The sequence below is a fragment of the Candidatus Brachybacter algidus genome, assembly GCF_016707225.1.
Lineage (GTDB): Bacteria > Bacteroidota > Bacteroidia > Chitinophagales > Saprospiraceae > Parvibacillus > Parvibacillus algidus.
Genome location: NZ_JADJID010000003.1, coordinates 749,489 through 980,174, shown reverse-complemented (window position 1 = coordinate 980,174; position 230,686 = coordinate 749,489). Strand labels below are relative to the sequence as shown.

At 36.1% G+C, this 230,686-nt stretch carries 196 protein-coding genes, 1 tRNA gene and 4 pseudogenes (1 of these 201 only partly in view); 119 read left to right on the top strand and 82 right to left on the bottom strand.

Translation table 11 applies throughout. The features are described from left to right. On the top strand, window positions 1-2,691 hold the 3' portion of the coding sequence (locus IPI15_RS14005) for a T9SS type A sorting domain-containing protein (protein ID WP_287420771.1). It extends 426 nt beyond the left edge of the window; only the last 2,691 of its 3,117 coding nucleotides appear in the window; its start codon lies beyond the left edge, outside the window; it ends in the stop codon at window positions 2,689-2,691. Window positions 2,692-2,918: 227 nt separating this feature from the next. Here IPI15_RS14005 and IPI15_RS14000 read toward each other — a convergent pair whose 3' ends face one another. Further along, window positions 2,919-3,296, bottom strand: coding sequence for a type II toxin-antitoxin system death-on-curing family toxin (locus IPI15_RS14000; protein WP_287403115.1), 378 nt, complete (start codon window positions 3,294-3,296; stop codon window positions 2,919-2,921). Next, the gene (locus IPI15_RS13995) at window positions 3,296-3,487 is read right to left on the bottom strand and encodes a hypothetical protein (protein ID WP_287403116.1); all 192 of its coding nucleotides are present in this window, start codon (window positions 3,485-3,487) and stop codon (window positions 3,296-3,298) included. Before IPI15_RS13995 ends, IPI15_RS14000 begins: the two co-directional genes overlap by 1 nt. Window positions 3,488-3,958: 471 nt before the next feature. Between IPI15_RS13995 and IPI15_RS13990 the strand changes: the two genes are divergently transcribed. From IPI15_RS13990 to rnr, 7 genes are all read left to right on the top strand, one after another. Beyond that, window positions 3,959-8,065, top strand: coding sequence for a LamG-like jellyroll fold domain-containing protein (locus IPI15_RS13990; RefSeq protein ID WP_287403117.1), 4,107 nt, complete (start codon window positions 3,959-3,961; stop codon window positions 8,063-8,065). Between the two features lie 103 nt (window positions 8,066-8,168). Beyond that, window positions 8,169-9,236, top strand: coding sequence for a glycoside hydrolase family 130 protein (locus IPI15_RS13985; RefSeq protein ID WP_287420769.1), 1,068 nt, complete (start codon window positions 8,169-8,171; stop codon window positions 9,234-9,236). A 25-nt stretch (window positions 9,237-9,261) separates the two neighbouring features. Continuing rightward, the gene (locus IPI15_RS13980) at window positions 9,262-10,539 is read left to right on the top strand and encodes an MFS transporter (RefSeq protein WP_287403122.1); all 1,278 of its coding nucleotides are present in this window, start codon (window positions 9,262-9,264) and stop codon (window positions 10,537-10,539) included. Window positions 10,540-10,703: 164 nt separating this feature from the next. Next, entirely contained in the window at window positions 10,704-12,308 is a 1,605-nt protein-coding gene (locus IPI15_RS13975) for a hypothetical protein (protein ID WP_287420767.1), read from the top strand. A 172-nt stretch (window positions 12,309-12,480) separates the two neighbouring features. Next, window positions 12,481-14,085, top strand: coding sequence for a flavin monoamine oxidase family protein (locus IPI15_RS13970; protein ID WP_287403127.1), 1,605 nt, complete (start codon window positions 12,481-12,483; stop codon window positions 14,083-14,085). Between the two features lie 595 nt (window positions 14,086-14,680). Beyond that, entirely contained in the window at window positions 14,681-15,202 is a 522-nt protein-coding gene (locus IPI15_RS13965) for a hypothetical protein (protein WP_287403129.1), read from the top strand. Window position 15,203: 1 nt separating this feature from the next. Further along, window positions 15,204-17,363 carry a ribonuclease R gene (rnr, locus tag IPI15_RS13960; protein WP_287403131.1) on the top strand — a complete coding sequence of 720 codons (2,160 nt, stop codon included), beginning with the start codon at window positions 15,204-15,206 and terminating at the stop codon, window positions 17,361-17,363. A gap of 50 nt (window positions 17,364-17,413) precedes the next feature. Here the strand turns inward: rnr and IPI15_RS13955 are convergent, their stop codons facing one another. Beyond that, complete coding sequence (locus IPI15_RS13955; RefSeq protein ID WP_287403133.1) at window positions 17,414-17,722, bottom strand: winged helix-turn-helix transcriptional regulator; 309 nt, start codon at window positions 17,720-17,722, stop codon at window positions 17,414-17,416. A gap of 247 nt (window positions 17,723-17,969) precedes the next feature. Between IPI15_RS13955 and IPI15_RS13950 the strand changes: the two genes are divergently transcribed. Next, on the top strand, window positions 17,970-18,878 hold the full coding sequence (locus tag IPI15_RS13950; protein ID WP_353845307.1) for a ClpXP adapter SpxH family protein: 909 nt from the start codon (window positions 17,970-17,972) through the stop codon (window positions 18,876-18,878). A 503-nt stretch (window positions 18,879-19,381) separates the two neighbouring features. Here IPI15_RS13950 and IPI15_RS13945 read toward each other — a convergent pair. Further along, window positions 19,382-19,469: transfer RNA gene (locus tag IPI15_RS13945), tRNA-Ser, on the bottom strand. 109 nt (window positions 19,470-19,578) lie between these two features. On the opposite strand from IPI15_RS13945, the gene IPI15_RS13940 reads away from it, so the two are divergent. Further along, window positions 19,579-19,995 (top strand): DUF2721 domain-containing protein, encoded by a 417-nt coding sequence (locus tag IPI15_RS13940; RefSeq protein WP_287403137.1) that lies wholly within the window; start codon window positions 19,579-19,581, stop codon window positions 19,993-19,995. Between the two features lie 454 nt (window positions 19,996-20,449). On the opposite strand, the gene IPI15_RS13935 is transcribed toward IPI15_RS13940, so the two are convergent. Continuing rightward, entirely contained in the window at window positions 20,450-21,148 is a 699-nt protein-coding gene (locus IPI15_RS13935) for a hypothetical protein (protein WP_287420764.1), read from the bottom strand. Window positions 21,149-21,826: 678 nt separating this feature from the next. On the opposite strand from IPI15_RS13935, the gene IPI15_RS13930 reads away from it, so the two are divergent. From IPI15_RS13930 to IPI15_RS13920, 3 genes are all read left to right on the top strand, one after another. After that, window positions 21,827-22,786: an AAA family ATPase gene (locus IPI15_RS13930; RefSeq protein WP_287420761.1), complete on the top strand. Its 960-nt coding sequence runs from the start codon at window positions 21,827-21,829 to the stop codon at window positions 22,784-22,786. A 186-nt stretch (window positions 22,787-22,972) separates the two neighbouring features. Then, window positions 22,973-23,380, top strand: coding sequence for a 6-pyruvoyl trahydropterin synthase family protein (locus IPI15_RS13925; protein WP_287403143.1), 408 nt, complete (start codon window positions 22,973-22,975; stop codon window positions 23,378-23,380). Window positions 23,381-23,594: 214 nt separating this feature from the next. Beyond that, window positions 23,595-23,795, top strand: coding sequence for a hypothetical protein (locus tag IPI15_RS13920; RefSeq protein ID WP_287403145.1), 201 nt, complete (start codon window positions 23,595-23,597; stop codon window positions 23,793-23,795). 98 nt (window positions 23,796-23,893) lie between these two features. Here IPI15_RS13920 and IPI15_RS13915 read toward each other — a convergent pair whose 3' ends face one another. After that, window positions 23,894-25,297, bottom strand: coding sequence for a tetratricopeptide repeat protein (locus IPI15_RS13915; RefSeq protein WP_287403147.1), 1,404 nt, complete (start codon window positions 25,295-25,297; stop codon window positions 23,894-23,896). A 170-nt stretch (window positions 25,298-25,467) separates the two neighbouring features. On the opposite strand from IPI15_RS13915, the gene IPI15_RS13910 reads away from it, so the two are divergent. Then, a complete protein-coding gene (locus tag IPI15_RS13910; RefSeq protein ID WP_287403148.1) occupies window positions 25,468-26,799 on the top strand; it encodes a caspase family protein in 1,332 nt (443 codons plus the stop codon). A 361-nt stretch (window positions 26,800-27,160) separates the two neighbouring features. Here the strand turns inward: IPI15_RS13910 and IPI15_RS13905 are convergent, their stop codons facing one another. Further along, on the bottom strand, window positions 27,161-27,925 hold the full coding sequence (locus IPI15_RS13905) for an exodeoxyribonuclease III (protein WP_287420759.1): 765 nt from the start codon (window positions 27,923-27,925) through the stop codon (window positions 27,161-27,163). 831 nt (window positions 27,926-28,756) lie between these two features. On the opposite strand from IPI15_RS13905, the gene IPI15_RS13900 reads away from it, so the two are divergent. Both IPI15_RS13900 and pepT read left to right on the top strand, forming a co-directional pair. Further along, complete coding sequence (locus tag IPI15_RS13900) at window positions 28,757-29,989, top strand: MFS transporter (protein ID WP_287403154.1); 1,233 nt, start codon at window positions 28,757-28,759, stop codon at window positions 29,987-29,989. 100 nt (window positions 29,990-30,089) lie between these two features. Beyond that, a complete protein-coding gene (pepT, locus tag IPI15_RS13895; protein WP_287420757.1) occupies window positions 30,090-31,340 on the top strand; it encodes a peptidase T in 1,251 nt (416 codons plus the stop codon). Between the two features lie 312 nt (window positions 31,341-31,652). On the opposite strand, the gene IPI15_RS13890 is transcribed toward pepT, so the two are convergent. After that, entirely contained in the window at window positions 31,653-32,780 is a 1,128-nt protein-coding gene (locus IPI15_RS13890) for a hypothetical protein (protein WP_287420755.1), read from the bottom strand. 128 nt (window positions 32,781-32,908) lie between these two features. Between IPI15_RS13890 and IPI15_RS13885 the strand changes: the two genes are divergently transcribed. Beyond that, window positions 32,909-33,280 (top strand): CoA-binding protein, encoded by a 372-nt coding sequence (locus IPI15_RS13885; RefSeq protein ID WP_287403161.1) that lies wholly within the window; start codon window positions 32,909-32,911, stop codon window positions 33,278-33,280. 45 nt (window positions 33,281-33,325) lie between these two features. Here IPI15_RS13885 and IPI15_RS13880 read toward each other — a convergent pair whose 3' ends face one another. From IPI15_RS13880 to IPI15_RS13865, 4 genes are all read right to left on the bottom strand, one after another. After that, window positions 33,326-33,520 (bottom strand): hypothetical protein, encoded by a 195-nt coding sequence (locus IPI15_RS13880; RefSeq protein WP_287403163.1) that lies wholly within the window; start codon window positions 33,518-33,520, stop codon window positions 33,326-33,328. Window positions 33,521-33,533: 13 nt separating this feature from the next. Then, window positions 33,534-35,063: a glutamate--tRNA ligase gene (gltX, locus tag IPI15_RS13875; protein ID WP_287420753.1), complete on the bottom strand. Its 1,530-nt coding sequence runs from the start codon at window positions 35,061-35,063 to the stop codon at window positions 33,534-33,536. A 204-nt stretch (window positions 35,064-35,267) separates the two neighbouring features. After that, window positions 35,268-35,573, bottom strand: a complete 306-nt coding sequence (locus IPI15_RS13870; RefSeq protein ID WP_287420751.1) for an SEL1-like repeat protein — start codon at window positions 35,571-35,573, stop codon at window positions 35,268-35,270. Window positions 35,574-35,578: 5 nt separating this feature from the next. Next, on the bottom strand, window positions 35,579-35,845 hold the full coding sequence (locus tag IPI15_RS13865) for an SEL1-like repeat protein (RefSeq protein ID WP_287420749.1): 267 nt from the start codon (window positions 35,843-35,845) through the stop codon (window positions 35,579-35,581). 55 nt (window positions 35,846-35,900) lie between these two features. Between IPI15_RS13865 and IPI15_RS13860 the strand changes: the two genes are divergently transcribed. Continuing rightward, entirely contained in the window at window positions 35,901-37,052 is a 1,152-nt protein-coding gene (locus IPI15_RS13860) for a hypothetical protein (RefSeq protein WP_287403168.1), read from the top strand. Window positions 37,053-37,311: 259 nt separating this feature from the next. On the opposite strand, the gene IPI15_RS13855 is transcribed toward IPI15_RS13860, so the two are convergent. Then, complete coding sequence (locus tag IPI15_RS13855; protein WP_287403171.1) at window positions 37,312-38,028, bottom strand: FkbM family methyltransferase; 717 nt, start codon at window positions 38,026-38,028, stop codon at window positions 37,312-37,314. Between the two features lie 75 nt (window positions 38,029-38,103). On the opposite strand from IPI15_RS13855, the gene IPI15_RS13850 reads away from it, so the two are divergent. From IPI15_RS13850 to IPI15_RS13840, 3 genes are all read left to right on the top strand, one after another. Continuing rightward, a complete protein-coding gene (locus IPI15_RS13850) occupies window positions 38,104-39,387 on the top strand; it encodes an MFS transporter (RefSeq protein ID WP_287403172.1) in 1,284 nt (427 codons plus the stop codon). A 95-nt stretch (window positions 39,388-39,482) separates the two neighbouring features. Continuing rightward, window positions 39,483-40,931 carry a T9SS type A sorting domain-containing protein gene (locus IPI15_RS13845; protein WP_287403174.1) on the top strand — a complete coding sequence of 483 codons (1,449 nt, stop codon included), beginning with the start codon at window positions 39,483-39,485 and terminating at the stop codon, window positions 40,929-40,931. A 97-nt stretch (window positions 40,932-41,028) separates the two neighbouring features. Then, window positions 41,029-42,582, top strand: coding sequence for a M1 family metallopeptidase (locus IPI15_RS13840; RefSeq protein ID WP_287420747.1), 1,554 nt, complete (start codon window positions 41,029-41,031; stop codon window positions 42,580-42,582). Between the two features lie 690 nt (window positions 42,583-43,272). Here IPI15_RS13840 and creD read toward each other — a convergent pair. The 8 genes from creD to crtID all read right to left on the bottom strand — a co-directional run bounded on the left by creD (window position 43,273) and on the right by crtID (window position 49,772). After that, a complete protein-coding gene (creD, locus tag IPI15_RS13835) occupies window positions 43,273-44,631 on the bottom strand; it encodes a cell envelope integrity protein CreD (RefSeq protein ID WP_287403177.1) in 1,359 nt (452 codons plus the stop codon). A gap of 67 nt (window positions 44,632-44,698) precedes the next feature. After that, complete coding sequence (locus IPI15_RS13830) at window positions 44,699-44,995, bottom strand: winged helix-turn-helix domain-containing protein (protein WP_287403179.1); 297 nt, start codon at window positions 44,993-44,995, stop codon at window positions 44,699-44,701. Window positions 44,996-45,012: 17 nt separating this feature from the next. Beyond that, complete coding sequence (locus IPI15_RS13825) at window positions 45,013-45,633, bottom strand: hypothetical protein (RefSeq protein WP_287403181.1); 621 nt, start codon at window positions 45,631-45,633, stop codon at window positions 45,013-45,015. A 254-nt stretch (window positions 45,634-45,887) separates the two neighbouring features. Beyond that, window positions 45,888-46,571 carry a lycopene cyclase domain-containing protein gene (locus tag IPI15_RS13820; protein ID WP_287420745.1) on the bottom strand — a complete coding sequence of 228 codons (684 nt, stop codon included), beginning with the start codon at window positions 46,569-46,571 and terminating at the stop codon, window positions 45,888-45,890. Then, a complete protein-coding gene (locus tag IPI15_RS13815) occupies window positions 46,568-47,032 on the bottom strand; it encodes a sterol desaturase family protein (protein WP_287403184.1) in 465 nt (154 codons plus the stop codon). The genes IPI15_RS13820 and IPI15_RS13815 overlap by 4 nt, the downstream gene beginning before the upstream one ends. Window positions 47,033-47,038: 6 nt before the next feature. Beyond that, window positions 47,039-47,449: a hypothetical protein gene (locus IPI15_RS13810; RefSeq protein ID WP_287420743.1), complete on the bottom strand. Its 411-nt coding sequence runs from the start codon at window positions 47,447-47,449 to the stop codon at window positions 47,039-47,041. 18 nt (window positions 47,450-47,467) lie between these two features. Beyond that, window positions 47,468-48,304 carry a phytoene/squalene synthase family protein gene (locus IPI15_RS13805; RefSeq protein ID WP_287420741.1) on the bottom strand — a complete coding sequence of 279 codons (837 nt, stop codon included), beginning with the start codon at window positions 48,302-48,304 and terminating at the stop codon, window positions 47,468-47,470. Next, window positions 48,288-49,772 (bottom strand): bifunctional phytoene desaturase/3,4-desaturase, encoded by a 1,485-nt coding sequence (gene crtID / locus IPI15_RS13800; protein WP_287403188.1) that lies wholly within the window; start codon window positions 49,770-49,772, stop codon window positions 48,288-48,290. Before crtID ends, IPI15_RS13805 begins: the two co-directional genes overlap by 17 nt. A gap of 116 nt (window positions 49,773-49,888) precedes the next feature. Here crtID and IPI15_RS13795 point away from each other — a divergent pair, with 116 nt between their 5' ends. Continuing rightward, window positions 49,889-50,593, top strand: a complete 705-nt coding sequence (locus tag IPI15_RS13795) for a MarR family winged helix-turn-helix transcriptional regulator (protein ID WP_287403189.1) — start codon at window positions 49,889-49,891, stop codon at window positions 50,591-50,593. A 16-nt stretch (window positions 50,594-50,609) separates the two neighbouring features. Here the strand turns inward: IPI15_RS13795 and IPI15_RS13790 are convergent, their stop codons facing one another. Further along, window positions 50,610-51,083, bottom strand: coding sequence for a YcxB family protein (locus tag IPI15_RS13790; RefSeq protein WP_287403190.1), 474 nt, complete (start codon window positions 51,081-51,083; stop codon window positions 50,610-50,612). 177 nt (window positions 51,084-51,260) lie between these two features. On the opposite strand from IPI15_RS13790, the pseudogene IPI15_RS13780 reads away from it, so the two are divergent. From IPI15_RS13780 to IPI15_RS13770, 3 genes and pseudogenes are all read left to right on the top strand, one after another. After that, window positions 51,261-52,954: pseudogene (locus IPI15_RS13780) on the top strand (amino acid permease). 347 nt (window positions 52,955-53,301) lie between these two features. After that, the gene (locus IPI15_RS13775) at window positions 53,302-53,802 is read left to right on the top strand and encodes a hypothetical protein (RefSeq protein ID WP_287403192.1); all 501 of its coding nucleotides are present in this window, start codon (window positions 53,302-53,304) and stop codon (window positions 53,800-53,802) included. Window positions 53,803-54,050: 248 nt separating this feature from the next. Next, a complete protein-coding gene (locus IPI15_RS13770) occupies window positions 54,051-54,515 on the top strand; it encodes a hypothetical protein (RefSeq protein WP_287403194.1) in 465 nt (154 codons plus the stop codon). Between the two features lie 122 nt (window positions 54,516-54,637). On the opposite strand, the gene IPI15_RS13765 is transcribed toward IPI15_RS13770, so the two are convergent. Then, window positions 54,638-54,880: an acyl carrier protein gene (locus tag IPI15_RS13765; protein WP_287403196.1), complete on the bottom strand. Its 243-nt coding sequence runs from the start codon at window positions 54,878-54,880 to the stop codon at window positions 54,638-54,640. A gap of 248 nt (window positions 54,881-55,128) precedes the next feature. Here IPI15_RS13765 and IPI15_RS13760 point away from each other — a divergent pair, with 248 nt between their 5' ends. The 11 genes from IPI15_RS13760 (at window position 55,129) to IPI15_RS13710 (ending at window position 66,766) form a co-directional block, all read left to right on the top strand. Continuing rightward, a complete protein-coding gene (locus IPI15_RS13760) occupies window positions 55,129-56,022 on the top strand; it encodes a UbiA family prenyltransferase (protein ID WP_287420738.1) in 894 nt (297 codons plus the stop codon). Then, entirely contained in the window at window positions 56,019-57,125 is a 1,107-nt protein-coding gene (locus IPI15_RS13755) for a type III polyketide synthase (RefSeq protein WP_287420737.1), read from the top strand. The genes IPI15_RS13760 and IPI15_RS13755 overlap by 4 nt, the downstream gene beginning before the upstream one ends. Continuing rightward, window positions 57,118-57,822, top strand: coding sequence for a methyltransferase domain-containing protein (locus tag IPI15_RS13750; protein ID WP_287420735.1), 705 nt, complete (start codon window positions 57,118-57,120; stop codon window positions 57,820-57,822). Before IPI15_RS13755 ends, IPI15_RS13750 begins: the two co-directional genes overlap by 8 nt. Then, window positions 57,812-58,927, top strand: coding sequence for an NAD(P)/FAD-dependent oxidoreductase (locus IPI15_RS13745; protein WP_287403202.1), 1,116 nt, complete (start codon window positions 57,812-57,814; stop codon window positions 58,925-58,927). Before IPI15_RS13750 ends, IPI15_RS13745 begins: the two co-directional genes overlap by 11 nt. 35 nt (window positions 58,928-58,962) lie before the next feature. After that, a complete protein-coding gene (locus IPI15_RS13740; RefSeq protein WP_287403204.1) occupies window positions 58,963-59,694 on the top strand; it encodes a hypothetical protein in 732 nt (243 codons plus the stop codon). Between the two features lie 513 nt (window positions 59,695-60,207). Next, window positions 60,208-61,626 carry a pyruvate kinase gene (gene pyk / locus IPI15_RS13735; protein ID WP_287420732.1) on the top strand — a complete coding sequence of 473 codons (1,419 nt, stop codon included), beginning with the start codon at window positions 60,208-60,210 and terminating at the stop codon, window positions 61,624-61,626. Window positions 61,627-61,832: 206 nt separating this feature from the next. Then, window positions 61,833-62,267, top strand: a complete 435-nt coding sequence (gene dut / locus IPI15_RS13730) for a dUTP diphosphatase (RefSeq protein WP_287403206.1) — start codon at window positions 61,833-61,835, stop codon at window positions 62,265-62,267. Between the two features lie 104 nt (window positions 62,268-62,371). Next, the gene (locus IPI15_RS13725) at window positions 62,372-64,102 is read left to right on the top strand and encodes a tetratricopeptide repeat protein (protein ID WP_287420730.1); all 1,731 of its coding nucleotides are present in this window, start codon (window positions 62,372-62,374) and stop codon (window positions 64,100-64,102) included. A 24-nt stretch (window positions 64,103-64,126) separates the two neighbouring features. Then, window positions 64,127-65,332, top strand: coding sequence for an acetyl-CoA C-acyltransferase (locus tag IPI15_RS13720; RefSeq protein ID WP_287420728.1), 1,206 nt, complete (start codon window positions 64,127-64,129; stop codon window positions 65,330-65,332). Window positions 65,333-65,368: 36 nt separating this feature from the next. Beyond that, window positions 65,369-66,151 carry a M48 family metalloprotease gene (locus tag IPI15_RS13715; protein WP_287420727.1) on the top strand — a complete coding sequence of 261 codons (783 nt, stop codon included), beginning with the start codon at window positions 65,369-65,371 and terminating at the stop codon, window positions 66,149-66,151. Window positions 66,152-66,166: 15 nt separating this feature from the next. Beyond that, on the top strand, window positions 66,167-66,766 hold the full coding sequence (locus tag IPI15_RS13710; protein WP_287403213.1) for an acyltransferase: 600 nt from the start codon (window positions 66,167-66,169) through the stop codon (window positions 66,764-66,766). Window positions 66,767-67,129: 363 nt separating this feature from the next. On the opposite strand, the gene IPI15_RS13705 is transcribed toward IPI15_RS13710, so the two are convergent. Next, on the bottom strand, window positions 67,130-67,693 hold the full coding sequence (locus IPI15_RS13705; RefSeq protein ID WP_287403214.1) for a UbiX family flavin prenyltransferase: 564 nt from the start codon (window positions 67,691-67,693) through the stop codon (window positions 67,130-67,132). A 181-nt stretch (window positions 67,694-67,874) separates the two neighbouring features. Next, complete coding sequence (locus IPI15_RS13700; RefSeq protein WP_287420726.1) at window positions 67,875-68,387, bottom strand: hypothetical protein; 513 nt, start codon at window positions 68,385-68,387, stop codon at window positions 67,875-67,877. Between the two features lie 654 nt (window positions 68,388-69,041). Between IPI15_RS13700 and IPI15_RS13695 the strand changes: the two genes are divergently transcribed. From IPI15_RS13695 to IPI15_RS13685, 3 genes are all read left to right on the top strand, one after another. Then, a complete protein-coding gene (locus IPI15_RS13695; protein ID WP_287403218.1) occupies window positions 69,042-69,881 on the top strand; it encodes a T9SS type A sorting domain-containing protein in 840 nt (279 codons plus the stop codon). A 187-nt stretch (window positions 69,882-70,068) separates the two neighbouring features. After that, complete coding sequence (locus IPI15_RS13690) at window positions 70,069-71,025, top strand: aldo/keto reductase (RefSeq protein ID WP_287403220.1); 957 nt, start codon at window positions 70,069-70,071, stop codon at window positions 71,023-71,025. A 354-nt stretch (window positions 71,026-71,379) separates the two neighbouring features. Next, window positions 71,380-72,372, top strand: a complete 993-nt coding sequence (locus IPI15_RS13685; RefSeq protein ID WP_287403222.1) for an LLM class flavin-dependent oxidoreductase — start codon at window positions 71,380-71,382, stop codon at window positions 72,370-72,372. 620 nt (window positions 72,373-72,992) lie between these two features. On the opposite strand, the gene IPI15_RS13680 is transcribed toward IPI15_RS13685, so the two are convergent. Beyond that, window positions 72,993-75,431 carry a ribonucleoside-diphosphate reductase subunit alpha gene (locus IPI15_RS13680; RefSeq protein WP_287403224.1) on the bottom strand — a complete coding sequence of 813 codons (2,439 nt, stop codon included), beginning with the start codon at window positions 75,429-75,431 and terminating at the stop codon, window positions 72,993-72,995. 37 nt (window positions 75,432-75,468) lie between these two features. After that, a complete protein-coding gene (locus IPI15_RS13675) occupies window positions 75,469-76,449 on the bottom strand; it encodes a ribonucleotide-diphosphate reductase subunit beta (RefSeq protein WP_287403226.1) in 981 nt (326 codons plus the stop codon). Between the two features lie 595 nt (window positions 76,450-77,044). Between IPI15_RS13675 and IPI15_RS13670 the strand changes: the two genes are divergently transcribed. The 17 genes and pseudogenes from IPI15_RS13670 (at window position 77,045) to IPI15_RS13590 (ending at window position 100,526) form a co-directional block, all read left to right on the top strand. Continuing rightward, window positions 77,045-77,539 (top strand): SixA phosphatase family protein, encoded by a 495-nt coding sequence (locus IPI15_RS13670; RefSeq protein WP_287403228.1) that lies wholly within the window; start codon window positions 77,045-77,047, stop codon window positions 77,537-77,539. 118 nt (window positions 77,540-77,657) lie between these two features. Beyond that, window positions 77,658-79,616, top strand: a complete 1,959-nt coding sequence (locus IPI15_RS13665; RefSeq protein WP_287403230.1) for an ATP-binding protein — start codon at window positions 77,658-77,660, stop codon at window positions 79,614-79,616. 27 nt (window positions 79,617-79,643) lie between these two features. Then, entirely contained in the window at window positions 79,644-80,801 is a 1,158-nt protein-coding gene (locus IPI15_RS13660; protein ID WP_287403232.1) for an FIST signal transduction protein, read from the top strand. A gap of 43 nt (window positions 80,802-80,844) precedes the next feature. After that, window positions 80,845-81,202 (top strand): annotated as a pseudogene (locus IPI15_RS19860) (four helix bundle protein). A 48-nt stretch (window positions 81,203-81,250) separates the two neighbouring features. After that, window positions 81,251-82,390, top strand: coding sequence for an FIST signal transduction protein (locus IPI15_RS13650; protein ID WP_287420725.1), 1,140 nt, complete (start codon window positions 81,251-81,253; stop codon window positions 82,388-82,390). Window positions 82,391-82,446: 56 nt separating this feature from the next. Beyond that, complete coding sequence (locus tag IPI15_RS13645; RefSeq protein ID WP_287403239.1) at window positions 82,447-83,499, top strand: sensor histidine kinase; 1,053 nt, start codon at window positions 82,447-82,449, stop codon at window positions 83,497-83,499. A 355-nt stretch (window positions 83,500-83,854) separates the two neighbouring features. After that, window positions 83,855-84,859: a hypothetical protein gene (locus IPI15_RS13640; RefSeq protein WP_287420723.1), complete on the top strand. Its 1,005-nt coding sequence runs from the start codon at window positions 83,855-83,857 to the stop codon at window positions 84,857-84,859. Window positions 84,860-85,038: 179 nt separating this feature from the next. After that, window positions 85,039-86,913 carry a GAF domain-containing sensor histidine kinase gene (locus IPI15_RS13635; protein ID WP_287420721.1) on the top strand — a complete coding sequence of 625 codons (1,875 nt, stop codon included), beginning with the start codon at window positions 85,039-85,041 and terminating at the stop codon, window positions 86,911-86,913. Between the two features lie 217 nt (window positions 86,914-87,130). Then, a pseudogene (gene tnpA / locus IPI15_RS13630) lies at window positions 87,131-87,592 on the top strand (IS200/IS605 family transposase). Between the two features lie 544 nt (window positions 87,593-88,136). Beyond that, window positions 88,137-89,405 carry an oxygenase MpaB family protein gene (locus IPI15_RS13625; RefSeq protein WP_287403242.1) on the top strand — a complete coding sequence of 423 codons (1,269 nt, stop codon included), beginning with the start codon at window positions 88,137-88,139 and terminating at the stop codon, window positions 89,403-89,405. Window positions 89,406-89,414: 9 nt separating this feature from the next. Beyond that, window positions 89,415-90,071: a transmembrane-type terpene cyclase gene (locus IPI15_RS13620; protein ID WP_287403243.1), complete on the top strand. Its 657-nt coding sequence runs from the start codon at window positions 89,415-89,417 to the stop codon at window positions 90,069-90,071. A 16-nt stretch (window positions 90,072-90,087) separates the two neighbouring features. Then, on the top strand, window positions 90,088-91,482 hold the full coding sequence (locus IPI15_RS13615) for a sensor histidine kinase (protein WP_287403245.1): 1,395 nt from the start codon (window positions 90,088-90,090) through the stop codon (window positions 91,480-91,482). Window positions 91,483-91,485: 3 nt separating this feature from the next. Continuing rightward, window positions 91,486-95,661 (top strand): ATP-binding protein, encoded by a 4,176-nt coding sequence (locus tag IPI15_RS13610; protein WP_287403247.1) that lies wholly within the window; start codon window positions 91,486-91,488, stop codon window positions 95,659-95,661. A 2-nt stretch (window positions 95,662-95,663) separates the two neighbouring features. Further along, complete coding sequence (locus IPI15_RS13605; protein ID WP_287420719.1) at window positions 95,664-97,643, top strand: ATP-binding protein; 1,980 nt, start codon at window positions 95,664-95,666, stop codon at window positions 97,641-97,643. After that, window positions 97,640-98,014 (top strand): response regulator, encoded by a 375-nt coding sequence (locus IPI15_RS13600; RefSeq protein ID WP_287403251.1) that lies wholly within the window; start codon window positions 97,640-97,642, stop codon window positions 98,012-98,014. The genes IPI15_RS13605 and IPI15_RS13600 overlap by 4 nt, the downstream gene beginning before the upstream one ends. Then, window positions 98,011-99,045: an adenylate/guanylate cyclase domain-containing protein gene (locus IPI15_RS13595; RefSeq protein ID WP_287403252.1), complete on the top strand. Its 1,035-nt coding sequence runs from the start codon at window positions 98,011-98,013 to the stop codon at window positions 99,043-99,045. Before IPI15_RS13600 ends, IPI15_RS13595 begins: the two co-directional genes overlap by 4 nt. Window positions 99,046-99,062: 17 nt before the next feature. Further along, window positions 99,063-100,526 (top strand): YitT family protein, encoded by a 1,464-nt coding sequence (locus tag IPI15_RS13590; protein ID WP_287403254.1) that lies wholly within the window; start codon window positions 99,063-99,065, stop codon window positions 100,524-100,526. 395 nt (window positions 100,527-100,921) lie between these two features. On the opposite strand, the gene IPI15_RS13585 is transcribed toward IPI15_RS13590, so the two are convergent. The 4 genes from IPI15_RS13585 to IPI15_RS13570 form a co-directional block, all read right to left on the bottom strand. Further along, window positions 100,922-101,458, bottom strand: coding sequence for a CopD family protein (locus tag IPI15_RS13585; protein WP_287403255.1), 537 nt, complete (start codon window positions 101,456-101,458; stop codon window positions 100,922-100,924). 259 nt (window positions 101,459-101,717) lie between these two features. Next, a complete protein-coding gene (locus IPI15_RS13580) occupies window positions 101,718-102,647 on the bottom strand; it encodes an SPFH domain-containing protein (protein ID WP_287403256.1) in 930 nt (309 codons plus the stop codon). A 90-nt stretch (window positions 102,648-102,737) separates the two neighbouring features. Beyond that, window positions 102,738-103,619, bottom strand: coding sequence for a flavin reductase family protein (locus IPI15_RS13575; RefSeq protein ID WP_287420717.1), 882 nt, complete (start codon window positions 103,617-103,619; stop codon window positions 102,738-102,740). A 196-nt stretch (window positions 103,620-103,815) separates the two neighbouring features. Next, window positions 103,816-104,289, bottom strand: a complete 474-nt coding sequence (locus tag IPI15_RS13570) for a dihydroneopterin aldolase (protein WP_287420716.1) — start codon at window positions 104,287-104,289, stop codon at window positions 103,816-103,818. A 67-nt stretch (window positions 104,290-104,356) separates the two neighbouring features. Between IPI15_RS13570 and IPI15_RS13565 the strand changes: the two genes are divergently transcribed. Next, window positions 104,357-105,160, top strand: coding sequence for a lysophospholipid acyltransferase family protein (locus tag IPI15_RS13565; RefSeq protein WP_287420714.1), 804 nt, complete (start codon window positions 104,357-104,359; stop codon window positions 105,158-105,160). A 167-nt stretch (window positions 105,161-105,327) separates the two neighbouring features. Here the strand turns inward: IPI15_RS13565 and IPI15_RS13560 are convergent, their stop codons facing one another. Next, the gene (locus IPI15_RS13560; protein ID WP_287420712.1) at window positions 105,328-106,806 is read right to left on the bottom strand and encodes a DNA recombination protein RmuC; all 1,479 of its coding nucleotides are present in this window, start codon (window positions 106,804-106,806) and stop codon (window positions 105,328-105,330) included. A 162-nt stretch (window positions 106,807-106,968) separates the two neighbouring features. Between IPI15_RS13560 and IPI15_RS13555 the strand changes: the two genes are divergently transcribed. Then, window positions 106,969-107,109 carry a hypothetical protein gene (locus IPI15_RS13555; protein ID WP_287420710.1) on the top strand — a complete coding sequence of 47 codons (141 nt, stop codon included), beginning with the start codon at window positions 106,969-106,971 and terminating at the stop codon, window positions 107,107-107,109. A gap of 132 nt (window positions 107,110-107,241) precedes the next feature. On the opposite strand, the gene IPI15_RS13550 is transcribed toward IPI15_RS13555, so the two are convergent. Beyond that, the gene (locus IPI15_RS13550) at window positions 107,242-108,006 is read right to left on the bottom strand and encodes a phosphatase PAP2 family protein (protein WP_287420708.1); all 765 of its coding nucleotides are present in this window, start codon (window positions 108,004-108,006) and stop codon (window positions 107,242-107,244) included. A gap of 27 nt (window positions 108,007-108,033) precedes the next feature. After that, the gene (locus IPI15_RS13545) at window positions 108,034-108,786 is read right to left on the bottom strand and encodes a methyltransferase family protein (RefSeq protein WP_287403269.1); all 753 of its coding nucleotides are present in this window, start codon (window positions 108,784-108,786) and stop codon (window positions 108,034-108,036) included. A gap of 545 nt (window positions 108,787-109,331) precedes the next feature. Here IPI15_RS13545 and IPI15_RS13540 point away from each other — a divergent pair. The 8 genes from IPI15_RS13540 to IPI15_RS13505 all read left to right on the top strand — a co-directional run bounded on the left by IPI15_RS13540 (window position 109,332) and on the right by IPI15_RS13505 (window position 116,472). Further along, window positions 109,332-110,021 (top strand): succinate dehydrogenase cytochrome b subunit, encoded by a 690-nt coding sequence (locus IPI15_RS13540; RefSeq protein ID WP_287420706.1) that lies wholly within the window; start codon window positions 109,332-109,334, stop codon window positions 110,019-110,021. Between the two features lie 42 nt (window positions 110,022-110,063). Beyond that, window positions 110,064-112,040, top strand: coding sequence for a fumarate reductase/succinate dehydrogenase flavoprotein subunit (locus IPI15_RS13535; protein ID WP_287420704.1), 1,977 nt, complete (start codon window positions 110,064-110,066; stop codon window positions 112,038-112,040). A 68-nt stretch (window positions 112,041-112,108) separates the two neighbouring features. Further along, a complete protein-coding gene (locus tag IPI15_RS13530; RefSeq protein ID WP_287403275.1) occupies window positions 112,109-112,855 on the top strand; it encodes a succinate dehydrogenase/fumarate reductase iron-sulfur subunit in 747 nt (248 codons plus the stop codon). A gap of 116 nt (window positions 112,856-112,971) precedes the next feature. Next, a complete protein-coding gene (locus IPI15_RS13525) occupies window positions 112,972-113,724 on the top strand; it encodes a hypothetical protein (protein ID WP_287420702.1) in 753 nt (250 codons plus the stop codon). Next, the gene (locus IPI15_RS13520; protein WP_287403281.1) at window positions 113,705-114,082 is read left to right on the top strand and encodes a c-type cytochrome domain-containing protein; all 378 of its coding nucleotides are present in this window, start codon (window positions 113,705-113,707) and stop codon (window positions 114,080-114,082) included. The genes IPI15_RS13525 and IPI15_RS13520 overlap by 20 nt, the downstream gene beginning before the upstream one ends. A gap of 87 nt (window positions 114,083-114,169) precedes the next feature. After that, window positions 114,170-114,583, top strand: coding sequence for an OB-fold protein (locus tag IPI15_RS13515; RefSeq protein ID WP_287420700.1), 414 nt, complete (start codon window positions 114,170-114,172; stop codon window positions 114,581-114,583). A 58-nt stretch (window positions 114,584-114,641) separates the two neighbouring features. Then, on the top strand, window positions 114,642-115,217 hold the full coding sequence (locus tag IPI15_RS13510) for a YceI family protein (protein ID WP_287403287.1): 576 nt from the start codon (window positions 114,642-114,644) through the stop codon (window positions 115,215-115,217). 349 nt (window positions 115,218-115,566) lie between these two features. Beyond that, window positions 115,567-116,472, top strand: coding sequence for a DUF5777 family beta-barrel protein (locus tag IPI15_RS13505; RefSeq protein WP_287420698.1), 906 nt, complete (start codon window positions 115,567-115,569; stop codon window positions 116,470-116,472). A 306-nt stretch (window positions 116,473-116,778) separates the two neighbouring features. On the opposite strand, the gene IPI15_RS13500 is transcribed toward IPI15_RS13505, so the two are convergent. Then, a complete protein-coding gene (locus IPI15_RS13500; protein ID WP_287403289.1) occupies window positions 116,779-117,714 on the bottom strand; it encodes a cytochrome-c peroxidase in 936 nt (311 codons plus the stop codon). An 8-nt stretch (window positions 117,715-117,722) separates the two neighbouring features. Continuing rightward, window positions 117,723-119,213: an RNA polymerase factor sigma-54 gene (gene rpoN / locus IPI15_RS13495; protein ID WP_287420696.1), complete on the bottom strand. Its 1,491-nt coding sequence runs from the start codon at window positions 119,211-119,213 to the stop codon at window positions 117,723-117,725. Window positions 119,214-119,825: 612 nt separating this feature from the next. On the opposite strand from rpoN, the gene IPI15_RS13490 reads away from it, so the two are divergent. Then, window positions 119,826-121,607, top strand: a complete 1,782-nt coding sequence (locus tag IPI15_RS13490; RefSeq protein WP_287403292.1) for an aminopeptidase P family protein — start codon at window positions 119,826-119,828, stop codon at window positions 121,605-121,607. On the opposite strand, the gene IPI15_RS13485 is transcribed toward IPI15_RS13490, so the two are convergent. From IPI15_RS13485 to IPI15_RS13475, 3 genes are all read right to left on the bottom strand, one after another. After that, entirely contained in the window at window positions 121,608-122,552 is a 945-nt protein-coding gene (locus tag IPI15_RS13485) for a YihY/virulence factor BrkB family protein (RefSeq protein WP_287403293.1), read from the bottom strand. Next, window positions 122,545-122,955 (bottom strand): acyl-CoA thioesterase, encoded by a 411-nt coding sequence (locus IPI15_RS13480; RefSeq protein WP_287403295.1) that lies wholly within the window; start codon window positions 122,953-122,955, stop codon window positions 122,545-122,547. Before IPI15_RS13480 ends, IPI15_RS13485 begins: the two co-directional genes overlap by 8 nt. A 249-nt stretch (window positions 122,956-123,204) precedes the next feature. Further along, a complete protein-coding gene (locus IPI15_RS13475; RefSeq protein WP_287403297.1) occupies window positions 123,205-124,473 on the bottom strand; it encodes an arginine deiminase family protein in 1,269 nt (422 codons plus the stop codon). A gap of 169 nt (window positions 124,474-124,642) precedes the next feature. Here IPI15_RS13475 and IPI15_RS13470 point away from each other — a divergent pair, with 169 nt between their 5' ends. The 12 genes from IPI15_RS13470 (at window position 124,643) to IPI15_RS13415 (ending at window position 143,445) form a co-directional block, all read left to right on the top strand. Beyond that, a complete protein-coding gene (locus IPI15_RS13470) occupies window positions 124,643-125,881 on the top strand; it encodes an N-acetylmuramoyl-L-alanine amidase (protein WP_287420694.1) in 1,239 nt (412 codons plus the stop codon). Between the two features lie 1,229 nt (window positions 125,882-127,110). Further along, window positions 127,111-130,086 (top strand): M1 family metallopeptidase, encoded by a 2,976-nt coding sequence (locus tag IPI15_RS13465; RefSeq protein ID WP_287420692.1) that lies wholly within the window; start codon window positions 127,111-127,113, stop codon window positions 130,084-130,086. Between the two features lie 79 nt (window positions 130,087-130,165). Next, a complete protein-coding gene (nadC, locus tag IPI15_RS13460) occupies window positions 130,166-131,017 on the top strand; it encodes a carboxylating nicotinate-nucleotide diphosphorylase (RefSeq protein ID WP_287420690.1) in 852 nt (283 codons plus the stop codon). A gap of 675 nt (window positions 131,018-131,692) precedes the next feature. Further along, complete coding sequence (gene pgmB / locus IPI15_RS13455; protein ID WP_287420689.1) at window positions 131,693-132,370, top strand: beta-phosphoglucomutase; 678 nt, start codon at window positions 131,693-131,695, stop codon at window positions 132,368-132,370. A 120-nt stretch (window positions 132,371-132,490) separates the two neighbouring features. Then, window positions 132,491-134,809 carry a family 65 glycosyl hydrolase domain-containing protein gene (locus IPI15_RS13450; RefSeq protein ID WP_287420687.1) on the top strand — a complete coding sequence of 773 codons (2,319 nt, stop codon included), beginning with the start codon at window positions 132,491-132,493 and terminating at the stop codon, window positions 134,807-134,809. A 213-nt stretch (window positions 134,810-135,022) separates the two neighbouring features. After that, window positions 135,023-136,408 (top strand): alpha-amylase family glycosyl hydrolase, encoded by a 1,386-nt coding sequence (locus IPI15_RS13445; protein WP_287420685.1) that lies wholly within the window; start codon window positions 135,023-135,025, stop codon window positions 136,406-136,408. An 84-nt stretch (window positions 136,409-136,492) separates the two neighbouring features. Continuing rightward, window positions 136,493-138,022, top strand: coding sequence for an MFS transporter (locus IPI15_RS13440; RefSeq protein WP_287420683.1), 1,530 nt, complete (start codon window positions 136,493-136,495; stop codon window positions 138,020-138,022). A gap of 482 nt (window positions 138,023-138,504) precedes the next feature. Continuing rightward, window positions 138,505-139,464: an acetyl-CoA carboxylase carboxyltransferase subunit alpha gene (locus tag IPI15_RS13435; protein WP_287420681.1), complete on the top strand. Its 960-nt coding sequence runs from the start codon at window positions 138,505-138,507 to the stop codon at window positions 139,462-139,464. Window positions 139,465-139,623: 159 nt separating this feature from the next. Then, window positions 139,624-140,142: a DUF6913 domain-containing protein gene (locus IPI15_RS13430; protein ID WP_287420679.1), complete on the top strand. Its 519-nt coding sequence runs from the start codon at window positions 139,624-139,626 to the stop codon at window positions 140,140-140,142. Then, window positions 140,139-141,038: a 4-hydroxy-tetrahydrodipicolinate synthase gene (dapA, locus tag IPI15_RS13425; RefSeq protein ID WP_287420677.1), complete on the top strand. Its 900-nt coding sequence runs from the start codon at window positions 140,139-140,141 to the stop codon at window positions 141,036-141,038. The genes IPI15_RS13430 and dapA overlap by 4 nt, the downstream gene beginning before the upstream one ends. Before the next feature lie 85 nt (window positions 141,039-141,123). After that, the gene (locus IPI15_RS13420; RefSeq protein ID WP_287403322.1) at window positions 141,124-141,588 is read left to right on the top strand and encodes a GNAT family N-acetyltransferase; all 465 of its coding nucleotides are present in this window, start codon (window positions 141,124-141,126) and stop codon (window positions 141,586-141,588) included. A 57-nt stretch (window positions 141,589-141,645) separates the two neighbouring features. Next, the gene (locus IPI15_RS13415) at window positions 141,646-143,445 is read left to right on the top strand and encodes a T9SS type A sorting domain-containing protein (protein ID WP_287420675.1); all 1,800 of its coding nucleotides are present in this window, start codon (window positions 141,646-141,648) and stop codon (window positions 143,443-143,445) included. A 138-nt stretch (window positions 143,446-143,583) separates the two neighbouring features. Here IPI15_RS13415 and IPI15_RS13410 read toward each other — a convergent pair whose 3' ends face one another. Both IPI15_RS13410 and IPI15_RS13405 read right to left on the bottom strand, forming a co-directional pair. After that, on the bottom strand, window positions 143,584-144,543 hold the full coding sequence (locus IPI15_RS13410) for an aldose 1-epimerase (protein ID WP_287420673.1): 960 nt from the start codon (window positions 144,541-144,543) through the stop codon (window positions 143,584-143,586). 184 nt (window positions 144,544-144,727) lie between these two features. Continuing rightward, window positions 144,728-147,028: a TonB-dependent receptor gene (locus tag IPI15_RS13405; protein ID WP_287420672.1), complete on the bottom strand. Its 2,301-nt coding sequence runs from the start codon at window positions 147,026-147,028 to the stop codon at window positions 144,728-144,730. A 111-nt stretch (window positions 147,029-147,139) separates the two neighbouring features. Here IPI15_RS13405 and IPI15_RS13400 point away from each other — a divergent pair, with 111 nt between their 5' ends. Beyond that, entirely contained in the window at window positions 147,140-147,796 is a 657-nt protein-coding gene (locus tag IPI15_RS13400) for a metal-dependent transcriptional regulator (protein WP_287420670.1), read from the top strand. A 557-nt stretch (window positions 147,797-148,353) separates the two neighbouring features. Here the strand turns inward: IPI15_RS13400 and IPI15_RS13395 are convergent. From IPI15_RS13395 to IPI15_RS13365, 7 genes are all read right to left on the bottom strand, one after another. Continuing rightward, window positions 148,354-149,070: a YqjF family protein gene (locus IPI15_RS13395; RefSeq protein WP_287420668.1), complete on the bottom strand. Its 717-nt coding sequence runs from the start codon at window positions 149,068-149,070 to the stop codon at window positions 148,354-148,356. 3 nt (window positions 149,071-149,073) lie between these two features. After that, window positions 149,074-149,820, bottom strand: a complete 747-nt coding sequence (locus tag IPI15_RS13390; protein ID WP_287403334.1) for a response regulator — start codon at window positions 149,818-149,820, stop codon at window positions 149,074-149,076. Next, window positions 149,817-151,466: a histidine kinase dimerization/phosphoacceptor domain -containing protein gene (locus IPI15_RS13385; RefSeq protein WP_287420666.1), complete on the bottom strand. Its 1,650-nt coding sequence runs from the start codon at window positions 151,464-151,466 to the stop codon at window positions 149,817-149,819. The genes IPI15_RS13390 and IPI15_RS13385 overlap by 4 nt, the downstream gene beginning before the upstream one ends. 928 nt (window positions 151,467-152,394) lie before the next feature. Beyond that, window positions 152,395-152,868 (bottom strand): hypothetical protein, encoded by a 474-nt coding sequence (locus IPI15_RS13380; RefSeq protein WP_287420664.1) that lies wholly within the window; start codon window positions 152,866-152,868, stop codon window positions 152,395-152,397. Between the two features lie 56 nt (window positions 152,869-152,924). Further along, a complete protein-coding gene (locus IPI15_RS13375; protein WP_287420662.1) occupies window positions 152,925-153,431 on the bottom strand; it encodes a GNAT family N-acetyltransferase in 507 nt (168 codons plus the stop codon). Between the two features lie 84 nt (window positions 153,432-153,515). Further along, complete coding sequence (locus tag IPI15_RS13370; protein WP_287420661.1) at window positions 153,516-153,920, bottom strand: hypothetical protein; 405 nt, start codon at window positions 153,918-153,920, stop codon at window positions 153,516-153,518. A 122-nt stretch (window positions 153,921-154,042) separates the two neighbouring features. Beyond that, the gene (locus IPI15_RS13365; RefSeq protein ID WP_287420659.1) at window positions 154,043-154,543 is read right to left on the bottom strand and encodes a pyridoxamine 5'-phosphate oxidase family protein; all 501 of its coding nucleotides are present in this window, start codon (window positions 154,541-154,543) and stop codon (window positions 154,043-154,045) included. A 711-nt stretch (window positions 154,544-155,254) separates the two neighbouring features. On the opposite strand from IPI15_RS13365, the gene IPI15_RS13360 reads away from it, so the two are divergent. Together IPI15_RS13360 and IPI15_RS13355 are read left to right on the top strand one after the other, a co-directional pair. Beyond that, window positions 155,255-155,686, top strand: coding sequence for a hypothetical protein (locus IPI15_RS13360; RefSeq protein WP_287420657.1), 432 nt, complete (start codon window positions 155,255-155,257; stop codon window positions 155,684-155,686). Then, window positions 155,668-156,243 (top strand): hypothetical protein, encoded by a 576-nt coding sequence (locus tag IPI15_RS13355; protein ID WP_287420655.1) that lies wholly within the window; start codon window positions 155,668-155,670, stop codon window positions 156,241-156,243. Before IPI15_RS13360 ends, IPI15_RS13355 begins: the two co-directional genes overlap by 19 nt. Window positions 156,244-156,315: 72 nt before the next feature. Here IPI15_RS13355 and IPI15_RS13350 read toward each other — a convergent pair whose 3' ends face one another. The 7 genes from IPI15_RS13350 to IPI15_RS13320 form a co-directional block, all read right to left on the bottom strand. Beyond that, a complete protein-coding gene (locus IPI15_RS13350) occupies window positions 156,316-157,212 on the bottom strand; it encodes a DUF4349 domain-containing protein (RefSeq protein ID WP_287420653.1) in 897 nt (298 codons plus the stop codon). A 368-nt stretch (window positions 157,213-157,580) separates the two neighbouring features. Then, on the bottom strand, window positions 157,581-157,988 hold the full coding sequence (locus IPI15_RS13345) for a hypothetical protein (protein ID WP_287420651.1): 408 nt from the start codon (window positions 157,986-157,988) through the stop codon (window positions 157,581-157,583). A gap of 701 nt (window positions 157,989-158,689) precedes the next feature. Beyond that, window positions 158,690-158,938, bottom strand: coding sequence for a hypothetical protein (locus IPI15_RS13340; protein ID WP_287403351.1), 249 nt, complete (start codon window positions 158,936-158,938; stop codon window positions 158,690-158,692). A gap of 130 nt (window positions 158,939-159,068) precedes the next feature. Beyond that, a complete protein-coding gene (locus tag IPI15_RS13335; protein WP_287403353.1) occupies window positions 159,069-159,644 on the bottom strand; it encodes an ASCH domain-containing protein in 576 nt (191 codons plus the stop codon). A gap of 86 nt (window positions 159,645-159,730) precedes the next feature. After that, entirely contained in the window at window positions 159,731-160,522 is a 792-nt protein-coding gene (locus IPI15_RS13330; protein WP_287420649.1) for an alpha/beta fold hydrolase, read from the bottom strand. 137 nt (window positions 160,523-160,659) lie between these two features. After that, window positions 160,660-161,226 (bottom strand): Crp/Fnr family transcriptional regulator, encoded by a 567-nt coding sequence (locus tag IPI15_RS13325; protein WP_287420648.1) that lies wholly within the window; start codon window positions 161,224-161,226, stop codon window positions 160,660-160,662. Window positions 161,227-161,351: 125 nt separating this feature from the next. Next, on the bottom strand, window positions 161,352-161,801 hold the full coding sequence (locus IPI15_RS13320) for a GNAT family N-acetyltransferase (RefSeq protein ID WP_287403357.1): 450 nt from the start codon (window positions 161,799-161,801) through the stop codon (window positions 161,352-161,354). A 346-nt stretch (window positions 161,802-162,147) separates the two neighbouring features. On the opposite strand from IPI15_RS13320, the pseudogene map reads away from it, so the two are divergent. The 11 genes and pseudogenes from map (at window position 162,148) to IPI15_RS13260 (ending at window position 171,192) form a co-directional block, all read left to right on the top strand. Then, window positions 162,148-162,912: pseudogene (gene map / locus IPI15_RS13310) on the top strand (type I methionyl aminopeptidase). Window positions 162,913-163,011: 99 nt separating this feature from the next. Next, entirely contained in the window at window positions 163,012-163,320 is a 309-nt protein-coding gene (locus IPI15_RS13305) for a hypothetical protein (protein ID WP_287403360.1), read from the top strand. Further along, window positions 163,320-164,255, top strand: a complete 936-nt coding sequence (locus IPI15_RS13300; protein WP_287403362.1) for a DnaJ C-terminal domain-containing protein — start codon at window positions 163,320-163,322, stop codon at window positions 164,253-164,255. Before IPI15_RS13305 ends, IPI15_RS13300 begins: the two co-directional genes overlap by 1 nt. Further along, complete coding sequence (locus tag IPI15_RS13295; protein WP_287403363.1) at window positions 164,252-164,545, top strand: chaperone modulator CbpM; 294 nt, start codon at window positions 164,252-164,254, stop codon at window positions 164,543-164,545. The genes IPI15_RS13300 and IPI15_RS13295 overlap by 4 nt, the downstream gene beginning before the upstream one ends. Before the next feature lie 181 nt (window positions 164,546-164,726). Next, complete coding sequence (locus IPI15_RS13290) at window positions 164,727-165,416, top strand: SGNH/GDSL hydrolase family protein (protein WP_287420642.1); 690 nt, start codon at window positions 164,727-164,729, stop codon at window positions 165,414-165,416. Window positions 165,417-165,709: 293 nt separating this feature from the next. Beyond that, window positions 165,710-166,249, top strand: a complete 540-nt coding sequence (locus tag IPI15_RS13285) for a DUF1003 domain-containing protein (protein ID WP_287403368.1) — start codon at window positions 165,710-165,712, stop codon at window positions 166,247-166,249. Between the two features lie 3 nt (window positions 166,250-166,252). Beyond that, window positions 166,253-167,752 (top strand): T9SS type A sorting domain-containing protein, encoded by a 1,500-nt coding sequence (locus IPI15_RS13280; RefSeq protein ID WP_287420641.1) that lies wholly within the window; start codon window positions 166,253-166,255, stop codon window positions 167,750-167,752. Window positions 167,753-167,761: 9 nt separating this feature from the next. Beyond that, the gene (gene rlmF / locus IPI15_RS13275) at window positions 167,762-168,682 is read left to right on the top strand and encodes a 23S rRNA (adenine(1618)-N(6))-methyltransferase RlmF (RefSeq protein WP_287420639.1); all 921 of its coding nucleotides are present in this window, start codon (window positions 167,762-167,764) and stop codon (window positions 168,680-168,682) included. A gap of 111 nt (window positions 168,683-168,793) precedes the next feature. Further along, window positions 168,794-169,291 carry a hypothetical protein gene (locus IPI15_RS13270; protein WP_287420637.1) on the top strand — a complete coding sequence of 166 codons (498 nt, stop codon included), beginning with the start codon at window positions 168,794-168,796 and terminating at the stop codon, window positions 169,289-169,291. A gap of 40 nt (window positions 169,292-169,331) precedes the next feature. Beyond that, complete coding sequence (locus IPI15_RS13265) at window positions 169,332-169,634, top strand: hypothetical protein (RefSeq protein WP_287420635.1); 303 nt, start codon at window positions 169,332-169,334, stop codon at window positions 169,632-169,634. 220 nt (window positions 169,635-169,854) lie between these two features. After that, the gene (locus tag IPI15_RS13260) at window positions 169,855-171,192 is read left to right on the top strand and encodes a S41 family peptidase (RefSeq protein ID WP_287420633.1); all 1,338 of its coding nucleotides are present in this window, start codon (window positions 169,855-169,857) and stop codon (window positions 171,190-171,192) included. A gap of 133 nt (window positions 171,193-171,325) precedes the next feature. Here IPI15_RS13260 and IPI15_RS13255 read toward each other — a convergent pair whose 3' ends face one another. Next, entirely contained in the window at window positions 171,326-172,306 is a 981-nt protein-coding gene (locus tag IPI15_RS13255; protein WP_287420631.1) for a GlxA family transcriptional regulator, read from the bottom strand. A gap of 182 nt (window positions 172,307-172,488) precedes the next feature. Between IPI15_RS13255 and IPI15_RS13250 the strand changes: the two genes are divergently transcribed. From IPI15_RS13250 to IPI15_RS13140, 23 genes are all read left to right on the top strand, one after another. After that, window positions 172,489-173,331, top strand: a complete 843-nt coding sequence (locus IPI15_RS13250) for an SRPBCC domain-containing protein (RefSeq protein WP_287420629.1) — start codon at window positions 172,489-172,491, stop codon at window positions 173,329-173,331. Window positions 173,332-173,580: 249 nt separating this feature from the next. Continuing rightward, complete coding sequence (locus tag IPI15_RS13245; protein WP_287420627.1) at window positions 173,581-174,420, top strand: VOC family protein; 840 nt, start codon at window positions 173,581-173,583, stop codon at window positions 174,418-174,420. A gap of 5 nt (window positions 174,421-174,425) precedes the next feature. Further along, window positions 174,426-174,845 carry a VOC family protein gene (locus IPI15_RS13240; protein WP_287420625.1) on the top strand — a complete coding sequence of 140 codons (420 nt, stop codon included), beginning with the start codon at window positions 174,426-174,428 and terminating at the stop codon, window positions 174,843-174,845. Between the two features lie 339 nt (window positions 174,846-175,184). Next, window positions 175,185-175,565 carry a DoxX family protein gene (locus IPI15_RS13235; protein WP_287403385.1) on the top strand — a complete coding sequence of 127 codons (381 nt, stop codon included), beginning with the start codon at window positions 175,185-175,187 and terminating at the stop codon, window positions 175,563-175,565. 2 nt (window positions 175,566-175,567) lie between these two features. Next, window positions 175,568-175,939, top strand: coding sequence for an iron chaperone (locus tag IPI15_RS13230; protein ID WP_287403387.1), 372 nt, complete (start codon window positions 175,568-175,570; stop codon window positions 175,937-175,939). Between the two features lie 124 nt (window positions 175,940-176,063). After that, window positions 176,064-176,273, top strand: coding sequence for a hypothetical protein (locus IPI15_RS13225; protein ID WP_287403389.1), 210 nt, complete (start codon window positions 176,064-176,066; stop codon window positions 176,271-176,273). A gap of 435 nt (window positions 176,274-176,708) precedes the next feature. Then, window positions 176,709-177,362: a class I SAM-dependent methyltransferase gene (locus IPI15_RS13220; RefSeq protein ID WP_287420623.1), complete on the top strand. Its 654-nt coding sequence runs from the start codon at window positions 176,709-176,711 to the stop codon at window positions 177,360-177,362. Then, window positions 177,359-177,718 carry a DUF3703 domain-containing protein gene (locus IPI15_RS13215; protein WP_287403392.1) on the top strand — a complete coding sequence of 120 codons (360 nt, stop codon included), beginning with the start codon at window positions 177,359-177,361 and terminating at the stop codon, window positions 177,716-177,718. The genes IPI15_RS13220 and IPI15_RS13215 overlap by 4 nt, the downstream gene beginning before the upstream one ends. A 599-nt stretch (window positions 177,719-178,317) precedes the next feature. Further along, on the top strand, window positions 178,318-180,513 hold the full coding sequence (locus IPI15_RS13210; RefSeq protein ID WP_287403394.1) for a DUF6055 domain-containing protein: 2,196 nt from the start codon (window positions 178,318-178,320) through the stop codon (window positions 180,511-180,513). A 163-nt stretch (window positions 180,514-180,676) separates the two neighbouring features. Next, window positions 180,677-181,861 carry a T9SS type A sorting domain-containing protein gene (locus tag IPI15_RS13205; RefSeq protein ID WP_287403395.1) on the top strand — a complete coding sequence of 395 codons (1,185 nt, stop codon included), beginning with the start codon at window positions 180,677-180,679 and terminating at the stop codon, window positions 181,859-181,861. Window positions 181,862-181,899: 38 nt separating this feature from the next. Next, window positions 181,900-182,607, top strand: a complete 708-nt coding sequence (locus IPI15_RS13200; protein WP_287403398.1) for a hypothetical protein — start codon at window positions 181,900-181,902, stop codon at window positions 182,605-182,607. A gap of 6 nt (window positions 182,608-182,613) precedes the next feature. Then, the gene (locus IPI15_RS13195; protein WP_287403400.1) at window positions 182,614-183,348 is read left to right on the top strand and encodes a carbon-nitrogen hydrolase family protein; all 735 of its coding nucleotides are present in this window, start codon (window positions 182,614-182,616) and stop codon (window positions 183,346-183,348) included. 192 nt (window positions 183,349-183,540) lie between these two features. Beyond that, window positions 183,541-184,461 carry an AraC family transcriptional regulator gene (locus IPI15_RS13190; protein WP_287403403.1) on the top strand — a complete coding sequence of 307 codons (921 nt, stop codon included), beginning with the start codon at window positions 183,541-183,543 and terminating at the stop codon, window positions 184,459-184,461. 1,187 nt (window positions 184,462-185,648) lie between these two features. Continuing rightward, the gene (locus tag IPI15_RS13185) at window positions 185,649-186,899 is read left to right on the top strand and encodes a cation:proton antiporter (protein ID WP_287403409.1); all 1,251 of its coding nucleotides are present in this window, start codon (window positions 185,649-185,651) and stop codon (window positions 186,897-186,899) included. Between the two features lie 73 nt (window positions 186,900-186,972). Next, the gene (locus IPI15_RS13180; RefSeq protein WP_287403411.1) at window positions 186,973-187,620 is read left to right on the top strand and encodes a TetR/AcrR family transcriptional regulator; all 648 of its coding nucleotides are present in this window, start codon (window positions 186,973-186,975) and stop codon (window positions 187,618-187,620) included. 51 nt (window positions 187,621-187,671) lie between these two features. Next, on the top strand, window positions 187,672-188,937 hold the full coding sequence (locus tag IPI15_RS13175) for a TolC family protein (protein WP_287403414.1): 1,266 nt from the start codon (window positions 187,672-187,674) through the stop codon (window positions 188,935-188,937). Between the two features lie 5 nt (window positions 188,938-188,942). Then, on the top strand, window positions 188,943-189,881 hold the full coding sequence (locus IPI15_RS13170) for an HlyD family secretion protein (protein ID WP_287403415.1): 939 nt from the start codon (window positions 188,943-188,945) through the stop codon (window positions 189,879-189,881). A 506-nt stretch (window positions 189,882-190,387) separates the two neighbouring features. After that, window positions 190,388-191,311: an ABC transporter ATP-binding protein gene (locus IPI15_RS13165; RefSeq protein ID WP_287403417.1), complete on the top strand. Its 924-nt coding sequence runs from the start codon at window positions 190,388-190,390 to the stop codon at window positions 191,309-191,311. Continuing rightward, window positions 191,308-192,051 (top strand): ABC transporter ATP-binding protein, encoded by a 744-nt coding sequence (locus IPI15_RS13160; RefSeq protein WP_287420621.1) that lies wholly within the window; start codon window positions 191,308-191,310, stop codon window positions 192,049-192,051. Before IPI15_RS13165 ends, IPI15_RS13160 begins: the two co-directional genes overlap by 4 nt. A 353-nt stretch (window positions 192,052-192,404) precedes the next feature. Beyond that, window positions 192,405-192,767 (top strand): four helix bundle protein, encoded by a 363-nt coding sequence (locus IPI15_RS13155; protein ID WP_287403421.1) that lies wholly within the window; start codon window positions 192,405-192,407, stop codon window positions 192,765-192,767. A 320-nt stretch (window positions 192,768-193,087) separates the two neighbouring features. After that, complete coding sequence (locus IPI15_RS13150) at window positions 193,088-194,197, top strand: ABC transporter permease (protein ID WP_287403422.1); 1,110 nt, start codon at window positions 193,088-193,090, stop codon at window positions 194,195-194,197. Window positions 194,198-194,242: 45 nt separating this feature from the next. Beyond that, on the top strand, window positions 194,243-195,364 hold the full coding sequence (locus IPI15_RS13145; protein ID WP_287420619.1) for an ABC transporter permease: 1,122 nt from the start codon (window positions 194,243-194,245) through the stop codon (window positions 195,362-195,364). A 163-nt stretch (window positions 195,365-195,527) separates the two neighbouring features. After that, window positions 195,528-195,986 (top strand): hypothetical protein, encoded by a 459-nt coding sequence (locus IPI15_RS13140; protein WP_287403426.1) that lies wholly within the window; start codon window positions 195,528-195,530, stop codon window positions 195,984-195,986. Window positions 195,987-196,147: 161 nt separating this feature from the next. Here the strand turns inward: IPI15_RS13140 and IPI15_RS13135 are convergent, their stop codons facing one another. The 7 genes from IPI15_RS13135 to IPI15_RS13105 form a co-directional block, all read right to left on the bottom strand. Then, window positions 196,148-197,419, bottom strand: a complete 1,272-nt coding sequence (locus tag IPI15_RS13135; RefSeq protein ID WP_287420617.1) for a hypothetical protein — start codon at window positions 197,417-197,419, stop codon at window positions 196,148-196,150. A gap of 468 nt (window positions 197,420-197,887) precedes the next feature. After that, complete coding sequence (locus IPI15_RS13130; RefSeq protein WP_287403430.1) at window positions 197,888-198,247, bottom strand: DHCW motif cupin fold protein; 360 nt, start codon at window positions 198,245-198,247, stop codon at window positions 197,888-197,890. A gap of 11 nt (window positions 198,248-198,258) precedes the next feature. Beyond that, window positions 198,259-198,816 (bottom strand): fibrobacter succinogenes major paralogous domain-containing protein, encoded by a 558-nt coding sequence (locus tag IPI15_RS13125; protein WP_287403431.1) that lies wholly within the window; start codon window positions 198,814-198,816, stop codon window positions 198,259-198,261. Window positions 198,817-198,841: 25 nt separating this feature from the next. Then, entirely contained in the window at window positions 198,842-199,390 is a 549-nt protein-coding gene (locus tag IPI15_RS13120; RefSeq protein WP_287403432.1) for a DUF1579 family protein, read from the bottom strand. 66 nt (window positions 199,391-199,456) lie between these two features. Beyond that, window positions 199,457-199,675, bottom strand: a complete 219-nt coding sequence (locus IPI15_RS13115; RefSeq protein WP_287420615.1) for a hypothetical protein — start codon at window positions 199,673-199,675, stop codon at window positions 199,457-199,459. Window positions 199,676-199,985: 310 nt separating this feature from the next. Beyond that, window positions 199,986-200,996, bottom strand: a complete 1,011-nt coding sequence (locus IPI15_RS13110; RefSeq protein WP_287420613.1) for a glycoside hydrolase family 43 protein — start codon at window positions 200,994-200,996, stop codon at window positions 199,986-199,988. 19 nt (window positions 200,997-201,015) lie between these two features. After that, entirely contained in the window at window positions 201,016-201,408 is a 393-nt protein-coding gene (locus tag IPI15_RS13105; protein ID WP_287420611.1) for an SRPBCC domain-containing protein, read from the bottom strand. A 291-nt stretch (window positions 201,409-201,699) separates the two neighbouring features. On the opposite strand from IPI15_RS13105, the gene IPI15_RS13100 reads away from it, so the two are divergent. Further along, window positions 201,700-202,359, top strand: coding sequence for a hypothetical protein (locus IPI15_RS13100; RefSeq protein WP_287420609.1), 660 nt, complete (start codon window positions 201,700-201,702; stop codon window positions 202,357-202,359). A gap of 5 nt (window positions 202,360-202,364) precedes the next feature. On the opposite strand, the gene IPI15_RS13095 is transcribed toward IPI15_RS13100, so the two are convergent. Beyond that, window positions 202,365-202,739 (bottom strand): nuclear transport factor 2 family protein, encoded by a 375-nt coding sequence (locus IPI15_RS13095; protein ID WP_287420608.1) that lies wholly within the window; start codon window positions 202,737-202,739, stop codon window positions 202,365-202,367. A gap of 216 nt (window positions 202,740-202,955) precedes the next feature. Here IPI15_RS13095 and IPI15_RS13090 point away from each other — a divergent pair, with 216 nt between their 5' ends. Continuing rightward, entirely contained in the window at window positions 202,956-203,522 is a 567-nt protein-coding gene (locus IPI15_RS13090) for a PhnA domain-containing protein (protein ID WP_287420606.1), read from the top strand. A 232-nt stretch (window positions 203,523-203,754) separates the two neighbouring features. Here the strand turns inward: IPI15_RS13090 and IPI15_RS13085 are convergent, their stop codons facing one another. The 12 genes from IPI15_RS13085 to IPI15_RS13030 form a co-directional block, all read right to left on the bottom strand. Then, the gene (locus IPI15_RS13085) at window positions 203,755-204,342 is read right to left on the bottom strand and encodes a DUF6434 domain-containing protein (RefSeq protein ID WP_287403442.1); all 588 of its coding nucleotides are present in this window, start codon (window positions 204,340-204,342) and stop codon (window positions 203,755-203,757) included. A 724-nt stretch (window positions 204,343-205,066) separates the two neighbouring features. Beyond that, window positions 205,067-206,560: a T9SS type A sorting domain-containing protein gene (locus IPI15_RS13080; protein WP_287403444.1), complete on the bottom strand. Its 1,494-nt coding sequence runs from the start codon at window positions 206,558-206,560 to the stop codon at window positions 205,067-205,069. Window positions 206,561-206,828: 268 nt separating this feature from the next. Then, on the bottom strand, window positions 206,829-207,950 hold the full coding sequence (locus tag IPI15_RS13075; RefSeq protein WP_287420604.1) for a T9SS type A sorting domain-containing protein: 1,122 nt from the start codon (window positions 207,948-207,950) through the stop codon (window positions 206,829-206,831). Further along, window positions 207,905-208,321, bottom strand: coding sequence for a hypothetical protein (locus IPI15_RS13070; RefSeq protein WP_287420603.1), 417 nt, complete (start codon window positions 208,319-208,321; stop codon window positions 207,905-207,907). Before IPI15_RS13070 ends, IPI15_RS13075 begins: the two co-directional genes overlap by 46 nt. A 63-nt stretch (window positions 208,322-208,384) precedes the next feature. Further along, a complete protein-coding gene (locus tag IPI15_RS13065; RefSeq protein ID WP_287420601.1) occupies window positions 208,385-211,696 on the bottom strand; it encodes a T9SS type A sorting domain-containing protein in 3,312 nt (1,103 codons plus the stop codon). Window positions 211,697-212,571: 875 nt separating this feature from the next. Then, window positions 212,572-213,000, bottom strand: coding sequence for an SRPBCC family protein (locus tag IPI15_RS13060; RefSeq protein WP_287403450.1), 429 nt, complete (start codon window positions 212,998-213,000; stop codon window positions 212,572-212,574). A gap of 21 nt (window positions 213,001-213,021) precedes the next feature. Further along, entirely contained in the window at window positions 213,022-213,324 is a 303-nt protein-coding gene (locus IPI15_RS13055; protein WP_287420600.1) for an ArsR/SmtB family transcription factor, read from the bottom strand. Between the two features lie 477 nt (window positions 213,325-213,801). Further along, window positions 213,802-214,194 (bottom strand): VOC family protein, encoded by a 393-nt coding sequence (locus IPI15_RS13050; protein ID WP_287403454.1) that lies wholly within the window; start codon window positions 214,192-214,194, stop codon window positions 213,802-213,804. A 54-nt stretch (window positions 214,195-214,248) separates the two neighbouring features. Then, window positions 214,249-214,887, bottom strand: coding sequence for a lipase family protein (locus IPI15_RS13045; protein ID WP_287403456.1), 639 nt, complete (start codon window positions 214,885-214,887; stop codon window positions 214,249-214,251). A gap of 34 nt (window positions 214,888-214,921) precedes the next feature. Beyond that, window positions 214,922-215,413, bottom strand: coding sequence for a WG repeat-containing protein (locus IPI15_RS13040; protein ID WP_287420598.1), 492 nt, complete (start codon window positions 215,411-215,413; stop codon window positions 214,922-214,924). 366 nt (window positions 215,414-215,779) lie between these two features. After that, a complete protein-coding gene (locus IPI15_RS13035) occupies window positions 215,780-217,390 on the bottom strand; it encodes a serine hydrolase domain-containing protein (RefSeq protein WP_287420597.1) in 1,611 nt (536 codons plus the stop codon). A gap of 9 nt (window positions 217,391-217,399) precedes the next feature. After that, complete coding sequence (locus IPI15_RS13030; RefSeq protein ID WP_287403462.1) at window positions 217,400-217,831, bottom strand: MarR family winged helix-turn-helix transcriptional regulator; 432 nt, start codon at window positions 217,829-217,831, stop codon at window positions 217,400-217,402. 1,015 nt (window positions 217,832-218,846) lie between these two features. Between IPI15_RS13030 and IPI15_RS13025 the strand changes: the two genes are divergently transcribed. Continuing rightward, a complete protein-coding gene (locus IPI15_RS13025; protein WP_287403464.1) occupies window positions 218,847-219,470 on the top strand; it encodes a hypothetical protein in 624 nt (207 codons plus the stop codon). Between the two features lie 168 nt (window positions 219,471-219,638). Here IPI15_RS13025 and IPI15_RS13020 read toward each other — a convergent pair whose 3' ends face one another. From IPI15_RS13020 to IPI15_RS12995, 6 genes are all read right to left on the bottom strand, one after another. After that, on the bottom strand, window positions 219,639-220,469 hold the full coding sequence (locus IPI15_RS13020) for a hypothetical protein (protein ID WP_287403465.1): 831 nt from the start codon (window positions 220,467-220,469) through the stop codon (window positions 219,639-219,641). A gap of 55 nt (window positions 220,470-220,524) precedes the next feature. Then, entirely contained in the window at window positions 220,525-221,781 is a 1,257-nt protein-coding gene (locus tag IPI15_RS13015; protein WP_287403467.1) for a hypothetical protein, read from the bottom strand. A gap of 177 nt (window positions 221,782-221,958) precedes the next feature. Continuing rightward, window positions 221,959-222,666, bottom strand: a complete 708-nt coding sequence (locus IPI15_RS13010; protein WP_287403469.1) for a hypothetical protein — start codon at window positions 222,664-222,666, stop codon at window positions 221,959-221,961. A 222-nt stretch (window positions 222,667-222,888) separates the two neighbouring features. Further along, window positions 222,889-228,696 carry an HYR-like domain-containing protein gene (locus IPI15_RS13005; protein ID WP_287420594.1) on the bottom strand — a complete coding sequence of 1,936 codons (5,808 nt, stop codon included), beginning with the start codon at window positions 228,694-228,696 and terminating at the stop codon, window positions 222,889-222,891. Window positions 228,697-228,953: 257 nt separating this feature from the next. Further along, window positions 228,954-229,514 (bottom strand): helix-turn-helix domain-containing protein, encoded by a 561-nt coding sequence (locus IPI15_RS13000; protein WP_287403474.1) that lies wholly within the window; start codon window positions 229,512-229,514, stop codon window positions 228,954-228,956. 897 nt (window positions 229,515-230,411) lie between these two features. Further along, window positions 230,412-230,534 carry a hypothetical protein gene (locus tag IPI15_RS12995; RefSeq protein ID WP_287420593.1) on the bottom strand — a complete coding sequence of 41 codons (123 nt, stop codon included), beginning with the start codon at window positions 230,532-230,534 and terminating at the stop codon, window positions 230,412-230,414. Window positions 230,535-230,686: the final 152 nt, after the last annotated feature.

The following is a 230,686-nucleotide window of genomic DNA, read 5'->3' as shown; positions in this document are numbered from 1 at the left end:
TACTTGAATGGTGTCAATAGCGGTAGTGGACATGATTGGTGGTACGATATGATGCCAAATATTTTCTTCTTTCAACTTGCAGATTTGTATCCGAATATTGGCGGAGAAAAAGACATTCAATTTAAATTAATTGCCGATAAAATGCTCCAAGCAGTTAAAGTAATGGGCGGTGGAGAAACACCATGGTCCAAACCAAACATGAATTACAGAGCATGGAATTTTAAAACAATGATGCCGCTGGCAGAAGGGGTAAAAGAACCGGAAGCAGCAGGTGCGTTTGCTTACATTTTATATAATGCATATATCAAAACTGGTGACAAGGAATACCTGAAAGGTGCTGAATGGAGTCTTGAATTCCTTCAGGATTTAAATTCAAATCCATCCTACGAATTGCAATTGCCATACGGAACTTACACTGCTGCAAGAATGAATGCAGAATTAGGAACTAAATATGATGTAGAGAAACTCGTCAATTGGAGTTTTAACAGGGGCCCATTAAGAGGTTGGGGTACTATCGTGGGTAAATGGGGCAGCTTTGATGTTTCGGGATTAGTCGGTGAAGCAAACGATAACGGCAATGATTATGCATTCCAATTAAATGGTGTACAACAAGCTGCGATGTTGGTTCCTATGGTTAGATATGAAAAGAAGTTTGCAAGAGCGATAGGTAAATGGATGGTCAATTTAGCCAGTGCTACCCGACTTTTTTATCCCGGATTCCTTCCTGCGCAGCTACAAGATGGAGCGGCATGGTCCAATGTCAATGATCCAGATAGAGTAATAGGTCATGAAGCATTGAGAGAAAAGTTAAATGGCAATTCTCCATTTTCAACTGGTGATGCGGTGAAAGGAGGTTGGGCCGGAACCAATTTAGCATTGTATGGTACTTCGAGTATTGGATACATGGGAGCAATTATCGAGAAAACTAATGTGGATAAAATTCTTCGTTTAGATCTCAACAAAACGGATTTTTACCAGAAGAAATTCTATCCAACTTACTTATATTTCAATCCTTATACGTCTGAAAAGAAGGTAAATTTAGATGTTGGCGCAGAATCAATCAATGTCTATGATGCCATCAGCGAAAGTTTTATATTGGAAGGAGTGAGTGGGGCAGTGGAAATAACTATTCCTGCCAATAGCCCTTTGATCGCGACGATCACACCTGCAGTGGGATTGGAGTCTTATAATAAAAACAAGTTTCTAATAAATGGAATTGTTGCTGACTATGATCAGACCGCTAAGAGTTATACTTATGCTCCAAGAATTCAATCTTTGGCGGCGGAAGAAGACACCGTTGAATTTACTAAAAATACAAATGTTTATCTTAAAGTTTTTGACAAGGATTCCGACCAGTTTACCTATGAATGGTCTTCAACTAGTGGATCTATATCGGGCAGTGGAGATATGGTTGTCTGGAACGCCCCTTCAGTGGAAGGGCCTGCAGATATCAGTGTTATTGTTTCGGATGGAAATGGAAATAGCGACAGCTTGAGCATTAAGGTATATGCGGTAGGTGAGATCAACAGGGCACCAGAAGTTGTAAAAATTGAGGCTTCGAAAAACTATGTCTTACCTGGGGAAAGTATTGACTTGAATTGTATAGCGGATGATTCTAACGGAGACAATCTTGATTATACCTGGACTGCTAATGGAGGTGCATTTGATAATAATAAAGTTGAAAATCCTTCCTGGACTGCTCCTGCCGCAGAAGGCTCATATACATTGAGTGTTAAAGTTACTGACCCGGGTGGATTGGCTGATAATGCATCGATTACGATATTGGTAAAGGTATTTGCTGCTGAAGTTGGTGATTTGGTAGCATGGTACCCTTTCTCAGGGAATGGCCTCGATAGTACAGCTAATGATTTGGATGCTGTGATATCCGGACCTCTATTTACAAATGATCTTAATGGAAAGAATAAAAGTGCTTTAATATTCGATGGCATAAATGATAGAGTGACTGTGACAGCTGTGCCTGTATTGAATTTTCAAGATGGAATTACTTTGAGCTGCTGGATAAAACCAGGTGTGCTTCCGGAACGTGAAAGCTTTATCGTGTCTCATGGCAGTTGGCAGAATAGGTGGAAATTATCAATTACACCTGAGGGATTTCCCAGATGGACAGTTAATACACTTAATTCAATTATAGATTTGGATGCAACTCAACCGATGCAAAAAGACGATAAATATTTTTTGACTGCCACCTATGATGGAAAGACGATGGTCATGTATGTCAATGGTGAATTGGTTTCATTTAAGAATCAGACTGGTAAGATTCGTCAAAGTAATATTCCGATGCTGATCGGCCAGATATTACCTGATGATCCTCAGTATAATTTTGCCGGACTGATAGATGAGGTCAAGATATATAATTATGCTTTGCAGCCACAAACAGTAAAGCAAAATTACCTGGATGCTAGCTTATCTACAGATGAAGAAATAGCTAAACTTTCAGGAATTAAATTATTTCCAAATCCAGGAAATTCTGAATTAAATATTTTATTTACCAATAAATTATTTTCTGGCGAGATCAGTATTCTTGATATTTCAGGACGAGTTTATAGACGAATTAAAACATCTGAAATAAATAAATTAGATTTAAATGTTTCTGAATTAAATTCGGGTATTTATTTAATTAAATTTACTTCGAAAGATGCAGTAGCGGTGGAGAAGTGGATGAAGATTTAATTGTTAGTTGTTAATTGTTAGTTGTTATTTTGCGTTGTAAAATAATCTTACTTCTGAGTCATTGGTTAAATATCTACAAAAAACTATTTTCCAAACAGTAATAGCTTCTGCGGTCAATAATCCTACGAAACCCCGATAGGGGTTGAACAACAATAGCCCCGAGTGCAACTCGGGGTGATGTAACGCATCCTATCAACCCCGGAGTGGGTTGATAGGATGCGTTACAATTATATTTCCGCAGAATTAGCTTTCAACCAATCCACTATTTCATCAAACTTTAAATGACCTGTAGAGATTTGGATAACGAATTGATATAATCCTTCGTCACTTGAAATAATTTTATAATTGTTTATTCTGAGAACATATTCCATGAGAACGTAACGGGTGCGTTTATTACCATCGATGAAAGGGTGATTGATAATTATACTCTCTCCAATTGCCGCTGCTTTTTCAAAACAAGTAGCATACAAACCGATTGCATCAAATGTCTGGAATGGCCTGCCAATGGCTGACTCAAGGCCATTATTATCCCTAGTACCATTTGCGCCACCATGCTCATCCAGAACAATTTTGTGGATCACTAATTCAGATTCCTTAGTAAACATTATTGGGCAAGTTTAGCTAAGACCTCTCTTCGTTCCTCAATGATTTGGCTGATAATATTCTCATTTATTAGCACGTCAGTTTCATGGGTGGACTTTTGCGTGATATACTCAATTATCCCGTCCATCATTACCTCGTCTTTGATATTATCCAATTGCGCGATGATAAAAGCCTTTTTCTCTAATAGGTTCATATTCAATAATTTTAAGTTTACAAATTTACAATTTTATTATTTTGATTTTTGGTCGAATGTGATAACGTTTGTAAAGCCTAATAAGTGCCAAAGATTCAGCCTAATTTTACAAATAAATTTAGAGTTGAGTCTTTCAATTATTCCTAACTGTTTCACATGCTAGACCTAGCAATCGGAGCTTCATTCTGATTTCTAACTTCTAATTTCTAATTTTAAATATATATATAAACAACTTTAAGAAATTTTTGTACCAACAAGTCTCATTTATGAAAAATTCTTATTTGTTCCTCTATTTGAATCATCTATAAAATATCATTTGGTTTATGCATGATTTATGTTCATTAAAATATCATACTTTGCCACCAAAGTATCATAAATCTCTTTTTACTAAGTATAACTTTACGTCTGACTATTTTGAGTGCCCGGTATATTTTATTCACTTCCAAACTTTGGATAAAACAAACTTTATTTATGAAATATTTACAACAATGCAAGAATTTTATTTTTATTTGGCTTATCAGCTCAGTGGGTCTTATGGCTCAAAGCCCGGTAGCTAATTTTTCTTTTTCAGGTAACACGAGGGATGCGGTATCAGGCAGTGATGCTAAAGTAAATGGTGTTTCCTTGACTCAAGACCGCTTCGGTAATTCAGGTAGTGCTTTGAATTTTGATGGAAGTCAATCTTCTTTTTCTATGCCTAGTAGTGCTGAATTAAATACCGATAATGTTACAGTTTCTTTTTGGGCCAAGGCAACTTCTATCCCCGCTCAAGGTGAAGCTTATCTAATAAGCTTTGGTGGATGGCAAGAAAGATATAAGGTTTCTTTCCCTAATCATGGTAAGCCGGTTTGGACGACAAACAGTACTTCAGGAATCTCTGATTTGGATGCAGGAGATGGAAATACTCTAGTAGCTGGTACATGGCAGCACTGGGTTTTCGTACATGATGGAGCCAAAGATATTATTTACTTAAATGGTGTTGAGGCAAACGTTAAGAGTGTTTCTGGCAATTTGAATAGCACCAACGCGAGAATGGGTTTAGGTTATAACCCAATAGATGGCGGTAATTACTATGATGGTGCATTGGATGAAGTCAAAATATATGATGGAGCACTTTCAGGTCAGCAAGTAGCAGATTTATATGCAAGTGAAAAAACTGAGGTTGCACTTCCTAATGGAATAGTAGCTGAATATAAAATGGATGGTAACGCTAATGATAATAGTGGAAATCATAATACAGGTAAAGCGACAGATGTTTCTGCACAAACTGATAGATTCGGTTATGGCAAAAGTGCATTAAGTTTTAATGGCACTACCTCAAAAGTTACAGTACCTAATTCTAATGTATTGAATTCAGATTATGCTACAATAGCTTTCTGGGTTAAACCGACTGTACTTCCTGTCTCTGGTGAAGCATTTTTGGTTTCTAATGGAGGATGGCAACAACGTATGAAACTTTCTGTTCCTTCACATGGAAAAGTTGTTTTTACCACAAATAGCTCTTCCGGTATTAGTGATATGGATGCAGGTGGTGGCAATGAAATAGCTGCCGGTTCATGGTGGCATGTAGTAGCAGTTCATGATGGAGTCAATGATAAAATATTTATCAATGGTGCACTCGCGAATTCTAAGGCTATTACTGGGACTTTGAATTCATCATCAATGCCTCTAGGCATTGGTTATGATGCAATTGATAATGGTGGATACTTCGACGGTTCGCTTGATGAGGTTAAGTTTTATAATTATGCTTTGTCAGATGATGATATTGCTGCCTTATATGCATCCGAAAATACATTCACTGGTTCGAATGATGATGTTGTAGCAGATTATTCTTTAAATGGAAATGGCGATGATGCATCTCAATTTGAAAATGAAGCTGAAGGAAGTGCAACCGCTACTACCAACAGATTCGGTTGGGCTAATAATGCAGCTTTGTTCAGTGGATCTGATTCTTTAACTGCAGCTAATTCAACTCAATTAAATTCAGATTTTGCTACTTATAGTTTCTGGATCAATATGACTGAACTTCCGGTGACTGGCGAAGATTTTATTCTTTACAACGGTGGATGGCAGTCAAGAATGAAGATCTCTGTTCCGGGTCATGGAAAAGTAGTTTTCACTACGAATAGTACTTCCGGTATCAGTGACATGGATGCTGGTGGTGGAAATGAATTAGTAGCAGGTACATGGGCTCATGTAGTTGCTGTTCATGATGGTACTAATGATATTATATATATCAATGGTGCTGTGGCAAACACAAAAGCAGTTTCAGGTGCTTTAAATGGAACAGGAATGCCACTTGGTATTGGCTGGAACCCAATCGATAAGGGGAACTATTTGCATGGTTCTTTAGACGATGTTTTGGTTTACAACAGAGCGCTTAGTCCTTCTGAGGTAGCTGATTTATACAATGCACAGAAAGTAGCTCCTGTTGTCACCGGACCGTTAGTGGCTAACTATACTTTTGCAGGCAATGCAAATGATGTAACTGAATATCATAACGATGCAAATGTAAGCGGCGCTCAATTATCAAATGATAGATTTGATAAAGCTAATAAAGCCTATAATTTTGACGGAATTTCTGCGTCAATTACAGCAGAGAATTCTCCACAGCAGAATTCTGACTTTACTACAGTGAGTTTCTGGATAAATGTCCATAATTTACCTGCAAGTGGTGAAGCATTCATACTTTCCAATGGTGGATGGCAGGAAAGATGGAAGATATCTCTTCCGGGTCACGGTAAGCCAGTATTTACTACCAATAACAGTTCAGGAATTTCTGACATGGATAGTGGTGGAGATAATGCATTGGAAGTTGGTAACTGGACACACGTTGTAATGACACATGATGGCACTGACGACAAGATCTATTTTGATGGCGTAGAAGTAGCTAGTAAAGCTGTGGCAGGTACCTTGAATAGTACTACTCGACCTCTAGGAATTGGTTGGAATCCCATCGATAATGGAAATTATTTCGATGGTGATCTTGATGAAATCAGAATATATAACGTAGCACTTTCTGCTGCAGAAGTGGCAGCTTTGTACGCTGAACAATCCACTCCGGAAGTAAATGCTGATACAGAAGCTCCTACAAGTCCTTTGGACCTTGAGGCTTCAGTTTTGTATACAAGCATCGATCTTTCATGGTCTCCGTCTACAGACAATGTGGCTGTAACAGGCTATAATGTATATGTAGATGGTTCAAAAGTAGCTACTACAGAAGATTTAAACTATGCATTAAATGCCCTTACACCTTTGACTGAATTCGAATTGGGCGTTAGCGCAGTAGATGCAGCAGGAAATGAATCTTCTATTTCAACGTTGAAGGCGACTTCAGGTGAGGATGAAACACCAGACACAACACCTCCAACTGCTCCAGGCAATCTTGACGGAACGGTAGGTGCTAATTCAGTGCTTTTGTCATGGGATGCTTCTACTGATGACCGTGCTGTTAAAGGTTATGTCATCTCAGTAGATGGTACTGTATTTGATACTTTAGCACCAGCTGCAACTTCAGTATTAGTGGATGGGCCTGATCCTGAGACACTTTACTCATTTGAAATTTATGCTTTTGATAATGCAGGTAACAATTCTGAAATTTCAGAATTAACTATAAGTACTTCTAAGGAGATTGATGCAGGTGAGCCGGGCTTGGTTGCTTATTATCCTTTCGAGGGTAATGCAAATGATGTAACTCCTTATGCAAATAATGGCGTAATTGGCGGTAATCCTGTTTTCGAAGCTGCCGGTCATGCAAATGGTGGTGCTCAAGCTTTGAAATTTGATGGTGTTCAGGATTCAGTATTGGCTCCGAATGCTGTGCAGTTGATTTCTGATTTTGCCACTATTGGTTTCTGGGTGAGAGTAGACGATGTCACTCCAGGTTTGGCTGAGGCATATATTCTTGACTTTGGACACTGGTCACAAAGATGGAAAATCTCTATACCTCAACATACAAGAATCGTATTTACAACGAATTCAAAAACGACTCAGATTCCTAACTACATAGTAGATATGGACTCTAAAGATGGTAATGAATTAGTTAAAGGATTCTGGTGGCATGTTGTTATGACACATGATGGCCTTGAAAATAAGATTTATATCAATGGAGAATTGGCAAATACTGTTTCGGCTCCCGGTAAACTAAATAGCACTAACCTTCCACTTTGCATGGGTAGCAATCCAGTAGAGGGTGGTCAGTACTTTACAGGTGCATTGGACGAATTGAAGCTTTATAATAAAGCATTGACTGCTCAGGAAGCACTAGATCTTTATCAAATTGGCACTACAGGAACTGAGGATATTAATAAAGATATCACTGCTTTTGTAGAATCAGTATTCCCGAATCCAAGTTCTGACAAGATCACTGTTAAACATAACTTCAGTAATGTGAAGCCTATGCTTATAAGAATAATGGATGTACAAGGTCGTCAGGTAGGAGCTATCCGCTATGGCGCAGGCGAATTGCCTTTGAACAGATTCAGCATTAATGTCAAAGACTACAGTGCAGGATCTTATTATATGAACTTTGTTTCTGAGGAACAAAGTCTTGGATCTGTGAAGTTCCAGGTAAAATAATTAACTGAGAAAGGGGTCAATGATGTCAAGCGTCATTGACCACCTTTTTATTATGCATTACTCAGTAACTATCTTTCCAACAGATCACTCTAAGACTAACTTTATGATACAAAGATTTAAGGAAAATCCGATCATTAACACGATCGATATTCAACCAAGTTTGCCCTCTTTTATAGTAGAATGCGTATTGAATCCCGGAGTGTTTACTTTTGAAAATAAAACATGGTTGATCCTACGGGTAGCTGAACGGCCGGTTCAAAGGGAAGGATATGTTTCATTTCCAGTCTATGGCAAAAATGATGAAATACAAATTATTGAATTCAAGAAGGACGACCCCCGGCTCGAGCTAGGTGACTCGCGATTAGTAAAATACGGGAATAAATTCTATTTATCTACCATATCACATCTACGATTGGTGTGCAGTGATGATGGAATCAATTTTTATGAACCGAATCATTTACCCACTAAGATATACGGAAAGGGTCCACTTGAGACCTATGGAATCGAAGATTGCAGGGTCAGTTTCATTGAAGATGAATATTTCTTAACATATACCCAGGTCTCTGAAAATGGCGTAGGTGTAGGCCTGATGAGAACAAAAGATTGGAGAAGTATCAAAAGGGAGGGAATGATTTTTTCTCCACATAACAAAGATTGTTGCCTCTTTGAACATAAAATAAACGATAAGTATTTCGCACTTCACAGACCATCCGGCATTGAATTGGGCGGTAATTTTATTTGGTTGGCTTCTTCTTATGATCTCCTGCATTGGGGGGGGCATAAATGCATTGCCAGGACTAGAGCTGACTCGTGGGATAGTGTAAGAATAGGTGCTGGGGCTTCCCCGATTAAAACAGAATTGGGATGGCTCGAGATCTATCATGGAGCGGATGCACATCATAAATATCATCTTGGAGCTATTTTATTAGATCTTGATGATCCTTCAATAGTGCTCGCAAGGTCGAATGAACCAATACTTAGTCCGGAAATGGATTATGAAACAAAAGGGTTTTTTGGCAATGTCGTATTTACCAACGGACATCTTGTAGATGGTGATCAGATCACCATGTATTATGGTGCTTCTGATGAAGTGATATGCGGCGCTACCTTATCTATAAATGAGATTTTGAAATCACTCGAAGCCCAACTATCTAAAACAATGAAAGCCTGACCCTAACAAATAAAAAAGCCTTTTCATGTTAGCAAAAGAAATTAATTTTTTTAAATCACATCCGCTGCCTATGCGGGTTTTATTATTGACCAACTTGATCTATGCCTTGGTTTTGCCAATAATAGAACTTTTTATTGGTGCTTATATCATGCGAAAAAGTGATGACATCAGTTTGGTTGTCATCTTTCAACTTTCATTGTATATAGGTATTCCTGCTACTTTCATGCTGAATGGATTTCTATTAAAGCACGTTAAAATTTCCAGATTATATTCCCTTGGTATGTTGCTGAGCGGTATATCCATGACTGCTATGATGGCATTGGATGAATTGACCACTTGGGGTATTTTTGGAACAGGTTTGATCATGGGATTGTCTTATGGTTTTTTCTGGGCGAACAGGGACTATCTGGCGTTGAATACTACAAAAGATGGTAATAGAAATTATTATTACGGAATAGAAACTTTCTTTTACACGATAGCAGGTATCATCATTCCATTAGGAGCAGGTGCTTTTATAGCTGCCACTAAAAGTAATGACTGGTTTGATGGCAATATTTACGTTGCTTATTATTGTCTGGCCGCTTTTGTAATAGCGCTCACTATCCTCGCGTCTATTCTTGTCCACAAGGGGAATTTTCAGAATCCCGCCAGGACACCATTTGTATTCTTTAAATTCCATCCATTATGGAATAAAATGCTGAGATTATCTGCCTTAAAAGGCATAGCTCAAGGTTATATCGTCACTGCCCCGGTCATGCTAATACGCACCTTGGTAGGGGAAGAAGGCAGCCTTGGATCTATTCTATCTATTGCAGCGTTTCTGTCAGCTATATTATTGTACATCTTAGGAAGGTCTACCAAGCCTGAACATCGGCTAAAGATTTTCTCCATCGGCATCGCAATATTTTTAGTTGGGGCGATTTTGAATGCTTCCTTGTATTCTGCTTTAGGTGCTATTTTGTTTGTGCTATGCTTAAGTTTTGCGCGTCCTTTAATGGATATTTCTTATTTTCCTATACAATTGCAGGTTATTGATTTTGTTTCAGCTAAAGAGAAAAGAAATGATTTTGCCTATATCTTTAACCACGAGATCGGCTTGTTGATCGGTAGATTGATCGGTTGTGGATTATTCATTGTGCTCGCAAGATACTCAAGTGAATATGTAGCACTAAGATATGCATTACTCGTTATTGCTGCTGTGCAATTTCTTTCCATTTTTATGGCAAAATCTATAATTAATGACAAAGCTTGGAAAGAGCCTCATGTTGAAGTGCCACCAATCGCACAACCCATGAATCTATAATACTAAACACAAATAAATTTAAATGAACAGATCAAAGTATATATTCTTCCTTTTTTATATTTCTTTTAGGATTTCTAAGCTGTAAAACTGCTACGGAATCCATACCTCAGTCAGCAGAAAGTATCACCCAACTGGCTATTCCAAGAGTGGATGAAATGCCCAATATGCCTGCACCATACATGATGAAAGATTGGAAAAAGACGGCACTTGAGTTTGACAAATATGTCTACAATTTCGACGAGAAAGGTCCATTTATGCCAATGATTTGGATGGATACAATGAAGCGTAATTTTCCACAAAATACATACGGTCTATATACAGCTTTAGGTGATGTTCGTGAAGGGCCGAATGTTAATGATGGTGAGAATCATGAAGCAATAGGTGCACTTGGATCTATAATTGGGGCTAGTCTTGTCGGTATCGATAAGAGTAATCAGGACGGGCATAATTATGTTGCCATGGTCAAAAACTTTTTGAACAAGGACAATGGCTGGAACATTATCATGAATTTCACAAGTAAGAAAGCGCATATCGGTGGTGGTTATGGCAATGACTATTGGTATGATATCTTCAATAATGTTTTGTTCTATGGTGTAGCTAATTACTATCCAAAAGAACCAGGCTACGATGAGATCATGCGTACGATAGCAGATCAGTTTCTTGCATCTGCGACTGCTTTGGGTAGTAATTATTCCTACTCTTTCTTTGACTTTAAGACAATGAAAGGTGGTACCAATCATATTCCTACACAAGAGGATGTAGCTGCAGGTTATGCCTTTGTCTTGTATTCTGCTTATGTTAAATATAATGATGTTAAATACCTCAAAGGCGCTGAAATGGCTTTGCAGGCATTGCAGGGACAGAAAGAAAATCGCAATTATGAATTGTTTATGCCTTTTGGAGCTTACATTGGAGCGAGACTAAATGCGGAACAAGGAACTGATTACGATGTCATGAAATTTCTAAATTGGACTTTCGAAGGTAAGTCCGTCAATCGCGATGGATGGGGAGTGATAGTAGGCAATTGGGGTAACTATGATGTTTCCGGTATTTATGGAAGCACTAAGGATAAAGGTGGCTATGGCTTTGCCATGAATACTTTTGACCTTGCCTGGCCTTTGCTTCCTATGGTACGATATGATCAGCGCTATTCGAGAACTATTGGCAAATGGGCATTGAATGCAGCGAACGCGGCAAGGTTATTTTATCCATACGATATTCCTGATTCACTTCAAGCATTGCCTGATAGAAAAGGAATAACCAAGAATGTCATCGCTTATGAAGGTCTTGTCAAAGAACCAAATCTACCGGGACACATTGGTAAGTCGCCATTTGCACAGGGAGATGGACCACTTTGGGCACCAGGTATGCCACAGGAGACTATGTTTTCCATATATGGAAGTGGTCATGCAGGTATTTTTGGCGGTACAATTCATACTACAGATGTCGAAGGTGTCCTGATGCTCGATTGCATTGCTACGGATATGTTCCAGAAGAATGCGTCCTACCCAACTTACATTGTTTACAATCCATACAAAGAAAAAAAATCTGTTAGTGTTCCTGTTGGCAGCAGCAAAGTAGATATTTATGATGCTGTTAGTCAGAAGATCATCAATAGAAATGTTTCAGGTGATGTCAAGATTGATATCGCTGCTGATGAAGCACCGTTATTGGTCTTTATTCCTGCCGGAGCAAAAGTAATAGCAAAAGAAGGTAAATTATATGCAGGTGACAAGATTATTGATTTCAGGTTTAAAGAAAAAAAATAGAAATTATTAATTGGTGAGAAAATCCTTGATACACACACAAATTATATTGGTTAAACTTTTTTGAATTAATAAGTTCTATTTTAGGGCCATCGACTAACATCGATGGCTTTTTTCTTACCTTAGTTTCCTATAATTTCCTATTTTTAAAACTTCAACCATAAAAGATCAAGCCATGCGAACGACTTTACTTAAGACCATTCAGAATTGTTACAAAAAAGCACTAAAAGAAAAAATAGATCAGGATCCGACTCTTTTTGATTCGTTGCAAAATGATGCGGCATTGCTTTCAAGGAGAAATGCCATCAGATCTCTAGGCTTGGGAGCAACGGGCTTGATCATCGGATCAAATTCAATCCTTGGAGATCATGGAATCATTTCCTCCTTAACTCAGGATAATTCAAATCCGGTCATTGCCATCTTAGGTGGAGGAGTAGCAGGGCTGCATGCTGCCTGGACATTGCAAAATAAAGGCATTCATGCTAAAGTATATGAGGCTTCTTCTAGAGCAGGAGGTCGGATGTTTACGCTACATAATCGATTTGGTCAAGGCCTGAATACTGAAGCCGGCGGAGAATTCCTGGATTCTGATCATGAAGATATGCTCGGACTAGCCAAACATTTCAACCTCCCATTGTTGGATGTTACGATGGATAAAACTGCTGAAGAAGAGATCATTTTCCATTATGACAATGTAAATTATTCACAGGAGGAAGCCGCTAAAGCCTTTGAGCCCATCGTCAAAACACTCATGGATGACAGGATTAAATGTGGCGAAGATTATGATACACCTTATGCCGAATCGCTTGACAATACTTCCATGGATGAATATATTATGAAATTGAAATGCGATAAATGGTTGAAAGAATTATTGCTGGCAGCTTATATCGGTGAATACGGACTGGAAGCCAGCGAACAATCATCCTTAAATTTCATTAGCTTTATTGGTTTCCCGAAAGATGGAAAATTACCACTCTTTGGCGAAAGTGATGAACGATATAAAGTCATTGGAGGCAACCAACAGATTATTTATAAACTAGCAGAAGCACTTGGGGATAAAATAAAATTCCAAATGCAGGTCAAAGCAATTACGAAGAAAGGACGTCAATATATAATTGATTTCAATCAAGGTGAACCGGTAAAAGCAGACATCATTATTTGTGCGATTCCTTTCACAATCCTTAGAAACATCGACTTGAAGATACCGAACATCGACCCAATGAAAATGAAATCCATCAAAGAATTGGGTTATGGGCAGAATAATAAATTGTTACTGGGGATGAAAGAGCGCGTCTGGAGATTCGGTGCCCGCCCTATGTTGGGTTATACTTATGATAAAATGGTCCATACGGGTTGGGACAACTCACACATGCAGAACGAAAATATGGGTCCAGCAGGATACACTGTATTCCTTGGAGGAAATGATTCACTTGCACTTGCATCAAAGACCAAGGATGAAAATGGAAAACGTAAACTTGATCAAGGCGTTTTGAACCAATATCTGGAAAGGATGGATAAGATATATGGTGGATTCAAATCTCATTATAACAATGATCATGAAGTCATCACCTGGTCAGGCAATCCTTTGACTAAAGGTTCATATGCTGCTTATAAAGTAGGACAATGGAGTACCATCTCAGGTTTGGAAGCGGCTCCTTTGAGCGATACTTTTTTATTCGCAGGAGAGCATTGCAGCAGTAATTTTCAAGGATTCATGAATGGTGCAGCGGAGACGGGTCGGGTAGCGGCGGAGACGGTGCTGGCTAAGATGAAGAAATGATGGAAGGGGAATTGAGAATTGAAAATTGAAAATTGAAAATGGGGCGAAGATTGGGCATTTGTGAAAAATTAAGTCAGTTGGCCAGTGCACCAATGCAGCAGTGCACCAGTTTTTACAGGGTGTATTTTTTTACGTAAAACCTATAGTGCCAATACTCCAACACGCTAACCAAATGCCAAAGCGCAGCGACCCAAAGACTAAAGACTATATTTAAATTATGAATGATAAATTATAAATTATAAATGGTGGCGGAGCAAGAATTAGATTGGCGAGCAGCGAGATGCGAGCAGCGAACAGTTGCGAAGATTGGACCTTTGAGAACAAGTTAGTCAGCTAGCCAGTGCACCAGTTAAACACTGCAGCAGTGCACCAGTTTTTACAGGATGTATTTTTTTACGTAAAAGCTAAAGTGCCAATGCGCCAACACGCCAACACGCTATCCAAAGACCAAAGCACAGCGAACTAAAGACTAAAGCGCAGCTACCCCAATGCAACTTTTCCTCAAACATATTTGTTAATCTACATTAATGAACCCGTTCAAATATCATATCTTCAATGATTTTTGATCAAAAAACAAAAACGAGCTCTTTATTTTATGGACGAAAAAGCGTTATTTAAGTCATATCTTCAACTATTTACCCAAGCCGAGTTTCCACTTATATTAGCATACGATATAGATGAACCGGAATCATTTTCAGATGATCCGCTTCCATTGCCGCTTTCACAACTGTTTGTGGCGGAAGATGAAGTGTTAGAAGGAAATGAAGATGATATAGATGCTTATAATGAGTATGTTCCTGTAGTGCAATTTCGAATTAATAAAAATTACATCGCCTGCATTGTATGGAAAGCGACTCTTGGGAGTTACGAATTCATGCTCATCATTTATGATAATGATGGCGGGATTCAGGAAACAGATTCTGTTGCAGGAACTTATTATGCTGCAGATCCAATGACTTACAAGATAGCAGAATTTTCATCTCCCTCGAGAGCAACCATCGTAGAAGGTAATATCCGATCAAAAGCTGAGGAGGCCGAAATTCCGGATACTCAAAAATTTATTTTAAACATCAGCGATATAGGCGAGATCAACTACGCCATCGTTGGCAATATTTAATATGTCAAAACATACACCAAAATCATTCAAAGGTCAGAAACTCAATTCAGCCGACCTTAAAATAGCGATCAACAGAACGCTTAAAAACCAAAATGGCGTAACATTTTCACCCGCCAAATTACTCAAAACACTCAAAATAAGCAATAGTAAGCCGGAAGTACTTTCCGCGCTTAATCAATTAAAGAAAGAGGGTAGAGTCAAAGAAACTGCTGATGAAATGTTTCAGGGCATCAATAATTTTGTGGCAAAAGCAAGATCCTTCATCGGAAAAGTAGATATGACACGCACAGGTGCTGCTTATATAATCATCGATGGTAAGGAATCCGATGTATATGTAGGTCCACGAGATCTGAATGGCGCCATGGACGGCGATACAGTTGAAGTTTTAATATCACCAAAAGTAGGACGAAGAAGGGCAGACGGAAGAGTTGCCCGTGTCGTGAAAAGAGGACGGGAAATATACATGGGTAAGATCTTTGTAAATAAGAAATACAATGTCGTCAGCCCATATAAAGCCCCTCAGGGTTTTGAAATATTCGTCTTCCATGAAGACTTAAATGGAGCTGAAGACGGAGATATAGTTACAGTTAGAGTTACTTCATGGCCTACCGGTAAAAACCGGATGATCAAAGGAACCATCACAGAAGTTCTTGGCCAGGAGAATTCATCTGACATGGAGATGAAGTCCATTCTGATCGGACAAGGATTCGATCTCCAGTTTGGCAAGGAAGCAATGGCTGAAGCTGACCGAATTCCATCCAATATTTCAGAACAAGAGATCGCTCTTCGAAGAGATATGAGGGAGACTATGACGCTGACCATCGATCCATTTAATGCGAAAGATTTTGACGATGCACTTTCTTATAAGGAATTGGAAAATGGTCAAGTCGAGATCGGAGTGCACATCGCTGATGTATCACATTACTTGAAGCCGGATGGACCTTTGGATAGAGAAGCATTTGAGCGCAGTACATCAGTATATCTGGTAGACAGAGTGCTGCCTATGCTTCCTGAGAAACTTTCGAATGAATTATGTTCATTAAGGCCTCACGAGGATAAATTAACCTTCTCTGCCGTCTACATCTTTGATAGCAAATTTAAGATCATTAATGAATGGTATGGTAAGACTATAACTCATAGTAATAGAAGGTTTACTTACGAGGAGGCACAACATATCCTGGAAGGAAATGAAGGTGATTTTGCCCATGAATTAAATAAGATGAATGAGATCGCCAAAAAGTTGCGTGATGCACGCTATGCAAATGGTGCTATTTCGTTTGAATCTGATGAAGTCCAGTTTAGACTGGATGAACATGGTGTTCCAATAGAGCTCTTTGTAAAGGAAAGAAAGGAAGCGCATATGTTGGTAGAAGACTTTATGTTACTCGCCAACAGAACTGTTGCTGAATACATGAAGAAGAAAGGCACCTCAGGCGAAATTCCTTTTGTATACAGGGTGCACGACCAACCGAATGAAGAAAAGTTGAACGACTTTGCCTTATACGCCGCAGAACTTGGTTTTAAAATGGATCTAAGTACTCCAAAATCAATAGCTAATTCATTCAATGATCTTGCCAAGAGATCAGAAGAAGATGAAGCCTTGAAACTCATCACTCCGCTTGCGATCAGGACAATGTCCAAAGCTATTTATACGACAGATAATATAGGGCATTACGGATTGGCTTTTGAGAATTATACACATTTTACCTCGCCGATCAGAAGGTACAGTGATGTATTATCGCATAGAATTTTGTATAAAAATCTTGGAGATGCTATTTTTAGAGAAGACAAGGCAAAGCTTGAAATAAAGTGCAAGCATATCTCGGCTCAAGAGCGCAAAGCAATGGATGCTGAGCGAGAATCTATTAAATATAAACAGGTCGAATTTATGGCCAAATATGTCGGAGAAGAATTTGATGGCATTGTTTCCGGGTTGCATGACAAAGGCATCTTTGTAGAAATTATCACTACAAGATGTGAAGGCATGGTACGATTTGATCAGTTCACTGAACCATTTATTTTAGATGAAACCAAGCACAAAGCTATTGGAAGACGTAGTGGTCAAATTATTAAAATGGGAGACAAGATTAGAATAAAAGTTTTGGATGCCGATCTTGATAAACGTCAATTGGAGTTCGGTTTGGCTTCTGAAGTTGAGTAAGGATGTATTGGTTAGACAAACTCCAAACAACAAACTTCAAACAAACATTCTTAAAGTTTCTCCAGTTGTCTGAAAACAGAAACAAGTGATTTCCCTTTCTCAGTGAGTGAGTATTCGATGTGTAATGGTTTTTCTTTAATGACAACTTTGTTCAGGAGATCTGCTTCTTGTAATTCCTTTAATGCAATTGATAAAGTCTGTTTATTTGATGATTCTATTGTGCGCAATAAATAACTGAAACGCACTGGTGAATCCAACGTAAGTCTAAAGATCTCAGGTTTCCATTTTCCTGAGAGCATTTTCAGAAGTCCTTGGGCAGGACATGTTTCCTCTTCTAAGTTGTTAATATGTATGGTCATGTTTTTCTGACTAATTGCCGGTTAAGAATAATATACCGACCTTTGTATTTTAAAATAAACTGGATATTTCGAAAAGAGCATAATTGTTAATGCTGTAAAAGATACAATTAAAACTGCAATTCAATGTTAAACCAGTATAAGATCAAAAAGTTAATTAACGGACATTAAAATGAAATACATAAATACCCTATTTTTTATTATAGTCACAGCAGCTTTGTTGAGCTGCTCAGCTCAAAACATAACTAACATGGACAAAAATAATCCACTACTATGCGATCCCGATTCAGGAATTTGCGAAATTCCAACAGCAAAAAATGAGTTTGAAAAATCTGCAGTTAAGGCTTCCGATAAATCTGTTCGTATCCTGTATTTTACTGATCCTATTTGTTCATCATGTTGGGGAATAGAGCCGCAATTAAGGAAGCTTAAATTGGAATATGGTGAGCACTTAAAAATTGAGTATCATATGGGCGGCTTATTACCTGATTGGAAATATAACAGTGGGGGGATAAGTAAACCTTCAGATGTAGCACATCACTGGGATGAGGTCAGCGCGCATTATAACATGCCCATAGATGGAGATGTATGGTTGGAAGATCCATTAGATTCCTCCTTTCCGCCTTCAATTGCCTTCAAGGCTGCTCAGATGCAAGATGAAACCAAAGCAATTGTGTTTCTGAGGATTCTTCGTGAGATGGTTTTCCTTGAGAAAAAGAATATAACTAAATGGGAGCACATGAAAACGGCAGCTGAAAAGTCCGATTTGGATGTGGATGTTTTAAAAAATAACTACGAAAATGATGCGGAGAAATTATTCCGTGCAGATCTTAATCTTGCTGCCAAGATGGGTGTAAGAGGATTTCCTTCAGTATTTATCATGAATGAAGAAGGTGCACAGGAATTCGTTTACGGCTTTAAACCATACTCCTTATTCGAAAATGCATTTGCTAAAATATTCCCTAAAATCAAAAAAGCAACCTACGAAAAGACATGGAATTTCCTGTTTTCAAAGTATCCTACACTTACTACCAGAGAATTTGCTGAGCTTATGGAATTGTCAATTCAGGAAGGTGAATCGCAGCTTGAAAAACTTAATGTTGAAGAAAAAATTGTGAAGTTTGATACCAAAAATGGTCCACTCTGGAAGGTAATTTAATAGTTGTTAATTAAGAGATATTCCCCTCTTGAGGGCAGGGTCATTCAGTTCTATTTAATCGTTATGTGTAAATTGTTGAATATCAACAATTCCAAAAGAAGATGAAAAAAAAGTCGCAACTTCCCCTCTGGAGGCTTGCCCGACAAGGAAGGCGGGGGTACGCAAAGCGGGGGGTGGCATTTGATATGGATTATTTGATAAAATGAACCCTTGAGTAGGTTATTGGACACAAAGTTTTAATGATTCGCTCGTTCCTCGCTGTGTCTTTTCTCGGTTATTCAAATTTGAAAGCGAGCTTTCATTTGAGAAATGTAGTTGTTGTTTTCAATTTAGGATTAAAAATGAGGGATTATTTGGTTAAATGAACCCTTTGGTGGGGGATTTGACACAAAGTTTTAATGATTCGCTCGTTCCTCGCTGTGTCTTTTCTCAATTATTCAAATTTGAAAGCAAGCTTTCATTTGAATAATCGAGAAAATCCACTTTGAATCATTAAAACTTTGCGGAGAGTTAGGGATTCGAACCCTAGAAGCCCTTTTGGAGCTTACACGCTTTCCAAGCGTGCGCCTTCGACCGCTCGGCCAACTCTCCTTCGAATGGAGTGCGAAAGTAGTAAATTTTATTTATTTTCGTCAAAAATTATAGACAATCTGAAAACATACCTCCATCTCATTTCTTTATATACAAAATATCTGATTACATGGATCTGAATATATCTACACCGGGACTCATCTTTCCTTCTATCTCCTTTCTGCTGATAGCCTATTCCAATAGGTTTCTTGCCATTGCTCAATTGATTCGGGATCTGAAAAACAAGTTCAGTGAGAAAAAGGAAACTATCCTTATAAAACAGATTAAAAATCTACGTTATAGACTTAAACTTATCCGTTGGATGCAAGGTGTTGCTGTATTCGGTATGCTGCTTGCATTACTGTCTATTATGACACTTTACTTAGAATATATGAGCCTCGGCAATATTTTTTTTATACTCTCTGCCATATCAGTTACTACTTCTCTTTCTATTGCACTTGTAGAAATAATGTTTTCAGGAAGAGCACTTGATTTAGATTTAGAAGACATCCAAGACCACTTAAAGGAGAAAAAAAAGTATCTGTAGAGAATTCCTCTAGGCACAATTCAAGGAAATTGGAGATTTTAGTTATTATTATTAAAGTTTCATCGTTAGAATTGAAACTCAAATAATATTGCTATAACTAAATCAGAAATCAGAAATCGGAAATTAGAATGAAGTTCCGATGGTTCCCAAAGAAATGGTTTATGATTTTTTAGTGTTTTCTTATGATGGTAAAATCCTCCCCGATCTCATAAAAGATCGGAAAGAATTTTATTAAAGCTTTCCCTAAAAAATTAGGTCAATATAAGTGCAAATAATTTTGGTGGTCAGAGTTACTAACAGAGCCCTAAAAAATGAACGTGGTGAAATAATGAATTTAATAATTGCCAAAATACCTCATTGTATCAAAGTGCTTGATTTTAAACACTTTATGAAATATTTCGTCAAATATATTCATAAATTCGAATCTTGTATATTTTTGCTAAAACTTTAACATTTAGAATCTAAAGCGATCCTTCTTGTTTTTTAGTCCACCTACCTTCCATTTGACGCCTACACCAAAATTGTATAGATTGGGAAATATATCAAAACTGTAAACTTTACGTAAAGGATAAGCTGCTGTAATATCAATTCCAAATTGCACCCTGTCTCCATAAATCACACCCCCTGAGAATCCCGCATAGTCAAAATAAGTATTTGATAGCCCAAAAGCGCTTACAAATTGGCCTATATATTTTGGTGAGAAATAAATGCCCAACTTGTCAGTAGGATGAATTGAAGCATGCACAGGTATTTGAAAATCATAATAATAAAAGAAAAAAGTATTGAATCCAATTCCTGTAGCCATTGCAAACATTGATTCCTGATCACCTAGAAATTGATATTTTGTTTCAAGTCCGATTTGCCCAAAAGTACTTAGATTAATTCCTGCATCCAATTTTTCTGTTATGCCATACTTACCTGTATATTGGATATAAGGCACAGTAAAATTTTTCTTTTCCTTATCCGCCACCTGCGCTATGGCATTAATCACGCCGTAAGGATAATATAGATTGAGGCCTATTTCACCTGTTCCTTTTTCCACAGTTCTGGCAGTCTGCATGCTGCTGTACGAACCGCATGAAGTCAGTAGGATTGAAAAAATAAGGAGTGCAAAGGGTCCTCCTTGCGAAAATAGTTTTGTTTGATCTCTCATTAGATGTGCTGCATTAAGATAATTATCAAATGCGAATTTAAATGATATTTGTTTAAACGAGCGTAATGTAACGCTGCTAGTTATTGAAAGGTTAAATTGTGAGGAGGTGAGGAGGTGAGGAGGTGAGGAGGTGAGGAGGTGAGAAGGTGAGGAGGCCGGGTGATAGGGTGATCAGGTGATCAGGTGATTTGGCGATCAGGTGATTGGGTAATGATAAACACAACTACGAAGATAGGAATGTAGAAGGGCAATGCCTTGCCCTTCGATCAAAACCTAGAATGGTTAGGAGGTGAGATGATCACCACTACGAAGACAGAATATAGAAGGGCAATGCATTGCCCTGTCCTCATTTCAATAGTTGTTAGAATTTTACACTGTCAATTCACAATCCTTACATCCTATTTTTCTGAAATCATAAAATCAAAGCCAGGAATATAATTTCTCCACTAAGCGCAAGGGATAGGAGCGGCACGACCGACCTCAGGAGGGTGTATAGCGGATAGCCCGACCCTTGGGATGCGCCATTATTTTAATTATTCGACGAATGAACATGAATTTTCTAACTAACTGACCTGAACAATTGTACTTTTGCGCTGTTTTTACTTTTTATATAAATTTCTAGAGTGAAATTGCGTTATGAAGACGCATAATATTTTCAATAATTATTAAAAGATATAGATGTATTCATCAGACGTAAACGGTGTAGATGCGCTTGCTCAGGCAGCCAAAGACCTAAGAAGTGAAATTGGTAAAGTGATCTATGGTCAGGAAGAAGTGGTCAAAGCAGTACTTATTTCATTGTTTTCAAATGGCCACAGTCTTTTGGTAGGTGTGCCGGGATTGGCCAAGACGTTACTTATCAGCACCATCGCCGAAGTACTCGACTTAGAATTTAAGAGGATTCAATTTACACCCGATCTTATGCCTTCAGATATCACCGGAACTGAGATCCTCGATGAAAGCCGACAATTTAAGTTTAATAAAGGTCCCCTTTTTGCAAATATTGTATTGGCAGATGAGATCAACAGGACACCACCAAAAACTCAGTCAGCCCTATTAGAAGCTATGCAGGAGAGAGTTGTGACCATAGCAGGACAGAGATATACCCTTCCACGACCATTTTTTGTATTAGCTACTCAGAATCCTATTGAGCAGGAAGGTACTTATCCCCTGCCTGAGGCACAGTTGGACAGATTTATGTTTAATATCCCACTGGATTATCCAAGCTATCAAGAGGAGCTTGAGGTGGTGAAAGGGACTACTTCAGATAGATCAATAGATCTTAACCATATCCTTAATGCGGAACAGATCATCTATTTCCAGCAATTAGTTAGAAAAATTCCAATCGCCGACAATGTACTTGAATATGCTGTGAATTTAGCCGTCAAATCACGTCCAAACACGGAGAGAGCTACTGAACAGATCAATAAATACATTTCATGGGGTGCAGGACCTAGAGCATCTCAATATCTGGTATTGGGTGCGAAGTGTCATGCGGCTATCAATGGAAAATATTCTCCGGATATAGATGATGTCAAGGCTGTTGCCAATTATGTACTCCGACACAGAATCGTCAGAAACTATAAGGCGGAGGCAGAAGGGATCAATGAGGAGGCCATCATCAACGGGTTGTTGTGAACAGATACTAGAATCTAGATACTAGATACTAGATGCTGTAATGGACAATGCTACGGAGACACGAATGTATGATGGGCAATGCATTGCCCTTTGAATGTTTAGAATAGAAAATGTTAGGATGTGTTAAACATTACCCTGCGTTTTTCGGAATTTTAAGTATAAAATAATTAAAATAAAAATTTATCAATGAGAATAGCGGTATTCAGAACTGCCCATTTTAATGCAGCCCACAGATTATCAAATGATCACTGGTCTTTAGAGAAGAACCTGGAAGTTTTTGGAATATGTTTCAATCCAAGATATCATGGACACAACTATGATTTGGAAGTTAAACTCGTGGGTGAGACGGATCCTGAAACGGGTTTTCTAATTAATTTGACCGCACTCAAAGACATTATTGAAGAGACTATTCTCATTCATTTCGATCATAAGAATCTTAATGAAGAAGTGGAGGAATTCAAAACTTTGAATCCAACAGTTGAGAACATTTGTTATGTTATCTGGACCAGGTTACGCAAAGAAATCAGGGAAGATATAGAGCTCACTGTGCGTTTGTATGAGACGCCGAGGAACTATGCGGAGTACCCGGCATAGTTGATGAATAATGTATAATGAATAATGAATAATGAGAGCGGGCGAAATTGATTTACAGAGATTGTAGGCGATTATTTTTTAGCTAATAGTGAATATGCAAAATTATCACAAAAAGCGTTTTGATCCGCTTGAAAATCAACCATCTGCAAAGAAATTCTGAGTTTTTAACTTGAAATTATTATTTTTGAATATTATTCACATCAAAAACAATATCATGCGTAAATTATTCATTCTTACTATGTGCATTTTTGCCACTGCATTTACAATGTCAAGCTGCAAATCGGAGACTACCACTACCACTACTGAAACTACTACATCCACTGAGGTTATGATTTCTGATAGCACTGCTGCTGTAGATACAATGCTTATGGATTCTACTGTGAATGAAACTAAGCCGGTAGATCGTCCCGATTAAATTTCCTTCTTTTATACATTATCTAAGATTTAGTAAATGTTGATAAAAAAAACAATTTATTGAAATTGATAATTCAGGATTTAATCATTAATTGTGATTTACTCCTGAATTATTTTTTTGTCGATACGCCCTTTAATCAAATGATTAATTAACCAATGTTCAAGTCTATGATGCGCTGGGACTAATATAAATCCTAATATTACAAAAATAATTATCTCCAAAATCAGATTGTAGTTAGTAACTTTTGCAACTATTGGATGGGTTAATAAAGTAATAAACTCAAATGTAAACATAAGCGATACCACACCTAATATTTTGACCACAGAATGTTTGACTTTTCTTTTTCTCAAAAGTAATGTTATCAAAAATAACGATGGTATAAAAACCGTTATCAATATCACTTGCAATTGCTTTACCCTTTGTTTTTCCGCTAAAATTTTTGAATTGGTTATTTCTTCCTGCCTCAATTTTTCATTGATTGTCAACAATTGTAAATTTTGAATTTTTTTTCTATTGTTTATAGAATCATTTAAGGCTGTGGACATTTCTAAATATTTAAATGCGCTGTCAGGCATGTTCATTCTTTTATAATATTGGGTGACAAATATACCTGCTTCATTAGCCTTTTCAATGGAATTTACCTCGTTAGCTGCCTGCAGTGCCAATCCCGCATTTAAAATTTCCTCTTTTTCATTACCAAATAAATTATGAACTTTTGCAAGTCCTAAATATGTTTCAGATAATAATTCAAAGTTTTTTTCCTGGTTTAGTATTGGAATGGCTTTGTTGTAGTTTTGAATTGCCAAATACTCTTGTCCAATTTTTGAATAAACATTACCCAAACCTATATATGCAAGAGCTTCATTATGAATGTTTTGGGTTTGGATTGCATTTTGGTATGTCAGGTTATAATAATACTGTGCACTATCGATTTTTTTTAACTTTTCGTAAATATCTCCTAGATTAATATTGACATAATGTACCATTTCCTTAATCTTATTGGCAGAAATTATATTATCAGCTTTTTTATAATATCCCAAAGCCTCTGAATAATCCTGTTGGAACGAATATACAATGCCAATATTTAATAAAACACTTGCCAAATTACGAGGATTCTTACCTGATTCTTCCAGCTTTAATTTTTCGAGATATAATTCCATTGCTTTTGGATAATTACCCATTCTACTATAAACGTTTGCTACAATACCCAATGATTTTGACAAGCCTTCCTCGTAATTAATATTTCTTGCCATTCGCATAGATCGATACCCCAAGATTAAAGCAGAATCAGTGTCGTAAGATTGCATTTCACCAGCAAGGCTCCATAACAATGTTATCTCTTTTTTAACTGGCTGTGGCTTAGATAATTCAGCTAAAATTGCTTTTTTGTCATAATTCTGTCCATGTAATGTGACTTGAAAAACAGGAATTATCGAAAGTGACAATATGAATATTGCGATATTTCTAAAGAAAGATATTCTATTGATCAGCTTATTTTTCATACAGATTAGTGATAATTTATAGACCCTGGATTTAGATTTATGTATTATGATTCATGCCGGAACAATATCAGACCTTGCCCTCACGAGTTTTCAAAGATACAATTTACCTTCACTTAATATTTCAATTTTAAAGGTGTTTCTATTATCTTTATAGAATAAATGTATCTGTCATGAAATTAAGACACGCTTTCCTTTCAATACTCTGCCTAGTTTTTTTCCTACCTCAACTATTTAGTCAGTCTTTATATGAATTAAATTATAGTTACGGAGAGGGATCCGAGCTAGAGAATTATAAGGCCTTTATGATGATCAATGAGGATGGCACTGGGATGGTGCGTATCGCATTCACTGACCTTGAATCAGGTCAGAAAAATATTATTGAATATGTCGTTGATGAATTTTATGATCAGGAGGATCAGAGTCTTGCTACTCAAGTGGCTTATGTTACGTCTGAGCCGATTCAGATCGAAGGAGATATTTCATATCCACCAGACCATTTTATTTTGGTAAAAAATGAAGAAACAGGATACTTTGAGCCATCTTATGTGCTATCATTAGATGAAGAGACCAAAGAAGAAGTGCAAGGTGCTTTTGTTAGTGTCAGACTGCTAAATGATGAAGATCTAACTGAAGACTACATGAAGTTGTTTTTTGTTGAGTCTGATGAGGAGTTTCAGAATCTTTTCGTCAATGAAGTAAAGCCTATTACGGTCGAACAAAAAGCGACTAAATTACACCTAATCCTTGTGGCGAATACATTGGATAAAAAGATAGGACGAACATGTGTCATTGATAAGGAAAATGTGCTTGGATTGTTTGAAGAAATTACGAGTTTTTTAGGAATTGGTTATTCTACCCAAGTTATAGAAGGTAAAGATTTTAGTAGACGAAATGTAGATGCAGCAATAGCTAAAGTCAAACCCGGTGCTAATGACATAGTTGTTTTCTATTATACAGGTCACGGATATAATCCGGGAGAAGGTGGCAAACAATATCCAAACCTGGACCTAAGAGAACGTACATCGGATGATATTGGTGGCCTAAATACCTTGAATATTGAAGATATTTACCAGTTGATTCAGGCTAAAAATGCAAGATTCAATTTGGTATTAAGCGACTGTTGTAACAATGATCCTTTTTCATCCAATTCTATTGGATCAGAAGGTGTTAGTTTGAGAACTTCTTCAATAGGATGGAATAAAAATTTCTGTTCCGAGCTATTTTTGAAAAAAAGAGAATCCATCCTAATGACTGGCGCTTCCAAAGGACAGTTGTCCGCGGGCAATGTTGCTGATGGTGGCTTTTTCACTTTCAATCTGCGCGAAAATATCGAAAAATCTGTTGGTAAATTAGCCTCAGCCAATGTGGTTAACTGGGAAACAATTGTCGCTCAAACACAAAAACAAACAACCGTCAGAGCGAATAAAAGTCTTTGCAGGATGCCAAATGACGAAGTATTGAGATGCGCTCAGAAGCCGGACTTTAAGATCGGGGTGAGATAGGGTGAGGGGGTGAGAAGGTGAGAAGGTGAGAAGGTGAGAAGCGAACAGTGAACGGGACGAGATGGCTGATCTGCATAATTGAGCTAGTGTCTATTATTGTAATGCGTCAATTTAAAAAAGTGAGAAGGTGAGGAGTTCAAAATGGAAATTTAAAAATGACTCTAAGAATGGGCTGTGGTGTGTTTTGTTGCTGTTGAATTTAACCAACGGATCCCAAATGAGATAATAATCGGACGTTAGTCCAAGAATCAATTATGTGATTTTGGGATAATTATAATTTTGGAATATTTATCCTTTAAATTAGTTTTTTGTATAATGCATTATAACAGTATTACACAAATCTAAATGATTATTCCATTTTTCAAATATCTAAATCAAGTGAAAGTGGGCAATGATCCGATCCCTGAATCTGATCATGGATCTCTGAGTTAGTAATATTCGTTTCAATTAACTTGTCAACCAAAAAATAATCTAAACGCCAGCCAACATTTTTTGCTCTGGCACCAAATCTCACACTCCAAAAAGTGTATTGTACTTTTTCCGGATGTTTTGTCCTGAAGGCATCTACATATCCTGCTTTAAGCAAAAGATCCATGCCATCAATCTCAGTCTGAGTATAACCACTTGTCTTATTATAATTTTCCTTCGGGCGGGCAAGATCTAACGGCTGATGCGCCACATTAAAATCACCCGTCACTATGACTGGCTTACTCTTCTTAAGATTAGAAAGATAGTTTGCAAAGGCTATATCCCATTCTGAGCGGTATCCAAGACGTACCAACTCATTACCACTATTGGGCACATAGACATTGACAATAAAGAAATTTTCAAATTCAAGTGCCAACACCCTTCCTTCAGAGTCATGCGCTAATATGCCTATACCCTTGCTTGCTGAGATTGGTTTCACTCTTGAAAGTATTGCAACGCCGCTATACCCTTTTCTTTCTGCCGAATTGGAATACATATGGTAATCCGTTACAGACTCAAGCGCCTTAAGTACCTGGTCTTCTTGGGCTTTTGTTTCCTGCAGGCAATATATATCTGCATTACTGGATTTTAACTCTTCAAGAAAAGCCTTTCCTACAGCAGCTCTGATACCATTGACATTCCAGGAATAAATTTTCATATAAATAAGTGTTTTTGGATTAATGTTTTATAAAATGAAAGGATATTAGTCTATTTCGAATTTAATTGTAAATATGAAGAAAAATTAAGAAGTAATGAAACGAGGATTTTAAACGTGTGTATAAATAATTATACTTAATTGCAAATTTCAATAGATCTTTTGGTTCACGTAAAGCCCGCAAAGCTAGCCTGCCAGATAGTAAAGGAGGCAGGGATGAACACGCAAAGCTCGCAAAAAAGAAATTCAACAAATTGAAATGTACTGACGATACCTTAGCTATTGACTGATCGGAGTAGCATTTGACAACAGTCAAATTCCTCTGTGCTCCTCAAAAAAAGTATTATCAGAGCTTGATCTCGAATTCAAGTCCTGAATTAGCACAGTAATAAAATCAAAAACCTTTGTGAAACTCTGTGACACAATCCTTTTTGGTTCACGTAAAGCCCGCAAAGCTTGCCTGCAGAAGACATAGTTGTAAATAATATTGATAACAATGTATATAGATCTTTAAGAATTGAAATGACCAATCCATCTTAAGGCATCAGAGGGAACGGAGTAGCATTTGACGATAGTCAAATCTCTTAGCGTCCTCATAAAAAGGTTTAATGAGAAGAAAACACCAAAGTCAAAGTATTTCATTCCTCAAAAACTCAACCCAAAATACCTTCGTGTCCTTTGCGTGAAACCCTTTTCGAGAGAGATTTTTTGGTTCACGCAAAGCCCGCAAAGTTAGATCACGCAAAGCCCGCAAAGCTTTCCCTCATAAGACTTTATTGTAACTAATATTGATAACATTTTAAACTTTTTAAGCATATCCGTATTACGACATTAATGAAAAATGAAAAGTGGATCATATATTTATTGGCGGCGTTGAATTTTACGCACATCATGGACTTTATGATCATGATGCCACTTGGAGAGATATTCATGTCTACTTTTCATTTAAGGCCTGATCAGTTCAGCCTTCTTGTCAGTTCTTATACCATTTGTGCAGCCTTATCAGGCTTCTTTGCATCTTTTGTTGTAGATAGGTACGCTCGGAAAGTAAGTTTAATCTTTGTGTACACCGGCTTTATTTTGGGTACTATCGCTTGTGGTTTTGCCAACCAATACCACTTACTTTTACTCACAAGAGGATTGACAGGTGTATTTGGTGGTATCATGGGGGCACAGGTCATGGCTATAGTAACTGATTTAGTCCCTTATGAGAGGAGAGGTAAGGCTATCGGGATGCTCATGGCAGCGTTTTCAGCAGCTTCAGTGGTTGGTGTTCCTTTTGGTCTGTATTTAGCTACTCATTACAATTGGAATTTTCCATTTTTTTTAATTGGTGGCCTGGGTCTCTTACTAATTTATCCGATCATTAGATTATTGCCAAAACTTGATTCGCATCTTATGGATGGCAAGCCACCTGTTAATCCTGTCAGGACCTTCAATGAAGTTTTCAAAGCAAGAAATAATAGGATAGCCTTATTGCAAACATATCTTGCCACTTGTTCCCATTTTATCATCATACCATTTATTACTCCTTATATGATTAGAAATGTTGGATTTGCGCAAGGAGACATCGTTTATATCTATATGATTGGCGGTATTGCTACTGTTTTTTCTGCACCTTTCACAGGAAAGATGATAGATAAATTTAATGCCCGTTCTGTATATTTCATTCTGGTATTTGCGGCTATGATCCCGGTGCTTCTTTTGACACACCTTCCCGCGGTATCTCTTGCACCCGCTTTGATCGTAACTACTTTGTTTTTCATCTTGGGAGGATCCAGATTCATTCCTTCTTCCACCGCAGTGACAGGGGCGATTCCGCCAAAGATAAGAGGAAGTTTTATGAGTTTTAATTCCAGTGCCCAACAATTAGGCACCGCATCGGCATCGTTAGCAGCGGGATATATAATTTTTGCAGATGGAGATGGACCTATTCATGGATATGGAACGACAGGGATAGTGGCTACTGCGATAAGCCTGTTATCATTGTTAGTACTCAGCAGACTGAAGCTGTTTAAAGCACCTGAGGTATCATTGGAAAAAGAAAATAAATCCTTACCGACATAATTAGATGCCAAATAAAAAGAATCACCATTTTAAATGATTTCTTAAAAATTGAATTCGTTGCGAATTATTATATTCACACCATATTAAAATCAAATTTATCATGAACTTTCCTCCATTTAAATATACGGCAGCAGAAAGATTTTTGCATTACGTTACCATAGACACACAATCAGATCCGACAAGTCCGACTACACCAAGCACGGAAAAACAGAAAAACCTTGGAAAAATCCTCGTTCAGGAGTTGCTCGATATGGGTATCTCTGATGCACATATGGATGAGCATTGTTATGTGTATGCCACGCTTCCTTCAAATTCTGACAAGGAAGTGCCTGTCATTTGTTTCTGTTCACACATGGACACAAGCCCTGATTGTTCAGGCGAAAATGTAAAACCAATTGTTCACAAATCTTATGCAGGTGATAAAATAGTATTACCACTCGACCCAGCGCAAGTACTGACGGTAGCAGATCATCCTGCATTGGCTGACCAGATCGGCAATGATATAATAACTGCCAGTGGAGACACACTATTAGGTGCTGACAACAAAGCCGGATTGGCTGAGATCATGGATGCAGTATATCAACTAATCAATCATCCTGAAATAAAGCATGGAGACATCAGGATTCTATTCACTCCGGACGAAGAGATCGGACGTGGAGTAGATAAAGTCGATATGAAAAAACTTGGTGCTAAGTTTGGTTATACGATGGATGGCGAAACACTTGGTCATGTAGAAGATGAAAACTTCAATGCGAAGTCGGCTGTCATAAATATCACAGGAGTTTCAGCACATCCCGGATTTGCCAAAGGCAAGATGGAAAATGCCATTAAGATCCAGCAGGCTATACTTCAAGCCCTGCCTATTCATACGCTAAGTCCTGAAACAACTGATGGTAAACAACCATTTATACACCCAACGGCAGTCAAAGGAAATCTTGAAAATGCTGAGTTATCGTTTATTCTGCGTTCATTTACACGAGAAGAAATGGATCGTCTCGAAGATATCCTGGAGGCTATTTGTGTGCGGGTAAATAAAGACTTTCCCAATAGCAAACTTGAAGTGATCTTCAAGGAGCAATATCGCAACATGAAAGAAAAACTCGATGAATTTCCCCAAGTGGTAGACTATGCCATGGAAGCTGTTACCAGAGCGGGCGTTACTCCAATTAGAACTTCAATTAGAGGCGGAACAGATGGTTCCAGACTGTCATTTATGGGGCTTCCTTGCCCGAATATATTCGCAGGGGAACATGCATTTCACAGTAAGCAGGAATGGGTGAGTGTACAAGATATGGAAAGAGCGGTAGACACTATCGTGCATCTGGCGATGATATGGGAGGAGAAAAGTTAGCACTTTGGCGCGTTGGTTTGTTGCGTAAATAAAAATACTTTTGTTTTTAAAGTGTTTAGGCAATAGGCTGCAATCCTTTAAATAGTTAGATTTGCTTCTTTAAGATAAAACTCACAAAAGATCTTAGCCCTTCTAAAAAATAAATTCGAAATATGTTTCCCGAATAATAAAATTAGAACTGTAGGGATAGGTCGCAACCTGTCCTTACAGTTCAAGTTTTATTATGTTATAGTCCTGCAATTTTGATGCTCATCATATAGAATTTTACTTAGCACACTACAGCAATTTCAATTGATGCATTAATTAACTCTTCTAAAACCTAAAGAATATTTCAAAGCTATACGCACTATTGTCAAATTTGGAGATCAGGTCATCATCGAATCCATATGGGCAATAATGATAATTGACTTCCATCCCGATGTAATTTCTTCTGAATATGGGTTTTAGAACTGAAAGTCCAATGGAGGAATGAAGTGTTTCTACATTATGAAAAAAAGTTTCTTCCGATTCTTCATCATACTCTCTCAGGCCGGTACTGATCGATTCATATCCAAGTGCTATTTTTGGTATAATGATTAAATTTTCATTTTCAAATATCTTATAACCTCCGGCTAGTCCTATCGAAAACCCTAATTTTGAATTAACATCATTAATTATTCCGAGGGCGTAATAATCAAAGTTTTCATCATTAATATTTAACCGAAACTTCATGTATATCTCCCCTTGAATCTTGTATTTTAAAGGGCTTGCAAAAGAAATACCAAAATAAGGGTTGGTACCAAATCCTTTACTTTCATTAAATGGGGTATAACTGCCTACATACACATGGCCACAAAAGCTTTCTCTTGAAAAATATCTTCTGTCATTGTTGCTAAATTCCTGTATAAAACTACCGCGATAATTAGATTTTTTATTTTCCTTTTCAAATGAATTTACTTCTCCTGAGAATAAAATACAAATTAACTTTTCATCATTATTTAGCTTTTTTTTAATTAATAATTCTTTTGCTGCAAGCATCAAAGCACTATCCAATTGATGTCTTAGCGGCACATAATTATAGTAGGTCCTGTAATCTCTTGAAATATATTGGTATTCATCGGCAGCAGCATTCTCCATACGATTTTTATATACAAAATGAAGATCATCTCCGAAATAGTTTTCAATCAATTGATCCACATTTCTATCTGCAATTAAATTATAAATTATTTCTGAACGCGCAATAATTTCGGAATTTGGACATAATTGTTTCCATTCATCAATAGTCATGCCAGCTGCGCTGTAATCCTTTTCTATAATTTGTCTAGCAAGGATATCTGCCTTTTGTTTTGATAAAGAATCACATAAAATAGAATCGACATTTCCTCTAGAAGATTCGATAAGATTTCCGGCATGAATTAAATTAAAACAAAAAAAGGATAGTATAAAAAGTATGTATTTCATTTCATAAAAATTCACTAATTAATTTTGCAATATTGTTGAGTAAATGTAGCCTATCTCATCTTAATTTCCAATTTATCCTCGGCATCCAAATCATAAACTTTATTTAAAATTTCAAGTTAAACAAGCATATGGAAGCAAATAAATTTAAATGTGCCGTCATTGGTGCATCTACGAATCCGGCCAGATATTCCTACTTGGCTATGAATAAACTTAAGGCATATGGTTATCCTGTGGTAGGCTATGGCCTAAAGGATGGAGAAGTAAACGGCATGGAGATCATAGGAGATAAGCGCCTGGAAGAAGATATACACACGGTCACCTTATATGTAGGCCCAGCGCACATACACGATTGGATACCATTAATGCTTTCCTTGAAACCCAAGCGTGCTATTTTCAATCCGGGGACAGAAGACATTGATACGGAGCGTACTTTAAAGGATGCCGGAATTGAAACTATTCAAGCATGCACTTTGGTCATGCTTTCGATTGGTAATTTCTAAATATTAGATTCTAGATTCTAGAGTCTTGATTCTAGCCTCTGATTCCTATTCTTCTTCTTCAAACTTGACATCCTTCCGGCCTTTCTCAGCCTGAATTCGCCAATCTGTCGTATTTTGATTTAAAAATTCGTTGACCTTATCTATGTCAAAACCGTGTTTTATTTCACCAAATTCATTGATGTGAATGTCAAATTCTTCAAGTGATTTATGTTCAGAATTTTCGTTTTTTTTCTTGTTCATTATTCGATCTGATTTAGGAAATTTTATTCAATTCATACATTTGCAGGCCTTTCTCCAATCTTGAAACTACTTCTTCCTGCCCTATCAATTCAATCGTTCGGAAAAGATCCGGTCCTTTTGTGCCTCCTGTCAAAGCAACTCTTAAAGCAGGAAATACTGCTCCAAAACTTATCCCACTTCTTGCGATTTCTTCTTTGATAACACTTTCTATACTTGAAGCGTCGAATTGTGGCATAGCCGAAAGCAAGCCAATAATAGTGCTGAAAACTTCTGCACTTTGTAAATTCCACTTCTTGAGAATTGGTTCCATTTCAAACTCACTTACTTCCTCAAAGAAATAATGCGTCATTGGTAGAAACTCATTTGTATTAGTCACTCTTTCTTTTACAAAGTCAATAACCTGAAGCATCTTGTGTTCATCAAATGAAAGTCCGGCCTTTACAAATTCACCACCTGCCATATAAAACAGCTCCTCAGCCGATGCATTCATGATATACTGATGATTGAACCATTTTGCCTTATCAAAGTCGAAGCGACTGCCTGATTTGCCGATTTTTTCCAAAGAAAAAAGATCAATCAATTCTTCCAAAGTCATAATTTCCTGCTCAGTACCGGGATTCCATCCCAATAATGCAAGGAAATTAAGTACTGCACCAGGCATAAAACCTGCCTCTCTGAAACCGTTCAATGTTTCTTCTCCATCCCTTTCCCATGACAATGGAAATACAGGAATACCTAATTTATCGCCGTCTCTTTTACTTAATTTACCTTTACCACTTGGTTTTAAAATCAAAGGCAAATGTGAGAACAACGGCATTGTATCTTCCCATCCAAATGCCTTATAAAGCAAAATATGATGAGCTGTGCTCGGCAACCATTCCTCGCCTCTAATTACATGGGTGATCTTCATTAGGTGATCATCTATGATATTCGCAAGATGATAAGTAGGAAATCCATCCGCTTTCATAAGTACCTTATCATCCAATCCGTTGGACTGAAACGAAACATCCCCTCGTATGGCATCAAAAAAGGAAACTTCCTGATCCGCTTCCACTTTTAACCTGATGGTATAAGGAGTGCCGTAAGATATTTCTTTGTCCAATGTGTCTTTGTCCATAGCCAGACTATTTCTCATTGAAAGCCGATTGGCGGCGCTGTAGAGAAATGCTCCACCGGCTGCTTCTGCTTTTGTCCTGGCCGATTCCAACGCTTCCTGGGTGTCAAATGCCAAATAAGCTTTGCCGGATTCGACTAATGCATCTGCATATTTTTTATAAATATCGAGTCTTTCACTTTGGCGATAAGGCCCACATTCTCCGCCGATTTCCGGACCCTCATCAGGCATCAATCCAACCCACTTGAGTGAATTTTTAATATAATCTTCAGCCCCTTCAACCAATCTGTTTTGGTCAGTATCTTCTATTCTCAGAATGAATTTGCCATGATGCCTTTTGGCAAATAAATAGTTATAAAGCGCAGTTCTCACACCACCTATATGTAGTGCACCGGTTGGGCTAGGTGCAAATCTTACTCTTACAGACATTATTTACTTATTAATTAAAAAAAACAAAAGTAAAGGAAAAATAGAAAATAGATGTCAGATGTCAGAGCTCAGAAAATAGAAATTAGAAATTAGAAATCAGAATAAGTTTTTGAAACTGACGTTTTGTTTACTTATCATCCATTACCCATTACCCATTACCTATTACCCATTACTCATTACCTATTACCCATTACCAATTAATCATCACCCATCCAACTCCCCAAGCAGCAGCAACATCTCCCTTGCAGTCTCATGCTCATTAACTTCATTGGCCCGTTCAAAATACTTTTTTGCTTTTTTTAATGAACGTTTAGCTACCTCTCCTTCCAGATATATAAAGCCCAGGTAAAGATTGGACTCATCTATCTCATATGGAGTGTGAAATTTGTTCTTGTCCTTAGCTACTTTTTTGAAATGTTTTAGTGCCTTCTCCTTATTGACATCAGTGCCTATACCATAATAATAACACAGACCGACTTTGAATGAATAATCAGCATGATCCAGTTGCATAGCAATTATACCACGATAGCGCCTTCTATGTCTTGCTTACAGCCAATACCTTCAGATAGACAAAGTGCCATTCTGGAAATACCTTCAGTATCCATAAGCGCTGCGGCATTGTAATACATTTTAAAAGCTTTCTTTTCATCTTGCTTCACAATTATACCTTCTGTGGTGTCTTCATAACCATCAGCAAAATAATCTCCGGCTTCAACCATAGCAGTAGGGTCGCCGGCTTTGGCCATGTCTAAAATAACCTTCCAACTTTTTTTATCTATCATATTCAGAACTTAATATATTTTTGATCCTTAAGTCAAATCTAATGCTTTAATCTCTATGTCCAAGAAAAAAACCAATGTTCAGGCAAAAATTGATCCTGTAATTAATCTGGAAATAAAAGTTTCAGATAATCAATCAATACTTTCAAGAGAGCAAATCAAGTTCAATAAATTGAATGCAAGGATTCAGAAATTGAAATCCCAAATTCAATCTGACACTCAAAAACTGGACGAATTTCTGAGTCTTTATGTCAGTATAGTTGTTCCTGAACAAAAGCTATTGATAGTTGAAAAATTAAATTTGGCTAAAGAAATTGATGCAAAGTTAGCATTTATTAAGTTACCCAAGAAACTGACCAATCAGGTTGAGCAATTAATGATTCAAATCCTGGATGAAGTCATAGGTCAATCCGAACCCAATGAAGAGTTAAATAACTTATACAAAAAATACAATGGGCGGACTTATGAGGAAGATTTGCAGGAAGAGAAAGAAGAAATGGCAGAAATGTTTAGTAAATTTTTCTACGAATCCACAGGATTTAAATTTGACCCGGAAGATCTAAAGAATGAAAATCCTGATTTTGAGAAAATGAGGGACAGCTTTACTCAATTTAATGAACAGAATAAAAAAAGTCGAAAAAAATCCAAAAAACAAATTGAAAAAGAAGCGCTTGAAGAAGAAAAACAGAAGCTAAAAGGTAAAAGTCTCAGAAGCATTTATCTATCTCTTGCTAAAATTCTGCATCCTGATAAGGAAACTGATGAAACATTAAAGCATCAGCAGGAAGAATATATGAAGTTAGCTACTACTGCATACGAATCCAAAGATCTTGCCGGTCTTCTAAGACTTGAAGTTCAGTGGATCAGCCTGCAGACTTCATCACTTGACTCCATTCCGGACGAAACGCTCAAAGCCTATTCAATGCTGTTAAATGATCAGGTAAGGGAGTTGGAGGCAGAGGCCTACTCTATATCAAGTCACCCAAGGTATGCCCCGATCCTGAGATACCAAAGAATGAATCCAAAATATATTAATTCTGTAATGACGAATGAAGCAGGCCAAATTAAAAGCAATCGTCAAATTCTCATAGAATGGCAAGGTGACCTTGAAGATAAGTCGCTCGTCAAAGAAACACTTAAGGAATGTGTGGAATCAATGTTAGATGAGGAAGAGGAAGATATGGATCTTTTGAATATGTTGTTTAGGTAGATGATATGAGTAAAAATGTCGGTTTGTAATATTTTAAATATCACAGAGTTTCGCAGAGAAGACTCAGAGTTGCACAGAGGTATAAGAACTAAATGCTAAATACTGACTTATCTGTGATGCATTCGACGATAGTCAAATAACTTTGTGCCCCTCAAAAAATGCCCAATCGAAGTAAAATCTCCAAGTTAAACGCTACTCTAATTCATTTGCAAAATCAAAAACCTCAGTGGAACTCAGTGATACAATCATTTCTCTCTTCCTACGGAAATGCAATAAAATAATAATCCACCTGCCGATTAAACTGATCCTCAAACTCTGCTTTGCTAAATGACCCACCTGATCCCAACCAGCTTTTCATCGTGCTTATTTTATAACCAAACTCATCAAAAAGGTCAAAGATCATAGCTGGAGTCGTTCCATAAAAATCAGACGCACCCAATCCATGTTCGAAAATAATTACGGGTCTTTGTTTCTCCAATATTCCTGTAGCGCCTTTTAATACCTGATACTCAGCACCTTCTACATCGATTTTGATCAGGGAGATTGGCAAAGTAATCGGGATTACATTATCCATCCTATCCGTTTTGACATCAATCTTTTCGATGACTTCATCGCTTTTTTCATACTTTCTTTCCTTCATTCCGCTATAGGCCGGATTGGAAATGACATAGTTAAATGATGTAGTCCCTTTTTGCTCACTTAATGCCAGGTTGATAATCTCGCAGTTAGTGCCATGATATTTTTTCTTCAATGATTCATACATCGATGGAATTGGTTCGAAGCCAAAATGCTTTCCATCAGGAGCGCATCTAAAGATGATGTCCATTACTTCACCTTTGTGACAACCCACGTCGATACAGTTACTATCATGGCGGCAGACTTTAGCGATGACCTGTCTTGTCTGCCTATCATATATCTGATTTTTAGTAAAATCTATTGGAAAAGACTTTACTATTTTTTTTAAAAACTCCTTCATTCGTTGCAAATAAACAATTATTCTATTAAAATATATCAATTTTGTTACCTTCGGAACAGATAAAAAGAAGACTAAATGAAAGCAACTACTGCTTGGACATTTTACGATTGGGCCAATTCAGCTTTCGCATTGGTTATTACCGCGGCGGTTTTTCCGAGTTATTTTCTTAAAAATACAGATGATGTAGTGACATTTTTCGGTATTACAATGTCTAATAGCTCTCTGTATGCATATATACTTTCTGCAGCCTACTTATTCGTGGCTATTCTATCTCCTTTCGTATCAGGATTTGCGGATTCTGCTAATAATAAAAAAATGATGCTCCTGATCTTCTCCACTTTAGGATCTATAAGCTGTATGGTATTGTATTATTTTGATGGAATGGTGCATCTACAAGTTGGAATATTTGCATTTATATTAGCTATGATCGGATACATCGGAAGTAATGTTTTTTACAATGCATTTTTGCCGGAGATCACTACAGAGGATAAATTTGACAGTCTTTCGGCGAAAGGTTTTTCTATGGGATATATCGGGAGTGTGATTCTGCTTTTGGTGAATCTGGCAATGATACAAAATCCTGCATATTTTCATATTGCCACAGTACAAATGGCGGTGAGGATCAGTTTTATTATGGTCGGCATCTGGTGGATGGGCTTTGCTATTATCCCACTTTATTACTTGCCAGGAAGCTACAGATTGCTATTAAAAAGATCCAAAATAGCAGAGGGTATGTGGATATTAAGAGACGTATGGTACAAACTCAGACATTTGCCCAACATTAAAAGATATCTAGTGGCATTTTTCTCATACAACGCAGGAGTTCAGACTATAATGCTTTTAGCAGCGGCATTTGCTGAAAAGCAATTGGGCTTTGAAACCTCCGAACTGATCATACTCATTTTGATCTTACAACTAGTAGCAATTGGTGGTGCATTCCTTTTTTCAGGACTCTCAAAATTGAAAGGAAATAAATTCTCGTTAATTACAATGTTACTAATATGGATTCTGATCTGTGTGATTGGCTATCTGGTGGTAACTAAATTTCAGTTTTATGTGCTGGCATCTTTCGTAGGTCTTGTGATGGGAGGCATACAAAGTCTTTCCCGCTCGACTTATTCCAAACTTATTTATTCTTACACAGGAGAAACCACGAGTTTTTTTAGCTTTTATGATGTAGTAGATAAGCTTTCGGTGCTGGTGGGGACCTTTAGCTTTGGTTTTATAGAAATGATCACAGGCGGTATGCGTAATAGTATTATTGCCTTAGGTATATTTTTCGTGGCAGGCATCTTATTGTTATCCAGAGCCAATTTAAAGCCATCTGAACAGGAAATTATCATTACACCAACTGTTTAACAGCTTAACTACTTAATCATTTACACAAAAAATTAAGTTAATTATTTTTTTGCCATTCTATTAATCATTAACTTTACTATTCTTATTAGTTTTATATGTTTCGTTTTCTATTCTTTTCAGTCATAATATCTACAAGTTTTGGGCAATCTGCATATGCTCAGAATCCTTCTTTCAGTGAAAAAATCAGTGACGGATTGGGCTCTTATGGATTTATTGAAAAGGATGCTTTCTTTTTTTCAGTCCTGAATAGAGATCAAAGCGCCGATACCAAATCACTGTCTGTTAGACACAAACTCATCACTCCTACTGGTGCCAAGCATGCATTGAATCAACAATTAATGGATCAAAATGGATGGCAGTGTTCAGGAGATCAAAGCTTGTTCAAGAAGACCAATCCAATCACAATAAAATCTTTCGGTGCAGATGCAGTAAGCGGAAGTAAATTGTATTCAGGCATATTCAAGACTGATTGTAAAGATGTAGTAACGCCTGATAGTCAAGTAGGTTATGATGAAATAGTAACAGAAATTATTGATATTCAAACTCAATATCATCCCAATCTATCAGAAGCAGTATTAGCCGACAATTCTAAGTATCTGGTTGGCGCTTTTAAAATTGTTGCAGGCAATAGCACAGAGTTGCTTACCCAATTGCGCATAATAAATAAAGGTACTGCCACTGAAGGGGATGTTATTTCAAATGAGGCTTTCAAAATCTACTATGAACCAATCAGTGCTGCATTTAGATTCGACGGAGATGAAACTTATGGGGGGACACTATTTGGCGATGATGCAGGAGATGCGACCAACAATAATATTTATCAGAATAGCCAACTGAGCATTCCACTTGGAAAGGGAGTTTGGATATATGTGGTTATGCAAATAAATTCAGATCTTGACTTAGCAATGATGAACAAAGATGATCTTACCATATCTTTAGCTATTGCTAATGACGGTTTGTCAATAACTCAGCAAGGGAGTGATCGTTCATTGGTCCGAATAGATGAAATAAATATAAGTGAAAATAAGTCTATCCCACTTCCATTAAAGTGGATATCTTTTGACGGATGGGAGCGCAAAAACTCTGTTTTATTGCAATGGGTTACCTCTTCAGAATTAAATGTAGATCACTTTATGATAGATGCTTGTCTTGATAAAGTAAATTGGATCAATATTGGGAAGGTGCATATCAATGGCAATCCCGGAAATACATACGCGTTTGAAGACCAAAGAAATATTAGAGGTATTAACTACTATAGAATACTTCAGGTAGATAAAAGTGGCGAAACTAGCTTCTCTAAGATTGTAGCAGTGAAAAAGGTAGATCGAAAAAGATATCTTGTTTATCCAAATAATACCAATAATATTCTGAGTGTGACGAATGAATTGGGTGAGCGTTTCTCCGGCCCTATTGAAGTATTTGATGTCAATGGAAAAAAGTACAAACTTAATTCCTCCAATGAAACCTATTCAGTAACGCAATTACATCCTGGTGTTTACTTCGTACAGATCGGTGATGATTTTCTGAAATTTATTAAATATTAAGGTTTCATTTCTTATGAATTTAAAGTCCTTCATTTTACTTTCTTTTTTATTTTTTTCTTTCACAACCTATTGCCAAATCCCTATTACAATACTAAGCGTGGATTCATTAGTTGGGTCCAATCATGCCGGTAGAAATTGGTGGGATCTCCAGCATTATACCATAGACATCGAGACAGATATTGATAACAAACGGCTTTCTGGGAGTGTGTCAATAAAATATAAAGTGATCGGAGATGGTCATGTGATGATGATAGATCTTCAGGCTCCCATGCTGATCACAAAAGTTACTTCCGGAGCCAAAATAATTCCTTTTAAACAGCAAGGCCGATTCTGGTGGATAGATAAAAACAGCGAGGGTAAAGTAGGTAAGATAGATTCAATTATGATTGAATACAATGGTAGCCCTAAAGTCGCTTCGAACCCGCCATGGGACGGAGGATTAATATGGAATAAGGATGAAAAGGGAAGGCCATATGTAGGCACAGCTTGTCAGGGAGATGGAGCGAGTCTTTGGTGGCCTTGCAAAGAAATCCAGTCGGATGAACCGGATATGGGAGTGGATCTTTTTTTTCAGGCGCCTAAGGATCTTACTGTCGTGTCCAATGGCAGATTATTGTCAAGTACTATTGTTGATGCAGTTAAAAAAAGATGGCACTGGCGAGTGACCCAACCGATCAATAATTATAATGTAACAATGAATATCGGTCAATATGAAAGAATAGCTGAAATATATGAAGGCAAGAAAGGCCCCTTGGATGTGTCATTTTATGTTTTAGATTATAATCTGGAAAAGGGAATGGAATTATTTCCTGAGATCAAATTAATGTTGGAATGCTTCGAATCCAGAATAGGACCTTACCCTTTTTATGAAGATGGATATAAGATGATCGAGACGTCTTTTTTGGGCATGGAGCATCAAAGTGGGATTGCTTATGGCAATAAATTCAAAAGAGGATATTCAGGCAGAGATCGAAGTAATTCCGGATATGGATTATTGTGGGATTTTATCCTTGTCCATGAGTCCGGTCACGAATGGTTTGGTAATAGCATTACTTCAAAAGATATTAATGACAGCTGGATCCACGAAGGTTTTACGACTTACCTGGAAACAGTTTATACTGAATGTCTTTCAGGAAAAGAAGCAGCAGAAAAATATGTCATCGGTCAAAGAAAGATCATTACAAACAAAAAGCCTTTGATCAACCAATACGGAGTAAATTTCGATGCGCCGGGAGATATATATGACAAAGGAGCCAGCTTGATCCACACCATTAGAACGATCATGGATGATGATGAGAAATTCTTTGCTATGCTTCAGAACATTTGTAAAAAATATTATCACAGTTCAGTTTCATCCGATGAGCTTGAGGCCTACATGATTAAAGAAAGCAAATTAAACCTTAAGCCAATATTTGAACAATACTTACGACATACAGACATTCCAACACTCCAATATACCATCCAGGATGATGTTATGACATTGGCTTGGACGAAGGTTATTCCAGACTTCAAAATGCCTGTGCTTTTGGTTACAAAGCAAGGAAACAGAAAATGGATCACCGCATCAGATAAGCCTGTTTCATTCCGTCTCAATGGAGATTTTGATCATTGGGATGAGAATATTTATTGTGAGTATAAGCTAGTAGAATAGTATAACAGTATGCGTGTTTACCAGTAATCAGAGGAGCAGGGATATGGCTTGCCCTTGTCCGTGATGAAAGTATAATAATCCTCAAAGACATAGGAGTATTAAAGTATTAGAGTTGGACAAGTTTCTCCTACTTCTTCTTACCTTCCAAACAATCGGTCAAAACATAATAAAAACTAGGCCGCCAGCTCTGACTATCCACTATTATACTCTAATACTATCCATCCTTGTATCCCACCAAAATGAAGTATAATGCTCCATAATCGCTATAAATAATGAACCAGCTGAACTGCTCACTCTCATTTATAATTCTTCATTTATCATATTCCGTACAATAGCCATCAGCTGTCTTTGAGCCAGCAGATGACTTCATCCCTCGTGAGAAAACGAGTAGTGACATCTGGCGGCTTCCATCAAAATGAAATACTCAGCCCAATAATCGCTACTCGCTAAGATCCTGGTCCACTGCCCACTCTCATTTATAATTTATCATTCACCATTTATCATATTCCGTATAATAGCCGCCGGCTGTCTTTGAACCAGCAGATGACTTCATCCCTCGTGTGAAAATGAATAGCGACATCTGGCAACTTTCATCCAAATGAAGTGCAAAGCCCAATAATCGCTATACACTAAAATCCAGCTACACTGCCCGCTCTCATTATTCATTATTCATTATTCATTATTCATTATTTAACTGTTCCATTCTATCTTCCTCGAGAAATACATCACAGATCCGAGAATAGCAAACAAGCCAACGCTTCCAGCCAATAATGCATAATCTTCCATCTGTATAATGACATATATAAAGACATATAATGCACTTAATGAAGAGGCAATGAAGATCGAAAACCGACGGCTCTTTAATATCGAATAGGAATACAACATCAACATAGTGATTACGGCTATGGAAGCAACCATATATGCTATCGAAAAACTTGAGTGTTCAGTAATGGATATTAATAAGGTATAAAACATAATCAAGGCCAGGCCGATCATGGTATACTGAAAAATATGGATGGAGACTTTACTGACCATCTGGATTAGGAAAAATATAAGAAAGGTAAGTCCTATCACAAGGAATCCATATTTCGAAACGCGCTCGTTTTGTTGATATTCATCAACTGTATCGATGAGTCTGACGCCAAAATTGTAGGTATCAAGATGTGGCATGGCATTTTTATGAATTTGTGCAAAAGGTCTATTAATGCCAAACACTTTCCAGTCTGCATGAAAGCCCTTATCTGTGATTTTTTTAGAATCATCCTGGGCTGCAAAACTACCCATAAAACTGGGGGATGGCCAATCTCCGTCTATACTGACAGTCGTATTTTTACCCACCGGAATAAATTGAATACTGTTGCTGCCATTGAAGGATATATCGAAATCAAAATCAAATCCTTGTTTAGGGTCCAGGATAAATTTATCACTCTCCAACAATCCGTAGGTGCTATCACTTAGATCTTTTGACTCAAGTTGAAGTGTCTTATCTCCCACTTTTATCCTGAGATCGCTCTTGATACTTTTGAGATTGGTAGTCTGAATCACAAGTGAGGCTTCACTCCATAAGATTTCACGAGGGAGGATGCTCTGTTTGCTGAGATCTGGTTTTGAAAAACTTCCATCAAACTTCATATTGGTTGTAAAAACCATTGGATTATAAATGGCTCTCCTTAATGAGTAATTCATCACTACCTTTGACTTATTGTTAAGTACCTCAGGAAATAAATAGAAGAAATTTGTAGAAATCTGCTTTAATATTCTGGACTTCCCGGTGGTCTCATCTATCTCCGTCGTGATCAGGGAGGAATTGTAAGGAATTTTCAAGGCAGGACCATAAAACTTTACTTCTGAACCCCACATTTGATTTACTTCCTGTACCACGTCATGTTTGCGAGCTGCCCGCTCACGGATCAGATCTTTTACAAATTCCAAAGGGATGAGCAATCCCAGAGTAAGCATACACACCATAATGATCTTGGCAGTATTCGATTGAAATAATGAAATGATTGGATTTCTTCTTTCAGAATCATTGAATTGTTGGTTAACCATGTTTATTAAATTTAATTTAAGATTGAAAGAACTTTGTATTTCAAAGTATGGGTACAAAAAAAATTGATTATTTATTTGATATTAATTTTTCTAATGCTTCTATGTGTTCCCGAAATGCCTTTCGGCCAATCTTTGTAACAGCGTATTTTGTATTTGGCTTTTTTCCTATAAACTGTTTCTCTACACTTATATATTTTTCTGCCTCCAATGCCTTGATATGACTTGCAAGATTGCCATCTGTCACACCCAATACTTCCTTGAGCATATTGAAATCGGCTGATTCATTGACCATTAATACAGACATTATACCAAGCCGTATTCGATGGTCAAATGCCTTATTTATATTTTGAATTAAATTTTTCATAAGCTTTTCAAGATAACCTATCCCTCATATTTAAAGTACATGAGTGCTCCATAAATGATATGACATAGTCCGAAACCTATTGCCCAGAACAATAATCCGTATCCCGTAAAATAGGTAGCTATCAGTCCGATCAAAATAATCGTAATACCTAAATACCTTACACCACCTATTGTATATTTACTTGCATGAACACAGGAAAGACCATAGAATAACAATGTCAGTGGAGCGACATATATAATAAGTCCTTTTTGGATCATAATCAAACAAACTATAGCACCTGTGCTTAATGGTATCAGAAAATTAATGATCAATCTCTGTGAAGAAGTATCCCAAATCTTTTCCCCATTCTTTTTTGCTTTTCTCATACTCAAGAGAACACCGCTGATCAGCGCCAATATCATCACACTAATTCCCAGGATGGTAAGGTCAAATATCTGTTCTGTAGATAAGATGATATCGGTTCCTATTACATTTGGATTTGGGCTTTCATACACGATCATGTAGGCAAGATAAGCTCCAACCAAGGCAAACATTCCAGCCAAAATGCCAGACATACCACTCAGAGAAATAAACCGGGATGAACGGTTCATGATATTTTTAATCTCGGATATGTCTTCCAAATATTTACTCTTTTCCATATAAAAGTACTTTGAGATACAAAGTTAAGTAATTATATTTAAAGTTGTATTTTTTTTTGAAGGAAAAGTTTTTAAAGTGCGCGTTAGCGTGTTTGCATTTTGGCGCTTTAGCTTGTTAAGTAAAAAAGATTATTGTGTGGAAACTGGTGCACTCTCCAATGGCTAACTGGTGCATTTTCCATTCTTTATCTGGTGCATTTAACTTTTAGAATCTTCTCTGTCATACCATAATACTATTATACTGTCCTACTATCCTACTTACCATAATATTTCTTAACCCAATCATAAAGCCCAATACTCATGGCAATCATCAGAAAGCCATATAGAGAATCTTCTACCGGAATGGTGAATATTCGAAATCCTATATTTTCAGCAGCATTGTACCAAACAACCGGTGATTCTGTAAAATATCCTGTCAGCAATCCATTGCTTAAAAGAAAAAAAGGAATTATCAGGAAATAAGTTAGAAAGGTATAATTCATCCGGGTTTTAAAATAAAACATACCCAACATATACAATGCAGTAAATAATCCGGTAAAGAATGTGTAATCCCTTCCAAACCCTGCTACCATAAAGAATAATGAAGTAAATAAAATTACAAGTTTGAGATAAAATTCAGCCTTCTCCAGAGGTATTTTTTTGACCAAGTATTTCAATGCGAAGTAAGTAAATACGCAACAATATGGAATGCAAATAAAAAACAAGACTTCTTCAATGGGCAGATTAACTATATTATAACCGGTTAGATAATCAGCATTAAATCCCCATACGCCTCTGTGTGTGAAGATTATATCCCAAATTATGAAAAATAGGGCAACAATCAAATTAGCCGGAAAAAAATATTTCCACTCTTTATAAAAAGGATGCTTAGGATAAAAACTCGCAATAAAAGGTACAATAATACAAGTAAGATCTACGAGTAGGTAAGTATATTTCATATCTTCTTAAAATATTCCATGAAATATTTCTTTGGAACATACAACATTCCAAAACACTCTCCTTCCTCTTTTCCAAGATGTTTATGATGTACTTTATGGGCTTTTCTCAGCCCTTTTAGATAGGGAGATTTAATATTATCAAACCACTTGAATCTGCGATGGATGATCACATCATGCACCATAAAATAACTTAACCCATAAAGAAATACACCCAAGGCTATAAAAAACAAATAATTTAATTCAGGAATTAATCCAAAGTAAAACATTATGATACAAGGAGTTGCGAATATTGCAAAGAATGCATCATTTTTCTCAAAAGTATTTGCATATTTCGGCTGATGATGGTCTTCATGAAGATACCACAACAAGCCATGCATGATGTATTTATGAGTTAGCCATGTGACCATCTCCATAGTAAAAAATACACCAATTGTAATTAAAATATAAAATATGATTGTCATTAATTATTATTTAATTAAACCTATTTGATACAGCATGGTAGATTTAGATTTTTCATCTACATCACTTTCCTGAATGTTCTTCTTAATAAATGAAATGTCCGCTTGAATGTTTTGATAATAATTTAATATTTTGGGAGCTTTGCTTTGGATTAGTGCTCGTACATATCTAGCATCAATCTGTTGCGGATATTTTGAAATATGGCTTTCTAGCGCTTGCTTACCCTTATTAAAATAATCTAGTTTCTTATATGGATTCATTGTATAATTCGCCATTTGCATGATACCACAATAAAGATAAGGTTTGCCATCAACCCTAACATCATTTTTATATTTAGTGAGAAATGCAGTAAGTTTTGATTCAGTATTTGTGTTATGAAATTCTGACCTTAACACCATCATGTAATTATCCTGTTCCATATAAAGCCAAATTATTGGTTACAGTATATTTACTTTGTACCGAATATATGTTTTAACCACCAAAAACATTTTCACAGAATTAGAGATCCTGATGCGATTGTTAAGAATAGATTCCACGCCCTTCCTTTCTATCTTTCTTAGCAAGACAACGTAATATTTGTAAGCTAGATAAACGCCAAGACGGGCTGTCAGAGGAAGTTTTCGTATTCCAATCTTTGCCTCGTAAAAGTCCTCACGTATCTCATCTATGATTTCCTTCGTAGCTTTTTCATTCAGATCATCAAAGGCTACATTTGGAAAGTAAGATCTGCCAAGTAACTCATTATCCGCTCTAAAATCTCTTAAAAAGTTAACTTTCTGGAAGGCAGATCCAAGTTTGGTCGCATAACTTTTTAAAGCATTATATTCGTTAATATCTCCATTCACAAATACTTTCAGGCACATCAGGCCTACGACATCAGCGGAACCATAAATGTATTTTTCATAATCTTCTCTACTATGGTAATCAGATTTATGCAGGTCCATCACCATACTTTCTAAAAATATATCTGAAAGTTCCTTTAGATCATATTTGTGAAGGATATGCTGAAATGAATTTAGTATCGGATTCAAGCTGATCTTTCTTTCAATCGCCAGATTGTAATCCCTAATAAATTCATCCATAAGCACAGCCCTGTCATATTGTCCAAAACTATCCACGATCTCATCTGCATACCTGACAAACCCATAGATGGCATATATAGCATTCCTGATAGATGGATGGAATAGCTTTATTCCCAACGAAAACGAAGTACTGTAACGTCGAGTTACATGATGACTTATTTCGAAACTGCTTTGATCAAATAACTCTTTCATGGTATTTTTGTATCAATTCACTAACTATTTTTCCAGATATAAGACTAGGAGGTATGCCTGGTCCGGGTATCGTAAGTTGGCCCGTAAAATATAAATTTTTCACCTTATTGCTTTTCATTCGTGGTCTTAGGATGTGAGTCTGCAACAGCGTATTAGCTAGTCCATAAGCGTTCCCCTTATAAGAATTATAATCCTTTACAAAATCATCTACTCCGTAGGACTCATAAAACACTATATTATCTAATACATTTTGACCGGTTATAAATTCCAACCGATGGATAATCAGATCAAAGTATTTTTTCCGTACTTCTTTATCTTCTTTTAATCCCGGAGCAATTGGCATTAAAAATATTCCCGCCTCATGCCCCTCAGGAGCGCAAGTTTCATCAGTGATACTTGGAAAGCTAGCATAGAATAAAGGATCTTCAGGCCATGAGGCATCGTCATAGATCGTCCTGGCATGCTCTTCGAAGTCGGAATCAAAAAATAGTGTATGATGAGATAAATTACTTAACTTTTTATCAAATGCCACATAAAATAGTAATGCCGATGGTGCGAAAGTCTTCCGCTCCCAATACCTCTGGCTATATTGCCTGTTCGCTTCCGGTAGCAGCGTCTCAGTATGTGCATAGTCTGCACTACTTAACAAGATATCACAATCAAAATCTCCATTATCTGTTGAGACCATTGACGCCTTATTATTTGTAACTTCAATTGAATTAACACTGATATCAGTCATAATCTTCACTCCTAAACTCTGAGCAAGTTGAATCATTGCCTCTATCACTTTGTACATACCTCCTTTTGGATGCCATGTGCCCAGTTCAAAATCAGCATAATTCATAAAATTATAAAATGCTGGAGTATTAGAAGGTTTAGCACCAAGAAAAAGTACAGGAAATTCAAGGATCTTCTGTAGTTTTTTATTCCTTATGTATTGAGCAATCTGTGTTTTGACAGACTTAAAGAATAAGCCCAACTTCATAGCTGTGGCTGGAGTTATGATCTCAAATATACTTTCTCCTGGTTGGTACACAAGCTCCTGCATTGCAATCTCATAATTGCTTTTAGCATTAGAAAGGAATTTACCCAACTTTTTAGCACTACCCGGTTCAACAGCATCAAAAGTATTGCTGATCTTTTCTATTGAATCTCCAATGAGGACTGAATCATTTTGACCAAAATAAACCTGATAGGCGGGATCTAATTTGTCAAGTGCATAATAATCTGATACCTGAGTGTCGAAATCTTTAAAAAAACTTTCAAATACATCAGGCATCCAGTAGAATGTCGGTCCAATATCAAAAGTAAAGCCGTCTCTTTTTAATTGTCTTGCGCGGCCTCCAGCTTGCGTATTTTTTTCCAAGATAGTAACTTCATAACCAGCTTTAGCCAAGTAACTGGCTGCTGCCAGACCTGAAAAACCTGCTCCTATTATTATTACTTTTTTATTTTTGTTTTGCTCCACTAGTGCTATAATATAATATTTTTCACAAATATAGTATGTTTATGCACTACATTGTATATGTATCATACAATATTGTACTAAATATTTTATATCTTTGCAATTTACAAATTAAAGCTATGGGAAAAAAGGAAATTTTATTAGAGTTGGTGGATCAATTTTATGAATTCTCAAATGCACGACCAGACGATAAGGAGTGTACCATGACTGATTTTCTTGGATATTTAAATGCCAAAAATAAAGTTTTGCCCATTTCAATGAGAAAGTTTGAAGGCCAAGAAGAAGGATGGCTGAAGGAAAACCATCGCAAAGTAAATAATGACATTTCAATCCTAATGGTCTTTATGTATCGCTATGCTAAAGGTTACATTAAGAAAGCGTTGAGGGATAGCGTTCTTCAAACACCTGAAGAATTTACCTTTCTGATCACGTTAATGACTTATACCAGTATGACCAAAACCCAGTTAATCAACTCTCAAATAATGGAGAAGACTTCCGGCACGGAGATCATCAAAAGACTTTTTAAACTGGGCTTAATAGACGAAAAGGATGATCATGATGATAGAAGAAGCAAACAAGTGTTTATCACAGAACTAGGGAGAAATGAAATTATATCTTTGCTACCTGTCATTGATACTGTGGCAGATATTGTGATCGCCAACCTATCAATCGAAGAAAGAAATTCGCTGGCATATCTTCTAAATAAAATGGACCACTATCACAATGATATTTTTCAGAACAAAAAAAACGTAGAGTTACAACTTTTGGTTTATTCAGGGGAATCTTATGTTTATAAAAGTAACTTGAATAGTGCTGATCGTTAGAAACATAAATTTCCCATTATTTTTTCAAAATATCGTTACTGTTTAAGACAATCTTGAGTTTATTCAAAAAAGGTTGGTCCGCTTGCTGTTTATCAATCAAATGAAATCTATATTTAGTTAAATAAAGAAATAGAAACTCACCTCTATCTGCATAAGCATACAATTCCTTTATAAAAAATGAAGTTGAACTACCATTTTGAGAAATAGTCATTTCTTCAAGATTATTTAATTCAAATTTCATAATGCCTTTTTTGTGCATTGAAGCGATCTGGTTCACGTATATCCAAGGTCTCAGCAATAAGAATACTCCACCCAATAAATACAAAAATGATTTTTTTTCAAAAGCCTGAATTGGAAAAATCATAAACAAGAAAACAAGGATCAAAGTCACTCCAACAATTGGGTTAATATAAGTAAATCCAAAAGCAAAATAATGTCTCAGTATTGCTTTCTTATACTCTTGCTTTGATATTTCCTGTGTAAATTCCATATTTTCCTTACTATTGAAAAGTCTTTTATTTTATTAAAAGGCAAAATAACATTTATTCTTTCCAGCTTTTACCAAAATTCAATTTTATTTTTATTAAATAAACAACACGTTATTTTCTAAACATTTTTTTTACTTTTACCCTAGACAAGATCATTAAAACCAAACAAAAACACCACTATGTCAACACTTTTTCGTAAAAAATCAATTGCTAAAATCCTTATTGATGCAGAATCAGGCCTTAGTGATAGCCATGGTATAGGTTTAAAAAAAGTACTTGGAGTAAAAGATCTTACTGCATTGGGCATAGCAGCTGTCATCGGAGCTGGCGTATTCAGTAGTATTGGAAAGGCTTCGTTTGATGGTGGACCGGGGGTCATGTTTCTATATATTTTACGGCTATTGCTTGTGGATTTGCGGCACTGTGTTATGCAGAGTTTGCATCTACTGTTCCTGTATCAGGCAGCGCCTATACATATTCTTATGTAGCGTTTGGGGAGATCTTCGCATGGATCATCGGATGGGATCTATTGATGGAATATGCCATTGGTAATATTGCTGTGGCTATTTCATGGAGTGATTACTTTACTAATCTAACTAGCAAAGCAGGAATTCACATTCCCGACTGGCTTACTATGGATTATTCAACAGCTCATACTGGATTTACAAAAGTAAGTGAAGCTATTGCCTCTGGGATCAGTACTTCTGCAATGGATGCCATCGATTTATCTAGATATTATGCATGGCTCAATGCTCCAACTCTTGGAGGCTTGCATCTGATAGCTGATATACCGGCAATGCTAATAGTAGTTTTAATTACTTATATTGTCTATAGAGGAATAAAGGAATCTCGACGTGCAAGCAATGTCATGGTGTTAATTAAATTGGCTATTATTTTACTTGTCATTATTCTCGGTGCATTTTATATTAACACGGACAATTGGACGCCATTCACACCAACAGGCGTTACCGGTATCCTTAAAGGGGTATCTGCAGTATTCTTTGCCTACATCGGTTTTGATGCAATTAGTACGACAGCTGAAGAATGTAAAGACCCGCAACGGGATCTACCGCGCGGTATGATTTATGCCCTCATTATATGCACAGTACTTTATGTGGCATTATCTTTGGTATTAACCGGAATGGTTCATTATACAAAACTGAATGTTGGTGATCCACTTGCCATGGTATTTGATGCTGTAGATTTAAAATTTGTTTCTGCAATTGTGGCAGGAAGCGCCATAATTGCCACAGCGGGAGTTCTTTTGGTATTCCAATTGGGCCAACCAAGGATCTGGATGAGTATGAGTCGAGATGGTTTATTGCCTAAGGTCTTTTCAAAGATCCACCCAAAATATGGTACGCCATCCTTTTCAACTATACTGACAGGATTTTTGGTGGCAGTTCCGGCATTGTTTTTAAATCTTGATGTTGTTTTAGCATTAACCAGTATTGGCACTTTGTTTGCCTTTGTACTTGTTTGTGGAGGTATATTGGTGCTTCAGCAACAGAAGGACAGGCCTGAGAGTAAGTTTAAGGTTCCATACGTCAATGCGCAGTTTATTTTTCCGGTAGCTCTTGCCGGCACACTAGCTTTGATTTTCTACTATTATCCGACTTACTTTTCAGATATATTTGCATGGGAAACCTTTCCGATGATCATATTCTGGATTGTAGTAATAGTTCTTTGTGTCTACACCATAAAAAATAAATTCTCGTTAATTCCAATTCTGGGTCTTGTAAGTTGTTTTTATCTCATGGCGCAGGAGAGTCACACAAACTGGATGCGTTTTATAATTTGGTTGGCAATCGGACTTGTGGTTTACTTTCTATATGGATACTCACATAGTAAGTTGAGTAAATCTGAAAGTTAGTAGTCAGTAGTCAGTGTTCACTAATCAGTAATCAGAGGTTAGATGCTAGAGCTTAAATGCTAAAGGCTAATTGCTGGGGGATAGATGCTGAAAGTTTGACGTTGGAAGTTGGTGTCAAATATGATCTTTTTGATTTTCTGAAAAAAAAAATAATCTGCTAATACAATTTGAAATCAGCAGGGTAGTGGAGTACAATTATCTGTGGTGATATTCTGGCAAGTTGCTTAACACTAAAACACTTTCTTAAAATGTCTATCAATTTGCAATACAAAGCAATAATTTTGAATAACTTTAAGCTTATTATTTAAATATCGAAACTCAAATATTGGCAGCAAAATAGTTTAAATATGACCTTAGGAGAATTTATAATTTGGCTGGGATCTTCCCCTCAATACATCATCGGATACTTTTTATTGATGCCGGCAATGGCAGCACTGATGTGGTTTATCGCCAAAGACCAAGGCCATTTATCTCCATGGAAATACGTCTATACGACGATCCTATATGCCGTTTGTATTCCGGGTATTGCTTCTGTAGCTTTCAATATTTACCTGTTTGCCTTTCAAAGGCAGGACATTTATGCGACTAATTTATTTGTGCAAGTGCTTCCCATTTTATCCATGTTGGTCACTATTTGGCTCATGAAGCAAAATGTAGATTTCAAACTTTTGCCGGGATTTGATAGATTGAGCCAGTTGATCACCATCATATTCTGTGCCTTACTGATCATGTGGCTGGCAGATAAAGTCAGGATTTATTCATTTACATATGTGCCACTTTGGCAAATACTTCTGATACTGGGAGGTTTGATCCTGGCGATCAGATATGCGTGGCAGAAGCTGGTATAAATTATAGTATTCTAGTTTCAGAGGTATAAATAAACTCTAAAACTATTGATATTACTCAATTTAAGTTAGAAATTAGAAATTAGAAGTCAGAATGAGACTTCGAAGATTGAGTGTGGCAAAGGAAAACATTTAGTTAAATTTGAAATATTTACAAATTAGTCCAACGAATAGAATAACAGTTATTAGATTATAGTAAGTGTTTTCCGTATTGATTTTGTAAATTACTTTTTAAATAAAAATCTTGTATTATGAAGAATTTAATCTTACCCTTACTTTTATTTGCATCGCTCATAATTTCTTGCACTAAAGAAAATCCTCCTATCATTGAAGTTCCTATAGTAATTCCCGACACCGTAACCACTCCCGATACTATAATCAACCCTTACGTTAAATATACATATGAAGGAAATTGGAGATACACAGATTACAAAATTGTTCAAAACGTAGGGATAGTGCAAATTGACACTACATATCCCGGCATACTCGAACTGAATATCTCAAGTGACACTATAAAAGAAATTCCAGATTTCCACTATTTGAAGAAAAGTGATCTAATTCAAGATTCAATGGTCTGGATGAGAGCTTTTATTTATCTAAATTTGGGAGCTAGAATTGACTTAAGCACTGATGAGAAAGAAGTAAAATATCTTCGTGAGTTTTATAGCCCCCAAGGAGGTCCCAGTCGATTTTATTTTGAAGGTAAAAGGAATTAGCATCCATTTAAGTGTTCGTGTGCCTTAATCTAATAAAAATAAACTGCCACAAACTTACTTAAACAAAAAAACGACCGATTTGCACCGGTCGTTCTCTTTTATCTCGATATATTAATAGGAGATTACGCGCCTAACTGAGAATCAAGGTAAGTAACTGCATCTCCTACTGTTTGAATTTGCTCAGCTTGCTCATCAGGAATAGAGATGTTAAACTCTTTTTCTAACTCCATGATCAATTCTACAGTATCCAAAGAGTCAGCGCCTAGATCGTTGGTAAAACTAGCTTCTAGAGTTACTTCAGACTCGTCAACTCCTAGTCTTTCAACTATAATATTTCTGACTTTTTCTTCAATACTTTGTGACATTTTACGATTGTTTAAGTTTGATTTATAAAATTTAAGGTGCAAATTAAATCATTCCTACACCTATAAACAAAGTTTTGGAACAATTTTTTTCAAATCATTCAACAAAGCCTTACATATTCGAGTTCCTTCATTAAGAAGATTTTACTTTATTTTAAGTTATTTGCAATATTACCGGAAGATCAATATAGAATATTCAGTAGATTGGGACATCTTTAAAGACTTATGTGTTACTCAAGATAAGATTACTAATGAAAGAAATAAAGGGTGGAAACGGATTGGCAGATACGATCAAATTAATGAGGATACCATTTTCTTATTTCCTGATGCCAGTATTCTTATTTGCCGTCAGTGAAGTCAGACAACTTGATCTTTATGCGTTGATCATTAGTTTCATCGTGCTACATATTTTCATATACCCAGCCAGTAATGGATATAACAGCTATGTGGACAAGGATGAAGGCAGCATCGGTGGCCTCAGAAACCCACCAAAAGCTACTAAAAATCTTTTTTACCTTTCATTAGTTTTCGATATCATTGGCATTGGCCTTTCTCTGCTTTTAGGTTTTTATTTTTGTCTAGGTATTATCTTGTACATGATTGCATCAAGGGCTTATAGCTCTAAAGTTATCCGATTGAAGCGGTTTCCAATCCTCGGTTTTTTGACAGTTATTATATTTCAGGGTGGCTTCACCTTCTTTTTGATATATAATGCTGTTGATGCAGTAGAATTCAGTTTTATTTGGCCCGACATCCTACTTTTGTTCATTAGCTCAATACTTATAGCCGGGGTATACCCTATGACTCAGATATACCAACATGAAGCTGACAGAAATGACGGTGTCAATACGATTAGTATGGCCTTAGGCATCAGAGGAACTTTTATTTTTTCATCGGGAATGTTTGCTGTAGCTTCAGCTTTATTCTATTGGTATCACTTTGTTAATGATACTTTATCATTTTTCTGGTATTATCTTTTGTTTCTTAGTCCTGTGCTGATTTATTTCACTTCCTGGTTTTTGAAAGTAATAAAGAATGAGTCTGCGGCTGACTATACCAATACCATGAGACTTAATTTAATCGCATCTACTTGTTTAAACGTATATTTCATGCTAAAAATCTTATTAAATAATAATATTATATGAGTAGAATAATAAATATCGCAACTGCAGTGCCTGAACATTGCCATGATCAGTCCAAAATTGCGGAATTTATGAGTCATATTTACCAAGAGGAAAGCGGAGAAGACAATTTAGATAGAAAGCTAAAATTGTTATATGAACGAAGCGGTATAAAAACCCGCTATTCTGTGTTGCCGGATTTTTCATGTGATAAAGATGAAAGGACTTTCATACCAAGAGATGCCAGAAGTCTGCCATGGCCGGAGGTTCAGGACAGGATGGATTATTATAATAAATCTGCTATCGGACTTGCAAAAGAAAGTTTGGTGGGATCTCTAGATTCAAACATAAGTAAGAATCAAATAACCCATCTAATCACCGTATCATGCACCGGAATGTCAGCTCCTGGTATTGATATTGAACTTATCCAGGCGCTAGATCTGAACAGTAATATTGATCGTACATCAGTCAATTTTATGGGGTGCTACGCAGCGATACATGGTTTGAAGCAAGCTGACTACATTTGTAGGGCGGATAAAGATGCAGTAGTGGCTTTGGTATGTGTAGAAATATGTACCCTTCATTTTCAGAATTCAATGGACAAGGATCACCAAACAGCAAATATGATATTCGCTGATGGTGCTGCTTCTTGTCTGATTGTCGGGGATAATGTAAGTATAGGCCAATCAGGGGCATTAAGTATAGATGGATTTTATTCTGATCTGGCATTTAAAGGAAAAAGTGACATGGCGTGGAATATCACCTCTAAAGGTTTCCAAATGGTGCTTTCATCTTACATTCCTGATTTGATTAAATCAGATATCAAAAAGTTGGTTTATGCTGCTTTGGACAAGTTTAATCTTAACCAAAGCTCAATAAATCATTGGGCAGTGCATCCTGGCGGAAAGAAAATCCTTGAAGTAGTAAGTAGTGAATTAAAATTGAATCAAGGTGAACTTGAAAGCAGTTATGATATTTTAAAGAATTATGGTAACATGTCTTCCACTACAATTCTATTTGTGTTGAAGGAAATATTTGAAAATAAGTCTGCACCGGGAGATAAATCTTTTGGTGTAGCTTTTGGACCAGGACTAACACTTGAATCTATGATCCTAACACATGTTTAGATCCAGATCTCACGAAACAGAATTGCTTGATCTAACTGACATTGATCAGAATGACCTTTTTTGTAACCTTAGAGAACTCGATACGATCAATCAAATATTGGGAGGGCATAAGGTTTCTGTCGATGGGCTCAATAGCATTATTAAAAGCGCTAAGGTCGACAAACTTCATATTGTAGATATTGGCTGTGGAGGCGGAGATTCCCTTCGAGCATTTGAAAAATGGTCCCATAAGAGTGATGTCGATTTAAAACTGTCCGGGATAGATCTGAAAAAGGATTGTATAGATTTTTGTCGCAATCATGCACCTGAGGATTCTAAAATAAGCTACTTCTGTGATGATTACAGGAATATAAGTCATCAAATCCAAGACGCTGATATCGTTCATGCAGCTTTATTTTGTCATCATTTGACTGAAAATGAAATAGTTGAACTAATAAGATTTTGTTCTGAACACAACCTCATACTCTTGATAAATGATTTGGAAAGGAATATGATTGCTTATTATTCAATAAAAGTGCTGACAAAGTTATTTTCCAATTCCTATTTGGTTAGGAATGATGCACCACTATCTGTTTTGCGTGGTTTTAAAAAGAAAGAATGGATTAAAATGATTAATAAAAGTGGTGCGGAAAATTATATCATCAAAAATAAATGGGCTTTCAGACATTTGTTGATAATCTACCCTAATGGAAAATGAGACTTACGATTGCGGCATCATTGGAGCCGGACTGGCAGGCTTGTCCGCCGCAATTTTGCTTTCAAGGCTTGGCTACAAGGTTTTGGTGATGGAGCAGAAACAATTTCCCATGCACAAGGTCTGTGGTGAATATGTTTCTATGGAAAGTTATGATTTTCTTGAGAACTTAGGTTTGCCGTTGTCCAAAATGGATTTACCAATGATCCGGAATGTAAATATTTCTGCTCCAAATGGTTCGATGTTAAGTCAGGAGTTGGATTTGGGCGGCTTTGGGATAAGTCGTTATTTGCTGGATGATCTACTTGCAAAAAAATCTGTGGAATGCGGGGCGACACTTAAAGAAAACACTAAAGTTTTTGATGTTAGATACAAGGATGAAAAATTTGAAATATTTACTAATAATGGAAATTTTGTGACCAAACTCTGCATTGGATCTTTCGGCAAATATCCATTGTTCTCCATGAGGCATATCAAAAAAAGCATCAATTACATAGGAGTAAAATATCATATTAAGTCCGATCGGATCAAAAGAGATGTCATAGAATTACACAATTTCAAAGACGGTTATTGCGGAGTATCTGCTATTGAGAACGGCAGTGCATGTCTATGCTATCTTACAACAGCCGATAATTTGAAAAATCATGGCAATTCAATCCAAGAACTAGAAAAGAAGATCCTGATGAAAAATAAGTATCTGAAAAGTATTTTCGAGCGATCAGTTTTTGTGTTTGATAGACCAATGGTGATTTCCAATGTCACTTTTGAGTCAAAGAGGCCTGTCTGGAATAATATTTTAATGGTCGGAGATGCATCAGGTTCTATTGCTCCATTGTGCGGCAATGGCATGAGCATGGCTTTTCGCGGTGCAGGTATACTTTCCGAATTGTTAGTTAAGTTCCTAAATGGACAAATAGATCGGAAAGATTTAAACAAAATTTATACTGAGAAGTGGCAAGACAATTTTGAAAAAAGGATTAAAGTAGGTTTTTATTTACAAAAGTTATTTGGTAGAAATATACTGACTAATATTTCGATTTCTATGTTAAAATATTTACCATTCATCAGTAAGAAGATCATTCGACTGACACATGGTGATAAATTTTAGACTAAATTATATAACAACTAATGCAATTAAATATCATGAAAAATAACATATCAAGCGTAGCAATATTATTTATTATAAATGTTATGGTCTGTACCTTTACCAATGCACAATCTGTAAAATACGCGGACCTTTCATTTTCAGGCGGAACGACATATGGCATTTCGGCCTCATACGTTCACAATTGGAAGTTGGGATTGGGGAAGAATAATCGTTGGGAAGCAGGCTTAGGTCTTAGATATAGCGGTGCTTTCGCCACAGATGCTGAGTTTATTACATCCGGCCCTGCGAAATATACTCGTGGAAATACAACTCCTTTTGTCATTGTGTTTGCTGAGCAGCTGGACAAAAATTGGGATACTTTGACGGTGCAAAATCCTCTTATCAACTCTATTAATATAAGTGCAAACCTCGCTGTTAATATTACAGAAAAATTTGGGATTGGTTTGAATATTGACCTGGTTGGATTTTCTTTTGGACCTGAAAAGCAAGGCCAATTGGAAAGTAATAAAATAATAAGTAATGATGCTGTAAAGCCAACGACCTTTAACGTTTTATTGACGGGTGACCACGATATTGGATCCTTAAACTCAGAGTTTTTCATTAAATATAACTTCAATGACCATTGGGGAGCTCGTGGCATTTATCAGTTTCTATTTACTGAATATGAAACCAAGAATATTGAACAGACCTTCTATGATGGAGAGACTAATAGGCGATTCAGGAATAAGGGCAATAATTTTGGATTGGCAGTATTTTATAAGTTTTAGGTTGATAGCTGCGGGGTTGGGGAATTAACGCATTGGCACTTTAGCGCATTAGCTGATTAGCGCATTGGCATATTAGCACATTGGCGAATTAGCCTACAAATCATTTTTTTCACATAATACATATGTTTTCCTTATTGTAAACTAAAGTTTTGAAGTTACATATTATATTGGTAGTCAATGAAATATATTTTTATTGTTTATCTATAAAATCGAAAATATTGATGAATACCAAATATCTAACTTTAGGCTAAACACTCTCATCTGCTATACATTCTAATCGAAGTTTCATTCTAATTTCTAATTTCTTATTTCTAACTTTTATATTCTTCTTTCTAGCTTTTATCTATTCTTGTGAATCGCAAGTATTTGCATTATTCCTCCATCACTGTTCGATGCCCACCTTCTTCGAAAGTCCCTATTTACCTCGTTTGCAATAAATTATTTGCCCAAAAAGGTAATTATTGTAAAAAGTACACTAATTTTACCTTTTAATCTCTTTATTATATTTTACACATGTCTCAACGAACTTTCCAGAATACGAAAATTGTGGCCACTTTAGGTCCGGCAAGTGACTCTTACGAAAAAATGTTTGAACTCATTAAAGCAGGAGTCGATGTTTTTCGTATCAATATGTCTCACGGATCACACGATGTCGCTAAAACTCAAATAGAAACGATCGGCAAGATCAACGTCGATCACAATATCAATGTCGGCATTCTAGCTGATCTTCAGGGACCTAAGCTCAGAGTTGGTCAGATAGAAAATAACAAACTCGATTTAGCACCGGGTGATATCCTAACTTTCGTCAATGAAAAATGTGTAGGTACTAAAGAAAGAATCTACATGTCTTACCAAAGTTTTGCAGCTGATGTGGAAGTGGGGGAGCAAGTTCTGATTGATGATGGCAAGGTGGGTATGGAAGTGGTGGAGACTAATAATATCGATACAGTTAAGTTAAAAGTACTTTTTGGTAAAGAATTGTCTTCAAATAAAGGTGTTAACTTACCTGATACTAATGTATCGCTGCCGGCTTTAACAGAGAAAGACCTTGAAGATTTTGACTTTCTGATGACTCAACCGGTGAATTGGATCGCTTTATCATTTGTCCGATCTCCAAAAGAAATCAAACTACTTAAAGCTAAGATCAAGTCACATGGTCATCATGCTAGAGTCATAGCCAAAATTGAAAAACCTCAGGCAGTTGAGAAGATAGAGAAGATCATCAAAGCTTCAGACGGTATCATGATAGCGAGGGGTGACCTTGGTGTGGAGATGCCTATAGAGAAACTTCCTGGTATTCAGAAAAGAATCGTGGCACTTTGCATTCAATACGGCACTCCTTGCATAGTCGCAACTCAGATGATGGATAGTATGATCGTCAATCCTTCTCCTACAAGAGCAGAGGTAACTGACGTCGCCAATGCGGTACTGGATGGTACTGACGCAGTTATGTTGTCAGGCGAGACATCAGTTGGAGCATATCCTGTCGAGACCGTACGTGCTATGAATAGAATTATCGCTGAAGCTGAAACAAACTTTCCAGTTCAACGCCTCAGACCTTACCCTTCATCGAAATCTGCGACATTTATGTCTGATGTAGTTTGTTTCAATGCAGCTAAGACAGCAGAAGAGATCGGAGCTACAGCTATCATAGGGATGACAGCTTCAGGATATACAGGATTTAAAATTTCGTCTTACCGTAGCCACGCAGAAATATTTATATTTTCCGATCAAAAGGAGATCGCTGGCATGCTCAACCTAGTTTGGGGTGTACACTGCTATTACTATGATGGTTTTACCACTACAGACAATACGATCATCGATGTACAAGATTGCGATTGTAGATTAGATGAGGTCGCTGCGCTTTGGGCTTTGGGTCGCTTCGCTTTGGGCTTTGGCCGTGGAATAACGTTATATACTTTGGCGTATTAGCACTTTAGTAAATCACGGGAACAATAAAATTCTTCAATGCTGTTCGCTGTTTTCTGTTCGCTGTTCACTATTTTCCGTTCGCTGTATTCCCTGTGCTTTTACACTTCTGCTCTGTAATACTTACCTTTTTGTCATCTTTAATACTATCCACTTATATTCTTTATCTTCTATTTAAATAATATCTTCGCATCTTCAAATAAATAAAGATGCAAGTAAAAATAATCAACAAATCACGCAATCCCCTTCCAAACTATGAAACCGCAGGCAGTGCAGGTATGGATCTTAGAGCGAACATCGATATTCCAATAGAATTGCAACCGATGGAGCGGATGCTGATTCCCACCGGCTTATACATTGAGTTGCAACCAGGAACAGAGGCTCAAGTGCGACCTAGGAGCGGCCTGTCTATCAAGAAAGGACTTACTGTTATCAACGCACCAGGAACCATTGACAGTGATTATCGCGGTGAGCTCAAAATCCCTATAATCAACCTTTCACAGGAATTGCAGACCATTGATCCTGCTGAACGTATTGCCCAGATGGTGATCGCCAGATATGAAACAGTTACGCTAGTAGAAGTGGATGATATAAGCCCATCTGACCGTGGAGATCGAGGATTTGGTTCTACGGGACATCAATAATTGGCTATATAATTCGTTAATAAAGGGATGCTTTCAAGGAAAAAGTCTAGAAATTAGAACCACTTTCCGCCCCATGTGTTAAATCAGTTAAATTCCAATAAATAGTGGTAAGACTTTTATTCATTTTTCAATTTTTCATATTTTTCAATTCTGCTATTTCAGCTCAGATTGAGACTATATCTACAAAGGACACCACGAGATATAGTGAGAAACAAGCGATGGAGGAAGAAAAATTTATCGCTGCAACTGCCTTCAGATTGGCTAATAAAACTAAGGAGGCCATACCGCTTCTTCAGGAATTGATCAAAAATAACAAGACTGAACCTACATTTTATTATGAGTTAGCCCGAACATATTACCTTGATAAACAATATGATGATGCACTTACGAATGCATCCAAATCTGTAAGTCTTGATCCTGCCAACCTTTATTATGCCATATTCGAAGCTGAGATCCTTGAAAAACAAGGAAATGCAGAAATGGCTGCTTCTAAATATGAGACAATTATATCCAAGCATCCACGGGTTGAAGAATATTGGTTGAAAATGGCAAAATTATACAGTGCAGCAGCAATGCCTGTTAAGTCCATAGAAACTTTTGAAAGAATGGGTAATACATTTGGCTTTTCAGAAGAAATCCTTTTTAGGAAATTCAGAGCACAATCCGAAGCAGGTGATTTAAATGCTGCCGTTTTAACATTAGAGCAATTAGTTAAATCTTTCCCGGACAATTTACAGGCAAAAAATACACTGGCGAGCATCTATAAATCAGATGGCAGGGAGGAAGATGCAAAAGAACTTTATTCCGAAGTACTTCAATCAGATCCAACAAATGCCAATGCGAATATTGCCTTAGCTCAGGGAATGAAAGAAGGAGTAAACGACAGTCAATATCTTAATTCTATCATCGCCATAATTGAAAATCCACAAATCACGATTGACAGCAAAATCAGTGGAATTCTTCCTTTTATTGATAAATATATTGACACTCAGGATACTTCACTTGTCTCGCCTCTAGGTAAAATAGCGACACAACTTGTAAAGGCTCATCCCTCAGAAGCTAAAGCATGGGCTATATCGGGTGATATCAGATTGCATATAGGGCAGTACACTGATGCTCTATTATCTTATGATGAAGCGTTGAAATTGACACAAAGAGTGTATGCTGTATATGAACAAAAAATGTTGTTATTGACATACTTAAAAAGGTACGAGGATCTTAAGAAATGTGTAAACGAAGCAATGGATGTCTATCCTAATCAGATTAATAACTATGTCAACCTTGCTTTTGCGGAACTCAAGCTTGGGCATCCGGATGAAGCACTTTCTCCATTAAGTACCGCTGAGCTGATGACAGGCAATAACCATCCCCAGGCAGCATTGATCAATAGCATGCTGGCCATCGCTTACACAGCGACCAATGATAAGGAGCAAGCCAATACCCACTTTCAGAGGACTGATTTGTTGAGCAAAGGCAATTTAAATTCTATGGCGCAGGTAGCAGGTATGCTGGCGGAGTTTGGCATTAGACTTGACCTTGCGAGGATCAAAATAGAAGCGGCTACTGTAAAAAATGATAAAGACCCATTTAATGCAGCTACGGCAAGCCTCATCGATTTCAAAGAAAAGAATTACGTTTCTTCTTTAAAATGGATAGAAATGGCTATAAACAATGGTGGTTTAAAATATCCTTCCATCGCCGAGCAAGCGGGAGACGTCTATTTTATGTCGAAAAATGTAACCAAGGCAATGGATATGTGGAGACTGGCCAAGTCTATGGGTGTAAATACGCTTTCACTCGATAAAAAAATAGCATCAAAGGTTTATATTCAGTGAGATTTTATTAAAAAATCAACAATAGTGAAAAATACATACATCGTAAATGGCTGCAGGACACCGATTGGAAGTTTTGGAGGTACTTTGGCCTCAGTGAGGCCTGATGACATGTTAAGCCATGTCATAAAGCATCTCGTTACCCTTAACCCTGACATGGATCCAGGTCAAATTGATGATGTCATCATGGGTTGCGCCAATCAAGCAGGAGAAGATAACAGAAACATAGCACGGATGTCAGGTTTGCTCGCCGGACTGCCATATACTGTTCCTGGAGAGACGGTCAATAGATTATGTGCTTCCGGAATGTCGGCAGTTATACATGCGCATCGTGCTATCCACACTAATGAAGGCCAACTTTTCATAGCAGGCGGGGTAGAGAATATGACCAGAGGACCTTGGGTCATAAGCAAGACCAGTTCAGCATATGGACGAGATGCGAAAATGTATGATTCAAGTTTTGGGTGGAGATTTATCAATCCACAATTAAAAGAATTATACGGCATAGATGCCATGGGTGATACTGCGGAGAATCTTGCAGAGATGTACAACATAAGTCGCGAACGACAAGACGCCTTTGCATATAATTCGCAGGTAAAAGCAAAAAATGCTTTGGATTCAGGATTCTTCAAAGAAGAAATTGTTCCTATTCCTTTCCAAAAAAGTAGAAAAGAAAGTGGGATATACGAACATGATGAATTTCCACGACCAAATACTGATCTGAGCATACTTGGAAATTTATCAGCAGCATTTAAGCAGGGAGGCTCTGTGACTGCAGGCAACAGTTCAGGGCTAAATGATGGAGCCATTGCAATGCTAATTGCTTCAGATGAAGGATTGAAAACTCACAAACTTGAACCAATAGCCAGAATAGTTTCTTCGGCTGTCAAAGGTGTCGAACCGCGCATCATGGGTATAGGACCGGTTCCTGCCACCAATCTTGCGTTAAAAAGAGCAGGATTAACACTTGATCAGATGGATATTATCGAATTAAATGAGGCTTTTGCAGCTCAGTCAATAGCTTGCTTAGACGCATTAAATCTTTCCATAGATGATGAACGAATCAATCCTCAAGGAGGCGCCATTGCCCTAGGTCATCCACTGGGCATGACTGGTGCACGCCTGCTTCATACTGCTGCACTGCAGTTGCGTAGAACTAACAAAAGGTATGCATTGTGCACCATGTGCGTTGGGGTAGGGCAAGGATATGCTGTGATATTAGAAAGAGTTTAAAAATATTCATTATTTTTACTGAAAACAACTAATGTAATGAAATTAAATAAAGGTACATTATTGATCGGAGCAGTTATTCTGATTTTCACTTTATTCAGATATTTTTCTAATACTCAAGTCAATGAAGTCACAGGTGAAACTCAGCATGTTGCACTTTCAGTGAATGATGAAATAGCCATGGGACTGCAAAGTGCGCCACAAATGGCAGCAGAATTTGGGGGTTTATCTTCCAATATGAACAACCAAGCTTTGGTGAAAGAGGTAGGACAGAAGGTCGTATTCCAATCTTCCGCATCCAGAACACCTTATAAATACGATTTTCACTTACTTGCTGATCCCAATACTGTCAATGCTTTCGCTCTGCCTGGTGGGCAGATATTTATTACAGAAGGTTTGTTATCCAGACTAAAAACGGAGGATCAGTTAGCGGGCGTGTTAGGTCATGAGGTTGGACATGTAGTAGCTAGGCATAGTGGAGAGAAAATGGCTAAGGACCAATTGTATCAAGGTTTGTTGAATAGCGCAGCCATCGGTACAGGCGGAGATATGAGTGTGACTCAGATAGGGCAAGTAGTAGCAGCTAATGTTTCAATGAGCTTTGGGAGAGATCAGGAGCTACAATCCGACGATCTTGGAGTTAGATTTATGATGGAATCCGGTTATGACCCTGAAGCTTTAATGGATGTTATGCAAATACTCAAGGATGCATCAGGAGGTAGAGATGTACCAGAATTTCAAAGTACACACCCAAGTCCTGAAAACAGGAAGGAAAAGATACGAGCTGCCATTGATAAATATAAGGTAGCTTTGGGCAAATAGTCTTAAGACAACATCATGATTTACAGTTTCAAAGGTTTTATACCTGTCATCCATCCCTCTTCATTTGTTCATCCAATGGCTACTGTGACAGGAAATGTCATCATAGGAAAGCATGTCTATATTGGTCCCGGAGCTGCATTGCGCGGTGACTGGGGTGCTGTAGTGATCGATGACGGATGTAATGTCCAGGAAAATTGCACGCTACATATGTTTCCAGGTAAAACGATCCATTTGATGCAGAATTCACACATAGGACATGGTGCTATAATCCATGGAGCTTCGATTGGTAGAGATTGCATGGTGGGTATGAATGCAGTAATCATGGATAATGTGCATTTAGGAGATGGAAGTATCGTAGGTGCACTGACTTTTGTTCCTGAAGGAATGGAAGTACCGCCAAGGTCAATATTGGTAGGTAATCCTGCCCGAATAGTCAAGGAAGTTTCAGATGAAATGCTGGCTTGGAAGAAGAAAGGTACACGCCTCTACCAAACTTTGCCAAATGACATGAAAAATCATTGGCAAGAAGTCGAGCCTTTGGCAGAAATACCTGTTGAAAGACCAGATCAAGCCTTGTTATTTGAAAATTGGAATGAGATCAAGAACAATGATTAATCGTCCTTAATATTCCCTTAAACTTAGTTCTGGGGTTAATTTTACCTGAAATTAGAATTTCAGATTGAAGTTATATTTATATAGATATACAAAAAGTGCCATTACACCAAAAAGGAATAAAAAGAAGTAAAGAAAACAATAACCTTTTTTTCCGGCATTTTCAACATTTGTCATAGTAGGAGCGTCCTTTTATTAAACTTTCACAAAAGAAATCATTTTATCAGATAAAGCCAAATAAATTGAGGGAAATTTGTGCGAAGCTTTCAGTAAATTGTTGATGGATGTTGTTACTCATCTTTTAATTTGCATCACAATTCAAAAATCACCAAAAATTAATTTTCATTTTTCATTTTTCTTCTTTCATTATATAGTACTCCACCGATAGGTCCGATGTTCGATCCTCAGCAAATCAAGCACTCTGTCTACAACCGTCATAGCCAATTCATCTATCGATTTTGGTTGCGAATAAAAAGAAGGCGTTGCTGGGCAAATGATACCTCCTGCCTCTGTAATAGAAGTCATATTGCGCAATTGAATTAGGTTGTAAGGTGCTTCACGTGGCACAAGGATTAACGTCCTGCGTTCCTTCAGCATCACATCTGCTGCTCTGGTGATGAGATCATCAGAAATACCATTTGCAATACGACCTATTTGACCCATTGATGATGGAATGAGTACCATGGCGTCATATCCGGCGGAACCGGAGGCGAAAGGGGCGAAAAAATCATTATTGGCGTAGATCTTGTAAGGAATGGCTGATTCTTCAAACGTGGACATTTCCAGTTTCCAGTTGATCTTGGCATTTTCGGTCATGATAAGATCAATGTGCAGGTCATGAAGATTCAATACTGCTAACTTTTCTACAAGTAACTTGGCGTAGATCGATCCGCTGGCGCCACCAATGGCAATTACAATTTTTCTGTTCATACAGATACTAAATAACTATTTCGGTTAAAAAGTTGAAAATTTAACAGCACTTGATGTAATAATATTGCTCATTTATCTGCTTGTATATTTGATTTTGACTAGACAAGGCTAAAAGATGTAATGATTAAAAGTTAAAATGGTAAATAATGAATTGATTCTTAAAAACCTTATTGAAATAGGTTTATTCCAACTTGATTATTTGACACGCCTCGTTCAGGCTAGCTAATGCTCCTTCTGACTTTTCGTTCATGGTGAAAAACCCCAAGGTCTCACTTCCAATAAAAAAACAGGCTTCGATTTCAAACATTTTATTATCGCCTTCACCTACCTCTTTGATTTTGTAATATGCAATTACATTTTCCAATTTTTCGCATAAATCAAGTTTTTTATAAGTAGCTTCATTTGCAGGATCCTTGAAGTATTTCAGGAAACTTTCATTTTTTTCTCCTTTTAGGATTTCAAAACCTATGATGCCATTGAAGGGACTATCTTCAGATCTCGAATATATCAGCTCAGTTGCTTCAGAACCCGGCGACTTTGTGTACCCATTTCTTTCAAGATAGTCAAGGTCGAGATAGTCATTAGGATTAATATTTTTTGATATTTCGGTCTTTAAGTTTGGAGTATTGTATATCTGTGCATTGCTCCATGTTGTTGCAAAGTTTAAGATTAAAAAACAACAAAGTAATTTCATCTTTTTTTATTTGGTTATTTTTAATTTAATTTAAGAAGGCTAAATTAATTGAAGTCAGATTATTTCCATTTTATTTTTTTTAAGGCAACGAATTTCCATTAATTAGAATAATAATATTAACTCAAGTTTCGGCAGTTAAGAAACAAAGGTAGATGGCTGATGTAAGATGTTAGATGCTTGCCCGACTAGCCAAAGTGACGGCGGGGAGTGTAGTCAACTGATTAATATTTTTTCTTTAATAGGTTTAATAGAAGAAATATCCATGTGATTGATGGAAATCCATCTAAAATCTACCCCGCCTTGTTCGGCGGACAAGCTTCTACCATCTAACATTTTATAAAGATTCTAATTTTTCTTTTAATTAAGAAAATTTGACTACCTAAACTTGAAATATTAATTATTCCTGTGACAGACTTATGTTTTTAAGGTTTTGTATGCAGCATGAGAATAAGTTCGCCCATTTTTAGAAAGTTTTATTTGATAAAAAATATCCATTAACTTTTTGACAAACAAACAGCAAACAACAAACAACAAACAACGAACTTTTTCAATTAATTAGCTCATAATCAACTTTTCAGCTTTATTTTTTTATATTTACAAAGCATTTTATTTGCTGTCCGTTTTTTTCTTATGGTAAACTTAAATTAATATATTATGAAGACACTTTTATTGCTAACTATTTCTTTTTTTACTTTTGGACTGCATGCGCAATTACTCACTACTTCCGGTAATCAATGGAATATAAAACATACGTCTTTTAATGGCTGGCAAGATACTTATGGTGTCAAGATAGGTGAGGAAGAAGAAATTAATGGAGTAACTTACAAGAAGGTGTTGGAAAACACTGGTTTCCCTGAAGAAAACTGGATTGAAACGAACGCCTTCCTTCGTGAAGATGGAGATAAGGTATATTGTAAGGCTGGTGATCAGCCGGAATATGTACTATACGATTTTGGATTAGAGGTTGGAGATATTTTCTCTACTATCTTTTGTGATATGGAAGTAATCGCTAAAGGTAATATAACATTGGTCGATGGAAGTAGTCGTAAGACATTGAAATTGAAGGCTTCCGGAGTCGATATCGTAGAAACAACCTGGATCGAAGGACTTGGAAGTGCAGAATATGGAATTATTTCCTATCCTAATATTTGTGCGACGGATTATGCCGAGGAGTTGTTGTGCTTCTATGAGGCTGATGAAATTAATTTCCCATCTATATCTGCTAATTGCCTCATTTTAAAAATCAAAGAAGTAGAAGAAAGGGCTGTGAAACTCTATCCAAATCCAGCTTCAGCTAGCCTTACTATTGTCAACGAAAGTGGTGTGTTTTCCTCCTATAAACTAATGGATGTTACAGCAAGAATAGTACATCAAGCAGATTTAGTTAATGGCGCAAATGTAATAATTACGGCTTCTTATGCTCCAGGTTTTTACAATCTGGTACTAACTAATAATAAGGGAGAATCGGTCAGCAAAAGAATTATCTTGCAGTAGATATTTAAAATCAAATCATATTTAATTGATTTTGAGTATTTATTATAAAAAACCTTTAAGAGACAACCTTTTAAAGGTTTTTTTTGTCTCTATAATAGAAATCATTCTTCACCATCTTATATTTTTTTAAATCGAATTCTCCCGATTTACTCTAACGCTATATTAATTCAAAAAAAATCGATGTTTTATGGATTTCAATAAAATACAATTTGGAAAATCAGACCTGATGGTTTCTCCAATTTCTTTTGGTGGCAATGTCTTTGGATGGACGCTTAACGAAAGGGAATCTTTCAGGATTCTTGATGAATTTTTCGATCATGGTTTCAACTTCATTGATACCGCTGACTCTTACTCAATTTGGGTGCCAGGCCATAAGGGTGGTGAATCCGAAACGATCATTGGTAAGTGGATGAAGATGCGCGGAAATAGAGACCAAATGGTCATCGCCACTAAGCTTGGAACAGATCTTGGTGGTGGAAAGTCTGGTTTGAGTGGTAAATATATGAAAGAAGCTGTTGAAGCTAGTCTTCAGAATCTGCAAACAGATTACATTGATTTATATCAATCACATCAGGAAGACCTTTCTACAGATGTTTCTGAGACGATAGAAGCATATAATAAGCTAATCTCTGAAGGTAAAGTCCGCTATATAGGTGCTTCTAATATTTCTGCAGAGCGTATCCAAGCTTCCAATGACTATGCAAAAGAGCATGATTTGTCAGGATATATAAGTCTTCAGCCATTATATAATTTGGTTGAAAGAGAAAAATTTGAAACTGAATATCTAACTATGGTGCAACAAGATGACTTGGCAGTAATGAGTTATTTTGCCTTAGCCAGTGGTTTTCTTACCGGAAAATATCGCTCTGAAGCTGATCTTGGTAAAAGCCCTAGAGGCGGAGGAATGGCTAAGTACTTTGAAGGAATAGGTCCTAAAGTACTCAATGCTCTGGACGATGTTTCTGCACAGAATGGCAGGCCATTAGCTCAAATCGCTCTTGCTTGGCAGTTACAAAAATCATTCATTACGACGCCAATAGCAAGTGCTACATCATCTGCACAGTTACACGATCTTATGGCCTCTGTGACGCTTACGCTGACTGAAAGCCAGATGGAGCTGTTGGATGATGCGAGTCATTTTTAAACAGTGACCAGAAGTCAGAAATCAGAAGTCAGAAATCAGAAGTCAGAAGTCAGTAGTCAGTAGGCAGTAGTCAGTAGGCAGTAGTCAGTAGTCCGTAATCAAACTTTACTTCTAAAAACAATATGCTAACTTAAAAAGTTGAAAGGCTAACTGTAAAGTGCAAAATGACGTCGGTTAGATTTCACCCTCTTTCAGAGGGGTGCAGGGGGAGTCTATGATACTTATGCGGCATTCATTTGATTTACAGTATATTAACTTTGATTTAACGGAAACTTTTAGACAAGGTTTAACACATAATTGTGTACATCTTAACTCCAATAGTTTAATTTTTATAATAAAACAAATGCATCATATATGACCTCCATTCCATTATCCATTCTTGAATTAGCCGTCGTCTCTCAGGGTGAAAATGCTGCAGATGCCATAGAACGTTCAGTGAAAATTGCGCGCCATGTGGAAAAGCTAGGTTATAAGAGAGTATGGCTCGCTGAACACCACAATATGGAACACATTGCTAGTTCGGCTACATCAGTTTTGATAGGGCACTTAGCAGGTAAAACTTCAACTATCCGGGTAGGTTCGGGTGGTATCATGTTGCCCAATCATGCACCGCTCGTCATAGCCGAACAATTCGGTACATTGGAAACTTTATATCCGGGTCGTATAGATCTTGGACTTGGCAGAGCACCTGGAACAGATCAACTTACAGCTATGGCCTTAAGAAGAAATAACATGGCTACGGCATATGACTTTCCTGAGGATATTAAAAGCCTTCAGACGTTCTTCAGTGCTTCAAATAGAAATTCTAAAGTCAGGGCTTTTCCCGGTGAAGGACTTGATATACCTATCTGGATCCTTGGTTCAAGCACAGATAGTGCTTACTTAGCCGCAAAAATGGGTTTGCCGTATGCCTTTGCAGCACATTTCGCTCCGGCTCAGTTCCGAACAGCAATTGAAATATACAGAAGTAATTTTCAACCTTCAGCTCAACTCGATAAACCTTATGTTCTTGCCTGTGTCAACATCTTTGGTGCTGAAACTGATGATGAAGCAGAATTCCTTGTCACAAGTCTATACCGAATGTTTCTTGGTATTGTAACCAATGAGCGCGTTCCACTGCAGCCACCAGGCAATCTTCCATCGACATTTTATCTTCCTGAAGTGCAGGACATGTTGCAACGAATGACCGCTTGCACTTTTACTGGCAGTGAGGATAGTTTAAGAAAGAAACTTTCTGTATTTATTGCTGAAACCGGTGTGGATGAATTGATGGCAGTAAGTTATATTTATGATATGGATAAGAGGTTGAGGAGTTATGAGATTTTGAAGGAGAGTATGATAGTATGACAGAATGAGATTATATTAGTGTTACAGTAGGGACATGGCTTGCCCTTGTCCGTAATGTATATAATAGGTATGACAGTATATTAGTATATTGATATATCAGTATGATATTATTTTAGTGCACCTGTTATATAAAATTGAAGTTCACAAATATTGAAGTTTACCAGAATTTATAAAATAGAATAAAACCTGAAGGGTGAAATTATTATAGAATATGCCGCATGGTTGAAAATAGAACCCGAAGGTGGTGACATTATGAAACTTCTATTATGGTTCACGCAAAGTAGGAAGAAGTGCGAAGGACCCCAAGGAAGATGGAATGCTTCTTTATTCAGTTCCGACTGATGTAGCAGCATTTGACGATAGTCAAATCTCTTTGTGAAACTCAAAAAGTCTACAATAGATGTGAAAGGACAGAAATTAATAGGAATGATTTGATTGAAATTTATTCAAAAACCTCTGTGAAACTCAGTGATACAGATCCTTTCCCTTTCCTCCCCCAAAAACAAAAGGGCAACTTTTTCAAGCTGCCCCTTTCAAATCGGTTTATGAGAATTACGTATTAAACGTAAATTTCCGTGTTAAATAATGTAGTTCAAGACCTTCAATAAGTTAATGTAATATTAAGAACCGCAAGAAATACAGCCATCTTCCATAGTACACGTCATACCTTCAGATATTCCATCTGCCAACATTTCAGGTTGGGAAGTAGTTCTGTTAGACATGTTCAAATCCATTTCTACTTCGATCTCTTCAACGACAGATGCAACGATTGGTTTATCGACGTACTTCTGCTGATGTTGATCTCCTAGTGTAAACTTGATAGGGTCTACTGCTGCTTTGCTTCTTAAATAATACATACCAGTCTTCAGGCCCTTACTCCATGCATAGAAGTGCATTGATGAAAGTTTGCTGAAAGTCGGACTTTCTACAAATAAATTCAAACTTTGGCTTTGACAGATAAATGCACCACGATCAGCTGACTGATCGATGATCACTTTCTGACTTAATTCGTAAGCCGTCTTATATAGATCTTTGATGTGCTGAGGAATGTTATGGATCTGTTGAATAGATCCATTATGCATCATCAGTTGTTCTTTCATTTCATTGTTCCAAAGACCTAATCCTATCAGGTCATTCAAAAGGTGTTTATTGACTACGATGTATTGACCACTTAAAGTCCTTCTGGTATAGAAGTTACTATTGTATGGTTCGAAACATTCATTGTTGCCAAGAATCTGACTTGTACTTGCAGTTGGCATTGGAGCTAATAATAAACTGTTTCTGACACCATTTTTCTTGATCTCAGCTTTCAATCCTGCCCAATCCCAACGATCAGAAGGAATAGCTCCCCACATGTCATACTGAAGTATTCCTTTACTTACAGGGCTTCCTTCGTAACTTGAATAAGCACCATATTGCGCAGCCAATGCATTTGATTCAGTCAATGCTGCAAAATATATTGTTTCAAATATATCTTTGTTCATCGTTCTTGCCTCAGCACTATCAAACGGATATCTCATCAAAATGAATGCATCAGCCAATCCTTGCACGCCAATTCCTATAGGTCTATGACGCAAGTTGCTGTTAGCAGCTTCCGGAATAGGATAGTAGTTAATGTCTATGACCTTGTTCAGGTTACGAGTAACTACTCTTGTGATATCATATAATTTCTGGTAATCAAATGCGCCATTTTCTACAAATCTTGAAAGATTGATAGAGGCAAGATTACACACAGCTACTTCATCAGGAGAAGTATATTCCATGATTTCTGTACACAAGTTGCTGGACTTGATCGTACCAAGATTCATCTGGTTTGATTTTTTATTTGCAGCATCTTTATATAATAGGTAAGGTGTACCCGTTTCAATTTGTGATTCAAGTATGGTAAACCAAAGTTCCTGTGCTTTTATTTGCTTCCGTGCTTTTCCTTCAGCTTCATATTTATGGTACAATGCTTCGAATTCGCCACCATATACTTCATCAAGACCAGGTGCTTCGCTAGGATCAAACAACGACCACATAGCATCTGCCTTCACTCTTTCCATGAATAAGTCACAGATCCACATAGCATAGAAAAGATCTCTGGCGCGCATTTCTTCTTTACCGTGATTTTTCTTCAACTGTAAGAAGTCCTGGATGTCAGCATGCCATGGTTCAAGATAAACGGCAAAGGCACCTTTTCTCTTTCCACCCCCTTGGTCTACATAAGAAGCTGTATTGTTGAATACTCTCAACATAGGTACGATACCGTTGCTGGTTCCTCCTGTGCCTTTGATATAAGATCCTGTAGCTCTGATGTTATGGATGCTCAATCCGATACCGCCCGCAGATTGACTGATTTTAGCACATCTTGTCAATGTTTCATAAATGCCTGTGATACTATCTTCAGTCATTGAAAGCAAGAAACATGAGGATAATTGTGGTTTTGGTGTACCTGCATTGAAGAGGGTAGGAGTAGCATGAATAAACCATTTCTCCGACATTAGATTGTAAGTCTCTATCGCTGCATCCACATCTTGTTGGTGGATTCCGATTGCTGCTCTCATGAGCAAGTGCTGAGGCCGCTCTACCACTTCGCCATTTGCTCTCATTAAGTATGATTTCTCCAGTGTTTTGAAGCCGAAGTAATCGAATACAAAATCTCTGTCATAAATAATGGCAGAATCCAGTTTCTCTCTGTTGTCTCTTATAATAGCCATGATATCATCGGCGATCAAGGATGCTTTTTGGTTATTTTTTGGATCTATATAGTTATAAAGTATCTCCATCGTCGCACTGAACGACTTGTTGGTATTTTTGTGTAAGTTGGAGATAGCTATTCTTGCTGCAAGTAAAGAGTAGTCAGGGTGTGTGGCAGCCATAGTCGCTGCAGTTTCTGCTGCCAGATTATCCAGTTCGGTAGTAGATACTCCGTCATAGATACTTTTAATAACGTGTTTTGCGATTTCTACAGGTTCTACGAATTCCTGATTGATTCCGTAGCATAGTTTTTTTACACGTGCTGTGATTTTGTCAAAACTGACGGCTTCAGCGGAGCCATTTCTTTTTATAACCTTCATTGTGATGCGAAAAAAATGTTAATAAATAGTTTTCTTATTAAAATTCGGCGTCTATAGTAAAATTCTTAGACGAGCCGACTTGCTCTCCATTGGAAACTCCGCTTTTGGAGTAATCACCCACTTTTCTTTCAAAAAAGTTTGTTTTTCCTTGGAGGGAGAGCATCTCCATGAAAGGGAATGGATTCTTGGCATTGTAAACACGAGGGTTGCCAAGAGATACTAGTAATCTATCCGCTACAAACTCAATGTATTCACACATGAGATCAGCGTTCATGCCGATAAGGCCTACCGGCAAGGATTCTGTTACAAATTCTTTCTCGATCACTACTGCATCAGTAATGATCTTTTCAAGTATAGATTTGTCAAGTTTGTTGACGATGTGTTGATTGTATAACAAGCAAGCAAAGTCACAGTGCAATCCCTCATCGCGAGAGATCAATTCGTTGGAGAAGCTAAGGCCTTTCATGATCCCTCGTTTAGCCAACCAGAAAATAGAACAGAATGAGCCACTAAAGAAAATACCTTCTACAGCTGCGAATGCAATAAGTCTTTCTGCAAATGATCCATTATCTATCCATCGCAAAGCCCAGTCAGCCTTTTTCTTAACAGCCGGGATGTTGTCGATAGCGTTAAAGAGGTAATCTCTTTCTGCAGAGTCTTTAATATATGTATTGATCAACAGGGAGTAAGTTTCAGAATGGATATTCTCCATCATGATCTGGAAGCCGTAGAAAAATTTAGCTTCAGTATATTGTACTTCGCGAACGAAGTTTTCAGCAATGTTTTCATTGACTATACCATCACTTGCAGCAAAAAATGCAAGGACGTTTTTAATGAAATGGCGTTCATTGTCGGATAACTTCTCCCAATCTTGAAGGTCTTCAGTCAAATGTATTTCTTCGGCAGTCCAAAAAGTCGATTCGTGCTTTTTGTACATTTGCCAGATGTCATCATGCTGTATGGGAAAAATCACAAACCTTCCCGGGTTTTCTGTTAGTATTGGTTCCTGTTTGTTCATGGTCGGTTATAAAATAGATAATTAAGCTTTTTGGTCGGTTGGGGGCACAAAAGTAATCTGATTTCTCAGCCTTCCAAAAGTAATTATTGAAAAAAGTAATATATGTTTTTCTGTGTATACGTATTCATTGTTCTACTAAATACATATGAGATCAAAGGGCATGAAATATTTTTTACATTTCCAAAAAAAAGTGTTTTGGGACAAACAATTTTGTTATAAGGAAATATCTCTGCCTTTGATGGTGCTAAGATATTCACATTAAAGTTTTTTTCATATCAAATTTACCAACATATGTTAGTAACTTTGATAAAATGTTGATTACCACACATATAAAAATTTATTGTAATGTTAGCAATGAAATGCAGAATGTGTACAACTGTTTGTAACCTGTTTAAAAGTACGATATTTACTCACATTCAACGATTTTTAACATATATTTTTTAAAAAAATTTGTCCGTTATCCCCTGACAGGTTTTGACTTTGGGAATCCGCTTTCCAACACTATTAATATAGTCTCATTCCGATAAATGATGTTTCATAGGACAACTTTTCTTACTTTGGAGTAAAATAGAGCAATCGAATACCTCCTTTAATCATGAAATACATTTTCTTTCTGCTTTTAACATGGAATGCGTATCATCATGCACATGCCCAACAAGAGACCACTAAGATCTACCTCCTTAGACATGCAGAGAAAGACACTACAATAAAGCAAGACCCATCACTGACAAAAGAAGGCGTAGAAAGAAGTGAGCGATTATCTAATTTGCTAAAAGAAGTGCCGGTCGACAAGTTGTTTTCAACAAATGCCAGAAGGACAAAACAAACACTCTTACCGCTGAGCATATCAAAAGGGTTGGCTATTGATTTCTACGATTCTAAAGATTCGATGAGTATGGAAAAATTATATAGCCTGATAAAATATAAAACAACGGTCATCGCGGGACATAGCAATACCATACCTGACCTAGTGAATGCGCTTATTGGGCAGGAAGTATATCCTGAAATGGATGAATCGGAATTTGGAAAAATATGGGTACTGACATTCTATAAGATGCACCTTGTAGATTGCAGCGTTTTTAATTATTGATAACCAGAGATTTAGATTATATTAGCAAAATTTCAAGACTTTGTATATGAAATTATTTTTGAAATATTATATCCTCCTCTCGTGTTTGATCTCTTCCTCTTTTTGTTCAATCTCACGTATGAGTGCCCAGGTAAATGATACCATTCTATTGGACAAATACTGCAATTTGGCGGTCGATTATGGGAGTAACAACAGGGATAGCGCAATTATTTGTTCCAAAATTGCAATAGGTCTGGCAGAAAAATTGAACCAAAAATTTTACAAAGCAACCGCACTTTGCGATCTCGGATACAATTACATTTTAAATGTAGATTATAGTAATGCATTAGCGAATTTATTGATCGCTAAAAAAATGGCAGAGGATGTAAACATTGGTAAAAACATTGTTAAAACTACTTATTTAGAATACTACTTCACTCCAGGAGATCCCGAAAAAAACAGAAATCATTTACTCATTTACATCAAGAATAATATCGCGATAAGTTATGGTGGCATGGGAAATCATGATAAACAATTGTCAGAACTTAGAGAGAATCTTACTGTAGTGAACTCAATGAACAGTTTATCCCAGAAATATATAGTTACCAACAATATTGCTGTAGCATTTTTAGGCACGGATAAACTTGATTCAGCTCTTTATTATGAATTAAAAGCAAATGAATTAGAAATAAAATTAGGGGACAAATCCAATCTTGGCAAATCAAATTATTTACTTGGGGAGATTTATACAGGCATGAAAAATTACCAACTTGCTAAGAGAAATTACTTAAATGCCTTGCAAGAACAATTTAAGAGTAATAATATCAACGACCTAGCAGAAACCCAGATGAGCTTGGGCAAGCTATACAGAAATATGGACATGTTGGATTCAAGTCTTTATTATGTCAGGGAAAGTATGATCAATTTCAAATCAATGGGAATGGATGACGATGAGTTGGAAGAAGTTTTTCAGACACTTTCTCTGGTCTTCAAAGACAAAAACAACCTGGACAGTGCCTACTTTTATCTGCGGTTGGCAAAAGATGTAAGAGACTCTCTTTCTTTAAAAGAGCTAAATACTGTGACCAACTTTCATAATATGAATTTTGAAGAACAGGTCAGGACCACAGAAATGGAGACAGAAAAAATAAAAACTAAAAACAGAAATCAGATCCTATTGCTAATCCTGGGGCTGGTGTTTTTTTCCGTCATTGCTTTTATTTTATATAGAAGCAATACCAATAAAAAGAAAGCAAACGATTTACTAGCACAACAAAAACAAAAGATTGAAAAAACGCTAGATGAATTGAAGGCGACTCAAAATCAACTCATCCAATCTGAAAAAATGGCATCCCTAGGTGAACTTACTGCCGGTATAGCTCACGAGATCCAAAACCCACTCAACTTTGTCAATAATTTCAGTGAGTTAAGTAATGAGTTGATGGAAGAGATGGTAGTGGAACTAAACAATGGTGATATCACAGAAGCCATAGCAATTTCAGCAGACATTAGCCAAAATTTGGAAAAAATAAACCATCATGGCAAAAGAGCTGATGCCATTGTAAAAGGGATGTTGCAACACAGCCGCAGCAGCAGTGGTCAGAAAGAGCCAACGGATATCAATGCCTTGTGCGATGAATATCTGAGACTATCCTACCATGGCCTCAGAGCAAAGGATAAATCTTTCAATGCGACTTTAAAAACCGATTTTGACGAGCGTATTGTAAGTATCAACATTGTTCCACAAGATATTGGGAGGGTAGTCTTAAACCTCTTGACTAATGCATTTTATGCTGTTAATGAGCGCAAGGACGCATTGCATGCGTCCCAAGATGTCCATAATTATGAACCAACCGTATCCATTATCACCAAAAAGTTAGATGATAAAATTGAAATAAGCGTTAGCGACAACGGCAACGGCATGACTCAAAGCACTATAGACAAAATATTCCAGCCTTTCTTTACGACAAAACCTACCGGACAGGGCACCGGATTGGGTTTAAGTCTCAGTTATGATATAATAACCAAAGGCCATGCAGGTACTTTGGAGGTGGAATCCGAGGAAGGAGCAGGCTCAGTATTTACCATTAGAATATAATTAATAATTAGATATCTTTACAAATCAATGAAAGCAAAGTCGATAAAAGGTACTTCACACGACGATATTTATGCAGCGCTGCATAAAAGCATGGAGGATGGTTTTGCACCTACCCTCGCTATAGTATTTATTTCCATAAAAAAAGACAGAAACGTAATTGCTGAATTGTTGAGTCAAAATGACATTGATATATTTGGTGTTACTTCATCCGGAGAGTTCATTGATGGCCATCAGAGCGAAGGAGAAATCGCTATTTTATTACTCGATCTGTCGCGTGATTCATATTCTATTTTATATGAAGATATTGGTGGAAGAAGCATTGAAACTACTTCCAAACGGATAGCTGAAGATGCCTTGTCTTTATTTAGAAACCCAAAAATGATTGTTTGTAGTACGGGATGTAATATTAAAGGAGAATTTTTTGATGGTGTGACACTGGTAAATAGTATTGAGAAAGCAATCGGATCAGAAAGAGTATTTTTCGGCGGTATGGCCGGAGATGATATGACTCTAAGCGGAAGTTATGTATTTACACATCATAAAGAGACGGATCATGGAATAATTGGACTCGTTCTGGATGAGGATAAAGTCTCATTGCAAGGAATGGCCATTACAGGATGGAAACCGATGGGCATATCTAGAAAAGTCACTAAGAGTGTCGGTAATTTAGTCTATACGATAGATGACAAACCTGCAGTTGAGATGTATATGAAATATCTCGGTAAGGGTGAAAAAGCAAATGACGAGGATTTTAATTTACTACAAGAACTTTCCTTCCATTTTCCTTTTATTGTAGACAGAGATGAAGGTGAAACTGTAATAAAATCTCCGTTAAGTATTGACTATAAAGAAAACGCTTTGTTCATGGACATGGAAATGCCCGAAGGCTCAACATTTTGGTTTTCCACACCTCCCGAGTTCGATATTGTAGAAGAAATAATTGAGGAGGCTACAAAACTCAAAAATTCAACGCAAGCAGAGGCCGATGCATTACTGATATTTTCGTGCGCAGGAAGACATCCTGCATTAGGTCCGCTAGTAACTCAGGAAAATGATGGTTTGGCGGAAGTCTGGCAAGCCCCTATGGCAGGCTTTTTTACTTATGGAGAATTTGGGAGGGCCAAAAACGGAAAGCAAAATTTTCATTCTACTGCTTGCTGTTGGGTAGTGTTAAAAGAAAAGTAGAACTAATTATTAATGGTGAATTGTTAATGGTTAATGAGAAAAAATGAAGGAGAATGTAATCAAAACAAAAAGTTTTGCTTTTGCGCTTCTGGTAATTAAATTATATCAATACCTGCTGGTTGAAAAGAAAGAATATATCCTCAGCAAGCAATTGCTGAGAAGCGGAACATCTATTGGAGCAAATGTTAGAGAAGCTGATAAAAGCAGAAAGCAATCCGGATTTTATTCATAAATTAGCAATTGCACAAAAAGAAGCCAATGAAGCAGAATATTGGATTGAACTTTTATATCAATCAGAATATTTGGATAAACAACAGTACGAGTCTATTTTCCAGGATATAACAGAAATAAGGAAACTCCTAACATCTATTATAAAAACATCCAAACTAAAAAAAACATGACTATTCAAAAATTAACCATTTACAATTATCAATTAACAATTACCTAATTTGAAAGCAAAATCAATTAAAGGAAGATCATTAAATGAAATTAAAACAGGTCTTGAAAAAAGTATTTCCGATGGGTTCAAGCCAACGCTTGCATTTGTATTTTTATCTGTAAATCAAGACAGGCGATCCATAACTGCGCTTTTTGATGCAGAAAAAATAAGTATTTACGGAATTACAACTCATGGGGAGTTTATCGATGAAGAATCTGAAATGGGTACTATAGTCATTTTATTATTGGACTTAAACAAAAACTATTTTCATATTTACTTAGAAGAATATCCGGAGAAAAACTATCGTGAAGTAGCAAAACGTGTTGCACTTCAAGCAAAAGAAAAATTTCCAAGGCCGGCTTTTTTTATAGGAGGTTCAAATATCGAAACGGATGCTGAAGCACTGTTGTATGGATTCGAAGATGCAATAGGCAACGATGTCAATGTTTTTGGCGGCATGGCGGGTGACGATTTTTCTTTTTCTGAACAATTTGTATTTACCAATGGCAAAGAAAGCAACATTGGTTTGGTGTGTATTGCTTTCGATGAAGACAAGATCAGTATAAATGGAAAAGCTACCTGTGGCTGGAAACCGGTGGGCACAGAGCGTACTGTGACTAAAAGCATTGGCAACCATGTATATACAATAGATGGGATTCCGGCACTCGACATTACAGCAAAGTATGGTGGCATAGAAAACCTTTCGGAAGAAAATGAGGGTCTGGCAATGGAATTAGCTACACAATTTCCATTACAACTACAAAAAGATTTCGGAGATCCGGTCATGCGTCCTGCGCTAAAAATTGACTGGAGCGATCATTCTTACTACTGCAGCGGTTCTGTCCCTGAAGGAAGTAAGGTTCGCTTTTCACTTCCTCCCGATTTTGATGTGATGGATAAGGTTATTCAAAATACCATAGAAGTAAAAAAAACTGAAATGCCTGAAGTAGATGCCCTGATTATATTTAGTTGCGGCGGAAGATTTATAGCATTTGGGCCACTTATGAAAATGGAAATAGAAGGCATTCAAAATGTCTGGAATGCACCTATGGCAGGAATGTTTAGCATGGCTGAGCTCGGAAGGTCCACTGGTGGTAATTTGGAAATGCATAATATGACTACTTGTGTGGTCACATTGAAAGAAAAATAAATGTCTGTTTTTATTTATTTCTAATTTATAATTTCTGCAGATAATTTTCTGAATTAATGAATCAACACTTACAAAATATATTAAATTTAATTCAACAGGATGAACAGTTATCGGCTGAGCTAAAAGAAGCCATTTCCAAATCACTGAAAGAAGCCAATAAAGAATTAGAAATAACTTCTTTTAAACTTGACAGAACAGAAAAAGTAAAACGCACCACCGCTATACTGCTTGAAGAAACCATCGAAGAACTTGAGCAAAAAAGTAAAGTAATCGAGCAAAGTAACGTTGCTTTACAAAAGTCCCTGGAAGAACTGAAGGCTGCACAAACCCAACTCATCCAATCCGAAAAAATGGCCTCCCTTGGAGAGCTCACTGCCGGCATCGCCCATGAAATTCAAAACCCACTTAATTTCGTGAATAATTTCTCTGAATTAAGCAATGAATTGATTGATGAAATGAATATTGAATTAAATAAAGGTGATATTGAAGAAGCAAAAGCAATTGCAGCAGATGTAAAACAAAATTTAGAAAAAATCAACCATCACGGCAAGCGGGCAGATGCCATTGTAAAAGGCATGCTGCAACACAGCAGAAAAACTGAGGGACAAAAGGAGCCTACTGACATTAATGTTTTGTGTGATGAATATTTACGATTGAGTTATCACGGTCTTCGTGCCAAAGACAAATCGTTCAATGCAACTTTGATCACGGATTTTGATGAAAGCATTGGTAATGTCAATATCATCCCTCAGGATATTGGAAGAGTTATTTTGAATTTAATTAACAATGCATTCTATGCGGTGAATGAACATAGAGAAGCATTGTATGTATCTAATGATGCAAATGCATATGAACCAATTGTTTCCATCAGTACAAAAAAATTTGCTGATAAGGTAGAAATACGAGTTACAGATAATGGAAATGGAATTCCTGAATCAGTTAAAGAAAAGATATTTCAACCCTTCTTTACAACTAAGCCCACCGGGCAGGGAACTGGACTTGGGTTAAGTCTTAGTTATGATATAATAAGAGCGCACGGAGGAGAAATAAGGGTAGATTCAAAAGAAGAAAGAGGAACTGAATTTACGATTAAGATACCAATTGTCTGAATCACAGATTAATTGGATTATAGGATTGCACGGAATAGAATAAAGATGGTTGAATTAATATATAAAGATATAACCGAGATATTTATTGGAGCATTCTTTAAAGAGTATAAGTTATTAAAGGGCTGGTACTATTAGATTGAATCAGTGAAATCTACAAATCTTTTTAAATCCGTGATTCTGACTGGTTATGATATAGTGAAAGCGCATGGTTGAGAAATACAAGTAGAAACAAAAGAAAATGAAGGCACAGCGTTTATACTTGAATTACCTATTGTCTGATCGGCGCATATACTGTGATCTAGAAAAATGTAACTACAACTACTTTGATTTGATAAAATCGATTTAATTAAATGGTATGAGAAAATTATTCTTGCTTCTTTCTTTCCTTACAGTAACACTTCTTGCTACTGCGCAGAACTCTCAAATCGACAAGCTAAAAAAGAAGCTGGACAGCCACAAACAGCAGGATACGATTCGTGTAAAACTGCTGATCGAATTGGCCTATGAATTGCGGCCACAGCCTAACGAAAGAAAAAAATATGCAGCCGAAGCATTGGCTATTTCCCAAAAAATTAAGTACGTAAACGGGCAGGGTTTTACTTTTTCACTTTTAGCTGATGCTGCATTCAGTATGAAAAATGAGTCCGAAAGTAAAGTCATGTTCCATCTTGCAGATTCCATTGCTAAGCTAACCGGTAGCCCGGAATTAAAGGCAGATATACTTTATAGAAAAACTAATCTTGAAACTAATTTAGCAAAAAGATATATTCTTTTGCAGGAAGCTTATTCGCTCGCAAAAAAAACGAACTGGTTTAAATTACAAGCAGCCATTCTCCAAAATATGGCCTCAATTTCCACGGATGAATTGGATGCAAAAAGGCTTTTCATGCAAGCAGATTCATTATACCAAAAAGCAGGTGACATTGTACCTCAGGCAAGTGTTTCCGTTATAATTGCATTTACCACTAAAAATTTAAAGGAGCGAAAGACCTACATAAACAAAGCGATTTCCCTTGCAGAAAAAAGTGGTGACCTTATTTTTCTGGCAGATGTGTTACAATTTATTGGAAACCGAATGAGAGCAACCAGTGATAAAGAGGCACTAACCTACTATCTAAAGGCGGAAGAAACAGCCCTAAAATCCGGAGACAAAGTGAAGTTATCTAAGGTGCAAAATTCTATCGGGTATTATTTTTCGGCTATGCTCAGTGACTATGCCAGGGCAATGGAATATTACCTCAAAGAACTCAACTCGGCGGAAATCGCAAATGACACACTGAGCCTAATCACTAGTTGGATTGACCTGGGAACATTATACGCTTACCTGGGCGACCCGGGCAACGCAATCAGTTATTTTTAAAAGCAGAAAAAGCCAATAAAAAATTAGGCGATAAGCAAATTGAATTCAACCTGCAAACGTCACTTGGAGAGAACTACCGCCTTTCAGGAAAATATCCCGAAGCCATCAAAGCATACAATGACGCAAAAGAAGCATATAAATCACGTTTTGCATATATTAATGAAAGTAATATTGCCGATGTGTATACAAGAATGGGCAGTTTAGATTCAGCTTTTTACTATGCTTTCAAATCTCTGAAGGTCGAAAACGAAAATGGTGATATTGGTACGAAAGCATTTACTTATGACATACTCTCCCGTGCCTATCTCAAGAAAAATAGGGTGGACAGTGCCATTTATTATGGCAAGTTGGGCCTGGCAGCAGCAAAAGAAACCGGTACCATTGAGTTTATGCGAGACAACACGCTGGCACTCGCTGATGCTTATGCTGCGAAAAAGGATTTTGCAAATGCCTATGCAAACCAACTGCTCTACATGAACTATCGGGACAGCATGATGAATGAGGAAGTACGCAATAGAACAGCGGTGCAGCAATACACTTTTAATTTAGATAAAAAAGAGGCCCAAATAAGTGTGCTGAATGAGCAAAAGAAAGGTCAGCGCAACATGTTAATTGGAGCAGTGGCTTTATTGGCATTAATACTCGCTGTTGCTGGTTTGTTAATGCGCAATAACCACCAAAAGCAAAAAGCAAATACACTCTTAGAAAAACAAAAACAGGAGATCAATGAGAAAGCGCAGAATGTAGAATTGCTAAGTGATGTCGGCCGCAAGATTACCTCTTCCCTATCCATCGAAAAAATAATTGGTACTGTGTATAAAAATGTAAACACCTTAATGGATGCCAATGTTTTTGGAATTGGAATTTATAATGAAACTTTAAAAAGAATTGAATTTACTTCGACGTATGAAAATGGAGAACCGCTTCCATTTTATGCCAATGCCATTGATGATGAAAGCCGTTTTGGCGCTGTTTGTTTTAAAGAAGGCAAAGAGATCATTATCAATAATCTTGATGAACAATATAAAGATCATATACAAGAAGTAGCGACGCCTGATCAGGGCGGACAACCGGAGTCCATTATTTTTCTTCCCTTAATAAGTAAAGCAGGAAAATTAGGTGTGCTTACGGTGCAAAGTTTTCAAAAAAATGCGTATTCGGATTACCAACTTTTTATGCTTCGGAACATTGCCACCTACACTACCATTGCCATAGAAAACGCCGAAGCTTATGATGAATTAAACAATACACTCTCAACACTTAAATTAGCACAAACCCAACTCATCCAATCCGAAAAAATGGCCTCACTCGGAGAGCTCACTGCCGGCATCGCCCACGAGATCCAAAATCCTCTTAATTTCGTCAATAATTTCTCTGAATTAAGCAATGAATTAATCGATGAGATGAATGCTGAGCTTGATAAAGGCGATATTGAAGAAGCAAAAGCAATTGCAATAGATGTAAAACAAAATTTAGATAAAATAAACCATCACGGTAAACGAGCCGATGCTATTGTAAAAGGTATGCTGCAACACAGCAGAAAGACGGATGGGCAAAAGGAACCCACTGACATCAATGCCTTATGTGATGAATATTTGCGATTGAGCTATCATGGTCTAAGGGCAAAGGACAAATCTTTCAACGCAACTTTCAAGACAGATTTTGACGGGAGTATCGGCAATATAAATATCATTCCACAAGATATTGGTAGAGTTATTTTGAATTTAATAAACAATGCATTCTATGCGGTGAATGAGCATAGAGACGCATTGTATGCGTCTAATGATGCAAATGCATACGAACCAACTGTTTCAATTAGTACAAAGCAGATTGGAGATAAAGTCGAAATTAAAGTAACCGACAACGGCAACGGCATTCCTCAAAACATTGTTGATAAAATATTCCAACCGTTTTTTACGACTAAACCTACAGGACAAGGCACAGGATTGGGTTTGAGTTTGAGTTATGATATTATAAAGGCACATGGCGGGGACATAAAAGTCGAGAGTAAAGAGGGAGAAGGAAGTTCCTTTATCATTATATTACCAGCTTGACATGTATCGTGCCGCTGGCACTTATCGCGGGGTCTGGCGGGTACAACCCAGAATAAATTCTGGAGTTAAAAGATAAAATCAGGCCTATGGCCTTTCGCCTAGAAAAGCAGTCAGCTTCAATAGTGAACAAGAGGCATAGCCTCGACACCATTTTGTAAAAAAGGGTTTCAACCCTTTGTAAAAGAGCCATCGGCTCGTCACATATAAACTATAAAAAATGGCAAATACATACCACCAAATCTATCTCCAAACAGTCTTTGTAGTAAAGTACCGCAAAGCAGTGCTCCATCCATCCTGGCGATCAAAGGTACAGGGAGTGATAGGTAACCTTATCAATGAAACAGGTTGTAAAACCATCATAGTAAATGGAGTATAAGACCATATGCACTGTTTTCTGGGACTTAAACCATCAATATCTGTATCTGAGTTAATGAAAATAGTAAAAGCTAAATCCTCCAAGTATATCAATGACCATTCTTTAACCGCCAAAAGGTTTGAGTGGCAAAGAGGTTTTGGTGTTTTTTCTTATCGACAAAGGGATATTGATATGATCTTTAAGTATATTCAGAATTAGGAAGAACATCATAGGAAGCAAACATTCCGGGACGAATATCTGGAATTGTTAAAAGAATTTGAAATCGAATATGATGAGCAGTATATTTTTGAGGAGTTGATTTGATAATGATCGAAATTTAATTCTTTGTCTGCATGAGATGGGCCGTGCCTCCAGCACTCTTCTTTAGATCGTTGCAGAATACAACGGAATAAATTCCGGTGTTAAAAATAGAATCAAGCCTCTGGCCTTTTAGATAAATAGTGCGTTGTAATGTACCTAGATCAGAGGTATAGCCTCGACACTATACAGTAACATTTTGAAGTTAAACGATAAAATCTGGTCTCTTCCTTTCGCCTAGAAAAGTAGTCAGCTTCAATATGGAACAAGAGGCATAGCCTCGACCTATATTTAACTTAGGGTTTCAACCCTTTGTAGAAACCCGTAAGTAATAAAAGAGAGCCATCGGCTCGACACATATTATGTGCGGAACCTTGTGCTTCGCCATAAATATATGGACTTCATCCTGAGCAGCATTTCAGGCAGAGAATGAGCCAAAAATCAACTATTTCCTATTATTTTACCCTCTTCCTCATAATAATTTGTACAACATTAATATACACGGTAATTATTTTGTACTTTTATTTAACACACATTTAAAAGCTCCCCTATGTTTAAAATTATTCTATTAATTATCCTTGCCATATTTCTGGTTTCTTCAATCCTTTTTGTCATAAGATATTGGTACCTGAAAAGCAGGGCCGTTAAAAAAATTGCTTCGATCAATGTTGACGAAGTACAGGAATGGTCTGATGAATTTCTGCAGTCAAAACGAATGAGAACTGATGATCTTGCAGATGCTATCGTGAAACAGATCATGGCCACAAATGAATCTGAGAAGGTCAACCACTTGTTCCAATTAATTACAAAAAATAAATATAAATTATCGGATGATGTGCCCATTGAATTAAGAAATTATTTTACTGACACTGCGAAATTGCCGGATTGGGCTGATAAAGATTTGATAAATCTGGGTCAACAAATATACATTAGACACGGCATATGGATCAGCCTCTTATTGTCTTATAAATCGCTTCCTGAATGTTATGCCTGTGCCAAAGGCGCTGAGGTATTGCACATGACAGCAAGGTTAAATGAACGGCACGGCTCAAAAGATACTTTTTCACGTAGGATCGCTGAAACAGCCCAGTTTGTTTTATTTTGCATGGAGCCGGGTGGATTGGATGAGGATGGAAGGGGAGTAGAAGCTGCTCAAAAGTTGAGATTAATTCACGCGGTAATTCGCTATTATATCCACAAAAATAATTGGGACACAGAGACCTTTGATAAGCCTATTAATCAAGAAGATATGGCCGGCACTCTAATGTCATTTTCTTCATTGATATTTGAAGGTTTGAGCGTGCTCGGAATAGAGCTGGAGCCCTTTGAAAAAGAAGCATACATGCATTGCTGGAGGGTCGTCGGCCACCTGATAGGTCTTGATGAAGATCTAATCCCTAAAAATTCAGCAGATGCCGTCAAACTTGGCAATCGGATTTTAAAACATCAGATGGCAAATAGTCCACAGGGATCACAATTGATGAAATCTCTGCTTGATTACCAGAATACTACAAATAATAAGGCTACAGAACTGAAGAATATTGCGACCTTCAGATACATGATGGGACATGATTTATCTGATATGTTAGACATTCCACAAGCTGAACAAGTAGACATTAATAAAATTGCTGTAAAATTCCGCCGCACTACAAAGATTATGGAATGGCTGGATCATAGTTTAATTTTTGCAATGCTGATCCAAATAGTGAGCAAATTGGGAATAAATGTCGTAATTAGAAAGATGACAAAGTCCAACATCATTAACTTTTACCTCCCCAAATCATTGACGCTGGATTGGAATTTCACTAGAAAAAAATAAAATAATAGTATGAACCAGGTGCTAATTAATTTTAAAGAATATTCTACTATAGGATTAATTTTTAATGGGGTAGGTTGTTTATTTTGGGTTTTGGCTTACGCGGTACTTGTCAGAGAGATAAGAATTAAAAAGTTTGTTGAGATGCCTGCTTACGTGGCGGGAGCCAATATCGGTTGGGAGTTTGTATGGAGCTTTATATATCACCCAAACACCGGTTTATTGTATGCATTAAGTTATCAAGCAGCTTTCCTATTGGACTGTTTTATTTTCTATTCTATCTTCCGGTATGGAACAAAGCAACCAATGAATGATGATTCAAAAAAACATTTTAAATTATTTTGTATTATAAATTTCCTATTCTGGATTTGCTTTAGTTATTTTTACATGTCGGAGTCTTATGATACTGCCATTGGCGCCAATTCCGGTTACATTATCAATGTAATTCTTTCTCTGCAATGCGTTTTTATGCTGATGCAAACACAAGATACAAGTAGGTTCTCCATGCTATTGACATGGTCAAGGATGTTAGGAACCGGTTTGATCTCTGTATCCATGTTTATCTTTTATCCGGAAAGTCATTTTATTCAATTATTGGGTGTATCATGTTTAGTTTTAGACTTAAGCTTTATATATATATTATGGCAGCGACACGGTAAATTGATCTAATTTTCAATAAATTATTATGGTTAGAAAATTAATTAATTATTTTATTCCAGTAAAAATAAATAGTGATCATGCTGAACTAAGAGATAAGCGGATTTTTATTTCGGTTATTTTGATCTCTGCGCTTTTCAATTTATTGGGAATTAGAACTGCATGGGATCTTGAGATCTATCCGATAGTTTACATGTTATTATTCAATGCATTCTTTAGTATTGTTATCCTATATTTTTATAAAAATGGGTTGTCAAAAACAATAGCAGGAAATATATTTCTATTTCAATTTGAGGTTACTTTTATTGCTCAAGCGTGGCTTCAGGGAGGGGTTTTGTCGCCTGCATCAGCTGCCTTTTTTCTTTTGCCTGCCATAGCAATGCTCATCCTTGGCAAGAAGGAAGCTTTTTTTTGGATAGTGTTTACTTGCGTTACTTTAACCTTGCTTTACATTACCGAAAATTACATTGGTGCTCCCACCATAACCTATCCTTTAACTAGGCAAAAAGAGCTTTTCTTCTATTCAATTATTGCTACAAATCTTGCTATTTATTTTGTATTGCTGGTTTATGAAAATGGAAAAAACAAGGCGATCAAAGAACTTGCGGAACAGCATAAAAACTTGGTGTCAGCTCAGGATCAACTCATTCAACAAGAGAAATTAATTTCACTTGCTCAATTAACCGCAGGAATAGCACATGAAATTCAAAACCCTTTAAACTTTGTAAATAATTTCAGTGAATTAAATATCGAATTAATTAATGAATTAAATGAAGAATTAAAATTAAAAAATTACGATGAGGTTCAGATAATTCTAAAAAGCGTGCTTGAAAATCTGGAGAAGATCGGCCATCATGGTAAACGTGCGGATTCAATAGTCAAAGGCATGTTGATGCATTCCAGAACCAGTTCAGGCGCCATGGAACAGACTGACATCAATACATTGACGGATGAATATATTCGACTTTGTTATCATGGTTTGCGCGCAAAAGACAAAGCTTTTAATGCGACAATTAATACAGATTTCGACAATTCGATCGGTAAGATAAACGTGGTACCTCAGGATATCGGAAGAGTTATATTGAATCTCTTAACCAATGCATTTTATGCAGTGAATGAACATAAAGACGCATTGTATGCGTCTCATTATGCGAATACCTACGACCCAACCGTCTCCATCAGCACCAAAAAATTAGGTGATAAAATTGAAATCAGCGTGAGTGATAATGGAAATGGTATTCCTCAGTCCGTTATTGACAAAATCTTCCAGCCATTTTTTACTACCAAACCCACAGGGCAAGGCACAGGATTAGGTTTGAGTTTGAGTTATGATATTGTGAAATCTCATGGTGGTTCACTAACAGTCAAATCAAAGGAATCAGATGGAACAACTTTTACAATCATCCTACCAAATAATTTATAAATTATGTTTTCTGAAAAAAATAAATTGCTTTTAGATACTTACCAAAGATTTATTGATATAGTACTTGGCCTTTGCGAACCGGATACTTTAGAAAATATAATGTTGTCAGATGCAATGGGGTTTGGTACTACCACGGATGAAAAAATATTTGGTGTTGAAGCTTTTCTTAAAGTTTTAAAATTTCAAAATGAACAAAGTAAGGGTTTAGATTTCAAATGGAAGGTAGAGCCTGTTAGTCGATATATAAGTCTTTCAGAAGACTTAGCTGCTTTTGCAGACGATATTTATTTAAATTTTGAAGTTAATGGAGAAAAGATAGAAATGTATTTAAGAACATCTATCATATTGGAATACAGAGATGATAAGTGGCTCGTAATTCATTGGCATGGTTCAAAACCGGAAGAAGTTCAAAGCGAAGAAGACACATTTGGCATTGAAACCTGGAAACAAAAAGTAGAAACATTAGAAAAACAGGTAGCTGAAAGAACTGCGGACCTTGTGGAAAAAAATAAGGAACTTGAAGTTGAAGCTTCTTTAGAAAGAGTAAGATCAGTTGCTATGTCAATGCAAAAATCTACAGAATTGGCTGATACCGCATCCATTTTATTCCAACAAATAAAGGAGTTTGGTTTTGAAACCTGGAGTTGCGGATTTTGTATCTGGAAAGAAGATGACATTGTGGAAGTATGGATGGGCGCTGATTCCAGCGGTTTATTACCACCTATGAAAATCCCTTATATTGAGGAACCGACTCATCATGATATATACAATGCTTCGCTAACAGGTGCAGATTCACACGAAAAAATTTGGGAAGGAGGAGCGCTGGAAGAGCATTATAATTTCTTGCGTAAGGTTCCTTCAGTTGCAGTAGCAATCAAGCAATTGGATGAGGCAGGATTATCACTTCCTACAAAACAATGTTATTATGTTGGATTTTTTAAACAAGGTTATTTATTGTTGATTACGAAAGAACCCAATGCTGAAATTCGAGAAATTTGTAAAAAGTTTTCTAATGTTTTTGAACAGTCTTATACACGCTTCCTTGATTTACAAAAAGCAGAAAAGCAGGCAAGAGAAGCTGAGATTGAACTGGCATTGGAAAGAGTTCGCGCCAGAACGATGGCCATGCAGCATAGTGATGAACTGTTGGATGCAGCTACTTTATTATTTCAACAGATTGAATTTTTGGGAGCGCCAACATGGAATTGCTCATTTAATATTTGGGATAAGGATAGAAAACATGCAACCGCCTGGAATGGTACTAAAGAAGGATTCGGCCGTCCATTTAAATCGAATAGCTCGGAAAATGTATATCTGGATTTTTATAAGGGAGGACAGAATGGAGAAAAATTATTTATAAAGGAAATCGGAGGAAAAGTTCTGGAGAATCATTACAAATATATGTCCACAGTGCCAGGAGTGAGTGAAACATTAGCAGAATTAAAAGCAGCAGGAGTCCAATTGCCCACTTTTCAAATTTTTTATATCGCTTACTTTGACCAAGGCTATTTAATGTTTATAACCTACGAACCTGTCCCGGAATTTCAAGAAATTTTCAAACGTTTTGCAAAAGTATTTGAACAAACCTATACCCGTTTTCTCGACTTGCAAAAAGCAGAAGTACAAGCAAGAGAAGCCAAAATTGAAGCCGCCGTTGAAAGAGTACGGGCTGAAGCAATGGCGATGCATTCAACTTCCGACTTTGAAATAGTAGTTAAACAACTCCTGCAACAAATTCAACATTTAAACCTGGAAGGCTTTACCGGTGCTCAAATCATTTTAATTGATGAAAAAGAATTTTTAACTGTCTGGGATTGCTCATCCCCGGGCAATATGGGAGATCCTAAAAGTGCAACTATAAAGTATGAGGCAAAAAAATTTCCAATAATGGGCGTGGAAATTTTAAATAAATGGAAGGAAGGAAACCCGTATTTCGTAATGGACTTTGATTTGAAAAAACTGCGTGCTGCTGTAAAGGAATGGAAGAAAATAAATGAAACCATAGCAGGTATAATTACTGATGCAATTTCAGGAGGTCACCTTACCCACCAATGGGATGCCTGTGGCAGATTGAAAAATGGAATGATTGCTTTCGATATGATTAAACCTCCAGATGATGACGTTCGGAATATCACTATTAAAATGACACATGCTTTTGAGCAGGCCTACACCCGGTTTCTCGACCTGCAAAAAGCAGAAGCACAGGCAAGAGAAGCACAGATAGAAGCAGCACTCGAAAAAGTACGTTCAACATCGTTGGCAATGCATAAGAGTGATGAGCTTAAGGATGTAATACTTGAGGTACTTAAGAAGTTACAGGATTTGGGTATAGCCATGGAAAGCCGGGCAACGGCAATTTTTACTTATGAAAAAGAATCCAAAGACTATTATCAATGGGTTGCTTCACCTGAGTATAAAACAATCATTAACTTTCTCACACCTTACATTGATCACCCTGTTCAGAATGATATTTGGAAGGCCCGGCAAACCGGAACTGATTTCTATGCCAAATCCTATACTGTTCAGGAAAAGAACTCTCTGTTTAGATACTTCTTTGAGCTTCCGGCTTTAAAAAACATGCCACAAGCAGAAAAAGAAAAGGCCCTTGGATATAAATATTACGATGTTGCAATAGCTTTTGAGAAAAATTCAGCTGTTGTATTGGTCAGTCACTCCGGTAAGCAGTTGACAGAAAGTGAAAGTGCAATACTTAGAAGGTTTGCAAAAGTCTTTGAGCAATCCTATATCCGTTTCCTCGATCTACAAAAAGCAGAAGCACAGGCAAGAGAAGCAGAGATTGAACTGGCATTGGAAAGAGTTCGCGCCAGAACTATGGCCATGTTGCATAGTGATGAATTAGCTGATGCATCTTTTTTATTAGATCAGCAGGTAAGGGCATTAGGCATTAAAACATGGGGATGTGCATTTAATATTTATGGTGAAAATGATTCTACTGAATGGTTCAGTAATGAGATGGGCACCCTGCAAACTTATAAAACCCCGAGAGAAAAAATCTTTCTCGATTATTATGAAGCAGGGCAAAAAGGTGAAAAATTATTAATCAAGGAATTTGCAGGAAAAGATTGTGTTGACTGGTATAATTATTTATGTACTCTGCCAGTAATTGGTGATGGTTTATTGCAAATGAAAGCAGCAGGTGGCTCATTTCCGACTCGTCAAATAGATCATGTCGCGTTCTTCAAATATGGTTATCTATTATTTATCAGCTTTGAGCCTGTTTCTGAAACACATGAAATTTTTATTCGTTTTGCCCAAGTTTTCGAACAAACCTATACCCGTTTTCTCGATTTGCAAAAAGCAGAAGTACAAGCATTGAGAGCGGAGCAAGATGTTCTGGAAATAAAAGAAGCTCGAAAAAAGGCAGAACAAGCTTTGTCCATCTTGCAGGCGACACAAAAACAGTTGATCCAATCAGAAAAAATGGCCAGCCTTGGAGAACTTACTGCCGGCATTGCCCACGAAATTCAAAACCCATTGAACTTTGTCAATAATTTTAGTGAAGTGAGCAAAGAGTTGCTGGATGAAATGAAGACAGAATTGGATAATGGAAATACAGAAGATGCTAAAGAAATAGCAGATGATATAATTCAAAATTTAGAAAAAATAAATCATCACGGCAAACGTGCTGATGCCATTGTAAAAGGAATGTTGCAACATAGCAGAAGCAGCAACGGTGTAAAAGAACCTACAGATATCAATGCGCTGTGTGATGAATATTTACGATTAAGTTATCATGGCCTGCGGGCAAAAGACAAATCCTTCAATGCTTCGATGAAAACTGACTTTGATTCATCAATCGGAAATATCAATATCATTCCACAGGATATTGGAAGAGTGATATTGAATCTTTTGACCAATGCATTTTATGCGGTCAATGAAAAGAAAAAATCAGGATTGGAAAATTATGACCCTACGGTTTCTATTGCAACAAAAAAAGAAGATGATAAAACCATAATCTCCATTAAAGACAATGGCAATGGAATTCCACAATCCGCTCTAGACAAAATATTCCAGCCTTTCTTCACAACCAAGCCAACCGGTCAGGGAACTGGTTTGGGATTGAGTTTGGCGTATGACATTATTACGAAAGGACACGGTGGCGAACTTTATGTTGACACAAAAGAAACAGAAGGCACTTCATTCACTATAAAGATTTAATGATGAAAACATTAGTTTTTCTTTTTTGTATTTTTCTCTTTTGGCATTCTGCAGATGCCCAAAATGAAGCTCGAGTGAAACAGAAAGTTGACTCTATTTTTAAAATAATGTCTGTCGAGAAGGATCCGAATGCACGAATAAATTTGGTATTTAGAATTTTCAATTCCAATATTGAACAGTATCCACACCTGATCTCATACTGTCATGAGCAGTTGTACAAAATCGCTGTTAAAAAGAAAGATGCCATAGGTGAAGCACTTTCATGGAGTTTGGCGGGGCATGGATATCGCTTGTCCGGCAACTACATCAAAGGTTTGGAGTATCACCAAAAGGCAGTTGCTATGGCTGAGAAAACAAACAACCCAGCTGCGATTTCATACACCCAAACTATGCTTGCGCATCTTTACAAGGATCGGGAAGATTATCAAAAAGCACTGAAACTTTATCTCGAGGCGTATAAAATTGAACCAAAGGGCGATAATGAAAAACGGCTTATCTATTGGATTCAGGGGAATTTGGCGACGGTTTATTTAGCCATCGGAAAATTAGACTCCGCAATATTTTATGCACAGAAAAGACTCGATATGAAGCTCTCTAAAAATGTTGACATTCAGGCCTTGCAAAGTATTGCCGGGGCGTATAGCCAAATGGGAAGGGTCGCTGAAGCGGAAAAATTGTATCACGAATGCCTGCAAAGCATGGAAAAGAGGGAATCGAGTCGGATGTTGAACATGATCAATCTGGCGTTGGCCGAGCATTTTTATCGTCATAATAACCCGGATTCCGCGGCATTTTACGCGAGAAAATCAATGGAAGTAATTGCCAATAGCAGCTATGCGTATCTGGCTATGAAACCGGCCAAATTGCTGACAGATATATATCAGGAAACCAATGCCGACAGCACGATCAAATATCTGAAAATATTCCGTGCTGCCAATGACAGTCTTTATAGCACACAAGCAAACCAACAACTGCAAATGATGACTTATGAAGATGATATGCGAAAAAGAAATGCAGAAAGTGAAAAAAAAGAATACACAAATAAGATAAAGACAAACTTAATGATTGCCGGATTGGCTTTCTTTTGCTTAATTGCAATCGTCCTGTATTACAACAATAAGCGCAAACAAAAAGCAAACCTCATGTTGGAAGAGGCCTTATCCGAATTAAAATCGACACAGTCACAATTGATCCAATCAGAAAAAATGGCTTCCCTCGGAGAACTAACCGCTGGCATCGCTCATGAAATTCAGAACCCATTAAACTTCGTCAATAATTTTTCTGAACTAAGCAAGGAATTACTTGATGAGATGAAGATAGAATTGGATAATGGAAATCCTGAAGAAGCAAAAGAAATTGCGGATGATGTGATTCAAAATTTAGAAAAAATAAACCACCATGGCAAGCGCGCCGATGCCATTGTAAAAGGAATGTTGCAACACAGCCGCAGTAGCAACGGTGTAAAAGAACCCACCGACATCAATGCCCTGTGTGATGAATATTTGCGATTGAGTTATCATGGCTTAAGGGCAAAGGATAAGTCTTTTAATGCCACGATGAAAACAGATTATGATGAAACAATCGGCAATATCAACATCATACCTCAAGATATAGGAAGAGTCGTATTGAATTTATTGACCAATGCTTTTTATGCAGTGAATGAACATAGAGTCGCACTGCTTGCGTCTCATAATGGAAATGAATACGAACCAACAGTTTCTATCAGTACTAAGAAAATGGTTAACAAAGTTGAAATTACTGTTGGCGACAACGGTAATGGCATTCCTCAGACTATTGTTGATAAAATTTTTCAACCATTTTTTACAACTAAACCAACAGGGCAAGGCACCGGACTAGGACTTTCCATGAGCAACGACATCGTGGTAAAAAGTCACGGTGGCAAAATCATCGTTGAAACCGAAGAGGGCAAAGGCACAAAATTTATTATACATTTACCAATACAAAATACAAATACTATATGAAAATATTAGTTGTAGACGACGAAACAGATGTTAAAAGCCTTTTCGAACAGAGGTTTAGAAAAGAGATCAAGAATAAGGAATGTGAATTTGCATTTGCATTTTCCGGTGAAGAAGCACTTAGTTTTATGCAGGATCATGAACATGAAGCCGTACTGATTCTATCCGATATCAACATGCCCGGAATGAGTGGACTTGAATTATTGAGCAAAATCAAAAAACATTACGAAAAGCCACCTCCCATTGTGATGATGATCACCGCTTATGGTGATGATGAAAACTATAATGAAGCAATGAAACTTGGAGCAGATGATTTTATTACCAAACCTGTTGATTTTACTGCATTAAAGGAAAAGTTAAAAGAAAAATTATGATTACCAAAATTCTTGTAGCAGACGATGAAGTCGATTTGGAAATGCTAATTCGACAAAAATTTAGACAAAAAATCAGAGACCAGCATTACGAATTTTTTTTCGCGCATAATGGAAATGAAGCTTTAGTAAAATTGGTTGAAAATCCGGATATTGAGATCGTGCTCAGTGATATAAATATGCCTGAAATGGACGGCCTGACATTATTAACAAAAATGGGCGAATCAAATCCTTTGGTTAAAACAGTCATGGTTTCCGCTTACGGTGACATGGATAATATCAGAACAGCAATGAATAGGGGAGCATTTGACTTTATTACAAAACCTGTTAATTTTAATGACCTGGAACTTACAATGGAAAAAACCATCAAACAGGTAAGGCAGATCCGGGAAACACTTAAAGCGATCAAGGAAAACAATATACTGCGCATGTATGTGGACGAAAATGTACTGAGCTTTATGGGTTCTAAAGAATATGAAAATTCACTCACTGCAAACGAGACAATAGATGCTACAGTGGTTTTCATAGATATATGTGGTTTTACTTCGATCAGCGAGAAAGAACACCCGGATACGGTGGTACAGTTACTCAATAAATATTTCGATCTAATAGCAAAAGAAATAATAGTTCAGGATGGTATCATAGATAAATTTATAGGAGATTGCGTCATGGCAGTTTTTAAAGGTGCATACCACAGTGATCGTGCTATAGACGCTAGTTTGGCGATAAGAAATGCTATTGACAGCTTGCCGGAAGAACATGATTTTACGCCACATGTAGCTATAGGTATCAACTGTGGTGAAATGGTCTCAGGTAATATTGGTTCCACTACCATCCGCAGATTGGATTATACGGTGATCGGCGATACCGTCAACACTGCACAGCGCATACAATCTACAGCTAAAGGGAGTCAGATACTTATTTCAGAGAAATGTTTTGAAAAAGTAAAAATGTCTTTTCAATGTGAGAATATAGGAAGCTTTCAATTGAAAAACAAAACTGAAGAAGCTACGCTTTATTCAGTAATTAATTAATGGTTTAAAATTCTTTTATGCAATACGAACAGTTGTATTCATTTATAATGGATAAACTTAAGGCTGATTTACCTACTTATTTAACATATCATAATGCTCAACATACTGAAAATGTAATAAAGGCTTCTATTCACTTAGCAAGTATGGAAAATGTGGATGGAAAGGAGTTGATATTGTTAAAAACGGCCGCATTAATGCATGATACCGGGTTTCTGGAAAGTCACATCACTCATGAAATATTGTCCTGCAAATTTGCAAATCAATATCTTCCTGACTTCAACTACATTCAATCTGACATAGATTTAATCTGTCAAATGATTATGGCGACCAGATTGCCGCAGTTGCCGAAAGATCCATTGAGTCGTATATTGTGTGATGCAGATCTGTATTACCTCGGAACTGAAGTATATGAAGAATACGCAGAGAAACTGTTCAACGAATTTCTGAAATTGAAAGTCATAAAGAACAGAGCTGAGTGGAATCGCATGCAATTGGAATTCCTTTCATCTCATAAATATTTTACTCCTTCGGCAATAATTAATCTGGAGAAGCAAAAGCAGTCCAACCTCGATAGAGTGATTGGGCGCGATGATAAGACAAAACCTCAAGAAAATAAAAAACTTAGTTGGGCCGATATTCTGCAAGATGGGCTGATGATGGCTCTGGGTGTTACATTCTCTGGTATGGCACTAAAGTGTTTCTTAGTTCCAAATCATTTTTTTGACGGCGGTATTACCGGTATTTCTCTTTTAATTCATGAGATATATCACATCGACCTTACATTGCTCATCATACTTTTTAATTTACCATTGATAGCTGTGGGTTATTATTCGGTCAGTAAATCTTTTGCTTACCGGACATTGATCAGCGTGGTATTGCTTGGTCTCGCATTATATCTCATCCCTGAAGTTCCGCTGACACACGATAAGTTAATTATATCAGTATTTGGTGGGGCATTTCTTGGAATTGGTATTGGCTTGGTGATGCGTGCTGGAGCAGCGCTGGATGGAATTGAAGTCCTGGCACATTATACACTCAAAAGAACCTCCTTCACAATAACGGAAATTATTTTAGGGATAAATATCTTGATATTCTCTATCGCTGCACTGCAATTTGGGTTAGAAACTGCTCTCTATTCTATTCTGACTTATTTTACCGCTACCAGATGTATTGATTATGTGGTAGAAGGACTTCAAGCGAAAACCGGTGTGACCATTATCTCCGGAAAAAGTGAGATCATTAAATATCAATTGGTCAACCATTTAGGAAGAGGAATTACCGTTTACAAAGGAGAGCGCGGATTTCTACCCGGTAAATTTGAAGAAAGCGCAGATGTCGACATTATATTCACGGTGATCACCCGACTAGAATTAAGAAAACTCAAAAATCTAATTAAAGATGTTGATCCGAATGCTTTTGTATTTGCCAATACGATCAAGGATACGAGTGGAGGGATTTTGAATCGGAGGCACCAGCATTAGGTAATGGGTAATGAGTAATGGGTAATGAGATCGGTCAGGGGAGCTAGATTTGGATGGCAGGCATTCTAGCAAAGATTAAAACACAGGCGATAATTTTTCGATGAAAAATGAAGAATGAAAGATGAAAAATGAGAGCAAGAATTGTTGCTATTTCTGATCCAAAGGCTATTTACAAATATCCGAATAAGATAAATATGCTAATAATAAATTCAATTTTAATTTTAAAGAATCCATTCAATCTTCGCGTTCAACAGCCTTTGACTTTAGTCAGGAGAAAATAATGAATTTTTAGGCCTCAAAGGTCGTTTCTGCACAGAAAATTGCGATAGCTGTTTGCTCCCTTTTAAATCAAGAATATATCGCTTACACTAAAAATAACAATTAACAACTAACAATTACCCCCTATAGTGTTTATAAATCTTCACTGCCGACATCAATACAACTATAAAAGCAACTAATCCTAAAATCCCCCATACAAATGACAAACTTTGCTTGACAGATGCAAGAAAAACAATAGCAAATAGCAGAATTGTTGCCACTTCATTCCATATTCTAAGTTGATTCGAACTGTACTTAAAAATTCCTTTTTTCTGGTTGGCAACCAACTGGTGAATAGTAAAATGATAGATGTAAAGGAGTATTACAAAACCCAGCTTTACATGTAACCAGGTAAATTGTCCAAAATCAGTAAAATACCCGCCCATATACATGACTGTTGGCCCAAGAAACAGCGTCAATATCGCAGAAGGCCAGGTGATGATGTACCACAGTCGATAGATCATAATCGAATATTGCTTTTGCAGCACAGCTTTTGCTGTCTCTATTTCATCGTTTGCCTCCGTATTATAAATCAGTAGTCGCACGATATAAAACAACCCTGCGAACCATGTCACTATGAAGATTATGTGAAGCGCTTTTAGATAGAGAAACATGGAATATGATGATGAAACATGAAAGATAGACGGATGTCAGAAGTCAGATGTCAGATGTCGAAAATTAGAGGTTAGAAGTCAGAAATTAGAAATTAGAATGACCGGTGGAAACCGGATGTTTGGGATTATTGCTGATTACTTATCACCTGATCACCCATCACTTGATCACTTATTACCCATTACTCATTACTCATTACCACTGATTACCGATTACTGACCACTGACCACTGTCTACTGATTACTCATTACCTATATTGTCCTATTTCTTTTCAAGCAGGTTAATCTGATTAATCGCCATCATATTCTTAAGCGTACGCTCCATTCCCTCAGTGCTGCCATCGAGGAAGATGACGTTTCCTTTACCATTTTCAGCGATCTGCTTGATAGATTCTGTCCACATTGTAAATAGAATTACAGAGGTATCCAGGTTGGCATCATGCATTTCTTTGCTGGCTTGAGACATACCCCGTGCTACTTCTTCACGGAATGATGCAACCGCTTGTCCACGCATTCTGGAAGCTTCTCTTTCAGCTTCTGCAGCGATTTTGATCGCATTACCTTCAGCTTCCGCAGATTTGGTTTTTGTGATTAATAGAGCTTGACCTTCATTTTCAGCGGCAGCTTTTAAGTTGTTAGATGCTACGACTTTTGCCATTGAACGCATTACTTCTTCGTCGAATGAAATATCATTGATCTGAAGATCTATCAGGTGGTAACCCCATTCTTCTAACATGACATCCACATTTTCTTTAACCTGTTCAACGATTTCTCTTCTAAGAGTAAGTACTTCTGATTGTTTTTTAGTCGCAACATATGCACGGATACTACCTTCTACAACTCTGGACAGTGTCTGCATAAAAGCTCTTTCGTCAATAAATTTGAAGGCTACAGCCTTTATCGTTTCTTCATTATTACTTAGCACTGCATACAATAACATAGAAGTAAAGTGCACGTTCGCCTGATCGATTGTTGTCGCCTGAAAACCAAGTTCAATCGATCTATTTTGGATGGAGATCGTTTTAAAAACTTGCTCCAAAAATGGAATTTTAAAATTCAAACCAGGTAATAAAACCCGCTGATATTTTCCAAACATGGTGATTACGGCTACAGTACCTTGACGCACTGTCACTAATCCGGAGAAAACAAATAGTGCCGCAAGGACGACAAGAATTATTACTGGAATACTCATAGTATTTTAAATTTTGTTATTTAGGTTGTAAACATGGTGAAGATACACATTAGTTCTAAATGCTGAATATTTTAGACGAATTCAATTTTCCTACTGAACTGTGGCCAGCATCATCGTCATGAATGCTTCAAGCTTGTTATCTTCGATTAATAGTTGATGTGCATGATGTTGTAATTTTTCATTGTAGTCTTCTGCATCTAATATTGCTTTTATATTTTCTTCTTTGGCAAAAGCTATTAATTCCTCGGCTTCAGGCATTTTCTCTACGCTTGCCAATGCGCCAAGATCATTCGCAGTCAGGATCTTGCTTTTAATAAAATGCTCCGGCAACATATCAAAACCGATTGGAATTGGTTGAACCGGTTGGTGAATTGTGTAAACAGCATCTCCTGAAGCTCGAGCATAATAAAGCCTGCCCATTCTGCCCATGAGGTCAATTTTATCGGGATCGATCCGGTTTCTTTCATCTATGATCGATTCATCTACATGGATCTGCACCACTTCACATATTACCAGATTGCCTGCACCGCCGTCTTCACCAAGTGGAATGATCTGGGTTACTTTGCACTCTAGCTGAGCCAAACATTCTTTTACTCTTGGAGGTTTTACTATAGTGGATGCAATAGGTGTAAGACCAGATTTTTCAAACTCATTGACGCCATTTGGATAGTCCACACTGCATAATGCCATTTGTCTTACAATAGCGTAGGAGACTGCATTGATGACACATTCACCAGTCTCAATCACATTGGCCAAAGTATCTTTCGTGGTATTATCGGCTACTCTTCTATTGGCGCTGAAGACGACGATTGGAGGATTCGAGCTGAAGCAATTGAAGAAACTGAATGGTGCAAGATTTACGTTGCCTTTGGCATCCATACTGCTAACAAATGCGATGGGTCGTGGCGCTACTATGGCAAGTAAAAACTGGTGTAAGTCTTTGGTATTTATGGTTTTAGGATCGATGATCATAGCAGTATTTTATATTAAAGATTTAAATGTCTGAGTTGCTTATTAAATTGTTAATCAATAAATTAAATATTTAATATTTTAAAAATATAGATAACTAGATCGCTGTACTTTAAAAAGTGAGTTCTATATTTAAAGTTATATAAAAGGTTTCATTTGCTGTACTCAATCATCGAAGTTTCATTCTGACTTCTAATTTCTAATTTGCAATTTTAGATTGAGTAATAGCAATACTTTGTGAGTTGGTTTCTTGCATCGAAACTTCAGTTAATGAAGTACGGGTTTCGAAGCAACCGGTTCTAAGTTCCACCACGGTGGATCCCACCATTGGAAGTGTCAGTGGTTTAAGTTTTCGAATGGAGAGATCTATGCCGTTTATATTAGGCCAGACGTTGCTTATTTTTTGAATAATTTTTTGTGCTACGGTCTCCAAAAGATCTTCATCTGTAGAGAAAATTTCCCTTGTGATGGTCACCAGGTGCGCATAATCAATCGTTTCATTCATATCGGTGATGATCTTTTCGGTGATTGGAAAAGCTACTTTTAGAGACACATCGAAGTGATTTCCAAGAAGTTTCTCCTCAGGATATAAACCTGTTTTCGATCTGATCGATAGATTTTCAAAACCAACATTCATGGTCATGGTCAGTAATTTTTTGGCAAAATAATTCATTTGTAAGCTATAATCCTACTCTGACACTAAAAAATAAATTAATATTGCGGTCAAATGCTGAAATCTATTGGCTAAAAAAAGCACTATATCAAATTTTCTGGCGAATTGTATCGCTTACATCAGAGTAACTTTAAGTATACTTTGTCTTGTCATTCAAGTTCCGATTCTTCATATTGAAAGTATGATATTCGGTTATACACCCGAGCGTGGATTCAAGTATAGAAGGCGCTTTGCGGCTTATTATATCTTTATCTTGAATGTCAAAGTTTCCAAAAAAGGTAATTCAGAACTCAAGAATGCGCTATACGTCTGCAACCATCGGATGATGATCGACCCTCTTGTACTGCTTAGGCATTGCGATGCGTATATTGTTTCAAAGGCAGAAGTGGCGGATTATCCGGTACTTGGCAGTGGGGCCAAAAATACCGGAGTCATCTTTGTCCAACGGGATCACCGTGGTTCCCGGGCCGCAATTAAGGAGAAAATAGGGGAATTACTTGAAAGAGGGGACAGTGTTGCAATATTTCCGGAAGGCACAGTCAACCTTAAGGATACGACTTCCGACTTCTCCAAAGGATCATTTGATCAGGCTGCTTCTGTCGGCTGTGCTGTGGTGCCTGTGGCGCTTGACTTCGCTGACAGGTCTGTCTATTGGGGTGATGATATTTCCTTGATGGCACATTTTCTTGACGTATTCAGGAGGAGAAGACTAGTGTGTGATATAGTATTTGGTGAACCGATATATTCAAACGACCCAATCGAATTAATGGAAAAGTCCAGAACTTTTATTGATGATGAGTTGATTAAGATGCGTGTCAAATGGGACAATGATCCGAAATTGGCAAAGAAGGTCGCTGCAGTAGCCAGATAATACTTTTTTCGCCTGAGCTAAAACACGTTATTGTTATATTTATGACTTCGAAAGGTCACGAGTTGGAAACTCGCGCCAACCTGCAGAAACTCGCGCCAGAATTAGTTTAAAAACAGACTTATCTCTACATACAAAAAAATAATAATTAACAATTAACACCTAACAATTCATACATCTTCCTCCAATTCCTCATTCTCAAACAAAAACTTCTCCGGCAGTTCCTTTTTCGTCGAAATGCCTAGTTTTTTGAGCCTTTCTGCTTGTCCGATGAGATTGCCTTTTCCGGTGGAAAGTTTACCCATAGCCTGTTCGTATTTTTCAGAAGCTTTACCGAGACTATTTCCTAAATCTTCCATATCACCAATAAATCCGGCAAATTTTTCATAAAGTAATTGTCCCATCTTCGCAATGTTCATGGCGTTGGCATTCTGATGTTCACGTTTCCAGATGTCTGCAACCATCTTGAGGGCCGCGATTAGGTTGGTAGGACTGATGAGAAGAATCCTTTTTTTGTACGCATAATTCCATAATTGCTGATCGAAATGAATAGCCGTCATAAATGCAGGTTCGATGGGAACGAACAGCATTACGAAATCCAGCGACTTTTCAATACTATCATATTCTTTTTTACTAAGTTCATCAATATGAGTTTTAATGGAGCGGATGTGTTCGGCAAGGTATAATTTTTGAGCCTCCACATCTTCCTCATTGGCAAACCTTTCATACGCTGTCAGTGATACCTTGCTATCGACTATGAGGTGGCGATCGCCGGGATATTTGATGATGACATCGGGTTGCTTCTTCCTCCCATTTTCATCTGTGTATGATTCCTGCAGAAAATATTCGCGGTTTTTGACTAGACCAGAGTATTCAAGGATATTTTCAAGGATCATCTCGCCCCAATCTCCCTGAGTTTTGGCCTGACCTTTTAGGGCATTGGTCAAGTTATTGGCGTCTTTACTTATTTGATTATTTAGCGTGACGAGTTCTTTGATTCGTGCTTCCAGACTGAATCTTTCCTTGGATTCCCGATCATAAGTTTCTTCTACCTTTTTCTTAAAGTCTACAATATTTTCCTTTAGGGGATGCAGTATTTGTTCCATACTTTCCTTATTGGAAAGGGAAAATTTAGCTGTTTTTTCTTCAAGTAATTTATTTGCAACCGATTCGAATTCCAACAAGGATTTCTTGCGAATTTCTTCTACTTCTGATTTATTGGTTTCGAGTTTTTCATGCAGCCCATCATTATAAGCTTCCAACTTTGATATTTCTGATAATAATTTATTTAGTTGTTGTTGATTTTCTTCCAAAAGTTCTTGCTGCTTATGGATTGTTTGTGATTGTATTGATAAATTTTCAAGATTGGATTCCTGACGGGCGCTTAACTCCGAAATGCGGTTCTGTTGCTGCCTTGTGATTTGTTGTTCATTTGAAAATATTTCTGCCGCTTTTTGTAATTGGGCGCCTTGTTCTTCAATTCGAGTTTTCAAATTCAACTGCTCATTAGCGGAAAGTATTGATTTATCTCTTTCTGCATTGAAGTCAGCTCTTGGCACATGGCTTGCTTTCACCACAAAATATGTAATTAGGCCACCAAATAGTAGGAAGCTAAGACAAAGTAAGACGGTATTTTGGTCAATTATCATGTGGTGAAATTAATGATACTTTTGGAAATGGGGCTAAGGGGATTTTGCACCAACTAAAGTTAGAGGGAATTGAACGCGAAGAGGATGATTGTCAATAATATTAGAGAGATTTGCAAAGTTGGAATTTATTAATTTGACAATTTAAAGAAAAGATAATTAGAAATGGACATCAAATTCATGCGTTCAATAGCCCTTGATTTTAATCAGGGTAAAGAATATTTCAATGTTTTCCTCCAACTAAAGTTGGAGGCAATTGAACTCGAAGAGGATAGGTTGTCTAAAAAATTTGAGAGATTTTCATAATTTGGAATAATTTCATTACAAACTGCAATTTATTATTTACACACTGTCAAACAGCAAACTTCAAACCCCAAACATCTTATAAACAAATTTAAATAATGGACATTTCTATTTCAAATCAGTATTTAGGAGAATTTATTGTTTGTTCAATTTTCTTTTCGATTTGATCTTATACCACTCTATAATACTAATTCCCAGCAACAACCATAGCAAACCCAGCACATAACCTGCCAATACATCCGTCAGAAAATGAACCCCCAAATAAATTCGGCTGAAACCTATTAAAAGGATAAAAACTATACCGGCAACAAACCAAAATAGCCGATGTGATAAATTGTTCCGAATAATTAAATAAAAAATCATTCCGTAGAATGCAACTGCTGCCATAGAATGTCCACTCGGAAATGAATAGGAATACTCCTGATAATAACTGTAATCCACAGGGCGTATCCGTTCAAAATAATTTTTGCCGATTATTATTGTTGCTCCAGTGCCTATTAATGTAATTAATATCGAGATGATATAAATATTTTTTTTTAAATAAACGGCTATCGCTATGGCAATTAAAGCTAAAGAAATCACATATGGAAAAGAGGCTAACTTTGTAAAATAAAAGAAAAATATTGCCAGCCAATCTACTCGGACATCAAAAGCATATTTAGCCAGATTAGCGTCAAGCGTCAACATACTTTCACTGTTTTCAAACTGTTCCGCCAGCTCATTAAAAGTTAATATACTTGAAATAGAGATCAATACGATCATAGTAAGTGGAAATCCTAAAAAATCCCTTAGAGAAAGTCTGTCCGATATGACCTTATAGAGTTTGGGATGCCTTTCCGCAAACTTAAGTGCAAAGCGGTTTGTGAGCAGCCAATTTAAAATGTCAGATAAATATTTCATTCGCAATTAATATTGCTCGAAAGCTAATTACCTGTTTTCTTCATTTAATACTCCGGTATATTTCTTTAGATATTTTAGAATCAAATACATAACTCCAGTGGCTACACATGCGATCATTAGCGGGTAACTAAATGTGTTTGTCCCTTGAACATAATTGCCTGCATAATTAAATACAAAGAAAATAATGAAGAGTGCAGCCAAGCCATTTTTTTCTTTTTTCAATACTTTTTTCCAACTAAATGGCCATGTTGGTGCGACGAAATGCTTAAATGAAGGGAAGAAAGGCGGCACATCCTTGGACCAATCCAAATAAGCCTGTCCAAATTTTCCTCTCAAAAATTGTTCTTCTGCAAACATGATTCGCTCGTAATAAACCCAATAAAATAAACAAAATGCAATTACAAACCAAAGATTGCCGGTCAACATAGCCGGACCCAGCCACATCAGAAAATTACCCAAATACAATGGATGTCTTACAAGGGAATAAATGCCGGTTGTATTCAATGAATCCGCTACCTGTTCAGCGACATTTCTTCCGGAAGTATTGACCGGTGTGTGGCCGACAGTATAAATTCTGACGCCTAAACCTGCCAAACCAACAAGGAGGCATAATAATTCATACCAACCTTCGTATGGAGTGTTCTCAAGGAAAAACGTTTCAGGATTCATTTTCATGTGGATATACATTACAGCACCCAATCCTAGGATGATCAATGGCAATACGCCTCTGTATCTAAATAGCCAGAGTCCTTGTTTTTCAAATTCTTCCTGTAATGCCATGTTTAACGATTTTTTATTTTGTGAAGGGCACAAATATAGAGATTTATTCAAAAAACAGGAGGTAGATTAATTTGTGTGTGTGTATAACAAATTGCACTAGGCAGAAAAAGGAAAGACTTGTCGAGATTCCTCGCTTCGCTCGGAAAGACCTCATGTCGGTGAGATAGGGGTATAAAATGGGGTGGCGCCGCCACCCCATTTTATACCCCCCTAAGAACTAAGATTCTGTCATTCCGACTGAAGGGAGGAATCTACAAAATAAAAATCAACTACTTTATTCGTATCCATCTTTTTATAAGTTATATATTAATATCTATAAGTTGTTGTGCAATTAGTAATACACATTTAATTTGTCATTAATCCTCAGGATTCAAACTACGGTATTTTTTAATAATCAGTGATGCTTCATTTAAACTTCTTTGAATTTAACCCAACTTCCTGTTTAGATTTTATCTAAATTGAATAGTTGAACTTTTGCTTAACTATTCCGTTTCAAAAATTGGCATTTTGTGCCTACATTTGCCGAAATTATTAAAAGCAAAAACATGAATTGGTTTGGTACCTTTTTGACCTCAAAGATGGGACAGAAGATCGTCATGAGCCTTACGGGTTTATTTCTGACATCTTTTCTTCTGATCCATTTAGCCGGTAATCTTCAATTACTCAAAGACGATCAAGGGGAAGCTTTTAATCGCTATGCACACTTTATGGTGCACAATCCTGTTATCGAATTTGTTTCAATAGGTCTTTATATTTCAATCTTAATTCATGCCATTCAAGGCATATGGATTGCTATAGCAAATAGAAAAGCAAGGGGCGCTAAGTCATATGCCAAGACAAGTGGTGTATCCAGATCATGGGCATCCGGCAATATGGCTTTACTTGGTTCGCTTATTTTATTCTTCATCCTAATCCACATGGGAGATTTTTGGTTAAAGTACAAGTTTGGTTCTTCTCTGCCAATGATCGTGATAGATGGAGTAGAACAGAAGAATCTTTACTTCTCTGTTTCTCAAACATTCAGCGAGCTTTGGTTAGTATGCTTTTATGTCTTATCGACCCTGGTCTTATTTTTTCACCTAACGCATGGTATCAGTAGTGCATTCCAGACTCTTGGTATTAATAATAGGAAATACACTCCGGCTATCAAATTTGTTGGTAACTTATATGCATTTCTGATATGTTTAGGATTTGCATATATTCCAATTTATTTTTACTTATTTCTGACAAATTAATAATCATCCATTTGATTTTCAAACAACTATAAGTTATTTTATATGAGTTTAGATGCTAAAATACCGGAAGGCGCCATCGGCGAAAAATGGTCAAAATATAAATCATCAGTTTCGCTGATAAATCCTACCAATAAAAGGAGTCTCGAAATCATTGTAGTAGGTTCGGGTCTAGCAGGATCATCTGCTGCTGCTTCTCTTGCTGAAATGGGTTATAAGGTGAAAGTATTTTGCTTTCAGGATAGCCCCAGGAGAGCTCACAGCATTGCTGCCCAAGGAGGTATAAATGCTGCGAAGAATTATCAAAACGATGGTGATAGTGTATATCGCTTATTTTATGATACCATCAAAGGAGGAGATTACCGGTCCAGAGAAGGCAATGTACATAGACTCGCTGAAGTCAGTGGTAATATAATTGACCAATGTGTGGCTCAAGGCGTTCCATTCGCACGAGAATATGGTGGTCTATTGAGCAACAGGTCTTTCGGAGGAACACAAGTGCAACGTACATTTTATGCAGCTGGCCAGACGGGGCAACAACTATTATTGGGTGCCTATTCAGCGCTTGAGCGCCAGATTGGAATGGGAACAGTTGAGATGTATAGCAGACATGAGATGTTGGACATCGTCACAATAGATGGCAAAGCAAGAGGTATTATAGCAAGAAATCTGATTACAGGAGACCTTGAAAGGCATTTTGGACATGCCGTTTTACTATGCACGGGAGGATATGGAAATGTTTTCTACCTATCTACTAACGCCATGGGTAGCAATGTAACAGCTGCCTGGAAAGCACATAAAAAAGGAGCATATTTTGGCAATCCTTGTTTTACTCAGATACATCCAACATGCATTCCTGTGAGTGGAGATCATCAATCAAAACTGACCTTAATGTCAGAATCATTGAGAAATGATGGAAGAATATGGGTGCCTAAGAAAAAGGATGATAGCAGAGGCCCTAACGCAATACCGGAGGAAGAACGTGATTATTACCTTGAAAGAAGATATCCTGCTTTTGGTAATCTTGTGCCAAGAGATGTTGCTTCCAGAGCCGCTAAAGAAAGGTGTGATGAAGGATATGGCGTAGGAGGATCTAAAATGGCAGTTTACCTGGATTTCGGTGCAGCTATCATCAGATTCGGAACGACAGAAGCTACCAAACAAAGCCTCGATAATCCTTCAGCAGAAGAGATTGTAAAACTTGGGAAACTTATAATAAAGGAAAAATATGGTAACCTGTTTGATATGTACAAGCAGATCACTGGTGAAGATCCATATGAAGTGCCGATGAGAATCTATCCGGCAGTGCATTATACGATGGGTGGATTATGGGTGGACTATAATTTAATGACTACAGTGCCGGGCATGTATGCACTTGGAGAAGCTAACTTTTCAGATCATGGCGCCAACAGGCTGGGTGCTTCGGCTTTAATGCAAGGTCTTGCTGATGGATATTTTGTATTGCCATACACCATTGGTGCTTATCTTGCTAATGAGATCAGAACAAAGGCTATTCCTACTGATCATGAGGCGTTTGTAGCCGCTGAAAACAAAGTAAGAGGTGATATTGACAAATTGTTTAATATCAAAGGCAAACATTCCGTCGATCATTTCCACAAAAAACTTGGAAAAGTAATGTGGAATAAATGTGGTATGGCAAGAAATGCTGTGAGTTTGAGAGAAGCTATAGAAGAGATTAGAGAGATTCGTCGTGAATTTTGGTCTGATGTAAGAATTCCTGGTGATGCATATGAATTTAACCCAGAACTGGAAAAAGCAGGACGCGTGGCTGATTTTATTGAATTGGGAGAATTAATGTGTATCGATGCATTAAGCAGGGATGAATCTTGTGGAGGACATTTCAGAGAAGAATATCAGACAGCAGAAGGGGAAGCATTGAGAGATGATGAAAATTTCTCTTTCGTCTCAGCATGGGAATACAAAGGAGAAAGTGAGTTTGAATTGCACAAAGAACCACTTGTCTACGAAAATATTAAAATAGCAGCAAGAAGCTATAAATAGTTTTTTTAATAAAAAAAATATAAGTAGGGTGTAGCATTTGCACCACAAATATAAAAACAGGATCCGGTATGAAGTTAACGCTTAAAGTTTGGAGACAAAAAAATAACAAGGCTTCAGGAGCTTTACAATCTTATGAGGTAAATGATATTTCACCAGATATGTCATTTTTGGAGATGTTTGATGTTCTTAATGAACGTTTGATAGAAGAGGGGACAGAGCCAATAGCATTTGATCACGATTGTCGTGAAGGAATTTGTGGAAGTTGCAGCATGTACATCAATGGAAGACCTCACGGACCTAAAAGAGGAATCACTACCTGTCAGTTGCACATGAGATCATTCAATGATGGTGATACGATCATCGTAGAACCATGGAGAGCTAAAGCATTCCCTGTCATCAAAGACCTCGTGGTAGATCGTTCCGCTTTTGACAGGATCATTGCTTCAGGAGGATTTGTATCAGTCAATACCGGCAACGCTCAGGACGCGAACAATATTTTTATCGGTAAGGAGGTAGCAGACAGAGCTTTTGAAGCAGCAGCATGTATTGGTTGTGGTGCTTGTGTGGCAGCTTGTCCCAATTCCAGTTCGATGTTGTTTACTTCAGCTAAGGTCAACCAACTTAATCAACTTCCCCAAGGTCAGCCTGAGAGATATAAAAGGACTCAGGACATGATACATCAGATGGAAAAAGAAGGTTTTGGTGGTTGTTCTAATACCGGTGCCTGCGAATATGAATGTCCAAAAGAAATATCCATAGAAAATATTGCTGCCATGAATCGCGACTTTTTGAAAGCATCGCTGATTAAAGAATAGGTCGTTTTCCAGGTATCTTATTGCGATATTGGATAATAATCTCCTAATTTATTCATTTATTTTATACAGTGTAACGATTTATGGAATAATTTTGAGCTTTATTCAGTTATAAGCTCATGAAATATATTAATCAAACATTTATTATTTTATTCTTCCTGATAGGAGTTATGCTTACATTAAGCGTAGGATGTCAATTTGATAAGATAGACCTGGTAGGTGGTTCCGTTGATACAACTGACACTATCGTTATTGATACTACAGATACTACAACAATGTCAGATTGTGATCCGAATGTAGTATATTTTCAAAGAGATGTGTTGCCTATTATTGCCTCATCGTGCGCTAAAAGCGGATGTCACGATGTAATTACACATGAAGAAGGCATTGTTTTGGATAATTTCACCAATATAATCAAGACAGGTAAAATTAAAGGTGGCAATTTGAATAGTGGTGATTTTTATAAAGTAATAATTGAAACAAAAGCCAGTAAAAGGATGCCGCCCCCACCTAATGCAGCACTAACTGCTGAACAAATAGCCATTGTTAAAAAATGGATCGAACAAGGTGCTAAAGAACTAACCTGCAACGAAGGCAGTATATGTGATGATAGCAATGTGACCTATTCAAAAACTGTCGCTCCTATACTGGCCAAAAGTTGTAATGGTTGTCATAATCCCAATTTTATTTCAGGTGGAGTGATCCTAAGTACGTATAGTGGTGCTTCTGCTATAGCTGCAAACGGAATGTTGGCCGGAACTATTTCTCATGCTGTGGGTTTTAAACCGATGCCCAAAGCAGGTGCAAAGCTCAGCAGTTGTAATATCAAATTAATCAATAAATGGATCAGCGATGGCGCACCGAATAATTAAATCAACTTTCTTAGTTCTTTTTCTATCCCTATTCTTTTTTTCATGCTATTATAGCAACGAAGAGGATGTATATGGGAATGTGGTAACTTGTGATTTAACGAAAGCTAAATACAGTCAAAGAGTAAGTGAGATCATGTCTACAAATTGTACAAGTTGTCATGGAGCAGGATTGCAGGAGGCCGGCATAAGGGTAGATACTTATGAAAGTATGAAGAACTTAGCTGAAAGTGGTCTTTTACTCAAAGTACTCAGACATGAATCGGGTGTGGTACCAATGCCGTATGTGCTTCCCAAATTGTCTAATTGTAACATTTCCATCATAGAAGAATGGGTAAGCAATGGTGCATTAAATGACTGATATTTCAAAAGTTATGATCACTTTAGTTCCAGCTAAAAGGAAAAGTTTTAAAATAATAGGGGCATCATTAGGAAAAAATAATAAAATATGAAAAAAATAGCATTAACAGCTTTAGTAATTTTAATCGCTATGGCAGGTGTGGGTTACTGGATGTGGAATAAGCCACATGAAGATATTGCTGGTGCTAAAGCTGAAATGAGTATAGAGTCCAATCAACTATTGAAAGAATTTGAGACAAATGAACAAGCTGCAAATACTAAATTCGTTGGAAAATTAATTCAAGTAAGTGGAAAAATATTTCAGATAGATAATACTGCTGATGGGTCAGTTAATATTTTACTTGAATCAGAGAATCCAATGAGTACTGTCTTATGTCAGCTTGATCCATTGCAAAAGCAGGACCATGCAGGTCTTGCTGTTGGCCAGGCAATAACCTTAAAAGGAAAGTGTTCGGGATTTACCACGGATGTAGTGCTGGACAGATGCCATATTGTTAAATAGTAACTTATTAATTATTAGAGATATCTACAATTTATCACGTAAATTAAATTTAAGAAAAATGAAAAAGTATTTTAATTCGAATGAATTATTGAAGATGGGTTTCTTCATGTTCATGCTCTCGGCGACTTTTAGTGTGTTTGGTCAGGGTAAATATTTTACCAGAGAAGGAAATGTCCAATTCAAATCTGAAGCGACTTTGGAAAAAATAGAGGCAAAAAATAATAAAGTGAGTTCTGCTGTAGATTCTAAAACAGGAAAAGTTGAATTCGCTGTTTTGATCAAATCATTTCATTTTGAAAAAGCATTGATGCAGGAGCATTTCAATGAAAATTATATGGAATCTGATAAATTTCCAAAAGCAACTTTCGCAGGTACCATTACGAATCTGAGTGATATTAACTTTGGAAAGGATGGTTCATATAAAGCAACCGTTAAGGGTAAGATGACGATACATGGTGTGACAAAGGATGTGAGCAGTACAGGAACCATTAAGGTATCGAAGGGTGCTATCAACGTTACTAACTCCTTCAAAATACTACTCGCCGATTATGGCATCGAAATACCATCTGTGGTGAAGGATAAAATATCAAAAGAAGTGGAAGTAGCAGTAAATTCTGATTACAAAGCAATGTAATAAGTATTTCTAGTTTCGGCAGTTGATAAACGATGGTAGATGGCTGATGTTAGAAGGTAGACGGTATTTAGTTAATTGATTAATATTTTTCCTCTTATTTGATTTATAAGATAAAAATTACCATTAATTGATGAAAAGCCATCTAAAATCTACCTTCTACCATCTAACATTTTATTAAGATATTAATTTTCCTTAAATTTACGCTAATTTGAATACCGAAACTTAAGTAAGTATTATATTTAATTTTACCAATCATTAATTATATAAGGCTATTGCATATCTTTATTATTGTACATTTAATAAAGAAATGCAATAGCCTATTTTTTTTAATTAACAGAATTAATTCCGAATGAGGTCCAGTTATACATTTTTAGTTTTTTTCGCTTGTCTGGTTATTTCTACTGCAATCTATGGTCAGGAAGACACAAGTTCTATGCTTTCCTTCATGGATGAAGAGGAGGCACCTACTATAAATTACGCCAAAGCGAGTTTTAAAACCAATAGGATTATCAATTTACATTCTATTGAAAACACTGCTCCAGGTGTTATGGATGTAAAAATATCTCACAGATTTGGAATTATTAATCAGGGTGTTTACGATATTTTTGGTTTGGATGTGGCGCAGATGAGGATCGGATATGATCTTGGTATTACAGACAGATTATGCATCGGAGGGGGACGTTCTACACTTGACAAAGCTTTTGACGGTTATATTAAGTATAAAGTATTGCGTCAGAGTTCGGGTAAGAGAAATATGCCCATTTCAGTTTCCTTAGTTGCGGGAATGGCATTGAAGACAATCAAATACTCAGAACCTGACAGAGTCAATTATTTCTGGTCAAGAGGTTATTATAATTTCCATTTGCTCCTAGCACGTAAGTTCTCAGAGGCATTTACACTGCAACTTACCCCTTCTATGGTGCATAGAAACCTTACTAAGACGAAAGCAGAAGTAAATGATGTTTTCGCTTTGGGAATCGGTGCTCGACAGAAAATAACAAAAAGACTGACTGTTAATTTAGAATATATTTATGTACTTCCTGATCAATTAGCAGAACAATATGTAAATTCACTTTCAGTAGGTTTCGATCTCGAAACAGGTGGACATGTTTTTCAAATGCATTTTACTAATTCACAAGGCATGAATGAAAATGCATTTATCACCGAAACGGTTAATAAGTGGGACAAATTTGAATTTAGATTTGGATTTAATTTATCCCGGGTTTTCACCTTGTGGGATCCGAAAAGAAGTTAAAATAGAAAAACCCATGGACAAAGGTCCTGGTAAACGTTTTTTATGAAGATTCTGATTGACTTCTAATTATCTACCTTGGTCATCAGAATCTTTTTTTGTTAACTTTTTGTCTGAATCACGGATGATACGGATTGCAGGGATGACACTGATTATTTATATGAACATTCCGTGGAATCCTTTAACCCTTTTAATCCCTGCCTTTGTTGGCAGGCAAGCGTGATTCTAAATTAATTTAGCAATTTTTTTTTCTTTTCTAATAACAACTTGGCGTCCTTCGCGCTTCTTTGCCTCTTTGCGTGAACCACTTTAATCACTCAGCGCATTCAGAAATGCCTCAAGATCCACTTTTTGCTCCTCAGTCAGGTTCAAAGGTTTCCTGAGACGCGCATCAGTATTGATAGAATTTGGAATAAAACTATCAGGATTATTATAATATTCAATGACTTCTCTGAGTGTCGAAAACATGCCATTGTGCATATATGGTGCAGTCTTAATGATGTTGCGAAGTCCCGGAACTTTAAACTTACCCATATCTTCAGCCTTACCCGTGATGCCTCCTAAACCTTTGTCATTGAGGTCTATTCCATTATAAATGCCGATATTGACCATTTCATCTACAGTAAAATCAGGACCGAAATGGCACTCAAAGCAATTAGCCTCCTCCATGAATATATCTCTACCCCTGATAGCTGAAGCACTGATAGCCTTATCATCACCTTCAGCATAACGATCCCATGCTGTGAAGGTGCTTTCTAAAGTCCTTTCATAGGAAGCAATGGCAGAAGCCAAAGTGGTTTTATCCGCTTTTTTACGGTATATTTTCTTAAAAGCTTTTTTATAAAAAGGATCCGCATTAAGTCTTTTATATGCCTCTAACAACGAAAGATTCATTTCATCGTGATTCTCAATAGGCATCAATGCTTGCTCTTCAAGTGTCGTGGCTCGTCCATCCCAGAAATATTTATTTCTAGCTAGCACATTTTTAACAGTTGGTGTATTACGTTTTGTTTTGATGGAGTCAATACCAAAGCTGAATGTTACATTATCAGCAAATCCGTATGCCTCTTTATGACATGTAGCACAACTGATTTTTTTGTTTTGAGATAGAATAGGGTCGAAGAATAACAATTTTCCTAGCTCTGCTTCAGAAACAGGCATAGGGTTTTTATCCTGAAATGAGCTCAGCCCAAGAATAGAAGCTAATATTGGAATAATTATTAAAGCGGAGTAATACGACTTCATCTACAAATTTACATTTCTCTGCGCAGACGTGCAACAGGAATATTCATTTTTTCACGATATTTAGAAATAGTTCTTCGGCTTAATGAAATGCCATTTTTATCCAATAGCTCCATTAGCGCTTCATCGCTAAGAGGGTTTGTCTTGTCTTCTTCATCAATGATGTTGGACAGCATTTTTTTGACTTCGACAGTTGTTACGTCATCTCCGTCATTATTCTGGACTTTATCACTGAAAAATTCTTTTAATAATTTCGTGCCAAATTCCGTCTGAACATACTTACTGTTAGCTACCCTGGAAACCGTAGAAATATCAACTTCGATTTTCTCAGCAATATCTTTGAGGATCATTGGTCTTAAATATCTGGTATCACCAGTGAGAAAGTAGTCGTATTGCATCATCATGATGGCATGCATCGTATTATACAAGGTACTTTGTCTCTTTAATATCGAATCAATGAATGTTTGTGCAGCTTCGATCTTTTGTTTGACGAACATAGCGGTTTCACGTTCTTCTTTCGATAATTTACCACTTTGCCTTTTTCTTTTCAGGTTGCGAACCATGTTTTTATAACCTTCACTAATGTGCAGATCAGGTGAATTACGACTATTAACAGACATTTCCAATTCACCATCTCGATTTGTAATAGTAAAATCAGGTTCAATATATTGCACCACCAGTGCATCGTTATCTACATAGCCTCCACCGGGTTTCGGATTTAATTTGAGGATTTCGTCATAGGCGGATTTAAGATCTTCCTCATCGACGTTAAGATTTTGGGCCAACTTGGAAAAATGTTTTTTTGCAAATTCATTGAAATAATCGCGAAGAATGATCTCGGCTATTTTCAAGTCCTTAATTCGGAATTCATCCAGCTTTTCAGGTTCTTTAAGTTTACCTTGGACTTGAAGGAGCAGTGCTTCCTGCAGGTTTCTAGCGCCTATTCCTTTTGGGTCGAATTGTTGGATAATAGCAAGTATTTTTAGCACTTGCTGCTCTTCGATCTGAAGATTCATGCTGAAGAGTAAGTCATCCGTGATGGAGATAGGTTCTCTTCTCAGATAGCCATCTTCATCTATGCTGCCGATGATTTGTTTGCCGATGATTCTATCCAAATCTGTCGGGAGGTCGACGAGATTTAATTGTCGCTCGAGGTAGTCCTGAAGGTTACTGTCATTAGAGGCTATTTGTCGGGTGGGTTTGTCTTCTTGCTGATAGCCGTCGGAGGCGGATCTGTAAGTTTGATCTTCTTCACCATACTCAGGAAAATAGTCTTCAAAATCAACGGAGTTGTCATCTTTCTCGTGATCGTCAGCTTCTTTGTATTCATTTTCCTCATTATTGGAATCGGTATTTCCTTCTTCCAGAGCCGGGTTGGATTCGATTTCCTCCTTAATTCTTTGTTCGAGTTCGAAGGTAGGAACCTGCAATAGCTTCATCAGTTGAATCTGTCGGGGCGACATTTTCTGTGAGAACTTTTGACTAAGCGATTGACTGATCATTAAATGATGTATTGTTTAAAAGAGGTGTAAAGTTATAAAAACATTAAACATTTTCATAATATATCTTTTTGAGAAGAAAAAGAATAATAGATTTTTGCTTTATGTTTTCCACCAACTGAAGTTGGAGGGAATTGAACGCGAAGAGGATGATTGTGTATAAAATTTAGAGATCTGCAAAATTGATGATATTTTGCTAAACGTAAAAACTAAGGAATTATAAAGTGTGTATAGCAAAATGCACAAAGCCGAAAAAGAAATGACTTAGCACATAAAGATTCCTCGCTTCGCTCGGAAAGACGTCGTATCGCTGGGATGGGGGTATAAAATGGGGTGGCACAGCCACACCATTTTATACCCCCTCAGGACAAGAATTCTGTCATTCCGACCTAAGGGAGGAATCTACAGAATAAAAGTCAACTACTATATTAGCATCCATCTTGAACATTGATCCATCTTTCGCAAACCCCAAACCCCAAATTCCATATAAATTTGATTTTTAGCCCCACCAACCTTTCCTTCGTCGAACTTTTTCAGCTTTCACTACCTTTTACAAAAATTCAATTTATATTTGAAGCATTATACCTTCTTTCTAATACCAAATCTTAAAGATCCATGAACACAAACGATAAACTGAAAGCAGTAAGAGCAGAAATGATGAAACAAGGCGTCGACGCCATCATAGTTCCTACCGGTGATCCACACCAAAATGAATACCTGCCGGAATTTTACAAGTCCAGAGCTTGGGTCTCAGGATTTTCTGGTTCAGCCGGGACAGTCGTCATCACAATGGATCATGCAGGGCTTTGGACGGATTCAAGATATTTTCTACAAGCTGAAATGCAATTGGCAGATTCAGAATTTGTGCTTCATAAATTGATCGTGCAGGGAGCTCCTGAATTTGCAGAGTGGCTCCAGAAAAATTTAGGGCATGGCAAAACTATAGGATTTGATTCCCGGGTCATGGCACTTGGCACCGCCTCAAATCTTATCGAAAGATTTGAAAAAGCAGGATTTAATGTAAATACTGAAGCTGATCCAATTGGAAATGCCTGGACTAACCGTCCAGCTATTTCTGCAGCAATGGTCTTTGAGCATGATCAATCATATGCAGGATTGAGCAGAATGCAGAAGATTTCTATGATTAGAAAAGAAATGCTAGGTTATGGTGCTGACTATTTCCTCGTCACTGCGCTTGACGATATTGGATGGCTTTTAAATCTTAGAGGCAGAGACATCGAATGCAATCCAGTATTCATATCTTATGTACTTATCAGCCCTGAAAAGGTGTATTTATTTGTTGATCCAAATAAAATAAGTCCGGAACTAGAGGCAACTTTGCTAGCGGACAATATTAAAATTAAAGATTATGGCAGTATTGATCATTATTTGGCAGAGATCCAATCATCCAGTTCTATTCTAATCAGTCCTAATTCTATCTCCTTCAATCTTTTTCAAAAAATAAATACGCACAACATTATCCAGAAGGACTCACCTGTTATGATTGCTAAATCTATCAAAAACGAGATAGAACAAGGTCATATCAGACGATCTATGGTCAAAGATGGCATCGCATTGACTCATTTTTTTATGTGGCTTGAAAAAGAACTCGCCGCTGGAAATGATCATACAGAATACGATCTTGCTCAGCAACTCATTCATTTCAGAAGTCAGCAAGAAGGATACTATGGCGAAAGTTTTGACGCCATCATAGGATATAATGGAAATGGCGCCATTATTCACTACAAACCTGAAAAGGAAACTGCAGCTGTCATTAAACCGAATGGTGTTTTATTGGTGGATTCAGGTGGACAATACCTGGATGGAACTACCGACATCACCAGGACTATTGCGCTCAGCGAACCGACGGCATTGATTAAAGACCATTACACAAGAGTCTTGAAAGGACACATCGGTATTGCTACAGCGATCTTTCCTAAAGGAACACGCGGAATACAATTAGACATTCTGGCACGCCAATTTCTTTGGGAAAAACTCATCACGTACAATCATGGCACCGGACATGGTGTTGGATTTTTTATGAATGTACACGAGCCACCTCAGGGCATTACAAATGCATTAGGTGAACGAGGAGTAACTCCGATCGCTGTCGGAACTTTTACCTCCAATGAACCTGGTTTTTACCTGGAAGGAAGTCATGGCATCCGCATTGAAAATCTTGTCCTTTGTCATCCTATGCCGCAAAACAATGATTTTTTGTATTTCGAAACAGTGACTTTATTTCCAATTGACAAGACCATGATTGATATGAGTATTATGACTCCGGGCGAGATCAATTGGCTGAATAATTATCATGCCAAAGTTTACAATGAATTCATCCCTTTCCTTGATGAAGAAAGTAAAAAATGGCTTCAAGAGAAATGTTCTCCGCTGTAATTAAGTCTTTCTTTTACGTGGCAACCGCATCACGATTAGGTTGAGTTCGTAACCAATGAATATCAGGAACATATTGGTCTGTAGCCAGATCATGAGGGCAATTATAGTACCGAGGGATCCGTATATTTTGTTGTAATTAGCAAAATTATTGACGAAATAACTGATCAGTAAAGAATCGATTATACACAGGAAGGTCGTCAAAAAGGTTCCAAATGAAAAGAAGGGAATTTTCTTTTTGATGGAAGGCCCCAGCCTATAGATTAGTGTCAATAGCCCATACATGAGTATAAATACAGGCAACCATCGAGCGGCGAGTATGAGACCTTTGGTAATATAATCTATGGTGACATACATTCCGACCAATTTCAAGATCTGATTGGCCAATACGAAGGCGATCACGGTCACCACTAGCAATAAGAACATCAGGAATGTTAAGAATATAGCTTTCATTCTTTTTTTGAACCAATGGATCTCATGGATTTTTGCCAATTCAGATTGGTCAAATGCTCTGATAAGGTTCATCACTCCATTTGAAGCAAAGAAAATAGCCACAATAAAACCCAATGATAATAATCCGCCGCGAGGCTTGATAGTATCTTCGATGAGGCTGAACAAGGTCATCTCTACACTAGTTGGTAATAAGTTGCCAATTGAGGCCTTAAGGAGATCTACGGCGTTATCAACGTGAAAAAATGGTAAAAGAGTTAACAGGAAGATGGTAAAAGGAAACGACGCAAGCATGAAGTTGAAGGAGATTGCATTTGCTCTTAACGGTATTTTTGACTTTTTCAAATGCACCATTAATTCACCTGCAACTCGAAATATACTTCTGCCTTTAAGTCCTACTATGGTGTGCCTTTTGGACCAGTCAACCAGTTCGTGATACACGGTATTTTGCTCTAAAAAGACTTCAAACCAGGTCTTTTGACGGCGGAATCTAAACATAGTATTCCTTCATTTTTTCGTGTAATTGCTCCGGTATTGATACCCTCTTTTTTGTGTCTATTTTGACAAAACATAAGGTGACTTTGGCTTGATTGACCAGTTTGTTTTTTTCGTTATAAGTGGAAGTTTCAAAAATTATTTCTCTGTCGGGCAACTCGGGAATAGTGGTAACTATGGTCAATAATTCATCATAGAAAGCAGGCCGTTTGAATTCCATCTCCATCTTCATTACGGGCATCATTACACCCCATTCTGCCTCCATTTTGGCATAACTTAATCCCAATGATCTCATTGCCTCGACTCTTCCGACTTCACAGTATTGCGCATAATTGCCATAGTACACATATGCCATCTGATCAGTCTCTGCATATCTTACTCTCAGTTGGTGCGTGTGTTCAAACATGTAATTCTATTAGTTTCTAAAGTTTTGTTTCTTTAAGAGGAAGGTGAGATTTCTCTTATAAAATTCAAGAAAAGATTTTGATGAAATTTAATGTATTAGTTCTAAACTAGCTTAAAAAATATAATTCTAATTCTGACAAACTTACATATTTACTATATACCATCTAAAATCTACCATCTAACATCAACCATTTTCATTCCGCTTACTTATATTTTCATTTAATAATATAAATATGCATTTCCTCTTGGATTAAAGCGGTGCTCTCTCCAATGGACAAGTCATACAATGAGAACCTCCTCTGGCTCTTGAAAGCTCATTAGATGGTAAAGTAATAATAGTATTTTCTATCGTGGAAGGATCTAACTTACCTGCTTTGAATTGTTCTAAAAAATCTGTTGCATGAATCACCTCATATCCGATATCTCTGAATGCCTGCTCAGTAATTGGGTTTCTATCATAGGTCAATGCTACTCCCGGTTTAATAGCTACCAGATTGCATCCATCTGTCCATTGTTCACGCTCTTGGTATGGAGATTCACCTCCTCCTGAAAAGATAAACTTCATATTTGGATTGATTTCTGCCAAAATAAAGTCCTTAAGTGAAGGATATGTCTTTTTACTACCATCATGTGAAAACATTTCTACATTGGAAGATATGCCGTCATAGATCATTGGTTTGAACGCTACGACATGATCATGATTTATCCTGGTAAATACGGTATCTATGTGCATGCAAGACCTGTCATAAGGAATGTTGACCTGAACAACATGTTTGACCAACCCTTTTTCCAATACCACCTTTGCCAATGATTTAATAGCATGCTCCGTGGTTCTTTCACTATGTCCAATTAATAAAAATTCATTTTCAAACATCATGGTGTCGCCCCCTTCAAGATTGACCCATTCTCCTTTCTTTGATGGAGGAAAGCTTTCAAGCCAATTGAGGTTAATCACCCGGCCTTCATCCTGCAATTCCTGGAATAAAGGATGTGCCCAAAATATAAATCTCGCAAGGAAATTTTCACGGAATCGAGCCTCCTTTGCTGCCTTTGTAATGATGACGTGATCTTTGACGACAACTGCTATATCTCTTGTGAAAATAAAGTTTGGAATAGGGTCAAAGAAGTAATGATCTTCCTCTTCATAATAACCTGTGATGAGGACTTCAGCCAGTTTTTTATTGTCAAGCCTGTGGAAAATATTTCCAAAAGAAGCCGGCAATTCTTCATAGTCTACGATCATGCGGATCAATTCTGCTTTTTTAATCTCATCCGCTGTGAGCGATTCTTCCAATAAATCAGCAATGAACAATACATTTTCATCTCCGATAAAAGCTTTGAGCACATCGGTAAAAATATCATGCTCTTTTTGCATTTGGGGAAGGAAGACTATGTCGTCAAATAATAGTTCTTCTGCGTCTTTTGGACTGATACGACTGATACCCATATCAGGGCGGTGTACAATCACTTTTTTAAGCAACCCGATCTCCGAGGTGCAAAATATCTTCGATAAACTCATAAAATATAGAAATCTTTGTGTGCAAATGTAATCAAATTTACTTTGAAGGCTAAAATGAAGGCACTAATTTATACACCTTTTGTTATTGTGTAGATTTTCTAATAATTTTATTATAAATGAACTGCTTAGCTTCATTAAATGTTCATCAATGTTATTAACTAATATCTTTATGAAATACCGTAGTTTATACCTTCTTTCTTTGTTGTTTTTAATCATTGGCAGTCAGGGATTTTCGCAAAAAGTGAAGATCTGGCAGCAGGATTTGACTACTGAAAGTAGAGTAACTAACTTTAGAACAGATGATATTTTCAATGGGTTGACGCTCATTTTTAAAGATGCATTTCCTGTTGGGCTATATTTTATCAGTGCTGATGGCAAAAAAATGGAAGTGACACAAGATGAGCACGTGGAAGATCGAATTCAATCCAATCTCATTTATCTTAATAAAGCAGTGAATGAATATACTCTTTTCTTTCCCACTTCTGTTTCAGCTATAACAGCTGTATATCAATACGTTCCACCTATTTCACTCAATAACTCACAGCGTGAGGGAGACCTTAATTGTGAAGAACCACCTTTTGTACCTCAAAGTGTCTGGCGTAAAGGGCTTGAACCACCTGTGCCAGGTAGGACATCAACTCCGACCAGACATTGCATTGTTCATCATTCTGCTTCCAATAATGGCGATACAAATTCCGTCAATCTCGTCCGGGCATTTTATATTCAGCACAAAGAAGTTAATGGTTGGGATGATATTGGGTATAATTTTTTAATAGGTCATGATGGAACAGTATTCGCCGGAAGAGATCCTGAGAAGCCCGGTATAGAGCAAGATAACGTTTTTGGTGCGCACTTCTGCGGAAAAAATAGCTACACCATGGGTATTTGTGTCATCGGCAGTTTTGAAGAAGAAGCTCCTGACGCTCGTGCAGTAAATGCTCTTGAGCGTTTATTGACCTGGAAAATGTTCAAAGATGAAATGAATCCTTTGGACTCTTTGCACCACCCGGATACTATCAACAGTGACTTATTGCCGGTATTGGCAGGTCATAGAAATGGTTGTGCTACAGAATGTCCCGGTCAATTACTTTTCGATCAACTCCCAATTTTAAGATTAAAAATAGCAGATAATTTGACCCAATGTGCGCCACTTTCGACAAAGGATCTTTCAGAAAATAATGTCATCCAAATTTTACCAAATCCATCTACTGGACAATTTCAAATTAGAATGGATGATAATATAACCTATAATTATCAACTAATTAATTCAACCGGTCAATTAATTAAAAGTGGTCAAATAGGCAATATGCAAATGATTAACATTGATGCCCAAAGAAGTGGTATTTATTTTTTAAAACTGTATGATAAGAAATTCCAAAAAGTTGTTAAATTAATTGTTAGTTATTAGTTGTTATTTGTGAATTACTGAAGTTCAGACGATAGAAATTAGAAGTTAGAAATTAGAAATTAGAATGAAACTCCGATGGTTGGGGGTATCAGATAAAGGCAATTAATTGTTAGTTGTTAATTGTTATTTTTTGTTCAACACTAGGACACCAGTTGAATTGACCCTAATTGCCCAGAAATACTTAGGCCTATGTGGTCTATATCCATATGTGTTTCCCTAAATCTTACCCCAAATAAACGAATCTGTGGTAGCAAAACGACACATTTTGTTTAATTGATAATTGTGAGTTGTTATTTGTGAATTACTAAAGTTGCGAGGATAGAAATTAGAAGTTAGGAGTTAGAAATTAGAATGAAACTCCGATGGTTAGTTGTACCAAATAAGGGCATTTAATTGTTAGTTATTAGTTATTAGTTATTAGTTATTAGTTATTAGTTGTTAGTTGTTAATTGTTATTTTTGACTTACTAATGTTCCAACATTTTAATTGAAATTGCTGAAAATGATTTAATGACTCAGTGTGAAATTAGAAGTTGTAAATCAATTCACAAAGAATACTTTGCTTCCAAAATGAAAAGAATATCCTAATGAGGCAAAATGTGAAAACATGAAAAGCAAATGATGTTGAGTAGATTTCGCCCTTTTGAGGCTAGGGTTTATACACATCTTTTTTTATTTTTCAAAGTAAACTTTGGTGACACAACGACGTAGGTTAACCTACGCCGAGCCTCACGATCTAAGCTTTAACTTTAAATATTGTACAGCATTCGCTATGAAGTGCTGAGTGTAGGTTAACCTACGTTCGGGTGTCTGCAAAATTCATTTTGCTTATAAGTATCTCAATAACAAACAATTATATTAATTTTCTAATTAAGCCTTTTATTGAAAAAATACTTATGTACAAACCCTAGCCTTTTGAGGGGGGTAGGGAGTCTTTGATTGTTTTGACAATTAATTGTAAGTTATTTCTCTTGTTAATTCAACATAGAAATTCCTATTACATCCACTGCGATAAAATCTTCCCAAAACCCCGGATGGGGTTGAACAACAATAGTCCCGGGTGCAACCCGGGTTAGGAAGCATCAAACTCCCAACCCCAGAGTGGGTTGAATAAATTCATCCATAAACGTCTTTTCTGATTTGAAAACACCAACTTAATTTTGATCAAACTTCAAATAACAAACCCCAAACATCTCTCAAAATTTCCTATGTTTGATTAAAATTTAGTCTATGCGAACTTTACGACTCTTGCTTTTTTTTGCTTTCATACTTTGCCTTAATCAATCATATGCTCAAAAAAATTATTGGCAGCAGAAAGTTGACAATGATATATCAGTGCGACTCGATGATATCAAACACCTATTGCATGGCAGCTTACATATACATTACCAGAACAATTCGCCAGACACTCTTACTTTTATTTATTTCCATTTGTACCCCAATGCCTACAAAAGTGATCAATCAGCATATGCTATTCAAGCGCTAGAAAACAGACAAACAACTTTTTTTTACGCGGACAAGAAATCAAAAGGATACATCGATAGCCTTGATTTCAAGGTAGAAACAAATGGAAAATATATCTCAGCTGAAATTCAGAAAACTAAAGAAATTGATATCATAAAAGTCATTCTACCAGAAAAATTATTTCCCGGAAAATCGATCAATCTTAGCACTGATTTTAGAGTAAAAATACCAATTGTCTTCTCAAGACTAGGTCACGATGGGCAAGATTACCAAATATCTCAATGGTTCCCTAAACCTGCCGTTTATGACGCCAAAGGTTGGCACCCCATTCCATATCTAGATCAGGGAGAATTTTACAGTGAATTTGGTGATTATAAAGTTAGCATAACACTCCCTGCTAATTACATAGTGATGGGAACAGGTGATATTCAGGAAGCATCTGAGAATAAATGGTTGGAAGATCTTGCAAAAATTCAACATGATTCAGCGAGTCTCGCTGCCATGAAGAAAGTACCTGTCTCTGATGCTATTTTTAAAACCATTACATTTAGAGAGCAGCAGATTCACGATTTTGCATGGTTCGCCAGTAAGAAGTGGGTCGTTAGAATGGATACTGTCCTAGCGCCCGGCACTGATCATGTGGTTACTGCTTATAGCTGTTTTCTGCCTTCAGATTGGGAGATCTGGAAGAACTCTGTAGATGACATTAAAACTACCATCCGGGGTTATGGAACGCTCGTCGGACCTTATCCTTACAGTACTGCTAAGGTTGTTGAAGGGAGTTTGAAAGCCGGGGGAGGTATGGAATACCCAACTGTCACAGTGATAGATGCGGTAGGCGATGTGGAAACATTGCACTCCGTCATCATTCATGAGGTGGGTCACAACTGGTTCTATGGAATATTGGGCAGCAATGAACGCTCATATCCATGGATGGACGAAGGGATTAATAGTTACTATGAAACAAAGATCTATCCACCACCACCTTCATATAAAAAAGCTGGTGGGGCAAGTGATAACTCTATAGGACTATCTGTTTTTGGTGCAGCTCATTCGTTATATCCCGCCACGACAGCGAGTCAGGATCTACCTTACATGAATTATGGTGTTGATATCTATTACAAGGTTCCTCAATATCTTGTTTATTTGGAAAAATACATGGGCACCGAGAATTTTGATAGTGCGATGCGTAAGTATTTTTCTACCTGGAAATTTAAGCATCCGCAACCGGAGGATTTTGAAAAGATCTTTCGCGAAAAAAGTCCAAAAGACATAAGTTGGTTTTTTGAATTAATGGCACGTCCGGAAGGAGTTGATTTTGCAATAAATAAAGTTGAAGTATTAAATGACTCACTGATGGTGAAAATTGAAAACAAAACGGGTATTATTCTTCCTGTTCTTGTTAATGTTATTAGCTCTGCAGGCGATACAATGAGTCAATGGTCCGCTCCATTTCTTAAAGAGCAAAATATCAGCTTTAAGAATGTAACTTCCTATAAATCGGTTTTCATAAGCAATGACATTCCTGATATCAACCTGAAAAACAATTTCAATAAAAAATATTACGGAGTAAATGCCTTTGGTGGAATTAATTATTCAAAACAAAAGACTATTTGGATCTCTCCATTCGCAGGACTTAACAGGTATGATGGAATCATGGTTGGTGCTATTTTGCATAATGTTTCAGTCCCTGAGAATCCATTCAAATTTATAATAGCTCCAATGTTTGGCACCAGAAGTAAGAACCTGGTTGGTCATGCGACATTTAATTATACGAAACATCTAACTAACAGCATCATCGAAAATATCGACTTCTTTCTTTATCTGAAATCCTACGGATTCTCTAGAAGTTATATTCCTGGTTTTGAGAAGACATCATTGAATTATCAAAAAGTCGCACCTGAGGTAGTCTTTAATTTTAGAAGACCTTCATATAGAAGTTCTGTTTCACATAGTATTTCACTGAAGGGTTACTATATTACAGAGCAGGATTTCAAATATGATTCTCTCTTCACTGTTCCTGAAGTCGGTAATAGAGAAAATAACATTTACGGAAAACTTTCATACAACATAAGAGATAGCCGCCTAATTAATCCATATAATGTCCGTTTTGAAGGTCAGTTGGGCAAAACTTTCGCCAAAATATCTGCTACTGCCAATTATAAATTTAATTATAGTTTAAAGGGAAAAGCTTTTTATGCCAGAGCTTATGCGGGTAAATTCTTTAAATTAAGTGATCAATATTTTGACTATTACAGATATCAATTAGCTAATACCTATTCTGGTTCGAATGATTATTTTTATGATGAAACCTTCATCGGTAGAAATGAAAATTCTGGACTTTGGTCAAGACAAATAAGTATTAATGAAGGTGGATTCAAGTCTCCATTACTTCAGAATTCTAATCAGGCGGGATTCAACGATGATTTCTTACTAAGTTTAAACTTGAAAACAGACTTACCTTTGGGAAAAATACCGATCAGATTATTCTTTGATATTTCCACATTTGGAGGAGATAATTTCATTTTTAAAGAAAAAAAGAAAATCTTGTATGAAGCTGGTATTGAATTGACTATCAAAGACTTCTTTACAGTTCACATACCTTTGGTGATGAGTGATGAATTTAAAGAATATAAAGAAACAGTATTAGGAGGTAAATTTTTGAAAACAATTACCTTCTCTCACAATTTAAATAAAATAAATTGGGTTAAAGCACCCAATATGTTACTAAGAATAGAATAACTCAGACACTAGATTCTGGACTCTAGACTCTAATGTCTAGTACCTGGCATTTTTCATTCATCACTATTAAATTAAATAAATGGATCAGAATATAATTAACGATTTTATAGAAAAAGGCCTTTATGAAGATACACATGGATTCGACCATACTAGTTTGGCTTGTATTCCCGCTGATGATACCAGTGTGGCAAAATTATTGGTCAAAGACAATGGGGTTATTTCCGGTGTTGAATTAGCATGTTTGATTTTACTTCATGTAGATCCAAAAGCAGAGATAGAGGTTCACATTAAAGATGGCAATGAAGTAGTCTACGGTGATATTATAATGACGGTCAAAGGCAACACGAGAGCACTGCTTATGGGAGAAAGACTCTTGCTCAATATGATGCAGCGCATGAGCGGTATCACTACACTAAGTAGGAGATTTGCTCAGGAAGTTATTGATCTTCCTGTTAAAATTCTTGATACCAGGAAGACGACACCTCTAATACGTTATTTTGAGAAATGGGCAGTTAGAATTGGTGGTTGCAATAATTACAGAGATGGATTGTATGATTGGATCATGATCAAAGACAATCACATTGATGCAGCAGGAAGCATCAAAGCAGCAATAGAAAGAACGCATGAATACTTAAAAGCTAATAATTTGGAGCTTGGTATCACTGTGGAAGTCCGCAATTTGGACGAGATTCAACAAGTTTTAGAAATAGGGGGCATCACAAGAATTATGTTTGATAATTTTGAAATTCCGACATTATCTGTTGCTGTGGCCCTTGTCGATGGAAGATTTGAGACAGAAGCATCAGGAGGTGTTAAGTTAAATACAGTGAGGAGCATAGCTTCCACGGGTGTTGACTTTGTTTCTGTTGGTTCGCTGACACATTCTTCCACCTCTTTGGATATAAGTTTTAAGATACAGAAGGGGAGCTAGGGACATCATTCTAATATTATTTTATTTAAAAAGCAATAAGGTTCAACTTTAATGGATTGCCTTTATATATTATCCAAAGTGTGAGGCTAACGTATGTCCACCTTCGGAGGGGGCCAAGGGGGTGGACACACTTATATTAATTTTATTTCTTTGTTAGGCGCAGTTTTAACTACGTCGTTTTAATTTCAATGCACTACTTTCTCTTTTACTTATTTATTAGATTTTCGAAGCAAAAGTTTTTTATTAGCTATTTTCTGATATTTATCAAAAGACTCCTATTTAGATATTCGGTTTTAAAGGCCTTTTCATTATTTCAAATTAACTTGTTGTGGCACCCAAGTCCACCCCCAACCCCCTCCAAAGCGGGACATCTTCCTAACATTATTTTATTTAAAAAGCAATAAGGTACATGTTTAACGAATTGCCTCTATTAATAAAACAATATATGATCGAAACGTATGTCCCCCTTTGGAGGGGGCCGAGGGGGTGGACGCACTTATATTAAAATTATCAACCATTTACTATTTCGTCATACCATCTAATCTTTTTGAATCTGTCCAATTTCACACTGACTTCTGACCTCTGACTTTTGATATCTAACTTTATTGTGTACTTTTTACGCATTATGTTTATTTTATTTATACCTTAGCTATACAGCAAAACAGCGTAATATTTATGGAGGATGAAATTGATCAAATAGGCTTTCTTTTTGATTTGGATGGTGTCATCGTTGACACTGCAGTTTTACATTATAAAGCATGGCGAAAACTGGCTAACAGCCTCGGTTTTGACTTTACTGAAACTCAGAATGAAGAACTTAAAGGCGTAGGCCGAATGGATTCACTTGATAGAATATTAGGATGGGGTGGCATGACACTTTCTCATAATGAAAAGCTAGAAGCAGCTGCCAGGAAAAATGCCTGGTACACTGAATTGACTTCAACGCTTACAGCAAACGATGCTCTCCCAGGAGCCATTGATTTTATCGAACGGGCCCAAGAGAAAGGAATAAAAATCGGTCTTGGCTCAGCATCAAAAAATGCACTGCCAGTCCTGAAACAATTGGGCATCACAGGTCTTTTTGATGTCATTGTGGATGGTCACGCACTGACTAATAACAAGCCGGACCCTGAAGTTTTCTTAAAGGGGGCTTCAGGATTGGATCTTTTACCTTCGAGCATTGCTGTATTCGAAGATGCAGGCGTTGGCATCGAAGCGGCACTATCTGGTGGTATGACAGCTATTGGTATTGGACCTGAAGGCGCATTGCCGGATGCTGCATTTGTTTATACCTCATTGGGTGAAGTGGATATGGAACTTGTAATTTCATTGATCCAAAAGAACAGGTCCTGATCAAAAAATAAATGACGAAAATCTTGAAATAAAGGAGCGTCCATGTAAAATATAAATTTCAAACTGAAAGAAAAGTAAAATGCTTTCGGTTTTATGAAATTCAAAAAATAGAAATTCACAATGAAGCAATACGTAGAAGCACACCCCTGGAAGATTATAGAAACTGATTTTAGTACAGGAGACAATATGGTCACCGAATCTTTACTTAGCATAGGCAATGGTAGAATGGGTCAGAGAGCTAATTTCGAAGAAACCTACAGCGGTGAGACCTTAGTCGGATCTTATCTGGCAGGCGTTTATTATCCTGATAAAACGAGAGTTGGTTGGTGGAAAAATGGCTATCCTGAATACTTTGCCAAGGTGCTCAATTCTGTCAATTGGCTCGGACTTCACATCCTTTTGGATGAAACGGTTCTTGATTTAGCCAAATTAACTCCCCTTGATTATTGTGGTGAATTGGACATGGAGAAAGGACTACTTTCAAGATCTTTTAAAATTCAATTGACCGATGATATTTTAGTCAGTGTGAATTCTGAAAGATTTTATTCAAAATCACATCCTGACTCAGCTCTTTTGAGATATAGATTAAAAGTAGAGGAAGGAGATGTTGACTTTACCATTACTTCAGGTATTGAAGCAAATGTCTTAAATCAGGATACAAACTATGGCGACAGCTTTTGGGAAAATTTCAATTCAGAAATAAGAGAATCAGCAGGTTTAGTGACTTCTACCACCAAAAAAACTTCTTTCAATATTGCGGCATCTTGCACGCATAATGTCAGAGTCAATGGCCAGCAAGTCAAAGGGGAATTTTCAAACCAAACTCCTAGTAATTTTTCTGCTCTTTATTCCACCTATTTATCCAATGGTGATGAGATAATGATCGAAAAATATGTTTCTATCTGCACCTCATTTTTCTATCCTGATGCTGATCTCAAAGCTAAATCCCTGGATAATCTTGATGAGATCATAAATCTAGGATATGATGAATTAAGCGATCTGCAAATAGCCTGGTGGAGAAAAAGTTGGGATCAGGCAGACATCAGTATCGAAGGGGATGTGAAGGCTCAACAAGGTATTCGCTTCAATATCTTTCAATTAAATCAAACTTATTCAGGTGATCACGAATTATTGAACATTGGTCCTAAAGGATTCACCGGTGAGAAATATGGTGGAAGTACTTATTGGGATACAGAGGCTTATTGTCTGCCATATTACATGGCTACAGCCGGCAGCCACATCGGAGAATATCTGCTCAAATACAGGTATAATCATCTGCAAAAAGCAATTGAAAACGCCGCTAAATTAGGATTTAATAATGGTGCTGCATTGTATCCGATGGTGACCATGAATGGTGAAGAATGTCACAATGAATGGGAGATCACCTTCGAGGAAATTCACAGGAATGGCGCTATTGCTTATGCCATTTACGATTACTCAAATTATACCGGCGACGAATCCTATGCACTGGAATATGGTATAGAAGTATTGATCGGTATCGCCAGATTCTGGAAACAAAGGGTCAACTGGTCAGAGGACAAAGGAAAATATGTAATGCTGGGTGTCACCGGACCTAATGAATATGAAAACAATGTCAACAATAACTGGTACACAAGTTACCTGGCATGTTGGTGTCTTGAATATACACTTGAAGTTATAGAGAAATTAAAGGCTAAAAATCCTGCTCACTATACTTCTATAGTATCTAAATTAACATTTTCTGAAAAAGAAACAGTTGATTGGCAGCATATTATAGACAATATGTATTATGCATACGATGAATCGCGGCAGATATTTTTACAACAAGATGGTTATCTTGACAAAGAGCAAATTCTAGTGAAGGATTTGGATCCATCCAACCTCCCGTTGAATCAAAAGTGGAGCTGGGATAGGATTCTACGTTCGTGTTATATAAAACAGGCGGATGTACTTCAGGGTATTTATTTCTTCGAAGCACGATTTGATACGGAAACGATCAGACGCAATTTTGAATTTTATGAACCACGCACTGTTCACGAATCTTCGCTTTCTCCATGTGTTCACTCCATCCTTGCTGCAAGAATCGGTGAATTCGACAAGGCATACGAGATGTACTTAAGGACTGCTAGACTTGACCTTGATAATTACAACAATGACACAGAGGACGGATTGCACATTACTTCTATGGCAGGCACGTGGTTGTCCATCGTCAAAGGTTTTGGGGGAATGCAGTTGAAAGGTGATAAACTTTCCTTTTACCCAATGCTTCCAAAGGAATGGGATTCTTATTCATTCAGGATCAATTTCCGGTCGAACACGATTGAAGTGAAAGTTGGAAAAGATGAGATCATTTTTAGTAATCTAAACGGAGATGACTTGAATGTGGAAGTTTATGGCGAGACAATACAATTGAAATCTCTTCAATCAACCAAATTTGTCAAAAGGTCTGTCATGGCCTGACCAAATTATTTGAATTATGAGTCATTTGTATAACTTATGTATCTGTAGAAGTCAGAAGGGATTAAGTCAATTTATTTATGCTTTTCATTTTATTGATGGAGTGCCATCTAAAATCTACCATCTACCTTCTAACATTTTTATAATTATTCAAGATTAATAAAAAAACAAAATAATTGACTACCTAAACATGATTGTAAATTAAAACTTGACTGGATGAAAACGACAACTTCTTTCTTTTTATTGACATTAATTAGTTTTTCTATTATCGCTCAAAAGAATCAAGATAAGATGAATTCTATTTCTAAAGCTGCACCATCCTGGTCACAGAATGCAAACATTTATGAAGTCAACATCCGACAATATACTCCTGAAGGCACGTTCAATGCCTTTGCAAAAAGTCTCCCCCGACTCAGAGAAATGGGTGTGGACATCCTTTGGTTGATGCCGGTATTTCCCATCGGAGAATTAAATCGAAAGGGTGGACTCGGTAGCTATTATTCTATTAGCGATTATAAATCTGTCAATCCGAATTTCGGAAATATGGCGGATCTGGACGCCATCATTGCCAAAGCACATCAATTGGGCATGAAAGTCATCCTCGACTGGGTAGCCAATCACACATCGTTCGACCATGTATGGACCAAAACTCATCCTGAATGGTATAACCGGGATGCTCAGGGCAATATCCTTGTTCCCGCTGATAATGATGGTAAACTTACGGACTGGACGGATGTAGCTGATCTGAATTATAACTACAAAGAAATGCGCCAGGAAATGATCAACGATATGTTGTTCTGGGTAAAGGATCACAAGGTTGATGGATTTAGATGTGATGTGGCAGGGTTTGTGCCACTTGATTTCTGGCAGGATGCTAAAAATCAATTGGATAAACAAGGGCAGTATTTCATGTTGGCGGAAGACGAAAGCCCACAATTTCATGACAATGCTTTTCACATGTCTTATGCATGGTCAATCCACCACAAGATGATTGAAGTGGCGAAAGATAAAGCCCCCGCATCAGCAATCACAAAGTTAATTCTCGAAGATCAAAAGAAATTTCCTAAAGATGCATACCGCATGCTTTTCATCGACAATCACGATGAGAATAGCTGGCATGGAACCATTAGATCCAGATTCGGCAAAGGTTACATGACTTTTGCCGTGTTGACTTATACCTTGCCGGGAATGCCTTTGATATATTCGGGACAGGAAGCCACATTGAATAAGACTTTGCGCTTTTTCGAAAAAGACACGATCGATTTTAAGAATTATCCGATGCAGGACTTTTATACCAAATTAAATGCATTGAAACATGACAATGTAGCATTGGGTAATGGCAGTTCAGGAGGTAAATTTTTAGTCATAAACAATAGCAAACCGAATGATGTCCTGACGTTCGTTCGAAAAAATGGTGAAAACGAAATTTTTGTTGCAACTAATCTTTCTTCAAAATCTTCCAAAGTGAAATTTTCCGGAAAAAATGTCTTCACAGGAGGAACCTACATCGACTACTTCACCGGCAAAAAACTAATTTTCCACACTTCAAGTGAATTGTCACTTGGACCTTGGGATTACAAAATTTACATCAAAGAAAATTAATTATGTCTAATTTCTAACTTCTGACTTCTGATTTCTGACTTCTGATTTCTAATTTTCAACTTCTAACTTCTAACTTTATCAAGCATGTCTACCAATAAACCAAAACTTTCCTTTTCGCAGATCTTCAACATGAGCTTTGGTTTCCTGGGCATACAGTTTGGATTTGCATTACAGAACGCCAACGTGAGTAGGATTTTTGAATCTCTCGGTGCCAAAGAAAGTGACATAGCAGGTTTGTGGCTGGCAGCACCCATCACAGGGCTCTTGATGCAACCTATCATTGGCTACATGAGCGATCGTACATGGCATCCAACATTTGGCAGGAGGAGGCCTTATTTCTTGTTTGGGGCGATCTTTGCATCGATTGCACTTATTTTGATGCCCAATTCTTCCACTTTATGGATGGCAGCAGGATTGTTGTGGGTATTAGATGCTTCTATCAATATTTCTATGGAACCTTTTCGTGCATTTGTCGGGGATAAATTACCTCCTGAGCAAAGAACGATGGGCTTTGCAATGCAAAGTTTGTTTATTGGGTTGGGTGCTGTAATAGCCTCTGCCCTCCCTTGGTTGCTCATTCATGTTTTTAAAATAGACTTAACCGGTGATACAGGAACTGTTCCTTATAATGTAAAACTTTCATTTTATATCGGTGCCGGTGCTTTTCTTGTTGCTGTTTTATGGACTGTTTTTACGTCCAAAGAATATCCTTTAACTGAAGAGGAAGCACATGAAAAATTAGAACGGGTGCCTAAAGTGATTAAATATGGTCCTGCCTTGTACCAACGTCGTGGTTTGATACTTACCGGAATTGGAGTTATTTCTGCTGTGATATTTTATACTTTAATGCTATCACCAGACTCTCCTTTTCACAGAGAATTATATGTTTTGTCTTTTATATTCTGTCTTTTTGGATTGGCCTATTTTGGGGCTTCCATTTTTATGTTTAAAAAGAGATATGATAATTCTTTCGTGCAAATAGTGAGAGATTTTCAGAATATGCCTAAGACCATGATGCAATTAGCCAATGTGCAATTTTTTACCTGGTTTGCTTTGTTTTCTATGTGGATATACATGACGCCTGCAGTTTCATCCCATATTTACAATGCACTGCCGAATACGCCGGAGTATAACGAAGCGGGAGATTGGGTAGGCATTTGTTTCGCAGTATATAATGTAGTGGCATTTTTATTCGCATTACTGTTGCCGGTACTTTCTGATAAATTTAGCAGAAAAATGACGCATCTTATATGCCTGACATTAGGAGGATTGGGTTTAATTTCTGTGTTTTTTATTACAGACAAAAACATGCTCTTACTCTCCATGGTAGGCGTGGGCATAGCCTGGACGAGCATTCTATCTATTCCTTACGCCATGTTGACCGGAAGTTTACCTACGAATAAGATCGGTTATTATATGGGTATATTTAATTTCTTCATTGTCATTCCACAGATTGTAGCGGCGTCTATTCTTGGTCTTCTTGTGAGTACTTTATTTAAAGGTCACAGTGTATATGCCTTGGTACTTGGGGGTGTTTGCCTTATCATAGCCGGTTTATTTACGCTAAGAGTTCAAGATGATGATAAGGTGTATCTTCCATTGAAAAATGTGTGATAATGCGATTTCAATTCTATGCGGAAATTAACTGACATACAAATTTTAAGCATAAAATACACAGTAAGTATTTATATCGTACTTAAATCTTATTATGGATTATAGGTAATTGGGTGCACTGCTTTTTTATGCTACTTGTTTATACTAGTGCGCTCCTTTTTCCCGCAATTAATTAAGTAGCATTTTTTTTTTTTAAAATTTATAAAAAAAAAAAAAAAAAAAAAAAGAAAAAAAAAAAGAAATGGGGTGTTTGCCTTGCCCCCCCCAAGAACAAAAAAAAATTTTTCCCCCCCCCCCCCCCCCCCTTCCCCCCCCCCTTTTTTGTAAAAATCCCCACAAAAAAAATAAAAAAATTAAAAAATTTTTTAAAAAAAAAATCTTTAAAAAAAAAAAATGCTTCATCCATTTGGGTACCTAACACTTTTTAATATCAAAACTACTATCTTTGCAATCTTTCTGTTAACCAAAAATAAGGGTGAGATATGGTATTTTTAGAATTTGAAAAACCCATAGCGGATTTATACGATCAACTGAATAAACTCAAAGCAATGGACAGCGAGGGCACTGTAGACCTCGACGCTACTGTAGCTGCACTTGAAAAAAGGATCGAGACTGAGCGTGAAGATCTATATAAAAACCTCACTTCCTGGCAACGAGTTCAACTATCAAGACATCCTGAACGCCCTTATACACTCGACTACGTTAAAAGGATCTTTACTGACTTCATTGAGCTTCATGGTGACAGAAATGTACACGATGATAAAGCCATTGTAGGCGGTATGGGCAAGTTGGATGGCAAACCTGTCATGGTCATTGGTCATCAGAAAGGTCATAATACAAAGGAAAGGCAGTTTCGTAACTTCGGAATGGCCAATCCTGAAGGTTACAGAAAAGCGCTACGACTCATGCGTTTGGCTGAGAAATTCAATATACCGGTAGTTTGTCTAATTGATACTCCGGGTGCTTATCCGGGCCTTGAAGCAGAAGATCGTGGTCAGGCGGAAGCCATCGCAAGGAACATATTCGAAATGTCTAAGTTGAAGACCAATATCCTGTGCTACATCATAGGTGAAGGAGCTTCAGGTGGCGCCTTGGGCATCGGTGTCGGTGACAGGGTCTTCATGTTGGAAAATACTTGGTACACAGTAATTTCACCTGAAAATTGTTCCACAATTCTTTGGCATAGCTGGGACTATAAGATCAAAGCAGCTGATGAGCTGAAACTGACTCCTGAACATATGTTTAATTTTAAGTTAGTGGATGGCATTGTCATGGAACCAATGGGTGGCGCGCATGCGGATCATGATGAAATGGCAGAGATCTTGAAAAAACATATTGCGACAAACCTAAAGGAACTGGCAAAGGAGGGTCAGAAGAATATGATCAAACGCCGCATCACTAAATACCGTAATATGGGTAAGTTTAAGGTGAAAGATTCATAAAATATTGACTGGTAGCATCGTCCGCTTTTAATTGATTGTTTGGAGTTTGGGGTTTGAAGTTTGTTGTTTGTTGTTTGTTGTTTGTTGTTTGTTGTTTGTTGTTTGTTGTTTGTGGGTGTAGATTCATTTGATTAAAGTATTCATAATACTTCCGATATTTTGAGCATTAAAAACCTATTAAGTTCTTATCTTTTAAAAAAGAAAGCAAGACAAAATCTTTCTGATCTTAAGCATAGTTCGGTTTCCTATTCTGAAATGCAAAGCATTATTTTTGTGCTTCCACAAAGTGAAAAAGCTGAGTTACAAAAGACTAAATTAAACCAACTCGCTTCGAAGCATTTTCGAAAGGTTTCATTCCTCATCATTGACCAGATTTCTTCAAAAGTGCCTTCAGCAGGATCTGATATTAATCCGCATCAAATTGATTTTCGAGGTAATCTCAAGAAAACGGCACAAGTTGACCTAAAACTTAATTTCAATTCAGACATACTTATGGATTTTATGGCAGAAGTGTCCCCGGTAATTGATTTATTTATTAGCAATTTTGATGCACCACTCAAAATAAGTTTTGACCACAATAGCAAATTTTTTTATAATTTTATCGTGCCAACTGAAAATGCAGATGTCGCTGTTCGTTTTGAACAATTTTTAAAAATTTATCAAACATTGAAGAAGTGAGCTATAATGAAAGGTTTAGAGGGACTGGTGTAGCGGTGGTTACGCCATTTCGGGATGGGAAAATTGACTTTCCTGCCCTGACCACTGTGCTGAATCACGTCATCAATGGCCGGGTAGAACATATAGTATGCCTTGGTACCACTGGTGAGGCTACTTCTCTCGACCAAAAAGAAATAAATTCAGTTCTCGATCATACGATCAAAATAGTGGATGGCAGAGTCCCTATTATTTTCGGACCTTTTGGATGCAACAATACGGCTGAGCTCGTTGAGAAGATTAAAGCTACTGATCTAAGTGGCGTGGATGCCATTATGGCCAGCAGTCCTGCTTATGTGCGTCCTACACAGGAAGGAATCTACCAGCATTATATGAATATCGCTGATGCCAGTTCTAAGCCTGTATTGATATACAATGTGCCGAGTCGCACTGCCATGAAGGTTTCTCACGAAACCATAATTAGACTGGGGGAAACACACACTAATTTCGTTGGAGTTAAAGAAGCTACCGCTGATTTTTTCGCTTTGAGCAAACTCATTAAACATCGGCCTAAAGATTTCCTTGTATTATCCGGAGATGACTATACAGCATTTCCCACAATGGCATTGGGAGCGGATGGTGGAATTTCTGTTATCGCAAATGCCTTTCCATTTGAGTTTTCTGAAATGATCCGTTGTGCTATGTATGGAGATTACGATATGGGCATGAAATACCACATGCAGCTATTGGACATTCATCCATGGCTATATCTGGAAGGAAATCCAACAGGGGTCAAAGGAGCATTGGAAGATCTTGGCTTTTGTTCCAGAGAAGTGAGGCTTCCACTAACTCCCTTGAGTGAAGGAGCAAATGAATCACTTTTAGAAGCTATTGAAAAGGCACTTTTGACGGTTAAATAACACTTGACTATCTAACATTCATTTTAACACACTATACATCTTCAAAATTTTAAAACTGTTTTATTTTATTGATTAGTATTATTTTATGGAGATAGTTGAGGTTGTTGATTTGACATCAGAGGAGAAAATATTTGTATTTAACCTTTGGAATGCTGAATACCCTGCAAAGATTGCTTATGATAAAGTTTCTGACCTTGATGGTTTTTTAGGAGATTTATCAGAAGTACAGCATTACTTTATTAAAGAAGATGAAAACATGTTCGGCTGGGCAATGACATTTCTGAGAGATAAAGAATTATCATTTGGAATCACTTTAGATTCTAATTTTCATCGGAGAGGATATGGAAGCAAGTTGCTGGATTATTTGAAAGTGAAAAATGGAAGTCTTTGCGGATGGGCTATTGATCATGATACTGATGTGCGCTTGAATGGTCTAAACTACAAGTCACCTCTAGGGTTTTATATCCGCAATGGCTTCGAAGTTTTTGAAAATATTCGGATGTATAATGGTAAGATCAACGCAGTCAAAATTTGCTTTCGACGCGAATAGTACAACTTATTAAGCTACTCGTTGATTTATTTAAAAAACTAACAAACATATATGAACATGCGCTCACTGATATTTTTACTTTTTTTACCTCTTTTCGCAGCAGCGCAAATTCAGCGCCCAATTGGTACTAATCTGGCAGGAGTTGTTGATTACTCTACAGAGCTAGTATTTACTGACGCATTTAAGCAATGTCGCGAATGGACTACTTTTAATGCTGACGATAGTGGGCCTTGGGATACGCAGGTATATGTACCAATGAGGGCTGATGGATATCCGCTGCAAGTGCCAATCGTGTCTGACGCACATGTTGATCAGAAAGTGAGGGCATTGATTTTGTGGGATATTCCGAATGCGATCCCTCTTGGTAAATACAGATTAATAGCTGAAGGAAAAGGTGAGATCAGGCTTGATTTCGGAGCTAAAGGAACTTATATTTCTCCAGTTGATACCCTTGTTGAAGTGAATGGAGGGGTGGCACTCCAAATCGCTATTTCTGATGAAAAAGATCCTGTCCACAGTATTAAATTTATTTATCCTGAATATGTTGATACTTATAAGGATAAAACTTTCACGGATGAATTTATGGATTTTATAAAAGACTTTCAGAATTTAAGATTCATGGATTGGCAGCGGACAAATAATTCTGATGTTGTTTCATGGAATGAAATAAGTAAGTATGATTATTACACACAAACCTTAAATTCAGGTGTAGCTTACGAATACATTGTTGAATTGTCCAATTTGATGAAAAAAGATCCATGGATCTGTATTCCCCATTTAGCAGATGATGAATATATAATTCAATTGGCAAAATACTTAAACGCTAATCTCGACCCATCTTTAAAGTTGCACTTAGAATATAGTAACGAAGTATGGAATGGTGGTTTTCAACAGCATCATGAAGCTGCTGATATGGCTGCGCAAGCCGGTTATACAGGGCAAGAGTGGGAAAGAGCATGGAAGTGGACAGCGAAACGTTCGGCTGATATCTTCAGAATATTTGAAACAGAATTTGGAGGACACGATCGACTTTACAGGATCATTCCTTCCCAAGCGGCTAATAGCTGGTTATCAAATCAAATAATTACATTTTTCGAAGATCCTACTTATAATCCAACACAGGTCGGAGCTGATGCCCTTGCAATAGCGCCATATTTTGGTGGCGAAGTTCCTCAGGAAATAGTCGCTGAAGGTAGTGTGAGTTCGATTACTGTTGAGGAGATCGTAGCACGCATGAAAGAAAGTTTGCCGGTGGCATTTGCGTGGATGGATGAAAATAAGATCGTTGCAGATGCGCATAATCTTGAATTGATCAACTATGAAGGAGGCCAACATACTGTCGGAACCGGGGGTAATGAAAATATACAGGAATTGACAGATAAATTGACAGCCGCAAACAGGCATCCGGATCTCCATGAAGCATATTGTGAATATTTTAATTATTGGTATGAAAATTTTGGAGGTCTCTTCGCACACTTTTCTTCACATGGCAATTATTCCAAGTGGGGTAGTTGGGGAGTTAAAGAAACACTGGGTGATATAAATAACCCAAAATATCTCGCCTTGAAAGATTGCGTGTTTAGTTTTAATGATACACCATCAAGTACTAATCAAAATAATAATAAATCATTATGGAAAGTATTCCCTAATCCTTCTCAGGGAATCATCAATATTTCCGGAAAGTTTACAATACCGCAAATTAAAGTCTTAGATAGATTTGGTCATGAAATACCATTTACTGTACAGAATAATTCGAATTACCTGCTTACAATTAAAATTAACCAGGTAGGAGTTTTTCTAATAATGATAAATGACGCTAGTACAAGTCAAAGTTTTCAGGTCGTCGTCATAAAATAATTATTTAGATAATAAATAGCTATTTGTAAATATGGATTTTTAAATTTTTGTATTTTAAATAGTTTCATTTGCTAGTCTCAATCATCGAAGTTTCTTTCTAATTTCTAACTTCTAACTTCTATTAAGTAATTCGAAACTTTAAGTATTACCTATCACTTCTGAGAATACATATTTAGTCCGAAATACCTTTTCTTCTTCGGGCTCCAAATAGATTAAACCTATTTTATTATTAAATGCATCAGGCGCAGCACTCAGATTTTCTATTGCGATACTTTGCCTGTCATCAGGCGTATATATTTGTAAGTAAGGGTAACTATCGTCCGGATAAATCTCCAATTTTATCCCTTGTACTTCGTCAGCAAATACGCATGCGGGCCCTTCCATAGCAGGATCCAACACAAAACAATTATCCAGAACAGTATTATTAATTAATTCCGCATCCTGAAATTTAGAATAAATTATTACCTGTCCGGTTGGAATTAACTCCGCATCGAATTCGAGTAAAGTATTACTTTTTATTTTTAATGTACAATCATTTATTAATGATCCTAAAGTAAAGTATGGATGCCATCCATCAGATATTGGAATGGCCTCTGTATGGTGGTTAGTTAATTTCGTTTCAATAATTAATTGATTGTGAGATTGTAATTTATATTTTATTTCAATTGAATATTTGTATGGATATCCAATATCATTTCCTTTGTAATGATGGACCAAGCTTGCGAGAGCTTCTGTATTATTGGAATGAGTTGAAGTATTTTCAAAAACTGAATTATAAATGAGACCATGGATATTATGATGGTCAAATCCAAATTTTCCAATCGTATGTTCTAGTTCATTGATTTTGTATTTTCCATCTTTTATTCTGCATACATATGGGCTTAGTTTGCAGCCTCTGAAACCTTTTTTTTCGCAATTATTATCGAAATCTAATTGATCATCATAGCCGGAAACTATATTCTTCCACGCTCCTTCCACCATGATCTGCCAAGCATTCATGATACCACCACAGGACGGAAGGATCTCTATTCTATTTGATCGATCGGACAAAACAATTATATGTAATCCATCTTTTTCTAATAATTCTGCTTTAAACATACAATTCTTTATTTATTCTTAAATCCATCAAGTATTACCAGATGAACGTTTAACAAATTAAACAGTAAATCAATTCATTTATATAAGATCACAAAAATATATAGATTTTTCCTTAAAATTCTGACTTCTGACTTCTGACTTCTGACCACTAACCACTGACCACTAACTACTTATCACTGATACTTTATTTGATAATCCTAAACCTTACACCAAAAAATCCCCTGATTCCTTGATTTGGACCATAAATATAAGTTGGATCAAAGCTTAGAGCGTATGGATTTTCTGAGGTAGCCAAGATTTGTCCATTCGCATCATAGTTGACTTTTTTGTCGAATGGATCATGTGCACGCGCTATGATAAAAGGATTACCTTTATTTGGTGTCCAGTTAAGTAGATTCTTTATACCAAAATAAAATTCTACTTTTTTCAAACCGGTATAAGTCAATTGAATATTTTGAATGCTCCACCATGGTGATGAAGGTGATCGTGGATCGGTCGAACTTAACAGAGGCAGGCGCATTGGACTATAAACATTGCCTGTATAATCAATTGAAATATTGGATTTTGGATATGTATAAGATACGGCCCATGTTCCTGTAAATTTCTCAGTCAGTAATTGTTGGGTCCTGACACCATTTTGATTAAGGGTATTTTCCATCCATGTTCCACCCGCTATAATTTGAAGGCCAAAAGGGAATGAAATATCCATATTTAAATTAATTCCCTTACTGAGTGCGTAACCTTGAAGATTATCATATATAATTTTATTCGGATCTTGTTCCAAATCAGCTACGATCCTATTATTGAAATAGGTGTAGAATGTTGATAGATCAAAAGCAAGGTAAGTGCCATCTTTGATGAAAAATTTTCTAATATAATTTAAATTGACGTTATAAGACCTCTCCGGATTAAGTTCATTTGCCACTATTACTTCTCTGGCTCCGGTTAGTGCAGCATGGTCCTCTCTAAATAAGTTAACAACTCTATACCCGGTTCCTGCGTTCAGCCTTATCATATTTTCAGGATCAATAGCCCATTTATACGCAAATCTTGGAGTTAATATATTGCCATGATACGAATTGTAATCATATCTAATGCCTAGCAGTATTTTATGCTTCTTTGACAGCGCAATCTCATCTTGTGCAAAGATGCCGGGCAGCCAGGTGATGTGTGGTGCATTTTTATTTTTTAGCATGTCAGCATTTTGAGTAGTCGGTGTGTTATCGTCATAGTATGTATATCTCAATGCAATGCCAAATAATAGGTCATGATTGCCGGCATTCTTATCCCAAGTCAACTGTGTGAATCCAATTTTTTGGGAAGCAATATATGAAGTCTTTCCATATCTACTATCTTGTTCGTGCTCGTTATAGGAAAATGATAGCATCATTTTTTCAGTAAAAGGAAGTTCGTAATTACCTAGTAACTCCCACCTATTTGTATAAATACTTTCACCATAAATACTGTCGCCTCCCCTAAAAGAGCTATCGTATCTCAAATCACCTCCCCATCTATCCTCATACATATACCTCCCTGCTAAAGAAAATTGACGATTATTTTTTCGTTTAATATCCCATTTTTGAAACAATGAAATCCGGTTCTGGAGCGTCATATCGGTGAAGTTGTCATGATTCTTATCTATTATATTCTGAAAATTAAAATAATTGATACCCGTCAGTATAGAGGCCTTGTCTGCTGCGTTGACTTTGAAACTCACATCTGCATTATATTCCTTAGATGTAGTGAAGAAAATGTCTGTAGAAAGCATTGGAGCTTTATTTGGATCTTTGGTAATAATGTTGATCAATCCTCCCACTGCCTCACTACCATATAGTGAGGATGCAGGACCTTTTACTACTTCTATACGTTCGACCAATGCATTTGGAATCCCGGATAATCCATAGACAGTAGATAGTGCACTAACTATCGGCATACCATCTAGTAGGACCATCGTATATGGTCCTTCAAGTCCATTGATATGAATATCGCCGGTATTACAAACATTACAATTCAATTGTGGGCGAACTCCATTGACATTTTGGAGAGCTTCATATATATTTGGTGTTGGATTCTTTTTAAAGAAAGAAGGCGTGTATACTTCCACATTTACCGGGCTATCAGTTCTTCTTACTGCTTTTAATGTCCCTGTGACCACCACATCATTAAGGGTATTGTTTCCTTTGGTGAGGAGGAAATTTAATATAGAGGATGCATCTTTCGCCACGACAACCTTTTTCGTGAGTGTTTCAAAGCCGACGCCTGTGATTTGTAAATCATAAGTACCTTCAGGAATATTAGATAATTTATAATATCCCGCAGTATCTGTCATGGTACTGAAGGAAGAATTAAGATTACTGATGTTCACAAATCTGGCAGGGCCTTCCTCTGAACTGATAAAGCCTGAAATTTTTGAGCCTTGCCCCATTAAATGCTGGAACCCAATAATCGATAAAGCTAATATAGTAATATAAATTCTGAATTTCATTGAATAGTATCTTAAGTTATGGTTGCAAAAGTAATAAAGTTAGACTAATCTAACATAATTTGTTTCACTTTATTTTATATCTTTGAAAAGTTTTATTCAAATAGTTAATCTATGCTACTTACTTATACTGAAGAAAATTACCTAAAAACCTTATTAAAGCTCACTTTGGAGAGTAAACGCGCGGAAGCCGGCACTAATGAATTGGCGACACATCTGATGGTAAAGCCTGCCACAGTTAGCGACATGCTTAAGAAATTAAAAGAAAAGCAACTTGTTGATTATGAAAAGTACGGTAAGATCACTTTGACAGAGGAGGGTAAGAAGATAGGCATCGAAATCATCAGGAGACATAGACTATGGGAGACATTCCTCTACGAAAAACTCGAATTTACCTGGGATGAAGTACATGAGGTTGCTGAACAACTGGAGCACATACATTCTGCTAAACTAGTCGATAAATTAGATAAATTCTTAAACTATCCGGCTTTTGATCCGCATGGCGACCCAATACCAAATGTTCATGGAGAGTTGAACATTCAGTTTAAGAAAACTTTATTCGAAGTGGGTATTGGAGAGAGCTGTAAGATGGTTTCCGTAAAAGATAATTCTTCAACTTTTCTTCAATATGTTGTAAAACTAGGTTTGGGGCTCCATCAAAATATTCAAGTCATCAGTAAACTCGATTATGACTCGAGCATGGTTATAGAAGTTGATGGGATACAATCTGCAGTAAGTCAGAAATTTGCAGAAAATGTTTTTGTTGTTTGAGGGCAGAAGTCAGTGGTCAGAGGTCAGTAGTCAGTAGTCAGCAGGCAGTGACCTAATGATCTAAACTTATGAAAGAATGTCAATCGGTGCGCAGATTGTAATCGAAGATTAAAATTACTCCGAGAACTCTCAAAAATAATAGATTAAAAAGCAGCTATCTGTGTAAGGATTATAAAAAAGGAAAAATAATACCGAATGGAAATTCGTAATAGTCCAAATAAATTTGGTCAAACGACTTTCAGCTCGGTATTATACGGCATATTTTTGGTCAATTTTATTTTTCCGTTTCGTATAAAATCCTGTTCTCAAATCAATCTGAAATTTTCTTAGTGCTAGTCAGTTTTTAGGTACCTATTATTTTGAAGCAAATATACTCTGTGATAATAAAAGCGAAATGGGTAATCACAAAAACACATCAGAGGTCAGAAATTAGAATTACATCCAAACATTACTATTAATCTTTGTGAAACTTTGGTTTTCTTTGAGAAACTTTGTGAAATAGCTTAAAAGTAAAAGAGCAAACTTCAGAGGTCAGATTGACAATAATACCTAAAAATTTAGCTGCTAATCTTCTTACCCTTTTTAATCACCACTTTTGAGCCATCAGCCACGAATACCGAATCAGGTTGCAGATCATTTAAAAATTCAAAATCTGCACCATAGACCTTCCCAAAATCTACTTTTATAGAATGGTTTAATAACTTATACACCGACCAACGTGGATGTTCTACCCCATATTCTGTGCTCACGTTTTCATTGACCTTATTGTATCCCCAATAATGCTCTGTGATAAATTCTTCCTCACTTTCGGCTGCGATTGCCGTTAATTGTTTTGAAAAATTTACTTTTATAGAATTCCATTCCTCTTTAAACCACTCATAAGAAACTGATACAACCCCATCTTCTTCTGTTAGACTTTCTTTCATAGGCATCCGCTCATATTTTTCATTGTAAAGAGTATTAGCTATTAAGGCAAGCATATGCTTTGAAACGATTTCTTTGATAAATACTACACCTCGTTTTATTGTGCCATTGTCACTGTATTTTACATAAAATCTAAGGTTGACTTCTTCAAAATTTGTATGAAAGGGAAATTTAATACCTATTAGTTTAGTATCCAAAAACATAAATCCCACAAGACTTACATAGCATTTCCCTTCAAATAAATCTAATTCTGTCCCATAAGGCAGATAAGGCAATAAAACCTTAGGATCTATGACATAATTTGCCATAAAAAGATTATTCCAGGAAGCTTTGAGTAGGGTAGTAGCCATAATTTATGATTTTGTTCTTTTTACTAATACCGAATAAATATCAGCACTGATCTTCATATCTCCGAAAGCGGTATATATAAATTGATTATCATAACTATTGATGATGCCTGAATGAATCGCCTCAGAACGATTGATTCTTATAAAGTTCGGTTTAATTTGAGCTGGAACGAGCGAATCTAAACAATTTGACAAAGAAGTCCTGATCAGAAAAGTGCCGGTGTATTCAAAAGATTTTATCTCGACATAATTTTTTACAGCTTTGATTAAATACACATCTTTCCAAAGAACTTTATAGTTTTTAGAACCTATTTTTGTGAAGAAGTAATCAGTTTCCGACACTTTATCTTCAGGTTTATTTGCAGCTTCGTTTTCATTGTAGTTTTGAAAGGCGACCTGGATGGTGCTAAACATTGTTTTGTCATTAACTGGTTTCACTAGATAAGCAGATGGTCTTAGTCTTGATGCATTTGTTATAGTGTCCAGATCACTATATGCCGTAATAAAAATGAATGGCACATCTTTGATTTTTTTAAGTTCAGTAGCAAGATCTAAGCCCGTTCTTCCTTGATTATCTTCAAGGTTAATATCCATTATTGCAAGATCGAATACCTCATGTTCTATAGCATATCTTGCTTCTTCGAAGTTATTACTCACATTCACCACTTCATATCCAAGATCGTTCAAACTTTGCCTCATATTTTCAGCTATGATGACTTCATCTTCTACTACGATCAGTTTAAGGGGTGTCATGTTTTATTTATTTTTATAGTGTAGTGATACGGTTGATTAGGATTATTTTCGATGGAAGCGTTTAACTGTTTACTCAATAACTGTATAATTTGCGAGCCTAGTCCATAAATTCTTTGAGCCTTTGAATCGACGAATCCATTGTCAGAATATTTAATTAATATATGATCATTTTTATCAATGATATCTATAAACAACTCCAAAGTTAGATTATTTGTTTCAGCGTGTTTTATAGAATTAGAGATCCATTCATTGATAATCAGCGCCAACGAAAAACTTTGTTTTTGAGGAACTTGTGTATTATCAATATTCAAGTGGGTAATGATGCGTCTTTCAAATGAAAAACATTCTGTAATGGACGATACAAGTCTGTGCAGAAACCTTTTGAAATCAACAAAGTCTTCCTGTAGCATCATTTCTTCATGCATTACAGCTATACTTTCTATTCTTAATCTTGCTGCTTTTAAGTTTTCAATGGTTGTAGGATTATCTGATTTTCGCTCCTGCATCTGTAGCAGACTGAAAATCATATGTAAATTGTTTTTAATACGATGATGCAGTTCTTTGTATAATAGCGTTGTTTTTTGGTTTGATATTTCCAACTCTTTCCAGATCCTAAAATATTTATTACTACTCCTTCTGAATACTATACTCATAAAAACAGAACCGATTGCCAGGATCCCTAGACCGATAAACGTAATGATCCAGATTTGATTGAGTCGCTTAAGGATTATAGATTTTTGCTTTTTAGTCTTGGCCTCCATATTAGCCAATCTATTACTTATGGTATCGAATTCAACTTTATTGTTGACATAGGCATAGTTGAGTACATTTTGTTTGAGATAGGTGTATGAATTAGGAATGTCTCCCAAAGCTTCATACAGCTGAAATAATTGTTCACTATAGTAAAGACTATCATAAGAATTTGGTGCGTTAGCAAAAGTGTTCTCCAATGAGTCCAGGTATCTGAAAGGTCTCTCTTGCTTGCCGAGCACTTCCAGTCTGCTTCTAGTCAGGAAATAATGATCCCTGTAATTGTTGGTCCCTGGTTCATTACGGACTTTTTTTTCATCCACAAGTTCATCAAGGATCTTTTCGGCTAAAGGGTAGTTTCCAACTTCCGTGCTGATGAGTGCCATTTCTGGAATAAACTTCATAGTCATTCTTTCTTTTACAGAATGAGTCTTTATTTCGGCATATAAATCATTTAATACTCTAATGCAATTTAAACTGTCTTTTATCTTGCCATATGAATGAGCCAGTAATTGCTTGATATAAAGCTGAGTCATTCTCATACTGTCGATCCTGCCATACATTTCTGATGCTTTTTCGTAATACTCTATGGTTTTTATGGGTTCCTTATTCCAGGCATCATAGATCTTACCTTTTGCGAAAATACTTCTGGCAATAAGGATGGAATCGTTAAGTTCATTGGCGATCACGGCCGCTGTATCAAAAAATAGCTGACTTGCAACAATTGCCGGGAGACCGGCTTTTTTTGAATATTCCTCGTTTCCCTTACTGATGTAATATTCAAATTTTTCCTTTGTTAAAAATACCTGTTCCAGCTCTGCAGGACTATTGTCACAACTTATAATTGTTGAAATCAAGCAAAGTAGAAATAGGATAATTTTAAGAAAGTCCTTCATTTTGTGAATATATAAACGCGAAGGTAACGCATTATGAGAAAGGAAAACTTCATTCAACCTCAAAAATATATCAGTTCAGGCTCAAAGCCTTAGCAATATTCTTTTTATCGAATGTACCGGCTGTATATTTGATTCAAGTTAGCGATATAGAATTACTAACTTTAAATTATAAGACCACCAATCCTCCTTTGTTACTGGAAGAGTAGCAAAAAACAAACTGATAAGAGGTAGTATTTTTATAGGATACGTGCACCACCCTGGTGCGCGTATTTTTTCTTTGTTTTGTTTTGGATAAATGAAACAACCCGATTTGATTAAAGATGAATTTGTATAAAGTGTTAGTTGCGTCCTCCATTTTTGGAGGACGTTCTTTTTTATACCATGCCTGTTCCCTTTATTTATTATCCAAATAAATTTCTTTAATTTCATTTAATCACCTAAAGGCTTGCATTGTGCTGCATTCGAATTTTTATTCTAATTTATAACTTCTAATTTATTCTATATAACTAAATTTAATTCGCTGTTAATCGAATTATTGTAATTTGAAAAAATAAATAGAACTCTGAAATATCTACAAATTCTAAACGCTTAATTCTTTAGCCACGAATTGCACGAATGATGCTTTGCATCTAACACGAATTTATTCGTGCAAATTCGTGCAATTATCTGCGAAGCTGCTGCACGGTAGTGGCTAACAATATTTATTTTTGTGCGCATGCCCAAAAGAACTTCTTAAATTTATGCTGAATAAATCAAATTTAAACCTTAGCTTTTCGAAGAGTGATTTGTGCTATAAAGTATTTTATATCATAATTAATCATAATTAATCTACGTCATCTGCGTTCCTTTTTTCTTCTCCTGTTATCTTTTTGATTTTGGAAGCAAATTGTTACAGGTGAACTGACTTCTAACTTCTAATTTCTGACTTCTAACTTCTGCCTTCTAATTTTAAAATCTGAAAATGATGCCTCATAATATGCATGACAGCGTGTTCCAGTAGACCTTCCATGTCACAGATGCCCCATCCGGTTTTAATGATAATATCGCCAAGTTCATAATCATTCAGGTGCCATTTGTTTTCCAGTGCTTCCAAAGTGTATCGATACATCTGATCCAGCAACTCGTTGACTTCTCCAACATGATTAATCGAAATGGTCGGAATAAAATAGTTTTCCCCAAATCGCTTTCTAATTTGATTGGCATATGAATACCCTGATCTGATCACATGGGTCATAATATTCCGAACTGATTGAAAGTCGCTTTCAGAATTAGGATTGATTTCGAGCAAAAAGTATTCATCATGCAAACGATCCATCAAAAATTTGATTTTTTCGATCTCCATAAGGTAGAGGTCAGCGAGGACGCCAACTGGCCCTTTTCTGTATTTTTTTAATTGCATCATCTTAAATAATTTTTAAAATTAGCTAATGAGACTGAAAGAATCTTAGGTATTTAGAATTAGCCAAATGATAGAAGCCAATGAAGTTTTGAATCACCGCTGCCATTTTCCTCAAACTTATTCCTTTGCAATATTCTGGATGAGGCAATATTTGTTTCATCAGTAGAAGCTACAATATTTTTTATTTCGGCTTGCCCTTTCGCCCAGCTTATGATGCCTCCCACCCCTTCTATCATATATCCTTGTCCTCGAAATTCTTCGTAAGTACCATAACCGATTTCAATGTTTCCACCTTCATCCGGTTCGCCACAGAAACAGATATCACCTACCATGATGTTATCTTTTTTAGAAACTAATGTCCAGAGTGTTGAATAAAGGTAGTTTTTAGTTTTGTCAGCTACATTCGGTAGGAAAGTCTCTTCTAATGCTTCTTTCAATTCGGGTGAGATAGTTCTGCTACTATTCCTCAATCCCAATTCTTCTTCCAAAGAATTGTTGGCCGCCATATATTTAATTAGTTGATCGTAATTTAAGGGTTTAATTAAAAGTCTTTCTGTTTCTAACATATTTAATTTTTGATTTCCCCAAACTTGTAAGAATAAAGGAGATTTATTACTAATTTTATTTGGCAATGGTAAAGCTAAAGTTCACTATTTGATCTTTTTAAATCTCATAATGCAGCCTTCGATGCATGGGTAATATATATCCATTGTATCCGACGCTATGAAAAGCACATGAAGATTAATACCCGGACAATTGATTGGGTTCAAGATAATATCAGAGTTTTTAATAGATTGGGTGGCTTCCGTCGGGACATCTGTGTCTGGATCAAAATTACATAAATTACCATTGGATCGCACTTTACCGGATTTTAGAAACTCTATATTCTTATTGCTATTCAAAGCAATAAAGTCACCACTTCCATCTCCGGGAAAATTGTATTTGGCAATCAGATTCCATCGTGTAATTACGTCATCTTCAATTACTGAATCAGTCTCTTTTCTGCATCCTAAATTAACGGATAAAATAAATATTATTAAAAGTAAATTTTTCATGATGATCGCGTTTTTCAATCCATAAATATAATAAGAATATTCATATAAAAACGCTCGAAAATAATAAAGCCACACAAGTGAACAAACTTCTGTGGCTTTTTTAATTGCTTAAATTTTAATTATCACACTTCCAACTTCCCTTCATTCATCGTCTCCTGTTGTTCTCCTGTTATAGCTCCGACGACCATTTTTGCCAATGAAACAAGTTTGTTCGATTTCGGATCCCAATAATTGACGTCCTGAGGTACGATGTGTATGGCAACAATATTTGGATCGTCCGGACCGTCAAACCAGGCATCATCAGTTTTGACATACAATTCCTTGATTTTGGCGCGCTCATCATGCAAATGTGCTTTCCCAAAAACATTCAAAAACTTGAATGATCCCGGATCAGAATACATTAAATATGTATGTCCATCTTTTTCAATGTTTTTTGTATGCTCACTGCTCTTGCCTGATAAAAACCAGATCTTTCCTTCACTATCCACCTGCTTGGTGCTCATTACTACCGAATGAAATGGCTTTTTATCGATGTCTGTTGACATCATGCACATATCAATGGATTCAGCCATTTCTTTGATTTTCTCTCTGGCTTCCTCATTATACAAATTCTTAATACTCATTTTTTATATTTTATTTGATACAAACAATAAACCCAATTTATAAAATTTGAGTTTCAGAAAAATTAAAATTTCAATTGATTTTCATAGAAATAGCGGTTTACCACTAGTTAAATTTTAAATGATGAGGGTATAAATATGCTGAAGTATAAAGCTAATCTTTCGTAGGAAAATCTTTTTGAAAATATTTATTTATTCAATTAAGAAAGTACAATTTGTGTTATTATAATGCCATTTGTCTTAAAAATTAAATTAAAATTTAGTGACATGAATGATGCTGCGCATTCAAAAATTCTACGAATTTTTGAATTTAATCGCCTGAAGGATTTTGTTTATATCAATTAAGCTTTTTTAAATAGTCCACCCTAATTTATTAGAGAAAGGACAAACATCAAACAATTAATAAATAGCTGTTATTCTTTCTCCAATTGGCATTAATGTTGACCTTATCGCATTGGTTAAAAAATTTAACATTTGGTTTGGATAATAATTTCTATATGTGATTAATTATTAAGGAAAGGATTTTTATCCTATGCTGCAAATACTACCGAGACTTATAACAAAATATGACCTGTGACTTGAGCAATTACGCTGGAGTCTTAATCTTGAACTTTATTGACAATAGAGGAAAACTGATAAATTCAACAAGACAAGTAATATTAAAATAATTTTTAATTGGGCTGGGTGATACACCCGGCCCTTTAATTTGATACCATGAGGTTAATTATTGTACCACTTATATTAATTTATAATTTAAATCTTGCTTCTGGCCAGAATTTTATCGATCAAAAATATGATCGACAACGAATCATTATGGATTACTTCGCATCAGGTTGCACTAATCTTGATCCAAATGATACCGTTATTAAAGTCGGCACCATATTTGACTTTCGAAATGATACTTTAGAAATGCGAGTTGCTGACACAATTAACGTACCCAATCAGGAAGTAAAGTATTTTACATTAGGAAATGTTTCTCAAATATGTAATGAAGAAGGAGAACTTCTAGCATATTTTAATGGAGCAGAATTGTGGGATCGGTTTGGCAAAAAACAAATATTGAATATTTTTTATGATGAAGAGTCAAAAGAATATGGGTCAGTCTTTGGCGATGCAAATAGTGTAATTTGCCCTTTCCAGGGATAGAGAAGCAGTATATCCTTATTAACGCCAACGATTTTAATTATGATCCAATATCCGGAGTAACAATGGCTGAGGATTTTAGTGCTGTAATTTTTAATGAAAAAAATAATGGAAGTCTCGACATTTTTGAAACAATTCCTAAAATACATAAAGGTAAATATGTTTCGGCGTTATATGCATGCAGGCTGGAAGGGCGGGAGGTGGTGGTATGTCGAGAAGGAGATCAGTTTTTACTTGATCCATCAGGTATCAAATTTCATCATTCACAAATAGTAAGTTCAAATATTTTATATTCCTCCTATGCTCCGACTTTCTCACCTGATGGAAGATGGTATACCCGAACAGAATCAAAAAATGCAGGGAATGGCAAAAGAATTGATTATGGTCAAATATTTGAATTCGATAGGTGTAGTGGAATTTTTACTGAACCATATGAATATACTTTTCCAGCAGAAGATACAACCAGTCTTGGGCAAATAATATTTGACAAAACAAGTCAATATTTTATTTCTTGGGACTTTTATAGGTTAAATAAACCTGACAGGATCTTGAAAAAGTAGGAGCTTAATTCTAAATTGTTTTAGTGGATAATTTAATGGCCTGTTAGCCCCTACAAGTCTTTCGGAAAGGCATTATTTTTTAAAAACCCTGTGCCTAAACCTTTTATATAATAATATTAACACTGATGCCAATAGTAATAATGCCCAAAACTGGGCAATAAATAAGATCAGTGTTTCAAGTAGCATCCAGCCTCCCATTAAAGTAGTTAGAAATTTTGAGCCAAAACCTGGTTTGTATTCTTCAATAATTTTTCGGCTGCCAATTATCTCATTTTTAACATCTTGTCTTTGATAAAGGACAAGGTTTATTGTACTGAAGTTAATTTGATCTTTTAACCTTAAATTAGAAATACGTGCTGCGTCCCGTTTTTCCTGCTTACTCTCCAGATTATCTTCCGCGTTGGTTATATCATTCAGCCTTCCACTTTTATTGTCAATGGCCTTTCTCAGTCTGTCTTCATTGCTTATATTTCTTTCCTGAGTAAGATCATTTGTCATTAGGTTTAACGCTACATCGTCCGCTTTGATAATGCGGTAGTCGAGAAAATCGATGTTGCGGGCAATTTCCTTCAGTACAGTGTCTAATTTGTAATTAGGTACCCTTAATTTCATGGTGTTATTCACAGTGTAAAAGGTACTTTTGCTTATTGAATCTTCCTTTATTTGTGTAGATTTAGTATAGTTAATAGTGCTCGCCAGATTCGTATATGTCACGAATCCACCTTGCTTCACTATAATGTTTTCAATGTCGTAAGTTGATCTAATGGCGTCTTTTACTTTAAATTTTAAATCAGCGGTACGTATAAATTTCCTGGTGGAATCCTTATTGTTTTCGACTGCTGCCGTGGATGAAACAAATGTTTCAGGAGCTGCAGCATCCATTGCCATATTTTCGGAATGATTGCTTTCGTTTTTGCACCCTGTGTATAAAGCGGTGACAACAAAAAAGAAGAGGATCTTTTTCAACATGATATTGAATGTTTTACTAGTGAAAGGATGTGAATATAAGGAAGTTAATCTAATATGCCCTTCAATTACATGATTTGTGTGTATAACAAATTGCAAAACAACTTATATATTATAATAAATAATTTATAAAAAGATGGATACGAATATAGTAGTTGATTTTTATTTGGCAGATTCCTCCCTTCAGTCGGAATGACAGAATCTTTGTTCTGAGGGGGTATAAAATTGTGTGGCGCAGCCACCCAATTTTATACCTCCATCCATCGAATTAACGTCATTCCGAGCGAAGTGAGGAATCTTTATTCGCTAAGACTTTTCCTTTTCGGCTTTTTGCAATTTATTATACACACACATTATTTTGCCACGCCAAATTAACCAATAATAGCACTTCGTACTTTGATGCATTCCATCTGATCCTGATCATATAAGCTCACATAGATAAGAAAACCAGACGCTATTAAAGAAATGATGCCAAATATAGCACCGATAACAAATGTCAATAAAGGATACACATTATTTTCAAATACCGCATGTGGATTGGATGTAAAGATGGCTATGAAAAAAAATGTGGAAATAAAAGCATTGATTACGCCAAAACTTAAAGTGATCCAATTCTTATTTAATGCATAAGGAAGAATAGTAATAACCACAAAAATCACATCTATCATCCTAAACTTTCCATCAATTAAGTTAACTGAGAGATTAGCTGTGGCAAGAATAATAAAAAATACAAAGCCAAATTGTTTTGTCCTTGTGATCTTTAAAGTCACTTTATCCATAAATACATTTTGATTATTATGAATAAAACGAGGTTATACTGCTTTTATTATTATTAACTCAAATTTCGGCAGTTAAGAAACAAAGGTAGATGGTTGATGTTAGATGTTAGATGGATCTTAGTCAATTGATTCATATTTCTTCTTTAATAGGTTTATTAGAAAAAATATCAATTTGATTGATGGAAAGCCATCTAAAATCTACCTTCTAACATCTAACATTTTATTAAAATTTAAATTATTTCTTCAAAAATGAAAATTTGACTACCTAAACTTAAGTTATTAAGAAAAATTGATACAAGATACAATGGTGAATTATTCTTTTTGGTACCAGAGGTTTTGATTGGGATTTCTAAACATTGAGATTCTTGGTTTCATATGGATCAGTCTATAGTATTGAGTTATTACCGTAAAGATCTATCAGTGATTTGAGACATTGGATTGCCTTTTCCACTTTGAATATGATAACCACAGATTGCTAACTTTAACCAAAAAATTTAGAAGAGTTCACGAAGGAATTTTAATCGAAGATTAAAATTTGTGCATGTATGAAAATCTAAGCTTTAATTAAATTTTAAGATAGTAATTGTAATGACAGGTCGCGACCTGTCATTACAGTTACCATCTTAAAATTTCCGTGCAGATGGAACTCTACATATAATATTAGACTTTTTGATTACTGATTACTGATTACTGATTACTGATTACTGATTAAAAAAAGGCAAAGAGAATAGCACTGCTCCACCAAGAAAGATGACCGTCAAAAGGTGTACATATCTATTATTGACTCTCAGAAATATAAACTGTTCAATAGTTCTGCCCAACCAGAATAGAGACATGCCAATCATAAATGCTTTACCCAATGGCGTATTTAATAAATCCTCAGTAAAATAGAAACATAAAAAACCGACAAAAAAGGAAAGGTAAATCATCCTCAAGTTCAGGATCTGCATGATTGCCCGGTTAGAAAAGTGTAATTTTATCAACTCTTTTTTCCAGCGAAATATCTTCCAAAATAAAATGTGGAATAGCCCAAAAGCGATCGAGTAAATTCCGCAAATTATGATGATCGTTTTCATTCTACTATAAGTGCTCCATTAGTAATTTTCCTGTGGGAGTTAAGTCGTAACCTGGATCAAGGCTCACTGTTAGTCCAATGTTTTTGAGTTTACGGATACTTTGTGTAAGCCATTCTTTGGTCTTACCTGTCTTTAGTGACAACTGTGTTGCGCTTAATTTAGGATTATCCTTGATGGAAGTAAGTATGTCTTTAGTCCAGAATCCATTGCGGGCATATTTGTCCATCTGCAATAACTTTGCCTTGTAACTATCAATTTCAGACTGAGATAAACTAATTTTTTCTTTAATTTTTTTTGCTTGAGTTTCCTTAAGAAATCTTACATGAATCTTATATATTTTGCCAATTTCAGCAGAATATATGGATTTCATAAGGCTTTCGAGATTTATAAAACCAGCCTTTTGAGCATCTATCTCGTTGATATGTGGCTCATTGATGATGGCGATATCCGTTATTTCTACAATGCCAACATCAGTCTTTAATAAGCTGCCCCGCTTCAGTTGAGTACTTTTCCACTTTCTGAAAGCAAGTGTGACAGTACCGGCTTTAATCCCCTCTAAATGTTTTTGTTTGAAAAGCATAAAACTAATTCGTTTGACAGATAATACTATTTTGAATTCTAATAGACTGTCAAAGGTAACAATAATATTGCTTCCGGTTTTATGCCTTACAATTCGGCTAAAAAAAGTTTAATCGCTTCAGCAACCTGCATTGGTTGCTCTTCCTGCGGAAAATGTCCGGCGGTTTCAATTTCAACTGTTTTGGAATTTGGAAAACCTTCTGAAAACTTTTCTAAGTATGAGGGGCCCAAGACCGGATCTTTCATTCCCCAAACAAATAATATTGGGATTTGCGATAATGAAGATCTTTTGTTCCACAATTTTTCAAACCATTCTTGGTCATCGAGCAGTGAATGAGCAAATGCCAATGTGCCATTCCGTTGTTTTCTATTCTCGAAAGGACGTGTGAATTGTGCTTTCATTTTTGTGGATAATTTACTGTCACCAAAACTTGACGGCAGAATGTATTTGGCGGAAAAGTTTAGATATTTATAAAGAAAGGGTAGGAGAGGGCTCTTTAAAATCCTTTTTAATTTTAAATACTTCGGATCCCCTTCACTGCTCCACAACCATGAGTTGAGCACTGTAATACGTTTTATTAATTTAGGATTACGGATGGCAAAATCCAACCCAATTGGTCCTCCAAAATCATGCAGAACTAAAGTTATATTTTTCAGCCCAAGCTCTAACACAAATTTTTCTAATGTCCAGCTATGATTTTGCGTCGAATAATCATAAAATTCAGGTTTATCTGAAAGCCCAAATCCTACATGATCAATAGCGATACATCGATAATTTTTACTTAAAGATTTAATGACATTTCTAAAATCGAAGCTCCATGAAGGGGTGCCGTGAATAAATAGAATTGTTTCTCCTTGACCCTCATCAATATAATGCATTTGATGGCCATTGACATTAAAATAGTTTGAATTAAAAGGATACTCTTTTTTGTCCAACCAGCAGTTCATATTCGTCTATCTTTTGTTGATGCAAAGGTCATTGCAAAAAAAGATATCAGTATTGGTCTAAACCAACATCAAATTTTTACTTTATTGAATAGTTTACTAAAATTTGTTGCATCAATTCCCAAGTAAGATGCAAGATATTTATGTGGGACTGGATGAAGTAGGTGCGGGCTTCTTTTACAAAAAGTTAAAAATCTTTCTTCCATTGATTGTGAATGAAGTTCAATGTGTCGATTGATTAGTCCGGCCAAAACAGCTTCAGTCATCTTTCTAATTAATCTTTCAAAAGAATGAGATTTTTTAAGAAGTAGCTGCATATCTTCATAAGATAAATATTCCATCACACTATCTTCAAGACAGGTTAAATAATATTTGGAAGGTGTCTGCGATGAGAAAGATTCAGGTATTGCACAAAGGCCAGGGTGATAAGTAAATGCAATTACATGTTTTTTATCATCAGTCTCGAAATAGGACATTTGAACTCCTGATTTCACAAAATATAATTCTTTCTGAATTTGTCCGGGAACGACAATTAAATCACCTTTTTTAAAGGTTTTAATTCTTAAAAGATCAGTAATTAATGAAACATCATCTTCGGATATATCATCAATTAAATTAAAAAATTCCTTCCAGGTCATACAGGTCTAATTGTTAATTATTATTTTTTAATTATTACTCGGTCTGAGGTCTGAGGTCTGAAATTAGAAATTAGAAGTTAGAAGGGGGCTCCAAAACTACGTATTACTTATCGCCCGATCTCCCATCACCCATTCTCACTCATCTTATATTCAATCCATTCATCATAGCTCATCTCAAACTTTATTTCCGATTCACTGCGGCTTACTTCTGTCCAACCATGCATTTTATAAAAGTTTTCAGCTCTTGTATTCGAACCAGTTGTTAACCAAAGCTTCTCCCTACTTTCTGAAAAATACCAATCCAACATGGCTTGGTGAAGTTGTCTCCCATATCCACGTCCTTCATATTCCGGAAGTAAAAAAAGTGCCCAAATACTATGCCCTATGAGGTCAGCAATTGCGAATCCAATAATTTTGCCATCAACAAAGGTGACCCACCCTTTACCCCGACTCAGTAGGTATTCCTCTACATCTGCGTCTTTTATCCTATTCGGGCTGGATAATTTATTTTCCTTGACAGAATTTCTTACGATCTGTAATTCAGGAATGTCAGATATTGTTGCAATTCGGATCAAATCAGCCTAATTTTTATTATTAAATTTTAAATTACACTCGCATAGATGGAAATAACTTTCTTTGGATTACACCAAGCTAATAAAAAATGAAATTAAGATGTTGTGGTTATGAAATTTAAAAACAAGATTGAATTTTATTAAATATTTTCAATTACAAATATACAATATTGATTTTATTTTAAACTAGTATTTTGATGATTTGATATGTACACAATTGGTTTGATTTTTTGCTTTAATTTGGATGAAATGATTGCAGTGTGTTTTAAGATACTTTACTAATTTTGCAACACAATTATTTTTTGGAAACTAAGCATAGTTCACAAGTACTAATAAACAATTGGATGATATGTCAATAACTACAGATGCAGAAATGGCTGGTATGAAACAAATTAGTGAGGCAGTAGCTTCAACTCTTAAAGCTATGAGGGAATATTGTCAAGTTGGCATGTCCACAATTGAAGTGGATGAATTCGGCGGCAAAATGCTTCATTAGATGGGAGCTAAATCAGCTCCTAAACTAACTTATGGCTTTCCCGGATTTACATGTATTAGTGTTAACAATGAGGTGGCGCATGGCATTCCGACTGAGGATAAGATACTTCAGGAAGGAGATTTAATAAATATAGATGTATCTGCTGAAATGGGCGGATTCTGGTCAGATAATGGCGGTTCATTTGTCTTGGGAGAAGACTTTCATGGGCATTTAAAGTTGGTGGATGCATCGAAATCTATTTTGCGCAAAGCTATCTATAGCATTAAAGGTGGGATGCGAATCGCTGACCTTGGTGCGCTTATCGAATCTGAAGCCAAGAAATCAGGCTATAAGGTTATTAAAAACCTGACTGGTCACGGTATAGGAAGAAGTCTTCACGAAGAACCTCGTGAGATCGCAAATTACAGAGACGGATTTAACTTCCAACGTTTTAAGAAGAATTCAGTAGTTGCTATTGAAACATTTATTTCCACAAATTCTACCATTGCCAATACACAAGAAGACGGGTGGACACTTATCGGTAATAAAGGTGGATATGTAGCTCAGCATGAACATACCATCGTTATCACTGACGGACAACCTATCATTCTTACTGCGTTGAATGGAATATGGAATTGATCTCAAGGAACAATTTTAAATTTATTACAGTTACATATTGAATAAGTCCAAGCATAATAGCTTTGACCATTTGATAACCTTTAATCAAAATTAAATATTATGGATATGATTTTGGATAAATATGATACCTTGATGGTAGCTGTTGATGATCTAACTGCCAAAGGATATACAGATACTTTCAAGGCCAGAAAACAAGTAGTAGAGGCATTATACGCCAAGCAGGAGTTTGATCCGGAAGACTTACGTATCGTTAAAACATACCGTTTCGATGGTATGACTAACCCATCGGACGATGTGGAATTGTTTGCAATAATGGCAAATGACGGAACCATGGGTACTCTGGTGCATTCATACGGAGCAGAAGAGGATCAAAATGCAGACATGATCAAAAAAATTAAATTCGCATAATGGAGTTTATTGATTATTACAAAGTACTGGGTGTTGAAAAAACTGCTACAGCCAAAGAAATAAAGTCCGCTTACAGAAAGCTCGCTAGAAAATATCATCCTGATGTCAATTCCGGTGATAAAAGTTCAGATGCAAAATTTAAAGAGATCAATGAAGCCAACGAAGTCTTAAGCAATGAAGAAAATCGTAAAAAATACGATCAACATGGTAAAGATTGGAAGCACGCAGATGAGATAGAAAAAATGCGTCGTCAACAAGGAGGCCGTCAAGGTTCCCAAGGACAGGGTTTTGGGAGTCAATTTGGAGGTGGACAAAGTGATTTTGGCGGATTTGGAGGCGATGGTGAAGGCGCAGACTTTTCAGATTTTTTCCAAAATATGTTTGGTAGAGGTAATGGGGGACAAAGCAGAACTTCAGGAAAATTTAAGGGGCAGGATTACAATGCTGAATTGCAATTAAACTTGACTGATGTTTTTAAAACACACCAGCAGGTACTTACGGTAAATAATAGCAAAATACGGCTTACTATACCTGCTGGTGTGGAAGATGGGCAGACCATAAAAATAAACGGTAAAGGTGCGCCTGGAGTCAATGGTGGTCCACATGGTGATCTTTACATCCGTTTTTCTATAAATAACAATACCTCATTCAAACGAGATGCTTCCAATTTATACAGTAATATTGATCTCGATCTTTATACTGCCCTGTTAGGAGGCGAAGCCCAGATCAAGACTTTTGACGGCGAAGTGAAATTAAAAGTCAGTCCCGGAATTCAAACCGGAACAAAAGTTAAATTGAAAGGAAAAGGATTTCCCGTATATAAAAAAGATGGCGAATTTGGCGATTTGATTGTAACCTACAATATCAAAAATCCTGTAAATCTGACAGAAAGGGAAAAGGAATTATTTGAAGAACTTAAAAAACTTCGATCATGAAAGGCGACGGATTAATTTTGGTTAAAACCATTTGTATTCAATATGAAGTAGAATATTCATTTATTGAAGAACTTCAAAATTATGGCCTGATTGTAATCCATGATGAGGAAAATGACAAGTATCTGGAAGCGGAACGTTTGACTGATCTCGAAAAGATGATTCGACTTCATCAGGAACTCAACATTAATCTTGAGGGCATAGATGTTATTTTAAACTTGATGGAAAAGATCGATCATTTGAAGTATGAATTAAGTGCAGTAAAGAACAGACTCTTGCTATTGGAAGATTAAGACGAATTAATTTATATTACTACCTCAATAGAGTCTTTATTTTGGCAGTTTGATTTACATCTCAATAATATAACACTACTATTTTATTCTGCAAGGCTTCCTTTTTTTTATTTTACATTTCAAGCCAAAATGGTAAGATTCATAATTTATCAATAGATTTACTTTGCAAACAAAATTTCCAATGAAATATTTATTCCTGACAATTGTTATTCTTTTTAACTTAAATGCCATTGGTCAAAATAAAGACTGGGCAAACCTTAGTAAATACTCCTCAGAGAATAAAACACTAATGCCGCTCTCAATGAAGGAAAAAAGAATCGTTTTCATGGGAAATTCTATCACGGAAGGATGGAAAAATACAGATCCCGGATTTTTTGAAGGTAGGTTGTATATCGATCGGGGCATTAGTGGACAGACTACGCCACAAATGCTTATCAGATTCAGACCTGATGTTATCGACCTCAAGCCGGCTATTGTAATCATTTTGGCAGGAATCAATGATATTGCCGAGAATACTGGACCAATGACCTTGGAAGAAACAGCCGGTAATATCTTTTCTATGGCGCAATTGGCCAAAGCAGCTAATATAAAAGTCATCATTTCTTCCGTTCTTCCTGCCAATACCTTCCCTTGGCGACCTGAGATAAAACCAGCAGAAAAAGTGATAGAATTAAACATATTACTCAAGCAGTATTGCGAGGAGAATAGGATTACTTACCTTGACTATTATAGCCATATGGTAGATGACAAAAAAGGCTTGGATTCTAGATACGGAGATGACGGCGTCCACCCCAATCTGGCCGGATATAAAGTGATGGAAGGCCTAGTTGAAAACGCTATAAAATCAGCACTAGAGAAAAATGGCAAATAAAACCTCTCAGCACATTCTCTCTACTTCAGCCAATCTTCTAGGGTTCTGCTTATTTATTATTACTTCTCTCCACTTGACAAATAGATCTGAAAATAGCCTCATCGATGAATTTACTTCCATCGTTGCTTTATCACTTACCATATCCTCTGCATTATCTTTTTTTTCAATCAGGACTGAGAATCATATCTTAGAAATTAAGTTAGAAAAAATTGCTGATTATTTCTTTATGGCTTCGCTACTTGGTATTTTTGTTATTATTGTATTTATAACATTTAAATTTTGGTTAAAGTAATATGGAAAGAGATGCAGATGTTCTGATGGCAAATGAAAAGGAGCAATTAACTAAATTGCAAAAAATAGTCCAAAAATCCATCGAGGATGAAAATTTGATTGTTGAAAATCTCTTGCACCCGCCTATAGAAACAATGACTGTTGGCCAAAAAGTATCTGATAAAGTAGCGAGATTTGGTGGCAGCTGGTCCTTTATAATTACCTTTATGGTAATACTTATTGTTTGGATTGCTTTCAATGCAACTCTTCCAAAGGCAGACCAATTCGATCCTTTCCCTTTTATACTAATGAATTTGATATTATCCTGTATTGCTGCACTCCAAGCGCCAATTATTATGATGAGTCAAAATAGGCAAGAAGAGAAAGATCGCAAACAAAATGTAAATGATTATATGATCAATATGAAAGCAGAAATGGAGATCAAAGCATTGCATCAGAAGATAGATCTGCTCCTCGAAGACGAGATCAGAGTTTTATTTGACAGTCAAGCCAAACAGCTTGAAATGCTGAAAAGGATTGAAGAAAAAATAAATAAAATCTAGATTATGAGGAAGATGTTTTTCCTGTTGATTTTTATCTTTTTTTATAATTTTTGCTATGCTGGACAATGGATCATCGGCCACGGTCAAACTTACAAAATGCCCAGTGAGATCGTTAATTTAATTCACGATGGCGATACGATATATATTGCTCCCGGCGTATATGAACAAGATGCTTGTAAATGGAAGAACAAGAATTTAGTTTTCTATGGTATGGGCACCGGCCAATGGAAAACTACTTTTAAATATACTGGCAATATACCAAACGGAAAAGGTATTTGGGTGTTTGAAAATCCGGGGCAAAATGATAATATATACATTGAAAATATTGATTTCGATGGAGCCCAAGTATCTGACAATGATGGAGGGAATGGCGCGGCTATCAGATTTCAGGCAAAAAACTTAGAAGTCCTTTTTTGTGGGTTCAAAAACTGTCAGAATGGAATACTGGAAGGCCATAATGCCGTAGCCGGAAGCAATGTAAAATTGCATTATTGCTACTTTTTTAATAATGGCTACCAGGAAGAAAACAACCCGAATCATTCAGGATACGAACACAACATATACATAAGTGCCAGTACTGATACATTGCACGTGGAAAATTGTCTATTTCATCACCCAAGAGGGCAGGCCAATTCTTTGAAAACACGAGCTTTAAATTCTTTTATTCTCTACAACATGTTTGATGAAGAAGATGGAAATGGAAGCTATGAGATTAACATAGCTCAAGGTGGCAACAATATAATCATGGGTAATGTCATCATCCAGGGAACATCCGGAGCCAATCACAGTATAATAGGCTTTGATGAAGCTATCAATCCGGTCAACGAATTGTACTTTGTGAATAATACAGTGATTAATAAATTTCCTGGAAACAATCGATATTTTAATATATCACCTTCATCTGGAATTACTGCCTTTAAAATTTATAATAATATTTTTGCCTCAATCCCAGCTGCCAACAATACGTTTATTTCAGGAAATATTCCGGCTGCTATGGATTCATCTCATAATTATTACGCGGAGAATTATCTTGAAACCGGCTTTGTCTCACCTGAAGTAAATGATTTTTCAATACCAAAGGAAGCAACAAACCTTATAGACCAAGGGACCGATGCGGGCTTTACTAATTCAGGATTTTCTTTGCTGCCTCAATTTAGTCATAATAATTACTATAACCTGCTGTTAGAAAGACCGCTTTATGGTAATGCAATCGATATTGGCGCATATGAATACAGCTTCGTCTCGAAAGGCAACAGGCAAAAGGAAATTGACATTAAGATATATCCAAATCCTTCAAGCGGATCATTCAATATTGAATATCCTGACATAAATAGTTACAAGATAAAAATTACAGACATTTCGGGAAATGAAGTCAATTATTCCAAGAATATTGCAGGGAAAAATGTTTCTAAAATTGAATTGAATAATCCAACAAATGGAATATTAATACTTACAATATATTCAGACAATCAATTGTTGTCTGCAAAGATAATTGCACTATAAAAGGTTTACATGTCAGGATACAAAAATGAAGATGAAATATCTAAACTTCATCCAAGAAATAAACACTTAGGATTATACGATTTTAAATCCTTAACCACTGTTTATCCTGAACTTTCAAGCTTTGTCAAACTCAATACTTTTGGCAATGAATCTATCAGTTTCTTCGATCCAAAGGCTGTAAAATCTTTAAACAGTGCATTGTTAAAACTTTATTACAGAATCGATAATTGGGATATTCCCGAAGGATACTTATGTCCTCCAATTCCCGGAAGGGCCGATTATATTCATAACCTTGCAGACCTTATTAATCATAATGAAATTTCGCAAATTACAACTCAAATAAAGATTCTCGACATTGGTGTTGGAGCGAATTGCATTTATCCAATTATTGGTAGTCACGAATATGGCTGGAAGTTTACTGGAGTTGAAATCGATGAAGTAGCTTACAATTCAGCACAAAATATAATTACAGCAAATCAAATTCTGAAGGATAATGTAGAGCTCAGATATCAAAATAATGCTGAGCTAATATTTTTTGATGTCATCAAGAAAGATGAGTATTTTGAAGCAAGTATGTGCAATCCTCCCTTTCATAGTTCTGCAGAAGAAGCAATGAAGGGAAGTTTACGCAAGACCAAAGGAATTCAAAAGCACAAGAATATAAAAGAAATCAAACCAATATTAAATTTTGGTGGACAAGCACATGAACTATGGTGTGCCGGTGGAGAAGCAGCTTTTATTCACAACATGATCATTGAAAGTGTAGATTTTGCAAGACAAGTAAACTGGTTCACTACGCTGGTCTCCAAAGAAACAAACTTGCCCAAAATTTACAAATTATTAGAGAAAGTCAATGCAAAAAAGGTGCAAACTATTAACATGTCGCAGGGAAACAAAACTAGTCGAATAGTCGCATGGACATACAATTGAGGAGTATTATTTTCATTTTAGTGAACTAACATTTTTAGAACTGCGTTATAAAATAAAATTCAAAAGAGTTATTTCAGCTTATCCTTTCTATTTATCAATAAAAAATTAAAGATGAAAAAATTAATTGGTGTAATTGTTATGTCTCTTGCATTGAGCATGTCTTGGATAGCTTGTAGTAATGAATCAAAGCAGCATGCAGAAGATGCTAAAACTAATATGAATGAAGCTAGTCAGGATATGAAAGAATCTGCAAACGCAGCTGCCTCTGATGCAAAAACAAAAGCTGAAGCGGATTGGATAGCATTTAAATCTGAGACTGAACAGAAATTAAATGAAATTGAGGCGGATATAAACGAAAGAGAGGCAAAAATTTCTAAAGAAGGAAAAGCAACCAAAGAACAATTGAGGGTTGAGCTTGAAAAGGATAAAAATAATTTGAAAGAAATGAAGGAAAAGTTAAATAAGAAAAATGATGAATTTCAAGAAGATATGAAAAACTTTAATGATGATGTATCTATTAAATCTGAGGAGTTTAAAAAGGAATTTAAATCTGACATGGACAGATTAGGCGATGCAATAAAAGATGTATTCAAAAAAAACGATAAGTAATTTTATTATTACCCATTACTCATTATAAATTAAATACGACATGAACGAAGATAATAGTAAAGATAACAATGTAGATCAAGACAAAAACAATCAAGGCTATCCACTTTATCCACCAAGTGAAGATATCTATAGTCAAGCTGACGAATTGAGTGAAATCGATCCAAATGATATAACTAAGAAAAAGTCTAAAAATGTGGATGCTGATGCTCCAAGCGAAAAAAGTTTCTATGATGATGTCTCCGGAGGTGACCTTGATATTCCCGGCTCAGAATTGGATGATGCTCAGGAGGAGATAGGCTCAGAAGATGAGGAGAACAACGGTTATAGCATGGCGCAGGACTAGATAATGAATATTTAAAAATGAATAATTAGAGCTGGCTTTTTAGATTTAAATTTAATTAAGGTCTAAATTATATCTTCTCTTTCATTTTTAGTAAGAGTATTTTGTTAAAATTATTTGATCTGAATACGGTCTTTTAACTTCAAGTTAATTAGGTGTAGGCAACTACGCCTTTTTTATTTTTCCCCCTTCATGAGATGAATATTTATTATTAATTTTACAGATGATATATACCATAAATATTCTTTTAATTCTTGTCATTTCATTATCAAATCTATCTATTACAAATGTCTTAGAAGACCCTTGTAGTAACAAGTATGAAAAAACTGAACTTCAAAGTGATTTCAAGTATTTTAGAAAAAAACTTGAAACAAGTCATCCAAACCTATACTTGTATACATCAAAAAAAGATTTTGATGCTTTACTTGACTCTATCTACGATAGTATAGGAAATAATACTCAAATTGAATTTTTCAATAAAATCTGCCGTCTGAATTCAAGTATAAAAGATGGGCATACTTATTTTCTTTTATCCAAGGAATATAGAAATTATGCAGATCGTGAAAAATTCTTTCTTCCATTGGATGTTTATATCAAGGGTAACAGGCTTTTTATTTTACATAACTATTCAGAAGATCAGAGCAATATGGCAGGAGCTGAGATCATTTCATTAAATGGTAAAAAGGCAGAAACGATCATCAAACAATTAATGGATCAGCAGATTAGAGATGGTTATAGCTTAAATTATCCTCGGTGGATCCTAAATAATTATTTCAGAAGTTATTATAGCTATTCTTTTGGAACGCCTGAAATATTCATGATGGAAATAAAATTAAATAATGAAATAATTACCAAACATATTAAAGCGTTACCAAGAAAAACGATTGCTGAACATAGGATTCAGAGCTTGGGTTCTATTTCAATGAAAGATCAAGGCATCGTATTGGAATTAGATAAGCAAAATAATCAAGCAAAATTAACTGTCAAATCTTTTGACAATAATCTTCTAAAAAATACTTATAATCAGCAATTCAAAAGTTCTATAAAAGAAGCGTTTGATAAAATAATTGGAAGTAACATTCAGAATTTGACCATAGACTTGAAGGACAATCAAGGAGGTGATATTAGCAATGCAAGTTTTCTCTGTTCATATTTAATTGATCAACCATTCAAACTGGTACTGAAAGGACCTAAGTCGAAATGGACTAAGCCTCAGAAAGGAATGTATCATAATAAAATATTTGTACTCATCAATGGAGGTTCATTCTCTGCTACCGGAATGACAGCTTCAGCATTGAGAATGCATAAAAAAGGTGTTTTTATAGGGGAGGAAACCGGTGGCAACAAAGTAATTCTATCAGGTAATGCATGGGCATATAAACTTCCAAATACTAAAATTGAATGCTATATCTCCCATAGAACTTATCTCTTAAATGAGGGCCAAAATGATGGCCACGGAATAATCCCTGACCATTTAGTAGAGTATAGTATAGAGAATATATTATTAAAAAGAGATTTGGAAAACATAGTAATCAGTAATTTATTAATTAAGCAGATATAACCGCAATTAATAAGTCTAGCGTAGGGTACAAACAACTCATTTTGGAATTTATTTTAAAGCATATTATAAATACAATTTGTCATAAAGACGTTTTTTTGACATTTTCACCGAATTTCCATTCAACATCTCAGTCTCAATCAGCTAACTTCATCTTATTATACTTATTCCGATATTCAATGGGTGTTAAACCTGTAATCTTTTTAAATGTATTCCTAAATGATTTGGTGTCCGTATATCCTACATCAAACATTACCTCAGTAATATTTTTACGGCTTGATTCAAAACTCCGTTTTGCCGCCTCTATTTTGATGCGATGAATATATTCTAATGCAGAATTATTGGTGGCTATTTTGAATCTTCGTTCAAAACTTCTTCTTCCAACCGAAACCAATTCAGCCAGTTCATCTACGCTGATCTTATCCTGATTATTTGTTTCAATATATTCCTGAGCTTTAAGTATCTCTGTATCATTATGATTTTTTTGCCCCTTAAACATGGCGAAAGTAGTCTGTGTATCGCGATCAATGTCAATCGCAAAATACTTTGAAGCCAATATAGCTATCTCTCTGCCTGAATATTTTTCTAAAAGGTGCAAAAGTAGGTTCCAATATGAGTTAGCACCACCACTGGAATACAATCTTTTTTCTTCAGTTATTATGCTTCCATCTACTAGTTCAACATTTGGAAACATTTCACGAAATTCATTCTGAAATCCCCAATGTGTCGAACACTTTCCACCATCCAAAAGCCCGGTAGAAGCTAACAGGAAAGCCCCTACACAAAGCGAAGCGACATCAGCGCCATCTTCGTATTGTTGGATGATCCATTCTTTAGTTTCATAGTTGGCTTCCAAGGCATTTTGAATATTGCCGAATAAGGCAGGTATGACGACCAAATCCGTTTGCTTTACATCTTTTAAAAGGAAGTCAGTTTTGATAGAGAACATACCGTTATTAACCTGGACATTTTCCTTTAGTCCGACCAGTTGAACATTGAACAAAGCTGCTCTACCTCCGGCAAGCAGAAATTGATTAGCTGCTGAAAAAAGGTACTGTGGATCAGCGATAGCTTGCATGACAGCTGATTCAGGAACTAGGATAGAGATATTAATCATAAATTAAAGGTAGTAAATATTATGTCGCGAAACACCCTTTCTTTGTCTTTTTTGCATGAGGTTAATAATATTATTCTTTCGCATCTTTGTAATATCATATGAAATAATTAAGTATTTGGAATTGTCCTTTCCAAATCCAAATCGAACTTTTTAAACAACTATAATATATCAATTAAAAACTAATGAAATTTAATATTAATATCAAAGCATCTCCCAAAAAGGTTTGGCAGGTTTTGTTTAGTGATGATACTTACAGACAATGGACACGTCCTTTCTTTGAAGGTTCATATGCAAAAGGTTCATGGGAGGAAGGTTCGCACATACACTTTCTAGGACCTGATGGCTCAGGGATGTATGGAATCATTGAAAATAACACTCCAAATGAATACATGGCGATCAAACAAATTGGTGAATTAAAAGACTTCAAAGAATTACCTGTAGATAATAAAGCTGCCAAATGGTCAGGTAGCATGGAAACTTATAAATTGATACCAAATGACAATGGGACGGATCTGGAAATAGAGATGGGAGGTTCAGATAGTGAAGCAGCCATGGAAATGTCTCAAGCATTCTATCCCGGTATGGAAATCATCAAAAAACTATCAGAAAATCCTATTTTAATTACTATCCAAGTTTTTGTTCGCAGCCCGATAGAACATGTCTGGAAGCATTGGACATTGCCTGAGCATATAATACAATGGAATAATGCTTCTCCAGATTGGCATACGACAAGTGCAAAGAATGACCTAAAGGATGGTGGAAAATTTAATTATAGGATGGAAGCAAAAGATGGAAGTTTTGGGTTTGACTTTAGCGGAGTTTATTCTTATGTGGCTTATGAAAAAGCTATCAATTACACTATGGATGATGGAAGGACATGCGAAATTGACTTTCAATCCAATGGAGAAGGCATTTTAATCACTCAGAGATTTGAGGCTGAAGAAGAAAATACACTTGAATTACAAAAATTTGGTTGGCAGGCTATCATGGACAATTTTAAAAATTATTCAGAATCTAGTCAATAGATGAAGGCCTTTCTCAATAAATCGTCTTTCTGACAACTGAATATAGATTTTTTGCCACAAAGGCTATTCTTTTCTTATTTATCCACATCTATAAGTTGATCGGCAATACAAAGATTTAGTGATGATTTGAGACATTAAATTTTGAGCACAGTTGGAACCTTTCCCATAATAATTGACTTTTCGATTACTGATTACTGATTACTGATTACTGATTACTGATTACTGATTACTGATTTTTAATTTAACAACATGAACAATAATATTCATTCTTGCTGGTGGTTTGACGGCAATGCCAAAGAAGCTGCAGACTTTTATTGCAGCATTTTTCCAGAATCGAAAATCACAATAGATACTCCAATGGTCGTTAATTTCGAACTTTGGGGACAAAAATTCATGGCCTTAAATGGGGGTCCAATCTTTACTAAAAATCCTTCCATATCTCATTTTGTGGTATTCGATACTATTGAAGAAGTAGATAATGCTTGGACAAGTCTATCGGAAGGTGGAAAAGTTATGATGCCTCTTGACACCTACCCATGGAGCAAAAAATATGGCTGGATTCAGGATAAATTTGGCGTTTCATGGCAGCTATCTGCCGGAGAATTAAATGACACTGGACAGCATATATCCACTAGTTTAATGTTTGTAAGAGATAAAGTCGGCAAAGCGCAATCTGCAATAAATCTCTATACTACCTTATTCGATAATAGTTCAGTGACAGGGATTCATCATTACGGAGAAGGTGAAGGTGACAGGCCAGATCTGATTAAACACGCCCAATTTACTTTAGATGGAAAGACATTTTTGGCGATGGACAGTTCAGGGCCACATGAATTTGACTTTAATGAAGGAATATCAATTGTAGTTGAATGCAAAACTCAAGATGAAATAGACAAATACTGGGATGCCCTGACAGAAAGAGGCGAAGAAAGCATGTGCGGTTGGTTAAAAGATGAGTTCGGTGTTTCGTGGCAAATCATCCCTGCAGATCTTGGAAAATGGATGAGCGATCCGGAAAAAAGAGACCGGGTAATGCAGAAAGTCATGAGTTCAAAAAAATTCAACATTGAAGAATTAAAGAACTCATAGGTTTTATGTCTCAAATTAATTCATATCTCACCTTCGATGGCAATTGTCGGGAGGCAATGACTTTCTATCAGAAATGTTTCGGAGGTAAGTTGTTTTTTCAAACTGTTGGTGAATCTTCTATTGCCAAGGAAATGAGTGCAGAGATGAAAAACTCTATTCTTCATGGTTCATTAGTTATAGGTGAATTGAAACTATTGGCTTCTGATATGACTCCTAATGTGGGTCTTACTCGTGGTAATACACTATCAATATTTTTGGAATGCCGTTCAGCAGAGGAGATCGAAGAATATTATGAAAAATTATCGAGCGGTGGAAAAAAGGAATTTCCTTTAGAAAAAACATTTTGGGGAGCACTATTTGGAGTAATAACTGATAAATTCGGTTTTCACTGGATGCTGAATTATGATGAGGAGGTGAAGAAGTGAGAAGGTGAGAAAGTGAGAAGGTGAAGAGGTGAGAAGCGAACGGCGAACAGAACGGTAGAGCAGACTGAAGCTCACTGATTAGGCTAAAGGCGATTATTGTTGAATTGAAATTGATAAAATTGATAAGTAGGAAGGTGATTTTAAGATGCTTACAGCCTACAGTTTATATCCGAGAAAGTGAAGGGATGAGGAGGTGAAGAAAGCGAACGGCGAACAGCGAACAGAGAGTGGTAAATAGGGCATAACTTTAATTAACGGTATTTCTTCTGATTAATAATTGCCGATTACTGATTACTGACCACTGACCACTGATTACTATTTTTATAAATAATTAATTACATGAAAACAACTAAAATTTTATTCTGGACGACGACGATCATCATTTTTCTATTTGAAGGGGTAATGCCTGCTTTGACTTCACAAACAGAACTGGCAAAGGAAGGGATAAGACATCTTGGATATCCTGCATACTTCGGAATGGCACTTGTGGTATTTAAAGTAGTTGGAACGATAATCCTGATCTTACCTCAAGTATCAGCTAGAATTAAAGAATGGGCTTATGCCGGATTTGGATTCGACTTTATATTTGCGAGTATCAGTCATTTCGCTGTGGATGGCATGGATTTTCAGTCATTTTTTCCATTGATAATCTTTGGAATATTAATCGTTTCTTATGTTAATTATCACAAATTAAGGGGAGCAGGAGTATTTAAAAATTAATTATGAAAGACTCCAAAAAGGTAGAAAATATAGATGATTACATCTCAGATTTTTCAGTAGAAACCCAAAAATATCTCAATGAAATGCGGGAATTGATCAGAAAACTGGCACCTGACAGTGTGGAATCTATCAGTTATGCGATACCTACATTTTCATTAAATGGAAAGTATCTTGTGTACTTTGCAGGGTTTAAAAACCATATTGGCCTTTACCCAACTCCTGTTGGCATAGAAGCTTTCAAAGAAGAACTTTTGAACTATAAAAAAGGGAAGGGTTCTGTTCAATTTCCGTTGAACAAACCACTACCTATAGCACTGATCACTAAAATCGTGAAATATCAGATTGAGCAGAATGAAATTAAGACCAAAAAGTAATTTTCTTATTCAATTACTGAAGGAGATTATAGATTAAATAGTTTGAGGTTTGATGTTTGTCGTTTGAAACACCAAACACCAAACTTCAAACATCAAACATCAAACAATCTTAATTCGATACTAAATGGTAGAAATATTCAAAACCAATGTGAAGAAAAAGAAACGAAGTGAAAAGGTTGTTTCGCTACTTTCTATGAAATACCCCGATCTAAAGATCAATTTTGATCTGGAAGATTGTGATAAGATATTGCGCATTGAAGGTGAAAGTTTCTGTCCAACTAGAATTACAAAAAAAATGAACAAGTTGGGACACAAGTGTTTGGTTTTGGAATAGGATTAGGAGATGGGTAATGGGTAATTAAAGTCCAATATTTGAGGAAGAGTTTCATCCGTGCCCAAATTTTAATCGGAGATTAAAATCTCTTTGTGCTCTCTCTAAAAAATAAAGTGGAATATTGTTCAAATTCGTTGTTCCATTCATTATGAAAAGGAAAATCCAATATCTCAATTCAGTCTTAAATCTTTGGAGTACCGGACTAAAATAGATAATTTGAAGCATGGACCTCGTGATATAAAAAGGTAACGTAGGGTGGGTAACTAGTCGAATCGAATGAAATTCCAATTTTATTGAAAATGTTCCATGTGTGCCGAATTGATCAAAAATAAAAATACTGATTATTCTGTGTTAAAGAACCTCTGTGGTATAAAATTTCGGTAATCGGCACGGGCAATCTTCCAAATATAATTACCTACTTTTACAAAAAAAACAATGGACGAAGCAACACTCCAGATGATCGCCGCACAACTCCGACATCCTCACGGCAAAGAAGGTATTGAAACTGCTGAAAGAATGAACATCGGCAATAAGAACATTAACCTATACACCATTGAAGCTTTAAACATCCAACCGGAAGAAAGCCTCCTGGAAATAGGTATGGGCAATGGTTTTTTTGTAAGAAATATTCTTGAAATTGATGATACTGTTTCCTACACCGGACTTGATTTTTCTGTAGATATGATCTCAGAATCGACAAGACTTAATGAAGAATTTATTGAAAATGGCAGAGCACAATTCCAATTGGGAGAAGCTTCGAATATTCCATTTCCAGACAATTCATTCGATAAGATATTTACAATAAATACGATTTATTTCTGGGAAGATCCCGAAAAGGTGCTATCTGAATTCAAAAGAGTAATTAAACCAACCGGAAGGATTTATATTTCCGTCAGGCCCAAATCAACAATGCAAAATTATCCATTCGTAAAATATGGCTTTAATATGTTTTCCAAAGAGGATCTAAAATTATTACTTGAAAATAATAATTTCATAGTTTTGGAAACAATTGAAAGAGAAGAACCTTTAATGGATAAATATGGTCAATTCTTGATTCCGGAAACTTTGATAATAATTGCAACATTATGAAATTTAACACCACAATGCCTTTAAAGTTAAAAACTTATTTTGACATTGAAATTCAGTCGTATTTTCTGGATTGCCGTAATGGTAATCTTCTTGAAGCTTGGTCACATCTGGAACGTGCTCACGTTATTGGTCAGGCATATCCATTTGAACATACTTTAGTTCATTGGAAAATGCTTAAATTTGGGTTCAGGATTAAAAATATTGAAGAAATAATTGGTCAAATACCGAGATTGATTGTCGGTGGAGTAAAATCATTTGTTGGCAAAATACCAGTCGGAAATACCGGAGGAGCGAATGTTCCGGCGCTTAAGCCGATGCCGATAGAAGAAGATATAATGAGGATGTTTGAGAAATAGTTAACTAGTTAATAGTTAACCAGTGGATAGTTAACCAGTACATCAGTAGATAGTTAAGCGGTGAAACTAAGATACTGTTCATGCTGTCATACTCTAATACTCTCACACTCTAATACTCTAATACTCTAATACTCTAATACTCTAATACTTTTGGGTAATTTCAAAGTCCAACATTTGAGAAAGAGCTTCATCTGTGCAAAAATTTTAATCGAAGATTAAAATCCCTTCGTGAGCTCCTTAAAATAATAGTGTAAATATTAACTTTTTGTGGTCATCTAATTCAATACGCATTCCTCAATCCCAACTCTCAAATAAGTCTTTAATCTGTGCCGTATTGATTAAATATAGATACTAATTATTTTAAGCCAAATTGCCTATGTGATAAAAAATTCGGCAATGGGCAATGGGTAATGTTAATAAGGTTTTTAATTGTTGACATTTTACTTGTAGAGACTTGCTTTTATCAAAGTTGTATAGCCTTCATATTTGAAATAGTTAACAAATCATTCCATTTTCGACAAACTTTTAAAGATATTTAATTTATATTTACCCTTTAATTTATTACTCTCCCCAGATTTTCCATTCTTAATGCTGTTTTGATGAAATTACTGTACTTTATATTCTGTCTATTCATTTCAATTACATTCAATTCCGCCCAAAAATCAGTCTACATACCTCTCTACCTTCAAAATCCAAATGATGTCAATGGAGCTCAATATTCAGTGGATAAAACAGCAGAAAGTGAAAACTTTATATTAATATGGGGAAATACTGTCGGTACAGATCCTACCAACTATCCTGATACTGATATTCGCTTCAACCCCCAGCAGATTCTTTCCAACATGGAGGATATTTATATAGACTTCAAAGCATTGGACTTTCTGGATGATTCACCCGGTACAAACCTTAGTCTATACAAGATTCCAATCATCATTTATGCAACCTGGGGAGATAATGGCCAACAAGGTTTTGCAAATGGTGGAGATGCTGATGGCATCATCGGGGCTTTCTGGGCACATCCCAATGCACTAAGAACAGGTGAAGTGGCAGCGCACGAATTTGCCCATAGCATGCAGGCTCAGACCATTATCGATTACAGAAAGAAAAATGGACTAGGTCCTGTTTGGTTGAATTCTGGCATTTTCTGGGAGAGCCATGGCAACTTTATGCGCAATCTCTTGTACCCAAAAGATGTCACCGCCTGGGGTATGGACGTTTATCACACGGAAACACTCGGTGATTGGAAAAACACCTATGAAAATTATGAATACCTCTTTGCCATCATGGAGGATGAAGGCATCAGCATGATCGGCGACTTGTGGAGAAAATCTCTGAGTAATGAATATCCGCTTCAAGCTTACAAAAGGATAGCCGGATATGACCAAACCACCTTTAATGATAAAATGTATAAATACGCCAGAAGGATGGCCACTCATGATTTTCCCACGAACAATATCGGAGGCTTCCTGAGACAATACAGAAAAGATGACCTCAGAAATTATCTACCATCCACCCAGGCAGCATATACAATCCTTAAGCAAATCGAAGGTTCAGAAACAAGATTTGAAGTCCCTGTTCATATCGCTCCGGAAGAATATGCTTATAGTCTAATTCCACTTCACATTACTGATGATAGTTGTTCAGTGATTGTTAAATTCAAAGGACAAACTGCAATCAATGACCATGCAGGTTGGAGATATGGGTTCGTCACTGCACATCCGGACGGCACTATCAGTAGATATAGCGACATCTACAGCGATATTGTAAAAGAAATATTTTTTGATTTGGAAGGAGATGAAGATCAATTGTTTTTAGTCGTCATGGGCGCTCCAAAAGACAATATCCAAACTAATAAAAACAATGATACCTGGAAAGGATATCCTAAACATTTTAGATATCCATATGAATTGAACATCATAGGGGCGGTCCCGGAGGGGTTCCAGGAAGCCGCAAAGTTCAGAGCTCAACTCAAGCAAAATGGCGCCTTGCATGCCAATGGTGGTGGCTGGGTAGCTAATGGCTCGAATGTCGCATCTACTGTATATGTCGGGCCTCATGCCATGGTGTTGGGCAATTCAAATATCAGCGGAAATGTCCGTTTAGAAAACACTGCTTTGGTGCGTAATGTCCAGATAAGCGGCGATGTGATCGTGAAGGACAATGCATTTATAGACAGGGGTATTTACACTGAAAATGCAATCATTAAAGATCAGGCATTCTCTGAGGACAATGTCATTTCAGGGAATGCTGTCATGGATATGCGCGCTAAAGTTTCCTTTTACCAGCTATCTGGCGATATTGAGGTCGGTGGTGATGTGGTGGTCTATAATGATGAAGGTGACTGTGACAATGGTGTTTATTACAGAATGACTAATTATTATGAGAATAATTTACTGGAATGCGATAACAGAACTGCTGATCATCCGCAGAATAAAGATGTCAATGGTTCATATTCGCAATTCACTCAAGAAGATATGGCGATGAAGTGTAATTGTGAGAATCTTCCTGATTGCCTGCCAGTAAGTAAAACTAATGAAGTATTGGTATCAGCATCAACATTAATTTCATTTCCAAATCCATTTAACTCAACCATAAATTTTAAGTCGCTGACTAACATTGAAAAAATTGAATCCATAATAATCTATAATACTCTTGGACAGGAGGTTTATAAGGAAAATTTTAACGCAACTTCATCCATTACAATCGATTTAACCCAAATTTCAGAAGGATTATATTATTCGAAAATTAGTTATACTGATAAAAAAATTCACATAGTGAAAATCACGAAAATTTAAATCATCAATTATAATTTTTTAGAAAAATTATATGTAAAAGCTTAGTGCTCATAGCTGTAAAAAAGATGTGAAAATATTTAATAATAATTTCATCTTAAAAGTCCAACTCAAAGTTTTATTTGTCTAATATTGGCCCCCGATTCTATTAGAACTGATAGTGATCATGAACAATAATTTATACTTTACAACCATATTCGCACTAACAGCTATGTTGCTACAAACTAAGGTTCTTTCCGCTCAGGAAACCATCTACGGCACCAACAACTACATCGAGTATCAGGTGGGTAATCTCCCGATAGTACTCTCTGTACCTCATGGCGGCAGGTTGGCTCCATCGACTATACCCGATCGTACATGCAACAATGCGGAGACGGTAACTGATATAAATACCATAGAACTAGCTAAAAGCATCAGCAATGCGCTGTATGAATTGACAGGCTGTTACCCATCTATTGTAATATGCAATCTAAGAAGATCTAAAATTGACTGCAACAGGAATATTGAAGATGGTGCCTGTGGCAACGAAGAGGCTATCACCGCATGGAAAGAGTTTAATAGTTTTATTGAACAAGCACAAACAAAGGCTCAAGAGAATTTTAAAGGCAATATTTTTTTTGTTGATCTGCATGGTCACGCCCATGCTATTCCACGAATAGAACTGGGTTATTTGTTGTACGGATCAGAGTTGAGGCTTCCTGATGACACATTAAATAAGACAAAATATATTAATTACAGTAGTATTAAGGATCTTGCTAAAAAGAATCAAAACAATCTGAGCCATGCTGAACTATTACGTGGTGAACTTTCTTTAGGCACCCTGTTAGGAGAGATGGATTACCCAACTGTTCCAAGTCAGCAAATTCCATATCCGGAGATAGGTGAAGGGTATTTCAATGGTGGATATAATGTCGCCAATCACACCAGTTATCTATCTGGCAATAAAGTAAATGGAGTCCAGATGGAATGTTATTATGCAGGCATTAGGGATACGGAGGCTAACAGGAATAAGTTCGGCGTGGCATTTGCGGAGATTCTTATTGAATATTTAAGCATTCACAGAAACGTAGATGTCTCCAACTGCAATACTTTAAGTAAAAAAGAAATAGCGCAAGAACCAATAAATATTTATCCAAATCCCGTAAAACGAGCAGAAAGAAATTTATTTATTTCAGGCATTGAAAACTTGCAAAGTAGTTATTTCCTTTATACAGTAGCAGGAAAGATAATTGAGTTTGGTGAAATTGATAATAATTTAATTCATTTCAAAAATGAATTAAATGAACATTTGTATACTCTATCGATTCAGAATCCAAATGCTTCAACTTCATTTAAATTAATCGTGGAATAATATATCTTTGGCGTTCATTGCATCATCAAATCGACATTATGAACTTTTATCGAACGCTCACTTATTTTATCCTTCTTAGTATTTTAATCTCAGGGCCAAAATATTTGGAGGCTCAGAAAAGATTTTCAATTTCGCTTTTGGGCAATCTCGAAGCTAGTTTCATGAATATCGGACACTCCAATGCCGAAGTATACAATTCTGGGATTTATGAAAAGGGTGGAATCGGTCTTGGATATGCATTCGGCATACAACCTCAATTGCTAATCTCAAAACGGGTTTTTGTGCGAAGTGGATTAAATTTGGAACATTCAACATACAAATCTCTCATGAAAGGGCTGAGATTTATTGATGGCAATGATTCAAAAATAGTACTTAAAAATACATCTTATACAATAGGAATACCGTTAGAATTAGGTAGAAATTCATCTATCAAAAATGATAAATTGTCCTTGAATTATGGTATTGGATTTATTTATAATTATTTCATTTCCAAAAAAGCCAGTGGAAAAATCAAGGGCTCAAGTGGAGAAAACTCTAATCTTAAACAAACAAAAAACATTGCCGATTTATCAATTTTTTCAGCCTACATTTTTTATGGTTTTTTAAAAAACGTAAGTAATAAATTTGATCTTGGAATAGAATCATATTTAAAGTATACCCCAAATAAATTCACCACAGCTATATATGAATCAACTGCAAAAACGTTATTTGAGTCGGGCATCAATTTTCGATTAAAGTTAAAATGATATTGAATGAAAATATGTGTTGCACAAACAAGGCCTGTCAAAGGAGATATTCACCATAATCTCGATGTCCATTATAAGTTGATCCAACTTGCCTTGGCGCATGATACGGAAGTTATTGTCTTCCCCGAACTTTCATTGACAGGTTACGAACCTGAACTTGCAGCTTCACTTGCTGTCGATGAAAATGCAGATATATTTGACCATCTGCAGGAATTGAGTGACAAATTTGGGATAACTATTGGTGTTGGCATGCCGAAAAAATTAAATGTAGGTGTATCTATCAGTACCATAATCTTTCAGCCGCAGCATATAAGACAAGTCTATTCAAAGAAATACCTTCATAAAAGCGAAACGCAGCATTTTACGACAAATGAAAGCTTCAATGGACTCATCGGGCCGCTGAAAGACATCGCCTTAGGGATTTGTTATGAAATGTCTATTCCGGAGCATTTTGAAGATATAGCTGCGACCACCGCTTCTTTTTACATAAATAGCTCCGTCAAGGATCATGAGTCACTTGGAAGGTCTTATGGCAAAATGGCTGATGCAGCTAGGGGTTTAAAGTTAACAACGTTATTGGCTAATTGTGTTGGCACAACCGGAGGATACGACTGCCCGGGTGGTTCTGCAATTTGGGATAACAATGGTGAATTATTGCATCATTTGGATAGTGAGCATGAAGGAATATTGATTTATGACACTGTGTCTAAAGAGATATTTGAGAAATATCTGGAGAGTTGAGCATGATCTACGAAGTTTAAGGTACTTTACGGAAGACAGCATTTAGAATCTCCAAAATAAATTAGAATTTAATATTGCACTATTCTCTTATTGCAATATAATATATTTTTTATAAACTTTCATAGGCTTCTTTTCTTTTAATAATTTTGAAATACTTATATTTACTAATTGATCACAATATAGATTTACAAAATGATCAGCAGCATACCTTTTTCTCCGGCGCTTACTAATGAAGGTTCTCTTAAGACACTTGTAGAGAACAGAACTATCTACAATCTTGAAAATTGTGAACTTAACATATTTGAAACATATGAGCGATGTGAACGGATCCCTCTGCAATTCAATGACCTCATCGTAACAAGCATGCTCAAGGGAAAAAAAGTTATGCATCTGCTGGACAAAGATGAGTTCGATTATTTGCCAGGGGAATCTGTAATTATTCCTTCAAACATGTCGATGGAGATCGACTTTCCTGAAGCGTCATTTGAAAATCCTACCCAATGCCTGGCACTTGCTATTGATAATAAAAAAATCTCTGATACGCTGAACTTCCTGAATGATAAATATCCTAAAGAGGGTAAGAATAATTTCTGGCAGTTGGATGATAATAATTTCTTTTTCAAGAATAATGAAGAAATGGCTAATATTATCAATAAAATAATCAATATCTGCCAAAGCGATTCTATTTTTAAAGATACTTTGGCTGATCTTTCACTTCAGGAATTATTAGTAAAAATAGTTCAGTCTCAGACATTTAAAGGAGCTACAGACGGGATTAATAAGAAATTAAATCCATATTTAAATGACTCAATTTTGTTGATTCGAAATAATATTTCTAATAAAATTGACTTGAAGTCTATTGCAAAGCAAATAGGCCTTAGTCCTTCCTCCCTATATCGATTATTTAAAAATGAGATGGGTATTAGCCCTGTTGAGTTTATTATCCTCGAAAAAATAAAACTCGCAAAACAGTACCTCAATGACAAAAATGTTTATATCAAAAACGTGTCTTACGAAGCTGGATTTGAAGACAGCAATTACTTTATCCGAGTCTTTAAGCATTATGAGGGGATTACGCCAAAGCAATATCAACAACTTTTGCATAAGTCGTAAGAAGTCAGAAGTCAGAAGTCAGTTCACCTGTATTACTTTGCTTCCAAAATCAATAAGATAACTTAAATAGAGTTGAAGGCAGATGCCGTTGATATTTATGATATAAAAAGTCGTTGAGTCCAATATCCCCTTCTGCAAGAGGGGGCCAAGGGGGAGTTATCGATATGTATAATTTTTATTATTTGCATATTGTTGATTAACAATATTTTGCAATGAGTTATATAAGAGAAGTCAGATGTCAGAAGTCAGAAATAAATTGGTGGCCGAACTTTATCCTAGCATCTAAAATATGTTAATTGGAAAAATATTTCTGTGTAATCTGAGTAATCCATTAAATCCCAGCCTTTTATGGTAGGCATGCGTAATCCAAAAAATAATTATAAAGTATGTACTATGCTTAGGGCCACTACTTCGTAAAAATAAAAAGACCGACAAAGCCTTTTTCTTTGCCGGTCAAAAAATTGATTCACACTTACTTAATCAATCAATTTTAAAGAACCCAACTTCAGAAATAAAAAAGTTGAGCATATATTTTGTTTATTGGCATTCTGCCTACAATATTATTCAAAATTAAGGACCAATAGAGGACCTCATTATACATAGAAAAGGTGCGTGAGCCGGCTAAGGCATGATAAAAATTTGAACAGACATATTTTGCGTGTATGGCGCAGACAACCTGGCACAATCTATTAGCATTCCTTGTCCAAACTCCCGCTCCCAGCCCATAAAATAGATTTTAGCTATAGCTATCTCCTCTTCTGTGGATTTAAAGGTAGTCGCACAGACAACCGGGCCAAATTTTTTTCTGAAAGACCCACATCCTTACATGTACCTTCAATAGTTTTATCTTTCGTGAAAATATTCATTGTTGACATGAGGGACAAACATGCTAACAATGAAATTTTGAACTATTCTTTAAAACCGGTTTGTTAGTTTAAATCTCTATTTCAACATAACACTGCAAACATAATCAATTGTCATAGCCATTAAATAGCACTAATCATTCAAAACATAGCATTTCAAATGGGATTTGTCGGGTAAAGTCATTATCATGAAGAAATGATCAATGAGGTTTAAAGAAATTCTTAGTAATGAGGTCATGCATTCTTAATATTACTTTATCTAATTTTCATTAAACGAATAAATTAGATAACTTTGGCTGGCGTGAAGCAAATATAAAATAACGAATGGATACATCGATAGTAATAATAATCATAGGTCTTTTCATCTTCTGGGGCCATTACTTAGCAGGCCTGTTTGAAAGAAAAGGAATACCCGATGTATTAGGGCTGATGCTGATAGGCATGTTGATCGGACCAATATTCCATTTAATCCATCCTGCATCATTTGGCAAGTTTGGTTCACTTTTTAGTAATCTCGTTTTGATATTTATCCTATTTGAAAGTGGAACTGACTTAAAGATAGATGAGGTAAAAGCTTCATTCAGAGATTCTGCCGCGATCACCACTTTTGGATTCCTTACTACATGGGTGGCTACAGTTCTATTGTGTACCTTTTTTCTAGATCTGCCATTACTCCCTTCCTTATTTATAGGGGCTACTTTAGGTGGCACTTCTTCTGCTGTTGTAGTAGGTCTTGTTAAAAAAATAGGCGTGCAACCCAGGACCAGCACAACACTCATCATCGAATCGGCAGAGTCAGACATTTTTACACTTGCTATACCCCTGAGTATTCTTACACTTATGATTACGGGTGAATTAGCGGCCTATTCTGTAGTATCGCAATTTATTTCATCAATCATTATTTCACTAATCATGGGCATCGGGGGGGCGTTTCTTTGGTCTTTTATCATCAATAAGATCCCTGCGCTTAAAAAAACAAAGTTTTCGACTCCGGCCTTCTTGTTAGTAATTTATGGGATAACAGAATATTTGCATTTTAGCGGTCCTTTAACAGCATTATCTTTTGGAATTGCTATAGGTAATCTGGAATACTTTGAACCAAAATTGCTTGAGAAGTATGTGCCTAATCAAAGGATAATATTGCCAAAGGCGGAGAGAAGTTTCTTTGGACAGCTTGTATTTCTTCTAAGAACGTTCTTTTTTGTTTTCATCGGCATAAGTATTAAAATAGATCGTTTGGACTGGCTTATTTGGGGAGCAGCTATCACTGCAGTACTCTTCCTAGTGAGGATAGTACTCGTCAAATTTGTCATTAGGAAAAATACACCGTTATTGGATAAGGCGGTGATGTCCATGATGATACCAAAAGGTTTGGGAGCTGCGGTCATCGCTACGCTTCCATTGCAACAAGGAAACCCTTACGGTGAGATCATTCAGGCTATATGTTTCTCTGTGATCTTGTTTAGTACTTTATACTGTGTGGTATTATTCTTCCTGGTCAATCAGAAGCTTACCTTGCCCATATATGGATTGATATATGGAAAAGATAGACCAATAGATAAAGAAGTTAATTAGGCTCGTAAAGTATGTTTTAATCATTTGATTAAAACATTTGGTTAATCTCAAAATTTTATTTTATCTTTGTATCATGGATAAGATTTTGATTGAAAAAACTCGGCAATCACAAGAGGGAAAAGACAATAACACGGAAGCTCGAATCAAGGAAGCCGCAAGAATCGTATTTCTCAATAAGGGTTTTGCAGCTACCCGCACAAGAGACATTGCTGAAGAAGCTGATATAAACCTAGCCTTACTTAACTATTATTTCAGGAGCAAGCAGAAATTGTTTAACCTCATCATGCTGGATGCTCTTAAGATCTTTTTAAGTTCCATCTATGACGTGATTAATGATACTCAATTGACTTTCGAAGAAAAATTGGTATCGATCTCCTCCAGTTATATTGACACCTTGTTGGTTAATCCTGAGATTCCATTATTTATATTAAGTGAATTGCGCAACGACCCTGCACACCTCATCGAAAATGTTGGAATTAGGGATTTGGTATTGCAATCAGATCTTATTAAACAATTATTAGAAAAGGTTCAATCTGGTGAATTTAAGCCAGTTAATCCGTTGAATTTCATAATGAATATTATTGGAATGACCGTATTTCCATTTTTAGCCAGCCCTATCTTAAAAATATTGGGGAATATGGACCAAAAAGAATTTAATACGTTGATCGAATCTAGAAAAGAACAAATACCTAAGTGGGTACTAGCAACATTAAAAGCATAAAAAATTTTGCATGAAATTTAATCAAATGTTTAAATCAAAATAGTAATAATTATGATTAATGATATAAAGATCTGGACATTACTGTTAGTGATCATCTTTGTTCCAATGCTAAAAGCACAAGACAGTATAACTCTGGAAAATTGTTATGTCCTTTCCAGACAAAATTATCCACTTTTAAAGCAACAGAGAATACTTGAAACAATCAAGGACTACACCATAGAAAATTTATCCAAGGGATATCTACCAAACTTATCTATTAATGGTCAGGCTAGTTATCAGTCAGATGTGACAGAATTACCTTTTAAGCTGCCAAATCTATCTGTTCCAGCCCTTAATAAAGATCAATACAAGTTATATCTGGAGGCTTATCAGCCAATTTTGGATGGTAAAATGGTCAAAAGACAGCAGAATTTAGTAAATGCTGCTACTCAAGTCGAAATTGAAAAAGTTGAGGTTGAATTGTACAAATTAAAAGAGCGCATTGATCAAATATTTTTTGGCATCTTGCTTATGGATGCCCAAAAAGTTCAAACCCAAAATCTGATCAAGGAGGTACAGAATACACTTAAAAAGACAAATGCAGCAATCACAAATGGAACGGCTTTGCCAAGCAGTGCCTCCCTCATTAATGCAGAAATTCTTAAAATAAACCAGAGAGAAATAGAGCTAAATGCAAACAGAAGGGCATTTATAAATGTGCTCAGTATGCTCACCAAGACTGCCCTTAGTGAAGCAAGCATTTTTGTAAAACCTGAATATATTACATCAAATGAAGTATCCGGTCGACCAGAATTAAGGCTATATCAGGCACAAAAGTCATCCTTCGTAGCTCAGGACCAATTAATCTCTGCTAAAAACAGTTTAAAATTAGGTTTATTTGGCCAAGCCGGATATGGAAGACCTGCTTTCAATTTCTTTAACAACCAATTTGATTTTTACTATATCGGCGGGTTAAAATTAACTATGAACCTTTCGAACCTTTACACTGCCAAGGCTGAACGTGCTATACTTATAACTAATCAGAATTCTATTGATATCCAACAAGAAAGTTTTGAACTTAATAATAGTTTAATCCTGACACAACAGGAAGTCGAGATCAATAAATTCAAAGAACTAATATTGACAGATAAAGAAATAATTGACTTAAGGTTGAAAGTGATATCTGTAGCTGAAAGTCAACTAAACAACGGAACACTTTCAACAACTGATTATATCACCAATCTAAATGCACTTGATCAAGCCGAGCAGAATCAGGCTTTACACATTCTTCAATTACTTCAGGCACAAATCAATCAACAAACCACAAAAGGAAAATAACCACCATGTCTAAGTTCATAAATATATTCGCGGCCTTCGCATTATTATTAATGTTATCCTCTTGCAAAAAAGAGAAAGCCTTTGACGCTTCAGGATCTTTCGAAGCTGTTGAAATAATAATTTCGGCCGAGGCAAGCGGTGTCATCAAACAACTGAATATTCAGGAAGGCCAGATAATCAATGCCGGAGATACAATTGGTTATATTGATAGTGTGCAAATATTCCTGAAGAAAAAACAACTACTTGCTCAATTAAAGGCAACGGGCAAAAGAATGCCGAACATAACTAATCAGACTGCATTCTATAATGCCCAGGAATCTGTATCAAAAAGTCGACTTCAAAATCTGGGAAAAGAAAAGAAGCGAATTGAAAACTTACTTAAAGCAGAAGCGGCTACTCCAAAACAATTAGATGACATCAATGCACAAATCGATGAAATACAAAAGCAACTTCTGGTAATCAATGATCAAAAAAAGGCACAAATATCTGCATTACAAACTCAAACATCAGCGCTGGGAGGAGAAATGCTGCCTGTATATGTTCAAATCGAACAACTTGCGGATCAGTTAAATAAATGTGTAATTATAAATCCTGTCAATGGAACCGTCATGACTAAATATACCGAAAAGGAGGAGATGACAGCTATTGGCAAACCATTGTATAAAATAGCTGACTTAAGCAATATGTCTTTGAGAGCCTATATCTCGGGAGATCAATTACCCATTTTAAAATTGAATCAGAATGTAAAAGTTCTGACAGATGATGGCAAGGGAGGTTATCAGACTTCAGCAGGAACGGTTACTTGGATCAACGATAAAGCTGAATTTACACCCAAAACCATACAAACTAAAAATGAACGAGCAAACCTAGTATATGCTATTAAGATAAGTGTCAAAAATGATGGAAGATATAAGATAGGAATGTATGGGGAAGTGGTTTTTTAACTGGCTATTAGCTTTTGGCTATTAGCTCGAATCGTTACAATGAAAATAATTTATTCTAAGTGTTTAAATATAATGACGATGAATAGAAAAAGTAATCTCGTTTCCACAACAGAGCTATCGGCTATCAGCTATTGGCTATTGGCTATTGGCTCGAATCGTTACAATGAAAATAATTTATTCTAATTGTTTAAATATAATGAAGATGAATAGAAAAAGTAATCTCGTTTCCACAACAGAGCTATCAGCTATTGGCTATTAGCTATTGGCCTCATGCTTTACAAAGCATATAATGTACACTTATAGTTAAACATAAATAAAATAACTTATCTGGTTTCCACTGCAAAGCTATCAGCCATCAGCCATCAGCCATCAGCTATTAGCTCCAATACTTACGAAAAGTAAATTCTACTTTAATGATTTAAACAAAAAGATAATGAATAAAAAAATAACACTTTTTCCATTACAAAGCCATCAGCTATCAGCAAGTGGCCATTAGCTAAATACCCATGCTCGATATAACAATCAATAATCTTACAAAATCCTATCCTGGATTAGATCGTCCGGCGATAAAAGATATAACTTTCTCCGTGAATAAAGGGGAATTGTTTGGTTTAATTGGCCCAGATGGAGCAGGAAAGACAACTTTGCTCAGAGTGCTGACAACGCTGTTATTACCGGATGAAGGAGTGGCAACAGTGAATGATTTGGATATAATAAAGGATTTTAAGGAAATTCGAAAAAAGGTAGGTTATATGCCTGGAAAGTTTTCACTTTACCAGGACCTTACTGTTCTTGAGAATTTGACATTTTTTGCGACTATTTTTAATACCACTATCGAAGAGAATTATGATCTTATAAAGGAAATCTATATCCAAATCGAGCCATTCAAAGATCGCAGAGCAGGAAAATTGTCGGGAGGAATGAAGCAAAAATTAGCTTTATGTTGCGCGCTTATCCACCGCCCTTCAGTGCTTTTCCTTGACGAACCCACTACCGGAGTAGATGTAGTGTCTCGCAAAGAATTTTGGGAAATGCTCAAAAGATTGAAAGAACAAGGCATCACTATTCTTGTATCGACACCTTATATGGACGAGGCATCCTTGTGTGAAAGAATCGCCTTGATACAAGATGGAGAGATCATGTCTATAGATACTCCGGATAATATCACCAAACAATTTCCAGATAAATTATTTGCGATAAGGTCAGATGACATGAGTAAATTATTGAAAGACCTTAGGCATGATACGTTGATCAAAAGTAGTTATTCATTTGGAGATAGTATTCATATTACCTTCATAGATGTTGATGAACTTACAATATCAGAATTACAAAATAAATTAAATCAACTTGAACACAAATCAATTGAAATAGAAATTATTTCTCCCACTATTGAAGATTGTTTCATCCGTTTAATGAATAAGACCGCATGAAAGATATTGTAATTAAAACAGATAAACTAACAAAGAAATTTGGTGATTTTATTGCGGCAAATGAGATCACTTTTGAAGTTTATGCCGGGGAGATATTTGGATTCCTGGGGGCAAATGGGGCAGGTAAGACAACTGCTATAAAAATGCTTTGCGGTCTTTCCATTCCTTCCTCAGGAAGCGCGACCATCGCAGGATTTGACATTTATAAACAAACGGAAGAAATTAAGAAGAACATTGGATACATGAGTCAAAAGTTCTCCTTATACGAAGATCTTACAGTAATAGAGAACATTAATTTTTTTGGCGGAATTTATGGTCTTTCAGACAAAGAAATAAAATATAAAAGCAGTCAATTGATAGACCAACTCGGACTTTCAAATGAGTCAAAAAAACTAGTTGGTAGTTTGCCCCTTGGATGGAAGCAAAAATTAGCATTTTCAGTAGCCATATTACATGATCCAAAAATAGTTTTTCTAGATGAACCCACTGGAGGCGTTGATCCTGTCACCAGAAGACAATTCTGGGACTTGATATATGAAGCCGCAGATCGTGGCATGTCGATATTCGTTACAACCCATTACATGGATGAAGCTGAATATTGCAATCGAATATCTATGATGGTAGATGGTGAAATGAAAGCGTGCGATACGCCTGCTAATCTGAAAAAGCAATTTGGTGTTGGCACTATGGATGAGGTTTTTTATGAGATGGCGAGAGGGGCTACGAGAGGGGAGAATTGAAAATGGCTATTGGCTGTTGGCTATTAGCTATTGGCTCCAAGCGATACAAAGAATAATATTTACTCTAAATGTTTAACCAAAAATACGATGAATAGAAAAAATAATCTCATTTCCACAACGAAGCCATCAGCTATTGGCTATTGGCTCCATACTTTTCGTAGAATAAAATGTACTTTATTTTTAAATCAAAATTACGATGAATAGAAAAACTGATCTCATTTCCACAACAAAGCCATCAGCTATAACAATTAGCCATTTGCTTAATCTATCATAATTATGCTTGAAAAGCTCCTCTTATTACAAATAAACTTAATAACAATCACCAATTCTACAAAATATTAAAAAAAAATCTAATGAAGAATTTCAAAGAATTAAATGTATGGAAACAAGGAATCGAAATAGTGAAAATGACATACCAATTATCAAAACTTTTCCCACAAGAAGAAAAATTTTCTATTACATCTCAGATTAACAGAGCAGCGGTTTCTATACCAGCTAACATTGCTGAGGGCAGCAGTCGTAATAGTGATAAGGATTACGCCAGATTTTTGCAAATAGCATTAGGATCTGCTTTTGAGTTGCAAACATATTTAATAATAATAAGAGAGTTTAAGTGGACTCCTGAAGAAAAATTAAGTAAACTTGAAGAATTAATTGAGCTGGAAATTAAAATGATTCAGGCATTTATAAAACAATTACTCATAATTCGTAAATAGTTGGTTGGCTATTGGCCTCAATCGTTACAAAGAATAAAATGTACTTTAATACTTAAAACATAAATAACATGAACAAAAAAACTGATCTCATTTCCACAACAAAGCCATCAGCTATTGGCTATTGGTCTAATCTTTAAAAGGATATTATGAGCTTTAAGAGTTAAATAAAAATACGATGAATAAAATAAACTATCTCGTTTCCACAACATAGCCATCAGCCATCAGCTTATGGCCATAGGCTATTACCTATTGGCCATAAGCCTTAAGTAATCAGAGTAAATATTTCCCAAAATATATTAATCAATTTTCAATTATAAAAGATGAGCTCCGCACTATCCGCCTTCGTTAAAAAAGAATTCCTCCATGTCTTCCGTGATAAAAAGACTTTATTAATGTTATTTGGAATGCCTGTGACATTGATATTGCTATTTGGATTTGCACTAACAAATGAGATCAAAAATTCCAAAATTGTGGTGTGTGACTATGCAAAAGATGAAACCTCAAGAAGGATCACCAACCAACTGGAAGCAGGAAATACTTTTCAAATTGTCCGTTCACTTATGAGTCACAAGGATATTGAAACTGCATTTAAATCTGGCACTATTAAGGCTGCTGTGATATTCCCTGCTCAAATGGCGGATGATCTTGCGCATCTTGGAAGTGCACAGATTCAAATCATCGCAGATGCTTCTGATCCAAATACTGCAACCGCACTCACATTTTATATCAATTCAATAATTTCATCCTATCAGAAAGAAATCTCGGTAACTCAAAAAATGCCCTACCAAATCGTACCTGAGATCAGAATGCTTTACAACCCAGAGCTTAAAGGTTCAACAAATTTTGTACCGGGAGTAATGGCACTTGTGTTGTTATTGGTTTGTGTCCTGATGACATCAGTATCTATCGTTAAAGAAAAGGAAAGTGGGACGATGGAAGTACTATTAGTATCTCCGTTTAATCCATTCCTCGTCATCATTGCCAAGGCCATTCCTTACTTCTTTTTGTCGTTGATTAATTTAGTTGTGATACTCGCCTTGAGCGTTACACTGCTTGATATGCCCATCAATGGGAGCATCATGTTGCTATTTGGGGAAAGTAGTTTGTTGATCTTGACATCACTATCATTAGGTTTGCTGATCTCCAATATTTCAAACTCTCAGCAATCAGCCATGCTCATTTCGTTAATTGGAATGATGATCCCGACACTACTTCTGACCGGATTTTTATTCCCTATAGAGAATATGCCTATACCTCTCCAGGTCGTTTCTAAAATATTTCCATCCAGTTGGTACTATACTATAGTTAAATCTATTATGATAAAAGGACTAGGCATTGCAGCTATATGGAAAGAAACGATGGTACTCCTTGGAATGACTGTATTTCTATTATTCATCAGTTTCAAAAAATTCAAAATAAGATTGTCTTAATGAAATCTCAATTCAACTTTCCACTTTTAATTATCAATTAAGGATATGAGGACGCTAAAGTTTTTACTGATCAAAGAATTCAAACAAATATTTAGGAATAAAGCATTATTACCTATGATATTTGCTGCACCGATCATACAATTGATGATAATGCCACTGGCAGCAGATTATGAAATAAAAAATATAAATATTGCCATAGTGGATCACGATCACTCGTCCTTCTCACAGCAAATGATATCTAAAATAACAGGTTCAGGTTACTTTATCTTGTCCCAATACAGTAATTCATATAAGGAAGCAACACTCCAGATAGAGCAAGATAAAGCTGACCTAATACTAGAAATTCCAGCCAATTTTGAAAGAAACCTAATAAAAGAAGATCATGGTCAGGTTTTCATAGCAGTAAATGCCATCAATGGCGTAAAGGCTAACCTGGGAGGGGCATACCTGAGCAATATTTTATCAAATTTCAACAATGACATCAGATTGCAATTCCAGCCTTTATCGAAGGTGAATTTAAATTCGGTTATCTATGCCACTTCCTCATATTGGTTTAATCCACAGATGAATTACAAATGGTTTATGGTTCCGGGTATCCTTGTTACATTAGTTACCATGATCGGTGCGTATATGTGTGCTTTGAATATTGTCAAAGAAAAAGAAGTAGGTACCATAGAGCAAATCAATGTTACACCAATTAAAAAAACGTACTTTATACTTGGTAAATTAATTCCATTCTGGGCCATAGGAGTGTTTGTTTTTTCAGTTGGATTATTTGGAGTCGGCATGGTGATCTATGGTATTAAGCCATTAGGAAGTATATTCCTATTGTATTCCTATCTATTTTTATTTCTGATAGCTGTATTGGGAATAGGATTGTTAATTTCCACCTATTCTGAGACCCAGCAACAAGCAATGTCAGTAGCCTTCTTCTTCATGATGATATTTATGCTCATGAGTGGACTCTTTACTTCTATTGATTCCATGCCAGGTTGGGCTAAGGTAATCGCGAATCTAAATCCGGTAACCCATTTCATTGAGGTAATGCGGATGGTGGTTTTGAAAGGGAGTACATTTGGTGATATAAAATATAAATTTTTGATCATGACAGGATTTGCTTTATTCTTTAATGCTTGGGCGGTGATAAATTATAAGAAAACGGTATGATTAATCCTAGGATGGGAATCCGTCAGAGAACATGGTTTTGCGCATATTTTTTATTTTAAAAGCAAAATCAAAACTCCGATTTAATTTCAACTAATTTGTTAGAACCAATTAGTTTTAAATTTTAATTGTATTTTTATTCCTTCAAATAAAATTAATACAAAAAATGAATTCAAATAAATATATATATCTGCTATTTATCTTATCATTTATCGTCTCATGCAAACAAAATCCCAAGCAGGAGGAGCAAAATGTAGATGTACCCAAAGAGATAGTTCGTTCTATTGATTGTTTCAAATATTTGCACAAAAAAGATACAGTATATATGAAGACAATTACTCAGGATAGTGTGGTGACCGGTACTTTGACATATAGTTTTGATGGCAAAGATAAAAATACCGGAGAAATAGAAGGTAGAATGGTGGCTGATATCTTGTTACTTGACTATAAATTCATGTCAGAAGGCAAAGAAAGCATACGGGAAGTTGCCTTCAAGAAAGTTGGTGATTCTTATATAGAAGGTTATGGAGAAAGCGCAGAAGAAGATGGGAAGATGGTTTTTAAAAATATATATGATCTGGATTTTAGTGGCAAAATGTCCCTAGACCTAGTGAATTGTGAATAGAATAATGTGTTGAAAAACTCAAAGTTCAATCCATTGCATTAACAGATCTTAAAATTTACTGAATTGAAATATTTACTGAATCGATTTGTGATTGCAAGCATAATTATTTTTCGGAATCAACAATTTTGGAATACAATTCTCACCTTCTCACCTCCTCACCTTCAAAAACTAACAACTGCTTCGATATTGAATCCGCTAAATTTTGCTCCTTCAAAACGACCATCCCAACCAGCTCCTTTATATTCCTGATTCACATATTCTGCTTTGGCAAGGATATTTTTAGAAATGTACCATCCGCCGCCAACATTATATCTGAGGATCTCAAGTTCTACGCGGTCGCCTTCAAATCTTTTACCATTAACGGTATTATACCTGCCGCCCAGGTAGAACTTTTCCTGCTTTCCAAATCGAATGAGCATTTCGGCGCCGATCTGTGTGAAACTACCTTCTTTTTTTCCGTCAATTACATTGTCTCCAATCACCATTTCATAGATACCAAATAACTCCAATCCTTTGAATTTGAAAAAAGGATTTATTTGAAGTGCAGTCATTTGTGTAAATCCTGCATTGAATCTTCCATCAAAATCTGTCCCTTCTGAATTTCCATTTGCATCTTTTAATGTGTGAAGGACACTGTAATATCTGGAACCTGCACGATCCCCGCCATAAAGCCATTTGCCGGTAGTAGCGCCTTTATTATAATAGGCCGATCCCGTAAGTCTGATTCTGAGATTTTTAGTAAACTGTTTGTCAAAACCAAGTTTCCCATAAATAGAAGGCTTGTCGTCAGTAGTATCAGCGACTACGACACTTTGATTTATTTTACCATTAGTTACGCCCAAAACTACGAGGAGTCCATTGTTTTGAATTGTTAATTCACCGAATGCTTCAGTGGAGAAAGCATCCATAATGTAATTTCCTACGAATGGGTTGTAAATAGCTCTGGCATTATCTGAACGTCTGTAATGAGCGTCTCCGTAATTGAATTCATCCAGACCTAATGTCAACGTTGCATGGTTCATGAACCCTTTTAGAAAACCGGGTTTGATAAAATCAAGTTTATCTATGGTCAAATGCCCTCCTTTAATCCACGATTCATTGTGATGGCGGGAAGAAAGGTAGGTTCTGAGATGCATTCTTACACCATCCAATAATTGGACATCAAGATTTAAGTTGGCAGTTGGAAGATTTAAATTATTTCCAAGTTCAACCAGATTGTTCAGATTGTTAGATTGATTTAATCCTTGAAACTGTAAGGCGAAATCACCACCTAGTTTAACTTTTAGTCCGCTATATGGAGTAGAATCCATTTTGCTTTCCTCAAAAATATTTAAACCATTTTGGTCATTTGGTCGCATGTATTGTATGTGTGAAAATTGTGCAGACAGCATAGTTGACATTGTACACAGCAATAGAATAATTGTTCGTTTCATATTTTTATTAATCCTTGAATTAGGCTGGAAAATTAAACAATTTGATGAAATTGTATCGAAAATCTATGAAAGTTAATTTTGGATGATTCAGCCTAATGGATAAAGAAAGATATTTATTAGCCCTTGCTTCCATAAAGAGATTACGTTTGCTAATCGTAGTTTGAGTTATTATAATTTGAAGTAGAATATTTAGAATGTTTTTTTGCACTACCGCGCAAGCAACATCGAGTATAATGCATGAATAAATTCGTGTTTGATGCAAAGCATCATTCGTGAAATTAGTGGCTAATAATATTTGTTTTTTGGCAAATTTAAAAAATAGAATCTAAATATTAAAACTGAATAATTTATCTATAAACTCTAGCTATCAACAAAGTAGAAATATCCTCAACTGCTTTTTACTTTTTCCAATTTATATTTACCTCACCAGGTTATCTTTAATTTAGAAGCAAAGAATTACCTGTGAATTTACTTTAGAAAATCTCCATCTATAATAAATAGTAAAACGCCTTCTTTTGAATAAGATCTATGACTACTTAAGCCATCCGAAACCACATATGATTGATCTTTAGTTAAGTATATTTCTTCCCCAGTACTTAATTCACTTACAAATGAACCTTCCAGGCAATGCACAATATGTCCTTTCTGACACCAATGATCTGCAATGTATCCCGGTTGGTATGCTACTTTCCTAATTCTTAAACCTCCGATTTGAATAGTTTGCCAGAATGAAGTGCCTTCCTGGCCCTTGTGTTCAATCTTTTCGATTGAAGCCCAATCAATTGTTTGAAATGGAATTGCTGCTCTATTGTTTTCAAGTTCATTCATAATTGTCCGATTTATATCTTTTTAATAAAGAGTACATTGCAATAAATTTGACCATTTTTAATTTTGGAATATAATGGTTCAACAATAAGTTCGCCGTTTCTATTTGAATGAATATATAAACTTACCTGGGTGGTTTCTATTTCTGAATCAATAGATTTTTCTATATCAGCTGCTGTATAATAAGCTGTCATTGAGTGAACGCCAATTAATTGTTTCATGGATTCATAGTAAATGCCATTTAGTCTAAAGGGCATTATTTTACTTAGATTATTTGCAGAAATGATTTTGCCACCATCGTCATTTGTTGGCCCATCCAGATTTTTAATTAATAAATTTATATCATTTAAATCTGGCAGTTTCCACCCTTTAGGAATGAATTTGTCTAGCTTTTCTTTTTTTATGAAGAAAGTATTTCCAATTTGCAAGGTATCTTCAATTTCAAATTGTCTCAACTTCAGATCCGGTGCCATCCATGTTTGATCAATGACATTGAACATATAATCTTGGGTATAAGCATATTTTGAACCTGACAATATGATCAACATTAATATGGTCTGTTGTAATTTCATTAATTATTAGAGGATTTTTTATTAATTATTTAGACCTGGTATACCTGTATTCTATGGATTTTTGCTCTGGACCGTCACTGAATTTGTCAAAATTTTCCACCAGAAAATGATCTTTGTCCAAAAAACTAATTACTTGTCTAACATCTATTAGTGCATTGTTTTCAGGATTAACCATCTGTCCTTTGAGATCGATTGATTTTCCTTCTTCAACCCATTTTCCTATTAACGTCAAGGTTCCTGTACCCATATTGGTGATGTTAGTAAATGTAAATTCTTTGCTAATGGTGTTATAACCAAGTATTGATGATGCCTGATAATCCATACCCATCATGTCTCCTGATTGACTCATTTCAAGAAACCGTTCGCCTAAGGTCATTTTATTTGTAGACTTTGCAGTGACAATCATTGGTTCTTTTGATGTTTCCATCCACATTTTTACTTCAATATCAAATTTTCCGATATAGTCTGAAAGTTGCTTGTGCACTTCAGATGGAGTCATGTAAACAGACCATTGATCATTCTGCGAATAAATAACCGTCGGTATTAAAAATAAAATATATTTAATAAAATTCATGCTTAGTTAATCTTTAGTCCATTTGGGTAACAGGTAAAGATAGTTTATTTAAACTTTTCGTAGGTCTCAGGAGATTGTTTTAACATTCCTTTTACCATCTAGAATTCTGTGGTAGCCCATGATTGCATCTTCGCATTTTTCACAGTATAGGCCCTCTTCAAGTCCGGATCGAGGGTCATCATTGCTGGTAGCTACGACAAAATCAGGAAGTTTTAACCTGGTTATTATGTTTTCAGTTTTCAGATAGCAATCATAATAAACCCATTCCCTGCAATTGGTGACCATGCTTCTCCACGAGAGTTTTCCTTGATGTCAATTAATTTAAGTTCATTTTCGAGTTCTATAAGATGCTCACACATGGGAGGAATTGTTAATTGTTAATTGTTATTTGGTGTAACTATTTAAGTAACTAATTGCTGTTTTAAAAAAAAATTAGAAGTAAGAAATTAGAAATTAGAATGAATCTCCGGAACTACACTTACCAATTTCCGCTTTGAGTACTGACCACTGATTACTGACCACTGATTACTGATTACTAATTACTAATTACTGATTACTGATTACTGATTACTGATTACTGACCACTGACCACTGACTACCTCTCTTCTCCCACCCCTTCAAAAGTCATCTTAACTTCCTTAATTGTGCCGTCCTCATTAAAGTAGAGCCAATCAACGCAGGTCACACGATGGTCTCTTCCCTCATTGGGAATTGGTCTCCTGTGATAGACGATGTAGTAGTCATCTGAATTTGGAGATTTTATCACCGAATTATGCCCGGCACCAGTTGCTACTTCGGCATCAGATTCAAGAATGGTGCCGATCTTGGTATATGGACCGGTGATCTTGTCTGAAATGGCATAAGCTACTTTATAGGTATCATTGCCCCAGCCACCTTCTGACCACATGAAGTAATACTTATTATTGCGTAAAAAAATAAATGGCCCTTCGACATAGCCTTCAGGAGTGATCTCATGGAATAACTTTCCATCAGGCCATTCAACAAATCCTGTAAAATCGTCTTTTAATTTTCCAATGTTGCAATGACTCCAACCGCCATAGATAATGTACCACTGACCATCGGTATCTTTGAATACAAATTGATCGATGGGCTGCGCATCATTATAAAAATCACTCAATAATGGTTTTCCTAAATAATCTTTGTAAGGTCCTGCAGGATTGGAGGCTACAGCTATGCCTATGCCTCCACTGTGATTGATCGGATTATTTTCATCCCAGCCTTCCCGTTCCGGACGTTGAATATCATTGGCCGAGAAAAAGAAATAATACTTATCTTTATTTTGAACTACCGATGGCGCCCACATGGCCTGCTTTGCCCATTTGATCGCAGAGGTATCCAGGATATTTGAATGTTTTTGCCAGTAAATCATGTCTATAGATGAAAAGGCATCAAAGAAAGTTTGCTCTTCATATTTTGCCGAGTAAGTAGGAAAGATCCAATACTGATCTCCCAAAACTGTGCCTTCAGGATCGGCATACCATCCTTCGCTTATAGGGTTGCCGGGATTTTGGGTAAATACTTCCTGGAAATAAATTAATTGAAATATTATTAGGAGAATTATGAATCTTAGATTAAATACAAGCATTTGATAGGGAATTTTTTGATCACAATGAATTGAAATAGGCTGTCATTGGTTCAAAATAATTATCAATCCAACCTTGTTTATAAGTCATACCGTGAGGAGGCAATTTACTATGAAATATAGTCAATATTGTATATTCATCTTCAGAAAAAAAAGAAATCTCCAGTCTGGAATCCTCCTCGTCATCTGAAAAATCTGAAGTTCGCCATGATTGAACGATTTTATCAAAGGGAATAAGTTCAATATTTTTCCCCCAGATATAACCATCATAAGCTAAGAATTTTTCTCCAACCATATCTGAATATTCAGCCTGGTCATTTGTCATATCGCCATGTCCGCTTGAACTAAGCCATGTGTCATATAATAATTTCTTCGATACAGAAAATGTTGCGGAAACAGTAAATTCAACAGCCATATTGCAATTATTATAATTCAAATATACAATTTCATTGTTGTTTTGAAAAATGATTCAATTCGGTATACCGATAAGTTATGTTTTATCGAATTACGTCTTTTCTTTCACTAGACAAATATTAAAAGTATGGGCTGATTTTTTTAAGTATCCGTGACTTAATAGAAAAGAATTTAATTAGATTTTAGAGTTATTTCATGCTTTCAAATGTTGATTGAGACTCATTTTCAACAATTTTGTATAAATTGGTCAATAATAGCTAATAAGATAAAAACGGACCATAAATTAATTCTAATGAACAAGCGTATTATAGTACCAGGATTATTGAATATTCTCTTCTTAATGACTATTCATATAATGGCGGCAAGTGCCTGTAGCAAGGAAAAATTAACATTCATCCCGTTAAAGAATGATTCTTTGATCACAATACTTTTCGTTGGGAATAGCCTGACTTATGTCAATGACCTGCCCGGTCTAGTGTCAGATAAAGGAAAAATATATGGTATAAATATAAAAACTGAAATGCTGGCATTACCCAATTATGCCATCTCAGATCATTGGGATGATGGCAAAGTTCAACAATTGATTTCATACAATAAATACGATTTTGTGGTGATTCAACAAGGTCCATCATCGCAAGCGGAGGGGAGGGAAATATTATTGGAATATGGTCCTAAATACAATGATCTTTGCAAACAAAGTGGTTCAAGACTCGCATATTTTATGGTGTGGCCTGCATTGGCAAATTATGAAAATTTCAATGGTGTGATAAATAATTACACGGATGCTGCCAATTCAACTAATTCAATTTTATGTCCTGTTGGTAAAATTTGGAAGGAATATTGTGATAAAACAAATGATTACTCCTATTATGGTCCGGATCAATTCCATCCTTCTTTGAAAGGAAGTGAAATAGCAGCAGAAGTCATTGTGAAAAGTTTATTAAATCTTTAAATAAATTAGGTGATAGGAATTCCTCCCACAGAAATCACTTTCCAATGGCCGTAGAAAAGTTTCCAGACTCTTATATACCTGTATCTTGCATTGATTACATTGTCATAATAATGGCCGCTAAATTCAACATTCATTGATACGACAGCATTATCACCGATAAAGTGCATCAAAAGGTCACTAGTGGTGATGGAACTCATGTACATATCTCCACCACGATAATTATCGAGGACTTGAGACTTATTAAGCGTTTGTCCATTAGGAATGACGAACATGACATCTTCATGAAACAGTTCATCCAGACTGGATATGTCCCTTTGTTGAAATGCATCCATCAACCTTTTTTCGCAATCAATTATTCTATTATGGTCTGCCGTGTTCATCTTCCTATTTTTAATTCGTAGATTTTGAAAGATAAAGATAAAAAATGTCTTGCAGACTATTAATTGAAAACTAAATATTTAGATTCGTTTGATTTAATTATAGAGTACTTATCTTGATAATGCACCTCTGGCGCCGGTACTGTAAAGGTTATCTATAAGGACATTGAAAGATGCTAACCAAAAAAGCTTACCTTTGCGCCTTAAAATTGAATAAATATGAATAATTTATCAACTGAACTTATACAAAGATCCGGCTCAAAATGCGAGATGTGCGGTGCTGCAGGAACTATATTTCCGTATGTAGTAGCTCCAAAAACGGGTAATTCGGTGGATGAACAAGTTGCTCTTTGCAAAACTTGTCATTCTCAGATTGAAGATCCAACAACAAGAGATAGTGCACATTGGCGTATATTGGGAGAAACTATCTGGAGTGATATCACGGCAGTTCAAGTGCTTTCTTACAGGATTCTAAGGGATTTCGGGGATGCAGCTTGGGCACAGGATATTCTTGGCATGGTCTTTCTGGATGATGAGACTCAAGAATGGGCAGATGCTGACATCGATGGCGGAATCATTCATCGTGACAGCAATGGTGTCGTCCTTAAACAAGGTGACAATGTCATTGTTATTAAGGATCTTGATGTGAAAGGCGCTAATATTGTTGCCAAACGAGGGCTGACAGTAAGAAGAATTACTTTGGTAAAGGACAATGCAGAACAAATCGAAGGTAGGGTCAATGATCAGCATATCGTACTTCTGACTCAGTTTGTCAAGAAAGTATAGAACTCAAGTTTCGGTAGTTAAGAAACAAAGGTAGATGGCTGATGTTAGATGTTAGATGGAGTTTAGTCAATTGATTCATATTTTTTCTTTAATAGGTTTAATAGAAAAAATATTCATTTGATTGATGAAGGGCCATCTAAAATCTACCTTCTAACATCTAACATTTTATTAAAATTTAAAATTATTCTTCAAAAAAGAAGATTTGATTACCGAAACTTAAGTATAGAATATTTTAAAGGAAGCGGAGATCAGCACGTTTATAAATCTTCGCCTCCTTCAATTGTCGTTTTTCTTTCCAACATATAATAACGTCTTTTAACACTTTATCTGGATTATCAGCAAGGAAGTCATGCACATAAGTGTTAAATTCAAATTGAGGTGCGATCTTTAATTTTGCGTTTTTACCGTTTTTTTGCTCATGAATATTTCTCCAAGCTGGAATAGCATCCCTTAAAGTCTTGCCGGCATTTTCTTTGAACCAACTCATGAAAGTAATATTGAAGCTGAAGTGGTTGCCGATTTCTTTGAGGAAAAACCTACGGACGTTTTGAGTATTTTTGTAACTGTCTGTAATAATTGTATCTAAACTTAAAGGTTCGCTATGCCAATCGAATTTGGAATTTATGGTTTTAGCTTTCTTGATCTCAGGTTGAAGTACTTGACCGGTTTGCAGGTAAAAGTTTATTATTTTGACGATTGTAATTTTACCTCCTGTAGAGGGCAGTTTTTCCTTTTTGCAAAATTCAATTAACTCCGACCTCAGCCAATAATGCGTGTTAAAGTCTTCAAGTGAAATTTGTTTATTAAGTTGAGGTCTCATGGTTGTAAGGAGTTAACGAGTTTTTATCGCAAAGGTACTTTTTTTCAAAATAATCAGCTTTTTGTATTTAGTCAATGATTCATAAGATTTATTACTGATTACTGATTACTGATTACTGATTTGCGCTGCAATCCTTCAGAAACATAGTCAGGCCCATTGTCATAGGGAAAAATTTCATAAATTTTATTTCCTTTATTGTCTATGAGAAAAAAGCCATCCAGTGATACCATTTCATAATTAGCCGATGTGTCTTTAAGTATATCTTGGTCATCTGTTATTTTGATAGAATCAGCGGAGGCGCATTATTATTTGGCTTGGAATCAGAGCCTGATGATTGACATGAATAGGTAAATGAGATGCTTATAATTAAAAAGGCATACATTAATTTATTGATTTTCTTCATATCATATAATTATTGAAATAATATGGAAGCTAAGAATCTAAGTTGCCTAGATGTTTTTGTCTGAGTAAAAACTCCTTCCTAATAAATGTGGATAAATGCCATTTTAAATAAAGCTAATAAATGAGCACAATCTAACTTGCCGCCGGCTTTAGCCGACGGATCACAAAAGAAAAGTGAATGGACTTTAGTCCTAATAATTATTTCTAAACCATGGAATAATGGAATATACTCGAATGAAATTCAATTATAAAGTAAGTCAAGAGTTGTATCAACTGCCAATCTCCTCAATTTAATTTAAAAGTGAACTTAATCATTAGTTTTTTAATTTATAACGATCAACTTACCTGATTTTATCATTTTACCTTTCTCATCATGAATAGTATATAACACCAGTCCGGTGTATGAATTATCGAACTGAAGTACATTTTTCCCTGGATTTATATTTTTCTTCAATATTAAGTGACCCGTGAGGTCAAATGCTTGAAATATTGACTCTTTAACATAGACGTTTAAATCTACAAAAACCTGTCCTGATGTAGGATTAGGATAGATATTCGCTATATTTCCATTTTCCTCCGGAGATATGAAGGTGCTAAGGGTTTCCGTTGAAATATTAGTTTTACATAGTGGATCTATACATCCGTCAGGAAGTATTTTAACAAGCCAACCTTGTTCAGCTTCAGGGCCAGGTGTGTGATGAAAAAAGTTGCCACAACCAATGATGTTGCCTCCAGGTAACATATCACAACTATTTATTCTTCTATAATATGCAGTAGAATCCTGTATGGGTGTATTTTTATATTTATGCCTCCACATAACTTCACCGTCTTGTTTTATACGAATGGCCATTCCTTCTCCAAGTAATTTACCAACAATTGTGAAGCTTCCATCTCTATTCCTTTCCATATCATATAAAAAACTATTATTGAACATTCCTTCAGCAAATCTCTTTTCCCATATGACTTTCCCTACACTATCTATTCGAGTTATTCTGGTTTCTGTAGTGTAAATATCAGGTGCGTTTGGAAAATCATGAGAAACATAAATATAACCCCCATCTCCTATAGTATCTAAACTGTAACATGCACCTTCATTTATTTTTTCTGATTTCACTTCCTTAATAATATTTCCTGAGGTATCTATGGTCAAAATAGAAAGTCCGGAACCTATAATTCTTTTTTTAGAAAGAGTCAAAGTTATCTCGTTACTTTTATACTTTTTAATTTGATGAAGTATTGCTGTCGAGTCAGAATATATATTGTTCCAAACTAAATTCCCCAAATTGTCAGTTTTTAACAATCCAACAAATGCGTCATTTTCTGGTGTACTTACAATGCTAGCTGAATAATAATGATTAAGTATTTCAATAGATTCAATGCTCAAAGTTGTCGAATTGCCTATATTGTATATTTTAGAAAATTCGATATTAAAGTTTTTATCCAACTTGTATAATACTTCATGGCTCCAGACATCAAATGCAGAAATGAAAATTAAGTAGCCGCCATCTGAAGTTGTAGAAATTTTCGCAAATTCATAAGGTATCACGGATTCCTTGTCGTCCGGGTGGTATAATATTTTTATCCGGGCTAGATTGCCTAGCGTGTCGAAACGTGCGATAAAAGCATTCTGATTCCACCTTATAGTATCATCATTTATTTGACCAAATACCGTCAAGGAATCATTCTCATATAGAACATCCTGAAATCGAGTAAATCTATCAGTACTTGAAAATGGGTAATATTGACTTAGGTATGTTTCTTGTGCTCTTAGAGATATAGCAAATATTATAAAATAAAATAAAATATATAATTTCATGATAGCAGAATTAAAGGATAGAATAATGTAACTATTCACCTGAATTAAAACATTGGTTATTAATCATTTATATTATTTACACAAAATATATTATATTAATGTGTATATGTATAGTGCTCATATTCAAGAGGCAATTTATTCGTGCAAGAATAGTCCAACATAATTAATTTTATATATATTTAATAATCAACATATTACATGGAACAATTGAGATGAATAGTTACAGAATAATAAATAGGCTCGGGCAATAAACCCGAGCCTATTAGACTTATTTGATAATAATGAGTTTACCTGATTTTATCATTTTACCTTTCTCATCATGAATAGTATATAACACCAGTCCGGTGTATGAATTATCGAACTGAAGTACATTTTTCCCTGGATTTATATTTTTCTTCAATATTAAGTGACCCGTGAGGTCAAATGCTTGAAATATTGACTCTTTAACATAGACGTTTAAATCTACAAAAACCTGTCCTGATGTAGGATTAGGATAGATATTCGCTATATTTCCATTTTCCTCCGGAGATATGAAGGTGCTAAGGGTTTCCGTTGAAATATTAGTTTTACATAGTGGGTCTATACAGCCATCAGGAAGTATTTTGGCTAGCCAACCTTGTTCAGCACCTGGCCCTGGAGTATGATTAAAAAAACTACCGCAGCCAATGATGTTACCTCCAAGTAACATTGCTGAAGCTTTTAACACTTGAAAATAACCTGTAGAACCTTGAATTGAATTATTAACATATTTATGCCTCCATTGGATTTCACCATCTTGATTTATTCTAATTGCCAGCCCTTTCCCATATAATTCTCCTATAATTGTAAAACTGCCATCATTATTTTTCTCCATATCATATAGTAAACTATTATTTTTTTCACCTTCTGCAAATCTCCTTTCCCAAACTACTTTACCGACACTATCTATTCGAGTTATTCTAGTTTCCGTAGTGTATATATCAGGAGGATTTGGAAAATCATGAGAAACATAAATATAACCCCCATCTCCTATAGTATCTAAACTGTAACATGCACCTTCATTTATTTTTTCTGATTTCACTTCTTTAATAATATTTCCTGAGGTATCTATGGTCAAAATAGAAAGTCCGGAACCTATAATTCTTTTTTTAGAAAGAGTCAAAGTTATCTCGTTACTTTTATACTTTTTAATTTGATGAAGTATTGCTGTCGAGTCAGAATATATATTGTTCCAAACTAAATTCCCCAAATTGTCAGTTTTTAACAATCCAACAAATGCGTCATTTTCTGGTGTACTTACAATGCTAGCTGAATAATAATGATTAAGTATTTCAATAGATTCAATGCTCAAAGTTGTCGAATTGCCTATATTGTATATTTTAGAAAATTCGATATTAAAGTTTTTATCCAACTTGATAATACTTCATGGCTCCAGACATCAAATGCAGAAATGAAAATTAAGTAGCCGCCATCTGAAGTTGTAGAAATTTTCGCAAATTCATAAGGTATCACGGATTCCTTGTCGTCCGGGTGGTATAATATTTTTATCCGGGCTAGATTGCCTAGCGTGTCGAAACGTGCGATAAAAGCATTCTGATTCCACCTTATAGTATCATCATTTATTTGACCAAATACCGTCAAGGAATCATTCTCATATAGAACATCCTGAAATCGAGTAAATCTATCAGTACTTGAAAAAGGGTAATATTGGCTTAGGTATGTTTCTTGTGCATTTAGAGATATAGCAAATATTGTAAAATAAAATAAAATATATAATTTCATGATAGTAGAATTAAAGGATAAAATAATAAATAGGCTCGGGCGATACACCCGAGCCTATTTGGCTTACTTGATTGTAATGAGTTTGCCTGATTTTATCATTTTACCTTGCTCATTAAATATATTATAAATAACGATTCCGGTATTTGATTTGTCTATATTTATTAAGTTTTTTCCAATATTTAATTTCTGTCGTAGTAATTGATTGCCAAACATATCATAAATCCAAATTGTTGAATGCTCATTTTCTTTTTCAACTATCAGGTTTACAACCCCTGATGTCGGATTTGGATAAAGCTTTATATCCTTATAATTATTTTCAACTTTAGATTTCCGTGGTAAGATCGTATCACCGACGAAGAAATATGGTAAATCATAGAATTCTCCTTTTATTCCTAGTATTGTTCTTGCAACCCCACTCGTGAGTGGTCCATGAAATATAAGACTTCGTAAACCATTAATATTTATTGAAGAAATAGAATCCGGATTGTTATATTCTGGAAGGTCATAAATATCTTTTAACTCTAAAATATCATCCTCCTCTTCAGTGGTTAAGTCATATCCAATTAATATATCATCAAGTTTGTCTTTTGCATCTGTAATCAGACCCGCATCTGCTAAACGCTCAGCAATCATCAGATCCGCTCCCAAAAGGTCAATTCTATCCAACCAATGAATTATCGTATCCAATGGAGCCTGATTGGAGTCAAGGACTTCAATTAAATCTGCACCTGATGTTTGCAACACAAAACTGTAATATGCTGCATTTTTTTGCAAGCTATCAATTATTAAAGAATCTGTTTCTGATTCAAGTGCAATTCCAATTAGATCGAGTTCATATTTTGCTGTGTTTATTTCGTTAGAAAGTTCAGAATATGATTTATTAAAAAAAGAGGAAGTTGGACATGCCTTTGTCTGATTAATTTCAATTTTTTCGACACCAACAGGAGTGAAAAAATAAGGCTCATATCTTGTTCCAGATTCAGTTTTAAAATAATACTTTATTGGCTTATCAACGTTTTTATTGTCAAAATCATGTCGATTCATATCAAAACCTGAATAGCTAAATATATTTTGAGCACCATAATGATATGGTGTAGTTACTAACAATCCAGGATTAGATTGAATCGGATTCATTCCATACAAACCATTATTGGGGTATTTAATATAAAAATCATAGTCTGTTATATCGGCGAATTCATTACAAGTATAAGTTAATCCGGATACATATTTTTCAATAAGTTCTCCATTTTTGCCATAGGTTTCTGTACCCATGTCAAGTCCGGTAAAAGTGTTTTCATTGATCCTATTGTAATAAGACCCTGTATATCCTGCTAAAACTCCAATCGAATATCTTGAATATTCATTACTTCGGACAAAAGCATTCTGCTCTATCGTTTGGCCTAATATGGAAGAATATAAGTAAATTCCTACTTGAGGAGCCGGACTTTGTGTCGGAATATCATCATCCATTTCAAATCTGTTATCATTAATAAAAACACTTGCTCTACCTAAATTAACGATGCCGTTCAGACATGAAGTAAAGGTCGACCCAATTATAGAAGCATTATATGTTTTAGAACCATTGATACCAAAATATACACCATAATTTAAACCAGTAAATGAGCAACCCTTTACCTCCATACCACTAGCTATGGAAAAAATGCCTGCACCATAATTTGTACTGCCGTTGACAGTCTTATTTGATTTCAATAATACACTATTTTCAAAACTACAATTCTCAAATGATACACCTCTTCCATAAACTAACCTGACATCATAAACCATATTTTCGCTAAGTTTATAGTCCCCATCTGTTTCAAAATTACATAATTCGAATGAAGAGATATCATTAAATGCTTTATAATTTGCAACAACTACACCAATCCTATTATTATGAAAAGTAGATCCGTAACAATTAATGATTCCACCTGCTCTGGCAGCAGTGGCGCCTGCATAAATACCAACTCCAGCATTTTCAATGATTGAAGTTATACTTGCATCAACAACGCCATGAGTAGTAGGATTTTGAACTGAATTTGGCAAACCATCTACTTCTATTCCTTTCCACCCTTCATCAGTTAATGAAGTCAACTTCCCATCTAACTCTAATTTTGCCCCCGCTTCTACTAATAGTCTTGCTCCAGGGCAAAATTTAACAACCGTTCCAGACTCGATCGTTAATGTTGCGCCATCCTCCACTGTCACGTTTTTAACCACTCCACCATTAGGCACCGACATTGCATCCCAAGTGGTATTAGAACTGATTATAATGTCAGCGCTAGCTCCTCCTACGACATTAAATGTCCCTGCAAAAGGATCATTTACGAAATCATCAGGATCAGCAGGACCTTGTAGTGTCCAATATTCACTCGCATTGAAATATGATTCGAGAAAATACTCATATGTATGTGTACCAGCCTCGAGATCATCCAAACAAAATTCTGTATCTTCGTATATATTCTTCTCAAATTGTTTATTTCCATCAACATATAATATCATCTTGTTGTTATATTCCCCACCATCAGCTTTTCCTGAAGGGAATAAATGACATGATTCGTCAAAGTCAAACCTAAAGCAAACAATATTATTTGCACAATTATAATCGACAGAGATATTGACAGGTTTACATATTGAAAGTTCATCGATCACAGTCAAATTGTCTGAAGAGCTTGCTGGATCTGTTCTTTCAACGATTTCTTCTATAGCAGGTGAAGAACCTGAATTATACATAAATACTAAGTATTTAAATTCGTCTAAACTTTCTTCATATAAATGATCCTTCCCGTTTCGGCCTAAAAACATTTCGTAATTATTACAAAAGGTGGAAGTAATCTTCTTTGTAGATTCCCCAATCCAAGAAGTTGGATTTAAATCTTCAAAAGCAGTTTCGCTTCCGCTTATTTGAAGGAATAATGGTACTGCATTTATGTGTATCTGTTTATAAAACCCATTAAATTTAATCACATATTCTTCTTCCTTAATTTCAGTGCCATAAAATGGATTTCTAGTAGCTACGGCCGACCCAAATTGAATTGGTTGATGAATATCCAGAGTGTTTCGATAAAATTTCAAACCATAATCGCCTTGACAAACTCCAGATCGATTACCTGTGCAATCATAGTCATAAACAAAACGATATCCAGTGAAATTTGAATTGTGAGGTAAATAATTCCACCAGCCAACTATGCAACCCAATCCTTCATCACAATCATCACAGGCTTCTGAAGAAAATGATTCCTCGAACCCAGGATTAAGAAATTCTTGGCCATAACTTTGTAGATAAAATGTTAAGTTTAGAGTGAAAATAATCATTAAAGTTAAAATGAATGACATATTAATGCCATTATATAGATGTATTTTAGAGATATTTTTCATTTGTAGAAAATTTTATTAAAAGTTAAAAAAAATTAAGATAGGCGCATCACAGTAGTAAGCACATTATGACATGTACAATGATGAGGTATTGTTAGATTTTAATCAGTGCAATGCTCTATTCATTTATTTCAATGAATAAACTAGTAAGAATTAAGTTGTGTGTTAAAAAGGTAATTAAAAAATTTGTTAGGTAGTATTTAAAAAATATTTGGGTTTAAGGTGGTTAAAAAAATGGTTAATTGTAATGCTATTTTCGGCTTTGCTTAATTGCCTATCTTAATATAAATGTAATATCTGAAAAATATTTCTTTTCAAATGTTAAATTATTTGTACAAATAAATGAAAAATGAAAAATGAAAAATGAAAAATGAAAAATGATGATATTATTAAAAATTTAATTTTTTTGAGAATATCGTATAAAATAATTTTCTTTTATAAGAATAATTTAATCTTTCCTAGCTTAAAAAGGAAATTCAAGAATATACACATTGTAAATAATTATATATGTTAATGTTTGTTAATGAGTTTTGAGTTCTATTGAGACCTTAATGAAAAGTAGATTTTTTGATTGATTTAAATCAGATGCAAATCGAACAATAGAATCACTCATCCAAGATTAAATTTAATAATATTAGAATAAATAAATTGCTGCTGGCTTTATCCGACGGATTAATTATTCAATGTTGATTAATTTAAATATCGAAGTTATAGGAATTTACCGATTTTATTGAGTTTAATTGAAATGGTTTGTGATTTTATTCAAGGTTATTAAATAAGCAATTTTATTTGATATTTTCCACCAACTGAAGTTGGAGGGAATTGAACGCTCAGATGATGGATTGTATAAAGGTTTTTAAAGCACTGAAATATTGAAATTAATTTTCAAGATATTTCTGAAGTGATTCATTAATAATACTGTCCCATCCTTCTTCAAAATTGTGTCTTGCGAAGTCGGCATTTTCATTAGGGAATGATTCAAGTCCTTCATGTGTAAGTTTCAATTTAGTATTTTCTCCATCCGGAAATAATTCAAAACTAACAAAGGAAATGCCCGCATATCCTTTATACTTCCAGCTGTATGTTAGTTTTTGTTCCGGTATTACTTCAGTTACCTCGCACAGATGCAGATATTGTTTGTCTGGGCTAGGTCCCCCACTGAATTGAAATTGAAATCCGACCTCTGCTCTAAAGTCTTCTAGGTTGAAGTACCAATGCTTCATTTCCTTATTGTCCGTCAATGCATTCCATAATTTGGAAGGGGTTGTCTTGAAAGTTCTTTCGATAATAATAGGTTTGTGTTCCATTTTAGTTGAGTTTTGATTTATTTATTTTGAAAGATGTTGATCAAGAGCATCTAGTTTGTCATTCCAAAATTGTTTGTGACTTTCGATCCAATCTTTCACAATGTCCAGGCGATTCTGTTGAAGAATGCAAAAGCGTTCTCTTCCTTTTTGCTCAATTGTTATTAGTCCACATTCTGTAAGTATTTTGATATGCTTAGAGATGGCAGGCCTACTGATTTCAAATTTATCAGATATGGCATTTAGATTAAGCGATTCATATGCCAGCATGCCTATGATGTCGCGTCTGGTTGGGTCTGCTATTGCTTGGTAAACATCTCGTCTCATGATATATTTATTTGTAACTATTCGGTTACAAATATAAGTGTAACTATTTGGTTACGCAAGTTAATTGAGAAATATTTTCTATGTGGAGGAATTTATTTTAGGAGTGAACTGATTTTAGGGGAAGATTTTTTACCACAAAGGTCATTTATTTCATAATATAAGTTTCCAGGTTGATCAGTAGTGCGAAGATGAAAGAGTACTAAAAATGAATTGAATTACTGATTACTTTTTTGTCAGAATCACGGATTAAACGGATTAAAAGATTACATGGATTTTAAAATCAGCAAAGATGGAGTTAAAGTAAATAGACATCTTTGCGCTATTACCCATTACCCATTACATATTACTCATCTGTCAGAATCACGGATTAAACGGATTAAAAGATTACACGGATTTTATAAGCAGCAGAGATGGAGTTAAAAGTAATTTGACAACTTGGCGATTACCCATTACCCATTACCCATTACCCATTACCCATTACTCATTACTCATCCCCATCACCCTCCACGGAGGATTCTTCCTGTTCTCACCTGCATAGTACAAGATGAGTTGATTTCCATCCGGATCTTTGAGCCGTGCTTCACGCCACAGCCACGATTTATCCTCCGGCATCTCATCGAATTGAATTCCAAGGTTAATTAATTCAGCTACTTTTTGATCGAGTTGGTCGACTTCAAAATATACCCAGATGTCATTATTAGGATTTATTTGATCGACTTGATGCAAAGAAAATGTACTTTCTCCATCCGGACATTCGAATCGGGCATAGTGGGGGAGGGCTTTAACGATGAGATTCAGGCCTAATTTTTCGTAAAATGGTATGGCAATTTCCAAATCATGACTAGGAACTGTTACCTGATTTAAATTCATACTTTTTGTTATTCGATGATAGAAATCACTTTAAGAATGGTTGTATAGATGGCCTTATTCATGAATTTCATCATATTTTCTATACGCCCATAGTGCTGTCGGATCGATCCATTCTTTCATCGCTTTAAATAAAAAGCCGTGACTCAATCCGGTATTGATGGCAATATCTTGATATCGGCTTATCTTTAATTTTGACGTTTCTTTTCTTTTAATCCCCGAAACAAAGGAGGTGTCAGAAAGGTCATAAATATTCAAAATATTTCCGCAGAAATTGATCTCCGGAAATGTATTTTCATCTCCTTTCATCACACTGGCGATGAACACGAAATTAACTTCAGGATTGGCAAGATAGGTGGAGACATACTGAGCAATATAGCCGCCTTTGGATGTTCCCACGACAGTAATGTGATCAGGGGATACTCCTGAACTGATCAGATTTTCAATCTCAAGTTTTATTTTTTGAGCGTATACTTTTGGGTCGGTATTTGTAGGACGTATTTCATTGTGAACTTCGAATCCATTGGCTTTAAATGCTGTGATGATCTCGTTGTATTCCATTTTGCCATAGACATCATGTGGTCTATTTAGGTCATTTGATTCCAGATATCTATTATGCAAGAAGAAAAGATGATCTGAATCTGCCGGTGATGGATGGAAGCTTATTATCCAACAATGTATAATAAATACAAGCATGATGCTATGGTTTTTAGTGTAATGAAGTAACTAATTAATCCTCGACTTTATTGCCATTCTTATCAATATACATCCATTCCTTACTTTCCCAGATTGAATGTTCGCCATCAGTAATCGTTGTGCAATCTATACTTACGTTGGCTCGGCCATTCTCAAAGGGATAGGCACATGAATATATTGGTTGTATTATTACCTTTCCCAAAATAGGGTCTCCATATCCGATTTTTCCATCTTTAATGATGCGCTGCAATCCTTCGGAGACATAATCAGGTCCATTGTCATAGGGAAAAATTTCATATATTTTCTTGCCTGAATTGTCCATGAGGAAGAATCCGTCGTCGCTCACCATGCTATATTTAGAAACCGTATCTGTTTGAATATTTTGATCATCTTTCATTTCAAAAGAATCAGCCGGAGAAGCAACATCATTTTCAATGTAAGCCTTAGAATGTTTTAACTGGCAGGAAATGAGCACTGAGATACTTACTAGTAAACATCCTTGCAATATTTTAATGATAGTATTCATATGCTAAAATTAGGTAAAAAACTGAAAACATAAAGATAAATAACGTTGCGCTTTTTTTGGGTCTGAGTTATAACAAAAGGCAATTGAAGGTGGAGAGGATTCACTTATATTGGGTTTATTAATTGTGTACTGAATAGATTGCCGCTGGATTTCGTCGATGCAGTGAAAATGTGAACTAAATGGACTTTAGTCGTATTCTTAATGCTTATATTCGAAATAATGAAATTACTTTATTTGCTATTTACTTGGATCCATAGGTAAAAAAAAGTTTATAGCTTCGAAAGGTCACGAGTTAAAAACTCGCACCAACCGAAAAAAATTTGCGTATTTAATTCATAAATCTAACCTAAAAAGAAATATAACTTTTTAATTCTCAATAGGGTTGTCCATTTTCTGTGACCTTACATTCTCCGGAAGTTTTACACGATTTTCCTCCTTCGTAATGCTAAACATTGAATTCAATGTATTCCCTGATATTGTCAATACATCGGAGTAAGTATCTGTTTTGGCTAAGTTTTTATTTTGGAGCATGTCGCCCAAATTGAAGGCAGCAATAGATTCCGGAACTTTATTTATTGACATCAGTTCGTTTGCTAATTCGTTGATTTTCTCCTCTTCATCATTGTATTTAGAGTTTATATAGTCTGTTTTCAACCATTCTTGCTTTGTCTTTCTTAAAGTTTCGGTTATATCGCTTGATTTTCTGAGATTTTCACAATAAATATAAGCCAATGGACTTGAAGGGACCTGATGTGGTTGATCATGGACTATATTTGATATCCCCTTGGCCAGTGCGTAATTGGGGCAAGTAGTGCTATTGGAAAGAATTATAATGTTTAGACCTGAATTTTCATGCCACAAAATATTTTTAGCGCCACCAGTATTTCCAGTCTGATAGGTAACTTCTTCCTTGTTGTAAATCATCTTTTCCCAACCCATTGCAAAGTCGCGAAATTCACTTTTCTTATTGTAAAATCCTGACCACGTCAGCGTCATTCCTCCTATCATTGATATGGCAGCGAGCGCTAAGAATCCTTTTTTCGACGGTCGGTGCAACAAACAAAAACCTAATAAAATAAGACTAATTCCTCCGTAAATGGAGCGATTAGCTCTGATGAAATTGTCGGAGGTAGTCGCCTCTTTGACCATTTCATTAGATATTAATTTTCCTGAGAAATAATTATTCGTAAAATTTAATAAATCATTACAATTTGAATAAATATTGGCATCAGCAGGCTCTAAAAAAGTATTCGAATAAGGCGTGAATTGTTCTGTAAAATAGGAATATCGATATCCGATAGCCTTATTGGTAAAAGTGTCTACATTATTAACATAAGTATTGTCCATAGCACATGGAGTAAGAATATTCTTGTGTACATAATTTTTGAAAGTTTCTCCTGATGCTTTTTCAACAATTTGAGCAAGCATGAGATAATTATCGTTGAGGTATTTTTCCTTACTGCAATTATAATTGGTAAAATCACATTTGTTGTCTAACAGTGTTCCCTCGCCATTATATGCATCATTCCGGGCTTTGTAATTGCTGAGATTGCCTGCAGAATTCCCGGAGCATCTAAGTTGTACTTCATTATTATTTCCTTCATTCTGTTGAAGAAAAGACTTTATAGTTACTCCATCAAAAGGGTAATCCGGAATAAATTTTCGCATTTCATCACCGAGATTTAATTTGCCTTGATCAGCCAACTTTAGCACGCAACTGGTAGTAAGAGTCCTTGTTAACGAAGAAAGATTAAAAGAGGTCTTTTGATCTATAACTCTTGAAGATTCAGCATTCGCTAAGCCATAGGTTTTTTGGTAGATTACTTTATTATTCTTAGTGACAAGTACAGAACCGGAAAACATCTTCTTCTCTATAGAGTGATTGATGAGAGAATCGATCATAGGTATATTGTCTGCACCTTTACAATACGAGTTAGTGCCAAATCCTAAACACAAAAGTAGAATAATATGTCTCATAGCGAACGTTTATGAACAATTGTCAATTATTTTATTCAAAGTTTCTTTCAAACTCATTAACTTATCCTCGTCGATGCCATCCAATGCTTTTCTCCTATTGGCATTAATGACCTTTTGAATAGAACGCATCAAGTCTTCTGCTTCGCTGGTCATTCTTAAAATAAATCTTCTCTTGTCAGTATGTGCCACTCTTTGGAGGTAGTTTTTCTTAACAAGCAATTCGATAATGCGTGTCACAGAAGCATAATCCTTAAAAACGTTTATTCCAATTTGTTGCTGCGTCAGGCCAGAATTTTCTTTGATGGACTTCAAAATCAGCCATTGGTCAATAGTAATGTCAAAGTTATTCATTATCAATTGCTTCTGAGCATATTGACGATAAGATTTAATAGATTTTTCTAACGTGTAAAATATAATATCATTTAAGCCTTTCTTTCCCAACTTGTTTTTGGTACGAATATAATTGATATATCAATAAAAGTGACAATTTTTTTTAATTAAGGAATAGTGTTGGGACGATAAGTTTCACAAAGATAAGGAGGAGGTGAGAAGGTCAGGAGGTTAGAAAAGATATCACGGAGTTTCACTGAGAAGACTCAGAGTTTCACAGAGGTATATTTTTCGATTTACAGTTACTCTGAAATTGGTGCAGTATTTGATGTAAGTCAAATTTCTTTGTGTACCTTAAAAAAAGTAAAAGGGGTGAAATGCAATCATAATTTAAAGGAATTGTCATTTAGAGTTGTGCTCAAAACCTTCGTGTAACTTTGTGTTACTCTTTCTTCATTAGGTTAAGCGACTTGCTATATCACAAAGTTTCACAAAGTCGACTTAAAGTTTCACAAAGATTGAGTGAAAAGTATCACGGAGTTTCACTGAGAAGACTCAGAGATTCACAGAGGTATGTTTTTTCGGGTTAAAGTTACTCTGAAATCGGTGCAGTATTTGATGTAAGTCAAATTTCTTTGTGCAACTTAAAATATGTTAGAGGATGAAATGCAATCATAATTTAAAGGAATTGTAATTTTGAAATGTGCTCAAAACCTTTGTGTAACTTTGTGTTACTCTTTCTTCATTAGGGTAAGCGACTTGTTATATCAGAAAGTTTCACAAAGTCGACTCAAAGTTTTATAAAGATTTAGTGAAAAGTATCACAGAGTTGAACGGAGAAGACTCAGAGTTTCATTGAGGGTTTTTGAATTGTAATTTGGGTAGTTTTTGATTAATTTTTAAGATTACTTTACCAATTGATGGTTTTTGAGGATACGGAGGGATTTGTCTGAGGACAAATTTGGTTCCGATCGGTCATTGGTTGTAATAGTTAAAGCCGAATTATAATGCATAATTTAATGTAGATTCGACGAATAATTTTCTTCATATTGCCTCATTATTTGTTGCTTTGGTAACGTTTTGCTAATATATTGTTAGCATATAAATTTTTAAGTGAAAATTAATTATGACTTTATTTCAAGAAAACGATCTTAGAAGATTTACCGGTGAACCAATGAAATTGCATGATTTTATGTCAGAGTTTGTGGTTCATTGCCCAAAATGCGATGGAATAGCCATCATCAAAGTACCCGGACCATATGACAATAACAATGCCATACTGCGATGTAATGATTGTCATTTTTCTGAAAAAATTTCAGAAAGAACACGTTTTAAAACTACAGGAAAGGCAGTTTGTCATGAGTGCAGAACACCTTTGGATCCTGATATCAAAGACAGAAAGGAGATTCCACCCTTTGTGAAAGTGACTTGCCCTAATTGTAAGACCATCAATAAAATTGCAGAAAATTGGGAGTCATATATGATGAAGTATAATGATTCCGGAATCATTGATCCAGCGTTTGGTCTTCCACTTTGGTATCAGGATGAAGTAAGGGGACATGTTCTTTGGGCATTCAATCATGCGCACTTGAATGAGATCAGAAATTATGTTGCTGCACAATTACGTGAAAGACCCCTCGGCAAACTTAAAATGACGATGGTAGACAAGCTTCCTGAATTTATTAAGAGTGCGAAAAATAGGAGTGAAGTGATTGATGCACTAGATCGAATGGAGAAGAAAAAAGTTTGAATAGTGCATTGGAAGAAAGTTAACGGGTGTGCAGTGCACCAGTTAACCAGTTGACCAGTTGAGAGTGCACTAGTGTCAACAGAATAAATTATTTTACGTAAATAACTAAAGTGCCAACTCGCGCCTAAAGACCAAATTGAAACAACCCAAAGACCAAAGCTGAGCGACCTATCTTCTGTAATACGTAATATAATCCTCCGTGATTTCATAATAACAACTACTCGCCTGGTCACGATTTGCACTGATGGCGATAAATTCGAGTACATTATCTCTTTCAGAAATTGGAATACCAGTGGCACCTTCCCATCGTTCTTTGTTTGGAAGGAAGACATAAAATAGGCAATTTCCCCCACCCATCTCTGTGTCGAATTTTACTCTTTTATCATTTTCGACATAAATAATAATTCCGGATCTCAAGTTTCCTTCGTATTCGACCTTTCTAGTGAATTTTCCAGCAAGTTCATTCAGAATTTTTTCCCGCATTTCTAAGTCGACATTTGGGATGATTTTTCCGATGCCGTCCCGGTAAATAATTGCTTCTTTTTCTTCCTTTTCAATTTGGTTAAGGATGGTTTCAAGTTCATTAGTAGAAGTATTTTCAACAGCTTTGACTGAAGGAATATAATCATCTGTATGCTTAATAAATTCAATTATATGCTTGTCGCTTGAATTATTGAGGATAATTATTTCATAAGTCCCGGGTGGGATGAAAAGACTGTCTATTATGAACTGAATGCTTCCGCTGATAATTTGATCAATTTTATTATCAAAAATAACTTTTTCAGTGCTCTTCTCTTTGATAATTATTGAATTATAATTACTGTAATATTCGGGAAGCCAAAGTATTATTTGCTGACAATCAGGATAGTGCACTATTTTAATACTATTTTCCTTCATGATTTGCATTTCATTTGCTTCCTTTCTATGCACGGAAGGATTGTTATGAATATCAATGATACTGATATTTCCAAACCAATTATCTATTTTATTTTCAGGCATTAGATGAATTAAGATTGCAATGATGTTATCAAATTTGTCAATTAAAAAGAGGAATTTAACTATCGTAATATTCTTCTGCTATTGATACCTGAATGCCAGTTAATCCGGATATTTTTTTAACATATTCGTCGAAAATATGACACTTGCCACTAAATATATTTGTGTAAGAATTATCTGATAAATTGATCTGCAAATATCCTCCTCCGCTGCCCTTGGCCGGTAATACATTCTGGATCGAGAAACTTTTTATTTGGCTTCTTTTAAATACCTGATAATATTTTTTGTAAGCAAATCCAATACTGTCGTTTTTAATGTCCATCCAAATTATTGGTTTATTGATCATGTTGGCATTCAACTTTGAAAATTTCTGTTTTATCCTTGGATTAAATTTATAATTTGAAGAGGTTTCAATTTCCTCATCTATATAAAGATAATCATCTATTTGACCTTTTTTTTCGTATTCTGAGTCGATCAATAATTCAGGATATTCTCTTTTGTTTTTTATTTCTATAGACGTATAACCTCCTTCAAATCCATATTCACTATCATATGTATAAACGATTGAAATGGTCATTCCTTCAGCGTTAAAAGAGTAACATTTTTGGTCATCTCTTTCATAACCCAAATAGCTTTCTTTATCCCCAAAGTCTTGTATTAATTGATCTCTGAGCTCGAAATAACTTTTATCTGAGCTGTCATCATTGTAGCATTGAGTGTAAAAATGTAAAATTGGGACATCATCCCGCTTATTTTCAAAGGCAGTAAGTTCATTTAAAATTACATTACCAATTCTCACAGGATAATTAAATTTAGTAATTGTCTGGTCATATGGCGATTGTTCATAATGTATGCCTTCTATGTTTTTGTATGATTTAGCAATAGTATCCCAATCAATAAAGGTAATGTTATCAGATTGAATCTCTATTCCTTTGGTATAGTCATGATTAACTTTATCCGAAATTAATTGATAGTTTGAAGAAATTAGTTTCCGCCAGATTAATTTTTTTAACTTCTCCTTTTTAAAAATATTTTGAAATAAGATCACTTCATTTATTACAAGTAAATTTGACAAATCTTCATACATTTTTCTAAAACCTGTAAAATCAGTTGGTATCCAATGTTGATAATGATCAAAAAAGAAGAGCAGGGAACGTCCATCTCGGTCGACTACTATATAAATGTATAAAAGCTGATGGATATCAATTTCAGATTCATAAAGTGAATTATTACTTTTAGTAATTATTAAATTTCCAATTAAAGAGACGTGTCCTTCAGTTGTTTCTTTGGGAAATATTCTATTATAATTACTCAATTTAATACTTGATTCTTGCTAAATAATTGTATGTAACAAAAGGAAATGGAAATGTCAACTTTGAAATTAAATTTCATTTGTTGTTTGAAGTTTGCTGCCTGATGGATTATTTTTCAAAACAAAACCTTATCGACATTTCAATCCTATATCCGTTGAGCATGACATTTTTAGAAGAAATTAAAGATCCACCAAGTTATTTACCAAATTTGAAGACTTTGGAAATGCAGAAACTATGTAGTGCCTAGGTAGAAACCAGCTTATTTGCTGCAATCTGAAATTAAGATCTTCATTAGTTCCAAAATCTTCAGGATGGACATTAAACGCTAATTGCTGATAAGACTGACCATCCCTCTTTTGGATGAACATCATGATCTTTGGATTGGCAACTCCGGTATAGATAAGAAATGATTTCAAAATATCACGAGTGACTCTAGGCAAATATTCTTCGGATGGCTGAGCCACAAGTATTTGGTCATCTTTCTCTATTTTCTCTGTTCCATATTCCGGCAATTTATTTTCATTAGTTAGAAATTCGCCTCTCAGATATAAATTGAGAATATCCCCGTAAGAAAAAACCCAGTCGACATCACCTTCTACCGGATTAATAACTACACCAAGACCATTTTGAATCAAATACTCAGTCAAGTTACTGATGCAGAAAGAGGTAAATGGTTGATTTGGCTCTGGCGTATTTAACACAAAGTAAGGAAATCTGTCAGGTCCGGTGGTAGTTTGAGGCGTTACACTAGCGAAACTTGCTGTTTTGACAGCATCATGAAACCTTTGGATCCATTCCTCTCCTCTTTTTTCTCTTGGTATTTGAAAAAGGTTTAAAACTTCTTGTGTTTTATTGATGTCGCATTCCGGTTGCTGATTTTCTGCCATATTGTTTGATTATTGACTGTTATGATTTGATGGTAATGAGGATGCGAAGTTAGTAAATAATTGAAAAATCGCATATGATTCATTTTAGCTAAATGATTAGTTGTTACAGTGTCAAATTCCATCTTTTTTCAATACAAGACACTTTTTTGCGGATTGAATTCTATAAAAAAAGGCCACCGTCTCTCAACGATAGCCTGTAAAAACCTACTTACCTAAAAAATTTTATTTATGAATGATCATTACTTTTTTCATAAGTGGTTCATGTCCTGATTTCAAGATATTGACAAGGTAAATCCCTTCAGCCTGGTCATGCAAGTTGATCTCAATACCCTTGTAAGGCATTTCTTTCAATACTTCTGATTTAATTATTTTTCCCAAAATATCGATTACCTGCACGACGACATATTCACCTGTATAGGATTCTGCTGTTACTTGAAAAACATCTATTGCCGGATTAGGAAAAATTGAAATAGTGGCATTCAAAGTTGTCTTATTCGCAGTTACTGATTGAATTATTTCATGTCCATTGATTAAGTCTCCTACGACATCGTTCCCTTCTACGCAGTCAAAAGAAGCAGTACAATATGAAACGCAACCTTTAGCATCTGTAACCTTCAATGAGATATTGACAACAGTATAGCCATTTACAACTTTAATATTATCTGTGCCTTGTCCACCTGAAATATATCCGTCGCAATTAACCAACTCCCATTCATATGTAAATGGACCCTGTCCGCCAGTAATTGTAGAGGTAATTATGTTGTCAATACTTGCACAACTAATAGGACCTTCCGGCAGATTAATATTACAACTATGACCTGAACCTTTAATGGTAATTATTTGTATTGCGGTGGAAGTATTTCCACACAAATCGGTTGCTGTCCAAATACGGTTATATGCAGTACTGTTGTCCACGGTTTGAACTAGAATTTGTTGCTTCGTCATATTATCAAGATAGCAATCTGTAGCGTTGATTGTTTTAAATTCCGGCATCACATCATTGCAGTACAGCGTAATGTCCTGAGGAATATTTTCAAATACAGGCGCTGTATTGTCAATAAATTTGCCGGTTAATTCAAATGTACTTTCATTGCCGCACGGATCTATTGCAGTCCAGATGTATAAGTATTTAGCTATATATCCATCTGCTTTGCAATTACCTTCATCAAGTAATTTTGTCTCAAGTTTCAGATCAACATATCCACCACAATTGTCACTCGCTGACACGGCATTGACTCCATAATAAGCCAACATATTCGGAATTTTTTCAACATCGCAAGCCAATTCGAATGTTCCTCCATTTTGCAACTTAATTAGATCTGGATTCGTAACCTTGATCACAGGAGCTATAAGATCTCTGTTGAATATTCTTTGAGCGTCAATAGAAATATTTCCACAATTATCGGTTGCTGTCCATGTGCGAATTATGACTTTTCCGCAGTCAGTATTACCTTCAGTCTCAGTAAAAGTGACAGGATAATCCAATCCTGAACATGCATCTCTGGCAGTTACAACAGGTGGAATTGTTGCGCTCCCACAATCATCCTTAGGAATCCCCGTCAAGACTGGACCTTGGTCATCAACTATCGTTACTATCTGCATGAAATTTGAGGTATTGCCACAATTATCACTTGCAGTCCACATTCTTTCAAAAGGTGATTCATTTATGCAAAGTGTGATTATTGGTTTTTTATCTACAAAACTTACAGTTAATGCCCCATTGGAATTATCAGTTACTTGCGGATATGGAACGCTTTCACCACATTTCATTTTGACGAATGCTGGTGCATCAATTGAAGGTGGTGTGGTATCTGTCATCTTGACAAAATAGGTCAATGTTGCTGAATTCCCACATATGTCTGTAACGGTAATTGTTAACTGAACTTCATACATATATCCATCAACTATGCAATCACCTGAATTTATTAATTTGGTTTCTATTTCGACCTTATTTTCATCCAGGCAACTATTACTTATTATTATATTTTCTGCGGTAATATTTGGCATTCCCGATTCGTGACCTATAATAGATTCAAAAAAGATCTCACTGCTATCAGGCTTGTCTTTAAATTCAATGATATTCACTATAAAAGATAAATTTGATGTAGAGCCTTTGATTATAATTAATTGTGAATCTCTTGCGATATTGCCACAATCATCAGTCGCTGTCCATGTTCTTTGTACAAGTAAATTATTTTCACACATTACAGGAAGCGTCTCATTAAAAGCTATTTTAACGCTACCGCAATTATCCGTTGCAATAATATTTGTTGGTATAGAAGGTATTTGTGATGCGCAAATATTGGCAGGTATATTCGACAGTTGGGGAGGTGTATGGTCACTTACTTTGTAATTAAGAACGAATTCGCCAACATTGCCACAATCATCTTTTGCGGTCCAAACGGCTCTGACATTATATAGAAATCCACTTGAAGCGCAATTTTCAGCATAATTATAATTCATATCAAACTGTGCTAATGCTGTACTGCAAAAGTCTGAAACAGTGACATTAGCGGCATTTAATTGCAATGCAGATAAATATTCACAGTCAATATCTACTGTATCTCCATTTTGGTAATTATTTCCGGGATAATTATTAAAAGAAATTACAGGTGGTGTATTGTCAATTACGTGGATAATTTGGGTAAAATAGTTTTTGTAATCACAATCTCCCGTGCTCGCTTTATACGTTCTCTCAATCGTGTAATTTCCAGTGCAGTCACCCTGAATTATCTTTTCTGACATGGTCACAAATGCATCTCCGCACTCATCTGTTGCTGTAATTATTGATGCTGCCGGGATATTGCTACAGTCAACTGACATCGTAGCCATTGGCAATGAATCAAATACCGGAGGTGTTACGTCTACTATATTTAATGTGACAGTAAATACACCAGCATTGCCGCAATCATCTGTTGCAGTCCAAGTTAATAACCATTTACTAATGAAATCATCTACTCCACATTCACCTGTTGCTAATAACTCTTTTTTATAACTAACAGAAACGTTACTACAAACATCTACTGCTGATACATCAGCTACTGTATAAGGGAATGGATTCCAGTTTGGATTAGAATTCTGACAATTTACATTGGTGGTACCAGAAATTAAATTAGGATTAATAGGTGTTATGATAGGGGGTTTTGTATCAGGCAATACCTGGAAAGTTCTTGTTGCAGTTGTGATATTTCCACATTCATCGAATGCAGTCCATCTATAAGTAATTGGATATCCTTGACATGCATTTACTATATATGGGTCAATAGATGGGGTAACAGTTGCTCCACTGCAATTATCCGTCGCTGTGAGCACTACTTGAACAGGAAGTGGATCACCACATGAAATATTTGCTATAGCAGGCGGAATAGAAATCACCGGCCCATCATTGTCAAATACGTTGATGATCTGGGTGCAGTTGCTGCTATTACCACATACATCTGTCGCGGTATAAGTTCTACTGATCTGATATCTATTGACACATCCTAGACTTGTGATGACGTCCGGTGCAACAGTAATCGTTAAAGCAGATCCGCAATTGTCTGTAGCTACAATGCTATTTACATTGGCTGGAGGAACGTTCAAAGCGCAAGAAACTGTAACAGTGGCAGGGCAAGTAATTAAGGGTGCTATGTTGTCCGATACAGTAATTGTCTGATCGCAGCTAACACTGTATCCAGTAACATCCGTAGCAGTATAGGTTCTGGTGATCGTATAATTATTTTGGCAAGTTAAATTTGAAATTACATCAGAGGCTACTGTAACTGTGATATTTCCGCCACAACTTGCATTTATCGTAACGCTATTTATGTCCGGACTTGGAACTTCTGAAGCACAGCTAACAGCAAGTGCGCCAGGGCATGTGATCGTAAATTGTCCACCTCCTGATACCACTATGTATTGTATGCAGGTAGCTATATTGCCACATACATCTGTGGCTTGATAAGTCCTTAACACTGTATAATGATTGGCATCAACATAATCTGTAATAGCGTCTTGGCCAACTGTCACCACTACCGCACCATCACAATTGTCAGTGGCAATTATTGAATAGACATCAGCGTCAGGAATTTCCGATGGACAGGCAACCGTGATGTCGTCCGGACATGTGATCTCAGGATCTATATCGTCAAAAACGGTAATAGATTGTGTACAAGAAACTGAGTTGCCTTGTCCATCCGTGGCGGTATATGTTCTGACAATGCCAAAAGCATTTGCGCAATTACCTGGCGTAATGACATCGACTCCTACGGTCACAGCATATGATCCGCCACAAGAGGTAGTTACTACAACTGATTCAATATCCTGATCCGGAACTTCTGATGCACAACTAACAGTGATTGCATCAGGGCAAGAGATAGCAAAAGTGACATCGCTGCTGACAGTAATAGTTTGTGTGCAATCAGATGTATTTCCGCCGGAATCAGTAGCATGATATGTTCTTAATATGGTATAGTTATCAATATCAATGACATCAGTAATCACATCTGCATCAACTGTAACTGTGACTGTTCCACCGCAATTATCTTCAGTAGAAATGGAGCCTGTATCCGCATCCGGGACATCGGCACTGCATCCCACTGTGACATCCTCAGGGCAAGTTATTGTCGGAGCATCCTCGTCTGAAATGGTAATTGTCTGATCACAACTCACTGAATTGCCGGTTGCATCAGTCGCGGTATAGGTTCTGGTGATGGTATAACTATTGGCACAAGTTTGATTACTAATTACGTCCGGTGAGAAAGTAATTGTAACACTTCCACCGCATCCTGCACTAGCAGTTACTTCTTCTGAGTTTGCCGGATTTACATCTCCTGCACAAGCGTATGAAATGTTGTCAGGACAAGAAATAGATAACCCACCCGTGCTATTCACAGTTATAACTTGAGTACAGTAACTGATATTACCACAAGCGTCTGTGGCAGCATATTTTCTATAAATATTATAGTTGTTTGGATCAGTGATTGTCCCCGTGGAATCTGCGCTAACTGTGACTACTGGGATACCTCCGCAATTGTCCGAAGCAGTTACTGATTCAACATCTGAGGATGGTAAGTGTCCTATACAAGCTATGGATATATTATTAGGGCAGGTAATGGTAGGGGCGATGCTGTCATTGACATATATGCTTTGGGTGCAAGTCGCAGCATTTCCACAAACATCAGATGCATTGTAAGTTCTTATGATAGAGAATTGGTTTGAACAGTCTCCATTGGTAATAACATCGGAAACAAAAATAACGTTTGCATCACCACCACATAATTCTGTGGCAACAACTTCATCCGGGTCGGCTTCAGGTACATCTCCTGCACATGCAAAGCTCAGACTAGGCGGGCATGTGACGATAGGTGGTTTGGTGTGCGCACATACTGTTACTGATTCTGTGGAAACTGCACCTGCTGTGGAAAGGGCTCTTCCTTCCAGATTACTATTCGTATGTAGGCTTATAGCACCATTTATAAGGGCATTTCCTTTGAATACTGAATTATCCAAAAGGGCAAATGCTCCATTGATCTGCCAGTAAATATTACAAGCTTTGGCGCCATTGATTAAAGTAATGGTAGAATTGACGGTATTAGCGAAAGCTCCATTTACTTGAAATATGAAAATAGATGATTCGTCATCTGCGCCATCTAGCGTTAGATTGCCATTTAGCGTAGAAGCAGCTCCAGTGCAATAAACGCCGGGAAACAATATTTGATCATTGCCCAATGTGACTCCTATTACATTGTTACATGTTCTTGTTGCAAGATCAGCATATGCCACACCGAGATCAGCGGCAGCTTGCACCGTAACAGGGTCAATAGTATGTATGCTACCGACAACTATTCCCGGAGGAAAGCCATCTAATACACCGACATTTGTTCCGATATCTCCTGTAATGGTGGAGGTCCCTAAATTATGGAAATCTCCTGCGGAAGTGAAAATAGCAAAGTTATAAGCGGTACCCATTGGAGGTGCCTGGGCGTAGTTTGAAAAAGGGCATAGCAATGCCAGCGCAATAAATGCGCAATAGTTTTTAAAAAATTTCATGTAGTAGGTTTAAAAAATAGTTAAATACTAAAGATTAAATCTACACCAAATTATATTTGATGCTGTTACACAAAGAAATTTATTAGTTACACAATTAACAGATGTGGTTAATTCGTATATCTTATTGATAATAAGAATGTTACTGTGAATCGCTTTTGAGATACAATAATGATAGACGAAATTATTTAAAATTTCGATAAATTGGCAAAAATCATAAAATGCAATAGTATATATTGCCAAACGAACAAATAAAGAATTTAAATATCTTCTAAATTTCCGTTGCGTTTTTGTTTTAGTTGCTTGAAAAAGCTGGGAGAAAGGCCGGTAACTTTTTTGAATTGATTTGAAAGATGGGCGACGCTGCTGTAATTTAATTTATACGAAATTTCTGTTAAACTCAGCTCATTATATAATAATAACTCTTTAACCCTGTCTATTTTGTTAAGGATGATAAATTGCTGAATGGTGATTCCTTTTACCTCCATAAATAAGTTAGAAAGATAGGTGTAATTGTAGTTGAGCTTTTCACTTATATATTCTGAATAATTTACTTTTGGAACTTCGTCAGAATAATGGATCATCTCTGTGATGGCGTTAATTATCTTCTCATTTAGAATACTTCGGTTGTCATCTAAAAGTTCAAGTCCCGACATCAATAGATTCTTACCTAGTTCCGCTCTTTGGCTTTCAGTAATGTCTTCCAGCACTTCAACTACACCAAGTTCTACACAGACATATTTCAGACCTAGCTTGTGAAGTTCTTCCTTCACCATCATCTTGCATCTCAGGCTCACCATGTACTTGATGTACAGCTTCATTTAATGGTTATTTTAAGAATAATGTTTACACAAAAAAAAATAAGAAGAGAAGGCACTAAAGGAATATTTAGGTTTTTAAAACCTCCATATTGTAATTAGACTCATTTGGATAAAGTCTGGAAAGTAAAACTAAGTGTATTTAGTTGGGAAATAATGACCGGTTTTTTAATATAATATTATTGAAGTCATAGGAATTTGTCTGAAAGTGAGGCAGGGCGTTATAAAATAGTTTGCAATTGGTTATAGGGTTCATAAAGAACTTTGGTCTGGAATTGGTGGAGGTTTAATAGGATAGGTTGGAAGTTCACTGTTTTTTGGTTCATACTAATAATCTTCTTTTAATTTTTGGTATTTGATTGTTATTGTTGTTTTGGGTTCACAGGATTTGACGGAGCAAGGTTACAGACTAAAGAGTAGAAGCCGAAAAGGACGCGAAGAGATGTTTATAAAATTCAAACAGAACATTATTCGTGCATTCTCAAAACATTTAATTTGCTGAGCGCCTGTCCTCTGCGCATTTTTAGGATTGTGTCTTAGACCCCTTCCTGACATGGACCTAATTGAGATTTTTAGAGATTTACAGATTATAATCATAAATAAAGGCATTTTTTATATATAAAAGTCTTATCAAGTGTTAATCTAAGTTGATTTAATTTGAACCTAACATTATTCATGCAAGATAACTTCTACTTATTAAGTTTATGTTTGTGAAAAGAATTGCACCTGGTCAAATAAAGTCTCAACTGATTTTAATCCAATCAAGACTTTGTCTTTCTATTATATAGAATCTACTTTATTTATCTGACAAGTTCTCATTATAATGTCTATTGCAAATCAAAGCGATTTGGGGTTCTTGGAATTCCCCTTAACCCATTTCTTTAAAAAGCAAGTTTTCAATTAAATCATAAGCTTTAATTTTGACGTTTTTAATTTAGATGATTCTAAAAACCGGACCAATTGGTTTTGTGGTAATGCTTTTTCAATTCCAATTAACGCTAATTTAATTTCATTTTCATTCATGATAGTGTGATTTGAAGCACCCTCACAGCTTAAAGTTAAATTAATTATGATTTATATAAATAGTGTGACCCTTAAAAAAAACATATTCCATTTTGAAATAGATTTGGCCAATTAATTCTATATTAATGAGGATGTCGCCCCACTTAGTTTTT

What these genes read in the sequence shown, in the direction of transcription:
- IPI15_RS14000 (WP_287403115.1), bottom strand. Translation starts at nt 3,296, where the DNA reads ATGTTTACTAAGGAATCTGAATTAGTGATCCACAAAATTGTTCTGGAT.
- IPI15_RS13995 (WP_287403116.1), bottom strand. Translation starts at nt 3,487, where the DNA reads ATGAACCTATTAGAGAAAAAGGCTTTTATCATCGCGCAATTGGATAAT.
- IPI15_RS13990 (WP_287403117.1), top strand. Translation starts at nt 3,959, where the DNA reads ATGAAATATTTACAACAATGCAAGAATTTTATTTTTATTTGGCTTATC.
- IPI15_RS13985 (WP_287420769.1), top strand. Translation starts at nt 8,169, where the DNA reads ATGATACAAAGATTTAAGGAAAATCCGATCATTAACACGATCGATATT.
- IPI15_RS13980 (WP_287403122.1), top strand. Translation starts at nt 9,262, where the DNA reads ATGTTAGCAAAAGAAATTAATTTTTTTAAATCACATCCGCTGCCTATG.
- IPI15_RS13975 (WP_287420767.1), top strand. Translation starts at nt 10,704, where the DNA reads ATGCCTGCACCATACATGATGAAAGATTGGAAAAAGACGGCACTTGAG.
- IPI15_RS13970 (WP_287403127.1), top strand. Translation starts at nt 12,481, where the DNA reads ATGCGAACGACTTTACTTAAGACCATTCAGAATTGTTACAAAAAAGCA.
- IPI15_RS13965 (WP_287403129.1), top strand. Translation starts at nt 14,681, where the DNA reads ATGGACGAAAAAGCGTTATTTAAGTCATATCTTCAACTATTTACCCAA.
- rnr (WP_287403131.1), top strand. Translation starts at nt 15,204, where the DNA reads ATGTCAAAACATACACCAAAATCATTCAAAGGTCAGAAACTCAATTCA.
- IPI15_RS13955 (WP_287403133.1), bottom strand. Translation starts at nt 17,722, where the DNA reads ATGACCATACATATTAACAACTTAGAAGAGGAAACATGTCCTGCCCAA.
- IPI15_RS13950 (WP_353845307.1), top strand. Translation starts at nt 17,970, where the DNA reads ATGGACAAAAATAATCCACTACTATGCGATCCCGATTCAGGAATTTGC.
- IPI15_RS13940 (WP_287403137.1), top strand. Translation starts at nt 19,579, where the DNA reads ATGGATCTGAATATATCTACACCGGGACTCATCTTTCCTTCTATCTCC.
- IPI15_RS13935 (WP_287420764.1), bottom strand. Translation starts at nt 21,148, where the DNA reads ATGAGAGATCAAACAAAACTATTTTCGCAAGGAGGACCCTTTGCACTC.
- IPI15_RS13930 (WP_287420761.1), top strand. Translation starts at nt 21,827, where the DNA reads ATGTATTCATCAGACGTAAACGGTGTAGATGCGCTTGCTCAGGCAGCC.
- IPI15_RS13925 (WP_287403143.1), top strand. Translation starts at nt 22,973, where the DNA reads ATGAGAATAGCGGTATTCAGAACTGCCCATTTTAATGCAGCCCACAGA.
- IPI15_RS13920 (WP_287403145.1), top strand. Translation starts at nt 23,595, where the DNA reads ATGCGTAAATTATTCATTCTTACTATGTGCATTTTTGCCACTGCATTT.
- IPI15_RS13915 (WP_287403147.1), bottom strand. Translation starts at nt 25,297, where the DNA reads ATGAAAAATAAGCTGATCAATAGAATATCTTTCTTTAGAAATATCGCA.
- IPI15_RS13910 (WP_287403148.1), top strand. Translation starts at nt 25,468, where the DNA reads ATGAAATTAAGACACGCTTTCCTTTCAATACTCTGCCTAGTTTTTTTC.
- IPI15_RS13905 (WP_287420759.1), bottom strand. Translation starts at nt 27,925, where the DNA reads ATGAAAATTTATTCCTGGAATGTCAATGGTATCAGAGCTGCTGTAGGA.
- IPI15_RS13900 (WP_287403154.1), top strand. Translation starts at nt 28,757, where the DNA reads ATGAAAAATGAAAAGTGGATCATATATTTATTGGCGGCGTTGAATTTT.
- pepT (WP_287420757.1), top strand. Translation starts at nt 30,090, where the DNA reads ATGAACTTTCCTCCATTTAAATATACGGCAGCAGAAAGATTTTTGCAT.
- IPI15_RS13890 (WP_287420755.1), bottom strand. Translation starts at nt 32,780, where the DNA reads ATGAAATACATACTTTTTATACTATCCTTTTTTTGTTTTAATTTAATT.
- IPI15_RS13885 (WP_287403161.1), top strand. Translation starts at nt 32,909, where the DNA reads ATGGAAGCAAATAAATTTAAATGTGCCGTCATTGGTGCATCTACGAAT.
- IPI15_RS13880 (WP_287403163.1), bottom strand. Translation starts at nt 33,520, where the DNA reads ATGAACAAGAAAAAAAACGAAAATTCTGAACATAAATCACTTGAAGAA.
- gltX (WP_287420753.1), bottom strand. Translation starts at nt 35,063, where the DNA reads ATGTCTGTAAGAGTAAGATTTGCACCTAGCCCAACCGGTGCACTACAT.
- IPI15_RS13870 (WP_287420751.1), bottom strand. Translation starts at nt 35,573, where the DNA reads ATGCAACTGGATCATGCTGATTATTCATTCAAAGTCGGTCTGTGTTAT.
- IPI15_RS13865 (WP_287420749.1), bottom strand. Translation starts at nt 35,845, where the DNA reads ATGATAGATAAAAAAAGTTGGAAGGTTATTTTAGACATGGCCAAAGCC.
- IPI15_RS13860 (WP_287403168.1), top strand. Translation starts at nt 35,901, where the DNA reads ATGTCCAAGAAAAAAACCAATGTTCAGGCAAAAATTGATCCTGTAATT.
- IPI15_RS13855 (WP_287403171.1), bottom strand. Translation starts at nt 38,028, where the DNA reads ATGAAGGAGTTTTTAAAAAAAATAGTAAAGTCTTTTCCAATAGATTTT.
- IPI15_RS13850 (WP_287403172.1), top strand. Translation starts at nt 38,104, where the DNA reads ATGAAAGCAACTACTGCTTGGACATTTTACGATTGGGCCAATTCAGCT.
- IPI15_RS13845 (WP_287403174.1), top strand. Translation starts at nt 39,483, where the DNA reads ATGTTTCGTTTTCTATTCTTTTCAGTCATAATATCTACAAGTTTTGGG.
- creD (WP_287403177.1), bottom strand. Translation starts at nt 44,631, where the DNA reads ATGGTTAACCAACAATTCAATGATTCTGAAAGAAGAAATCCAATCATT.
- IPI15_RS13830 (WP_287403179.1), bottom strand. Translation starts at nt 44,995, where the DNA reads ATGAAAAATTTAATTCAAAATATAAATAAGGCATTTGACCATCGAATA.
- IPI15_RS13825 (WP_287403181.1), bottom strand. Translation starts at nt 45,633, where the DNA reads ATGGAAAAGAGTAAATATTTGGAAGACATATCCGAGATTAAAAATATC.
- IPI15_RS13820 (WP_287420745.1), bottom strand. Translation starts at nt 46,571, where the DNA reads ATGAAATATACTTACCTACTCGTAGATCTTACTTGTATTATTGTACCT.
- IPI15_RS13815 (WP_287403184.1), bottom strand. Translation starts at nt 47,032, where the DNA reads ATGACAATCATATTTTATATTTTAATTACAATTGGTGTATTTTTTACT.
- IPI15_RS13810 (WP_287420743.1), bottom strand. Translation starts at nt 47,449, where the DNA reads ATGGAACAGGATAATTACATGATGGTGTTAAGGTCAGAATTTCATAAC.
- IPI15_RS13805 (WP_287420741.1), bottom strand. Translation starts at nt 48,304, where the DNA reads ATGAAAGAGTTATTTGATCAAAGCAGTTTCGAAATAAGTCATCATGTA.
- IPI15_RS13795 (WP_287403189.1), top strand. Translation starts at nt 49,889, where the DNA reads ATGGGAAAAAAGGAAATTTTATTAGAGTTGGTGGATCAATTTTATGAA.
- IPI15_RS13790 (WP_287403190.1), bottom strand. Translation starts at nt 51,083, where the DNA reads ATGGAATTTACACAGGAAATATCAAAGCAAGAGTATAAGAAAGCAATA.
- IPI15_RS13775 (WP_287403192.1), top strand. Translation starts at nt 53,302, where the DNA reads ATGACCTTAGGAGAATTTATAATTTGGCTGGGATCTTCCCCTCAATAC.
- IPI15_RS13770 (WP_287403194.1), top strand. Translation starts at nt 54,051, where the DNA reads ATGAAGAATTTAATCTTACCCTTACTTTTATTTGCATCGCTCATAATT.
- IPI15_RS13765 (WP_287403196.1), bottom strand. Translation starts at nt 54,880, where the DNA reads ATGTCACAAAGTATTGAAGAAAAAGTCAGAAATATTATAGTTGAAAGA.
- IPI15_RS13760 (WP_287420738.1), top strand. Translation starts at nt 55,129, where the DNA reads ATGAAAGAAATAAAGGGTGGAAACGGATTGGCAGATACGATCAAATTA.
- IPI15_RS13755 (WP_287420737.1), top strand. Translation starts at nt 56,019, where the DNA reads ATGAGTAGAATAATAAATATCGCAACTGCAGTGCCTGAACATTGCCAT.
- IPI15_RS13750 (WP_287420735.1), top strand. Translation starts at nt 57,118, where the DNA reads ATGTTTAGATCCAGATCTCACGAAACAGAATTGCTTGATCTAACTGAC.
- IPI15_RS13745 (WP_287403202.1), top strand. Translation starts at nt 57,812, where the DNA reads ATGGAAAATGAGACTTACGATTGCGGCATCATTGGAGCCGGACTGGCA.
- IPI15_RS13740 (WP_287403204.1), top strand. Translation starts at nt 58,963, where the DNA reads ATGAAAAATAACATATCAAGCGTAGCAATATTATTTATTATAAATGTT.
- pyk (WP_287420732.1), top strand. Translation starts at nt 60,208, where the DNA reads ATGTCTCAACGAACTTTCCAGAATACGAAAATTGTGGCCACTTTAGGT.
- dut (WP_287403206.1), top strand. Translation starts at nt 61,833, where the DNA reads ATGCAAGTAAAAATAATCAACAAATCACGCAATCCCCTTCCAAACTAT.
- IPI15_RS13715 (WP_287420727.1), top strand. Translation starts at nt 65,369, where the DNA reads ATGAAATTAAATAAAGGTACATTATTGATCGGAGCAGTTATTCTGATT.
- IPI15_RS13710 (WP_287403213.1), top strand. Translation starts at nt 66,167, where the DNA reads ATGATTTACAGTTTCAAAGGTTTTATACCTGTCATCCATCCCTCTTCA.
- IPI15_RS13705 (WP_287403214.1), bottom strand. Translation starts at nt 67,693, where the DNA reads ATGAACAGAAAAATTGTAATTGCCATTGGTGGCGCCAGCGGATCGATC.
- IPI15_RS13700 (WP_287420726.1), bottom strand. Translation starts at nt 68,387, where the DNA reads ATGAAATTACTTTGTTGTTTTTTAATCTTAAACTTTGCAACAACATGG.
- IPI15_RS13695 (WP_287403218.1), top strand. Translation starts at nt 69,042, where the DNA reads ATGAAGACACTTTTATTGCTAACTATTTCTTTTTTTACTTTTGGACTG.
- IPI15_RS13690 (WP_287403220.1), top strand. Translation starts at nt 70,069, where the DNA reads ATGGATTTCAATAAAATACAATTTGGAAAATCAGACCTGATGGTTTCT.
- IPI15_RS13685 (WP_287403222.1), top strand. Translation starts at nt 71,380, where the DNA reads ATGACCTCCATTCCATTATCCATTCTTGAATTAGCCGTCGTCTCTCAG.
- IPI15_RS13680 (WP_287403224.1), bottom strand. Translation starts at nt 75,431, where the DNA reads ATGAAGGTTATAAAAAGAAATGGCTCCGCTGAAGCCGTCAGTTTTGAC.
- IPI15_RS13675 (WP_287403226.1), bottom strand. Translation starts at nt 76,449, where the DNA reads ATGAACAAACAGGAACCAATACTAACAGAAAACCCGGGAAGGTTTGTG.
- IPI15_RS13670 (WP_287403228.1), top strand. Translation starts at nt 77,045, where the DNA reads ATGAAATACATTTTCTTTCTGCTTTTAACATGGAATGCGTATCATCAT.
- IPI15_RS13665 (WP_287403230.1), top strand. Translation starts at nt 77,658, where the DNA reads ATGAGTGCCCAGGTAAATGATACCATTCTATTGGACAAATACTGCAAT.
- IPI15_RS13660 (WP_287403232.1), top strand. Translation starts at nt 79,644, where the DNA reads ATGAAAGCAAAGTCGATAAAAGGTACTTCACACGACGATATTTATGCA.
- IPI15_RS13645 (WP_287403239.1), top strand. Translation starts at nt 82,447, where the DNA reads ATGAATCAACACTTACAAAATATATTAAATTTAATTCAACAGGATGAA.
- IPI15_RS13640 (WP_287420723.1), top strand. Translation starts at nt 83,855, where the DNA reads ATGAGAAAATTATTCTTGCTTCTTTCTTTCCTTACAGTAACACTTCTT.
- IPI15_RS13625 (WP_287403242.1), top strand. Translation starts at nt 88,137, where the DNA reads ATGTTTAAAATTATTCTATTAATTATCCTTGCCATATTTCTGGTTTCT.
- IPI15_RS13620 (WP_287403243.1), top strand. Translation starts at nt 89,415, where the DNA reads ATGAACCAGGTGCTAATTAATTTTAAAGAATATTCTACTATAGGATTA.
- IPI15_RS13615 (WP_287403245.1), top strand. Translation starts at nt 90,088, where the DNA reads ATGGTTAGAAAATTAATTAATTATTTTATTCCAGTAAAAATAAATAGT.
- IPI15_RS13610 (WP_287403247.1), top strand. Translation starts at nt 91,486, where the DNA reads ATGTTTTCTGAAAAAAATAAATTGCTTTTAGATACTTACCAAAGATTT.
- IPI15_RS13605 (WP_287420719.1), top strand. Translation starts at nt 95,664, where the DNA reads ATGAAAACATTAGTTTTTCTTTTTTGTATTTTTCTCTTTTGGCATTCT.
- IPI15_RS13600 (WP_287403251.1), top strand. Translation starts at nt 97,640, where the DNA reads ATGAAAATATTAGTTGTAGACGACGAAACAGATGTTAAAAGCCTTTTC.
- IPI15_RS13595 (WP_287403252.1), top strand. Translation starts at nt 98,011, where the DNA reads ATGATTACCAAAATTCTTGTAGCAGACGATGAAGTCGATTTGGAAATG.
- IPI15_RS13590 (WP_287403254.1), top strand. Translation starts at nt 99,063, where the DNA reads ATGCAATACGAACAGTTGTATTCATTTATAATGGATAAACTTAAGGCT.
- IPI15_RS13585 (WP_287403255.1), bottom strand. Translation starts at nt 101,458, where the DNA reads ATGTTTCTCTATCTAAAAGCGCTTCACATAATCTTCATAGTGACATGG.
- IPI15_RS13580 (WP_287403256.1), bottom strand. Translation starts at nt 102,647, where the DNA reads ATGAGTATTCCAGTAATAATTCTTGTCGTCCTTGCGGCACTATTTGTT.
- IPI15_RS13575 (WP_287420717.1), bottom strand. Translation starts at nt 103,619, where the DNA reads ATGATCATCGATCCTAAAACCATAAATACCAAAGACTTACACCAGTTT.
- IPI15_RS13570 (WP_287420716.1), bottom strand. Translation starts at nt 104,289, where the DNA reads ATGAATTATTTTGCCAAAAAATTACTGACCATGACCATGAATGTTGGT.
- IPI15_RS13560 (WP_287420712.1), bottom strand. Translation starts at nt 106,806, where the DNA reads ATGATAATTGACCAAAATACCGTCTTACTTTGTCTTAGCTTCCTACTA.
- IPI15_RS13555 (WP_287420710.1), top strand. Translation starts at nt 106,969, where the DNA reads ATGGACATCAAATTCATGCGTTCAATAGCCCTTGATTTTAATCAGGGT.
- IPI15_RS13550 (WP_287420708.1), bottom strand. Translation starts at nt 108,006, where the DNA reads ATGAAATATTTATCTGACATTTTAAATTGGCTGCTCACAAACCGCTTT.
- IPI15_RS13545 (WP_287403269.1), bottom strand. Translation starts at nt 108,786, where the DNA reads ATGGCATTACAGGAAGAATTTGAAAAACAAGGACTCTGGCTATTTAGA.
- IPI15_RS13540 (WP_287420706.1), top strand. Translation starts at nt 109,332, where the DNA reads ATGAATTGGTTTGGTACCTTTTTGACCTCAAAGATGGGACAGAAGATC.
- IPI15_RS13535 (WP_287420704.1), top strand. Translation starts at nt 110,064, where the DNA reads ATGAGTTTAGATGCTAAAATACCGGAAGGCGCCATCGGCGAAAAATGG.
- IPI15_RS13530 (WP_287403275.1), top strand. Translation starts at nt 112,109, where the DNA reads ATGAAGTTAACGCTTAAAGTTTGGAGACAAAAAAATAACAAGGCTTCA.
- IPI15_RS13525 (WP_287420702.1), top strand. Translation starts at nt 112,972, where the DNA reads ATGAAATATATTAATCAAACATTTATTATTTTATTCTTCCTGATAGGA.
- IPI15_RS13520 (WP_287403281.1), top strand. Translation starts at nt 113,705, where the DNA reads ATGGCGCACCGAATAATTAAATCAACTTTCTTAGTTCTTTTTCTATCC.
- IPI15_RS13515 (WP_287420700.1), top strand. Translation starts at nt 114,170, where the DNA reads ATGAAAAAAATAGCATTAACAGCTTTAGTAATTTTAATCGCTATGGCA.
- IPI15_RS13510 (WP_287403287.1), top strand. Translation starts at nt 114,642, where the DNA reads ATGAAAAAGTATTTTAATTCGAATGAATTATTGAAGATGGGTTTCTTC.
- IPI15_RS13505 (WP_287420698.1), top strand. Translation starts at nt 115,567, where the DNA reads ATGAGGTCCAGTTATACATTTTTAGTTTTTTTCGCTTGTCTGGTTATT.
- IPI15_RS13500 (WP_287403289.1), bottom strand. Translation starts at nt 117,714, where the DNA reads ATGAAGTCGTATTACTCCGCTTTAATAATTATTCCAATATTAGCTTCT.
- rpoN (WP_287420696.1), bottom strand. Translation starts at nt 119,213, where the DNA reads ATGATCAGTCAATCGCTTAGTCAAAAGTTCTCACAGAAAATGTCGCCC.
- IPI15_RS13490 (WP_287403292.1), top strand. Translation starts at nt 119,826, where the DNA reads ATGAACACAAACGATAAACTGAAAGCAGTAAGAGCAGAAATGATGAAA.
- IPI15_RS13485 (WP_287403293.1), bottom strand. Translation starts at nt 122,552, where the DNA reads ATGTTTAGATTCCGCCGTCAAAAGACCTGGTTTGAAGTCTTTTTAGAG.
- IPI15_RS13480 (WP_287403295.1), bottom strand. Translation starts at nt 122,955, where the DNA reads ATGTTTGAACACACGCACCAACTGAGAGTAAGATATGCAGAGACTGAT.
- IPI15_RS13475 (WP_287403297.1), bottom strand. Translation starts at nt 124,473, where the DNA reads ATGAGTTTATCGAAGATATTTTGCACCTCGGAGATCGGGTTGCTTAAA.
- IPI15_RS13470 (WP_287420694.1), top strand. Translation starts at nt 124,643, where the DNA reads ATGAAATACCGTAGTTTATACCTTCTTTCTTTGTTGTTTTTAATCATT.
- IPI15_RS13465 (WP_287420692.1), top strand. Translation starts at nt 127,111, where the DNA reads ATGCGAACTTTACGACTCTTGCTTTTTTTTGCTTTCATACTTTGCCTT.
- nadC (WP_287420690.1), top strand. Translation starts at nt 130,166, where the DNA reads ATGGATCAGAATATAATTAACGATTTTATAGAAAAAGGCCTTTATGAA.
- pgmB (WP_287420689.1), top strand. Translation starts at nt 131,693, where the DNA reads ATGGAGGATGAAATTGATCAAATAGGCTTTCTTTTTGATTTGGATGGT.
- IPI15_RS13450 (WP_287420687.1), top strand. Translation starts at nt 132,491, where the DNA reads ATGAAGCAATACGTAGAAGCACACCCCTGGAAGATTATAGAAACTGAT.
- IPI15_RS13445 (WP_287420685.1), top strand. Translation starts at nt 135,023, where the DNA reads ATGAAAACGACAACTTCTTTCTTTTTATTGACATTAATTAGTTTTTCT.
- IPI15_RS13440 (WP_287420683.1), top strand. Translation starts at nt 136,493, where the DNA reads ATGTCTACCAATAAACCAAAACTTTCCTTTTCGCAGATCTTCAACATG.
- IPI15_RS13435 (WP_287420681.1), top strand. Translation starts at nt 138,505, where the DNA reads ATGGTATTTTTAGAATTTGAAAAACCCATAGCGGATTTATACGATCAA.
- IPI15_RS13420 (WP_287403322.1), top strand. Translation starts at nt 141,124, where the DNA reads ATGGAGATAGTTGAGGTTGTTGATTTGACATCAGAGGAGAAAATATTT.
- IPI15_RS13415 (WP_287420675.1), top strand. Translation starts at nt 141,646, where the DNA reads ATGCGCTCACTGATATTTTTACTTTTTTTACCTCTTTTCGCAGCAGCG.
- IPI15_RS13410 (WP_287420673.1), bottom strand. Translation starts at nt 144,543, where the DNA reads ATGTTTAAAGCAGAATTATTAGAAAAAGATGGATTACATATAATTGTT.
- IPI15_RS13405 (WP_287420672.1), bottom strand. Translation starts at nt 147,028, where the DNA reads ATGAAATTCAGAATTTATATTACTATATTAGCTTTATCGATTATTGGG.
- IPI15_RS13400 (WP_287420670.1), top strand. Translation starts at nt 147,140, where the DNA reads ATGCTACTTACTTATACTGAAGAAAATTACCTAAAAACCTTATTAAAG.
- IPI15_RS13395 (WP_287420668.1), bottom strand. Translation starts at nt 149,070, where the DNA reads ATGGCTACTACCCTACTCAAAGCTTCCTGGAATAATCTTTTTATGGCA.
- IPI15_RS13390 (WP_287403334.1), bottom strand. Translation starts at nt 149,820, where the DNA reads ATGACACCCCTTAAACTGATCGTAGTAGAAGATGAAGTCATCATAGCT.
- IPI15_RS13385 (WP_287420666.1), bottom strand. Translation starts at nt 151,466, where the DNA reads ATGAAGGACTTTCTTAAAATTATCCTATTTCTACTTTGCTTGATTTCA.
- IPI15_RS13380 (WP_287420664.1), bottom strand. Translation starts at nt 152,868, where the DNA reads ATGATGCAATTAAAAAAATACAGAAAAGGGCCAGTTGGCGTCCTCGCT.
- IPI15_RS13375 (WP_287420662.1), bottom strand. Translation starts at nt 153,431, where the DNA reads ATGTTAGAAACAGAAAGACTTTTAATTAAACCCTTAAATTACGATCAA.
- IPI15_RS13370 (WP_287420661.1), bottom strand. Translation starts at nt 153,920, where the DNA reads ATGAAAAATTTACTTTTAATAATATTTATTTTATCCGTTAATTTAGGA.
- IPI15_RS13365 (WP_287420659.1), bottom strand. Translation starts at nt 154,543, where the DNA reads ATGAGTATTAAGAATTTGTATAATGAGGAAGCCAGAGAGAAAATCAAA.
- IPI15_RS13360 (WP_287420657.1), top strand. Translation starts at nt 155,255, where the DNA reads ATGAGGTTAATTATTGTACCACTTATATTAATTTATAATTTAAATCTT.
- IPI15_RS13350 (WP_287420653.1), bottom strand. Translation starts at nt 157,212, where the DNA reads ATGTTGAAAAAGATCCTCTTCTTTTTTGTTGTCACCGCTTTATACACA.
- IPI15_RS13345 (WP_287420651.1), bottom strand. Translation starts at nt 157,988, where the DNA reads ATGGATAAAGTGACTTTAAAGATCACAAGGACAAAACAATTTGGCTTT.
- IPI15_RS13340 (WP_287403351.1), bottom strand. Translation starts at nt 158,938, where the DNA reads ATGCAGATCCTGAACTTGAGGATGATTTACCTTTCCTTTTTTGTCGGT.
- IPI15_RS13335 (WP_287403353.1), bottom strand. Translation starts at nt 159,644, where the DNA reads ATGCTTTTCAAACAAAAACATTTAGAGGGGATTAAAGCCGGTACTGTC.
- IPI15_RS13330 (WP_287420649.1), bottom strand. Translation starts at nt 160,522, where the DNA reads ATGCATTATATTGATGAGGGTCAAGGAGAAACAATTCTATTTATTCAC.
- IPI15_RS13325 (WP_287420648.1), bottom strand. Translation starts at nt 161,226, where the DNA reads ATGACCTGGAAGGAATTTTTTAATTTAATTGATGATATATCCGAAGAT.
- IPI15_RS13305 (WP_287403360.1), top strand. Translation starts at nt 163,012, where the DNA reads ATGGATATGATTTTGGATAAATATGATACCTTGATGGTAGCTGTTGAT.
- IPI15_RS13300 (WP_287403362.1), top strand. Translation starts at nt 163,320, where the DNA reads ATGGAGTTTATTGATTATTACAAAGTACTGGGTGTTGAAAAAACTGCT.
- IPI15_RS13295 (WP_287403363.1), top strand. Translation starts at nt 164,252, where the DNA reads ATGAAAGGCGACGGATTAATTTTGGTTAAAACCATTTGTATTCAATAT.
- IPI15_RS13290 (WP_287420642.1), top strand. Translation starts at nt 164,727, where the DNA reads ATGAAATATTTATTCCTGACAATTGTTATTCTTTTTAACTTAAATGCC.
- IPI15_RS13285 (WP_287403368.1), top strand. Translation starts at nt 165,710, where the DNA reads ATGGAAAGAGATGCAGATGTTCTGATGGCAAATGAAAAGGAGCAATTA.
- IPI15_RS13280 (WP_287420641.1), top strand. Translation starts at nt 166,253, where the DNA reads ATGAGGAAGATGTTTTTCCTGTTGATTTTTATCTTTTTTTATAATTTT.
- rlmF (WP_287420639.1), top strand. Translation starts at nt 167,762, where the DNA reads ATGTCAGGATACAAAAATGAAGATGAAATATCTAAACTTCATCCAAGA.
- IPI15_RS13270 (WP_287420637.1), top strand. Translation starts at nt 168,794, where the DNA reads ATGAAAAAATTAATTGGTGTAATTGTTATGTCTCTTGCATTGAGCATG.
- IPI15_RS13265 (WP_287420635.1), top strand. Translation starts at nt 169,332, where the DNA reads ATGAACGAAGATAATAGTAAAGATAACAATGTAGATCAAGACAAAAAC.
- IPI15_RS13260 (WP_287420633.1), top strand. Translation starts at nt 169,855, where the DNA reads ATGATATATACCATAAATATTCTTTTAATTCTTGTCATTTCATTATCA.
- IPI15_RS13255 (WP_287420631.1), bottom strand. Translation starts at nt 172,306, where the DNA reads ATGATTAATATCTCTATCCTAGTTCCTGAATCAGCTGTCATGCAAGCT.
- IPI15_RS13250 (WP_287420629.1), top strand. Translation starts at nt 172,489, where the DNA reads ATGAAATTTAATATTAATATCAAAGCATCTCCCAAAAAGGTTTGGCAG.
- IPI15_RS13245 (WP_287420627.1), top strand. Translation starts at nt 173,581, where the DNA reads ATGAACAATAATATTCATTCTTGCTGGTGGTTTGACGGCAATGCCAAA.
- IPI15_RS13240 (WP_287420625.1), top strand. Translation starts at nt 174,426, where the DNA reads ATGTCTCAAATTAATTCATATCTCACCTTCGATGGCAATTGTCGGGAG.
- IPI15_RS13235 (WP_287403385.1), top strand. Translation starts at nt 175,185, where the DNA reads ATGAAAACAACTAAAATTTTATTCTGGACGACGACGATCATCATTTTT.
- IPI15_RS13230 (WP_287403387.1), top strand. Translation starts at nt 175,568, where the DNA reads ATGAAAGACTCCAAAAAGGTAGAAAATATAGATGATTACATCTCAGAT.
- IPI15_RS13225 (WP_287403389.1), top strand. Translation starts at nt 176,064, where the DNA reads ATGGTAGAAATATTCAAAACCAATGTGAAGAAAAAGAAACGAAGTGAA.
- IPI15_RS13220 (WP_287420623.1), top strand. Translation starts at nt 176,709, where the DNA reads ATGGACGAAGCAACACTCCAGATGATCGCCGCACAACTCCGACATCCT.
- IPI15_RS13215 (WP_287403392.1), top strand. Translation starts at nt 177,359, where the DNA reads ATGAAATTTAACACCACAATGCCTTTAAAGTTAAAAACTTATTTTGAC.
- IPI15_RS13210 (WP_287403394.1), top strand. Translation starts at nt 178,318, where the DNA reads ATGAAATTACTGTACTTTATATTCTGTCTATTCATTTCAATTACATTC.
- IPI15_RS13205 (WP_287403395.1), top strand. Translation starts at nt 180,677, where the DNA reads ATGAACAATAATTTATACTTTACAACCATATTCGCACTAACAGCTATG.
- IPI15_RS13200 (WP_287403398.1), top strand. Translation starts at nt 181,900, where the DNA reads ATGAACTTTTATCGAACGCTCACTTATTTTATCCTTCTTAGTATTTTA.
- IPI15_RS13195 (WP_287403400.1), top strand. Translation starts at nt 182,614, where the DNA reads ATGAAAATATGTGTTGCACAAACAAGGCCTGTCAAAGGAGATATTCAC.
- IPI15_RS13190 (WP_287403403.1), top strand. Translation starts at nt 183,541, where the DNA reads ATGATCAGCAGCATACCTTTTTCTCCGGCGCTTACTAATGAAGGTTCT.
- IPI15_RS13185 (WP_287403409.1), top strand. Translation starts at nt 185,649, where the DNA reads ATGGATACATCGATAGTAATAATAATCATAGGTCTTTTCATCTTCTGG.
- IPI15_RS13180 (WP_287403411.1), top strand. Translation starts at nt 186,973, where the DNA reads ATGGATAAGATTTTGATTGAAAAAACTCGGCAATCACAAGAGGGAAAA.
- IPI15_RS13175 (WP_287403414.1), top strand. Translation starts at nt 187,672, where the DNA reads ATGATTAATGATATAAAGATCTGGACATTACTGTTAGTGATCATCTTT.
- IPI15_RS13170 (WP_287403415.1), top strand. Translation starts at nt 188,943, where the DNA reads ATGTCTAAGTTCATAAATATATTCGCGGCCTTCGCATTATTATTAATG.
- IPI15_RS13165 (WP_287403417.1), top strand. Translation starts at nt 190,388, where the DNA reads ATGCTCGATATAACAATCAATAATCTTACAAAATCCTATCCTGGATTA.
- IPI15_RS13160 (WP_287420621.1), top strand. Translation starts at nt 191,308, where the DNA reads ATGAAAGATATTGTAATTAAAACAGATAAACTAACAAAGAAATTTGGT.
- IPI15_RS13155 (WP_287403421.1), top strand. Translation starts at nt 192,405, where the DNA reads ATGAAGAATTTCAAAGAATTAAATGTATGGAAACAAGGAATCGAAATA.
- IPI15_RS13150 (WP_287403422.1), top strand. Translation starts at nt 193,088, where the DNA reads ATGAGCTCCGCACTATCCGCCTTCGTTAAAAAAGAATTCCTCCATGTC.
- IPI15_RS13145 (WP_287420619.1), top strand. Translation starts at nt 194,243, where the DNA reads ATGAGGACGCTAAAGTTTTTACTGATCAAAGAATTCAAACAAATATTT.
- IPI15_RS13140 (WP_287403426.1), top strand. Translation starts at nt 195,528, where the DNA reads ATGAATTCAAATAAATATATATATCTGCTATTTATCTTATCATTTATC.
- IPI15_RS13135 (WP_287420617.1), bottom strand. Translation starts at nt 197,419, where the DNA reads ATGAAACGAACAATTATTCTATTGCTGTGTACAATGTCAACTATGCTG.
- IPI15_RS13130 (WP_287403430.1), bottom strand. Translation starts at nt 198,247, where the DNA reads ATGAATGAACTTGAAAACAATAGAGCAGCAATTCCATTTCAAACAATT.
- IPI15_RS13125 (WP_287403431.1), bottom strand. Translation starts at nt 198,816, where the DNA reads ATGAAATTACAACAGACCATATTAATGTTGATCATATTGTCAGGTTCA.
- IPI15_RS13120 (WP_287403432.1), bottom strand. Translation starts at nt 199,390, where the DNA reads ATGAATTTTATTAAATATATTTTATTTTTAATACCGACGGTTATTTAT.
- IPI15_RS13115 (WP_287420615.1), bottom strand. Translation starts at nt 199,675, where the DNA reads ATGGTCACCAATTGCAGGGAATGGGTTTATTATGATTGCTATCTGAAA.
- IPI15_RS13110 (WP_287420613.1), bottom strand. Translation starts at nt 200,996, where the DNA reads ATGCTTGTATTTAATCTAAGATTCATAATTCTCCTAATAATATTTCAA.
- IPI15_RS13105 (WP_287420611.1), bottom strand. Translation starts at nt 201,408, where the DNA reads ATGGCTGTTGAATTTACTGTTTCCGCAACATTTTCTGTATCGAAGAAA.
- IPI15_RS13100 (WP_287420609.1), top strand. Translation starts at nt 201,700, where the DNA reads ATGAACAAGCGTATTATAGTACCAGGATTATTGAATATTCTCTTCTTA.
- IPI15_RS13095 (WP_287420608.1), bottom strand. Translation starts at nt 202,739, where the DNA reads ATGAACACGGCAGACCATAATAGAATAATTGATTGCGAAAAAAGGTTG.
- IPI15_RS13090 (WP_287420606.1), top strand. Translation starts at nt 202,956, where the DNA reads ATGAATAATTTATCAACTGAACTTATACAAAGATCCGGCTCAAAATGC.
- IPI15_RS13085 (WP_287403442.1), bottom strand. Translation starts at nt 204,342, where the DNA reads ATGAGACCTCAACTTAATAAACAAATTTCACTTGAAGACTTTAACACG.
- IPI15_RS13080 (WP_287403444.1), bottom strand. Translation starts at nt 206,560, where the DNA reads ATGAAATTATATATTTTATTTTATTTTATAATATTTGCTATATCTCTA.
- IPI15_RS13070 (WP_287420603.1), bottom strand. Translation starts at nt 208,321, where the DNA reads ATGAAATTATATATTTTATTTTATTTTACAATATTTGCTATATCTCTA.
- IPI15_RS13065 (WP_287420601.1), bottom strand. Translation starts at nt 211,696, where the DNA reads ATGAAAAATATCTCTAAAATACATCTATATAATGGCATTAATATGTCA.
- IPI15_RS13060 (WP_287403450.1), bottom strand. Translation starts at nt 213,000, where the DNA reads ATGGAACACAAACCTATTATTATCGAAAGAACTTTCAAGACAACCCCT.
- IPI15_RS13055 (WP_287420600.1), bottom strand. Translation starts at nt 213,324, where the DNA reads ATGAGACGAGATGTTTACCAAGCAATAGCAGACCCAACCAGACGCGAC.
- IPI15_RS13050 (WP_287403454.1), bottom strand. Translation starts at nt 214,194, where the DNA reads ATGAATTTAAATCAGGTAACAGTTCCTAGTCATGATTTGGAAATTGCC.
- IPI15_RS13045 (WP_287403456.1), bottom strand. Translation starts at nt 214,887, where the DNA reads ATGCTTGTATTTATTATACATTGTTGGATAATAAGCTTCCATCCATCA.
- IPI15_RS13040 (WP_287420598.1), bottom strand. Translation starts at nt 215,413, where the DNA reads ATGAATACTATCATTAAAATATTGCAAGGATGTTTACTAGTAAGTATC.
- IPI15_RS13035 (WP_287420597.1), bottom strand. Translation starts at nt 217,390, where the DNA reads ATGAGACATATTATTCTACTTTTGTGTTTAGGATTTGGCACTAACTCG.
- IPI15_RS13025 (WP_287403464.1), top strand. Translation starts at nt 218,847, where the DNA reads ATGACTTTATTTCAAGAAAACGATCTTAGAAGATTTACCGGTGAACCA.
- IPI15_RS13020 (WP_287403465.1), bottom strand. Translation starts at nt 220,469, where the DNA reads ATGCCTGAAAATAAAATAGATAATTGGTTTGGAAATATCAGTATCATT.
- IPI15_RS13010 (WP_287403469.1), bottom strand. Translation starts at nt 222,666, where the DNA reads ATGGCAGAAAATCAGCAACCGGAATGCGACATCAATAAAACACAAGAA.
- IPI15_RS13005 (WP_287420594.1), bottom strand. Translation starts at nt 228,696, where the DNA reads ATGAAATTTTTTAAAAACTATTGCGCATTTATTGCGCTGGCATTGCTA.
- IPI15_RS13000 (WP_287403474.1), bottom strand. Translation starts at nt 229,514, where the DNA reads ATGAAGCTGTACATCAAGTACATGGTGAGCCTGAGATGCAAGATGATG.
- IPI15_RS12995 (WP_287420593.1), bottom strand. Translation starts at nt 230,534, where the DNA reads ATGAATGAAAATGAAATTAAATTAGCGTTAATTGGAATTGAAAAAGCA.